Consider the following 230,686-nt stretch of genomic DNA (forward strand, 5'->3'; position numbering starts at 1 on the left):
AAGATCATCACCAGCGCCGAGGTGCCGCGGAACACTTCGGTGTAGAAACCGGCGGCGAAGCGCACGATCCACAACCGGTGGGTGCGCGCCATGCCGACGGCGAACGACACTGCCGCGGACAGCAGCGCGCTGAACACGAGCAACTGGACGGTCGTCCATACGCCCGTCAGTACGAGTTCCCAGAGCCCCGAGGTCATCCGCCGCACAGCCCCTTCGCGGTCAGGTCCGTCATCTCGGCCTCGGTGAACCCGAACGGCCGCAGGATGCGGAGCAGTTCCCCGCTCTTCTTCAGCTTGTGCAACTCGGCGTTGAAGGCGTCCCGCAGCCCGGTCTCGGTCGGCCGGAACGCGAACGCCCCGCCGTCGACGTGTGGTTTGCCCTTGACCAGTGGGGTGAACGGCTTGGTGGCCTCCGCCTTGGAGGACTTCTTGACCACCTCGCGGGTGGTCAGCGCCGTCCCCGCGAAGACGTCGACGCGGCCCGCCTCGACCGCGTTCAGCCCCGCGACCTGGTCCGGGACGATGAGGATGTCGCTCTCCTCGTACCCGGCCTCCACCGCGTACTGGATCTCGGCGTAGCCGGTGCCGGTGGCGAACTTCGCCTTCTTCGCCACGACGTCCCGGTAGGAGTGCAACCCCTTCGGGTTCCCCTTGCGGACGATGAACGAATCCAGCATCTGGTAGTCCGGATCGGCGAAGATCACCTGCTCGCAGCGCTCGGGGTTCACGTACATCCCCGCGGCCACCACGTCGAACTGCTGCGAGTTGAGTCCGGGGATGAGCGAGCCGAACTCCGTCGGCACCGGCTGCACCCGGTCCACCCCGAGCCGCTTGAAGATCACCTTCGCCAGCTCGGGCGCCTCACCGGTGAGCTGTCCGTCCGTGTCGATGTACCCGAAGGGGATCTCACCGGCGATCCCGAGCCGGACGACGCCCTGCGCGCGCAGCCGGCCGAGCAGGTCGCCGCCGTTCTTGCCGGACGCCACCGCCACTCGTGTGCAGCCCGCGGCACCCAGCGCGCCGAGCGCGCCGAGGGCGGAGACGCCCGCGAGGACCGAGCGGCGGCTGCGTCTGTGATCCGGCCCGGATGTGTGTACGTCGTTCCCAAGTGGTGGAGCCATGGCGGCGCGGCTACCCAAGGGCCTCCCGGCTATGCACCCTGGATTTCATGGCCGATCGATTCGTCACCGTCTCGCTCGACAAGCGGGACGTTCACTGCACCGCACGACTGTTGGACGACCGCGCGCCTCTGACCTGCGCGGCAGTGTGGGAGGCACTGCCGCTCACCGGCGACGTCTACCACGCCAAGTACGCGCGCAACGAGATCTACGCCCTGTTCCCACCCTTCGCCTCCACGGAACCCCCACTGGAGAACCCGACGGTCACCCCGATTCCCGGCGACCTCTGTTACTTCTCCTTCACCGGCGCCGAACTCGGCACGAAGGCCTACGGCTACGACCGTGAGGTCCGCCCCGGCACCACCGTCGTCGACCTCGCCCTGTTCTACGAGCGCAACAACCTGCTGCTGAACGGGGACGTCGGCTGGGTGCCGGGGATCGTCTGGGGTCAGGTGACCGACGGCCTCGACGCGATGGCCGAGGCCTGCAACGACCTGTGGCGGACGGGAGCGGCGGGGGAGACGCTCAGCTTCCGGCGGGCCTGACGAGCCCCGGCAGCGCCTGCCCCGCCTCGTACAGCGCGTGCGCCGCCCGCAGCACCAGATCGTCCCGGTGCCGGGCGGCCACGAGCTGCATGCCCACCGGCAGCCCGTCCCCGTCCGTGCCGACCGGAACCGTGGCGGCGGGCTGCTGGGTCAGGTTGAAGGGGTAGGTGAACGGCGTCCACCCCGTCCAGCGCCGCAGCCCCGAACCCCGCGGCACCTCCGCACCGGCCTCGAACGCCGTCACCGGCAGCGTCGGCGTGACCAGCAGGTCGTACGTCTCGTGGAAGCGTCCCATGCGCCGCCCCAGGCCCATCCGGACGTCGACCGCCGCCAGATATTCCAGCGCGGAGTACCGGGACCCCTGCGCGCAGATCTCCCCCAGTCCCGGGTCGAGCAGCTGCCGCAGCCGGGGCGGGAACCGCTGGGTGAGCCGGGCGGCACCGCTGAACCACAGCGTGTGGAAGGCCTCCACCGGATCGCTGAGGTCGGGGTCGGTCTCCTCCACGTACGCACCGAGGTCCGCGAGCCGGGCGACCGCCCGCCGCACCGCCGCGGCGACCCCCGGCCGCACCGCCACCTGCCCGCCCAGGGTGGGCGAGTACGCCACCCGCAGCCCTCGCACGCCCCCCTTCAGCGCCTCCGAGAAGGAGCCCGGCGCGGGCGGCAGCGCCGACCAGTCGCGCGGGTCCGGGGCGCCGATCACGTCGAGCAGCAGGGCCGCGTCGGCGGCGTCCCGGGTCATCGGCCCCGTGTGCGACAGCGTGCCGAAGGCGCTCGCCGGATACAGCGGCACCCGGCCGTACGTCGGCTTCAGGCCGAAGATCCCGCAGAACGCGGCCGGGATACGGATGCTGCCGCCGCCGTCCGTGCCCAGCGACAGCGGGCCCGCGCCGAGGGCCACGGCCGCCGCGCTGCCACCGCTGGAGCCGCCCGCGGTGCGTGCCGGGTCGTGCGGATTGCGGGTGATCCCGGTCAGCGGGGAGTCGGTGACGCCCTTCCAGCCGTACTCCGGGGTCGTCGTCTTGCCCAGGAACACCGCGCCGTGCTCGCGCAGCCTGGCCACCGGGGGCGCGTCCTCGTCCCACGCCCCCTGCTCGGAGATGGTCCGGGAGCCGCGCAGGGTCGGATGGCCGCGCAGCAGCAGGATGTCCTTCACCGTCACCGGCACCCCGTCGAGCAGCCCGGCCGGCTCACCGCGCCGCCAGCGCTCCTCCGACTCCCGGGCCCGGGCGAGTGCGTCCTCCTCGGTGAAGCGTACGAACGCGTTCACCTCCGGCTGGATCCGGCGCGCCCGCTCCAGGGCCTCGACGGTCGCCTCCACGGGGCTGAACTCGCCCTTGCGGTAACCGTCCAGGAGCCGGGCCGCGGTGAGGTCGGTGAGCTGCATGCACCCTCCATCGGGTCTCAGTGACCGGGCACGTAACCACGCTTCTTGTCGACCACGTTCACCAGTGATCTGCCCGCCGCCCAGCGCTCGTACAACTCCACGAACTGCACGCCCAGTTCGTCCCGCCAGCCCACCGTGTCCCCGCTCATGTGCGGGGAGACGATCAGCTCCGGCAGCTCCCACAACGGGCTGTCCGCGGGCAGGGGTTCGGTGGCGAAGACGTCCAGCGCGGCGCCCGCGATCCAGCGCCGGGTCAGCGCCTCCGCGAGGGCGTCCTCGTCCACCAGCTGCCCGCGGCCGACGTTCACGAAGAACGCCGAGGGCTGCATCATGCCGAACCGGCGGGCGTCGAACATGCGGTACGTCCGCTCGGTCAGCGGTGCCGCGGCGATCACCCAGTCCGCGCGGGAGACCAGCCGGTCCAGGTCGTCCGGGCCGTGGATGCCGGTGCGCGGCAGCCGGCCGACCAGTGCCGTCGTCACGCCCAGGGCCTTGAGCGTGCGGGCGATCGCCCGGCCGATCGGGCCCGAGCCGACCACGCACGCGCGCGTGCCCGCCACCCGCCGGCTCTCCCGGTGCCGCCAGGTCCGCTCACGCTGGTACCCCAGGGTGCGCGGGAGGTCCTTCGCGACCGCCAGCACCAGGGCCGCCACGTACTCGGCGATCGGCTGGTCGAAGATCCCGCGCGCGTTGGTGACCACCGTGTCGGACGCGGCCAGTTCCGGACACATCAGATGGTCCACGCCGGCGCTCGCGGTGTGCACCCAGCGCGGCCGGGGCCCGTCCCCGGGCCAGGCCTCGCGCACGGCGTGCGAGGTGAAGTCCCACACCAGCAGGGCGTCCGCTTCGGGCAGCCGCTCGGCCAGGTGCCCGGCGTCGGTGTGCACGATCCGGGCGCGGCCGGTGAGGCGGCCGAGCCGGGGCGGCGGGTCGGCGTCGAGAACGAGAAGGGTCGGCGGGGTCGGTGTCATGCGGGGCGGCTCCCGGCGTCTGACATGCGTGGATTGACCACGCTCGCACCCGAACCTACCGTCGTCAACACGGGCGTTATCGCGATCCGTTGCTCCCTCGTCTCCCAGCGTGAGGCCGGTGCCATGGACGTCTCCTTTCTCGGCGGCCCCCGCCCCCAGCGCGGCGTCGGCGTGGTGGCCCCCTTCGACTTCGCCCTCGACCGCGAGCTGTGGCGCTGGGTGCCCGACGAGGTGTCGCTGCATCTGACCCGGACCCCGTTCGTGCCCGTCGAGGTGAGCCTGGACCTGGCGCGGCTGGTCAGCGAGCACGAGACCCTCGGTGAGGCCGTCCGCGCGCTGACCGCCGTCGCCCCCGAGGTCGTGGCCTACGCCTGCACCTCCGGCAGTTTCGTCGGCGGGATCGCCGGGGAGCGGGCGATGTGCGAGGCGATGACCCGGGCGGGCGCGCTGCCCGCCGTGACCACCTCCGGGGCGCTGCTGGAGGCCCTGGCGGAGCTGGGCGTGCGGCGGGTAGCCCTGGTCACGCCGTACACGGTGACCCTGACCCGGGCGCTCCGGGAGTACGTCGCGGAGGCCGGCGTACGGATCACCGGGTGCGCCTACATGGGGCTGACCCGGCACATCTGGCAGGTGCCGTACCGGGACGTCGCCGGAATGGCACGGCAGGCGATCCGCCCCGGCGCGGCCGACGCGCTGTTCATCTCCTGCACCAACCTGCCGACCTACGACGTCATCCCGCAACTGGAGGCCGAACTGCGCATGCCGGTCCTCTCGGCCAACCAGGTCACGATGTGGGCTGCCCTGCGCCGACTGGGTACCCGAGCCGTGGGGCCCTACCAGGCGCTGCTGGACGCGGCCGCGCGGGAGCGGCCCGTACTGCCCGAAGAGACGCAGGAAGGCTGGACATGACCGCACTCGGTTTCCTCTATCCGGGCCACTCCGCCGAGGACGACTATCCACGCATGGAGCAGCTCCTGGGGAGCGACATCCGGGTGGACCTGGTCCACACGGACATCGGCGAGGACGCGCACCGGGTGGACGCCCTGCGCGAGATGGGCTCCGCCGAGCGGCTCGCGGCGGGCATGGAGGGGTTGCGGCTCGCCGGCGTCGAGACGGTGGTGTGGGCGTGCACCAGCGGCGGCTTCGTGCACGGCTGGGACGGCGCCCAGGACCAGGTGCGGACGCTGGCCCGGCTGGCCGGGATGCCGGCCTCCTCGACGTCGTTCGCGTTCGTGCACGCGGCCCGGGAGCTCGGGGTGCGGCGGGTCGCCGTGGGCGCGACCTACCCGGAGGACGTGGCGGCCCTGTTCGCGGACTTCCTGGGGGCCGGTGGCCTGGAGGTGACCGGCATGCGGTCGTCCGGGATCGTCACGGCGGCGGAGGTCGGCACGTGGGGGGAGGAGGACGTGCTGACGCTGGCCCGCGCGGCGGACGTGGCCGACGCGGAGGCGGTCCTGCTCCCGGACACCGCGCTGCACACCGCCGCCCACCTGTCGCTGCTGGAGAAGGCCCTGTCCAAGCCGGTCCTCACGGCGAACCAGGTCAGCGTCTGGGAGGGGCTGCGCCTGGCCGACCGCCGCGTGAACGCCCCCACCCTCGGCACCCTCTTCACCCGGGAACCCCTGGTACAGGCCTGACACCGCCGGACCGCCATCGCGGTACGCCCCGGCCGGCGAGGCACCCTGCCTCGCCGGCCGGACACCGGGGCGCCCCACGACGGCAAGGGCGCCCCGGCGACCAGGGCGCGCGGCCGGGAAGCACGGGCGGACGGAATAAGCGGGGACACCCTCCTGTTAGCTCTCCGAAGGAAGCACGCTCAGAAACAGGAGGCCCACACCGTGTCGGCAGACGAGATCCGGGGCACGACGCACGGGACCGCCCCCGTCCCCCTCTCCGTACTGGACCTGGTGACCGTCGGCGCGGGCAGCACCGCCACCGACGCCCTGCGCACCAGCGTCGAGCTGGCCCGGCTGACCGAATCCCGCGGCTTCCACCGGTACTGGGTCGCCGAGCACCACTCCATGCCCGGCGTCGCCTCCTCCTCGCCCGCCGTGATCCTCGCCCACCTCGCCGCCCACACCGAGCGCATCCGGCTCGGCTCGGGCGGCGTCATGCTGCCCAACCACGCCCCGCTGGTGATCGCGGAGCAGTTCGGCACGCTGGAGGCGATCGCGCCGGGGCGGGTCGACCTCGGTCTCGGCCGGGCCCCCGGCACCGACGGCGCCACGGCCGCCGCGCTGCGCCGCACCGACACCCTCGACGAGGGCGCCGACGACTTCCCGCAGCAGCTCGCCGAACTCACCCGCTTCCTGGACGACGACTTCCCCGACGGCCACCCCTACCGGCGGATCCACGCGATCCCCGGCCCGGTGCAGGCCACCGCGCCCGGCGGCGTCCAGTCCCCGCACCGGCCGCCCATCTGGCTGCTCGGCTCCTCGGGCTTCAGCGCCCGCCTGGCCGGCCTGCTCGGCCTGCCCTTCGCCTTCGCCCACCACTTCTCCGCGCAGAACACCGTCCCGGCGCTCGACCTGTACCGGGAGACGTTCCGCCCCTCCGAGGTGCTGGCCGAGCCGTACGCCCTCATCGGCGTCTCCACCCTCGCCACGGACGACGAGCGTGAGTCCCGCCGCCAGACCCGGGCGATGGCCCTGAACATGCTCCGGCTGCGCACCGGCCGCCCCGGCCTGTTCCCCGACCCGGAGGAGGCCGAGCGGCACGAGTTCAGCCCGATGGAGGAGGAGTTCATCGGCTCCTGGACGGCCAACATCGTGCACGGCACCGCCGACGAGGTCCGCTCGGGACTGGACGCGCTGCACAAGCGCACCGGCGCCGACGAGCTGATGCTCACCTCGCACGCCCACCGCGGCGCACTCCGCCTGCGCTCCTACGAACTGATCGCGGACGCCTACGGATTGCCGACCGCGTAGGTCTGCTCCCCGAGCAGCTCGGAGATACGATCCGGCGGCACCGGACGGGAGTACAGCCAGCCCTGTCCGGTGTCGCAGCCGATCCGGCGCAGCCGGGTGGCCTGGGCGGAGGTCTCCACGCACTCGGCGGTGACGGTCAGCCCCAGGCGGTGCGCCAGCTGGATCATCGCCTCCACGATCACCTCGTCGGCCGGGTTGGGTGCGATCGTCTTCTTCTCGCCCTCGTACTGGAAGCCCCGCACGAAGGAGCCGTCCAGCTTCAGGACCGACACCGGCAGCCTGCTCAGATAGGCGAGGTTGGAGTAGCCGGTGCCGAAGTCGTCGATGGCGATGCGCACGCCCATGTCGCTGAGGGCCTGGAGGGCCTGGAGCGGACGGCCCGCGGAGCCCATCACCGCGGACTCGGTGAGCTCCAACTGCAGCAGGTGCGGGGCGAGTCCGGTCTCGGCGAGGACCTGCGCCACGTCCGCCACCAGGTCGGAGTCCCACACCTGGCGCACGGCCACGTTCACGCTGACGAAGATCGGCGGTTCGTCCGGGTGGTCCAGCTGCCAGCGGCGGGCCTGCCGGCAGGCGGTTTTCAGCGCCCAGCGGCCGAGCTGCACGATCGAACCGTCCTCCTCGGCCAGTCCGATGAACCGATTCGGCGTCAGCGTGCCGAACTGTGGATGATGCCAGCGGATCAACGCCTCGACCCCGCTGAGCCGCCCGTCCTCCATGCCGACCAACGGCTGGTACTCCAGGGCGAATTCGCCGCGCTCGATGGCGGGGCGCAGAGTGGAGGAGAGGGCCTGCCGGGTCATCAGGTGCGCGTTGCGCTCGGGGTCGAACAGCGTCCAGCGGCCCTTGCCGTCCGCCTTCGCCCAGTACAGGGTCGTATCGGCCGCCTGCATCAGACCCGTCGCGGTGGTGCCCGCCGCGTGCCGCTCGACCACACCGATGGACGCCGTCAGCGACAGCCGCTGCCCGGCCAGGTCGAAGGGCGCCTCCAGGGCCTTCAGCGCCGATTCGGCGAGATCCGCGAGCTGTTCGGTGCCGGTGGAGTCCTCCACGAGCAGGGCGAACTCGTCGCCCCCGAGCCGGGCGACGAGGGGAGTGGCGGCGCGGGCGTACCCGGTCTCGTCGGCGACCCGGTTCAGGCGCTCGGCCACGGCCGCGAGCAGCCGGTCGCCGACGCGGTGGCCGAGAGTGTCGTTGACGGCCTTGAACCCGTCGAGGTCCAGGTAGCACAGGCCGATCCGGCCGGTGCCGCTCTGCTCGTACGACTCCGCCTCCAGCGCGGCCGTCAGCCGCTCGAAGAACAACGTGCGGTTGGGCAGCCGGGTCACCGGGTCGTGCATCTGCAAGTGCCGCAACCGCGCCTGGAGTTCGCGGCGGGCACCGACGTCCGTCACCGACAGCAGGACACCGGGGCCGCCGTCGGCCAGCGGGGCGACGGTGACCTGCACCCACAGCGAGCGCCCGTCGGGATGCTTCAGCCGGCGGGTGCAGCGCAGCCGGGCCTGCCGGCCGCGCAGGACCTCGCGGTAGGCGTGCCAGGTGCGGGCGTCCGAGGCGAGGTCCACCAGATCGGCGGCGACCTGCCCCGGGAACGACTCCGGATCGGTGCCCAGCAGCTCGCCGAAGGCGGAGTTGGCGCCGGTGACGATGCCCGCGGCGTCCACGACCGCCATGGCGAGCGGGGCGGCCGCGAAGACACGGCGATAGGTGGACTGATCACTGTCTGTGACGGCTGACCGGTCGAGGTCTGCCGCGGGCGTCGGCCCTTCGGACGTTCCGCTCACCGCTCGCTCCCGCAGTGCACTCGATCTCTGTCCGTGCCGGAAAGTGTGCCGATCATAGAGGCTGGCCCGGAGGCCTTCCAGCCACTCTCCAGTCTCCCGGACGGAGTACAGGTTCTGACAGATCGTTTCTGCCCGCACCTGGACGGGTTCTTCAGGCCCCCGACCAGTTGTGACGTTCCGTGAGTGTTTCGGGGGTGTCGAGCGCCGGAGCGCGCCGGGGCGCGGGCGGGGCGCACTCACCCTTCTGGTGCAGACAAACAGGGCATGGCGTGGCGAATCCCAGCAATCTGGGTGCGGGTCCCGAGAGTCGCATCCGGAGGTCATGTCCGTGCCCATGCTGCGCAGCACCGCCGCCGTGTGCACCACGCTGTCGGCGCTCGCCGCGACCTCGATCCTCACCGGCCCGTCGGTCGCCGAGCCCTTCTCGACGGCACCCTGCGCCCTGGAGCGCAGCGCGGCCCACCACTCGGAGGGCGTGGACACCTGGAACCCGGTCTACACCCGCCCGACCGGCGCGCTCGACGCCGTGATGGTCTTCCTGTCCTTCCCGGACGCCACTCCGCGCACCACCCCGGCCGAGCTGACGTCCGACCACTTCCCGGCCACCAGCCGCTTCTACGAGCAGGCCTCCTACGGCAGGTTCACGCTGCACCCGCACCCGCTGAAGCACTGGCTGCGCATGCCGCGCCCGTCGACGGCGTACGCCATAAGGCGGGACTGGAGCGCCGAGGACCGGGCCGCCTACCTGCGGGACGCCTTCGCCGCGGCGGACAAGGAGGTCGACTTCTCGCGGTACCCGGTGGTGTACTTCGTCGCCGATCCGGACGCGCCCGGGGTGGACTCGGACGCCACCAAGGTCGTGAACCTCGATACGCCCATCCAGGTGGACGGCACGGACGTCCGCCGGGTCGTCACCGTGTTCGAGAAGCATCCGCCGGACCGACTGGTTCTCGCCCATGAGACCGGCCATGTCTTCGACCTGCCCGACCTCTACCACCGCCCCGTCGACGGCAAGGGCGACTGGGACACCTATGTGGGTGACTGGGACCTGATGGGCAGCCAGTTCGGACTGTCACCGGATGTGTTCGCCTGGCACAAGTGGAAGCTCGGCTGGCTCGACCCCCGGCAGGTGGCGTGCGTCCGCGGTGCCGCTCCGACCCGTCTCACGCTGGAACCCCTGGCCGCGGGGCCGGGCGTCCCGGTGCAGGGCGCGGGCGGCGCGCCCGCCTTCGGCCTCGGCAACGGGGTGAAGCTGGCCGTCGTGCGCACCGGGCCGGACAGTGCCCTGGCCTTCGAGGCGCGCGGGGCGGCCGGGAACGACCACGCCTCCTGCCGGCAGGGCGTCCTCGTCTACCGGGTCCACAGCGGTGCCGAGTCCGGTGGCGGCCCGGTCGAGGTCGTCGACGCCCATCCGCGCACCGAGGCCTGCTGGGAGAACTCGGTCTACCCTCCACTGGCCGACGCCCCGGTGGCGCTGGGGGAGAGCTTCACCGTGCCCGGGGAGGGCGTGAAGGTGGAGGTGGAGGACCGGACGGCGTCGGGCGCCTGGACGGTCAAGATCACACCGGCGGTACGGGACTGAAAAACAACGATGGCGAGCCGTCATCGCATTTCTGCGATCACGGCTCGCCATCGCCCAACGTGCGCCGCCAGGGACTCGAACCCCGGACCCGCTGATTAAGAGTCAGCTGCTCTAACCAACTGAGCTAGCGGCGCCTGCTGACGTCGTAGACCTTAGCATCCTGATCGGCGGGAGGAAAAATCGATATCCGTACGGCGGCCCGGGCGGCCCGTACGGCCGCCCACAGGGCGATCTCGGGGCCGGGCAGCCACGGATGCCGGGTGTCGGGGGCGACCAGCCAGCGGGCGCTCCCGGAGGCGTCGCCCGTGGTCAGGGGCGGTACGGTCACCGCGTCCCCGGGGCCGTGGCACAGCAGGGGCGGCACCGCGTCCGCCCGGGTGGAGCCCCACTCCTCCCAGGCCAGCAGGGAGGGCAGCCGCTGGGCGGTGCCGGGGGCGGTGAACAGCAGCACGCGGCCCCGGAACGCGGCGACGGGGCCCGAACCCGGCCCCTCGTCCCACAGCCGGTCCAGCATGCGGCGGCCGAAGACCGCGGGTGCGCTCACCACGTCGAAGGCCGTGCCGCAGGGCAGGACGACCGGGGCGTCCGGGCGCTCCTCCCACAGGGCCAGGGTGCTGCGGGGGTACGTGCTCGCCGAGGCCATCCAGGCGATGCCGTCGCCGGTGGCACGCGTGACGTTCGGTGTGCTGCTCATGGCAAACAGGTGTACCGGCCGTGACCGCGCGGATTCCCTGGGTTGCCGAAAATCGGGACACAGGGAGCGGCGGGGGAGTATCTTGCCGCCCGGCATATGCCAGGCGGGAGCCCCACAGGCACCAACCGGGGGCTACACGGGGTCCGGGGACGTCCGTCCCTCGCTGTCGCCCCGCATCAGGTCCCGGCCGAACTCGACCATCTTCTTCGCGTAGTCCTCGGTCCACTCGGCCCGCTCGGCGATGTCCGCCGCGGTCAGCCGGTCGAACCGGCGCGGGTCGGCCAGCTGGGCCGCCGCGATCGCCTGGAACTCCACGGCCCGGTCGGCCGCCGCGCGGAACGCCTGGGTCAGCTCCGTCGCCCGCGACAGCAGCGCCCGCGGGTCGTCGATCGACTCCAGGTCGAAGAAGTGCTCGGCGTCTCCGGCCGCCTCCGCGGGCTCGAAGAGCAGGGGCGCGGGGCGTAGCCGCGGTTCGTTGCGACGCGGCGTGGGCTCCGCCATGTCTCGTCTCCTCCTCGTACGGTTCGCTGGGCGCCGCCTTCAGGTGGGCCACCGTCCATTGTCCCGCGCCCGCGCAAGGGCACCTACTGCCCCTCCCGCTCACCACGCGTCACCACGGCCGGATCCCCCGACGCTCGGCCGAACGGGTGAGCCGGGGCGCTCGGGGTGTCCGTCAGGGGTGCCGGGTGACGCGGTGTTCTGTGAGGTGGGCCAGGACCGCGTGGTTCGCCTCCCAGCCGTCCGGGAACTTCACCAGGGTGCCCAGCTGGACGGGTTCCGTGGACGGGTAGTCGTCCAGGAGGTCTTCCACGCCGGCCCGGCAGACCACGATGCAGGCGTGCCGGTGCCGGGACGCCAGGACGCACAGGCGGCCGGTCTCCAGGTGGAACGCGGTCGCGTCGGGGCGGCCGGAGAGCGGGTGCAGGACCACGGTGACGTCGTACTCACGGCCCTGGAGACGGTTCGCGGTGTCCACCGTCACGTCCCGCACGCCGAGGTCGGCCAGCGCCGCGCGGACCGCCGCCGCCTGGTCGCGGTGGGCCGTGCCGACGGCGATCCGGTCGGCGGTGAGGGGGGCGGGGTCCGGTGAGCGCTCCGAGACCGCCGCGCCGCCCCGGTCCAGCAGCCGCCGTACGACCAGCGCCACCGCGCGCACCGCCTCCGGGTCCGTGCGCGGGGTGTGCCGGGCGGGCAGCTCCAGCAGGCCCCAGCCGCACTCCGCCGCCTCGTCGATCACCCGGTCCGGGCCGGAGCCGTCGGAGGGCACCGCGAAGGCCAGCCGGCGGTCGCCGTGGCCGGTGCCGCTGCGGAACGGGGTGTACGGGTAGAACGCGGCGGAGACCAGGGGGGCCGCCGACGCCGGGAGCCGCCAGGACACCGGGAGGCGGTGCTGGGGAAGCTCCGGGTTGTGCGCCAGCAGGGTGGTGACCGCCGAGGCCGACGGGTCGTACGACAGGCCCGCCCACTGCTCGCTGCCGACGATCGCGAACGGGTCCAGCTGGCCCGGGTCGCCCACGAACAGCGCCCGTTCGAACAGGCCCGCCACGGCGAGCAGGGAGTCGGAGCGCATCTGGTACGCCTCGTCCACGATGGCGTGCCGCCAGGGCTCGTCCACCTTGACGTGCGCCCACTTCGCGGCCGTGGAGAGCACCACCGGCAGGCCGTTCAGGTCGGCCGCCTTCGCCGACGGGCGGACGTTCGGCAGGTCGTCCAGCGCCTTGTCGTACGGGTCGCTGTCACTGCTGTGCAGGCGGCCCACGGGCAGGTCCGGACTCTTCTCGGCGAGCCGCAGGACCAGATCGTCCACCTGGGCGTTCGTCTGGGCCACCACCATCAACGAGCGGCCGGCCCCGGCCAGTTCGAGGGCCGCGCGGACCACCAGGGTGGACTTGCCGGCGCCGGGCGGGGAGTCGACCACCACGCCCCGCTCCGTGCCGTGCAGCGTGTCGTGCAGGATCGCGTCGGTGGCGCGGGCGGCCGCGGCTCCGGGATCGAAGTCGACGGTCGTCACAGCACGTCCTCCTCGGTCACGGTGTCGGGGGCCTCCGCCGCGGGCTCGCCGGGCGGGCCGCCGTGCGTCCACGGCGTCTCCTCGGGGTCCGGCAGCTTCGCCCCGCCGCGCTGCTCGTGCTCGAAGAGGGTGAAACAGACCAGGTCGCCCTTCTCCGGCACCGAGCCGGGCTCGGGCTCCTTGCCGCGGCCCATCTTGTCCACGATCCGCAGCACCAGCACACCGTCGGCCTCGGCGCCGGCGAACTCCGCCGACTGCGGCCTGCCGCCCAGCGAGCGGTACACCTTCGCCCGCTCGGCGAGATGCGGCCGGTCGTCCGTGCGGACCGTCACCAGCGGGCGCGGGCTCGGCCGCCTGCCCTCGCTGTACGTCATGACGACGTCGGTCACCTCGCCCGCGAAGGCCTCACCGGCCAGCCGCCGCCCGGCCATCACCAGCGGATCGTCCAGCGCCTCCTGTGCCTCCAGGCGGCCCTGCTCCCGCTCGCGCGTGGCCAGCTTGTTCGCCGCCGTCACGGCGTCGTCCCGGCGCGGCTGCGGCGGCTCGCCGGCCACCACCCGGTCCCGGTGGCCGGTGAACGACCAGCGGTCCCGGGTCCACCGCTCCTCGACGTGCGCGCCCGCCGGCAGCTCCCGCAGCAGGTCCAGGCCCCGCCACACCGCGTCCCAGGTGGGCCGCGTACGGCTCTCGACCAGGTCGCGGACGTCCCGCTCGGCGGCGGTGAGCGCGGCGAGCCGGTCGTCGGCCTCCAGGGGGTCCTCGGCGGCGGCGAGGGCGCCGCGTGCGCGGTCGTAGCGCGTGATCGCCGGGGCCAGCAGCTTGTTGTCGAACGCCGGGTCGGTGGCCGGACCGGCCGGCGGGCACAGCAGCTGCCCGTCCCGGTCACGCTCCAGCTCGGCCCGCCCGGCGGCCTCGGCGCCGGTCAGGCCGTCCGGCGGGGCGATCCAGGCGAGCAGCGCGCCCAGGTGCTGGTCCTCCAGCCCGGACTGGCCGGTGGCCCAGTGCCGGGACAGCACCTCGGTGAGGGCCAGCAGCAGCGAGGAGCCGGGCACCCGGGACCGCTCGCCGAAGTGGGTCAGCCACCGGCCGAGCAGCGGCACCCGCGGCGGCGCCGGATGGGGCGCCTCCGGGTCCTGCTCGGCCGTGCGGCGGAACCGCATGGAGCGGCCGAGCAGCCGTACGTAGTCCAGGCCGGCGCGGCTCGGCACGATCAGCTGGGGCGCGTCCGAGCACAGCTCGACCTCGACCTTGACCCGCTTGCCGGTCTCCGGGTCGGTCTCGGTGCGCTCGGCCGCCTCCACCGACCCGGCGTAGGAGTCGACGTACGGCAGGACGACGTCGGCCAGTGCGGCGAGGAACGCGAAGCGCAGGTCGCGGTCGCGGGGCTGGGGCACGGCCAGCAGGCGGGGCGCGTCCCGGTCGGTGCCCACCAGCGCGCCGAGCGGTGCGCCCGCCTCACCGGCGGTGGTGAGCGGCACGAACACCAGCGGGCGGTCGGACAGATGCCGGTGGCGGACGGTCGCGTCGGGCTGCGCGCGGCCGGAGCCGACCGCCTCGAGCCGGGCGAGGGTGGTGATCAGCGACACGCGGGCACCTCCACGGGGGCGTCCGCATGCGGGCGGGGGGCGGCCGGGCCGGCCGCCCGGAGGGCTTCGGCGCGCAGTTCCGCCGCGCGGCGCAGGGCCGCCACCGCGGGGTCGTCGGGGTCGCCGCTCTCGCCGCGGGCGGCGGCCAGGACGTCCTCGACCGTGCTGAGCCCGCCCAGTTCGGCGCGCAGGGGCCTGCCGAGGCGGGTGACCGCGCCGGCCGCGCGGGAGCGTTCCCGGCAGTGGAAGGCCAGTTCGCAGGCTGACAGGCACTCGGGCGCGTACGTCGCCGGTACCGCCTCCACGGCGGCGGTCAGTTCCTCGGCCGGCCGGTCGGGCGCGAAGCACGTGCCCTCGGGCAGGGAGTCGGCGATCTCCTCGATCCGGGTGAGCCGGGCGAGCTGGCGTGCGGTGACCGCGCGCTGCCTGCGCACGTCCACGGCGCGGCCCGCGGGCAGGTTGGAGAAGTCCTTGGGGCACACCAGCAGCACCCGGTGGTGGACGCGCGGGGGAGGATCGAGCCGGGCGGCCACGTCCTCCAGCGCGAGCACGTACACCGCCGACTGCCGGGCGGCCGCGCCCACCTTCGCCGGGTCCGCCGAACCGTCCACCATCGGGAAGGACTTGATCTCCACCACGGACCAGCTGCCGTCCGGGTGCACCACCACGGCGTCCGGCTCCAGGAAGGCGAGCGAACCCGCCACGTCCAGCGCCAGCATCGGGTGGTCGAGCAGCGTCCAGCCGCCCGCGCGCGTGGCCTCGCGCAGCGCCAGGGCCGTACGGGCCGTACGCCCCTCGGGGCCCTGCGCGGTCAGGTCGGGTACGGCGGCCGCCTCGGGCCGGTCGGCGTCCGGGTCCAGGCGGGCGTGCGCGAGCCGCAGCAGCTCCGCACCGCCGTCCGCCTTCACCTTCGCCTCGAACGCGTTGCCCCGGGTCAGCGCGAACTGCGACTGCCCGAATCCGGACGGCGCGCCCAGCGCGCCCGCCAGCCGCGCCTTGTCCACCCCGGCGCCGTCCAGGATCGCCCGCCTGCGGCACCCGGGGTTGGCGGCGAGCGCCGCGAGGGCGCGCGCGTCCAGGGCCTTGGCCGGTACGTCGGGACCGCGCAGCTCAGCGAGCCGGTGCCGGAGCGCCTTCTCCCGCGTCCGCGGGGGAGGTGTCCGGTTCGCCTCCGGCGTCGAGCTGCGACTCGCGCTGCCGTGGAATTCGCTCACCCGCGGAAGTCTGGCATCCGGCACTGACAATCGGGGAACCCGTGCCGTCCGTGACCGGTGCGGTGCGCGGGGACAGCCGGGCCCGGAGTGCGTCCGCGACCCGTGTCACGTGCGGTGCCAGCAGCAGGCCGGCACCCATCACGGCGACGCCCGCGACCGCGTCCAGGAAGTAGTGGTTGGCGGTGCCCATGACGACGATCGCGGTCAGCAGCGGGTAGGCCACGCCGAGAACCTTCGTGAGGCGGGTGCCGCCGTGACGCCACAGCATCACGCCGCACCACAGCGCCCAGCCGCAGTGCAGGCTGGGCATGGCCGCGTACTGGTTGGTCATGCCGCCCAGGCCGCGCGGCGCGCTGGCCTCGCCGCCCCACCAGCCGTACGAGCTGTACTGGGCCATGGTGTCGACGAAGCCGTGGCCGGCCGAGAGCAGGCGGGGCGGGCAGGTCGGCAGCAGCGTGAAGCCGATCAGACCGATGAACGTGGACGTCATCAGCCAGGTGCGGGCCGCCCGGTAGTACCGGGCACGGGACCGGAACAGCCAGACGAGGATCGCGGGCGTCACCAGGTAGTGCAGCGAGGCGTACCAGAAGTCGGCGGGTACTCCGAGCCACGGCTCCCGGGTGAACAGCCGGTTCAGCGGGTGCTCGGCGTTCAGGTGCAGCGTCTTCTCGATGCGCAGGATCGACAGGCCGTGGTCGACGGCTCCCGAGACGTCACCGCGCGCGAGGAGGCGGCCGGCCGAGTAGCAGCCGTAGACGAGCAGGATCAGCGGCAGCTCGGTCCACCAGCGCGACCGGGCAGGCTGGCCCACCTCGGTGCCCGGTGTCTCGGTGCGCGCCATCCGATCGCCCTCCCCCTCCTGCTGTACGGACCGCCCCCGGCGAGGCGACCGTGCCACTTTACGGTGTCCCGTCGCCGCCCCTCAGGCCGACCGGGTCTCGCCCGTGCGGGCGCTCGGTCCAGGAAGACGCCGGGATCGCCCGCCGGGTTGCCCGGCCCGCGGTTGAGCGATGATGGAGGGACCCCGTCCTCGTGTTTCCGCGGCGTCCGTCCGGCGTCCGCCTCCCGGAAAGGTCTCCCATGGCACCGCGCATCCTGCTGGCCCGGCACGGACAGACGGCGTGGTCGCTGTCCGGCAAGCACACCGGCAGGACGGACGTGCCGCTCCTGGAGGAGGGCCGGCGCGGGGCCAAGCTGCTCGGCGAGCGGCTGCACCGCGCTCCGCTGGACGGGCTCGCGGAGGCGGAGGCGCGCACCAGCCCGCTGTCCCGCGCGCGGGAGACGTGCGAACTGGCCGGCTTCGGCGACCGTGCCACCGCGTGGGACACGCTCATGGAGTGGGACTACGGCGCCTACGAGGGCATGACCCCGGCCGAGATCCAGGCCGTGCGGCCGGGATGGCTGATCTGGCGCGACGGTGTCCCCGAGGGGGAGAGCATCGCGGAGGTCACCGCGCGGGCCGACGAGGTCGTGGCGTGGGCGAGGTCCGCCGACCGGGACGTGCTCGTGTTCGCCCACGGGCACATCCTGCGGTCCATCGGTGCGCGGTGGCTGGGGCTGCCGCTGGAGTTCGCGGCCCGCATCCGCCTGAACCCGACCTCGCTGTCCGTGCTCGGCTGGGCCTACGGCGAACCGGCGATCGAGAGCTGGAACGACCTGGGTCACCTGATGCCCTGATCCGGCGGCTTCCGTTTGCCCCCGGCCCCGGGGGGACTACGCCTTCCCGGTCCTCGGCATGGAGGCGTGCCGGTCCAGGAACTCCGACACCCCCGAGGCCCGCCGGTGCGGCAGCAGGACCCGCGCCGTGCCGGCCAGCATCGTCTGGATGCGGGAGGACTGGACCTGGTCCAGCAGTGTCAGGACGCGCAGACCCGCCTGGGCCGCCTCGTCGGGACGGCCCTCGCGCGCGAGGTCGTCGGCCAGTTCGGCGGTGTAGAGCGCGATGTTGCGGGTGAAGTGCGGATCCTGGAGATGGGCCGCCCTGCGCGCGTGCCGGGACGCACGGCGCCAGTCGCCCAGCGTGGACCAGCACTGCGCTTCGAGGCCCTCCAGCTCGGCCTCGCCGTAGAAGCTCATCCACTCGGGGTCGGCGTCCGAGCGGCCCCGCGCGAACAGGGTCTGCGCGCGGACCAGCGCCTGTTCGCAGCCGGTGCGGTCGGCGAGCCCCGCCCAGCCGCCCGCCTCGCGCAGGGAGAGCAGCGACATCAGGCGGGGCGAGCCGAGGGGGCGGGCGGCACGCTGGGCGGCCTGCGCGGCGCGGACCGCCTCCCGGGGCCGGCCGGCGTCCCGGGCCAGGAACGCGGTGTTGCAGAAGGCGTGCGCCTCCAGCGCCGCGTCCCCGGTCATCCGGGCGGTGGCCAGGGCCTCCGCGTAGTGCGAGCGCGCGTCGTCGAAGCGGCCGGAGTCGTGGGCCAGCCAGCCCACGGAGATGGCGAGTTCGCCGGCGCCCGAGTGCAGCCGGTCGGCGGTGGTCTGCCGGGTCGCACCGGCGTCGAGCAGCGCGAAGGCCGCGCGCAGCGGAGCCGCGGCGCGCCGGTACAGGCCGTCGGCGCCGTGCCGGTCGTCCAGCAGGCGGATGCGGCGGACGGCCTCCTCCAGGGCGGTCGCCTCGGTGCTGCCGGGCCGGCGCGACGGCCGGGCCGCGGCCACCGCGTCCGTGGTGAGCCGCAGCGGGCCCAGCGTGGCGGCGGCCACCGTGGCGCCTCCGCCGGTCATGAATGCGCGACGCAGCACGTCGCTCTCCTCGTGGTTCAGGTGGTCTTTCGCGTGCGGGTCGTACGGGTCCTGCGGGTCGAACGGTCCGGGCGGCCCGTACGGGTCCTGCGTGTCATACGGCTCGACCGCCCCCGGCGCCTCAAGGGCACCGCCCGCCGGGGGGAAGCCCGGGGTCCCACCGGTGGCGGGTGCCTCCGGTGCCCCGGAGGCGTCCGCCGAGGTGCGGGCCGCGCGTCCGCGGACGGACGAGCGGGGCGCGAAGCCGAGGTCGGTGAGCGTGCGGCCGGGGAACATGTGCAGGAACACCCGTTCGTACGCGTAGTTGGGGCAGCGGATCTCGCCCGCCTCGACCCGGCCCACGTAGCGCGCGTCACAGCTCACCCGCTCGCCGATCTCGCGCGCGGCGCGCCGTACGAGCGCCGCGAACTCGGCCGGTGAACGCCTGCCGCGTAACTGCCGGAAGGCGAGGTTGGGCCGTAGCGGCCGGTCGGGCTGTGACGAGGTCTCCGTTGACGACGCCATGGCCGGGTCCTCTCGTGCGAACCGTCGAACCATGCCGGAGCCGGGGCGGATTCGGGACGAGTTGTCCGAGTGACGCCCTGGTTCCGGCGGGCATGAACGTACCTGCTGTGAAGGACCCGCCACGCAGTGTTTGGCTACAAACCGGATATCTCACCCACGTTCTGCCATGAAGTGCCATCCTTTGCGGCGCACTTGCGCCGTAGCCGTTGACGGGCTCGCGCGTTGGACTGCACGGACCGCAACAGGGCTGTGTGGTGGAGGCCGGCATGGAGACCAGCCAGAGCAACGAACCTTGTACGCCGCCGTCGTCGGCAGTGGCCGCACCCCCGGGTGACCCGGGATGCGACCTCGTGACGGTGCCGTCCCGCCAGGGTCTGGAGGCGGTCGACATCCTGCGGCGCGGGGCCGCCGACGCGGTGGGACCCGTCCTGCACGACGGCGGCTGCGACACCCTCGGCTTCCTGGTCCCGGCCGGCACCGCGGCCGGCTGGGACGTACCGGGCAGCACCTGCACGGAGACGGACGGCCGCGGGCTGCGGCTGGACCCCGCGCCGCCGGTCGAGGGCTCCCACTGGCTGCTGCCGCCCGGTGACGCCGATCTCGCCACCGACCCGGCCGTGCTGCGCCGGGCCCTCGGCGAGGCGGCCCGGATGATCGAGGCGGCCGACAGCTGCCGGTGAAGCGCCCGCCCGGCCCACCTGCGAGACTGGACGAATGGGCAGGTCCAGGAACCCGCGGCGCAGGTCCGCCACCGTCGAAGCCGTCGTCGAACCGGTCGACGGCGGACTCGCGGAACTCGTGCCCGACCCCGACCGCGGCCGGGCCTGGACCCTGCTGATCGACGGCGCGCCCCAGTCGCACGTCGACCTGAACGACCCCGCGTACCTCTCCTTCGAGTATCAGCGCCGCCTCGGCCACGTCATCGACCTCGCCGCGCCGCCCGGCAAGCCCCTGCACGCCGTGCACCTCGGCGGCGGCGCCCTCACCCTCGCCCGGTACGTCGCCGCCACCCGGCCGCGCTCCACCCAGCAGGTCGTCGAGCGGGACGCGGCGCTGGTCCAACTGGTGCGCCGGGAACTGCCGCTGGATCCGAACGCGCGGATACGGGTGCGGTCCGTGGACGCCCGGGAAGGCCTCGCCAAGGTGCCGGACGGCTGGGCCGACCTGATCATCTCCGACGTCTTCAGCGGCGCCCGGACCCCCGCCCACCTCACCTCCGTCGAATTCCTCGACGAGGTCCTCCGCGCGCTGAAACCCTCCGGCGTCTACGCCGCCAACCTCGCCGACGGCCCCCCGCTCGCCCACCTGCGCGGCCAGATCGCCACCGCCGGCGGCCGGTTCGGCGAACTCGCGCTGATCGCCGACGCCGCCGTACTGCGCGGCAAGCGCTTCGGCAACGCCGTCCTGGTGGCCTCCGGCCTGCCGCTGCCCGTCGCCGAACTCACCCGCCACGCCGCGTCCGACCCCCACCCCGGCCGGGTCGAACACGGCAGGCAGCTCACCGACTTCACCGGCGGCGCGCTCCCGGTGACGGACTCGGCGGCGGTGGCCTCCCCGGCCCCGCCGCCCTCGGTCTTCCGCTGAACGCCCGTCCCGGTCAGTAGGTGCCGACCTCCACCCGCGGCGGGCCGTCGTGCCAGGTGCAGAACACCGACACCCGGTCCGCACCCCGGCTGAACTCCACCCGGATCCACGTCTCCGTCTTCCACAGCTGCATCGACCAGCCCGCCCCCGGGGTCGCCGAGACCAGTGTGGCGCTGGACGGACCCAGCTCGAACACCGCCCTCCCGCCGTCGGTGTCGTAGGCCTTGACCCGACCGGACGACGGGGCGGTGGCGCTGGGGGAGGGACTGTGGGCGACGGGTGTCCGCGACGGCGAGGGAGCCGGTGAGGCCGGCCGGCCGCGCGACGGGGCCGCGGAGGCCGACGGCCCGTTCGACGCCGGTCTCACGTCCCGGGCCTTCGCGTCGGCAGCCAGGACCGGCAGGGCGCGCGGCGGGTCGTAGGCGGTCCCCGCCATCACCGTGTGCACACCCCACCACGACAGCGTGACCGCCGCTCCCGTCGCGAGCAGCCATGCCAGTACGTGTACGAGTCCTCTGCGCATCGCGGCCATACTGCCCCAGGGACACCGCCGTGCGCACATGCCCCGAGTTGTCCACAGGCGCCGGACCCCCGTCCCGCACATGGCGTACGGTGCGGCGCATGGCAAGTGTGCTCGTGGTCGAGGACGACCAGTTCGTACGCTCGGCGCTCATCCGGCATCTCACCGACGCCACGCACACCGTGCGCAGCGTCGGTACGGCACTGGAAGCGCTGCGCGAGGTCGCCCATTTCCGCTTCGACGTGGTCATCCTGGACCTCGGACTGCCCGACCTGGACGGATCCGAGGCCCTGAAGATGCTGCGCGGCATCACCGACGTCCCCGTCATCATCGCCACCGCCCGCGACGACGAGACGGAGGTCGTCCGGCTGCTGAACGCCGGTGCGGACGACTACCTCACCAAGCCCTTCTCCGTCGAGCACCTCTCCGCCCGCATCGCGGCCGTGCTGCGCCGGGCCCGCGCCGGCGGCACGGAGGCTCCGCCCTCCTCCGTCCTCCGCGTCGGCGGACTGACCGTCGACCCGCTGCGCCGGCAGGCCGAACTGGACGGCGTGCGCCTGGATCTGACCCGGCGCGAGTTCGACCTGCTCGCCTTCCTCGCCGGGCGCCCCGGTGTCGTCGTCCCGCGCAAGGAACTCCTCGCCGAGGTCTGGCAGCAGTCCTACGGCGACGACCAGACCATCGACGTCCATCTGTCCTGGCTGCGCCGGAAACTGGGGGAGACGGCTGCGCGGCCCCGCTATCTGCACACCCTGCGCGGGGTCGGCGTGAAGCTGGAGCCCCCGGTGTCGCACGCCGGCGAGGGGGTGCCGCCGCGATGAGATGGGCCCTGGTCAAGGTCTGCCTGGCGGTCACCACCATGGTCGTGGTCGCCTTCGCCGTCCCGCTCGGACTGGTCGTCAGGGAGATGGCCCGCGACCGCGCGTTCTCCAACGCCGAGCGGGAGGCAGCCGCGGTCGCGCCCGCGCTGTCCATCACCACCGACCGGGACAAGCTGGAGCGGGTGGTCGCGTCCGCCGGCGCCGACTCCGGAATGGCCGTGCACCTGCCCGCGAGCGGCGGCCGGGCCGCGATCGACCTCGGCCGGCAGCGCGCCGCCGACCACGACATCGAGGCCGTACGCAGAATGGGCCGCGCCTCCACCGGCACCGTCCCCGGCGGCTCCACCCTGCTCCAGCCGGTGGCGCTCGGCTCGGGCACGATCGCGGTCGTCGAGGTCTACGTCCCCGAGTCCGAGGTGACCAACGGCGTCGGCACGGCCTGGGCGGTGCTCGCCGCCGTCGGACTCGCGCTGATCGTCGGCTCGGTCGCCGTCGCCGACCGGCTCGGTGTGCGCATGGTGGGCCCCGCCCAGCGGCTGGCCGAGGGCGCCCACGAACTGGGCGAGGGCCGGCTGGGCGCCCGGGTACCGGAGGACGGCCCGGCCGAACTGCGCCTGGCCGCGGTCGCCTTCAACTCCATGGCCGACCAGGTGGTGCAGCTCCTCGCCAACGAACGGGAGCTGGCGGCCGACCTCTCCCACCGGCTGCGCACCCCGCTCACCGTGCTCCGCCTTAACGCGGCCTCCCTCGGCGCCGGTCCGGCCGCGGACCAGACCCGGTCCGCCGTCGCCCAGCTGGAGCGCGAGGTGGACACCATCATCCGCACCGCGCGCGAGGCCAAACCGCAGACGGCGGCGGCCGGTCCCGGCGCCGGGTGCGACGCCGCCGAGGTGGTCCGCCAGCGTATGGAGTTCTGGTCCGCGCTCGCCGAGGACGAGGGCCGCAAATGGCGGGTGGCCGGTGTCGACCGCCCGGTGCGCATACCCGTGGCCCGCGCCGACCTCGCCGCCGCGCTGGACGCCCTGCTCGGCAACGTCTTCCGGCACACCGCCGAGGGCACCGCCTTCGCCGTCGACGTGCACAACGGCGACGACGCGGTGATCGTGCTGATCTCCGACGCGGGCCCCGGCATACCCGACCCGGACGCGGCCATGGCCCGCGGCAGCGGCTCCGGCGCGGCGGGCTCGACCGGCCTCGGCCTCGACATCGTCCGCCGGCTCGCCGAGTCCACGGGCGGCGACGTCCGCATCGGCTCCTCGGTCCTGGGCGGCACCGAGGTGCGCATCTGGTTCCAGCTCGACGGCCGGGGGCCGGCCGGGCGGGGGCACCGGGGGTCCGCGCGGAGACGCCGCGCCCGCAGATTGGTCTCGACCTTTAACCGCCCCCGATCGCTTCCTTAAGCGAACCCTAAGGTTGTCAACGGCCGCCCCGATCAAGCGCTTTGTCCGATTCCGGCTCGCTAGCGTGCTGCCGCACCTCACTCCCCGTGAACAGCGAAAGCAGGCACGCGCATGAGCACCCACCGGCGCAGGATCAGTGGCAGGAACAAGGCGATAGGCGGCCTGGTGGCCGCCGCGGTGGTCGGTGGCGGCGCGGTCCTGCTCACCGGCACGGCGAACGCGGCCGGCGTGAACGCCGCGTTCACCAGGACCAGCGAGTGGTCGACGGGCTACACCGGCCAGTACGTCGTCACCAACAACAGCGGTGCGACGGAGAAGACCTGGACGCTGGAGTTCGACCTCCCGGCGGGCGCCACGCTCTCCTCGCTCTGGAACGGCGAGTCGAGCGTCAGCGGCCGGCACGTCACCGTGAAGCCCGCGAAGTGGGACACCGACGGCCTCGCCGTCGGCAAGTCGGTCACCGTCGGCTTCGTGGTCAACGGCAGCGGCGACCCGACCGGCTGCCGTATCGACGACGCCCAGTGCTCCGCGGACGGCAGTGCGACCCCGGAACCCAGCGGCCGGCCCACGCAGAGCCAGTCGCCGACGGCCACGCCGGCCCCCACCAGGTCCGCCACCCCGACGGCGACGGCCACCCCCACCCGGAGCGCGACCCCCACGCCCACGGGGAGCACCGGCAGCGGGACCACCGCCTCCGCCGGCTTCGCCCCCTACGTCGACACCTCCCTCTACCCGGCGTTCGACCTCGTGGCCGCCGCCGACGCGACCGGCGTGAAGAACTACAACCTCGCCTTCGTCACCGACGGCGGCGGCTGCACCCCCAAGTGGGGCGGCGTCACGGAGCTGACCGGCGACGGCGTGGCCGCGCAGATCGGCGCGCTGCGCGCCAAGGGCGGTGACGTCCGGGTCTCCTTCGGCGGTGCCTCCGGCTCCGAGCTCGCCACCACCTGCTCCTCCGCGGACGCGCTGGCGGCGGCGTACGGCAAGGCCGTCGACGCCTTCAAGCTGACCAAGGTCGACTTCGACGTCGAGGGCGGCGCACTGCCCAACACGGCCGCCAACAACCGCCGTGCCCAGGCCATCGCCAAGCTCCAGAAGCAGCACCCGGGCCTGGACGTCTCCTTCACCCTTCCCGTGATGCCCGAGGGCCTCACCCAGGACGGCGTGAACCTCCTCGCCGACGCCAAGTCCAACGGCGTGGAGACCGGCACCGTCAACATCATGGCGATGGACTACGGCCCCGCCTACAGCGGCGACATGGGCACCTACGCCGAGCAGGCGGCGACGGCCACCCAGGCACAGGTCAAGAGCGTCCTCGGGCTGTCCGACTCCGCCGCCTGGAAGACGGTCGCCGTCACCCCGATGATCGGCGTGAACGACGTCTCCTCCGAGGTCTTCACGGTCGACGACGCCACCCAGCTGGCCGGCTTCGCCAAGTCCAAGGGACTCGGCGGGCTCTCCATGTGGTCCGCGACCCGCGACAAGCAGTGCGCCGGCGGCACCAAGCCCACCGCCGACGCCACCTGCAGCTCCGTCACCCAGGACAGGTTCGCCTTCTCCAAGGCGTTCGCCACCATCGGCTGACCCGCACCAACAGGGCGCGGGGGCGCGGCACTCCGGGGGGGTGCCGCGCCCCTCTCCGTGTCAGACCACCGGCTCCACCGGCGGCAGCACGCCCGTCCGCGCCGCCTCGGCGTACCAGCGGGCGCTCGACTTCGGCGTCCGCTCCAGCGTCGCGTAGTCCACGTACACCGCGCCGAACCGCTTGTCGTAGCCGTACGCCCACTCGAAGTTGTCCATCAGGGACCACAGGTAGTAGCCGCGGACGTCCGCGCCGTCGGCGAGGGCGCGGCGCACCTCCGCCAGATGACCGCGCAGGTAGGCGATGCGCTCGGGGTCGTGGACGCTGCCGTCGGGCTCCGGCTTGTCGTCGTAGGCCGCGCCGTTCTCCGTGATGTACAAGGGCAGGCCCGGAGCCTCGCGCGAGTAGCGCATCAGCAGGTCGTACAGGCCCGTCGGGTCGATCGACCAGCCCATCTCGGTGCGGTCGCCCGGCGACTGGTGGAACAGCACGTCGTCGGCGCCCGGCCAGGGGGAGTGGTCGCTGGCGCCGTGGCCGTCCGCCCGCGGACCCCTGACCTCGCCGGGGGCGGCCGACACCAGCGCCGGGGTGTAGTAGTTCAGGCCCAGCGCGTCCACGGGCGCGTGGATGGTGCGGACGTCGCCGTCGAGGACGTACGACCAGTCGGTGAGGGAGGCCGTCGAGGCGAACAGGGTCTCGGGGTAGGCGCCGTGCAGCATCGGTCCGTGGAAGACGCCGTTCGCCAGGTCGTCGATCCGGCGGGCCGCCGCGAGGTCGGCGGGGTCCTGGGAAAGGGGCCGTACGACCGAGGAGTTGAGGCTGACCGCGATCTTGTCGCGGGCCGGGAGCACCGCGCGGAGCGCCGAGACGCCCAGCCCGTGCGCCAGGTTGAGGTGGTGCGCCGCGCGCAGGGAGGCCACCGGGTCGGTGCGGCCGGGGGCGTGCACCCCGGAGCCGTAGCCCAGGAAGGCGCTGCACCAGGGCTCGTTCAGGGTGATCCACTGCTCCACCCGGTCGCCGAGCGCCTCACCGACGAGCTGTGCGTACTCGGCGAACCTGAGCGCGGTGTCCCGCTCCGGCCAGCCGCCCGCGTCCTCCAGCTCCTGCGGCAGGTCCCAGTGGTAGAGGGTGACGGCCGGCTTGATGCCGCGCTCCAGCAGCTCGTCGACCAGTCGGCGGTAGAAGTCCAGGCCCACCTGCACGGCCGGGCCCCGGCCGGTCGGCTGCACCCGGGACCAGGAGACGGAGAAGCGGTACGCGCCGAGGCCCAGCTCCGCCATCAGCGCCACGTCGTCGCGGTAGCGGTGGTAGTGGTCCACAGCGATGTCACCGGTCTCGCCGCCTGCCGTCCTGCCCGGCGTGCGACTGAAGGTGTCCCAGATCGAGGGGGTGCGGCCACCCTCCCGCACCGCGCCCTCGATCTGGTACGCGGAGGTCGCGGCACCCCACAGGAAGGAGGGAGGGAAGGAGACGGGGGAAACGGAGTCAGGCATGGAAGCGCTCCCAGAGGGGGTCGAAGGTGACCGACGAGGTAAGGGGGGAGGAGACGGTGCCCGTGGGCGGGAAGGGGGGCCGGGACTGCGGTGGCCCGGCCCCTGGGGAACGGGCGTCAGCCCTTGATCGCGCCCTGCATGATCCCGCCCACGATCTGCTTGCCGAACAGCAGGAAGGCGATCAGCAGCGGCAGCGTGCCGAGCAGCGCGCCCGCCATGATCACCGCCTGGTCCGGGACATAGCCGGTGCCGAGCGAGTTCAGGGCCACCTGCACGGTCGGGTTCTGCTGGGTGAGGGCGATGATCGGCCAGAGGAAGTCGTTCCAGGCGAACACGAACGTCAGCAGGCCGAGCACCGCCATCGCGGGCCGGGCCGCCGGGAAGACGACGTGCCACACGATCCGCAGACTGCTCGCGCCGTCCACCCGGGCCGCCTCGATCAGCTCCGAGGGCAGCGCCTGCACCAGGTACTGCCGCATGAAGAACGTACCGAAGGCGGTCACCAGGCTCGGCAGGATCACCGTCTGCAGCTGGTTCGACCAGCCCAGGTCCGACATCCACAGGTACAGCGGTACGACGGCCAGCTGCGGCGGGATCATCATGGTGCCGATGGTCAGCAGCAACAGCAGGCCCGAGAACCGGAACCGCAGCTTGGCGAAGGCGAAACCGGCGAGCGTGGAGAACAGCACCGTGCTGACGGTGATCGTGCCCGCCACCAGCACCGAGTTGAACATCGCGGTGCCGAGGCCCGCCTGGTCCCAGGCGGCCTCCATGTTCTTGAACAGGTTGCCGCCGAACCACAGCGGCGGCGGGGTCTCGGCGAGCCGCCGGTCGGTGCGCGAGGCCGCGATCGCCGTCCACACCAGGGGAGCCAGCGACACGAGGGCGAACACCGTCAGCACCACGTACGTCACCGGGCCCGCGTGCAGCTGCTTGCCCGCGCCCGTCGCCCGCCGGCGGCGCTCCTTGGCGGGCGCCTGGGGCAGCGTCAGTTCACTGGTGGTCATTGGGACTTCCTCAGCCGTCGGGTGAGCAGCAGGTTGACCGCGGCGACGATCAGCAGGATCAGGAACATCGACCACGCGATCGCGGACGCCTTGCCGAGGTTGCCGATGATCCAGCCCTGGTCGTACATGTACAGACCGAGCGTCTGGTACTGGTGCTCCGAGCCGCCCTTGGACCCGCTCACCCCGCCGAACAGCAGGACCTCGCCGAAGAGCTGGGTCGCGCCGATGGTGGAGACGACGACCGTGAACAGGATCGTCGGCCGCAGCTGCGGGACGGTGACGTGCCGGAACTGCTGCCAGCGGTTGGCGCCGTCGAGCGCCGCCGACTCGTACAGATCGGCCGGGATCGCCTGCATGGCCGCGAGGTAGATCAGGGCGTTGTAGCCCGTCCACCGCCAGATCACGATCGACGACACCGCGAACTGCGAACCCCAGTCGGACTCACGCCAGTTGACCGGGTCGACGCCGAAGAAGTGCAGGATCCAGTTGATCATGCCGCCGTCCCAGGAGTACAGCAGCGTGAACACCAGGGTCGCCGCGGCCACGGAGGTGGCGTACGGGGTCAGCATCACGACCCGCCACGCGGTGGAGCCGCGCAGCTTGTAGTTCAGCAGGTGCGCCAGCCCGAGCGCGGCCAGCAGCTGCGGAACGGTCGAGATGAGGCCGATGGTGAAGGTGTTCCTCAGGGCGTTCCAGAAGAAGTCCGAGGACAGCAGGTTCTCGTAGTTGTCCAGGCCCGCCCAGGTCTGGTGGTCGAGGGACGACAGCTGCACGTCGTGCAGCGAGTACCAGGCCGTGTAGAGCAGCGGGACCAGGGAGAAGGCCCCGAAGAGAAGGAAGAAGGGGGCGACGAAGGCGTACGGCGACGCCTTCATGTCCCAGCGGTACAGCCGGCTGCGCCAGGAGTCGGCGCCTGCCGGCGTACCGCGACCCTGAGCGCCCCGGGCCGCGCCCGGCGGGGTGCCGGGCGCGGCCTCGGCGCTCGACGCGGGATGCGCGAGAGCCTCTTTGGAGCTGGTCACTGGCCGAGCACGTCCTTGATCTCATTCTTCGCGGCGTCCCAGCCCTGGGCGGGCGTCCTGCCCTTCTGCTCCACCTGGAGGATGCCGACGTCCGTGAGCGCGGTGTTGATCGGCTGGTCCTTGATGCCGAAGTACTGCGTCGGGATCGTCTTCGCCGAGTCGGAGAAGATCTGCGTGATCGGCGCGTCGGAGAAGTACGCGGTGGTGTCCGCGGCCGGCTTCAGGCTGCCGTACGCCGACGGGGTGGAGGGGAAGCTCGCCTGCTTGGCGAAGACCTTCGCCTGCTGCTCCGGGGCGGTCAGCCACTTCGCGAGGGCGATGGCCTCCTTCTGGTGCTTGCCCGCGGTCGGCACCCCGAGGAAGGAGCCGCCCCAGTTGGCCGCGGTGGGCGCCGCCGCCACGTCCCAGTTGCCCTTGCCGGAGTCGCCGGACTTCTGCTCGATGTAGCCCATCATCCAGGCCGGGCAGGCCACGGTCGCGAAGGTGCCGTTGGCGAAGCCCTGGTCCCACGGCTTGTCGAACTGCTTCAGCTTGGCGGACATGTCGCTGGTGGCCACGCTCATCGCGACGTCCCAGGCGGTCTTCACGCCCTCGGACTTGTCCCAGATGACGTTGTCGCCCTTGTCGTAGTACCGCTCACTCCCGCCGCCGAGGGCCGCGTTGTAGACGGAGGACGCGGAGTCCACGAACTTGGTGCCCTTGGGCGCCTTCTTCATGTACTGCTTGCCGAGGTCGACGTACTTGGCCCAGTCGCCCTTCCAGGCGTCGGCGAGCTTGGTGCGGTCGGTCGGCAGGCCGGCCTTCTGGAAGAGGTCCTTGCGGTAGCAGATCGCCATCGGGCCGATGTCGGTGCCGAGCCCGATGAGCTTGCCGTCCTTGGTGGTGGCCTGGGCGTTCTTCCAGTCCAGCCACTGGGACTTGTCGACGTCCTTGCCGAGGTCGGCGAACTTCGCGCCCTGCGTCTGCACGGCCTCGGTGATGTTGCCGACCTCGATGGCCTGGATGTCGTCGGTGCCGGAGCCGGCCTGGAGGCGGGTGAGCACCTTCGGCCAGTAGACGTCGGTACGGGTGGTGACGTTCTCCTTGATGTTGATGTCCTTGTGGAGCTTCATGTACTCGTCGTAGAGGCCGGCCTGCTTGTAGCCGAAGACGCCGAAGGTCCCGACGGTCAGCGTGATCCTGCCGTTGCCGTCGCCGTTTCCACCGCCGTCCGAGTTCGACGAGCCGTCGTCCGAGTCGTTGGCGCAGCCGGCCAGCAGCCCTGTGGCCAGCGCGGCGACGACCGCGAGGGCCCCCAGCCTGCGTGACCCGCGGATGCTCGTGCGCATTGCGTCCTCCTGTTGCCTGACGTGCCGACCCCCCGGCCAACTGCACTGGAATGAGGCCCGTTCGTACTCGCTGCGGCTCGGGCGGGGAACGTGCGGGATGTGTAGGTGTCAGGTACTGTGGGAGCGCTCCCACAAGTGATGTGTTGAAGATTCGCGGGTCCGGGGCGGGGTGTCAAGGGAGGGGACGGGGCCAAGTCCGTTCAGTTATCGGGACGTTAACTGGACCGGCGGCCTCCGGAACAGCGGGGCGGCGGGCGCACACGGGCGGCGACCACGGAGAACGGTGCTGTTACATTCGGCCAGCACGATCGACGCGGCGAGAGAGGCGGAGCCCATGGCAGGCCAGGGAGGGCGGGGCCGGAGCGGTGGGCGGCCCACGCTCGAGGAAGTCGCCGCCCGGGCCGGGGTCGGCCGGGGCACGGTGTCGCGGGTGATCAACGGCTCGCCCCGGGTCAGCGACGCCACCCGGGCCGCGGTCGAGGCCGCGGTCGCCGAACTCGGCTATGTGCCCAACACCGCGGCCCGCGCCCTCGCCGCCAACCGCACCGACGCCATCGCGCTCGTCGTCCCCGAGCCGGAGACCCGGTTCTTCGCGGAGCCGTACTTCTCGGACATGCTGCGCGGTGTCGGTGCCGAACTCTCCGAGACCGAGATGCAGTTGCTGCTGATCTTCGCGGGCAGCGACCGCGAGCGGCAGCGGCTCGCCCAGTACCTCGCGGCCCACCGCGTCGACGGCGTCCTGCTGGTCTCGGTGCACGCCGACGACCCCCTGCCCGATCTCCTCGCCCAACTGGAGATCCCGGCCGTGATCAGCGGCCCGCGCTCGGCCGGCGAGACGCTCACCTCGGTGGACTCCGACAACTACGGCGGCGCCCGCTCGGCGGTGGAGCACCTGCTGTCCCGGGGCCGCCGGCGGATCGCGCACATCACCGGCCGCCTGGACGTCTACGGCGCCCAGCGCCGTGTCGACGGCTACCGCGAGGCGCTGCGCGACGCGGGCCACGAGGTGGACGATCTCCTGGTCGAGCCGGGGGACTTCACCGAGGAGGGCGGCCGCCGGGCGATGTCGGTGCTGCTCGGCCGCCACCCCGACCTGGACGCGGTCTTCGCCGGCTCGGACGTGATGGCGGCCGGCGCCCGCCAGGTGCTGCGCGAGGCGGGCCGCCGCATCCCGGACGACGTGGCCCTGGTCGGTTACGACGACTCGGCCATCGCCCGCCACATGGATCCGCCGCTCACCAGCGTCCGCCAGCCCATAGAGGAGATGGGCCGCGCCATGATCGACCTGCTTCTGGCGGAGATCGCCGACCGCCGCCCGTCCGCCACCCGGGACCTGGAGCGACGGCACACGGTGCTGCCGACGGAGCTGGTGACGCGGGCGTCGTCCTAGGGGGCGCCCCGGAGGTCCGCCCGGATGCCGGGCGTACCCGGCTCCCGGCGCCGGCCGCGCGCCCGAGAGGGGAAGCGCCCACGGGAGGGGAAAACGAATCAGCCGGTGACCCCGTCTTCCGACGGAGTCACCGGCTGATCACACAGGGTGAGTGACGGGACTTGAACCCGCGGCATCCTGGACCACAACCAGGTGCTCTACCAGCTGAGCTACACCCACCATGACCGGCATTTCGAGGAGTGCCCTCCCCGACCGGCTGAGAAGAAGTCTACAGGGTCCGAAGGGGTGCTCGCGCACAGGTTTTCGCGCGGGCCTTCCGAACGGACCCCGGCGGGACTAGTGCGCGGGCACGACGTGCTTGGCGGCGATCGCCCTGGCGGTGTCGGTGTCCGGGCCGGGCTGCGGGACGAAGACGGCCTCGCGGTAGTAGCGCAGCTCGGCGATGGACTCGCGGATGTCGGCGAGCGCCCGGTGGTTGCCGTTCTTCTCCGGGCTGTTGAAGTACGCCCTCGGGTACCAGCGGCGGGCCAGCTCCTTGATCGAGGAGACGTCCACGATCCGGTAGTGGAGGTATTCCTCCAGGGTCGGCATGTCCCGCAGCAGGAAGCCGCGGTCGGTGCCGACGGAGTTGCCGCACAGCGGAGCCTTGCCGGGCTCCTTGACGTGCTCGCGGACATAGGCGAGGACCTGCTCCTCGGCGTCCGTCAGGGTCGTGCCGTTCTCCAGTTCGGCGAGCAGCCCGGACGCGGTGTGCATCTGACGCACCACCTCCGGCATCGTCTCCAGTGCCCGGGCCGGCGGACGGATGACGATGTCCACTCCCTCGCCGAGTACGTTCAGCTCGGAGTCGGTGACGAGGGCGGCCACCTCGATGAGAGCGTCGTCGGACAGCGAGAGGCCGGTCATCTCGCAGTCGATCCACACCATGCGATCGTTCATGTGTCTCACCTTACGGCGCGCCGCGCCGCGCCGGACCGGGCATGCGGTGACCTGGTGTCCGCGGCCACGGCAAAGGGGGCGGAGTCGGACTCCGCCCCCTCGCGTTCCTCGCTCAGCTGCCGCTGCGCGGACCCGGCAGCAGGCTCACCGCGCCGGCCGTGCGGCGGCTCTGCATCGGCACCCCGTTGTCCGGGTGCAGCATGGCCGGCACATGACCCAGCGGTCCCGGGCCGCCGGGCAGACCCGAGGGCTGCCCCTGCTGACCGGGAGCCGACAGGGCGTCCGGATCACCCGGCCGGTCGCCCTGCGGCCGGCGGGCCCGGTAGGCGGCCCGGTAGGCGGCCGGGGACGAGCCGAGCTGGCGGCGGAAGTGCCCGCGCAGCGCGACGGGGGAGCGGAAGCCGCACCGGCCCGCCACCTCGTCCACGGAGTAGTCCGACGTCTCCAGCAGCCGCTGCGCCTGCAGCACCCGCTGCGTGATCAGCCACTGCAGCGGTGCGCTGCCGGTCAGCGAGCGGAACCGGCGGTCGAACGTACGGCGGCTCATGTAGGCGCGTGCCGCCAGCGTCTCCACGTCGAACTGCTCGTGGAGGTGTTCCAGCGCCCAGGCGACGACCTCGGCGAGCGGGTCGGCGCCGATCTCCTCGGGTAAAGACCTGTCGAGATAGCGCTCCTGACCGCCGCTGCGGCGCGGTGGCACCACCAGGCGCCGGGCCAGCGCGCCGGCCGCCTCGTTGCCGTGGTCGGTCCGCACGATGTGCAGACACAGGTCGATCCCCGCGGCCGTACCGGCCGACGTCAGCACATCGCCGTCGTCGACGAACAGCTCCCGTGGATCGACGTGCACCGACGGATAGCGCTTGGCCAGCGTCGGTGCGTACATCCAGTGGGTCGTCGCCGGCCGCCCGTCCAGCAGTCCGGCCGCCGCGAGCACGAAGGCACCCGTGCAGAGGCCCACGATGCGGGCACCCTCCTCGTGCGCTCTGCGCAGCGCGTCGAGCGCTTCCTCCGGCGGCGGCGAGGTGATCGAACGCCAGGCCGGCACGACGACCGTCCCGGCGCGGGAGATCGCCTCCAGCCCATGCGGCGCGGTGAGTTCCAGGCCCCCTGTGGTCCGCAGCGGGCCTTCCTCGCCGGCGCACACCAGTAGTCGGTAGCGCGGCACTCCGGCGTCCTGGCGGTCGATCCCGAACACCGAAAGCGGAATGGAACTCTCGAAGATGGGGCCGCCGCTGAACAGCAGCACCGCGACGATCTCCTTGCGGCGTCGCCCGGAGAGTTTCCGGGCCGCGGCTTCCGGCGCGGCAGTGGAGTCGTGGCTCATACTGCTAAGCCCCCCTCGGTGGTCGCGGCTCCTCGGTTGTGTCGCTCCTGCACGTTTCCCCTCGGTCCTGCACGAGTCCCCCGCCGTAAAGACAGTCAAGATCGAATCTACTGGCTCCCGCGGTCTGACGGTGGCCAGTTCGACACGCCGTGGATTGTCGACATGACAACTTGGCGTGAAGCATTCGATCACGAAGCGTTGCACTCGCGGGCCGCACTGGGAAGTACGCCTTGTCGCAGTGGCCAAACCGCGTAGGGTGCGCAGCCGTCCCTGGACCCTTTCCGTGCAGGTGGAACGGGGGTCGGGGGGCCTTTCGGCCCCCTCCGGGGCGGTATCCGGAAGTTGGCTGAAAAGATGCGCTCGGGGGTACGGAAACCGGTCAGTCGACCGGTGTCCGCCGTGTCTGCCCCCGCGTGTGACGTCCGCCTCTTTGCGTGGCGCAACGTTCCGACCGGTGCGCGGCGCAGCGCTCGGAGCGGCGCAGCAGCAGCCGGCACACGGCGGTGACGGCGGCCAGGCCCAGGGCGGTGCCCGTCGCGCCGGCCAGCGAGGTGCCGTACCAGAGCAGGACCACGGGGACGAGCACGCAACTGAAGGCGGCCCAGCGGATCACGTCGCTCGCGGTGTCCGGGGCCGGGCGCGGCTCGGAGGTCGGGCGGGGTCCGGGCATCTCGTACTCCCTGTGGCGGTGGCTCACCCCGGTACAACGCCCGTTCGACGGGACGGTCACCGGCCGTGCACCCGTGATCGTGTGCAAACCGCCTGTACGGGGCAGCAACCATTGCGTTACGGGCGTCGCTCGTGCATGCTCCGGTGAACCCCTACGGACGTCGGGGGACCGCTTACGGAGCGTGTGCGGGATCTGTGCTCAGGAGGCGTGCCGCCGTACCCTTGGGGGTATGGGGTTGGGAAGATGTTTCCCGGACACAGCTCCGCAGCACCTCGCCGCACACTGCGTCCCCTCCCATAAAGGATCACAACGCCGAGACAGCCATGGCCGGTCACGAATTCTTCGAACCCGCGGACCGCAAGCGGCCGGTCGCCGATCCCACGGCGGCCGATCCCCTGGCGGCGTCAGAGGCACGCCCCTCCTGCGACCCAGCCTTCCGGCACGGAGTGGTCGTCGGCTTCGACGGCTCGACCTCCAGTGAGCGCGCCCTCGCCTACGCGATCGGCATGGCCCATCGCTCCGGGTCCGGCCTGATCATCGTCCATGTGGCCAACCGGCTGCCCACCACCGTGTGGGCCGGCTGCGAGCCGCCCGTCTTCGTCGACGTGCCCGACCACCGCACCGAGGTGCTGGGGCTCGAACTGGCCTGTGCGGACTACCTCGCCGAGGTGCCCTGGATCCTGGTCGAGCGGGGCGGCGACATCTGCCACGAACTCGAAGAGGTGGGGCGGGAGTACGAGGCGGACGCGATCGTCGTCGGCTCCACGCACGGTCTCGTCGGCCGGATCTTCGGCTCCGTCGCGGGCCGGCTCGCGAAGCGCGCGCAGCGGCCCGTGATCGTCATCCCCTGACGCGCCGGCCCGGTCACCTCGGTCGCGCAGTCTCCCGACCGCTCGTCAACTTCCTTTGTGCAGCGCGAAACTACTCGCGCGTAGAGGTGGTTTGTGCCCTTGTGAAGGGCATATACCGCTCACCGCGCAACTGCACAGCTGAAGGGAGCCCGCCGTGGACAACGACGTCTCTGCGGGAAGCGTGAGTTCTACTGTGGTCGGCCGACTCGCCCTGGGTGTCACCCTGTTGGCGTTCGGGCTCGGCACGACCGGCGTGATCGACGGCGTGGGGACCTCCGACGCCGTGACCGTCGCCCATTACGTGGGCGGGGTCGCCCTCTTCCTCGTCGGCCTGCTGGCCCTCCGCGACTCCACCGCCTCCGGCGTGGGGTACGTGGTGCTCGGCGCCCTCTGGTTCACCTGGGCCGTGTCGGATCCCGGGTCGGCGAACGCGGCCGGGCTGTTCCTGCTCCTGTTCGCCCTCGTGGCACTCACGTTGACCGTCGCCGGCGGCGACACCCTCGGCCAGGTCACCCACGGGCTGCTGTTCCTGGCGATGCTCGTGCTGGCCGTCGCGGCCTTCGCCGACAGCTCCGCGCTGACCAAGGCCGGCGGCTGGCTCGCGGCCCTCTCGGGCGCGGTCGCCTGGTACGCGGCGACCGCGGCTCTCGCGCACTGGCCCACCGTGCTTCCTCGGCGTGCCGCCGGCCGGGGGGTGACGGCCACCGGCTGATCCACAGCGGCACCGGAAGGACCCCCGCGTGTTCGGTGGCACACGCGGGGGTCCGTTCGTGAGCGGGTGCTACTCGACCGTCACCGACTTGGCGAGGTTCCGCGGCTTGTCGATGTCACGGCCCAGGGCCTTCGCCGTGTGGTAGGCGAGGAGCTGGAGCGGGATGCCCATGAGGATGGGGTCGAGCTCGTCCTCGTTCTTGGGCACGATGATCGTCTGGTCGGCCTTCTCCTGGTGCTGGTGGGCCACCGCCAGGATCTTGCCCTCGCGTGCCTTGATCTCCTCCAGGGCCGCGCGGTTCTTCTCCAGCAGGTCGTCGTCGGGGACGATCGCGACCGTGGGGAGGGCCGGCTCGATGAGCGCCAGCGGACCGTGCTTCAGCTCGGAGGCGGGGTAGGCCTCGGCGTGGATGTAGGAGACCTCCTTGAGCTTCAACGAGGCCTCGCGGGCCACCGGGTAGCCGCGGACCCGGCCGATGAAGAGCATCGAGCGGGCGTCGGCGTACAGCTCGGCCAGCTCCTTGATCTGCTCCTCCTGCTTGAGCATCTCGGTGATCTGCCCGGGCAGCTTCCGCAGGCCCTCGATGATCCGCTTGCCGTCGCGGACCGAGAGGTCACGGGTGCGGCCGAGGTGCAGGGCGAGCAGCGCGAAGGCGACCGTCATGTTGGTGAAGCACTTGGTCGACACCACGCAGACCTCGGGGCCGGCGTGCACGTAGATGCCGGCGTCCGCCTCGCGGGCGATCGCCGAGCCGACCACGTTGACGACACCGAAGACCCGGGCGCCCTTGCGCTTGAGCTCCTGGACGGCGGCGAGCACGTCGTACGTCTCACCGGACTGGGAGACGGCCACGTAGAGGGTGTCGGGGTCGACCACCGCGTTGCGGTAGCGGAACTCGGAGGCGGGCTCGGCGTCGGCGGGGATGCGGGCCAGCTCCTCGATCATCTGGGCGCCGATCATGCCCGCGTGGTACGAGGTGCCGCAGCCGAGGATCTTCACGCGGCGGATCTGCCGGGCCTCGCGGGCGTCCAGGTTGAGGCCGCCGAGGTGCACGGTGGAGAACCGGTCGTCGATGCGGCCGCGCAGCACGCGGTCGACCGCGTCGGCCTGCTCGAAGATCTCCTTGTGCATGTAGGTGTCGTGGCCGCCCATGTCGTACGACTCGGCCTCCCACTCCACCGTGGTGGGCTCGGCCGTCGTACGGGTGCCCTCGGTGGTGTAGGTGCGGAAGTCGTCGGCCTTGAGGGTGGCCATCTCGCCGTCGTCGAGGGTCACTATCTGCCGGGTGTGCATGACCAGCGCGGCGATGTCCGAGGCGACGAACATCTCCTTCTCGCCGATGCCGAGGACGACCGGGGAGCCGTTGCGGGCCACCACGATCCGGTCGGGGAAGTCGGCGTGCAGCACGGCGATGCCGTACGTGCCCTCGATCAGGCGGACCGCCTGGCGGACCTTGTCCTCCAGCTTCTCGGCCTGCGAGCGGGCGATGAGGTGGGTGAGGACCTCGGTGTCGGTCTCGGACAGGAACTCGACACCGTCCGCCTCCAGCTTGCGGCGCAGGTCGGTGGCGTTGTCGATGATGCCGTTGTGCACGACGGCGACCTTGCTGTCGGCCGACATGTGCGGGTGGGCGTTCACGTCGGAGGGGGCGCCGTGGGTGGCCCAGCGGGTGTGGGCGATACCGGTGGTGCCCTTGAAGCGCGCCGGGACCTTGGCCTCCAGATCGCGCACCCGGCCCTTGGCCTTGACCATCTTCAGGCCGGGCGCCTTCGGGGAGGTGACGACGATGCCCGCGGAGTCGTAGCCGCGGTACTCCAGCCGCTGCAGGCCCTCCAGGAGGAGGGGCGCGACGTCACGCTTCCCGATGTATCCGACGATTCCGCACATATATAGAGGTATCCCTTGACTGTCGCTCGGTCCGGTCCGGCTGTTCTCAGCCGTAGACCATGCGGCGCAGCTGCCTGAGCGTCAGCTCCGGCGGCGCCACCGCCCGGTATTTCAGGTCCGCCTCGATCCGGTCGAAGATCTCCGTGTTCACCAGGCCCTGGGCCTGCAGTTCACGGTGGCGGCGACGGACGAACTCGGGGGTCGTCTCGTCGAAGAAGGCGAGCACGTCCTGGATCACCCGCAGCGCCTCGCCCCGGCTCAGGGGCGTGGACCGCGACAGATGATCAACGAGTTCGTCGTGCACCCGGTAGATCCTCGGGCACCGGCCGCCGTTTCGCAAGAATCGTGCCCGATTTCGGGCAAGCGCCTGTTGAATCTCTTATGGGGCGCTGTTCGCAAGCTGTCCATCCTGTGTCTTGCGTCTCGTTGCCCCGGGCCACGAGTTTCGGACGTCATGGACATTCCTCGTATGGGCGTACCCGAGAAGCTGGCCGAGCGCATGAGCATGGCCGAGCGGCATGAGTACCTGCGCGCCAGATTCTCGCGGCGCACCATGATCAGGGGCGGCGCCGTCACGCTGGGCGCCGTCACGGGTGGCGCGTTCGTGCCGGGCGCCACCGCCCAGGCGGCCGTGCCCACGCAGCGCACCGTCGCCACCGCCGAGTCGGTCGACGGCTCCCTCGTCGCCCCCTTCGGCCGCCACCTGGCCTTCGGCAGCGACCCGCGGACCGAGGTCACCGTCTCCTGGCAGGTCCCGGTCGCGGTGAAGAAGCCCTTCATCCGCATCGGCGCCCACCCCTGGGACCTCTCGCGCAGGATCGACGCCGAGGTCCGCACCCTCTACACCCCGGCCGGTGTCGGCGCGAGCGGCGACCGCACCCAGTACTACCTGCACGCCAAGCTCACCCACCTGCGCCCGGGCCGGACCTACTACTACGGCGTCGGCCACCACGGCTTCGACCCGGCCGAGCCGCACCTGGCGGGCACCCTGGGCACCTTCACCACCGCCCCGGCGCACAAGGAGCCGTTCACCTTCACCGCCTTCGGCGACGAAGGCGTCAGCTACCACGGCCTGGCCAACAACGCCCTGATCCTCGGCCAGGACCCGGCCTTCCACCTGCATGCCGGTGACATTGCCTACGGTGACCCGGCCGGCCAGGGCCGGACCACCGACACCGGCTTCGACTCGCGCACCTGGGACCAGTTCCTGTACCAGACCGAGTCCGTGGCCAAGCAGGTGCCGTGGATGCCCGCGTACGGCAATCACGACATGGAGGCCTGGTACTCGCCGAACGGCTACGGCGGCGAGGAGGCCCGCTGGACCCTCCCGGACAACGGCCCGGACGCCGGCAACCTGCCGGGCGTCTACTCCTTCGTCTACGGCAACACCGCGGTCATCTCGCTGGACGCCAACGACATCTCCTTCGAGATCCCGGCGAACCTGGGCATCTCCGGAGGAACCCAGACGAACTGGCTTGAAGGGCAGCTGAAGAAGTTCCGCGCGTCGAAGGACGTCGACTTCATCGTGGTCTTCTTCCACCACTGCGCCTACTGCACCTCCACCGCGCACGCCTCGGAGGGGGGCGTGCGCCAGGAGTGGGTGCCGCTGTTCGAGAAGTACACGGTGGACCTGGTCATCAACGGTCACAACCACCAGTACGAGCGCACCGACGTCATCAAGGGCGACAAGGTCACCAAGAAGCTGCCGATCGGCGGCACGGCCTACCCCGAGACCGAGGGTGTGGTCTACGTCACCGCGGGCGCGGCGGGCCGCAGTCTCTACGCCTTCTCCGCCCCGGACTCCTACGAGGGTCACGAGCACGAGGTCGACTCGGTCGCCTCGTTCATCAACACCAAGGACGGCAAGGTCGACGAGACCGTCGCCTGGTCCCGGGTGCGCTACCTCAACTACTCCTTCCTGCGGGTGGACGTCGTGCCCGCGCCGAAGGGCCGGCAGGCCACGCTGAAGGTGTCGGGCATCGCCGAGACCGGCGACCGCATCGACCACTTCACGGTGTCCCGCCGGGCGAAGTAGCCGCTTCGTACTAGTGGGCGGTCCTCACAGGCGCTTGAGGACCGCCTGCTTGGCCAGCGAGAACTCGTCGTCCGTCAGCACACCGTCGCGATGCAGTTCACCCAGCTCGCGCAGCCGCCGAAGCAGTGCGTCGTGGCCGTCACCGGCCGGTTCCCCGGCCGGCGGCAGCTGCTTCGGGAGGACGGCGTGCCCACCGGCGGCGGGCGCCGACGGGTGCGGCAGCCGGGCCTGGACCGCGGCCGCGACCAGCGCCATCAGCGGGTCCTTCTTGAAGCCCCACAGCTCCACCGCGTTCGGGTCGTACTTCGGGGGCGCCGTGACGGGGGCGCCCCGCACCCGGAACCGCAGATACCCGTTCTCCAGCCCGGCCGCCGGCTGCCACTCCACGCCGGTGATCTCCGCGAGCGGGATCGTCCGGGGGCCGGTGGCGGCCTTGGCGTCCTCCGTCTTCCAGTTCCACTCCAGCCGCACCCGCTCCCCGTCGAAACCGGCCGTGCCGTCCCCGGCGGACGCCGACACCGGCAGCGACGGCCCCGGCAGCAGGTAGGAGCCGACCGGGTCGGGCGAAACCCCGTCCAGCAGCGAGGCGTTGCGGACCTCGTCGGCGAGGTACTCGGCGACGCCGTACCGGTCCGGTTCGACGGCCAGCTGATAGGGGTCGTTCGCCTCGGTGAGCCGGCCGCCGGTGGCGTGCAGCAGCGGATCGGCGCCGTCGCGCAGCCGCAGCCTCAGCCGTCCCGACCGCCGGCCCTGCTCGAAGGAGACACCGGCCGACGCGCCCAGCGGCACGACGAGTTCACCCAGCTCGCGGCGGAGGGGGCTCACGTTCCGGTCCCGGCCCGGAGTCAGCCGCAGGACATCGCCGTCGAAGACCCAGGTGCCGTCCTTCTGGATGATTTCCGCCATGCGGGGATTGTTTCACCGGATCTGCGGGAGAGTGGTCTCGACCACGTCCGACGGCCAACACAGCGGCCAGTCGCCTCATCTGACGGGAGCGCATGTGAGACGGAACCACAGCACGACTCCCCGGACACCCCGCATCCTCGGATCGCTGCTGCTCGTGGCGGCGGCCGGGGTCTTCACCCTCGGCGCGGCCCACCCGGCGCCCGCGGCCGCCCCGGCCCCGCTGGACCGGGTGGTCCCGGCACCGGCCTCGGTCAGAGCCGACGGCGCCCCGTACCGCATCACCCGCACCACCGGCGTCCGGGTCGACGGCTCCGCCGAGGTCCGCCGGATCGGTACGTACCTCACCGGCATCCTGCGGCCCTCCACCGGCTACCCGCTGCCGCTCACCGAGCAGGGCACCGGCGGCATCCGACTCCACCTGGTCCAGGGCGGCTTCGGGGCGGAGGGCTACCGGCTGCAGAGCGGCCCGGGGGGTGTCACGATCACCGCGAGCGCCCCCGCCGGCCTCTTCCACGGCGTCCAGACCCTGCGCCAGCTCCTCCCGGCCGCCGTCGAGAGGAAGACCGTCCAGTCCGGTCCCTGGCAGATCGCCGGCGGCACGATCGAGGACCGCCCCCGGTACTCCTACCGAGGCGCCATGCTGGACGTCTCCCGGCACTTCTTCACCGTCACGCAGGTCAAGCGCTACATCGACCAGCTGGCGCTCTACAAGATCAACGAGCTGCACCTGCACCTCAGCGACGACCAGGGCTGGCGGATCGCCGTCGACTCCTGGCCCCGCCTGGCCACCCACGGCGGGTCCACCCAGGTCGGCGGCGGCAGAGGCGGCCACTTCAGCAAGGCCGACTACCAGGAGATCGTCCGGTACGCGGCCTCCCGCTACCTGGAGGTCGTCCCCGAGATCGACATGCCCGGCCACACCAACGCGGCCCTCTCCTCGTACGCGAAGCTCAACTGCGACGGCGTGGCACCCCCGCTGTACACGGGCACCCGGGTCGGCTTCAGCTCGCTGTGCGTGCCCAAGGCGGTCACCTACGACTTCGTGGACGACGTGATCAGGGAGCTGGCGGCGATCACGCCGGGCCGCTACCTCCACATCGGCGGCGACGAGGCGCACTCCACCGGCCACGCCGACTACGTGAAGTTCATGGACCGCGTGCAGCCGGTCGTGGCCAAGTACGGCAAGAAGGCCGTCGGCTGGCACCAGCTCACCGGCGCCCACCCGGCCGCGGGCGCCCTCGCCCAGTACTGGGGCCTCGACGGCACCGCCGCGGCGGAGAAGGCCCAGGTCGCCGAGGCCGCCCGGCACGGCACCGGGCTGGTCCTGTCCCCGGCCGACCGGGTCTACCTGGACATGAAGTACACGAAGGACACCAGGCTGGGCACGAAGTGGGCGGGCATGGTGGAGGTGAAGCGGTCCTACGACTGGAATCCGGGCGCCTATCTGCCGGGAGTCCCGGCGTCCGCGATCCGGGGCGTCGAGGCACCCCTGTGGACGGAGACCGTGAAGACGTCCGCCGACATCGAGTACCTGGCGTTCCCGCGGCTGGCGGGCGCGGCCGAGCTGGGCTGGTCGCCGGCGGCCACCCACGGCTGGAACGGCTACAAGGTGCGGCTGGCCGCCCAGGGACCGCGCTGGGACGCCCTCGGCATCCACTACTACCGGTCGCCGCAGGTCCCCTGGCCGAAGCGCTGACCGCCCCGGCCGAACGACGGGCACCCCGGAGGACCGTACTCCGGGGTGCCCGTCCGCCTGTGCGCCGTCACCGGCCTGCCAGCGGGTTCTCGAGGGTCCCCACCAGCTGGAGCGCGCCGGACGGATCGGCGAGGTCCACCATCTGCCGGTTGTTGCGCAGTTGGAGCCGGTTGAGGCAGGACAGCGCGAACTCCGGGGCGAACATGTCGTACTGCCGGAACCTGTTGGCGAGTTCGGGGTTCGACTCCTGGTACTCGCGGGTGACCTCGGCGACCGTGCGCCAGAAGCCGTCCTCCTCCAGGACGCCCTCGGCGGCGAGGTGGGCGGCGAGGAACCGGAAGAAGCAGTCGAAGACGTCCGTGAAGATCGACAGCAGCTTGGTGTCGTCCGGGACCTCGACCCGGATCCTGCGGACCTCGGGCGGCAGGACGGCGTCCGGGTCCATCACCGCGATCTCCTCGGCGATGTCCTTGTAGACCGCTCGCTGCACGACCCCGTCCGCCAGCACCAGGATGACGTTCTCGCCGTGCGGCATGTACACCAGGTCGTAGGCGTAGAAGCTGTGCAGCAGCGGGGTGTAGTAGGCCCGTAGGTACTGCCGCAGCCACTCCGCCGGGGCCAGGCCCGACCGCTCGATCAGGGCGCCCGCGAAGGAGGCGCCCTCGTGGTCCACGTGCAGCAGGGAGGCCATGGTCGCGAGGGACTCGCCGTCCCGGAGCGACGGCACGGGGCTCTCCCGCCACAGCGCGGCGAGCATCTTGCGGTACGGCGAGTAGCGGTCCGTCGCCCGCTCGTACTCCAGGTGCCGGTAGCCGACGGCCGCCCGCTCGCGGATGATCGACAGGCCGGTCGACTTCAGCACCGGGTCGTTCTCGATCAGCTGGGCCAGCCAGTCGTTGATCGCCGGCGTGGCCTCCATGTAGGCGGCCGAGAGGCCGCGCATGAAGCCCATATTGAGGACCGACAGGGCCGTCTTCACATAGTGCTTGCGCGGGTCGCCGGTGTTGAAGAAGGTCCGGATGGACTGCTGGGCCAGGTACTCGTCGTCGCCCTCGCCGAGGCACACCAGGTGCCGGCGTGCCACCTCGGCGGCGAAGGTGACGCCGAGCTTGTTCCACCACTGCCAGGGGTGGACGGGGATGAGGAGGTAGTCGGCGGGGTGGAGACCCAGATCGGTCAGCTGCCGGTGGAACCTCTCGACGGTCGCCTCGCCCAGCTCCTGCCGGACGAAGTCCTCGTACTCGATCCCGACGCCCGCCGTGAACGCGGCCCGGGAGCGGTGCGCGGCCAGCCACACCAGCCGGACGGGGCTCGCGGTCTCCGGGGCGTAGGACAGGTACTCCTGGACGCCGAAGCCGAGCCGTCCGTTGTTCGCGACGAAGCAGGGGTGGCCCTCGGTCATCCCGGTCTCGACGTCCTGGAAACCGCCGCGGGCCAGCTCGGCGGAGGTCGTCCTCGGCTTGGTGAGCTTGTAGCAGGTACTGGAGAGGGTGGAGGAGATCTCCTCCAGGTACACCGGCAGGATCTCGTCGCTCAGCCCCAGGGACTCCTTCAGCTCGATGAAGAAGTCCAGCGGCGCGAGCGGGACCTCGACGCCGTCGTGGTGCCGGGTGATGGACGGGGCGTCGATCTGCCAGTGGTCGAGGGCCCTGCGGACGGCGGTGAACCGGTAGGCGGTGAGCCCGTCGTCGCTGCGGACGACGTAACCGCTGCCCTCGGGTTCGGGCGTGATCAGGCGCTCGTGCGCGAACTCGGCGAGGGCCTTGCGGATCAGCAGGCGGCCGGCGGTCTCCCAGCGCTCGGGGGAGAGGTGGGCCACGGTGTCGGCGAGACTCATGCGGCCACCGCCTTCGTGAACTGCTCCCGGGTGCAGAAGCTGAGCAGCGCCTGCTTCTCCGGCTTGCGGATCTCACGCTCGGGCACGAACCCGACGGCGGCGTTCAGGGCGTGCACGGCCGTGTTGCGTACGTCCGGCTCGACCACGACCCGCCGGGTCGCCTGGTCCTCGAAGAGGAACGCCATCACGGCGGTGATGACGGCCCGGGTGAACCCGTGCACGGGGGTGTCGGTCGGCGCGACCAGGAAGTGCATGCCGACGTCGCCGGGCTCGGGCTCGTACAGCCCGGCCAGCTCCCGGTGGGCGGGGTCGTACTTCTCCATCAGGAAGGCGGGCCTGCCCTCGTTCAGGCCGAGGAAGGCGTGGTGGTGCTCGTCGGCGGCGATCTCCATGTAGGCCCGCTCGACGTCCTCCAGTCTCGCGTCCTGCATCATCCAGAACGCCGACTTGGGGTGGGTCACCCAGCCGTGCAGCAGCTCGGCGTCCTTCAGCGGGTCGAGGGGGCGGACGGAGAAGGTCAGGTCCTTCGTGGTCATGCGGCGAACTCCTGGAAGGCGATGGACTTCTCGACCGGGTAGTACTCGCTGCCGAGCAGCTCGCGGATGATGTACGAGTTCCGGTACGCGCCCATGCCCAGGTCGGGGCTGGTGATGCTGTGCGTGTGGACGCCGGCGTTCTGGAGGAAGACCCCGCGTCCGGTGTTGTCGATGGAGTAGTTGCGGGCGACGTCGAAGCGGCCGTGGCCGTCGAGGCGCAGCCGGTCGCGGACGGGCGCGAGGAAGGCCGGCGGCTCGTAGTGGTAACCGGTGGCCAGCAGCAATCCCTCCGTGCGGATCCCGAAGTCCTTGCCCTGCTCGTCGTGGTGGAAGCCGAGGGAGTAGGCGCCGTCGGCGTAGGACGCGGTGACCAGCGAGGAGTTGGTGAGCAGACGGGTGGGGACCGGGCGGTCGCCGCTCTCGACGTGCTTCTGGTAGAGCAGGTCGTAGATCGCGTCGATGAGGTCCGAGTTGATGCCCTTGAACAGGCCCTTCTGCTGCTTCTCCAGCCGGTAGCGGGTCTCCTCGGGCAGCGAGCGGAAGTAGTCGATGTAGTCCGGGGAGGTCATCTCCAGCGTCAGCTTGGTGTACTCCAGCGGGAAGAACCGCGGGGAGCGGGTCACCCAGTTGAGCTGGTAGCCGTGGGCGTCGATCTCGGAGAGCAGCTCGTAGTAGATCTCCGCCGCGCTCTGGCCGCTGCCCACCACGGTGATGGACTTCTTCGCCTGGAGCTCCGCCTTGCGGTGCATGTACTGCGCGTTGTGCAGGAAGTCTCCGCCGAGCCCCCGGCACGCCTCGGGGACGTAGGGGGCCGTCCCGGTGCCGAGGACCAGGTGGCGGGCGTGGAAGGTGTCGCCGGCCGCGGTCCGCACGACGTACCGGTCGTCCTCGTACGTCACCTCGGTGACCGTCGTGCCGAAGCGAACGCTGCTCAGCTGGTTCGCCGCCCAGCGGCAGTAGTCGTCGTACTCGACCCGCAGCGGGTAGAAGTTCTCGCGGATGTAGAACGAGTACAGTCTGCCCTTCTCCTTCAGGTAGCTGAGGAAGGAGTACGGCGAGGTCGGGTCGGCGAGGGTGACCAGGTCCGACATGAACGGCGTCTGCAGGTGGGCGCCGTCGAGGAACATGCCCGCGTGCCACTCGAAGTCCGGCTTGGACTCCAGGAAGACGCCGTTCAGCTCGGCGATCGGCTCGGTCAGGCAGGCGAGGCCGAGGTTGAAGGGGCCGAGCCCGATCCCCACGAAGTCGTAGGTCTGGTGGTGGGCTTCAGGACGCGCGGTCAAGGGACTCTCCCAGGTACTGCTCGGCATGGCCGGCGATCAGGTCAAGGACGGCGGCGATGTCGGCCGTCGTCGTCTCGGGGTTGAGCAGGGTGAACTTCAGGTAGTGGCGGCCGCCGACCTTGGTGCCCGCGACGACGGCGTCACCGGAGGCGAACAGGGCCTTGCGGGCGTACAGGTTGGCCCGGTCGATCTCGGCGGGGTCGGTGACGGCCGCCGGGACGTAGCGGAAGACGAGGGTGGACAGCGAGGGCTCGACGACCACGTCGTAGCGGGGGTCGGCGGCCAGCAGCGTCCAGCCCTTCCGCGCGAGGTCGCAGACCTCGTCGAAGAGGTGTCCGATGCCGTCGGCGCCCATGGTGCGCAGCGTCAGCCACAGCTTGAGGGCGTCGAAGCGGCGGGTGGTCTGCAGGGACTTGTCGACTTGGTTGGGAATACGTTCCTGCACCATGCGGCGCGGGTTGAGGTACTCGGCGTGGTAGGTGGCGTGCCGCAGGGTGGCCGCGTCCCGGACCAGCACGGCGGACGAACTCACGGGCTGGAAGAAGGACTTGTGGTAGTCGACGGTGACCGAGTCGGCGCGCTCGATGCCGTCGATGCGGTCCCGGTACTTCAGCGAGGCGAGCAGTCCGCAGCCGTAGGCGGCGTCCACGTGCATCCAGACGCCGTACTGGGCGCACAGCTCGGCGATCTCGGGCAGCGGGTCGATGGAGCCGAAGTCGGTGGTGCCGGCGGTGGCGACGACGGCCATGGGGACCAGGCCGTCCTCGACGCAGCGCTCCAGCTCCCGGGCGAGGGCGACCGTCTGCATGCGCTTGTCGTGGTCGACGGGGACGACGACGACGGCGTCCGGACCGAGGCCGAGGAGTTTGGCGGACTTCTTCACGCTGAAGTGGCTGACCTCGGAGGCGAAGACGCGCAGCCGGCCGAGGTCCCGGCTCTTGGCCTCCTCCCGTGCCAGCAGCAGCGCCTGGAGGTTGGACTGCGTGCCGCCGGAGGTGAACACGCCGTCCGCTGCCGGGCCGAGGCCGATGCGGGCGGCCGTCCAGTCGACGAGCCGGCGCTCGATCAGGGTGCCGCCGGCCGACTGGTCCCAGGTGTCCAGGGAGGAGTTGACGGCGGAGAGCACGGCCTCGCCGAGCACCGCGGGGATGACGACCGGGCAGTTGAGGTGGGCCAGGTAGCGGGGGTGGTGGAAGTAGACCGCGTCCCGCAGGTAGACGTTCTCCAGCTCGTCCAGGACGGCCGTGGTGTCACCCAGCGGCCGGTCCAGGTCGATCGCGTCGATGTCGGGGGCGAGGGCGTCCACGGAGACGCCGGTGAACGGACGGTCGGTGGTGGCGAGTTTGGCCGCCACCCGCTCGACTCCTTCGGTCACGGAGCGGCGGTAGTGCTCCGCGGTGAGGCCATTGAGCAGGTGCGAGCGCATGTGGGGGTCCTCCGAGGGGACAGTCCGTGCGGGGAACGGGAGAAGCCGGTGATCGCAACATCAACTTAGGTAAGCCTAACCTAAGTTGTCCACTTCGAAACGCACCCCTCCCGTGACCGGCGTCACGTCGGGCCGGGCTACTCCGCGGCGCGGAGCTGTTCCTCCGTCAGGCCCTGGCGCCAGTAGCCGACGAACGTCACCCGCCGCCGGTCGATCCCGCGCTCACCGACGAAGTGCCGGCGCAGCGCCTTCACCTGCCCGGACTCGCCGGCGATCCAGACGTAGGGCCGCTCGGCGAGGGGGAGCCGGGCGGCTCGTACGGCATCGACGGCCATGGGGGAGCTGTCGTGCCGTACGAGCCACGTGAGCTCCGCGTCCGCCCGTGTCACCACGTCCTGGATGTCACCGGCGTGCGGCACCTCCAGCCAGGCGCGCGCCCGGGTGCCGGCCGGGAGGGACTCGAGGATCGCGGTGGCCGCGGGTGCGGCGGTCGCGTCGCCCCACAGCACCACGAGGTCCGTGTCCCCGGGCGGGCGGAAGCGGATCGCGCGGTTGTCGGCGACGGCCGGCCCGAGCAGCAGGACCCGGTCCCCGGCCGTGGCGCGGGAGGCCCAGCGGGAGGCGGGGCCCGCGGGGACGGCCGCGCCGGGTTCGACGCCGTGCAGCGCGAAGTCGACGTCGATCTCGCGGGTGCCTCCGTCGGCGTCCCGGCGCAGCGCCCGCAGGGTGTACGAGCGCATGACCGCCCGTACGTCGTCGGGCAGTTCGCGCCAGCCCTGCCACCAGCCGTCGCCCAGCTCCAGCGGGACCACGGGGTCGCTCTGGCCGGGGTGCGGCAGGAACAGGGACAGGGACTGGTCCCGCCCGTCGGAGTGGAAGGCGTGCAGGTCGGCACCGGCGAAGGTGACCCGGACCAGAGACGGGCCGAGCCGCCTCGTCCGTACGACCCGGAGGGAGAAGAAACGGAACGGGGCGGCTACGGCCGTCGTCATGTGTGGCTCCTGAGCGTGGGATTCAGGGCTTTGTCAGGGGTGGCACCCGAGGGGGTCAGGCGACCTTCTCGGCCTTCTCCAGCGCCTCGGCCAGAGTCGTCAGGAGCGGGACGCACTTGTCGTAGGACAGGATCGGCTCGGGGGAGCGGGAGATGACCTGACCGGCCGTGACCGCGGGGAGCTTCTTCCAGGTCGCCTTGGTGATGTCGGCGGGCTGGATGGTCGAGGAGCGGTCGTCCATCATGATGATGTCGGCCTTGTACTTGTCGACGTTCTCCCAGCTCAGCGACTCGTACCAGCCGCCGCCCTTGGCCTTGGCACTCTCCGGGGGCTCGACGAAGTTCACGCCGAGGGCCTTGAAGTACTCCAGGTCGACGGAGAGGTTGGTGCCGGAGACGTAGAAGAGCTGGTCGCTCGCGGAGCCGGCCATGACCTTGATCCCGGGCTTGGCCTTGGCCGCGGCGCGCAGGCGGGCGGCCGCCTCCTCGAAGCGCTTCTTGGCGGCCGTGACCTTGGCGGCCTTCATGTCGCCGCCGAGCGACTCGGCCAACTGCCACATGCGCTGCAGCGACTGCGGGAGCTGACGGTCGTAGACGGAGATGCCGACGCTCGGGGCGAGCTGGGCGATCTTGTCCTTCGACTCGTCCGGGACGTACCAGAGCGTGCCGGCGGCGTCGAACATCGTGGAGATCAGCACGTCCGGCGCGAGGGCCGCGTACTTCTCGATCTTGAACTGGCCCCAGGTGTTGCCGAGGACCGTCACCTTGCTGACGTCCATGTCCCCGGCCTGGACGTCGGGCTTGCCGTCCGTGGTCTTCGTCGGGCCGAACACGCCCTTGACCTGCACGCCGTAGTCGTACAGCGCGGCACCGACACCGGTGAAGGCGACGATGTTCGCGGGGACCTTGTCCAGCTTCACGGTCTTCTTGCGGTCGTCCGTGAAGGACCAGGGGCCGGACTTGGCGGCCGTCGTCCCCTTGCCGGAGCCCGCGTCCTTGCCCTTGTCGTCCCCGCAGGCGGCGAGTGCGGCACCGAGAGCGAGGGCGCCGCCGGCGGCGAGCAGGCCGCGGCGGGAAGGGGAGGGCGTCGTACGGACGTTGGGCATGGCTCGGCTGCTTTCAAAACAGGGTGGGGCGCCCACCGGACTGGTTCGAAGGTCAGGTTAGCCTAACCTCACTCGATGTCCAGGGGGTGGTGCGCCCCACCGCCGTCTCGGGGTTCAGCCCGCCAGGCCCAGCTCCCGCGCGATCAGCATGCGCTGCACCTCGCTCGTGCCCTCGCCGATCTCCAGGATCTTGGAGTCGCGCCACATGCGCGCCACCGGATACTCGTTCATGAAGCCGTAGCCGCCGTGGATCTGGGTGGCGTCACGGGCGTTGTCGACGGCGACCGTCGAGGAGTACAGCTTGGCCAGCGCCGCCTCCTTCTTGAACGGCTCGCCGGCGACCAGCCGCGAGGCCGCGTCCCGCCACGCCAGGCGGGCCGTGTGGGCCTTCATCTCCATGTCGGCGATCTTGAACTGGACGGCCTGGTTGGAGCCGATCGGCCGGCCGAAGGCGTGCCGCTCCTTCGCGTACTTCACCGACTCGTCCACACAGCCCTGCGCCAGACCGGTGGCGAGCGCCGCGATGGCGATGCGCCCCTCGTCCAGGATGCGCAGGAACTGGGCGTAGCCGCGGCCCTCCTCGCCGAGCAGGTTGGCGGCGGGCACCCGGACGTCCTGGAACGACAGCTCGCGGGTGTCCGAGGCGTTCCAGCCGACCTTCGAGTAGGGCGCGGCCACCGTGAAGCCCGGAGTGCCGGAGGGCACGATGATCGCCGAGATCTGCGGCCTGCCGTCCGGCTTGCGGCCGGTGACCGCCGTGACCGTCACCAGGCCGGTGATGTCCGTACCGGAGTTGGTGATGAAGCACTTGCTGCCGTTGATCACCCATTCGTCCGTGTCCGGGTCCAGCCGGGCGGTCGTACGGGTGGCGCCCGCGTCGCTGCCGCCGTCCGGTTCCGTCAGGCCGAACGCGCCGAGCATCTCGCCCGCGCACAGGCGGGGCAGCCACTCGCGCTTCTGCTCCTCCGTGCCGAACAGGTGCAGCGGCATCGCGCCCAGCGAGACACCTGCCTCCAGGGTGATGGCCACGGAGGAGTCCACCCGGGCCAGTTCCTCCAGGGCGAGGCCGAGGGCGAGGTAGTCGCCGCCCATCCCGCCGTACTCCTCCGGGAACGGCAGCCCGAACAGGCCCATGCGGCCCATCTCGCGGACGATCTCGTACGGGAACTCGTGCCGCTCGTAGAAGTCGCCGATCTTCGGCGCCACGACGTCGTGCGCGAACTCCTCGACGGTACGGCGAAGTTCCTCCAGCTCGGGGCTGAGGCGGTGGTCCATGCTGATCACTGGTCCTTGTGGGAGAGAGCGCGGACGGTGCGGGACGGACTGGGCCGGCCCAACTGTTCGGCCATCCACACGCTGGTGGCGGTCAGACGGCCGAGATCGACCCCGGTCTCGATGCCGAGGCCGTGCAGCATCCACACGAGGTCCTCGGTGGCGAGGTTGCCGGTGGCGGACCTGGCGTAGGGGCAGCCGCCGAGGCCGCCCGCGGAGGCGTCCACGGTGGTGACGCCGTGCTGCAACGCGGCCAGCGTGTTCGACAGCGCCTGGCCGTAGGTGTCGTGGAAGTGCACGCCGATGACGTTCGTCGGCACGCCCAGCTCGTTGAGGAGACTGAGGAGTTCGAGCACATGGCCCGGGGTGGCGACGCCGATCGTGTCGCCGAGGCTCAGCTCGTCGCAGCCCATGTCGCGCAGCGCCGTGCAGACACGGGCCACCTGGTGCAGGGGGACCGGCCCCTCCCACGGGTCGCCGAAGCACATCGACACATAGCCGCGCACATGCAGGCCCGCGTCCTTCGCGTGGCGCACCACCGGCTCGAACACGGCCAGCGACTCGTCCAGCGTGCGGTTGAGGTTGGCCTTGGCGAAGGACTCGGTGGCGCTGGCGAACACGGCCACGCGCTCGGCGCCGAGGGCCAGGGCCCGGTCCAGGCCGCGCTGGTTGGGGACCAGCACCGGCAGGTCCACCCCGGGCAGACCGCCGAGCATCGGGAACAGCTGCTCGGCGTCGGCCAGCTGGGGCACCCACTTGGGGTGCACGAAGCTGGTCGCCTCGATCGTCGTCAGGCCCGCGTCGGCGAGCCGGCGGACGAACTCCGCCTTGACCTCGGTCGGTACGGCCGTCTTCTCGTTCTGCAGCCCGTCGCGGGCGCCGACCTCGTGGATCCGCACCCGCGCGGGCAGGTCCTGGGCCGGTACGACCATGGGCAGCGGCTCGGCGCTCATTCCGCCTCCTCCGTGGGCGCGATGACGGCCAGCACCTGGTCCATGGCGACCGTCGATCCCGGGGTCACGTCCAGTTCGGCGACCGTGCCGGCGTGCGGGGCGGAGATGACGTGCTCCATCTTCATCGCCTCGACCACCAGCAGGCTCTGGCCCGCGGTCACCTCGTCGCCGACCGCCACCTTCACCACGGTCACCGTGCCGGGCATCGGGGCGGTCAGCGAGTCGGCGCCCGCGTGCGCGGAGCGGGAGAGGGAGTCGGCCACCGGATCGTGGTCGCGCACCTGCCAGGTGTCGCCGTCGCGGCCCAGCCAGGTGCCGTCCGGCAGGACGGCGAAGGTGTGGGTGAGGCCGTCGAGCCGGAAGGTGAACCGGTGCCCGGCGCCGGACCGCACGGTCGTGCCGCCGGACCCCCGGAGCGGCTGGTCCGTCCCGGGGAGCAGCAGTTCCGTGCCGCCGCCCGGTGTGCTGCGCACGCGGACGGTCACGGCCTCCTGGCCCGGTACCCGCAGGTGGTGCGGTGTCCAGGCCGCCTCGCCGCCCAGCCGCCAGCCGTCGGCCGCGGCGAACGGGTCCGTCCAGCCGGAGCCGCCGGCGGGCGCGAGCGCGGCATGGCGCAGCAGCGCCGCCGCCGCGTACACCTCCGCCGGCACCCCGTCCGGGACGAGCCCGTCCACCTCGCGCTCCACCAGTCCGGTGTCCAGCTCGCCCGCCACCACCGCCGGGTGGGCCAGCAGCCGGCGCAGGAAGCCCGCGTTGGTCTGCACGCCCAGGGTGACCGTCCCGGAGAGGGCCGCCCGCAGCTTGCGCAGGGCCGTCTCGCGGTCGGGGCCGTGGACGATGACCTTGGAGAGCATCGGGTCGTACAGGCTGCCGACCTCGGTGCCCTCGCTGAGGCCGGAGTCGGTGCGGACGCCGTCCCCCCGCGGCTCGTCGAGCAGCAGCACCGTGCCGCCCGAGGGGAGGAAGCCGCGCGCCGGGTCCTCGGCGCAGATCCGGGCCTCGACCGCGTGTCCGGTCAGCGTGACGTCGTCCTGCGCGAAGCCCAGCGTCTCGCCGGCCGCCACCCGCAGCTGCCACTCCACCAGGTCCAGCCCGGTGACGAGTTCGGTGACCGGGTGCTCCACCTGAAGACGGGTGTTCATCTCCATGAAGTAGTACTGCGAGGGGTCGCCGCCGGGCACGATGAACTCCACCGTGCCCGCACCGCGGTACCCGCACGAGCGGGCCGCCTGCACGGCCGCCTCGCCCATCGACGCGCGCGTGGCCTCGTCGAGGAGCACGCTCGGCGCCTCCTCGATGATCTTCTGGTGGCGCCGCTGCAGGGAGCACTCGCGCTCGCCGAGGTGGACCACGTTCCCGTGGCCGTCGGCCAGCACCTGGATCTCGATGTGCCGGGGCCGGTCGATCCACCGCTCCACCAGCAGGGTGTCGTCGCCGAAGGAGGCGCGGGCCTCACGGCGGGCGGCGGCGATCTCCTCCTCCAGCGCGCTCACCTCGCGCACCAGGCGCATGCCCTTGCCGCCGCCTCCCGCGGACGGCTTCAGGAGCACCGGCACCCCGATGTCCCGGGCGGCCGCGGCGAGTTCGCGGTCCGACAGCCCGCTGCCGCTCGAACCCGGCACCACCGGGACCCCGGCCTTCTGCACGGTCTCCTTGGCCCGGATCTTGTCGCCCATGAGCGCGATCGCGTCGGCCGGCGGGCCGATGAAGACCAGCCCCGCCTCCTCGCACGCGCGCGCGAAGCCCGCGTTCTCGGCGAGGAAGCCGTACCCGGGGTGGACGGCCTGGGCGCCGGTACGGGCGGCGGCCTCCAGCAGCCGCTCCACCGACAGATAGCTCTCGCCCGCGGGCGCCGGACCGATCCGTACCGCGGTGTCGGCCTCGCGCACGTGCCGCGCGTCGGCGTCCGCGTCGGAGAAGACCGCCACCGAGCGCACGCCCAGGGAGCGGAGCGTACGGATGACGCGTACGGCGATCTCGCCCCGGTTGGCCACCAGCACTGTGTCGAACACGGTTCCCCTCCTCACATCCGGAAGACGCCGAACTGGGGGTCTCCCAGCGGCGCGTTGGCACAGGCCGTCAGGGCGAGTCCCAGCACCTGACGGGTCTCGAGCGGGTCGATCACGCCGTCGTCCCACAGGCGGGCGGTGGCGTAGTAGGCGTTGCCCTGGCGCTCGTACTGGGCGCGGATCGGCGCCTTGAAGCCGTCTTCGGCGTCGGCCGGCCAGTCCTCCCCGCGCGCCTCCAGCTGGTCCCGCTTGACCGTGGCGAGGACGCTGGCGGCCTGCTCGCCGCCCATGACGGAGATCTTGGCGTTGGGCCACATCCACAGGAAGCGGGGGGAGTAGGCCCGGCCGCACATCGAGTAGTTGCCCGCGCCGTACGAACCGCCGACCACCACGGTCAGCTTGGGCACGCGCGTGCAGGCGACGGCCGTCACCATCTTGGCGCCGTGCTTGGCGATGCCGCCCGCCTCGTAGTCCTTGCCCACCATGAAGCCCGAGATGTTCTGCAGGAACACCAGCGGGATGCCGCGCTGGTCGCACAGCTCGATGAAGTGGGCGCCCTTCTGGGCGGACTCGGAGAAGAGGATGCCGTTGTTGGCGACGATCCCCACAGGGTGGCCGTGGATCCGGGCGAAGCCGGTGACCAGGGTCTGCCCGAACTCGCTCTTGAACTCGGCGAACCGGGAGCCGTCCACCACGCGCGCGATGACCTCGCGCACGTCGTAGGGGGTGCGGGAGTCGACGGGGACGGCGCCGTAGAGGCCGTAGGGGTCGACCTTCGGCTCGACGGCCGGCCGGACCTCCCAGGGCAGGGACCGCCGGGCCGGCAGTGTGGCGACGATGTCGCGCACGATCCGCAGGGCGTGCGCGTCGTCCTCGGCGAGGTGGTCGGTGACTCCGGAGACCCGGGAGTGCACCTCGCCGCCGCCCAGCTCCTCCGCCGTCACGACCTCGCCGGTGGCCGCCTTCACCAGCGGGGGACCGCCGAGGAAGATCGTGCCCTGGTTGCGGACGATCACGGCCTCGTCGCTCATCGCCGGGACGTACGCGCCGCCGGCCGTGCACGAGCCGAGCACGGCCGCGATCTGCGGGATCCCGGCGCCGGACATCCGGGCCTGGTTGTAGAAGATGCGCCCGAAGTGGTCGCGGTCCGGGAACACCTCGTCCTGCATCGGCAGGAAGGCGCCGCCGGAGTCGACCAGGTAGACGCACGGCAGCCGGTTGTCCAGGGCCACCTCCTGCGCGCGCAGGTGCTTCTTCACGGTCATCGGGTAGTACGTGCCGCCCTTGACGGTGGCGTCGTTCGCGACGATCACGCACTCGCGCCCGCTGACCCGGCCGATCCCGGCGATCACGCCGGCGGCCGGGGCCTGTCCCTCGTACATCCCGTCGGCCGCGAGGGGGGCCAGCTCCAGGAAGGGCGAGCCCGGGTCGAGCAGCGTGTCCACCCTGTCCCTCGGCAGCAGCTTGCCGCGCGCGGTGTGCCTGGCCCGGGCCTTCTCGCCGCCGCCGAGCGCCGCGGCGGCCAGCTTGCCGCGCAGCTCCTCGACGAGCGCGAGATGGCCCTGTTCGTTGGCCCGCCAGGCCTCCGACGCGGGATCTGCCGCGCTCCGAAGCTCCGGTGCCTCCTGCATCCTGCGGTCCCCTCACCCGGTGATCGAACCTGTTAATGAGCGTTAACCATTTCCAACAGGTTAACGACCGCTAACCTCCCTGTCTAGAATTGCCTGCATGGTCACCAGAACCGACGCCCCGACCCGGCGCGAGCAGATCCTCAAGGAGGCCGCCCGGCTCTTCGCCGAGCGCGGCTTCCACGGTGTGGGGGTCGACGAGATAGGCGCGGCGGTCGGCATCAGCGGCCCCGGCCTGTACCGCCACTTCCCGGGCAAGGACGCGATGCTCGCCGAGCTGCTGGTCGGCATCAGCGGCCAGCTGCTCACGGGCGCCAAGCGCCGTCTGGCGGAGGCCGACGGGGCCACCGGCACCCCCGAGGTCCTGGACTCGCTCATCGAGGGCCACATCGACTTCGCCCTCGACGACCGCCCGCTGATCACCCTGCACGACCGTGAGCTGGACCGCCTGCGCGACAGCGACCGCAAGCTGGTGCGGCAGCTCCAGCGGCAGTACGTCGAGCTGTGGGTGGAGGTGGTCCGCGAGGTCTACCCGGCCCTGACCGAGCCGTCGGCCCGCTCGGCCGTCCACTCCGTCTTCGGCCTGCTGAACTCCACGCCCCACCTGGGCCGCGCCGGCACGCTGCCCGGCCGCGGGGCCATGGCGACGCTGCTGCACCGGATGGCGCGCGGGGCGTTCGCGGCGGCCGGGGAGCGCTAGGGCCCTCCTTCGGCGGAGCCGTCGCGTACCGCCAGAACCTCGACCGGGACGGGGACCCGCCTCGGTCCGCCGTCGTGCCCGGCGTGACGAGCGTTACGGACGGATACCCCTGGACGGGGTTACCTACCCGCCGGTACGGTTGAGTGAGCAAGCGCTTAGACATGGCGATGCCGAGGTACGTGGAGGTGGGCGGCGTGCGCCGTACGGTGTTCAACGAGGATCACGAGGCGTTCCGGGAGACCATCCGCGCCTTCATCGAGGCCGAGGTCGTACCCGTGTACGACGAGTGGTTCGCCGCCGGCCAGGCGCCGCGCGACTTCTACTACAAGCTCGGCGAGCTCGGCATCTTCGGCATCAACGTGCCCGAGGAGTTCGGCGGCGCGGGCATGGAGAGCCACAAGTTCGAGGCGGTCCTCTACGAGGAGACCGCCCGCGCCGGCGTCCAGTTCGGCGGCTCCGGCGTGCACGTGCTGCTCGCCCTGCCGTACATCAAGATGCTCGCCACCGACGAGCAGAAGAAGCGCTTCCTGCCGAAGTTCGTCACCGGCGAGGAGATGTGGGCGATCGCGATGACGGAGCCGGGCACCGGCTCCGACCTCGCGGGCATGAAGTCCACCGCCAAGCTGTCCGAGGACGGCACGCACTACGTGCTCAACGGCGCCAAGACCTTCATCACCGGCGGTGTGCACGCCGACAAGGTGATCGTCTGCGCCCGTACGGCCGCGCCCACCGCCGAGGACCGCCGCCACGGCATCTCGCTGTTCGCCGTGGACACCAAGTCCGAGGGCTACTCCGTCGGCCGCAAGCTCGACAAGCTCGGCCTGAAGACCTCCGACACCGCCGAGCTGGCCTTCGTCGACGTCAAGGTGCCGGTCGAGGACCTGCTCGGCGAGGAGAACAAGGGCTTCTCCTACCTCGGCCACAACCTCGCCTCCGAGCGCTGGGGCATCGCCTTCGGCGCCTACGCGCAGGCCAAGGCCGCCGTCCGGTTCGCCAAGCAGTACGTGCAGGACCGCACCGTCTTCGGCAAGCCGGTGGCCCACTTCCAGAACACCAAGTTCGAGCTGGCCGCCTGCCAGGCCGAGGTGGACGCCGCCGAGGCCGTCGCCGACCGCGCCACGGAGGCCCTGGACGCCGGTGAGCTGACGCCCGCCGAGGCCGCCTCCGCGAAGCTGTTCTGCACCGAGGTCGCCCACCGTGTGATCGACCGCTGCCTCCAGCTGCACGGCGGCTACGGCTACATGAACGAGTACCCGATCGCCCGCCTGTACGCGGACAACCGCGTCAACCGTATCTACGGCGGCACCAGCGAGATCATGAAGTCGATCATCGCCAAGGACATGGGTCTGTAAGGTCCCCGCAATCACCGGCGGGTACACCTACAAGCCATGAGCCATGCACTCCAGGATCTCCTCGATCTGCTCGACCTCGAGCAGATCGAGGAGAACATCTTCCGCGGCCGGTCCCGCGCCGCCGTCGTCCCCCGCGTCTTCGGCGGGCAGGTGGCGGCGCAGGCGATGGTCGCCGCCGGCCGGACGGTCCCCGCGGACCGGCCCGCGCACTCCCTGCACGCGTACTTCCTGCGCCCCGGTGATCCGGGCGCGCCGATCGTCTACACGGTCGACCGGATCCGCGACGGCCGGTCCTTCACCACCCGCCGCGTGGTCGCCGTGCAGCACGGCAAGCCGATCTTCCACCTGTCGGCGTCCTTCCAGGTCCACGAGGAGGGACTCGACCACCAGGCGCCGATGCCGCCCGCACCGGACCCGGCGACCCTGCCGACCTCCCAGGAGCGGCTGCGCGGGTACGACCATCTCGCGCCGGACGTGGTGGAGCGTTTCCTGGAGGCCCGCGAGGCGATCGACCTGCGGTACGTGGACGAGCCGCCGTACGGGCGCTTCGGCGAGCCGCGGGAACCGCACTCCCAGGTGTGGTTCCGCACCAACGGCAAGCTCGACGACGACCCCCTGCTGCACGTCGTCCTCGCCACCTACGTCTCCGACATGACCCTGCTGGACTCCGTGCTGCTCGCGCACGGCCGCGGCGGCTGGGCCGTCGGCGACGTCGTGGGGGCGTCCCTGGACCACGCGATGTGGTTCCACCGCCCCTTCCGTGCCGACGAATGGCTGCTGTACGACCAGGAGTCGACCACCGCCCACGGCGGCCGCGGTCTCGGCCAGGCCCGCATCCACACCCAGGACGGCCGCCTCGCGATCACGGTGATCCAGGAGGGCGTGGTGCGCGTCCCCAGGTGACGCGCACCACCCGCCGGCCCGTGCCCGGGACGGCCGTGGGCGGGCCGACGGCTCAGTCCCGGCGGATGAGTTCCGGATCGATACGGCGTCCCACCAGCGGCAGGGTGCCCAGGGCCGCGACCGCGACCACACCCAGCGCCGCGCAGGCCAGGACCGGGATCCCGGCGAAGTCCCAGAAGACCTCACCGCCCCCGGTGACCAGATAACTGGATTCGGCGAGCTTGCCGGTCACCAGGGCCAGGACGAGGCCGACGGCCAGCGGCAGCACCACCTGGGTGCTCTGCACGGCGCGCAGCGTGCGGGCCCGCGCCCCGATGAGGGTGATCGCGGTTACCTGGGCACGGCGCTCGACGGCCCGGTCCGTGACGGCGACCAGGAACGCGGCGACACCGATCACCAGGCCCATGATCATGCCGAGCACCAGCAGGGTCTCGATCACGGCGATCTGCTGCAGGCTGTCCACGTTGACGCCGACCGGCTCCACGGAGACCGTCGGCGCGACGCCGCCGATGCCGTCCAGAACCCCGCGGACCACCCGCGGTTCGGAGTCGCTGTCGAGGACGAGGGAGCCCGACCGTGGACGGGCGTGCGCCGGCAGCGCCGTCGGCGGGACGATCATCGACGCGTCGCCGATCGCCGACGGGTCGTACGGACGCATGACGACCGTGGCCGAAGGGATGGTCAGGGTGACCGCCCCATGGCGCCGGCCGGTCCGCAGCTCGAAGGGGAACGAGGCGCCGGGGCGCATGTCCGGATCGGCCGAGCTGTTCGGGTCCACCAGACGCATGACCCGGCCCTCCCGGCAGCCCTCGGTGTGCCGCACCAGCCGGGTCAGCTGGGCGCAGGTGGCGACCAGCGCGGTGGCTCGGGGCGGGATGCCGGCGGGCCCGGGCTTGCTCCAGGAGACCATCGTCCGGGCGTGGGCGCGTACTCCCGGCACCCCGGCGAGCCGGCTCTCCTGCTCCTCGGACAGGGCCGACAGCGGCAGGGAGTAGTCCTGGACGGGGTTGCCGGGCTTGCTGACCTGCTCGAACTCGATCAGGACGCCCTGGGCGAGAGAGGCCGCGTAAACCAGCAGGACCAGGCCGGTGACGACCCGCATGGTGCTGCCCGGCTCGACCTCGTTGCGGCGCATGGCCAGGTTCAGCGTCAGGGACCGGGTGGTCCCGGCCACCTTGCGGGCGAGGAGGTACGACAGCCACGGCAGGGTCAGCACCAGGCCCGACCCGGTCAGCAGGACTCCGCCCACGACGAGGACCGCGAAGATCCCGTCGCTCGTGGCGGGATGGTCCGTGAGGCCCGTCGCGCAGAAGCCGGAGACGATGCCCAGCCCGGTGACCAGCAGCAGCCCGCCCCACTTCGAGGGGGGCTTCGGCACGGCCGTACGGCGGACCGCCAGCGGGTTCGTCGCGGCGCTGCGCGCACTCGCCCGGCCGACGAACCAGGCGAGAGCCGGGCAGCCGAGGAGGCAGACGACGACGGTGGTCCAGGACAGGCTGCCGTCGGCCGGGTACCAGCGCAGCGCGGGCAGGCCGGAGCGGGACATCGCCTGGTTGAGGAGCCAGTACTCACCGAGTCCGAGCACGGCGCCGAGCAGTGCCGCGGCCACGGTCTCGGCGGCGTTGACGCGCTGGGTGCCCCTGGTGCTCAGGCCCAGCAGGCGCAGCGAGGCCAGGCGCCGGGTACGGCTGGCGGCGGAGAGCCGGGCGCACACCGACAGGAAGACGGCCAGGGGCAGCAGGACCAGCGTGGCGAGGGCGAAGCGGAGGTTGGTGAGGGTGGAGGGCTCGACCACCGGGACGGGGGCGTAGGGGGAGCCGAAGGACCGCAGAGCCCCGGTGTCCGGGTCGTGCGCGAGGGCGGCCCGGGAGGTGCCGACGTAGGCGTAGAGCTCGTCCGGATCGCCGAGGCCGGCCCCGCCGATCCGGCCCTTCTCGCGGCCCGGCAGCAGCCCCTTGAGGGCCGGCTCCGCGCGCATCAGTTCGTGCAGGCGCGGGGAGACGAACAGCTCGCCGGGGCCGGGGAGCGCGTCCAGGCCGGGCGGTGGCTGGGGGGTGTCCTTGTCGCCGCGGGCCACGAACACCCGGGTGAACGGCTTGGAGCCGTGCGGATCCCGCCGCTGCAGTACGAGCGTCGAGCCCGCCGGCGCCTTGCCGGCGGAGGTCGTCTGCGGTTCGCGGGCCGCGGTCCGTCCGTCGTGCGCGTCCAGGATGGCCGGGATCGTCAGCACGAGGGCGAGACAGCACACGCCGAGGGAGCTTCCGACGGCCATGAGGAAGAAGCGGACGCGGTTGCCCCGGCCGGCGCCGGACAGCAGCCGCAGGCCGAGCAGGAACTCCCTCACGCCGCACCTCGCGGGGTGAGGACTCCGTCGGCCATGGCGTAGTGGCTGTCGGCCTGCGCGGCGACCGCGGGATCGTGCGTCACCAGGATCACGGCCGTGCCCTGAGAGCGTGCCAGGTCGAGGAACTCCCGCAGTACGGCGGCGGCGTTGGCGCTGTCCAGCGATCCGGTCGGCTCGTCGGCGAAGACCACCGCCGGGCGGTGCACCAGGGCCCGGGCGACCGCGACACGCTGACTCTGACCGCCCGACACCTGTGAGGGCCGACGCTCGCGCAGCTCGCCCAGACCGAGCCGGTCCAGTACCCGGCCGGCTTCCGCCAGGGCGTGCTTCTTGCTCCGCCCGGCCAGACGCAGCGGCAGGGCCGCGTTCTCCTCGACGGTCAGCTCGGGCAGCAGCTCGCCGTACTGGAAGACGAAGCCGAAGCGCTCACGGCGCAGCGCACTCATCTCCTCGTCGGGGAGCTCGCCGAGTACGCGCCCGTCGAACCGCACCTGGCCGCGCGCGGCGGGCAGAACCCCGGCCAGGCAGTACAGAAGCGAGGATTTGCCGGAGCCGCTCTGCCCGGTGACCGCCGCGACCTCGCCGGGCGCGACGGAGAGATGAGCACCGTGCACGGCCCGCCTACTGCCGTAGAAGAGGTCGACTCCGAGGGCGGAGATGATGTGTGAGCTGCTGATGTCTTCCCCCAGGAATACCGGCCGGGCCCAGGCACGACGCCTGGGCCCGGTTTCGCCGTCCCGTCGATCACGGGCGCTTGTAGTGCTTGGTCACCGAGCAGTTGTCGGGGTGGAGCGATCCCTTGTCACGGCAGACGCGTAGGTAGGCGTTGACGGCGTGGCGCTCGGCGCCGTCCCAGTTGTAGTACACGTTGTGCCCGTCACCGTTGTCGGCGTCCTGGAGCTTGCCCTTCCATTGGCGTGCGTGTCGGGAGATAGCTGTGGCGCGATTAGTCGCCCGAGATGACGAGTGACGGGTGCGGTACTAGGCTCTTCGAGTGAAAGCCGCAAATGCACGGCACACGCGGCCGACGAGGTCCCGGGGAAGCTCTGACCTCAGCCGTGACACCCGAGGCAAGGGGTCACAGGCGTCGGCCGGACCCAGGTGCCGCTCATGAGCCAGCGGCGACATCAGAAGACCGCGCCGCACACTTTCCGTCTTTCCGTGCGGTGACGGCCATCCACCTCGTGACGTCCCCGTCGGGAACGTGCGAGAGACGATGGAAGGTACTTCCCATGCGAGCTACACGCACGAGGCGTCTTGTCGCGACGTCCGCAGCCGGAATTCTGCTGGCCGGCGGAGCCGCGATCGGGGCGGCGGGCACTGCCTCGGCGTCGGATCACGGCGACCACGGCTCCTACAGCGACAGCTGGGGCGGCCACAACGGCCACAACAGCTGGTGGGACGACGATGACGACGACTACGGCGGCTACGACCACGGCGGCTATGGCGGCGACCACGGTGGCTACGACCACGGTGGCGGCGGCTACGGCGGCGACCACGGTGGTGGCGGCTACGGCGGCGGAGGCCACGATGGTGGCGGCTACGGTGGCGGCGGCCACGGCGGCGGCGGCCACGGCGGTCACTGACCCGAACACGATCTGAGGCGATGGTGCGGCCCTGCTCGCGGGGCCGCACCGTCGCGTCCGCCGACGGTCGCGCGGCCCCTAGGCCAGACCGGCCCCCGCCAGCAGATACGCCGTCATGGGGTCGTAGTGGCGCGGGCTCACGACGTGGTCGTCGAGCGGCACGACCACCTGCACGGTGCCCTCGGACTCGCCGAGGAACAGCGCCGGGTCGTTGCAGTCGGCGTATCCGACGGAGTCCAGGCCGTGTTGGCCCGCGTACCCGGCCCAGCCGTGGTCGGCGACGACCAGGTCCGGCAGCGGACGCCCCGCGCGCTCGAGCCCGTTCAGGATGGCGCGCATCGGCTCGCCCGAGTGGGTGTGCCACAGCGTCGCCCCGTGCTCCAGCACCGCGACGTCGGCGAACTGCATGACGTACCCCTCGTCCGTCTGCAGCCCCTCCGGGATGACCACGATCTCGCAGCCCGCGGCCCGCAGCGCGTCGGCCGTGGCCCGGTGCACGTCCAGCAGGCCGCCCGGGTGGCCGGTCGCGAACAGCACCCGCTGCTGCCCCTCCGCCGCCTTGCGCAGCCGCGCCGCCATGCGGTCCAGCGCGTCCACGGTGAGTTCGGGGTCGATGGTGTCCTGCCCGTACCGGTACTCGGGATCGTCGTTGACACCCACCCGTTCGGCCATGACCGCGAGCACGTCCTGCTCGTCCGTCCAGCGGTCGCCCAGCTCCAGGCCGAACCAGAAGTTGCGGACACCGTTGGCGAGCTGACGGTAGTGGGAGAGGTTGTTCTCGCGGGGCGTGGCGACGTCCCCCGCGATACGGGTCCTCACCAGGTGGTCGACGAGCTGGGCGCGGCTGGGTGTCCCGGATATCGGCATGCCTCCCATTGTGGGGCAGCGCGCCGCGGGCGTCCTCGGCATATCGCCCCGTGGGACGGGGGTCACTCGGCTCCCGCCCTCAGCCCCGCCGCAGCGCGAACCACAACTCCATGCGGACGTCCGCGTCGTCCAGATCGGTGTCCAACAGGGCGGCGCAGCGGGCGATCCGCTGCCGCACGGTGTTGCGGTGCACGTCCAGCGCCACCGCCGTACGGTCCCAACTGCCGTGCAGGGAGAGCCAGGTGCGCAGTGTCTCGGCGAGCGCGGCCTGCCCCGCGAGGGGAGCGAGCAGCGTGCGGGCGTGCGACTCGGCGTCCGCGCGCGGCACCAGGTCCTCCAGCGCCGGCCGGGCGGCGTGCCGGACCAGCGGGGTGCGGGTGGCGCGGGCGCGGGCGAGGGCGCGGGCCGCCTGGGTGTCGGCGGACGGCCACTCGGACGGCTCGGCCGCGGCGCTCACCCCGAGGGTCCAGCCGGGCTGCGGTTCCGGTTCGCGCCCGGCCGGCACCAGCACGCGTACGACGTCACGGGCCAGGTCGACCAGGGGTGAGCCCAGGGCGGCGCCGAGGGCGGAGGCGGCGACGGCGTCCGGCGCCTGGGAGTCCGGCCGCGCGTGCACGACCCGCCACCCTCCCTCCCCGCCCAGCAAGGGCGCCGCCTCCTCCGGCGGAGCCCCCAGCAGCAGCCGTACCAGGGCGGAGGACCGGGCCGCCCCGGCCCCGCTCTGGTGCTCACCGGTCAGCAGGGACAGCAGGACGGCGGCCACGGAGGCGATGGTGTGGTCGCCGGGTTCGCGCCGGGTGGTGGCCACGCCCAGTACGAAGCCCTCGCCGGCGCCGAGGGCGTAGACGGCGAGATGGGTCGGGCCGAGGGTGTCGGTGGCGGACGCCGGCAGCGGCCGGGAGGCGGCGGGAGCGCCGCCCGCCGCGTGGTCCGCGCCCACCGCGGCCGGCGGCCTGACCACCCCGGCCAGCTCCGCCAGCGCCGGCCGCACCTCCCGTGCGGCGTCCCGGCCCGCCCCCGCGACCTCCGTGCCGTCCGGCCCGTACAGCACCGCCCGCCCGCCCAGGCGCTGGGCCAGCTGCCGCAGGACGGCGGGGACCGGATCCGGGCGCGCGGCCGCCGCGGCCAGGCTCTGCTGGGCCTCGGTGACGCGCCGCAGCTCCGCCAGACGGGCCTGTGCCATCAGCTGCCACACCGCGCGGGCCACCCCGGAGAAGGTGGTCTGCGGAGGGACCTCCAGCAGCGGCAGGCCGTGGCCTTCGCAGGCGGTGACCAGCGCGGGCGGCACCGTGTCGTGCACCGGAGCCAGCCCGAAGCCGAGAGCCGCGCCGCCCGCCGCGACGATCCGGGACACGTAGTCGTCGAAGTACGTGCCGCTTCCGGCCGCCTCCGGGATGTGCACCCCGGCCGTCAGCAGCAGTTCGCCGCCGAGCAGGTACGGGTACGGGTCGGCCATCTCCGAGGTGTGCGCCCAGTGCACGACGGTGTCCGGATCGGTGGGGCCCGCGATCTGCCGCAGGCCCAGGTCCTCCCGGGCCAGCAGGGCCGTCAGCGGGACCGGTGGGGTCGGTGGGACGGCTGGGGTGATCGTCTCCGGCATGATGTGCGTTTCCTCCATCCCACCCCGTTCATATGGATGAAACGTACTCTTCGCAGTCGCTTTCCGGCCACCTAGGGTCAACACGGAACGGCAGCCGCGGGTACGGGCGGATGTCCCCGCGATCCGCTGCCGTCACCCCCGCTCCGGAGGAATCCCTCGACCCGAGGACCCCCTCCCGAGGAACCCCCACGTCTCTGCACGACACGCCACCGACAGTGCGCGAAGGAGGGCCCCACATGGCCGTCGACTACACAGTGATCGTCGTCTATCTCGCCGGCATGCTGGCCATGGGCTGGTGGGGCATGCGCCGCGCCAGGTCGAAGAGCGAGTTCCTGGTCGCCGGCCGGCGCCTCGGCCCCGTGATGTACTCGGGCACCATGGCCGCGATCGTCCTCGGCGGCGCGTCCACCATCGGCGGCGTGGGCCTCGGCTACCAGTACGGCCTCTCCGGCGCCTGGATGGTCTTCACCATCGGCCTCGGCCTGCTGGCCCTGTCGGTGTTCTTCTCCGCCCGCATCGCCCGCCTGAAGGTCTACACCGTCTCCGAGATGCTGGACCTGCGCTACGGCGGCCGGGCCGGGGTGATCTCCGGTGTGGTCATGTGGGCGTACACCCTCATGCTCGCGGTGACGTCCACCATCGCCTACGCCACGATCTTCGACGTCCTGTTCGACATGAACCGGACCGTCGCGATCATCCTCGGCGGCTCGATCGTCGTCGCCTACTCCACCCTCGGCGGCATGTGGTCCATCACGCTGACCGACATGGTCCAGTTCGTCGTCAAGACGATCGGCGTGCTGCTCCTGCTCCTGCCCATCGCCGTGGTCAAGGCGGGCGGCTTCTCGGAGATGAAGGCCAAGCTCCCCACCTCGTACTTCGACCCGCTGGGCATCGGCGGCGAGACGATCTTCACGTACGTCCTGATCTATACGTTCGGCATGCTGATCGGCCAGGACATCTGGCAGCGCGTGTTCACCGCCCGCGGGGACCGGACCGCCAAGTGGGGCGGCACGGTGGCCGGAACCTACTGCCTGGTCTACGCCCTCGCCGGCGCGGTGATCGGTACGGCCGCCAAGGTGATCTACCCCAAGCTGGGCAGCCCCGACGACGCCTTCGCCACCATCGTCAAGGACGAACTGCCCGTCGGCGTGCGCGGCCTGGTGCTGGCCGCCGCCCTCGCCGCCGTGATGTCCACCTCCTCCGGCGCCCTGATCGCCTGCGCCACGGTCGCCAACAACGACATCTGGTCCCGGCTGCGGGGCGCGGTGCGCCGCACCGACGACACCCACGACGAGGTCAAGGGCAACCGCGTCTTCATCCTGATCATGGGCATCGGCGTGATCGGCACCGCGATCGCCCTGAACAACGTGGTCGAGGCGCTGACCGTGGCCTACAACCTCCTCGTCGGCGGCCTGCTCGTGCCCATCCTCGGCGGCCTGCTGTGGAAGCGCGGCACCGTCCAGGGCGCGCTCGCCTCGGTGATCGTCGGCGGCCTCGCCGTGATCGGCCTGATGGCCGGCTACGGCATCCTCGCCAACGAGCCCGTCTACTACGGCCTGCTGGCCTCCCTCGTCGCCTACGTCGCCGTGTCCCTGGCGACGAAGCCCACCGACGCGGCCGTCCTCGCCACCTGGCGCGAGCGCCTGGCCGGGCGGAACCCCGAACTCGTGTCCGAACCGGTCCCGGCTCACCAGTAGAGTCGTATGAGAAGCAGTACATGCGCGACGAAGCGCAGGAAAGAAGGCATTTCATCATGAGCAGCAACGAGACGCCCCGCGGCCCCGTCGACTCCTCCCGCATCCCGCGGTACGCCGGTCCCGCGACCTTCGCCCGGCTGCCCCGCCTCGACGAGGTCGGCACCGCCGACGTCGCCGTCGTGGGCGTGCCGTTCGACTCCGGCGTCTCGTACCGGCCGGGCGCCCGCTTCGGCGGCAACGCCATCCGTGAGGCGTCCCGGCTGCTGCGTCCCTACAACCCCGCCCAGGACGCGTCCCCCTTCGCCCTCGCGCAGGTCGCGGACGGCGGCGACATCGCCGTGAACCCGTTCAACATCAACGAGGCCGTCGACACCATCGAGGCCGCGGCCGACGACCTGCTCGGCACCGGCGCCCGTCTGATGACCCTCGGCGGCGACCACACCATCGCGCTGCCGCTGCTCCGCTCGGTCGCGAAGAAGCACGGCCCCGTCGCCCTGCTCCACTTCGACGCCCACCTGGACACCTGGGACACCTACTTCGGCGCCGAGTACACGCACGGCACCCCGTTCCGCCGTGCGGTGGAGGAGGGCATCCTCGACACCTCCGCCCTCTCCCACGTCGGCACCCGCGGCCCGCTGTACGGCAAGCAGGACCTCACCGACGACGAGAAGATGGGCTTCGGCATCGTCACCTCGGCCGACGTCTACCGCCGGGGCGCCGACGAGGTGGCCGACCAGCTCCGCCAGCGCATCGGCGACCGCCCGCTGTACATCTCCATCGACATCGACTGCCTCGACCCGGCCCACGCGCCCGGCACCGGCACCCCGGAGGCGGGCGGCATGACCTCCCGCGAGCTGCTGGAGATCCTGCGCGGCCTGGCCTCGTGCAACCTGGTCTCCGCGGACGTCGTCGAGGTCGCGCCGGCGTACGACCACGCGGAGATCACCTCGGTCGCGGCCTCGCACACCGCGTACGAACTCACCACCATCATGAGCCGTCAGATCGCGGCGGCCCGGAAGGACGCGTAAGCGCAGTGACTCACGACCACGACCTGGTACTCCGCCCGACGGCGGCACAGATCTCGACCGCGCTGAACCCGCCCCCGGGGCGCAACGGCGGAGACCTGGTCGTGGAAACCCTGACCGGGCTCGGCGCGACCACCGTCTTCGGCCTGCCCGGCCAGCACGCCCTCGGCATGTTCGACGCCCTGCGCCGCTCCTCCCTGCGCTACATCGGCCTGCGGGTGGAGAACAACGCGGGCTTCGCCGCGGACGCGTACGGCCGGATCACCGGTGAGGCGGCCCCGCTGCTGCTCTCGACCGGCCCGGGCGCGCTGACCTCCCTGGCGGCACTCCAGGAGGCCGCCGCCGCCTCCGCTCCCGTCCTGGCGATCAGCAGCCAGATCCCGACGGCCGGTCTCGGCGGCGGCCGCCACGGCTACCTCCACGAACTCCCGGACCAAGCGGCCTCGTTCCGCGGCGTGGTCAAGTCCGTCCACACGGTGCGCAGCCAGTCCCAGATCCCGTCCGCGATCGCGGCGGCCTGGAAGTCGGCGCTGACGGCTCCGCACGGACCGGTGTGGGTGGAGATCCCGCAGGACGTCCTCCTCGCCGAGACCGGCCTGCCGGTGGTGACGGCGATGGACGCGACGCCGGACGACCTGGCGCCGCGCCCCGAACTGACGGCGGTGGCGGCGGACCTGCTGTCCCGCGCGGCCCGTCCGGCGATCATCGCGGGCGGTGGCGTCGTACGCGCGGACGCCTCAGGAAAGCTGCTGCAGCTGGCCGAGAGGCTCGACGCCCCCGTGGTGACCACCTTCGGCGGCAAGGGCGCGTTCCCCTGGCAGCACCCGCTGTCGATGCAGTCCTGGCTGGAGGACCGGTACACCACGGACCTCCTGGAGGACGCGGACGTGCTGCTGGTGGTCGGCTCGGGCCTGGGTGAACTCTCCTCGAACTACCACACGTTCAAGCCGCGTGGCCGGGTGATCCAGATCGAGGCCGACCTCGGCAAGCTGGAGTCCAACCACCCCGCCCTCGGCATCCACGCGGACGCCCGCCTCGCGCTCCAGGCGCTGCTGGAGACGGTGTCGCCGCGCGAGGACGACAAGGCGGCCGGCCGGGTACGGGACCTGCTCGCCCGGGTCGCGGAGCGCATCGCCGCCCAGGAACTCACCCTGGAACAGGACGTGCTGGCCTCGGTCCGCCGCGCCCTGCCGGCCGGCTCCCCGTCCTTCTGGGACATGACGATCCTGGCGTACTGGGCGTGGTCGGCCTTCGACGCGCGCGGTGCCAACACCATGCACTCGGCGCAGGGTGCGGGCGGCCTCGGCTACGGCTTCCCGGCGGCGCTGGGCGCTGCCGCGGCGGACCCGTCCCGCCCGGTCCTCGCGGTGTCCGGCGACGGCGGGGCCCTGTACTCGATCGCCGAGCTGGCGACGGCGAAGCAGTACGACCTGCCGGTCACCTGGCTGATCGTCGACGACGGCGGCTACGGCATCCTCCGCGAGTACATGACGGACGCCTTCGGCCAGCCGACGGCGACGGAACTCACCCGCCCGGACTACGTGGCCCTGGCGGAGTCCTTCGGCGTCCCGGGAACCCGCACGACCCCGGAAACCCTGGAGACGGACCTGACGAAGGCCCTGGCCACCCCGGGACCGTCGGTGGTCGTACTCCCGGCGGTGCTGCGGATGTTCGCGCCTACGCATCTGGGTTAGGCGGAGGCAGGCTGAACACATGCCGGCCCCGTCGGCGCGCGAAGTCACGCGAACCGACGGGGCCGAGGGCTGCTGCGAGTCACTCAGCCGTTTAGGTAGGCAGTCAACTTCGAGATAAAGGCGGTTGTGGCGACAGCCCGAATGCGGGTTGCGGGTGAAGTCACCTCGAGGGTGACGCCGTTGTCGGCGCTAAGAAGAATGTCGGCCGTGACGGTTGTCCCGAAGCCTGTCAGCGTGACCTCTTCAAGGCCGCTGAACGAAATCTCGACCTGCACGGTGTTGAACCCCTGTGCCGCATCGGCGGCGGCGATGCGTTCCGTCTGGGACAGGGGGCGCAGCCCGTGGTGGTCCCAGGTGAGGGTCACCGGGTGGGGAAGGCCCGGGGAAGTGGTGGTCTGTTCGCAGAGAGTCGTGCCGTCCCAGGTGAAGTCCACCCTCTCCAGCACCGATTCGCCGTCCGGAGAGAGACGGAGTTTGGCCGTGCGGCGCCCCAGAGGGTCGTAGGTGTAGCGCCACCGGGTGCCGTCGGGGGTGGTCACCGACATCAGACGGTCCTCGGCACCCCATTCGTAACGCCAGGTGTCGGGCTTCCTCGACAGGCGGGTCTTCTGGCGCAGGGTGATGCGGCCCAGCGCGTCGTGTTCGTAGCGGACATCGCCGGCTCGGGTGATGCGAGTGCCCGTGTAGGTACGGAGGCCCGTCGCCTCGACGCCGGGGTGGCTGGTCGGCCAGTCCGCTTCCGTCTGGTTGCCGGCCTGGGTACGCCGAGCGCGTCAACGAAGACCGGCTCCCGTGACGTGTCAGGTTTCAAGTCCCGTTCAGTCGGCCGGGAGCGGGTTGGCATGCCGGATAGAGGGGCGCTGTGGGGCCGCCCGGGCGGAGGTGGCCGGCAGCAGCAGGGCGGAGACGGCGAGAGCGGCGGTCGGTGACCAAGGGCGTGGCTTCATAGCGGCCTTCGGGTAGGGGAGTTGTGGGGTTCCGGCGGACGTGCCGGGTTCTCACCGTCGTCCTGGGCGGGGGCCGGAACATGCCCGGAAGGAGATCGTCTTCACCGGTGTGAGCGACGAAGTGTGATGAGCGGGACTGGCTCCCCGGCAGGTCGGCCGGGTCGAAGACCTTGCCGCCGCCCAGCGCTCCGGTGCTGCTGGGCCGATGCCGGCCCCCCCGGACCCCGGGCCGGTGCGGAAGGGAACCGTCCTGCGCGTCGCGGCCGTCCTCCCCGGTGATCTTGACTTTCCGGCCCTGACCAGGCCGGTACCGATCGGGGGAGAGCACGACGTGTTCGAGGCAGTGTTCCATGACGAACTCGGGTTCCTGAGCGGGCTCGTCGTCGTCGCGGTGGTGGTGGGGTGTGCGGCCTGGGGCGTGGCCCGGAGACGACAGGCCGCGCACGCCTTCTGGTGGTTGCCGCTGGGCTTCGCCCTCACCGGCGTCCTCGGCGTCACGCTCGCCCTGCGGGCCGGTGAGCACGGCAGCGCCGTCTGCGTGATCAACCACGAGCTCACCGAGCCGCTGTACACCACCCAGGGACAGTGGAACCTGGCCATGTTCGTGCCGGTCGGCCTCTTCGGGGTGCTCGCGCTGCGGCGCCCCGCCGCCGTGCTCGCCGGGGTCCTCGTCCTGCCCGGTCTCATCGAACTCGCCCAGGCACTGGCGCCGTTCGCCGCCGGCGTCTGCGACAGCGCCGACGCCGAGATCAACACCGTCGGCGGTCTGCTCGGTCTCGGCGCGGGGCTCCTGGCGGTGCGCGGACGGGTCGCCTGGCGGGCCTGGGCCAAGCCCGCCCTGGTGTTCGGCGGGGTGCTCGGCGTGCTCGGCGCCGTCGTGCTCCAGAGCGCCGTCCGCCTCGACCACGTCGACGGCACCGGCGTCCGGGACGCGCACGGCGACGAGCGTCAGGCCGCCGAGCGTGCGGTACGGCAGGCCTTCGGGGGCCGGTACCGGGTCGGGGCCGTACAGATCCACCCGGGACTCGACGGCTACAACGGGTTCATGTCCGTCCAGTTCGCCGGAGGCTTCCCGGCGGAGCTGATGTGGCCCGGCGGACGCCGCCTCACCGTCGAATTCGAGAGCACCACCGGCCAGGGCTTCGCCGTCCCCGGCGCCACCCGGCCGCACGGCGCCCCGGACGCGTACCGCATCGCCCGCTCCTACATGCGCGCCCACTACCCGTGGGCCGAGTCCGCCTCCTGGCACGCGACACGGCCGGTCGGCAAGGACCAGGGCGGGCGCGGGTGGGTCACCTCCTGGCGGTTCAAGGAGCGCGGGGTGACCATGCCCCGCAGCCTCGACGTGCGGATCGACCGGGCCGGGCGCCTGCACGGGCTGCTGGTCGACCTCGGCCCCCGGCACCTGGACCTGCCGGCCGGGCTGCTGTCGGCACGGCAGGCCGAGAAGACCGTCGGGCAGCGGCAGCGCAAGGACGGCGCCGGCACCCGGAAGCTGCGCATCCATGCCCTCGAACTGACGACGGAGCGCACCAAGGGCAACCGGGGCCCCTGGCGCGCCGTGTGGTCCGTACAGGTCACCGACACGGAGTGCGAGCCGGTCACGGACACCGGTGAGGAGGACATGTGGGGCGCGGGCTCCTGCGAACCGTCCGTCACCCTCGTGGACGCGGCGACCGGCCGCGTCGTCCTGTGACGGCCGGTCGGTCGCCGGTCACTCCAGCAGGCCGGGGAACCGCTCCCTGAAGTCCGCCAGTTGGGCGGCGTAGCCCGCGGCGAACTCTTTCTGCCGCGGCGGGTCGAGGGTGGCGTCGGGTATCGGGCCGTGCTTCAGGAAGCCGGTGAGGGAGTCGAACAGGCTCGCCGCCGGGCCCCAGTACGGTTCACCGCGTCCCCGGGCGAGCCGCATGCAGTCGTACGGGTTCGGGCGCACCTCCCTGATCCGCTCGGCCGGGCCCGTCTTTCCTGTGATGTCCTTCACAGCGGGCGGCGGCTCGCCGCCCGCCTTCGCGAGGTACCGCAGGAGTGTCACCGCCGCGAACAGCCGCCCGGCCAGCCGGACGCGGCTCTCGTCCTGTCCCGTCATGGGCGAAGCATTGCCGCGGCCCCACGCCCTCACCCCTCGAACTCCCGCACGGCGAAAGCGTGTACAACTTTCGCGTGCCCTCGCGAGTCCAGTCAGGCAGCGCACGGGTGCGCTCGACGGCGTTCAGGGGGACGCCCGTAGACGTTTTAGGGGAACTTTCCATGACTTACCGGATATCCGGTCGGGCGCTCGCGGCCGCCGTCGGCGCCGCGCTGCTCGTTCCGGCGGTCACCGCCGCCACGCCGGCCGCCGCGGTCACGCCCGCGGTGAGCTGCACGTCCGCGAAGGCGGACCTCGCGGCCAAGCTGAAGAAGGACATCACGGCCGCCCTGGCGGGCCGCAAGGGAACGGTCGCCGTCGGCCTGTACGACCGCAGCACGAAGACCACGTGCACCCTGCGGGCCACCAGCGCCTACGACTCGGCCAGCACCGTCAAGGTCACCGTGCTCGCCACGCTGCTGTGGGACGCGAAGAAGCACAACCGGTACCTGACGGACACCGAGACCACGCTCGCCAAGGCGATGATCACCAAGTCCGACAACGAGGCGACCAGCAAGCTGTGGAAGCAGCTGGGCACGACGAAGATCAAGGGCTTCCTGACCGCCGCCGGCATGACGAAGACCACGCCCGGCGCGAACGGCTACTGGGGCCTGACCCAGGAGAACGTCACCGACGAGCAGAAGCTGCTCAAGCTCGTCACCGCCAAGAACAGCGTGCTGAGCGACAACTCCCGCGCGTACATCCTGAAGCTGATGGGCCAGGTCGTCTCCTCGCAGCGCTGGGGCACCCCCGCCGGGGCGCCGTCCTCCGTCGCCGTGCACGTCAAGAACGGCTGGCTGGAGCGCTCCACGCACGGCTGGCGCGTGCACAGCCTGGGCACCTTCAACGGTGCCGGGCACGACTACATGATCTCGGTGCTGACGCAGGACAACAGCACCATGAGCTACGGCGTCACCACCATCCAGAACGTGGCCAAGGCCATCCACAAGGACCTGGTGCCGACCACCTCCGGCGTCACGCGCTACACCCCGACCAGCCGCCCCAGCGAGGCGTTCGTCGCCACCCCGCCCCAGGGCTGACTCCGGGCGCCCCGGCCGCGACCCGGCGGCGACGGCCTCTCGGCCCGCCGCCGGGCCCGCGGACACCGGCTCGACCGCCCACCCGTCACGGAACGTGACGGCGCCGGCCGCCCGGACCGCGCGATTGTTACGGCGGGATGAAATCACCCGCTCACGGCGTTGGTGCCTTCCGGTAGAGCAGGTCGACAGGAAGGCACCGGCGTGGCAGCGCAACGGGGATGGGCACGACGGCTGGCGGCCTACGCATGGCGGTACCCCAAGGACGTCGTCCTCGCCCTGGGCTCGTCCCTCGTCGGCATGGCCGTCCTCGCGGTCGTCCCGCTGATCACCAAGGTGATCATCGACGACGTGATCGGCGACCACAGCCGCGCCATGGGCCCCTGGGCCGGCGCCCTGATAGGCGCGGCCGTCCTGGTCTACGTCACCACGTACGTCCGGCGCTTCTACGGCGGCCGGCTCGCCCTCGACGTGCAGTACGACCTGCGCACCGAGATGTACGACACGATCACCCGCCTCGACGGCCGCCGCCAGGACGAGCTGTCCACCGGGCAGGTGGTCGGCCGGGCCACCAGTGATCTCCAGCTGATCCAGGGCCTGCTCTTCATGCTCCCGATGACCATCGGGAACATCCTGCTCTTCCTGGTCTCCCTGGTCATCATGGCGTGGCTGTCGCTGCCGCTGACCCTGGTCGCGCTGGCCGTGGCGCCGGCGCTCGGCTGGATCGCCAAGCGGAGCCGGTCCAAGCTGCACCCCGCCACCTGGTACGCCCAGGCGCAGGCCGCCGCCGTCGCGGGCGTGGTCGACGGCGCCGTCAGCGGCGTCCGCGTGGTGAAGGGCTTCGGGCAGGAGGACCAGGAGACCGGCAAGCTCCGCGAGGTCGGCCGCCGCCTCTTCGCGGGACGCCTGCGCACCATCCGCCTGAACAGCAGGTTCACCCCCGCGCTCCAGGCCGTGCCCGCGCTCGGCCAGGTCGCCATGCTGGCCGTCGGCGGCTGGCTCGCCGTACAGGGCCACATCACCCTCGGCACCTTCGTCGCCTTCTCCACCTACCTGGCCCAGCTCGTCGGCCCGGTCCGGATGCTCGCCGTGGTCCTCACGGTCGGCCAGCAGGCCCGCGCCGGCACCGAGCGGGTGCTGGAGCTCATCGACACCGAGCCGACGCTGACGGAGGGCACGAAGGAGCTGCCCGCCGACGCGCCCGCGACCGTCGAGTTCGACGACGTGTCCTTCGGGTACGCCGGCGGCCCGAAGGTCCTCGACGGGCTCAGCCTGGAGATCCGGCCCGGCGAGACCCTGGCCGTCGTCGGCTCCTCCGGCTCGGGCAAGTCCACGCTCTCCCTGCTCCTGCCGCGCTTCTACGACGTCACCCACGGCGCCGTCCTGATCGGCGGCCACGACGTGCGCGAGCTGACCCTGGACTCGCTGCGGGCCGCGATCGGACTGGTCCCGGAGGACTCCTTCCTCTTCTCCGACACCGTCGGCGCCAACATCGCCTACGGCCGCCCGGACGCGAGCCAGGAGGAGATCGAGGCCGCCGCCCGCGCCGCCCAGGCGCACCGGTTCGTCGCCGAGCTGCCCGAGGGCTACGACACCAAGGTCGGCGAGCACGGCCTCACCCTCTCCGGCGGCCAGCGCCAGCGCGTCGCGCTCGCCCGCGCCCTGCTCACCGACCCCCGCCTGCTGGTCCTCGACGACGCCACCTCGGCCGTGGACGCCCGGGTGGAGCACGAGATCCACGAGGCGCTCCAGCAGGTGATGCGGGGCCGGACCACCCTGCTCATCGCCCACCGGCGCTCCACCCTCAACCTCGCCGACCGCATCGCCGTCCTGGACGGCGGCCGGCTCGCCGACATCGGCACCCACGACGAGCTCCAGGAGCGCTCGGCCCTCTACCGCCGGCTGCTGACCGACCCGGACGAGCTGGGCGGGGTCTCCCCGGGCCACGAGCGCCCCGCGGAGCCGCAGGAGGACACCTCCGTACGCGACGAGCTGGACGCCGAGTTCGACGCCGAGCGGGGCGTCACCCCGCGGCTGTGGACCGGCGACCGCGAGCCCAAGGACCGGGCGTTCGGCGGCACCCCGGCCACGCCCGAGCTGCTCGCCCAGGTCGAGGCGCTGCCCCCGGCCACCGACGTCCCGGACGTCGACGAGGAGCGCGCGGTCCGCCCGGAGGACTCCTACGGCCTGCGCCGCCTGCTGCGCGGCTTCCGCACCCCCCTGCTGGTCAGCCTGCTGCTGGTCGCCGTGGACGCGGGCGCGGGACTGCTGCTGCCGGTGCTGATCCGGCACGGCATCGACCAGGGCGTGACCCGGATGGCCGTCGGAGCCGTCTGGGCGGCCGCGCTGCTCGGCCTGCTGACCGTCGTCGTCCAGTGGGCCGCGCAGATCGGCGAGACCCGGATCACCGGGCGGACCGGCGAGCGCGTCCTGTACACGCTGCGGCTGAAGATCTTCGCCCAGCTCCAGCGGCTCGGCCTCGACTACTACGAGCGCGAGCTGACCGGCCGGATCATGACCCGGATGACGACGGACGTCGACGCGCTGTCGACGTTCCTCCAGACCGGTCTGGTCACGGCGTTCGTCTCGGTGGTCACCTTCTTCGGCATCATGGTCGCGCTGCTGGTGATCGACCTGCGGCTGGCCCTCGTCGTCTTCGCCACCCTGCCCCCGCTGATCGTCGCCACCTTCTTCTTCCGGCGGGCCAGCGTGAAGGCGTACGAACTCGCCCGCGAGCGCGTGTCGCTGGTCAACGCCGACCTCCAGGAGTCGGTGTCCGGACTGCTGGTCGTGCAGGCCTTCCGGCGCGAGCGGGACGGCGCGCGGCGGTTCGCCGAGCGCAGCGACAGCTACCGCGGCGCGCGCGTCCGCGGCCAGCGGCTGATCTCGGTCTACTTCCCGTTCGTCCAGTTGCTGAGCTCCATCGCCGCGGCGGCCGTGCTGATCGCCGGCGCGGGACGGGTCGACGCGGCCACCCTCACCACCGGCGCGCTCGTCGCGTACCTGCTCTACATCGACCTGTTCTTCGCCCCCGTCCAGCAGCTCTCCCAGGTGTTCGACGGCTACCAGCAGGCCACCGTGTCGCTGGGCCGCATCCAGGAGCTGCTGCGCGAGCCGACCTCCACCGAGGCGGCCGCCGACCCGCTCGGCGTACGGTCCCTGCGCGGGGACATCGCCTTCGAGGACGTGCACTTCGCGTACGGGGACGGCGAGGAGGCCCTGACCGGCGTCGACCTGACGATCCCGGCCGGGCAGACCGTCGCGTTCGTGGGGGAGACGGGCGCCGGGAAGTCGACGCTGGTGAAGCTGGTGGCCCGGTTCTACGACCCCACCGCCGGCCGGGTGACCGCCGACGGCACCGACCTGCGCGCCCTGGACCTCACCTCGTACCGGCACCGCCTCGGGGTCGTGCCGCAGGAGGCGTACCTCTTCCCCGGCACCGTCCGCGACGCCATCGCCTACGGCCGTCCCGACGCCACCGACGCCGAGGTGGAGGCGGCGGCCCGCGCGGTGGGCGCCCACGAGATGATCGCCACGCTGGAGGGCGGCTATCTGCACGAGGTCGCCGAGCGCGGCCGGAACCTGTCGGCCGGCCAGCGTCAGCTGATCGCGCTCGCCCGCGCCGAACTGGTCGACCCCGACGTCCTGCTCCTCGACGAGGCCACGGCCGCCCTGGACCTGGCCACGGAGGCGCAGGTCAACCTGGCCACCGACCGCCTGGCGGGCCGTCGTACGACGCTGGTGGTGGCCCACCGGCTGACCACGGCCGCCCGCGCGGACCGGGTGGTGGTGATGGACCACGGCCGGGTCGTCGAGGACGGCACGCACGAGGAGCTGCTGGCCCGTGGCGGCCGGTACGCCGGACTGTGGCGGACCTTCGTCGGCCAGTCCGAGCCGGAGGAGCCGGTCGGCGCGTCCCGCTGACGGTCGTGCAACCATCCGACACATGTCCTGCGTCCGTACATCAGTACGGTGACCGGGGAACGCGGGACAGGTGTTCGGGGAGGTCGACATGGACATGGGTGCGATACGCCGGAGACTGGCGCTCGGGGCGGCCGTGCTTGCCGCGTCCGGACTGCTCGGGCTCACGGCGACGGGCACCGCGCAGGCCGCCACGGCCGGCGGCTGCGCGGGCCGCGAGGTGCGCACCCTGCCGTTCCGCACCGGTGTCACCCACGTCTACAAGCGCGGCGGCTACGTCTGCGCCGTCACGGTCGCCCGGCACCCCGGGGCCACCCGCACCATGTCGGTCAGCGTGCAGGCCCGCGGCAACCGGCCCGTCGTGGACCGGGGCCGCTACAAGCACCACGCGGGCCCGGTCACCGTGCACGCCGGGCACCGCTGCGTGTGGATCAAGGGCGTGGTGGACCACTACGCGGTCAGCTCCGGCTGGATCCTGTGCTGACCCACTTGACCAGATCCTGAAGAACACTCAATCCCCCCTGGTGTGACGGCAGTTGCTGGGATAGCTTCCGGCGCACATCTGTCTCACAGGGGAGAGTGCGCATGCGCAAGGTGCTCAGATGGCTGCTGGCGCTCACCGTGTTCATAGGCACGCTGAGCACGGCGGGCGCGGCCACCGCCGCCCAGTCCGAGCCCTCCGACATCAAGGACCGGCTGCTGTCCATACCGGGCATGAGCCTGATCCAGGAGAAGCCGTACCCCGGCTACCGCTACTTCGTCCTGAACTACACCCAGCCGATCGACCACCGCCACCCGGAGCGGGGGACCTTCCAGCAGCGCATCACCGTGCTGCACAAGGACACCAGCCGCCCGACGGTCTTCTACACCGGCGGCTACAACGTCTCCACGACGCCCTCGCGCCGCGAGCCCACCCAGATCGTGGACGGCAACCAGGTCTCCCTGGAATACCGGTTCTTCACCCCGTCCCGCCCCGCACCGGCCGACTGGTCCAAGCTCGACATCTGGCAGGCCGCGAGCGACCAGCACCGCGTCTTCACGGCCCTCAAGTCGGTCTACCCCGCCAACTGGCTGGCCACGGGCGGCTCCAAGGGCGGCATGACGGCCACGTACTACGAGCGCTTCTACCCCCGCGACATGGACGGTGTGGTGGCCTACGTGGCCCCCAACGACGTCGTGAACAAGGAGGACTCGGCCTACGACCGCTTCTTCACCCGGGTCGGCACCAAGGAGTGCCGGGACCGGCTGAACGCCGTGCAGCGGGAGGCGCTGGTGCGCCGCGAGCCGCTGGAGAAGAAGTACGCGCAGTACGCCGCCGACAACGGCTACACGTTCGGCACCATCGGCAGCCTGGACAAGGCGTACGAGGCGGTCGTCCTCGACTACGTGTGGGGCTTCTGGCAGTACAGCCTGCTGGCGGACTGCGACACCGTCCCGGCGCACGCGGCCACCGCGACCGACGACGAGATCTGGAACTCGGTCGACACCATCTCCGGTTTCTCCGCCTACACCGACCAGGGCCTGGAGCAGTACACGCCGTACTACTACCAGGCGGGCACCCAGCTGGGCGCGCCGACGATCCACTTCCCGTACATCGAGCGGAAGCTGATCCGCTACGGCTACCAGCCGCCGCGCAACTTCGTGCCCCGGTCCATCCCGATGCGCTTCCAGCCGCGGGCGATGCGGGACGTGGACACCTGGGTCCGCCACCACGCCTCGCACATGCTCTTCGTCTACGGCCAGAACGACCCCTGGGGTTCGGAGCGGTTCCGGCTGGGCGACGGGGCGCGTGACTCGTACGTCTTCACCGCGCCCGGCATGAACCACGGCGCGAACGTGGCGGGTCTGGTCCCCGACCAGAAGTCCCTGGCCACCGCGCGGATCCTGCGGTGGGCGGGCGTGGCCTCCCCGGCGGTCCTGGCGAACCCGTCGGCGGCCAGGCCGCTGGCCCGCCACGACGCGAAGCTCGACGTCCGGGACGTGGAGCGCGAACCGGCGCTGCGGCCCTGACACCTGACGGGCGGCCACGACGGCCCGGCACGGCGCCACCGGCCACCGCCGTCGTGGCCGCCCGTCGCGTTCACGGTCCCGGGCGCCCCGCCGGGGGCGGGGCGCCCGACGCGTGACGGGCGGCTAGTACGACAGCCCGTGCCCGATGGGGTACAGCACCCGCGCCGGATCGTCCGCCCGCTGCACCGGCACCGGCAGCCTGCCGCGCGGGGACACGCGTCCGGCGATCACCCGTGCGGCGGCCCGCACCTCCACGTCGGTCCAGCAGTAGGCCGCCAGGCAGGCCTTCACCGAGGGCAGTTGGGCCACGTCGTAGGGGTTGCGGACGGCCACCGCGACCACCGGCCTGCCCGTGGCCAGCAACCGGTCCACCAGGGTCCGCTGCGCACTGCCCGCCGTCACGTTGTAGGTGGCCACGACGACCGCGTCCGCGTCCTGTGCCGCGGCGACCGCCTTGGTGATGGTCGCGGCCGAGGGGGTGGTGCCGGTGGACAGGGCCGTGGCGGTGAAGCCCAGCTCGGTGAGGGCGGCGGCGAGCACGCCGGTGGGCGGCCCGGTGGTGCCCGACGGGGAGGCCGGATCGGCGCCGACGACCAGGACGCGGGGCTCGGTGCGGCGGCTGAGCGGGAGCAGACCGCCCTCGTTGACCAGCAGGGTCGTGGTCCGTTCGGCGATCCGGTCGGCGGCGGCCAGATGGGACGGGATGCCCACCGCGCGGTCCACCCCCGCGCGGTCGGCGTAGGGGTCGGTGAAGAGTCCCAGCCGCGCCTTGAGGCGCAGGATGCGCAGGATCGATTCGTCGAGGCGGGCCTCGGTCAGCTCGCCGTCCTGGACCGCCTTGAGCACCGCGTGCCAGGCCACGTCGATGGACGGCGGGTTGAGCAGCTGGTCCACGCCGGCCTTGAGCGCCAGCACCGGCACCCGGTCGTCGCCGTACTTGCTGCGGACGCCCTCCATGCCGAGGGAGTCGGTGATCACGACCCCGTCGTAGCCGAGTTCGCCACGCAGGATGCCGGTGAGGATCGGGTGGGACAGGGTGGCCGGGTCGCCGGAGTCGTCCAGGGCCGGGAACTGGATGTGCGCGGTCATGACGGAGTCGATGCCCGCACGGACGGCCGCCCGGAACGGCACCGCGTCCAGCTTCTCCCACAGCTCCCGGCTGTGCGTGATGACCGGGAAGCCGTAGTGGCTGTCGACGGCGGTGTCCCCGTGGCCGGGGAAGTGCTTGGCGGTCGCCGCGACCCGCGCCGCCTGATAGCCCTTCACCTCGGCGGCCACCATCCCGGCCACCGCCTCCGGGTCGGCGCCGAAGGACCGTACGCCGATGACCGGGTTGGCCGGGTTGACGTTCACGTCGGCGTCGGGGGAGTAGTCCTGGTTGATGCCCATGGCGCGCAGCTCGGTGCCGGAGATCCGGCCGAGGGTGCGGGCGTCGGAGCGGGAGCCGCCCGCGCCGATCGCCATGGCGCCCGGGAAGAGGGTCGCGGGTTTGCCGACCCGGCATACGGCGCCGTGCTCCTGGTCGGTGGCGACGAGCAGGGGCAGCCCGCGCGGCTGGTCCAGGGACGCCCGCTGGATGCCGTTGGACAGGTCCGTGATCTGGTGCGGGTCCCGGGTGTTGTGCGCCCAGGTGAAGTAGATGATCCCGCCGACGCGGTACTTCGCGATCAGCTCGGCGGCGGTGCGGACGCCGATCTCGCTGAGGTTGGCGTCGATGTCCACCTGGTCGGGGGCGGTGGCGGAGTGGCCGTAGACCCGCATGACGAAGAGCTGGCCGACCTTCTCCTCCAGTGTCATCCGGGAGATGAGGGCACGCAGGCGGTGTTCGTCAGGGGTGGCGGCGCGGGCGGTCGTCGGTACGGTCAGCGCGGCGGTGAGACCCGCGGTCGCGGCGAGGACGGCGCGTCTGGACGGCCGTGCGGTGCTTCCCGTGCTGGTGTCGGGCACGTGCGCTCCTTCCGGAGGAGAACCGCTGAAGGAAACTTCCGAGGAATCAGCAATATCCGGGAAGTTTCTTTCCGTCAAGACAATGCACAGTACCGGCGGACGGGGCCGCCACCGGCGCATGGGAGGGGGGCGCGCCGGTGACGGCGGACCGCCGGCCGTGCCGCGGCGGAAGGGTGAGCCGGCTCGCGTCCAGCCGCGAGGGGCCGGCACCACGGCACGGAGACTCGTCCGGCAGCCTGCCCGTTGGACGGCGCGCCCCGCGGCCGGGTTCCCGACCGGGGAGGAGCAGCCCGACGCCGGGCCGCCGAAGTGACCGCCCGTGCGCGGGTGTTCGGATCTCACGCCTTCGCCGGGCCGGGCGTGGGGACTCTCCCCGCCCGCAACTCCGGTGCCGTCGCGGCGACTGACGCCACCGCCGGCACGCACAGCAGGCCGCCGGTGATCAGGGCGGTGGCGCCCGGGGTCCAGCGGGCGAGCAGGCGCCGGAAGACGGGTGAGGTGCGCAGCGGCCGTACGTCGATGAGCGAGCGGGCGAGGCTCATGAGCGGAGAAGGGCGCCGCGCCCCGGCTTCGGAGCGGGGGCGCGGCCCTTCCCCGGCGGGCGCTACGCCGCCTCGCCCAGCAGCCGTACGAGGTGGTCGCGGCCCGGGCCCAGCAGCTCCGGGAGCGGGGCGGCCGTCTCGTACCACCGCTTCTCGTACTCCCAGCACAGCCAGCCGTCCCAGCCGTGCCGGCACAGGACGTCGACGCACTCGGTGAGCGGCAGCACGCCCGCGCCGAGCGGCAGCGGGGCGGTGTCCTCGGCCGAGGCGATGTCCTTCACCTGCACGTATCCCAGATGCGGGCTGAGGGAGGCGTAGGTCTGCGCAGGCTGTTCGCCGCCCAGCCAGGGGTGCATCACGTCCCACAGCGCGCCGACCTGCCGGTGGCCGACCGGTCCGAGGATGCGGATCGCGTCGGCGCCGGTGCGGTGCGAGTCGTGGGTCTCCAGCAGGATGCGGACGCCGAGCGCGGCGGCGTCCTCGGCGGCGGTGCCGAGCCGCCGGGCGGCGACGGCGTCGGACTCCTCCGGCGGCAGGGCAGGGTCGGCGCCGGGGAAGACACGGACGAACGGCGCGCCCAGGTCGTGGGCGAGTCCGAGGAGTCCGCGGATCTCCTCCAGCACCGGGGCGTCGTCGCCGGGCGCGGCCACGCGCGTGTACCCGGCGACGCCCAGTACCTCGACCCCGGCGTCCTTGAACAGGGCCGCGGTGCGGTCACGGTCGGCGGGGGAGAGACCGGGGTGCACCGGTTCCTCGGGGTGGGCGCGTAGTTCCACGCCGTGGTAGCCGTGGGCGGTCGCGAGGGCCAGCACCTCAGGAACGGGCAGGCCGGGGACACCGAGTGTGGAGAACGCCAGCTTCATGGGCACGGAAAGTACCCCTCAATCGCCGGGTCCATGCAATTCCAGGCGCCAGTCCTGGCCGAGGAGATCCTGGCCGAAGGAGTGGTGCGGTTTCTCGGCGAGGAGGGTGAAGCCGTGCCGCTGGTAGATGCGGCGGGCGCTGCCGAGCACGTCGTTGGTCCACAGCACCAGGTCCCGGTAGCCGGCCTCGCGGGCGAAGCCGATGACGGCCCGCACCAGCCGGTCGCCGATGCCGTGCCCGCGCGCCTCGGGCTCGACGAGCAGCAGCCGCAGCCGCGCGGTGCCCGGCACGTCGTCCCGTACGCACATCACGCATCCCGCCGGGCGGCCGTCCAGCTCGGCGATCCACACCCGCTCCCGGTGCGGGTCGTGGTCCTGCGCGAAGTCGGCGACGATCCGGGCGACGAGGCCCTCGTAGGCGGAGTTCCAGCCGTACTCGGCCGCGTACAGGGCGGCGTTGCGCTGCACGATCCAGCCGAGGTCACCGGGGCCGGGCTCGCGCAGCACGACCTCGCCGGGCCCGGGGGCGGGATCGTCCCCGAGGATGCCCCGAATGGTCCGCATGGCTTCGGCCAGCCGTGTCCGGTCCTGCGGGGCCACGGTGCCGAGCAGCGTCCCGACCGAGTCGCGGGCCCGCTCGTCCAGCAGCCCGGCGGCCTCCCGTCCCGGGTCGGTGAGTCGCACCCGGCGCCGACGGGGATCGCTGTCCGAGGGCCCGCGTTCGATCAGCCCGGCGTCCTCGAACCTGTTCAGGATCCGGCTCAGATAGCCGGCGTCCAGCCCGAGCCGCGTCCGCAGATCGGCCGCGTCCAGCTGCGCGGCGTGCGCGAGCTCGTACAGCACCCGGGCCTCGGTGAGGGTGTACGGCGCGTACAGGTGACGGCCGTAGTCGAGAGCGCCGATGACGCCCGTGTAGAACCGGTTGAACGCCCGCACGTCCTGGACGGACATACTCACCCCCCGGATACTTGACCCAGTCAGAGATCCCACCGTAGCCCTCCACCCGACCCACGTCCACGGCGTACTGTCCGGACGCCGCGCACCTCCAACCACCCCGCATGCTCCGGTAGGGGCGAGGGGCGAGGGGCGAGGGGCGAGGGGCGAGGGGCGAGGGGCGAGGGGCGAGGGGCGAGGGGCGAGGGGCGAGGGGCGAGGGGCGAGGGGCGAGGGGCGAGGGGCGAGGGGCGAGGGGCGAGGGGCGAGGGGCGAGGGGCGAGGGGCGAGGGGCGAGGGGCGACGGGCGACGGGCGACGTGCGCGGGCCAGGGGCGCGGGGCGAGGGGCGACGGGCGACGTGCGCGGGCCAGGGGCGCGGGGAACTGCGCGACCAGCCACGACGGACCCGCACGCAGCACACCGCCCGCACCGGACTGCCCGCACCACCCGGCCAACGCCGACCCGACCCACCTCAGGGGCGCGGGGAACTGCGCGACCAGCCACGACGGACCCGCACCCGGCAATCGGCCCGCAACTACCCCCGCGGCACTCCGGAGGAGCCCCGCACCATCAGCTCCCCCCGTACCGACGCGACGCCCCCCAGCGGAGGCTCCTCGCGGCCCATGGCTATGCGGCCGGCCCGTGCCCCCGCCTCGGCCAGCGGCAGGCGGACCGTCGTGAGGGAGGGCACCGCGTCGATGCTGAACGGCAGGTCGTCGAAGCCGGCCACCGACACGTCCTCGGGGACGCGCAGGCCGGACTCGCGCAGCGCCGCGCACGCGCCCAGCGCGACGGAGTCGTTCGCGGCCACGACCGCCGTCAGGGCCGGATCACGGCGCAGCAGCTCCAGCGTGGCCTCGTGCCCGGACCGGCGGTCGTAGCGGCCGTGGACCGTCCAGCGCGGGTCCTCCTCGATGCCCGCCGCGGCCAGCGCCGCACGGTGCCCCTCCAGGCGGTGCCGGGTCGTCGTACGTTCCCCGGGACCGGCGATGTAGCCGAGGCGGCGGTGGCCGAGGCCGATGAGATGGTCCGTCAGCGCGCGAGCGCCCCCGCGGTTGTCGAAGGTGAGCGCCACGGCCCCGGTGTCCGGCGCCGGCGGCCGTCCGCACAGCACCACCCGCGTCCCCGCCTCCGTCAGCTTGCGCAGCTTCGCCCCGACCGCCGCCGCGTGCGGCGCGTCCTCGACGGCCCCGCCGGTCAGCACCACGGCCGCGGCCCGCTGCCGCTGGAGAAGGGTGAGGTAGGTCAGCTCGCGCTCCGGTGATCCGCCGGTGTTGCAGACCACCGCCAGCCGCTCACCGCCCGCCCGCCCGCCCGGCCCGCCGATCTCGGCCTGGATCGCGCTCGCCATGATCCCGAAGAAGGGGTCGGCGATGTCGTTCACGAGGATGCCGACCAGGTCGGAGGTGGCGGCGGCGAGCGCGCTGGCCGGACCGTTGAGGACGTAGTCCAGTTCGTCCACGGCGCGCAGCACCCGCTCGCGCGTGGAGGCGGCCACCGGGTAGTTGCCGTTGAGCACGCGCGAAACCGTCGCGGGGGAGACCTGCGCGCGGGCCGCCACGTCCGCCAGGGTCACCGTCATCTTTCGTCCTCCGGTCGCGCATCAAGTCGTACGCCCTCGTAGACAGCCAGGTCCCGGTCCTGGTTCCGAGGGACTGTCGAGCGAACACTAAGTCCATGCGCCCCGGTTGTTCGCCCCCTCGAACAACTCGAAGAGGACACGGTCTTGTACACACCCCGGTTCGAGGCTAGCTTCGGACCAGGTAGAAAGCGCTTGCTGCTCGCCTGTCGCACCACGACGCCGTTGCTGAACGGGGCGCCCGGCGCCCACGAAGGGGACTGACGTGACACGCAAGACGGTGCGTATCGCCATGAACGGCGTGACCGGGCGCATGGGCTACCGACAGCACCTCGTCCGCTCCATCCTCGCCCTGCGCGACCAGGGCGGCCTCGACCTCGGCGACGGCACCGTGCTCTGGCCCGAGCCGATCCTGATCGGCCGCCGCGAGCACGCCCTGCGGGAGATCGCCGCCCGGCACGGCCTCGCCCACGTCTCCACCGACCTCGACGCCGTCCTCGCCGACCCCACCGTCGACGTCTACTTCGACTCCCAGGTCACCTCCGCCCGCGAGGAGTCGATCAGGAAGGCGATCACGGCCGGCAAGCACGTCTACACCGAGAAGCCCACCGCCACCGGTCTCGACGGCGCCCTCGAACTCGCCCGCCTCGCCCGGCGGAAGGGCATCAGGCACGGCGTCGTCCAGGACAAGATCTTCCTGCCGGGCCTGCGCAAGCTGAAGCGGCTCGTCGACGGCGGCTTCTTCGGCCGTGTCCTCTCCGTCCGCGGCGAGTTCGGCTACTGGGTCTTCGAGGGCGACTGGCAGTCCGCCCAGCGCCCCTCCTGGAACTACCGCGCGGAGGACGGCGGCGGCATCGTCGTCGACATGTTCCCGCACTGGGAGTACGTGCTCCACGAGCTGTTCGGCCGGGTGATCTCCGTCCAGGCCCTGGCCACCACCCACATCCCGCACCGCTGGGACGAGCACGGCAGGCCCTACGACGCCACCGCCGACGACGCCGCCTACGGCATCTTCGAACTCGACGGCGGCGCCGTCGCCCAGATCAACTCCTCCTGGACGGTCCGCGTCCACCGCGACGAACTCGTCGAGTTCCAGGTCGACGGCACCGAGGGCTCGGCGGTGGCGGGCCTGCGCAACTGCCGCGCGCAGCACCGCAGCGCCACCCCCAGACCCGTCTGGAACCCGGACGTGCCCGCCACCGAGGTCTTCCGCGACCAGTGGCAGGAGGTGCCCGGCAACGCCGGGTTCGACAACGGCTTCAAGGCCCAGTGGGAGCTGTTCCTCCGGCACGTCCACGCCGGCACCCCCTACCACTGGGACCTGCTCGCCGGCGCCCGCGGCGTGCAGCTCGCCGAGCTGGGCCTGAGGTCCTCCGCCGAGGGCCGCCGCGTCGACGTGCCGGAGATCGTGCTGTGACCCTCCGGCTCCCCGCCGCCGACGGCACCCTGAGGACGTACCGGCCCCGCACCGAACCCCTCCCCCCGGCGGCCGGTGCCCCCCCTCGTCTCCCGCACGGTCCTCGCCGCGGCCCATGTCGTCGCCGACCCGTACGCGGACGTGTCCCCCGACTCGCCCGCCGCCGTCGACTGGGACGCCACCCTCGCCTTCCGCCGCCACCTGTGGTCCCACGGCCTCGGTGTCGCCGAGGCGATGGACACCGCGCAGCGCGGCATGGGCCTGGACTGGGACGGCGCGGCCGAGCTGATCCGCCGGTCGGCCGCGGAGGCGAAGGCCGTCGGCGGCCGCATCGCCTGCGGGGCCGGCACCGACCAGCTCACCGGGGGCACCCTCGCGGAGATCCGGGCGGCCTACGAGGAACAGCTGGCGGTCGTGGAGGAGGCCGGCGCCCGGGCGATCCTCATGGCCTCGCGCGCCCTGGCGGCCGGCGCCGCCGGGCCGGAGGACTACCTGGAGGTCTACGGCCACCTCCTGCGCCAGTGCGCCGGGCCGGTGATCCTGCACTGGCTGGGCCCGATGTTCGACCCGGCCCTGGAGGGCTACTGGGGATCCACCGACCTCGACACGGCCACGGAGGTGTTCCTGGAGGTCGTCGCCGCGCACCCGGACAAGGTCGACGGCGTCAAGATCTCCCTCCTGGACGCCGGCCGCGAGGTCGGCCTGCGCCGCCGCCTGCCCCTCGGCGTGCGCTGCTACACCGGCGACGACTTCCACTACCCCGAGCTGATCGCGGGTGACGAGCAGGGCTTCAGCCACGCCCTGCTCGGCGTCTTCGACCCGCTGGGCCCGCCGGCCGCGCGGGCGGTACGGCTCCTCGACACCGGTGACGTCCAGGGCTTCCGGGCTCTGCTGGACCCGACGGTCGAGCTCTCCCGCCACCTCTTCCAGCCCCCCACGCGCTTCTACAAGACGGGCGTGGTCCTCCTGGCCTGGCTCGCGGGCCACCAGTCGCACTTCACGATGGTCGGCGGCCTCCAGTCGGCCCGCTCCCTGTCGCACCTCGCCCGCGCCTACGAACTCGCCGACGGCCTCGGCCTGTTCCCGGACCCGGCACTCGCCGAGGAGCGCATGAAGACCCTGCTGTCGCTGTACGGGGTGACCCGATGACCGGCACCGGACTGGAGCGCCTCTCCGTCAACCAGATGACGGTCAGGCAGCTGTCCCTGCCCGAACTGGCCGCCGGCTGCGCACGGCTGGGCATCGGCCGGGTGGGCCTGTGGCGGGAGCCCGTCCGGGCATACGGCGTGGCGGAGACCGCCGCGCTGGTGCGGGACGCGGGCCTGCGGGTGACGACCCTGTGCCGGGGCGGCTTCCTGACGGCCGTCGACCCGGCCGCGCGGGCCGCCGCCCTGGCCGACAACCGCCGCGCGGTCGACGAGGCGGCCGTCCTCGGCACCGACACCCTGGTCCTCGTCGCCGGCGGCCTCCCGGCCGGTGCCAAGGACCTGCGCGCCGCCCGCGAACGCGTCGCCGACGCCCTCACGGAACTCGCCCCCTACGCCGAGGAGCACGGCGTCCGCCTCGCCGTCGAACCCCTGCACCCCATGTACGCGTCCGACCGCTGCGTGGTCTCCACCCTCACCCAGGCCCTGGACCTCGCCGAACGCTTCCCCGCGCACCAGGTCGGGGTGGCCGTGGACACGTACCACGTCTGGTGGGACGACCGGGCCCCCGCCGAGATCGCCCGCGCCGGCGCGTCCGGCCGCATCCACACCTTCCAGCTCGCCGACTGGACCACCCCCCTCCCCGAGGGCGTCCTCACCGGCCGCGGCCCGCTCGGCGACGGCGCGATCGACCTGCGCGCCTGGAAGTCCCACGTGGACGCGGCCGGCTACACGGGCCCGATCGAGGTCGAAATCTTCAACGAGGACCTGTGGGCCAGGGACGGCCACGAGGTGCTCACGGAGACGGCGGAACGGTTCCTTCAGCAGGTCGTCGGCTGACCCGGAAAAATCTTCAGGAGCCGTGCAACCCTTCCCGCACCTTGCGTGTCGTACCTGTCGTCAGAACCCCGGGAGGGGACCCGGGGGGGATTCGCGGGGGTTCTGACGAGGTGGGGAAAGACGAGGGGGTGTCCCCGGCCGACGGGCCGGGACACCCCCTCGAAACGTCTCCGGCCGATGCCCTCGGCCGGAGACGTCTAGAAGAACACCCCGCAGCGCAGCAGGACGTTCGCGTACGGCCGGGCCTCGCCGGTGCGGACGATCAGGCGGGCCCCCACCGACAGCTCCTTCAGGCGCTCGTGCGGCACCAGCGCCAGGTCCGGGAAACGGTCCTCCAGCAGCGCGGCCGCCGCCGGATTGGCCGCCCGCACCTCCTCCGCGGCCGTGGCGCCCTCCACCACCAGCTCGGCCAGCAGACCGTCCAGGACCTCGGCGAAGGACGGCACACCGGCGATGAAGGCGAGGTCCACCACCCGCGGGCCGTCGGGTATCGGCATGCCCGCGTCGCACACCAGCACACCGTGCCCGTGCCCCAGTTCGGCGAGGGCACCGGACAGCCGCCGGTTGAGGATGCCCGCCCTCTTCACAGCTCGACCTCCGCCGCCGTCGGGTACGACTCCTGCGCGCCCCGCCTCGTCACCGCGGCCGCGCCCACGCGCGCCGCGTAGGCCGCCGCCTCGGCCGGCGGGGCACCCGCCCCGAGCCGCCAGGCGAGCGCGGCCGTGAACGCGTCGCCCGCCCCCGTCGTGTCCACCGCGTCCACCTTCACCGACGGCACCCGCCGCACCCCCGAGCCGTCGCACACCAGCGCACCGTCCGCGCCCAGCGTGACCACCACCGAGCGCGGGCCCTCGGCCAGCAGCAGCCGCGCCCAGTCCTCGGGGTCCTCGCTCACACAGGCGTCGCCCAGGATCACCCGCGCCTCGTGCTCGTTGACGATCAGCGGGTCGCACGCCGCCAGCACCTCGGCCGGCAACGGGCGCGGCGGGGACGGGTTCAGCACGAAACGGCTGCCGGGAGCCAGATTCCGTACGACCTCCACGACCGTCTCCAGCGGGATCTCCAGCTGCGCCGACACCACCCGCGAGGCGTGCAGCAGCGGCACGGCCGCCCGGGCGTCCGCGGGCACGAGACGGGAGTTGGCACCCGGCGACACCACGATGCTGTTGTCCCCGGAGGGGTCGACCGTGATCAGCGCGACGCCCGTCGGCGCCCCGCCCACCAGCACGCCCGCCGTGTCGACCCCGGCCGCGCGCAGGGAGTCGAGCAGCAGCCGCCCGTGACCGTCGTCACCGACCCGCGCGAGCAGCGCCGTGCGCGCCCCCAGCCGGCCGGCGGCGACCGCCTGGTTGGCCCCCTTGCCCCCCGGGTGCACGGCGAGGTCGCCGCCGAGCACCGTCTCCCCGGCGGCCGGCCGCCGCTCGACGCCGATCACCAGGTCGGCGTTGGCCGAACCCACGACCAGGAGGTCGTAGTCGTACATCAGTTGACTCCCCTGAGAGATGACTGCGGGGCGGGCCGCCGTACCGGACTCCCGCCCGGTACGGCGACCCGCCCGTCCGTCCTTGTCAGCCGCTGAAGCCGGCCACGTTGTCCTTTGTGACCACCTTCACCGGCACCTTCACCGTCGGCTCCACCTTCTTGCCCTGGACCGCCCGCAGGGCGTTGTCCACGGCGATCCGACCCAGCTGGGTCGGCTGCTGGGCGACGGACGCGTACAGCGTGCCGTCCTGCACCGCCTTCAGCCCGTCCGGGGTGCCGTCGAAGCCGACCACCTGCACCGACCGGCCGGCCTTGGAGCCCAGCGCCTTGATCGCGCCGAGCGCCATCTCGTCGTTGGCGGCGATGACGCCCTGCACGTCGGGGTGGGCCTGGAGCAGGTTCGACATCACGTCGAGGCCCTTGGTCCGGTCGAAGTCGGCGGGCTGCTGGGCCACCACCTGGATGCCCGGGTAGGCCTTGAGACCCTGCGCGAAGCCGGCCGCCCGCTCCCGGGCCGCGGAGGTGCCCGCCTGTCCCTGGAGCACCACGATCCGGCCCCTGCCGCCCAGCTTCTCCGCGAGTGTCTTCGCGGCCAGCTCACCGCCGGCCACGTTGTCCGAGGCCACCAGGGCATCCACGGACGCCTTGTTGACACCCCGGTCGACCGCGATGACCGGGATCCGCGCCTTGTCCGCGGCCTTCACCGAGTTGCTCGCCGCGTCCGAGTCCACCGGGTTGACGATGATCGCGCCCTGGCCGGCCGTGGTGAAGTTCTGCAGCTGGTTGGCCTGCTGCGAGGCGTCGTTCTGGGCGTCGGTGACGGTCAGGTCCACCCCCAGCTTCTTCGCCTCGGCCTGGGCACCCGTCCGGATCTGCACGAAGAACGGGTTGTTCAGCGTCGACAGCGACAGACCCATCTTCGGGGTCGTCGAGGTGGACCCGCCGTGCAGGAGGGAGGTCGCGCCCACGACCGCCACCGTCACCACGGCCGCGAGCGCGTACGTCGCCGCCTGCCGGCCCTTGTTCCCGCCTCCGGTGCCGGCGGCCACCGGGGTCGCCCCGGCCTTGCGGCGCACGGTGTCCAGCAGTACGGCCAGGGCGATGACGACACCGATCACGACCTGCTGCCAGAACGCGGAGACGTTCAGCAGGTTGAGGCCGTTGCGCAGCACCGCGAGGATCAGCGCGCCGATCAGCGTGCCCGACGCCTTGCCGGTGCCGCCCGCGAGCGAGGCACCGCCGATGACGACCGCGGCGATCGCGTCCAGCTCGTAGCCGTCGGCGGCCTGCGGCTGCGCAGAGGACAGCCGGGACGCCAGCACGACGCCCGCCACCGCGGCGAACACCCCGGACAGGGCGTAGATCGCGAGCTTCTGCTTCTTCACCCGCAGACCCGACAGCCGGGCCGCCTCCTCGTTGCCGCCGATCGCGTACATGGAACGGCCGATGTACGTCCGCCCGAGCACGACCGCCGCGATCACGCCCATCAGCACCATGACCAGCACCGGTACCGGCAGCCAGTCACCGAGGGTGTCCCCGAGGTGCGAGACCGAGTCCGGGAACGGGATGGGCACGCCCCCGGAGATCACCAGGGACAGACCCCGCGCCACCGACAGCATCGCCAGCGTCGCGATGAACGGCGGCAACTTGCCGTAGGCGATGAGGAACCCGTTCACCAGACCGGCCGCGACACCGGTGGCGACTGCCAGCACGAGCGCCAGGAACACCGGCACGCCGTGGTTCGTGGCGCTCCAGGCCAGCACGGTCGCCGACAGCGCGGCCACCGAACCCACCGACAGGTCGATGCCCGCCGAGACGATCACGAACGTCACGCCGAAGGCGAGGATCGCCGTCACGGCGGCCTGGACACCGATGTTGAGCAGGTTGTCCGTCGTCAGGAAGTCGCCGGACAGCGCCGACAGGGCGATGACCAGGACGATCAGCGCGGTCAGCGCGCCGTTGTCGAGCAGCAGCCTCCGCAGGCCGCCCGGGGCGCTCGCGCCCGTCGTGCTCTTGAGCGTGTCAGCGGCCACGGGGGGCCTCCTTCTCGGTGGTCGGGGTGGAGACGGCGAGCGCCATGACGGCGTCCTGGGTGGCCTCGTCGGCCGCGAGTTCACCGGCGATCCGGCCCTGGGCCATGACCAGCACCCGGTCGCTCATGCCGAGCACCTCCGGCAGGTCGCTGGAGATCATCAGCACGGCGGTCCCGGCGGCCGTCAGCTCGTTGATCAGCTGGTAGATCTCGACCTTCGCGCCGACGTCGATACCGCGCGTCGGCTCGTCGAGGATCAGCACCTTGGTGTCGGCCAGCAGCCACTTGCCGATGACGACCTTCTGCTGGTTGCCGCCGGACAGGGTCCGCACGTGCTGCCCGAGCCCGGCCATCCGGACGCCGAGCCGGCCAGCGATCCGCTCGGCCGCCCCGTGCTGCGCCTTGCGGTCGACCAGCCCGGCCCGGGTGGCGGCACGCATGGTCACCAGCCCGAGGTTCTCCTCGACGGAAGCGTCCAGCACCAGCCCCTGTCCCTTGCGGTCCTCCGGCACGAGGCCGACCCCGGCCGCCATCGCCGCGTTCACGTCGTGCCGCCGCAGCCGGCTCCCGGAGACCTTCACGACGCCGCCGTCGTACGGATCGGCGCCGAACACGGCCCGCACCACCTCGGTACGGCCCGCACCGACGAGCCCGGCGATGCCGACGACCTCACCGGCGCGCACCTCGAAGCTCACGTCGTGGAAGACACCGTCGCGGGTGAGTCCCTCGACGGTGAGCAGCGCGGCGCCACGCTCGGCGCGTTCGCGCGGATACTGCTGTTCGATGGAGCGCCCCACCATCAGCCGGACCAGTTCGTCCTCGGCCGTGTCGGCGGGCACCTGCCCGACGCTCCTGCCGTCCCGGATCACGGTGACCCGGTCGCCCAGGGCGGCGATCTCCTCCAGGTGGTGGGTGATGAACACGATGCCGACGCCGTCCGCGCGCAGCGAGCGCACGATGGCGAACAGCTTCTCCACCTCCTCCGAGGTGAGCACGGCGGTCGGCTCGTCCATGATGAGCACGCGCGCGTTCAGGCTGAGCGCCTTGGCGATCTCGACCATCTGGAGCCGGGCGATGCCGAGTTCGCGCACCCGCGCGCGGGGCGACACGTCGACGCCCACGCGCGCGAGGAGCACCTCGGCGTCGGCCTCCATCCGCTTGCGGTCGATCATCCCGAAGCGGCGCGGCTGGCGGCCCAGGAAGATGTTCTCGGCGACGGTCAGGTCGGGCACCAGGTTGAACTCCTGGTAGATGGTGGCGATCCCGAGCCGCTCGGAGTCCTGCGCACCGTTGATGCGTACCTCTTCGCCACCGGCCAGGATCCGGCCGGCGTCGGGGGTGTAGGCACCGGAGAGCATCTTGATGAGCGTGCTCTTGCCGGCGCCGTTCTCACCGAGCAGCACGTGCACCTCGCCCCGGCGCAGGTCGAAGTCGACGCTGTCGAGCGCGACCACGCCGGGGAAGGCCTTGCGGATGCCCTCGATGCGCAGCAACTCGTCCGGGTTGCTCACGACGTGCTCCTTTGCACTGGGGAGGGGGACTGCGTGGGGGAGGGGAAGGGCGGGGCGGGCTCGCCGCACGAGCGGCGCACGACGAGCCGGGCGGGCAGTGTGACGGACGTCGGGGTCCGCCCCTCGATGCGGTCGACGAGGGCCCGTACGGCGGCCCGGCCCAGCTCGCCCGTGGGCTGGGCGATCGCGGTGACCGGCGGATCGGTGTGCACGAACCACGGGATGTCGTCGAAGGCGGCCAGCGCGATGTCCCGCGGCACGCTCAGTCCGCGCGCGCGGATCGCGTCCAGGGCACCGAGCGCCATGAGGTTGTCGGCCGCGAACACGGCCTCCGGCGGCTCGGGAAGGTCCAGGAACCCCTCCATCACCCGCCGCCCGCTCTCGGCCTGGAAGTCGCCCTGTCCGGTGTAGGCGTCCGGCAGCGGGATGCCGTACTCGGCGAGGGCCGCCCGGAAGGCCTCGACCCGCTCGCTGCCGGTGGTGGTGGCCGCCGGTCCGGCGATGATCGCGACCCGCCGGTGCCCGAGGCCGTGCAGGTGCGCCACGAGGTCCCGTACGGCAGCCTGCCCGTCGGCCCGTACGACGGGTACGTCCACGCCCGGGATCCACCGGTCCACGAACACCATCGGCGTCCCCGCGCGCACGGCGTCCAGCATCAGCGGCGAGCCCCCGTCGGTGGGGGAGACGAGCAGCCCGTCGATCCGCCGGTCCAGCAGGTTCCGCACGTGGTGGTCCTGGAGGTCGGGCCGCTCGTCGGCGTTGCCGATGATCACGCTGTAGCCGAGGGCGCGGGCCTCTTCCTCCACGGAGCGGGCCAGCTCCGTGAAGTACGGGTTCATCACGTCGCTGATGACGAGGCCGAGGGTGTGCGTCTGATCGGTCCGCAGCGACCGGGCGACGGCGTTGGGCCGGTAGCCCAGCGTCTCGACGGCGGCCAGCACGCGTGCGCGTGCGTCGGCACTGACGGACGGATGCGCGTTCAGCACCCGCGACACCGTGGCCACGGACACGCCGGCCGCGGCGGCGACGTCCTTGATGCTCGCCATCGCCGGTTCCACCTCCTTGTGGACCTCATGGAAACGATTACATGAGCTGTAGGAGGTATTGGAATCGATTACATGGCGCGAAGCAAGGGGGTGAGGAGCGGCCGAAACCGGATCGTGACCCGGGGTGGGCGGCCTACGCCCACGTGCTCACTGCTCGGTGAACAGTTCCGTGGCGTCCGTGGCGTGGACGGCTCGTCGGGCCCAGGTATCCAGCTGGTCGAGGTCGGTGCAGGTCTCGACTCGTTCGCGGACGGCGTCGGGCGCGGGGATGGCGCGCCGTTCGAGGATGCGCAGTGTCATTTCCCTGCGGGTCTGGATGTGCCCCTGCTCCAGCCCCTGCTCCAAGCCTTGCTCTCGGCCAGTGGGTGGCGCCAGAAGTACTGGACGGCGGTCATCAGGTCCCTCCACATCTGCGCTTCGCGGCGCCGCCCCTTCCGAAGAGGCGGAGGGGGCGGCGCTGCGGGGACTTGCTCACCCGACGTGATCAACGAGCTAGGCGGCCACAAGTTCGCACCACACGTACTTGCCCCGGTCCCCGAACCGGGCCGACGGCTGCCAGCCCCAGTGGTCCGCACAGGCCCGCACCAGCCCGAGCCCCCGACCGTCCTCGCTCTCCACGACCTGCCCCAGCGGCCGTGGGGCGGGCGGGGGTCCTGGGTCGGTGTCCCACGCCCCGATCCACACCACCCCCTGCGCGGTACGGCGCACCCGTAGCGCCGCCGGCCCCTTGGTGTGCCGTACCGCGTTGGACACCAGCTCCGTCGCCAGCAGCTCCGCGGTGTCCACCAGGCCGATCAGACCGTGCAGGGTCAGGATCAGGCGCAGGGTGCGCCGGCAGACGGTCACGGCTCTGACGTCGTTGGGGATGTAGAGCGTGTAGTCCCAGAACCCGTTCTCGGGCATGCGTCATCAACTCCGTTGAGCACAGGGGTGTTTCGTGAGCGGTGGCGTTGCCGCGGCCGTCATGGCAGGACAGGGCGGTGCACTTCCGCTGCGTATCGGATGCGTTACAGACAGTAGGGCTAACTATTTAGCCCCGGCAACCGGCTCCCGTAATGTGACCCCGAACGAGTTGCGTCGCAGGCAGGTTGAGAGGTCGGCCGGATGGCACTGAGGAGCGAGCCCACAGCGCGGCAGATGCGGCTGGCGGTGGAGCTGCGAAGGCTCCGCGATGCAGCAGGTCTTACTTCCCGGGAGGCGGCAGCCCTGCTCGGGGTGACGGCCCCGGTCATCAGTCAGATCGAGTCCGGCATCGCAGGGGTGAGCGAAGAGCGACTGCGCCGCCTGGCCACTCATTACGCCTGTACGGACGAGGAGCTCATCAACTCCCTCGTCGTCATGGCCACTGATCGGACGCGAGGCTGGTGGGAGGAGTATCGAGGCCTGCTGCCCACCTCGTTCCTGGACCTGTCCGAACTGGAGCACCACGCCAGGTTCCAGCGGCACGTGGCGATCCTGTACGTGCCGGGTCTGTTGCAGACCGAGGACTACGCGCGTGCGGTCTTCTCGTCCAGGATGCCGGCGCTCACCCCGGAAGAGCTTGAGCTGCGCATCCGGCACCGCAAGGCACGCCAGGAGATCACCATTCCCTACGAAGCGGTGATTCACGAGGCGGCACTTCGCATCCGAGTCGGCGACCGCGCGACGTCCAAAGCGCAACTCGCCCGGCTCCTGGAACTCTCCGAAGCGGACCACATCACCTTGCGCGTCGTCCCCTTCGACCTGGACGGCTTCGCCAGCGCCTCCAGCACGATGACCTACGTGGGCGGTCCCTTGCCCAGGCTGGACACGGTGGTCCGCGACGCGCTGCACGGATCGGCCTTTATCGACTCGGAAGCCCAACTCGACATCTATCGAAAGACTTTCCGTAATGTGGAGGCCGCGTCACTCGATTCCGAACAGTCGCGCGATCTCATCCACAAGTTGACGAAGGAGCTATGAGGAACCCCATGGACAACTGGCGGAAGTCGTCCTACTCGGGCCCGGGCGACGGCAACGAGTGCGTGGAGATCGCGAACAGCCCCACTCACGTTGCCGTCCGTGACTCGAAAACCCCCGCCCGCGCCCTCCTCACCTTCCCCGCCCCGGCGTTCACCGTCTTCCTCGACGGGCTCAAGAACGCACCGCGGACCCGCTGCTGAGGCCTCAGAGCCAGAACACCGCGGCCAGGGCTATCAGCGTGCCGAGGGCGATGGCGCCGCCGAACGCGCCCGCGGCGATGGCCACCTTGACGCTCGCGGGCCGGATCTCCCGCCAGCCCAGTTCCCGGGCCGCGCCCCGGATCAGGCGGTGGCCGTCGGCGGAGGAGAAGGAGTACTCCAGCGTGCCGTTCAGGCTCCAGCGCTTCTCGGCGTACATGCTCCGGCCGGTGGTCACCGTCCTGCCGAGCCGCACGCCGTCCGGTCCCGCCCCGTACTCGACGGTGCGCACGACGTCCGTCAGCGTGTAGCGCCTCTCGTGTGGGCGCAGCGCCACCCGGTACGTATGCACCTGGCTGACTCGGTGCCTGGTCAGCGTCTCCCGGAACTGCGGGTCCTCGACGTCCACGGTCACGTCGAATCCCGGCACCGTGCGGCGCATGCGGTACCGCGTACCGGCGGTGGCGGCCTCGACGCGGTCGTAGAACTGCAACCCGGCGTCTGTGCTGTTGATGTCCTCGGTCACGGGCAGGCACGGTAACAGTGCGCCGCTGTCGGACCCCACCGGTACCGTCGGGACCATGGCTCACCAGGAGGGGAACCCGACGGCCGAGCGGCGGCTCGCCGTGCTCGAGGGCGTGCTGGAGCGGATCACGTACGCCAACGAGGAGAACGGCTACACGGTCGCCCGGGTCGACACCGGCAGGGGCGGCGGAGACCTCCTCACGGTGGTCGGCGCGCTGCTCGGTGCGCAGGCGGGGGAGTCCCTGCGGATGGAGGGCCGGTGGGGCTCGCACCCGCAGTACGGCAAGCAGTTCCACGTGGAGAACTACACGACCGTGCTGCCCGCCACGGTCCAGGGCATCCGCCGGTATCTCGGCTCGGGCCTGGTCAAGGGCATCGGACCGGTCTTCGCCGACCGCGTCACCCAGCACTTCGGGCTGGACACCCTCCGGATCATCGAGGAGGAGCCCGGGCGGCTCATCGAGGTGCCGGGCCTCGGCCCGAAGCGGACGAAGAGGATCGCCGACGCCTGGGAGGAGCAGAAGGCGATCAAGGAGGTCATGCTCTTCCTCCAGACGGTGGAGGTCTCGACGTCCATCGCCGTGCGCATCTACAAGAAGTACGGCGACGCCTCGATCTCGATCGTGAAGAACCACCCGTACCGCCTCGCCGCCGACGTCTGGGGCATCGGCTTCCTCACCGCCGACAAGATCGCGCAGTCCGTAGGCATCCCGCACGACAGCCCGGAGCGGGTGAAGGCGGGCCTGCAGTACGCCCTCTCGCAGTCCGCCGACCAGGGGCACTGCTTCCTCCCGGAGGAGCGGCTGATCGCCGACGCGGTGAAGCTGCTCCAGGTCGACACGGGGCTGGTCATCGAGTGCCTCGCCGAGCTGGCCCGCGCCCCGGAGGACGGCGCCGACCCCGGAGTCGTACGGGAGAGCGTCCCCGGCCCCGACGGCGGAGGCGACGAACCCGTCACCGCCGTGTACCTGGTCCCCTTCCACCGCGCCGAACTGTCCCTCTCCGCCCAGCTTCTGCGCCTTCTGCGCACCGGGGAGGACCGGCTACCGGTCTTCCGGGACGTGGACTGGGCGAAGGCCCTCGGCTGGCTGAAGTCCCACACCGGCGCGGACCTCGCCCCCGAGCAGGAGGCCGCCGTCCGGCTCGCGCTGACCGAGAAGGTGGCCGTGCTGACCGGCGGGCCCGGCTGCGGCAAGTCCTTCACGGTCCGCTCGATCGTGGAACTGGCCCGGGCCAAGCGCGCCAAGGTGCTGCTCGCCGCGCCGACCGGCCGGGCGGCCAAGCGGCTGGCCGAGCTGACCGGCGCCGAGGCCTCCACCGTGCACCGCCTGCTGGAGCTGAAGCCCGGCGGCGACGCCGCCTATGACCGGGACCGGCCGCTGGACGCCGACCTCGTCGTCGTGGACGAGGCCTCCATGCTCGATCTGCTGCTGGCCAACAAGCTCGTGAAGGCCGTGCCGCCGGGCGCCCACCTGCTCTTCGTCGGGGACGTGGACCAGCTGCCCAGTGTCGGCGCGGGGGAGGTGCTGCGGGATCTGCTCGCCGACGGCAGCCCCCTGCCCGCCGTCCGGCTCACCCGCGTCTTCCGCCAGGCCCAGCAGTCCGGCGTCGTCACCAACGCGCACCGGATCAACGCCGGACAGCATCCGCTCACCGACGGGCTCGAGGACTTCTTCCTCTTCGTCGAGGACGACACCGAGGAGGCCGGACGCCTCACCGTGGACGTGGCCGCACGGCGGATCCCGGCCCGGTTCGGCCTCGACCCGCGCCGGGACGTGCAGGTGCTCGCGCCGATGCACCGGGGACCGGCCGGTGCGGGAGTGCTGAACGGCCTGCTCCAGCAGGCCGTCACACCCGGCCGGCCCGACCTGCCGGAGAAGCGGTTCGGCGGTCGCGTCTTCCGCGTCGGCGACAAGGTCACCCAGATTCGCAACAATTACGAGAAAGGGAAGAACGGTGTCTTCAACGGCACCGTGGGCGTAGTCACCTCGCTCGATCCGGTCGACCAGCGTCTTACGGTGCTGACGGACGAGGACGAGGAGGTCCCGTACGATTTCGACGAACTGGACGAACTGGCACACGCGTACGCGGTGACCATCCACCGCTCGCAGGGAAGTGAATATCCCGCGGTGGTGATTCCCGTCACCACGGGGGCGTGGATGATGCTCCAGCGGAACCTGCTGTACACGGCGGTGACGCGGGCGAAGCGACTCGTCGTCCTCGTCGGTTCACGCAAGGCGATCGGGCAGGCGGTGCGCACGGTGTCCGCGGGACGGCGGTGCACGGCACTGGACTTCAGGCTCGGCGGTTCCTGACGGCCTCTGACCAGGGGCGGCGACCCGCGGCGAAAAAAATGATCGATCAAACGAGTCGTGAAGGTCACAGAGCACTTCCCGATGCCGTTCCGAGGGGGCAGGATGAGCAGGTTGGCGGCACTGAGTGCCGCCAATAGGCCCAATGGTCGACCCCGAGTGCACTCTCCTGAGCCAAATGGGGGATGGTAGAGACAGTCAGGGCACCTCGAAGATGAGGCACTACGTCGGTGAGGGAAGACGTGAGCGACAACTCTGTAGTACTGCGGTTCGGCGACGGCGAGTACACCTACCCGGTGGTCGACAGCACCGTCGGCGACAAGGGCTTCGACATCGGGAAGCTCCGCGCCCAGACCGGTCTGGTGACTCTGGACAGCGGTTACGGCAACACGGCCGCCTATAAATCCGGCGTCACCTACCTCGACGGCGAGGCAGGCATCCTCCGCTACCGCGGCTACCCCATCGAGCAGCTGGCGGAGCGCTCCACCTTCCTCGAGGTGGCGTACCTGCTGATCAACGGTGAGCTGCCGACCGTCGACGAGCTGACGACGTTCAAGAACGACATCACGCGGCACACCCTGCTGCACGAGGACGTCAAGAACTTCTACAAGGGCTTCCCGCGCGACGCCCACCCGATGGCCATGCTGTCCTCGGTCGTCTCGGCGCTGTCCACCTTCTACCAGGACAGCCACAACCCGTTCGACGAGAAGCAGCGCAACCTCTCCACGATCCGCCTGCTCGCCAAGCTTCCGACGATCGCGGCGTACGCGTACAAGAAGTCGATCGGTCACCCGTTCGTCTACCCGCGCAACGACCTCGGCTACGTCGAGAACTTCCTGCGCATGACCTTCTCGGTGCCGGCCGACGAGTACGAGCTGGACCCGGTCGTGGTGGCCGCGCTGGACAAGCTGCTCATTCTGCACGCCGACCACGAGCAGAACTGTTCGACCTCCACGGTCCGCCTCGTCGGCTCCTCGCAGGCCAACATGTTCGCGTCGATCTCGGCCGGCATCTCCGCCCTGTGGGGCCCGCTGCACGGCGGCGCCAACCAGTCCGTGCTGGAGATGCTGGAGGACATCCAGGCCTCCGGCGGCGACGTCGACACCTTCATCCGCAAGGTGAAGAACAAGGAGGACGGCGTCCGCCTGATGGGCTTCGGCCACCGGGTCTACAAGAACTTCGACCCGCGCGCCAAGATCATCAAGGCCGCCGCGCACGACGTCCTGTCCGCCCTCGGCAAGTCCGACGAGCTGCTGGACATCGCGCTCAAGCTGGAGGAGCACGCGCTCTCCGACGACTACTTCGTCTCGCGCAGCCTCTACCCGAACGTCGACTTCTACACCGGTCTCATCTACCGGGCCATGGGCTTCCCGACCGAGATGTTCACGGTCCTGTTCGCCCTCGGCCGGCTGCCGGGCTGGATCGCCCAGTGGACCGAGATGATCAAGGAGCCGGGCTCCCGCATCGGCCGCCCCCGCCAGATCTACACGGGCGTCGTCGAGCGCGACTTCGTCCCGGTCGAGGAGCGCTGACACCTGCCGGTGGGGGCACCGGTCCCGGTGTCCTGACCGGTGGCTCTGCCGGCTTCGGTGCCGCCGGCCGACGTGGTCCGTGCGGACCTTCGGCGGCCCGGACGGCCGGGGGTCCGGGGGGTATCCCCGGGTGGGCACGGCCACGGGCGTCGTCGAGCGCGACTTCGTCCCGGTCGAGGAGCGCTGACACCTGCCGGTGGGGGCACCGGTTCAGGTGCCCTGACCGGTCGTAATCCCGGCTTCGGCGCCGCCTGGCTCGTGCGGACCAGGGGCGCCGGGCGCACCCGCGCGGAAAGGGCCTGCCGAAACGGCGGGCCCTTTGTCGATACCGGGATCCGGACAGCAGAAGGCGCCCTGACACGCCGGTCCCCCCACGGGCCGACGACCAGGGCGCCTTCCCATGTCCCGGTGCGGATTCCCCCCACGGGATCCGGCCGGGCGCTCGGAGAGGACAGCGCCTGAATTCGCTGTCGGTGAGTACGACGGGCGAACCCGCCGTACTCCAGTGACACGGTGCGATCTGCCGGGACAACGCACGCCCGGGAGGGCCGCTCAAAGCTTCCCGGTGTACGTGCCCCGGCAACGCATCTCTGAGGAAGTCCCCCAAGACATCCCCAGATGCCGGTCGGCGCCCCCCAAGACGCCGGCCCGACATCGCCAACTTAGACCTTCGAACCCCTTCGATGGTTACGTTCGCATCACTGTGATCTGCGTCTCTTGCATATGTCCTTTAAGTGCGCAAGAGCCCCGGTACGCCGATCGGGACTCAAGCGTAAGGATGATGCGCGAGCCTTGTGAAGAGCTTATGTGAGGCTCGCGCCGGACTCCAGGGGGACTCTTACTTCCGCACCCCCGAACCCCCGGTAACCCCGCCCGACTTCAGTGAAATCGGCGCAGTCGCAGACTGTTGGTCACCACGAAGACGGACGAGAAGGCCATCGCGGCCCCCGCGATCATCGGGTTCAGCAGTCCCGCGGCGGCCAGCGGCAGCGCGGCCACGTTGTAGCCGAAGGCCCACACGAGGTTGCCCTTGATGGTGGCGAGGGTCCGCCGGGAGAGCCGGATCGCGTCCGCCGCCACCCGCAGGTCCCCGCGGACCAGCGTCAGGTCGCCCGCCTCGATCGCCGCGTCCGTGCCCGTGCCCAGGGCGAGGCCGAGGTCGGCGGTGGCGAGCGCGGCCGCGTCGTTGACGCCGTCGCCGACCATGGCCACGCTCCGCCCCTCGCCCTGCAGCCGCCGTACGACGTCCACCTTGTCCTCGGGGAGGACCTCCGCGATCACCTCGTCGATGCCGACGGTCCTCGCGACCGCCTCGGCGACCGTCCGGTTGTCCCCGGTGAGCAGCACCGGCGTGAGCCCGAGGGCGCGCAGCTCGCGTACCGCCTCGGCGCTGGTCTCCTTGACCGCGTCGGCGACGGCCAGGACCCCCCGGGCGCGTCCGTCCCAACCGGCCAGGACGGCCGTACGGCCCTGCCGCTCGGCCTCGCGTGCCGCGCGGTCCAGCTCCGGCGGCAGGTCGTCGTACAGGCGCCCGACGGCCACCTCGCGGCCCTCCACCCGCCCGCGTACGCCGCGGCCGGGGACGTTCTCGAAGTGCTCGACCGCCGGCAGTGCCCCGGCGCGTTCCTCGGCGCCCGCGGCGACGGCGCGGGCGACCGGGTGCTCGGAGGCGTGCTCCAGGGCGCCCGCGAGGCGCAGCAGCTCCTTCTCGTCCTCGCCGTCGGCGGTGTACACCGCCTGTAGGGTCATCCGGCCGGTGGTGACGGTGCCGGTCTTGTCCAGCACGACGGTGTCGACGCGGCGCGTGGACTCCAGCACCTCGGGGCCCTTGATGAGGATGCCGAGCTGGGCGCCCCGGCCGGTGCCGACCATGAGCGCGGTCGGTGTGGCGAGGCCGAGCGCGCAGGGGCAGGCGATGATCAGGACGGCCACGGCGGCCGTGAAGGCGGCGACCGTGTCCCCGGTGAAGCCCAGCCAGACGCCGAACGTGCCGAGCGCGATCAGGATGACGACGGGGACGAAGACGGCGGAGATCCGGTCGGCGAGCCGCTGCACCTCGGCCTTGCCGTTCTGCGCGTCCTCCACCAGCCTCGCCATCCGTGCGAGCTGGGTGTCGGCGCCGACCCGGGTGGCCGCCACGACCAGCCGGCCGCCCGCGTTGACGGTGGCGCCGGTGACCCGGTCGCCGGGGCCGACGTCGACCGGTACCGACTCGCCGGTCAGCATGGACGCGTCCACGGCGGAGACGCCCTCGACCACCGTGCCGTCGGTGGCGACCTTCTCGCCGGGTCGTACGAGGAACCGGTCGCCGACCGCCAGGGAGGCCACCGGGACGCGCACCTCGCGCCCGTCCCGCAGCACCGCCACGTCCTTGGCGCCCAGCTCCATCAGCGCCTTCAGGGCCGCACCGGCGCGCCGCTTGGAGCGGGCCTCCAGATAGCGGCCCAGCAGGATCAGCGCGACGACTCCGGCGGCGACCTCCAGGTAGACGGTGGAGGCGCCGTCCGTCCGGGAGACGGTGAGGCGGAACTCGTCGTGCATGCCCGGCATGCCCGCATCGCCGAGGAACAGCGCCCACAGCGACCAGCCGAACGCGGCCAGCGTGCCGACGGAGACGAGGGTGTCCATGGTGGCCGCGCCGTGCCGCAGGTTGGTCCAGGCCGCCCGGTGGAAGGGGGCGCCGCCCCAGACCACCACGGGTGCCGCGAGGGTGAGCGAGAGCCACTGCCAGTCGTCGAACTGGAGCGCGGGGATCATCGCGAGCAGGACCACGGGGACGGCGAGTGCCGCGGAGACGAGCAGGCGGTGGCGCAGGGTGCCGAGCTCGGGGTCGGGCTCGGGGGTGCCGGGTCCGGCCTCGGGCGCCGGCTCCGGCGGCGGGGGCTCCTCGGCGGTGTAGCCCGTCTTCACGACGGTGGCGATCAGGTCGGCGACCTGGACGCCGTCGGAGTAGGTGACCTTCGCCTTCTCGGTGGCGTAGTTGACGGTGGCGCTCACGCCGTCCATCCGGTTGAGCTTCTTCTCCACCCGGGCGGCGCAGGAGGCGCAGGTCATCCCGCCGATCAGCAGCTCGACCTCGGCGACCGGGCCGGTGGCTATCGCTGTCTCTGCGGTGGTGCTGGTCATGTCCGGACTCCAGACATCGGACCGGGCCGTACGGATCCAGTATCAGCTGGTCGGTGCGGCCCGGTCGGGGAAGGGGAGGGTGTTCCTCAGGCCTTGCCGGCCAGCTCGAAGCCGGCCTCGTCCACGGCGGCGCGCACGGCCTCGTCGTCCAGCGGAGCCGCGGACACGACGGTCACCTCGCCGCTCGACGCGACGGCCTTCACGGAGCTGACGCCGGGGATCTCGGAGATCTCACCGGAGACGGAGCCCTCGCAGTGGCCGCAGCTCATGCCGGTCACCCGGTAGACGGTGGTGACGGAGCCCGGGGTGTCGGTCTGGGCGCTCATGTCGTTCTCCTCGTCGAGGCGTGTGGGGCCGGCGGGGCCCACGGGGGGCCCAACGGTTCTCACACTATACCCCTAGGGGGTATTTCTCCAAGAGGAGTCCCGGCGCGCCAGCGACCGCACCCAGCCGATCCCGGCGAGCGCGACCAGGACCGTGCCGCCGGCCGCGAACAGCGCGAACAGGTGCTCCTGCCCGGCACCCGGCCCGGCCGGGTACCCCGGTGCGAACGGCCGGGTGGCGGGGCCGGTGCCGGACAGGCGGGCCACCAGCCGCAGCGCGATGCCGTGCGTGGAGTCCCACAGGGTGTGCAGCAGGCAGGCGCCCATGAAGGCGGCGACCACCGGCGGGGCGTACCGGAAGGTTCCGGTCGGCCGGCGCAGCGACAGCAGCGCGCCGCCCGCGACCGCCGTCCACAGGGCCTGCCCGAAGGGAGCGAGTACCCCGCGGGGCAACTCCGTCTCCAGCAGTGTCCGCAGGTCCGTTCCGCCGGCGGAGGCGACGGCGGCGAGGCCGTGTCCGGCGCTCTCCAGTGCGGCGAAACCGGCGCCGACGGCCGCGCCGAGCACCAGTCCGGCCCGCATCCCGCGGATGCCCGGCCGGCGGTGCAGCACGAAGACCAGCGCCCCGAGCTTGGCCGCCTCCTCGATCACGCCGACACCGAGGAACCGCCCGAGGGAGGGGTGCGCCAGGTGCCCCTCCGCCAGCGCGGCGCCGAGCACGCCCAGCGCGCCGCCGGCCAGGAAGCAGCCGAGGACCGCGCTCACGCCCAGGTCGCGGGCGTGCCGCTCGTACGCCCACAGCACGTAGGCGACCGGTACGGCGAAGCCGCCGAGCAGGATCAGCATCGGCAGCGTCGCGGTGCTCCGTGTCAGGTACGCCACGCAGGCGGCCGGCGCCCACAGGGCGAGGGCGCCGCACAGGGCGCGCCGCCACAGGCCCGCCCCGATGTGCGGGTACGGCGGTGGCGGCTGCTGCGGGCGGGGGATGCGGGCCCTGGGCCTGCCGGGCGGCGGGGAGTGGGTCACGTGCGTCCCCTCGGACTGCTGCTGGGCGATTTACCCGCACCTTAGGCAGGTGAGCCGGAAGTCGCAGTCCGGGGGATCTCGGCGGAACCGGGTCAGGCGCGGCCGAGCGAGGCGCCCACCAGCGGGTCCAGGTAGCGGACCAGGACGTCCTTGGTCTCCTGGACGTACGCCGCGCGCTCGGCGCCCTCGCGGCCGAGGACCAGCTCCAGGCCCGCCTTGTAGATGCCGAGGCAGACGTGGGCCGTGCGGGTGATGTCGGCCTGTGCGGTGCCGGGCATGAGGGAGGTGAGCAGCGCCTCGATGCGGCCGACCACGGTGGAGTGCAGCTGGTCGTGCGCCTCGGCCATCCGGCCCGGGATGTCGGGGCCGTGCATGAGGGCGAAGAACACGGGGTGGTCGGTGTTGAACGCCATGAACCGGTCGACGGCCGAACCGATCGCCTCCTCCAGCGGGGTGCCGGGAGGGACCGGTGCCAGTGCCTCGCCGTAGGCCTCCCGCATCTCGTGCATGAGCCGGTCGCCGAGCTCGATCGCGATCGCTTCCTTGTTCGGGAAGAACTGGTAGAGCGTGCCCGGTGAGACGCCGGCCTCCCGGGCGATGGCGTTGGTGCTCGCGGCCGTGTAGCCGGTGGTGCAGAAGACCTGGGCCGCGGCTTTGAGCAGCTGGGCGATACGGCGTTCGCCGCGGGCCTGGCGCCGCCGCGGCTGCTCCTTCTCCGAGGTGTCCGACACGCGTGATCCCCAGCTCTCCGAAGACGATTGACAAACGCGAGTGGTCGCTCGCATTCTTGAGAAACGCGAGCGACGTCTCGTGTTTGCCATTTTATGGCGATGGCTCCTCCGTGCCTCCGTCCTTGCAGGCACGGCTCCTGGTGAAGGGGACACCGCAGGATGACCGAAGTCAACAGCCCACCCCGGCCCGGCCGCTGGACCCGGCTCGTGACCGCACGGCCGCGCCTGTCGCTGCTGGTGGCCCTGCTGCTCACCGCCCTCGCCGTGGTGGCCGGCAGCGGTGTCGCCGACCGTCTCGGAAGCGGCGGCTGGGAGGACCCGGCGGCCGAGTCGACGTACGCGACCAAGGCGCTGGAGCGCGAGTTCCCCGGCTCCCAGCCGAACCTGCTGCTCCTGGTCGACGCCGGCCGCGCCTCGGTCGACGATCCCGCGGTGGCCGCCCGGGCCCGGGAGCTGACCGCCCGGCTGGCGGCGGAGAAGGGGGTCACGGGCGTCGGCTCCTACTGGCGGAGCGAGTCGCCCGCCCTGCGCGCCGAGGACGGCCACGAGGCGCTGATCGCCGCCCGCATCACCGGCGACGAGAGCGCGATGGGCAGGACCCTGGACCGCATCGCCCCCCACTACCGGGGCACGCACGGCCCGGTGCGGGTGAAGGTCGGCGGCATCGTCGCGGTCCGGCACGAGATGCAGAGCATCATCAAGGAGGACCTGACCCGCGCCGAGCTCATCGCGCTGCCCGTCACCCTGGTGCTGCTCGTCATGGTCTTCGGCAGCGCGGTCGCGGCCCTGCTGCCGCTGGGCATCGGCATCGTCGCGATCCTCGGGACGAACGCGGTCCTGCGCGGTCTGACCTCCTTCACCGACGTCTCGGTCTTCGCGCTGAACCTCACCACGGCCCTGGGCCTCGGCCTCGCCATCGACTACGCCCTGTTCATCGTCCGGCGGTACCGCGAGGAGCTGTCCACCGGCGCCGATCCGCTCACGGCGGTGGGCACGACCCTGCGCACGGCCGGCCGCACAGTGCTCTTCTCCGCGCTCACGGTCGCGGTGTCCCTGGCCGCCATGATGGTCTTCCCCCAGTACTTCCTGCGGTCCTTCGCCTACGCCGGTATCGCCGTGGTGCTCCTCGCGGCCGCGGCCGCACTGATCCTGCTCCCCGCCGCGCTCGTCCTGCTCGGACACCGGGTCAACTCCCTGGACCTGCGCCGCCTCTTCCGGCGCGGCCACGCGTCCGCGGCCGCCGACGGCACCGCCTGGGCCCGCGCCGCGTCTCTGGTCATGCGCCGCGCCCCGCTCTTCGCGCTCGGCACGACCGCCCTGCTCGTCCTCCTCGGACTGCCCTTCACCGGTGTGAAGTTCGGCACCGCCGACGACCGTCAGCTCCCGTCGACCGCCGAGTCCCACGTCGTGCAGCAGCACATCCGTGAGGGCTTCCCGGGCAGCCCCGGCGGCGGCCTGGAGATTCTCGCCCAGGGCAAGGGCACCGAGGCCCAGTACGCCTCTTACCGGCAGCGGGTGGCCGCCCTGCCCGAGGTCGCCCGTGTCGACGGTCCCCTGGTCCGGGGCGACGCGGCCTACTTCACGGTCCAGCCGAAGGGCGAGGCGGTCGACGAACCGGCCCAGCGCCTGGTGGGCGACCTGCGCTCGCTGCGGGCCCCCTTCGACACCCGGATCACCGGCACGGCCGCCGTGCTGGTCGACACCAAGCACGCGATATCCGAGCGTCTGCCGTGGGCGGCCCTGTTCATCGCCGTGGTCACCCTGCTGCTGGTCTTCATGCTCACCGGCAGCGTGCTGATACCCCTGCAGGCCGTGGTGCTCAACGCGCTCAGCCTGACGGCGATGTTCGGCGCGGTGGTGTGGGTCTTCCAGGACGGCCACCTCTCCGGCGCGCTCGGCTTCACCAGCCCCGGCTCCATCGAGACGACCCTGCCCGTCCTGATGTTCTGCGTGGCCTTCGGCCTCTCCATGGACTACGGCGTGTTCCTGCTCTCCCGCATCAAGGAGGAGTACGACCGCACGGGCGACCACGACGAAGCCGTGCGCCACGGCCTCCAGCGCACCGGCGGGCTGATCACCGCCGCCGCGGTCATCCTCGCGGTGGTGATGGTCGCCATCGGCACCTCGCGGGTGACCAACACCAAGATGCTCGGCCTCGGCATCGCGCTCGCCGTGCTGATGGACGCGATGGTGGTGCGCAGCCTGCTCGTCCCGGCCATCATGCGGCTCACCGGCCGCGCCACCTGGTGGGCTCCGGCCCCGCTGCGCCGCTTCCACCAGCGGTTCGGCCTCAGCGAGGGCGAACCGGCCGCCGTGGCAGAGGAGAAGGAGCCCGTACCGGTGTGAGCCCCGGCGGGGGCCGGTCCCGCCCGGCCTCCGCGGGCCGGGCACAGTGGACTCGTCCGGTGACCGGGGAAGGGTGAGGCACATGCGAGCGGTGGTCTTCGAGCGGTACGGCGAGCCGGCCGAGGTGCGGGAGGTCCCCGATCCCGAGCCCGCCGGGCACGGGGTGGTGGTGCGGGTCGAGGCGACGGGGCTGTGCCGCAGCGACTGGCACGGCTGGATGGGCCACGACTCCGACATCACCCTGCCGCACGTGCCCGGGCACGAACTGGCCGGTGTCGTCGAGGCGGTGGGCGCGCGGGTCACCGGATGGCGGCCGGGCGACCGGGTGACCGTGCCCTTCGTGTGCGCCTGCGGCACCTGCCCGTCCTGCGCGGCGGGCGACCAGCAGGTGTGCGAGCGCCAGACGCAGCCGGGCTTCCACCACTGGGGCTCGTTCGCGCAGTACGTGGCCCTCGACCACGCCGACGTCAACCTCGTCGCCGTCCCCGACGACATGGCCCACGCGACCGCGGCCGGCCTCGGCTGCCGCTTCGCCACCGCCTTCCGTGGCGTGGTGCAGCAGGGCCGGGTGGCCGCGGGGGAGTGGGTCGCGGTGCACGGCTGCGGCGGGGTCGGCCTGTCGGCGGTGATGATCGCGGCCGCCTCCGGAGCCCGGGTGATCGCCGTCGACGTCTCCCCGGCAGCGCTCGGCCTGGCACGGAAGTTCGGCGCCGCCGAGTGCCTGGACGCCACCGGTGTGCCCGACACGGCCGCCGCGATCCGCGAGCTGACCGGCGGCGGCGCCCACCTCTCCCTCGACGCCCTCGGCTCGCCCGCCACCTGCGCGGCTTCCGTGAACGGCCTGCGCCGCCGCGGCCGGCACGTCCAGGTCGGCCTGCTGCCCTCCGCCGACGGCACGACCCCGGTGCCGATGGCCCGCGCCATCGCCCTGGAACTCGAACTCCTCGGCAGCCACGGCATGGCCGCGCACACCTACCCCGCCATGCTCCGTCTGGTCCGCTCGGGCGCCCTGCGCCCCGACCTCCTCGTGACCTCCACCATCCCCCTCGACGCGGCCCCGGCGGCGCTCGCGGCGATGGGCACGGCGGCGGGGGCGGGGGTCACGGTCATCGAGCCGTGGCGCCGGGCCTGAGCCCGGCGCCGCACGGCAGTGGCCGCCCGGCACGGACGCCGGGCCGTCGATCAGTCCACTCTTCGGCCCCGGTTGCCGGGACGGGAGGCGACCCAGGCCCGGACGGTGTCGGCGTACCAGTAGGGCTTGCCGCCCTCCACATGGTCGGGCGGCGGCAGCAGCCCGTGCTTGCGATAGGACCGCACGGTGTCCGGCTGCACCTTGATGTGCGCCGCGATCTCCTTGTAGGACCAGAGCCTTCGGTCGGTCATGAGTTGCACCTCCCTGCGCGCGCCGCGGCGGCGACCGAGGACGGCCGTCGGGGGAGCCGGGCGCTGCGCTGGCGATCACCAAGCCTGTGCCCGGTGAACGACGCAGAGTGACCGGTGGGCAGTGCCTGTCGACCGGGTGTGACCGAGCACCCGCGTACACGCGACATGTGTGACACAAGGGGGGTGTTTGTGACAGAGCTGGGGCAGAGACTTCCGTCCGCACGGCGGCGTGGCGCGTCGACCCGGGGGCCGGCGCGTGCTCACCGCGCGGGCGTCCCCGGATTCCGCACGGGCGCGGGCGTTCCCGGATTCCGCACGGGCGCGGGCTCCTAGGCCCCGCACGAGCGCAGGAACGCCCGGGTCCGCCGGGCGATCGGCAGCGGCCGGTCCGGCTCGCAGGGGTACATGTCCTGCTCGACGATCGCGAAGAGCTCCACGCCGAGCCGCTGCGCCGCCTCCAGCACCGGTCCCAGTTCAGGTGTACCGGACGGGGGCTCGCACATCACGCCCTGGGCCACCGCCGGGCCGAACGGCGTGCCCTTGGCCCGCACGTCGGCCAGGACCTCCGGGTCCACCTGCTTGAGGTGCAGATAGCCGATCCGCTCGCCGTAGGTCTCGATCAGCTTGACGCTGTCCCCGCCGCAGTAGGCGTAGTGCCCGGTGTCCAGGCACAGCGACACCAGGCCGGAGTCGGTGCCGTCGAGGAAGCGGGTGACGTTCTCCTCGCTGTCGATGTGGGTGTCGGCGTGCGGGTGGACGACGATCGTGAGGCCGTACCGCTCGCGCACCTCCCGGCCGAGCCGCTCGGTCAGCGAGGTGAGGTTCCGCCACTGGCCGGCCGTCAGTTCGGCGGGCTCCAGAACCTGCCCCGTCCGGTCGTCGCGCCAGAAGGACGGGATGACGACCAGGTGCCGCGCACCCATCGCCCGGGTGAGGTCCGCGATCCCGGAGACGTGGGACCAGGTCTCCTCCCACACCTCCTCGCCGTGGTGCAGGCCGGTGAAGACCGTGCCGGCCGACACCTTCAGGCCGCGCCGGCCGGTCTCCTCGGCGAGCACCCCGGGGTCGGTGGGCAGGTAGCCGTAGGGACCCAGCTCGATCCACTCGTAGCCGGCGGCGGCGACCTCGTCCAGGAAGCGCTGCCAGGGCACCTGCCGGGGGTCGTCGGGGAACCAGACGCCCCAGGAATCGGGCGCCGATCCGATGCGGATGCGGGACAGTGAGGAGGGCGACAGCGACGTCATGGCCGCCAGCGTGCGGGCGGGGCCAGGGGGTGTCAAGGGCTGGTCCGAATGTCTGGACAAAACATTGACAGGGTCCGGCGTGCGGGACTACAAAGCCGGGGAGAGCCGTGACGAAGGGAAGCCGATGGCCTACGACCTGATCACCATGGGGCGGATCGGAGTGGACCTCTACCCACTGCAGACCGGTGTCCCGCTCGCCCAGGTGTCGTCCTTCGGCAAGTTCCTCGGCGGGTCGGCGACGAACGTCGCGGTCGCCGCCGCCCGGCTCGGCAGACGCACCGCCGTGATCACCCGTACGGGGGACGACCCGTTCGGCGTCTATCTGCACGAGGCGCTGCGCGGCTTCGGCGTCGACGATCGCTGGGTGACCCCCGTGCCCGGGCTCCCGACCCCGGTCACCTTCTGCGAGGTCTTCCCCCCGGACCACTTCCCGCTCTACTTCTACCGCCGGCCGAAGGCCCCCGACCTGGAGATCGACGCCGCCGAACTGGACCTGGACGCCGTCCGCGACGCCCGGATCTTCTGGGTCACCGGCACCGGCCTGAGCGAGGAGCCCAGCCGCACGGCGACCCTCGCCGCCCTCGCCCACCGGGCGAAGTCCGGCACGACGGTCTTCGACCTGGACTGGCGCCCCATGTTCTGGACCGACCCGGACGCCGCCCGCCCCTTCTACGCCGAGGCGCTGCGCCACACCACGGTCGCCGTCGGCAACCTGGACGAGGTCGAGGTCGCGACGGGGGTGCGCGAACCGCACGCCGCCGCCCGCGCCCTGCTCGACGCCGGTGTCGAGCTGGCCGTCGTCAAACAGGGACCCAAGGGAGTGCTCGCCGTCGACCGCGCGGGCGAGTTGGCGGAGGTCCCGCCGCTGCCGGTCGAGGTGCTCAACGGCCTCGGCGCCGGGGACGCCTTCGGCGGCTCCCTCTGCCACGGCCTGCTGGCGGGCTGGGACCTGGAGACGGTCATGCGGTACGCCAACGCGGCCGGCGCCATCGTCGCCTCCCGCCTGGAGTGCTCCTCCGCGATGCCGACCCCGGACGAGGTGGCCGCCGCGCTCGACGCCGGAGCGGTGCTGTGAGGGCCGGCCGCGTGGCGGGCACGTGGACCCACGGCGGCGACGGGGCCGCCCGGCGCCCCCTGGTGGACGTGGCCGAGCTGGTCCGCATCCGCACCCGCCACCCCGAGGCGATCGAGGAGGCCGCCGCCCGCCGGGCCCGGCGCCCGCTGCTCGGCGAGAGCGGCCGGCTGATGATCGTCGCCGCCGACCACCCCGCCCGCGGCGCGCTCGGCGTCGGCGACCGCGGGCTCGCCATGGCCAACCGCGCCGACCTGCTCGAACGCCTGTGCCTCGCGTTGTCCCGGCCCGGTGTGGACGGCGTCCTCGCCACCGCCGACATCCTCGACGACCTGCTCCTGCTCGGCGCCCTCGACCACAAGGTCGTCATGGGCTCCATGAACCGCGGCGGCCTCCAGGGCGCGAGCTTCGAGCTGGACGACCGCTTCACCGGCCACCGGCCCGAGGACATCAGCCGTCTCGGCTTCGACGCCGGCAAGCTGCTGCTGCGCGTCGACTACGCCGACCCGGGCTCCCTGACCACGCTGGAGTCCACCGCCCGGGCCATCGACGCCATGGCGGCACACCGGCTGCCGGTCTTCGTGGAGCCGTTCATCAGCCGCCGCACCCCGGAGGGGAAGCTGCGCAACGACCTGTCGGCCGAGGCGGTCACCCGGTCCATCGCCATCGCCTCCGGCCTCGGCGGCTCCTCCGCCTACACCTGGCTGAAGGTGCCGGTCACCGAGAACCCCGACGACATGGCCCGGGTCATGGAGACGTCCACGCTGCCGGCCGTGCTGCTCGGCGGCGACATCGGCGACTCCCCGGAGGACCAGGTGGCGGCCTACGAGAAGTGGCGCGGTGCGCTCCGACTGCCCACCGTGCGCGGCCTGGTGGTCGGCCGCTCGCTGCTGTACCCGGCGGACGGCGACGTGGCCGCCGCCGTGGACACCGCCGTAGGACTGCTGTGAGGACCGCATGACCAGCACCGACCTGCATCTGCCCCGGGGTGCCACCGCGAACGCCCGGTACGCCGTCGACATCGGCCCCGAGTCGGCCGGCTGGGCGTACAGCAGCCTGCGCGTCGTCGAGTTGGCGCCGGGCGGCCGTCATACGTTCCCCACCGGCGACAGTGAATGGATCGTGCTTCCGCTGGAAGGCGGATGTACCGTACAAATTGAGACTGCGTCAACCGAGCAGTGCGAGTTTCAACTCCTGGGCCGGGACACTGTGTTCGCGTCGGTCTCCGACTTCGCGTACGCACCCCGGGACGCCCGGGTCCAGATCGCCTCCGGCGCGGGAGGCCGCTTCGCCCTGGCAGGAGCGAAGTGCGAGCGACGACTCCCCGCCCGCTACGGCCCCGCGCCGGAGGTCCCCGTCGAGGAACGCGGCAGCGGCACCTGCGCCCGCCGGGTGCGCAACTTCGCCTCCGCGGACTCCTTCGACTGCGACCGGCTGATCGCCGTCGAGGTGATCACCCCCGGTGGCAACTGGTCCTCGTACCCGCCGCACAAGCACGACGAGCACCGGCCGGGCGAGGAGTCCGAGCTGGAGGAGATCTACTACTTCGAGATCGAGGGTCCGAACGGTCTGGGGTACCAGCGCGTATTCCCCTCGCGCGAGGGCGGCAGCGACGTCCTCGCCGAGGTCCGCTCCGGTGACGCCGTCCTCGTCCCCGACGGATGGCACGGCCCGTCGATCGCCCAGCCCGGCCACGCCATGTACTACCTGAACGTCATGGCCGGACCCGGCGCGACGCGGGAGTGGCGGATCTGCTTCCACCCCGACCACGTAGAGAGCACAGGGGGGTACCGATGACCACCTCGACGACGAGGCTCACGGTCGCGCAGGCACTCGTCCGCTTCCTCGCCGCCCAGTACACCGAACGGGACGGCGAACGGCGGCGGCTGATCGGCGCCACCTGGGGCATCTTCGGCCACGGCAACGTCGCCGGGCTCGGCCAGGCGCTGATCGAGTACGCCGGCGTCATGCCCTACCATCAGGGCCGCAACGAGCAGTCCATGGTGCACGCGGCGGTCGGCTACGCCCGCCAGTCGGGCCGGCTGTCCACGCACGCGGTCACGACGTCGATCGGCCCCGGCGCGACGAACCTCGTCACCGGCGCCGCCCTCGCGACCGTCAACCACCTCCCGGTCCTGCTGCTGCCCGGGGACGTCTTCGCCACCCGCCCCGCCGACCCCGTCCTGCAGCAGCTGGAGGTGCCGTACGCGGGCGACGTCTCCGTCAACGACACCTTGCGTCCGGTGTCGAGGTACTTCGACCGCGTCACCCGCCCCGAGCAGCTGATCCCCAGCGCGCTGCAGGCCGTACGGGTCCTCACCGACCCCGTGGAGACCGGCGCGGTCACCCTCGCCCTGCCGCAGGACGTGCAGGCGGAGGCGTACGACTGGCCGGAGGAGTTCTTCGCCGAGCGGGTGTGGACCGTCCGCCGGCCGGGTGCCGACCCGACCGAACTGGCGGAGGCGGTCCGCGCGGTCCGGGCCGCCCGCAGGCCCCTCGTCGTCGCCGGCGGCGGGGTCCACCACAGCCGTGCCGAGGCGGCCCTCGCCGAGTTCGCCGCGGCCACCCGGATACCGGTCGCCTCCACCCAGGCCGGCAAGGGCGCCCTGCGCCACGACCACCCGCAGGACGTCGGCGGCATCGGCCACACCGGCACGGCGACCGCCGACGAGCTGGCCCGTACGGCGGACCTGGTCATCGGGATCGGCACCCGGTACACGGACTTCACCACCGCGTCCGGCACCCTCTTCGAGAACCCGGACGTCCGCTTCCTGAATCTCAACATCGCGCCCTTCGACGGCCACAAGCTGGCCGGACTCCCACTGGTCGCGGACGCCCGCAGCGGCCTGGGCGAGCTGACCGAGGCACTCGTGATGCACGGGCACCGGGTCGCCGGCTCCTACGTCACCGAGTACACCGAGGACAAGGAGCGCTGGGAGCAGCGGGTCGACGCCTGCTTCGAGGCGGACGAACCCGACGTACGGCCGACCCAGCCGCAGGTCATCGGCGCCCTCGACGCGCTGGTCGACGAGTCCGACATCATCATCAACGCGGCCGGCTCCCTCCCCGGCGACCTGCACAAGCTGTGGCGGGCCCGGTCGTCCGACCAGTACCACCTGGAGTACGGCTACTCCTGCATGGGCTACGAGATCCCGGCCGCGATCGGCGTAAAGCTGGCCGCCCCCGAGCGGAACGTGTGGGCGCTGGTCGGCGACGGCACGTACCTGATGATGCCGACGGAGATCGTGACCGCCGTGCAGGAGGGGATCGCGATCAAGGTACTGCTCCTGCAGAACCACGGGTACGCGTCCATCGGCGGCCTGTCGGAGGCGGTGGGCGGCGAGCGGTTCGGCACGGCCTACCGGTTCCCGACCGACGAGGGCACCCTGACGGGCGCCCCGCTCCCCGTCGACCTCGCCGCCAACGCGGCCAGCCTGGGCATGCGGGTGCTGCGCGCGAGGACCGTGGGCGATCTGCGCGAGGCGCTCGCCGAGGCGCGGGCCGCCGACACTCCCACATGTGTCTACGTGGAGACCAAAACGTCCGACACTGTGTCGGGCGCGCCTCCGGCGCAGGCCTGGTGGGATGTTCCTGTGGCCGAGACCGCGACCCGACCGTCGGCGGTCAAGGCACGAGAGCTGTACGAACGGCACGTCTCGACCCGACGCCGCCATCTGTAATAAGGAGTCTCTGGGCATGACGAAGATCGTCAACCACTGGATCGGCGGGAAGACCGCCGAAGGCGCGTCGGGTGCGTACGGGCCGGTCACGGACCCGGCGACCGGCGCGGTCACCACCAAGGTCGCGTTCGCATCGGTCGAGGAGGTGGACGCGGCCGTCGCGGCGGCCAAGGACGCCTTCGCGACATGGGGCCAGTCCTCGCTGGCCCAGCGCACCACGATCCTGTTCAGGTTCCGCGCGCTGCTCGACGCCCACCGCGACGAGATCGCCGAGCTGATCACCGCCGAGCACGGCAAGGTGCACTCCGACGCGCTCGGCGAGGTCGCGCGCGGCCTGGAGATCGTCGACCTGGCCTGCGGCATCAACGTCCAGCTGAAGGGCGAGCTGTCCACGCAGGTCGCCAGCCGCGTGGACGTGGCGTCCATCCGCCAGCCGCTCGGTGTCGTCGCCGGCATCACGCCGTTCAACTTCCCGGCGATGGTTCCGATGTGGATGTTCCCGATCGCCATCGCGACCGGCAACACCTTCGTGCTCAAGCCGTCGGAGAAGGACCCGTCGGCCGCGATCAGGATCGCCGAGCTGCTGTCCGAGGCCGGTCTGCCCGACGGCGTCTTCAACGTCGTCCACGGCGACAAGGTGGCCGTGGACCGGCTGCTGGAGCATCCGGACGTCAAGGCCGTCTCCTTCGTCGGCTCGACCCCGATCGCCCGCTACATCCACACCACCGCCTCCGCCAACGGCAAGCGCGTGCAGGCCCTGGGCGGCGCCAAGAACCACATGCTGGTCCTGCCGGACGCCGACCTGGACGCGGCGGCCGACGCGGCGGTCTCGGCGGCGTACGGCTCGGCCGGCGAGCGCTGCATGGCCATCTCCGCGGTCGTGGCCGTGGGCGGCATCGGCGACACGCTGGTGGACAAGATCCGCGAGCGCGCCGAGAAGATCAAGATCGGCCCGGGCAACGACCCGACCTCCGAGATGGGCCCGCTGATCACCAAGGCGCACCGCGACAAGGTGGCCTCCTACGTGGAGGGCGCCGCCGCCGAGGGCGCCGAGGTGGTCCTGGACGGCACCGGCTACACCGTGGACGGCTTCGAGGACGGCCACTGGATCGGCATCTCGCTGCTCGACAAGGTGCCCACGAGCGCCAAGGCGTACCGGGACGAGATCTTCGGCCCGGTGCTGTGCGTGCTGCGCGCCGAGACCTACGAGGAGGGCGTGGCGCTCATCAACGCCTCGCCGTTCGGCAACGGCACCGCGATCTTCACCCGGGACGGCGGCGCCGCCCGCCGCTTCCAGATGGAGATCGAGGCGGGCATGGTCGGCGTGAACGTGCCGATCCCGGTGCCGGTGGGCTACCACTCCTTCGGTGGCTGGAAGGACTCGCTCTTCGGCGACCACCACATCTACGGCAACGACGGCACGCACTTCTACACCCGCGGCAAGGTCGTCACCACGCGCTGGCCCGACCCGGCCGACGCCCCGGCAGGCGTGGACCTGGGCTTCCCGCGCAACCACTGAGTGCCGCCCGGAGGTCGCCTCCGGTCCCCGTCAGGCCGTCCGGATTCCGGACGGCCTGACTTTTTTTTGACGCCTCGGCTGCGATTCTCGTTAGTGCTGGACGAAACGGGTGGCGAAGGGGTGAACGGAAAATGACCTTCGAAAGCAAGGTCACGCACGCCTGAGTCTTGATGGATGCGCCTATTGGGCGTAACGGCCTGTGAAAGTGATGCAGAGGAGATCGTTCCACAACTGCGGATTTCGAAGGTAAACAGCCATTGACGCAGTGGTTTTCGTCGGGGTTCCCTATGGCAGCACCGGGAGCGGACGAGACGAACGTACGACGATCCGCCGGAGGCGATAGCGCTCCCGAACCCACCCCCAGTCGCACGAGTCGATCGGATTCCGCCGCATGACCGACACGCTCCGCCCTGTCGAGGCTCCCCTCGTAGAGGCCCCCGACAGTCCCCAGAGGCTCAAGCGCTCCATCGGCGTAGTCGGCGGCACCCTCCTGACCCTCTCGTGCGTCACACCGGCCTCCACGCTCTTCGTGGTCGTCCCCGACCTGTTCGGCTCCCTCGGCACCGCCACCGCCCTGACGATCGCCATCGGTTCCCTCCTCTGTATCGCCGTGGCGTTCTGCTACTCCGAGCTGGGCACCCTCATCCCCAGCGCGGGCGGCGAGTACGCCATGGTGTCGACGATGGCCGGACGCCTCGCCGGCTGGCTCGTCTTCGTCCTCTCCCTGCTGGTCGTCATGATCGTGCCGCCCGTCATCGCGATGGGCACCGCCGACTACCTGGCCCCGATCGTGCACCTCGACCCCGCGATGACCGGCGCCGGCGTCATGCTGCTCGCCACCCTCGCCGGCCTGCTCGACCTGCGCGCCAACGCCTGGATCACCGGCATCTTCCTGGTCCTGGAGGTCATCGCGGCCGGTGTCGTCGCGCTGCTGGGCTTCTCCCACAGCCACCGCGGCCTCGGCAGCCTGACCTCCATGCAGGTCGCGGGCTCCGGCGGGCACACGGACACCGTGACCGCGATGCTGGTGGTCTCCGGCCTCGCCATCGCCCTCTTCGTCACCCAGGGCTTCTCCACCGCGGTCTACCTCTCCGAGGAACTGGAGCACCCGCGCCGCAACGTCGCCCGCACGGTGCTCGCCACCCTCGCCATCTCCACCGTGATCATCCTGGTGCCGGTCGCCGCCATCACCATGGGCGCCTCCGACCTCCAGGAGCTGACCGGCGGAGACATCAGCTCCATGGTCACCGCCTGGTCCAACTCCGCGGTCGGCACCTTCGTCAGCCTCTGCGTGGCCCTCGCGATCATCAACGCCGGCATCGTCATGGTCATCCAGAACTCCCGCGTGCTGTTCGCCTCCGCCCGCGACAAGGCCTGGCCCGGCCCGGTCAACACCGTCTTCTCCAAGCTCGGCCGCTTCGGCTCCCCCTGGGTCGCCACGCTCGCGGTCGGAGTCCCCGGCGCGCTGCTCTGCTTCGTCAACCTGGACACCCTGTACGGCGTCACCGGCGTCTCCGTCACCGCCATGTACCTGCTGGTCGCGGTCGCCGCCCTGCTGGCCCGCCGCGGCTCCCACAAGCACACCCCCGCCTGGCGGATGCCGCTGTGGCCCGCGATGCCGATCGTGCTGATCGTGGTCCTCGCCTACATCCTCACCCAGCAGGAGGCGAGCTACCTGATCTGGACCGGCGGCATCACCGCCGTCGCCACCCTCTACTGGGCCCTCTACCTCCGCCCGCGCCGCGACACCCGCTGGCTGGTGTCCATCCCGGAGGACACTCAGCTCCCGGAGCACCCGCAGGCATGACCACGGGGGTACGTACCGCGCCTGGCGTACGCCGGGACCGGCCCGTACTCCGCGAGGAGGGTCCCCGGTTCAGACCGGCGGCAGCATCGCTTGTCGGCGCCGCCCCGTACGGTTGACGCATGGATCTTCGCCCGTCCCCCCGGGGGCGAATGAGGAAGGGCGTACCCGCGCTGCGGGGGCTGCTGAAGCGGCCGCGCCGGCTGATCGCCGCCGCGGCCGCCGTCGTGGTGCTCACCGGCGCCGGTACGTGGGCGACGGCGGCCGTCGGCTCCGAGGGCACACGGTCCGTGCGCGTCAGCGACCGGATCATGACCTTCGACGGTGTGCGCCTGGACACCTCCTTCTTCGCCCCGGCCGACGCCGGCCGCCACCCCGCCGTCCTGCTGGGCCACGGCTTCGGCGGCAGCAAGGACGACATGCGGACCCAGGCGGAGGACCTCGCCCGGCACGGGTACGCGGTCCTCACCTGGTCCGCGCGCGGCTTCGGCCACTCCACCGGGAAGATCGGCCTCAACGACCCGAAGGCCGAGGTCGCCGACGTCTCCCGGCTCGTCGACTGGCTGGCCGAGCAGCCCCAGGTCCGCCTCGACAAGCCCGGCGACCCGCGCGTGGGGATGGCCGGCGGCTCCTACGGCGGCGCCATCGCGCTGCTCGCCGCAGGACACGACGACCGCGTCGACGCCATCGCCCCGGCCATCACCTACTGGAACCTCGCGGACGCCCTGTTCCCGGGTGGCGTCTTCAAGAAGCTGTGGACCGGGATGTTCTTCAACACCGGCGGCGGCTGCGCCCGCTTCGAGCCCGCCCTGTGCCGGATGTACGACCGGGTCGCCGAGTCCGGCACCCCGGACGCGGCAGCCCGCGCGCTGCTGGAGGAGCGCTCGCCGTCCGCCGTCGGCGACCGCGTCAAGGTGCCCACCCTGCTGATGCAGGGCCAGACCGACTCCCTGTTCACCCTCGACCAGGCCGACGCCGCCACGAAGGCCATCAGAGCCAACGGCGCCCCGGTGGATGTCGACTGGATCGCCGGCGGACACGACGGCGGGGACATGGAGACCGGCCGGGTGCAGGCGCGCGTGCAGAGCTGGTTCGACCGGTACCTGAAGGGCGACAAGGGCACCGCCACCGGTCCCGCCTTCCGGATCACCCGCACCGGAGGCGTCGACTCCACCGACGGCACCGCCCAGCACCGCGGCGCGACCGCCCCCGCCTACCCCGGCCTGCACGACCACCCGCGCACCGTCGCCCTCACCGGAGGCACACAGCGCGTCGCCAACCCGGCCGGCGCCAGCCCGCCCGGCGTCTCCGCGCTGCCCGGCCTCGGCGGCTCGGGCGGTCTCGGTCAGCTCTCCGCGCTCGGTGTCGGGGTCTCCCTGGACTTCCCCGGGCAGTACGCGCGGTTCGACTCGGCGCCGCTCACCCGCGACCTGCGGATCACCGGCGCCCCGACCGCCACCGTCCACGTCACCTCCACCCGCGACGACGCGGTCCTGTTCGGCAAGGTGTACGACGTCGGCCCCGGCGGCACCCGCCAGGTCCTGCCCTCCCAGCTGGTCGCGCCCGTCCGGGTGAGCGGCGCCAAGGCGGGCAGGGACGTCACGCTCACCCTCCCGGCGATCGACCACGAGGTGCAGCGCGGCCACCGGATCCGCCTGGTCCTCGCCTCCACCGACCTCGGCTACGCCTCACCGGCCGCCCCCGCGACCTACACCGTCTCCCTGAAGGGAGACCTCGCCGTGCCAACGGCCCCGGCCGTCAGCACCGCCGCGGCACCTCTGCCCTCCTGGGTCTGGTGGCTGCCCGCGGCCGGTGCGGCGGCCGCCCTGGCGCTGCTGCTGACCACCCGCCGCCGTACGGCCGCCCCCGGACCCGACCCCGAGCTCACCGACGTCCCGCTCGTGATCACCGACCTCGCCAAGCGGTACGCCAGATCCACCGACCGGTACGCGGTGCGCGAGCTGTCCTTCCGGGTCGAGAAGGGCCAGGTGCTCGGCCTGCTCGGCCCCAACGGCGCCGGCAAGACCACCACCCTGCGCATGCTGATGGGTCTGATCACCCCGGACGACGGCGAGATCCGCGTCTTCGGGCACGCCGTCCGGCCGGGAGCCTCGGTGCTGTCCCGGGTCGGCGCGTTCGTGGAGGGCGCGGGCTTCCTGCCGCACCTGTCCGGCCGGGAGAACCTGGAGCTGTACTGGCGGGCCACCGGCCGTCCGGCCGAGGACGCGCACCTGGAGGAGGCCCTGGAGATCGCCGGCCTCGGTGACGCCCTCGCCCGCACGGTGCGCACCTACTCGCAGGGCATGCGCCAGCGCCTCGCCATCGCCCAGGCCATGCTCGGACTGCCCGACCTGCTCATCCTCGACGAGCCCACCAACGGCCTCGACCCGCCGCAGATCCGCGAGATGCGCGAGGTGATGATCCGCTACGCGGCCGGAGGCCGCACGGTGATCGTCTCCAGCCATCTCCTCGCCGAGGTGGAACAGTCCTGCACCCATTTGGTGGTGATGGACCGCGGCCGGCTCGTCCAGGCCGGCCCGGTCCGGGAGATCGTCGGCTCCGGCGACACCCTGCTGGTCGGTACCGCCACGCCCGTGGAGGAGCCGGTCGCGGAGAAGGTGGCCGCGCTGCCCGGTGTCGCCTCCGCCGTGCGCACCGACGACGGGCTGCTCGTCCGGCTCGAACCCGGCGGCACGGCCGAGCGGCTGGTCGTGGAGCTGGTGCGGCTGGAGGTGCCGGTCGCCTCCGTCGGCCCGCACCGCCGGCTGGAGGACGCGTTCCTGACCCTGATCGGAGGTACCGCATGAGCACGCTCGCCGAGCGCGCCGAGACGGCGTCCGGATACAGCGCGGGCCGCACCCTGCCCCTGCGGGTGGAGCTGGTCCGCCAGCTCAAGCGGCGCCGCACCCTGGTCATGGGCGCGGTCCTCGCCGTGCTGCCGTTCGTGCTGCTGATCGCCTTCGCCATCGGCGGCGAGCCGGGGGGCCGCAACAACCAGGTCACCCTGATGGACACGGCCACCGCGTCCGGCGCCAACTTCGCCGCGGTCAACCTGTTCGTCTCGGCCGGCTTCCTGCTGGTGATCCCGGTCGCCCTGTTCTGCGGGGACACGGTCGCCTCCGAGGCCGGCTGGTCCTCCCTGCGCTATCTGCTGGCGGCGCCCGTGCCGAGGGCCCGGCTGCTGTGGTCCAAGCTCGTCGTCGCGCTGGGGCTGAGCCTCGCCGCGATGGTCCTGCTGCCGGTGGTGGCCCTCGCGGTCGGCACGGCCGCCTACGGCTGGGGCCCGCTCCAGATCCCGACGGGCGGCGTGCTGGACGCGGGCACGGCGGCCCAGCGCCTGGTGGTCGTGGTCGCGTACATCTTCGTGTCCCAACTCGTCACAGCGGGGCTCGCGTTCTGGCTGTCCACCAAGACGGACGCCCCGCTGGGCGCGGTCGGCGGGGCGGTCGGCCTGACCATCGTCGGCAACGTCCTGGACGCCGTCACCGCGCTCGGCGACTGGCGCCACTTCCTGCCCGCGCACTGGCAGTTCGCCTGGGCCGACGCCGTCCAGCCCCGTCCGGAGTGGTCCGGCATGATCCAGGGCGCGGCGATCTCCGTGACGTACGCCCTCGTGCTCTTCGCCCTGGCGTTCCGGGGCTTCGCCCGCAAGGACATCGTCTCCTGACCCCGCCCGGCTGCCCGGGAGATCGCGCACGCCCCATTGACCTTTCCTTACTTATGAGTAAGTTGACGCACCGGTAAGGAGCTTGGCAGGGCACGAGCCGCGACCGGGAGCCGTCATGGGCGTACGCAGGGATCTGAAGCGGGCACGGCGGCGGACCGATCTGGCGGCCCGGAGCGCGGTGGAACTCGTGAGGGACGAGAGGGGCACCGTGCGCGAGGTGCGGGCGGCGCCCCTCGCGCCCGCGCTCACCACCGGGTCCCTGGCCGACCTGCCGTTCGCGCACGCGGACGAGACCCCCGACACGGTGCTCGTGCGCCGCCGCCTACAGGGCGCCTGGCACCCGGTCACCGCGGCCGCCTTCGCCACCGAGGTCGCCGCGGTCGCGAAGGGACTGATCGCCGCCGGTCTCGAACCGGGCGGCCGGGTCTGCGTGATGTCCCGCACCCGCTACGAGTGGACCGTCCTGGACTTCGCGATCTGGGCGGCCGGCGGCCAGTCCGTACCCGTCTACCCGACCTCCTCCGCCGAGCAGGTGGAGTGGATCGTGCGCGACTCCGGCGCCCGCTTCGCCGTCACCGAGACCGTCGGAAACGCCGCCACCGTCACCGCCGGCACCGCCGGCCACACCCGCCCCCCACGCCTGTGGCAGCTCGACGCGGGCGCCCTCGCCGACCTCACCACCCTCGGCGCGGACGTCCCCGACGACGACCTCGCCAAGCGCCGCGCCGGAACGACCCCCGACACCGTCGCCACGATCTGCTACACCTCCGGCACCACGGGCCGGCCCAAGGGCTGCGTCCTCACGCACGCCAACCTGCACGCCGAGGCCGCCAACACCGTCGAGCTGCTGCATCCGGTCTTCCAGGCCGTCACCGGCCGGACCGCCTCCACCCTGCTGTTCCTGCCGCTCGCCCACATCCTCGGCCGCACCCTGCAACTCGCCTGCCTGCTCGCCCGCATCGAGATCGGCCACTTCCCGAGCGTCCGGCCCGACGAACTGAGGCCCGCGCTCAAGGAGTTCCGGCCCACCTTCCTGGTCGGGGTGCCGTACCTCTTCGAGAAGATCCACGACACCGGGCGCGCCACCGCCGAGAAGATCGGCCGCGCCGCCTCCTTCGACCGCGCCGAGCGGGTCGCCGTCCGCTTCGCCGAGGCGTACCTGCGGAAGTTCCTCGGCACCGGCAGGGGCCCCGGCCCCGGCCTCTACGCCGCCTGGGCCCTGTACGACCTGCTGGTCTACCGGCGCATCCGCGCCGAGCTGGGCGGCCGCATGCGGTACGCCATCAGCGGCGGCTCCCCCCTGGACCGCAACCTCAACCTGTTCTTCCACGCTGCCGGGATCGTCGTGCACGAGGGCTACGGCCTGACGGAGACCTCCGCCGCCGCCACCCTCGTGCCCCCGCTCGGCCCCCGCCCCGGCACCGTCGGCCTGCCCGTCCCGGGGGCCGCCGTACGCATCGCCGACGACGGCGAGGTGCTGATCAAGGGGGAGATCGTCTTCGGGTCGTACTGGAACGACCCGGCTGCCACTGACGCCGTGCTCACCGACGACTGGTTCGCCACCGGGGACCTCGGTGCGCTCGACGAGGAGGGCTACCTCACCATCACCGGCCGCAAGAAGGACGTCCTCGTCACCTCCGGCGGCAAGAACGTCTCCCCGGCCGTCCTGGAGGACCGGCTGCGCAGCCGCTCACCCGTCGGCCAGTGCGTGGTCGTCGGGGACAACCGGCCCTTCGTCGCCGCCCTGGTCGTCCTCGACCCGGAGGCACTCGCCCACTGGCTGGCGGTGCGTGGACTGCCGGCGGACACACCGGTCGCGGATCTGGCGGGCGACGAACGGCTGCGGGCCGAGGTGCAGAAGGCCGTCGACCACGCGAACGAGGCGGTCTCCCGCGCCGAGTCCATCCGCGCCTTCGCCCTCGTCGAGGGGGAGTTCACCGAGGAGAACGGACTGCTGACCCCGTCGCTGAAGGTCAGACGGCACGCGGTGACGGCCGCGTACGCGGAGACGATCGAGGCGCTCTACCGTCGCTGAAACGCCGCAGCGGGCCGCCGAGTTGCTCGGCGACCCGCTGCACGGACCGGGGTCAGTTACCGGTTTCCGAGTTCTGCGACAGGACCGACACGTCCTCCAGCAGGTGCGCCAGCGCACCGTCGCGCTTGGCGTTGGTGCTGTTCTCGGTGCACTGCTGCTGCATGTGGTCCGACAGGATCGGGAGGTCCTGGACATTGACGCCGACGAGGGCGCCGACACCGACCGGGATGTCGTTGACCGCGATGCAGGGCTTGTTGAAGGAGCCCTGGATCAGCGCGATCTGGGGGCTCATGTTTCCGTACGTGGCCGAGTTGCCGTAGCTCTGCCAAGCACCGTTGCCGTTCGCGGCGGTCGGCCCGCTGTCGTTCCCGATCGCCAGCGCCTGCGGTGCCGCGGCAGCGGAGGCGCCCATGGCGGAAGCGGCGACGGCCGCAGTGGCAACAATCTTCCTGATCACTGGCCAGTCCTTTCTGAGGAAACCCCGTCCACCGGAGCGTTCTGGACAACTCCCCCGGCCCCGTGTGGTTTCTCCCGTTCACTCCCACGGCGGACAGCGCGGACTGGTGGTGCACTTTTAGGCTTTGGTGATTTCCGGCCCCGTCCACGGCCGTGCGGGCCAACCGGGTGAATGGGCGCAACCATTCCTGGTGGGCCGGGTTGATGTCGCCGTAGGACATGCGTCGCTACGAGGAAAGGAACGCGAAGTGCTCAAGAAGGCAATGGTCGCCGCTGCGACCGCCGCTTCTGTCGTGGGAATGGCGGTGGCGGCCGCGCCGCAGGCGCTTGCCATCGGCAACGACGACGGACCGACCGTCGCCAACGGCAACGGCGCCGTGTCGTCGTTCGGCAACTCCGCGACGAAGGGCAGCATGAGCCCGCAGCTGTCGCTGGTGCAGGGCACGCTCAACAAGCCGTGTGTCGGCGTCCAGGACGTCGACGTCGCGGTCGACGCCCTCATCGGCGTCACCGCCCAGGACATCCCGATCCTGTCGGACCACCTCCAGCAGCAGTGCGACGACAACTCGTCGAACACCAAGCGGGACGGTGCGGTCTCTCACGTTCTGGAAGACCTGTCGGTTCTTTCGTCCAACGGCGAAGGCTGAGCCGACCGGGTCGGGCCCGGGCCGTCCGCTGCTTTTGTCTGCGGGCTGCCCGGGCCTTTCCACGTTCATTTCGAGGGAGCTGTACGGGGCATAGCGGGTGCGATCGAGTGATAATCCATCAGTTCGCGTTCCGAGATGGCGAATTCCGTCAATCCCTCGTTCCGTGCCACGACCGTCCACGTCGTGTCTGCACGGTTCTGGCCGTCATTGGGGCATGACCCCAGAGAAGGGAACATCCATGAAGAAGAGCGTTGCTCTCGTCGCCGGCGCCCTCCTGGCCCTCGGCATGGCCGCTCCGGCCTTCGCCGACTCCGGCGCCAACGCCGGCGCCGCCAACTCCCCGGGCGCCCTGTCCGGCAACGTCATCGAGGCTCCGGTCCACGTGCCGGTCAACGTCTGCGGTGACTCGGTCGACGTCATCGGTCTGCTCAACCCGGCGCTCGGCAGCGGCTGCGCCAACAGCTGAGACGCACCACAACTCACCAGCCTCCGGCTGTGTACCGCCGGCCTCGGATCGTCGATCGCTTTCGACTCTGCGCTCCGAGGCCGGCTCTTCCACTTCTACGAGCAGGAAGACAACGAGATTGCGACAGACCCTCAGTAAGGGCATGGTCGTGGCCGCGGCCGCGACCGGCATGCTGTCCCTGTGCGGCGGCGCCGCGCTCGCCGACACGGAGGCGCACAGCGTCACCCAGGGTTCGCCGGGCCTGGTGTCCGGCAACAGCGTCGAGGTTCCGGTGAACGTCCCGGTCAACGTCTGCGGCAACTCCGTGGACGTGGCAGCCGCCCTGAACCCGGCCTTCGCCAACGCCTGCGCGAACGACGACGAAGCGCAGGACAACGGTGGCAGGAGCCTGCACCGTACCCGAGGTGACTCCGACGGGGCCGGCACCCGCGCCCACGGAAACCACCCCCGCTCCGGCGGCGACCAGTCCGCGCCGCCCTCGTACGGCGACGAGGACGAGGAGTCGACGCCGCCTTCGTCGCCGCCCTCGTACGGCGACGAGGACCACTCGAAGCCGCCGTCGTACGGGGACGAGGACCACTCGACGCCGCCGTCGTACGGCGGTGACGACCACACGACCGCGCCTCCCTACGGCGGCGAGGACCACACGACCCCGCCCTCCACCCCGCCGTCGACGCCGCCGTCGTACGGCGGTGACGACCACACGACCGCGCCCCCCTACGGCGGCGAGGACCACTCCACCCCGCCTCCGTACGGCGGCGACGACCACACGACCGCGCCCCCCTACGGCGGCGAGGACCACTCCACCCCGCCCGGATACGGCGAGGACGACACCCCGCCCCACGGTGGGCATCACCACCGGCCCAGCCTCCCGCACACCGGCGGTGACGCCCGGGCCATGCTCGCGACCTCGGCCGCCAGCGCCGCGCTGATCGCGGCCGGGACGATCCTGTACCGCCGCGGCCGGGCAACCTCCCGTCGGTAGGGCGCCGGGTGCCGGTCCCGAGCGCCCGGCACCCCGCGACCTCCGGCGTCCTCAGTGCCGTACCGCGTGCGGTGCTCCGCCGGTCCGGCCGGCCGGGATCCGCCAGCCGGCCGGTCCCGCGCGCAGCCGCCGCCGCACCCCTCGTACCAGCGTGCCCGCCGTGAAGGCCGCGCCGTGCACGAAGCGCATCGCCGGGCCGAAGCCCGCCGCGGTGACCGGACCGGCCAGGAAGAGCCCGGGGTACGACGACTCGAACTCCAGCCCCACCTCGGGTGCCCCGTCGGCGCCCGCCGCCAGCAGCGCGCGCAGCTCGGGGGAGAGCAGGCGCAGCCGGTCGACCGTGGCGCGGAAGCCGGTCGCCGCGATCACATGACCCGTCGCCAGCACCCCGGCACCGCCCTGCCGGACCGCCGTCTCCAGACGCAGCCCGCCCGGCACCTCGTGCGCCGCGACCACCGTGCGTCCGGTCAGGATCTCCACCCGCTGCTCCACCCGCTCGCGCAGCCACCAGGCACCCGCCGGGCCCAGCGCCCGGGACGCGATCCGTACCCGCGTCCGCTCGGGCAGCCGCCGGTACAGGTCAGGCCGCCCGGCGTAGAACCCGTTCCGCCAGCCGGTGCCGAGCCCGCTGTACGGGGAGCGGGCCGCACGCCACCAGGGACGCTCCCGGGGCGGCGGCACCTCGTTCCAGCGCAGCCGGTCGGCCAAGGCCAGGACCCGCACCCGCGTGCCCTGTTCGGCGAGGAGCGCGGCGGTCTCCAGCGCCGACTGGCCGCCGCCGACCACGGTGACGTCCCGGTCGCGGAAGCGGTCGAGGGAGGCGTGGTCGCTGCTGTGGGAGACCAGGGCCGGGGGCAGGCCGCGCAAGGGGGCCGGGATCTCGGCGAAGGGCAGGACGCCCACGGCCAGCGCGACCGTCCTCGCGGTCAGCGTCCCGCCGTCCTCGGTGACGGCCTCGAAACCGCCGGTGCGCGGCGCCACCCGGGTCACGGTCCGCTGTTCGAGCATGGGCACGGCGTTGCGGGCGAACCACGTGCCGTACTCCGCGAACACCTCCAGCGGGATCGGCTCGGCGTGCCGGGACCGCTCCCCGCGGAAGGCGCAGAAGACGTCGAGGCGCCAGCGGCCCTCGGGGTCGGAGAGGTCGGACGCCCAGGACTCCGACGTCAGGAACATGCCGCGGGGCATGTGCTCGCGCCAGGTCTGCATGGGCCGTCCGAGTACGCGGACGTCGAGTCCGGCCGCCGTGGCGTGCGACGCGATGGACAGGCCGTAGGGGCCCGCGCCCACCACCAGCAGGTCGTGCATCAGCAGCTGCTCACCTTCTCGTCCGTTCGCCCGTGCGGGGGTTCGGGTCACCTGTTAGCCGTAACCGCGCCGGGCGGAATTCATATCGGTATGACCGTCCGTCAATAACAGGGACAGCAATGCGGGAACGCAGTCGAGCGGAGGGAGGAGCAGCGTGGCTCCTCGGCACAGGGCTTCTCAGCAGTACGCGGCTCCACAGCGGCGGCGGCGCCGCCTCGGGCGGCTGACCGGCATCGCGGCGGCGGTCGCCGCGTCGCTCGTGCTGGCGGCCGCTCCCGGACCCGGAGCGGGGGGCGCACGGACCGTGGAACCGTCCGCGCCCGCCCCGGCGGCGGGCAGCGCCGCCGACACCGTCCCGCCCTTCGGCGTCTTCCTCGACTCCGGGCCGCTCGGGGTGGCCCGCATGGCCGCGATGAGCGCCTGGCTCGGCGGGACCGAGTTGAAGGTCGCCCACACCTACCTGCCCGGCGGAACCTGGCGCGACATCGAGGGGCCGCCCGGCTTCCTCGACGCGTGGGCGCAGTGGCGGCGGCAGAAGTCCGACCGGACCCTCGTCCTCAACGTGCCGATGCAGGAGCGCAACGAGGAGGGCCTGTCCGACGACGAGGTACGGGGGCTGCTGAGCCAGGCAGCGGCAGGCGCGTTCGACCACCATTTCAGAACCCTGGCCGAACAGTTGGTGCGGCTGGACGTCCCGGACACGGTGATCGTGCTCGGCTGGGAGATGAACGGCATCACCTACACCCACCGTTGCGGACCGGACCCCGAGGCCTGGAAGACGTACTGGAGACGGATCGTCACGGCCATGCGCGCGGTGCCCGGCCAGAGGTTCCGGTTCGACTTCACGCCCTCCCGCGGCCGGGACGCCGTGCCGTGGACCGACTGCTACCCCGGGGACGACACCGTCGACATCATCGGCATGGACTCCTACGACCAGCCGGCGGGCATGTCGTTCGACGAGCAGGTGGCTGAGCCCTACGGGCTCCAGCAGCACGTGGACTTTGCCAGAGCCCACGGCAAGCCCGTCTCGTACCCGGAGTGGGGGCTGTTCCGCAACGGTGACGACGCCGAGTACATGCGGCGCATGCTCGCCTGGTTCGACGAGCACGGACCGGTGTACAACACGCTGACCGACTACTGCCCGCACGGCGTGTGGCAGTGCGCCGCCAACCCCAGGGCGTCGCAGGCCTATCGGACGGCGCTGTACGGCCGCACCGGCGAACGCACCCCGTCCGAGCCGGTCCCGACCCCGCCGCAGCCGGCACCCGCCGACTGCTCGCCGCCGGACCTCGGCGACTGGATCGAGTCCCTGCTCGGCCGGAAACTCTGCCTGCCCCTCGGCCGGTGGTCGGCGAACCGCTAGCCCCGCCCCCGTTCCCGCCACCGGCGCAGCACCTCCCTGCCCCGGTGCCGGGCGGCCGCGTCGCACAGCGCGGCCGTCAGCAGCGGGGCGGTGCGCCGCCGGGCCAGCAGCAGCCGCTGGTTGACGACCGGTTCGGGACGCCAGTGGTGCTTGTACGGCTCGTCACCGCGCAGCAGACTCAGTGTGCCCCGCCCGCCCGGGCCGCAGCCCGCCGCGTGCTCCGCGCACGCGTCCAGCAGCATCACCGCCACGTCCGCCTTCCGCTCCCGGAGGCCGGGATGCGCGCCGTACAGGTAGCCGCCGACCAGGCTGCGCGACAGCAGGGTCAGGTCGACGGCGACCACCTCGCCGTCGATCAGGAACTCGGTGACCACCGCGTTCCCGGACCGCACCATCGGACCGACCGCCCGCACCAGATGCGCGCGGAACCGCGGCTGGAGGTGCTCGGACGTCACCTTCCGCCCCTGCCACTGCAACCGGTGCAGCTCCAGCAGCCGGCCGAGTGCGGCGTCCACCTCCTCGGGGCCGACCGTGCGCCGGGTCACGCCGAGCGCGTCCAACTTGCGCAGCTTGGCCCGCACCCGCTGGGCCTTCTGCGACGGCAGCCGCGCCACCAGTCCGTCCATGGGCAGGGCGGGCAGCTCCAGGCACGGCGAGTCCCCGAGCGTGCGGTGCGGTCCGCGCCAGCGGTCGTGGACCCGCTGCACGGTGCCGCCCGGGCGCACCTCGCGGAAGTCGACGAGTGCCGTGCGTGCCGCGTCCGCCAGCGCCTCGGTGAGCGCGTCGGCCACGCGCCCGTCGTCGCCGTCGTCCAGCAGCACGTCCGCGTAGTCGGAGATCGGGCCGCCGAGCGGTACCAGCGCGGGCAGCGGGCGGCGGACCAGCATCAGCGGGGCCGCGGCCAGCAGTTCACCGTCGGAGCGCACGAGGAGCAGCCGCAGCCGGCCGCGCCTGCCGTACGACAACCACCACGAGTGCAGCCAGGCGTGGCTCTGGAACGGGGTCGCGGCGGCACACCGCGCGTGCAGCCGTCCCCATGCCGGGGCCAGGGCCGCGAAGACCTTCTCGTCGGTGACGAGTTCGGCGGTGACGGCGGCCCGGGTGGTGGGCGCCGTGCGCGTCGCCGTCACAGCCGGCCGCGGGCGTCGGCGGCCACGGCCGGTGCGGGCACCGACGCCGGCCGCAGCAGTTCCCCCTCCGGGCGGCGCCGCGGCCGTACCAGCAGCGCCAGCCCGCCGAGCAGGCCGCCCCCGCTCGCCCCGACCAGACCGGTCAGCCCGGCGGAGGGTGAGGTGGGCGAGGCCGGCCGCACGGCCCGGGAGAACTGCACCAGCTGGACGTGCGTGTCGGCCTTGGTGCCGTTCGCCTGCGCGGTGAGCGCGGCGGCCACCGCGTTGGCCATGGCGGCCGCCTGGGCGGGGCGGGCGGAGGTGGCGGAGACGGCGACCATCGGGGCGTCCGGCGAGGTCGCGGTGCGCACGCTCTCCCGCAGGGTGTCCACCGGCACTCCGGCCAGCCCCTGCGCGTCGCCGAGCACCGCGAGCTGGGTGGCGACCCGGCCGTAGGCCTGCGCGAAGCCCAGCGCCGAGGACGTGTCCGACCGGTCCGTGGGTACGACGACGACATAGCTGGTCGCCGTGTACGTCGGCGTCTTCAGCCCGCCGTACGCACCGCCCAGCAGCCCGCCCGCGAGGACCCCGGCGGCCACCAGCGACCAGGGGGGCAGCGCGCGGACGCGGGCGAGGCGGGCGGTGCGGTGGCGCCGGCTGTGATGGTCGGTCATGACGGTCTTGCTCCCTGCTGGACGGGGACTCGGGTGGACGCGGGGGCGAGCGCCGCCGTGTAGACCTCCATGAGGCGGGCGGCGCTGCGGGTGATGCAGTAGTGACGGGCCGCCTCGGGGGCGGTGCGCGGGCCGGGGCCGGCGGCGCGGACGGCGGCGAGCGCGCGGGCGTAGGCGCCGGCGTCGCACGGGACGCGCACCGCGTCCGGGGCGGCCTCGGGCGGCAGGTCCTGAAGGGCGGGGCAGGAGGTGTAGCGCACCGGCAGCCCGGCCGCGAGCGCCTCCACCGCGGCGAGCCCGAACGCCTCCTCGGGGGACGGCGAGGCCAGCACGTCCATCGCGGAGGCCAGCGCGGGCAGGGCGGGTCCGGGCGAGCCGTCGGCCAGGTACGGCCGCTCGCCGGCGAACAGCACCCGGTCGGCGACCCCCGCCGCCCGTGCCGCCTGCCGCAGGGCCCCTTCCTCCGGGCCGCCGCCGACCAGCAGCAGCCGGCAGTCGGCGGGCAGCCCGGCCAGGGCGTGGATCAGGACGTCGAAGCGCTTCCCAGGGGCGAGCCGGCCGATGCCGCCGACGACGAACGCGTCGGCCCCGAGACCGAGTTCGTCCCGGACCCGCCGACGGGCCGCCGGGTCGAAGGCGAACCGCGCCCGGTCGATGCCGTTGGGGACGACCGCGATCCGCGGCCCGGGCACGCCCCAGCGGCCGAGCCGTTCGGCGACCGTGGGGGAGACGGCGACGGTCGACCGGCCCAGCCGTTCGCCCAGGAGGTACAGGCCGCGCACGCCCGCCGTGAGCGGACGGCCTTCCATCTGCGAGTCCCCGAGGGAGTGCTCGGTGGCGACGACCGCGCGGACCCCGGCCAGCCGGGCGGCGATCCGCCCGTACAGACAGGCCCGGTACAGATGCGTGTGCACCAGGTCGTAACGGCCGCGCCGGACGATGCGGGCCAGCCGGGGCAGCGCGGCCAGGTCCCGGTTCCCGGTCATGCCGAGGTCCACCACCCGCACCCCGTCGGCGGCCAGCCCGGCCGCGACCGGGCCGGGGTTGGTCAGCGTCACCACGTCGCAGCGCACCGGCAGATGCCGCAGCAGCAGCCGTAGTTGCTGCTCGGCACCGCCGACACCGAGCCCGGTGATGATGTGCAGCGCCCTCACAGCCCCTCCACGGGCCGCCGGCGCAACCGGTGCAGCCGCCGCTTGAGGAACAGGCGTACGGCGGTGTCGTTCTGCCCGACGTGGACGCGCGGCAGGACGTGCGGGCCGTTCAGCCGGCCGGGGTCGATGGCGCAGGCGTAGCCGTACCCGGCGTCCCGCACGGCGTCCACCGCCCGCCGGTCGACCGTGCCGTACGGATAGCAGAAGCCGGTGACCGGCCGCCCGGTCAGCTCCTCCAGCAGGGCCCGGCTCTCGGTGGTCTCGGCGGTGAGCAGGGCGTCGTCGGCCCGTGTGAGGTCGACGTGGGTGAGGCCGTGCGAGCCGATCTCCACCCCCGCGTCGGCCACGCGCCGGATGCCGGCGGCGGTCAGCAGCGGTTTGCGCGGGCCCAGCGGGTCCCAGGCGTTGTCGCCGCCGAGCCGGCCGGGCAGGACGAACAGGGTGGCGGTGCATCCCCAGCGCTCCAGCAGGGGCAGGGCGTTGTCGAGGAAGTCGGCGTAGCCGTCGTCGAAGGTCAGGCCCACCAGGTCGCGTCCCCCGTCGCGCGCCCGCGCGGCGAGCAGTTCGGCCACCGACACCCCGCGCAGCCCCCGCCGGCGCAGCCAGTGCAGCTGCCGGTCCAGGCGCTCGGGGGTGACCGTGACGCGGTACGGGTCGTCGGTGCAGTCGCCGACGGAGTGGTACATGGCGATCCAGGGGACCGGTCCGGTCGTGGCCGGCCGGACGGGGACGGCGGGCTCAGCGGAAGACGGCATGGGCGACCCTTCGGGTGCGGGTGCTTACGAGACGGAGTGCGGGTGCGAAACCCTGGGCCCCCAGGGCGCAGCCCAGCAGGGCGAACACGACGGTGACGGTGGCGCCGCCGGCCACGAGAGCGGCGAGCGGCGCCGGAGGCAGGGTCGCGACCCAGGCGCCGGCCCCGCCGGCGGCCGCGGCCGCCACCAGCGGCCGGCCGAGCCCGCCCAGCACCTGCCGGGTCCGCAGGGGCACACCACGGCGGCCCGTGCCGGCCAGCAGCAGGACAGCGGTGACCGTGATGCCGGCGGCGTTGGCGGCGGCGATCCCGGTGACGCCCCGGGTGCCGACGGTCCAGTCGCCGATCCAGAAGGTCACGGCCAGGCCCACGGCCATCGCACCGGCCGGGTACCAGGTGGCGCGGCCCGCCGAGAAGTACGAGCGGATCAGGACCCCGGTCAACGTCTGGCCGAGCAGCCCGAGCGCGTACACGCGCATCACCGCGGCGGTCGCCGCGGTGTCCGCGGCCGTGAACGCACCCCGCTGGAACAGCAGGCCGATCAGCTGCGGGGCGCAGGCGATCACCGCGGCGGCGCCCAGCAGCACCACGGCGGCGGCCACCGCCAGGTCCCGCTCCACCCGTGCCCGGGCCCGCTCGGTGTCGCCCTCGGCCAGCGCCCGCGCCACCACCGGGAAGGTGACCGTGCACAGCATCGTCGACAGCGTCATCGGGATCTGCGCGACCTTCTGCGCGTAGTTCAGATGCGAGATGGCACCGGCGGGCAGCCCGGAGGCGAGGAACCGCTCGATCAGCACCTGCGACTGCCGGCCCAGCGCGAACAGCAGCACGCTCGCCAGCAGCGGCACGTCCATCGGCCGCGTCTCGGGGGTGTCCCCGGGGCGCGCCCGGGCGGTACGGCGGCGGCTCAACTGCCCGAGCAGGGACGGCAGCTGCACCAGCACCATCAGGCAGCCGCCCGCCGCGACCCCGACCGCGGCCGACCGCACCCCCCAGCGGCCGCCGAGGGCGTACATCGCCGTGACGATCCCGATGTTGTAGGCGACGTAGATGGCGGCCGGCGCCAGGAAGCGGCGGTGCGCCCGGAGAGCCGCGCTGCAGTACCCGGCGAGGCCGAAGCTCAGCACGCAGGTCGCGGAGAGCCGGGTGCAGTCCACGGCGAGACCCGGATCGGGCAGGCCCGGCGCGAGGACCCCGACGAACTGCGGTGCCGCCAGCACGAGCAGTGCGCCCACCGCCGCGAACGCCAGCGCCAGCCGCGGCAGCGTGCCCGCCACCAGTGAGCGGACCGGGTCCCCCGCGGCGCCCTGCGCACGGCGGGCCAGGGCCAGGCTGAACGCCGGGATCAGCGCGAACGCCAGCCCGTCCTCGATCAGCAGCGTGGCCGCGAACTCCGGCACGGTCCAGGCGACCAGGAAGGCGTCGGTGCCCCGCCCGGCACCGAACAGACGGGCCAGCGACTGGTCCCGCACCAGCCCGAGCAACGCCGCCGCGACCGTGAGGGAGGCCGTGAGCAGGGTGGCCCTGGCGAGGAAACGGCCGGTGGGCGGGGCGTGTTCGGGAGCGCCGGCCGGCTCCCCGGAACGGGCCTTCGGCACGGTGCGGCCGCCGGTGCCCGCGTCGGCCCGCGGCAGGCGTACGACGTCCGCCGCCGGTCCGTGCGCGGCGCCGGACGCGCGCGCCCTGCCGGTCTCGGGGCCCGGCGGCCGTCCGGGCCCGCGGGTGTCGCTCATCTCAGTGCCGCCTGCCCGGCCGGCGCCCGCAGCCCGCCCGGCACGGCGGTGCCCGGACCGGTGCCGGCCCGGTCGCCGCCCACCAGGGCCCACCAGGCGACCAGACCGATGCACACCGCCGTCAGCACGGTGGAGGGACCGCCGATGTCGGCGTACGCGAAGTCCACCAGCTGCCAGACCAGCAGTCCGCAGGCGATCAGCGGGCACTCCAGATCCACCCCGCCGGCCTTGCGCACCCACCACAGTCCGCGCAGGGCGCACACCAGCAGGGCCAGCCAGCCGCCCGCGAGGCACAGCAGCCCGATCAGTCCCTGTTCGCCGAGGACCAGCAGGTACATGTTGTGCGGGGAGAGCAGCGGCTGCCTGCGGAAGGCGGCACCCGCGCCCTCGGTGTCGCTCCCGGAGGACAGCGCGAGCGAGGCGTGCCCGTCCCGGTACTCCGGGAAGCCCTTCAGCCCGACCCCGGTCAGCGGGTGCTCGCGCCACATGTCGGCGGCCGCCGCCCACATCGTGTACCGGTCGGTGACCGACTGGTCGGGCGCGTCGGCGACCTGCCCGATGCTGTCGATCCGCTCCTGCAGCATCGCCGTACCCACGCCCAGCCCGCCCACCAGGACGACGCAGGCGGCCACCACGACCGTGCCGACCCGGAGCGCCCGGCGCAGCCCGGACAGCGTCAGCTGCACGGTGAGCGTGACGGCGGTGGCGATCCACGCGCCCCGGCTGAAGGACAGGGCGAGGGGCAGGAGCAGGGCGAGGGCGCAGCCGGCGGCGAGAGCGCGCTCCCGGGCCGCCGAGCGGCCGAGCGCCAGGCCCACCGCGCACACCAGCCCGAAGGCCACCACCGTCGCCATGCCCATCACGTCGCTCGCCCCGAAGGTGCCGACCGCGCGGACGTCCTCGCCCTGGTAGGAGGCGCCGGTCCCGGTGAGGTACTGGTGCACCCCGATCCCGCCCTGCCAGCCCGCGAGGGCCACGAACGACCAGGCCAGCAGCCGGAAGTCGGACCGGTCGCGGACGAGCAGCACGACGGCCGCCGGGACCAGCACGAAGATCTGGAGGTAGCGGCCGAGGCCGCTGATCCCGGCGCCCGGTGCGACCGCGTTCATCGCGGCGAGCGTCAGGCCGGCCACCGGCAGCCCGAGGACGAGGGCCGCGGTGCGGTCGAGCGGGCGGCGGCGGTCGCGCAGCAGCCGTACCGCGCAGAAGACGACGACGAGCGCGGACAGTGCGTCGGCGGGACCCGCGCCGCCTTCGCCGCCGGGCGTGACTGGCAGTGCGAGAGCGGCGACGACGGCCACCACGGCCAGCACCGGGCGGAACCGCGGGGGCCGGCGGAGCGGCGGGGCGAGGGCCATGGGTCAGCTTCCCGTCGAGCGCACGAGCGCGGCCGCGGTGCGCAGCAGGATGCAGATGTCCTGCCACAGCGACCAGTTGTCGATGTAGGCGTTGTCGAAGCGGGCCCGGTCCTCGATGGAGGTGTCCCCGCGCAGCCCGTTGATCTGGGCGAGCCCGGTCATGCCGGCCGGCATGCGGTGCCGGGCCGCGTAACCGGCGTGCAGACCACTGAACTGGACGACGAAGTACGGCCGTTCGGGGCGCGGGCCGACCAGGCTCATGTCGCCCCGGAACACGTTCCACAGCTGGAGCAGTTCGTCCAGCGAGGTGCGGCGCAGGAAACGGCAGAAGGGGCTCATCCGCCGCTCGCCGGCCACGCTCCACCGGGTGGCCGACTCCTGCTCGTCGACCGGACGGTGGGTGCGGAACTTCAGCAGTGTGAAGGGGCGCCCGTCCCTGCCGATGCGCTCCTGCCGGAAGACCACCCCGGGCCCGGCCGTGAGCCGCAGCACCACCGCGCACACCAGCAGCAGCGGAGCGGCCGGCACCAGCAGCGCCCCGGACACCACCATGTCCAGCGCCCGCTTGGCGACGCTCGTCCGCCTCCGGGACCCCAGCTCCAGCCGGCGCACCGAGAACCCGGCGAGCTGGTCGCGCATCTCGTACGACGGGCAGTCCGCGTCCACCTCCCAGACGGTGCAGCCCGATTCGGCGAGCGCCCGCAGCAGCGGCCCCTTCTCGGTCCGCACGGCAGGGTCGACGGTGAGCACGACCCGCACCCCGTTCTGGATGAGCGCCCGCTCGACCTCCTCGCCGGTGGAGAGCAGGGGCAACCCGCCGCTGCCGTCCGGGTGTTCCGCGACGACACCGACGGGCCGCACACCGCAGCGCGGGTACCGCAAAAGTGCGGCGGCCACCCGCTGCGCGGTCGCGGCGGGCCCGATCACCAGCGCCGTGTGCGGGTGACGCAGCTGCGCGACCCGGCGCCGCCAGTGGACCACCGCCCGGCCCGCACAGGACGCCGCCGCGTGCAGCGCCCAGCCCAGCAGCAGGGTCCGCGCGGACAGGGCGCGTTCGGGGGTGTGGGCGGCGATCAGGGCGGCCAGCCCGAGCCAGACCACCGCCGTCCGTCCGCACACCAGGGGCAGTTCGTCCAGCACACCCGGCCGCGGACGGGCGGAGCGCGGGCGCAGCACCAGGGTGCCGGTGAGCAGGGCGGCGGCCGGCAGCGGCCGGCCGGCGGCCCCGTCCAGGGCGGCCGTGCCGGCCAGCGCGGCGAGCAGGTCGGCGGCGAGCAGGGGCGCCGGGGACGCGGGCCGCGCGGGCCGCCGCCGCGGCGGGAACCGGAAGCCGCCGCCGGCGTGGGCCGGCCGGAGGGGGGCGGACGCCGGTGCGCGGCCCCGGGTCCGCGTGGCGGGGGAGGAGACGGTGCTTTCCGTGGTCACGAGTGGATGGACTCCCTGCGCTCCGAGGGCACGGACGCGGCCGGCGCGCCACCGTCCCGGCCGCGTACCTCCTGGGCGGCGCCGAGGAGTTCGCGGTAGAGGCCCGCGATCCGTTCCGCGGTGTGCCGCACGTCGTGCGTGGCGAGGACGTGCCGGCGCCCCTGCCCGCCGAGCGCCGCGCACAGCGGCGGGTCGGACAGCAGACGGGTGATCGCCCCGGCCAGCGCCCCGGGGTCGTCGGGCGGCACCAGGCAGCGCGCGGCGAGGGCGGCCGGCAGGCTCTCGCGGGCGCCGTCGACGTCGGTGACCACGACCGGCCGGCCGCAGCCCATCGCCTCCAGCGGGGCGAGCGCCATGCCCTCCCAGCGCGAGGGCAGCACCACGAGATCGGCGGCCCGGTACCAGGGCACGGCGTCGGCGACCGCGCCGGTGAACCGTACGGAGGGGTGGGCGCGACGGCGTAACGCCTCGCGCTCCGGCCCGTCCCCGACCAGCACCAGCCGGGCCCCCGGATGCGCGGCGAGGACGTCGTCCCAGGCGCGCAGCAGTACGTCCTGGCCCTTCTGCCGGCACAGACGTCCCACGCAGACGACCAGGGGGCCCGGCCCGTTGCCGCCCCCGGCCGGTGCCGCGGAGAAGCGGACGGTGTCGATGCCGTTCGGGACGACCGTGTACAGGGCGCGCACCCCGGCGCGCAGTCCGGTCGCGCGCTCTGCCTCGCTGACGCACACCACCCGGTCGGCCCAGCGCGCTCCCCGGCGCTCCCAGCGCAGGGCGAGGGCGGCGGTCGGTCCGCCGACGGCCTCGAACGACCATGCGTGCGGCTGGAACACGGTCGGTACCCGCCCGCGGACGGCCAGCCGGCCGGCCAGTCCCGCCTTCGCGCTGTGCGCGTGCACCAGTTCGGGCCGTACCTCGTCGATCAGGCGTACGAGCCGTCGTACCTCTCCCGGCAGGCCCGGCCCCGGGGACCGGGCGGCCCGCCAGTCCCGGACGTCCGCCCCCAGTTCGCGCAGTCGCGCGCCGAGTTCGCCGCCGGGGCAGGCCACCGTGACGTGCAGGCCCGCCGCGAGCTGGGCCCGCGCCAGATCCAGTACGACCCGTGCGACACCGCCGTCGACGGGCTGGGCGAGGTGCAGGACCCGCGTTCGGGGATCGGGTGCTGACTGGTGCATACGCGGGTTCCTCGCTCACGGGGCGCTCGGGACGTGCGGCCGGGGACGCGCCTGACTGCCGGGCGTCCACCGGGACGCGGAGTGCGCCGGCCCACGCCGCGTCCCCGTGAAAACGAGCCGCAAGCCCGGCTGGTCACCACCCCGCCGCGAAGCGGCGCCGGGATCGAACACGGCGGCGCACCGGCCGGGCGTGTCGGCGTGCGCCGGAGGGCGGAGGGGAGAGCGCGCGTACGCACCGGCGCTCCCGAGGGAGGAAGTGGGCAATTGTGACGGAATCGCCCGGGCTTCCTTCCGCAGCCGTGAGTGGCCCCCACGCACATCACTCCATTGGCGGCACAACCCCTGGGGGCGCCACGCGTTGACACAGCGCCGGGCATCCGCCCGAATGTTGTGTCGATCCCAAGGAGCTCCTCTCCATGTCGCGTATCGCGAAGGGCCTGGTCCTGACCTCCGCCGCCGTCGCGGCCGTCGCCGGTGGTGCCGGTGTGGCCGCCGCCGACTCCGGTGCCCACGGCGCTGCCGCCAACTCGCCGGGCGTGCTGTCGGGCAACGCCGTTCAGGTTCCGGTCCACGTGCCGATCAACGTCTGCGGCAACACCGTCGACGTCATCGCTCTGCTGAACCCGGCGTTCGGCAACGCCTGCTACAGCGACTGACGTCGGGGCGCCCCCCTTCGGCCGGCCGGTCACCCCGCGATCTCCTCGCGGGGCGGCCGGCCGGTTTTGCGCTCCCCCGGATGGGTCACGCGACGCGTTCGCGCGGTTGCAGCGAGTCGTCGGTGCACGGACGGTGGGCTCAGGTCCCCCAGTTCACCGGAAGGAACACTCATGCGTGGTCTGCCGCCCCGGCGTCTCGCGTCCACTGTCCTCTGCGCCGCCGTCCTGGTCGGCATCACCGGCCCTGCCGTCGTCGCCGCCGACTCGTCCCAGGAACACGCGCGAGCCGCCTCGCCCGCGTTCGCCCCCGCAGCCGAGAAGCTGCTGGCCCAGGTCAGAGCCCTGGACCACACCGGTACCGTCCCCAGGCCGGTGCTCGACCTGCTCGAACAGTCGTTGGAGAAGGGCAAGCTGCCCGCCGCCGAGGCCCGGAGACTGGGTGACGCGGCGAAGAAGGCCCTCGCCGAGGCCGCGGCGCGCCCGGCGTCCGCGGTCGCCCCGTCGGCGACGGCCACGGCCGCCGCCCCCACCGCGACGCCGACGGCACCGGCGGCCTCCACCCCGGCATCCACCGCGCCGACGACCTCCGCCGCGCCGACGACTCCCGCCAAGCCCGCGGCCGCCACTCCGGCGGCTTCGACGCCTGCTGCTTCGACTCCGGCGGCGGCCAAGCCCGCTGCGTCGACCCCGGCTGTCGTCAAGCCCGCGGCCTCCACCCCCGCCGCGTCCTCCTCCGCGTCCGCCTCTCCGAGCCAGTCCGTGGCGCCGGACGTGGCGGCCAGCCCCTCGCAGTCGGTGGCCGCGAAGAACCGTGACGACGCCAAGCCGGCGGCCCGCGACGCCGTGGACGACCTGCTCGCCGCACTGGACAAGGCGATCGACAACCTGGTCGACGCCATCACCGCCCACCTCGACCAGGTGCTCTCCTCGGCCGACGGTCTGGTCGACGGCCTCCTCGACCTGATCGACTCGGTCCTCGGCGGCGTCCCCTCCACCCTGCCGTCACCGGTCTCCGTCGCCGCCGCGGCGGTGCCGGACGCGGCCGTGCCGTCGCTGCCCCCGGCCGACGCCGTACCGTCGCTGCCCGCCCTGCCGTCGACGAGCACGTCCGCGGCCCCGGAACTGCCGGCCGGCTGACGCCGTTCCCCCCCCGCGTCCCAGCCGTCACGCCCCCGGGTGTGACGGCTGGGACGCCGAGGTGAAGCCGGGTGAGGGCTCCTCGGGGATCTCATATGTCTTGTGACCCGAGGGTTTCCCGCCCGCTCGCGACTCGTTAGGCAGGGCGCCGGACATTCCCCGGGGTGACGTGAGTCGCCGAAGAAAGGAGCACGATGAAGTCCCTGAAGGCCGCCGTCGTCGTCGCCGGTTCCGTGGCCCTCGCCGGCGCCGCCGCGCCCGCGTTCGCGTCCACCGCCCACGACCTGCCGCCCATGAGCCTGAACGGCGGGCTGGCCTCGATCGCCGAGCACCCGCCCACGGTCCAGGACCTGATGCCGCTCCAGCACCAGTCGGACGCGCTCGACACCGAGAACAAGGACTCCGTGCTGAGCACCGTCAAGGACGCCACGACCACGCTCAACAAGCCGGGCCTGCTCGGCGGTCTTCCCCTGCGCTGACCTCCTCACCCCGCACAACTGGGCCGGTACCGCAGCCGCGGAACCGGCCCGCGCCGTGTCCGGGACGGCTTCCCTCGTTCGTGTGGAGCGCTCCGGGCCACTGCTCCGGACGGGTGAGAAGCCGTCAGGTCGCCCCACGGCCCGTCGGTATGGTCGCGCGGTGACCTCAGCGACAAGTGAAACCCGTCCCTTCCGCGCCGCCGACCTCGGCACGCTCGTCCTGCTCGCCTGGATGGCCAGGAACGAGGAGGGGGACGGCAGGACACCCTGTCTCCTCGCCTGCTCCCTGGGCGACGGCCCCGACGGCCCCGAGGCCGCGTCCGCCGCCGTGGAGCGGCTCCTCGGCGACGTCGGACTGTCCATCGGCGGCGAGCCCGTCGACGGCACCACCCGGCCGGGCCTCAAGGTCAGCATGCTCGTCGTGGCCGGGCAGATCGTCCTGCAGCTGCCGAACGTCAGCAGCCAGGTCACCCCGCCCGCCGAGTGGGTGCAGGCGGTCGAGAAGCTCGGTTACACCTACTTCATGTTCACCACGCGGATCTGCCCCTCCACCGGCCCCCGCCGGCCGGTCCAAGGACAGGAGCTGGCCGTGTTCGCCGGCTCCCCGGAGACCACCGACGCCGCCGCCCACGTCTTCCTGCCCGCCCGCGGCCTGCGCACCTGATGCAACGCCACGCGGGCGGCGGCCGTGCCTTCGCCCTGCTGGTCGTGCTCACGGGGGCGGCGGGTCTGCTCGCCTCCTGGGTCATCACCCTCGACGAGTTCGAGCTGCTGAAGAACCCCGCCTTCGTGCCCGGGTGCAGCCTGAACCCGGTGGTGTCCTGCGGCAGCGTGATGAAGAGCGACCAGGCCTCGGTGTTCGGCTTCCCGAACCCCATGCTGGGCCTGGTGGCCTACGGGATCGTCGTCTGCGTCGGCGTGAGTCTGCTCGCCGGGGCCCGCTTCCCCCGCTGGTACTGGCTGGTCTTCGAGGCCGGCTGCCTGTTCGGGATCGGCTTCGTCACCTGGCTCCAGTTCGAGTCGCTGTACCGGATCGACGCGCTGTGCCTGTGGTGCTGCCTGGCCTGGATCGCGACGATCCTGCTCTTCTGGTACGTGACGTCCCTCTGCGTGCGCCACGGCTTCCTGCCCGCTCCGGCCTGGCTGAGGACGTTCTTCGCCGAGTTCACCTGGGTGCTTCCGGTGCTGCACATCGGGGTGATCGGCATGCTCGTGCTGACGCGCTGGTGGGACTTCTGGACGAGCTGACTATTACGGCACCCGGGGGAATTGTGCACTGGCGGCGTTTTCGGCTCGTTACGCGGTACGGACGCCGAACCCCCCCCGCATCCTGAAAGGGACCGTACCTGACATGAAGTCGACCACCCGAGGAACCCTTGCCGCCGTCGTCACGGGCATCGCTGCCACCGTGGGAGCCGCCGGTCCCGCGGCGGCGTCGGGCGCGGTCCCCGTCCCCGTGCCTCTGGGCGGCGTCTCCACGGCCCTCGACATGGAGCTGCCCCACCTCGGCGCACAGGTGCCGCTGGTGAAGCCTGGCGCCCCGGAAGGACCCCGGTACGTCAGGGGCCGGCTGCTCCCGGAGCGGACGCTGCCCCAGCTGCCCGTCAGCAGCGGCCTGCCCGGGGCGGACGCCAGGTCCCCGCTGCCCCATGTCCTCGGTGACGGCGGCTTCGACCACGTCGGCCTCGACGCGCCCGCCTCCGACCTGCGCGCGCTCGCCCCCGGCCTGTCCGTGGACGCGCCCGTGACGAGCCCCGACGCGGGGAACTTCGGCCTTCCGCGGCCCAAGCTGCCCCAGGTCGGCATCCTCACCCCGGCCCTCCAGAACGTCTCCGACGCGAACCTCGAGTCGGGGCCGGGTCTGTAGGGCGCGCGGGGCCCATGGCCCGGCGGGCCTGCCGCAGGCCCCTGCCCCGGTCCGCCGATCCGCGTCCGGCACGGGCGCACCGACGGCGCCCCGGCCGCCGCATCGGCCGGGGCGCCGTCCGGGATCCGGGGCCTCTCGGAGGGTGCCTCCTCCCCCCCGTGTCACCGCCGCATCGCCAGCCCCGCCGATCGTTCCGTGGGCCGTCCCATCGACCGTTCCGTGCGCGTCTCGTCTGCCGTTGCGCGGGCCGTTCCGTCGGTCGTCCCCTCGGGGCCCGCCGCTCGCCGTATCGCCCGTACTGCCGTGCGGCATTCGCCCGTTAGCCGTCGTCGTACCACCGGATGGCCCTCCGACGGTGACTCAGCGCGGCCTTCAGCGGTTACCACTCCGGACAAGATCTGTAATCCGGACGAGGAGTGCGCGATGGTCATCGGTGCCGGTGGCGTGGCTGTGGGCGCGGAACAACAGCAGGTGTCAGGGGGAGCGGGCAGACCGTCGCGGAGGGAGGTGACGCGGGGCCTGATCGCCTCGGCCGCGGCGCTTGCGCTGGCACCGGTCGTCGCCGCCTCCCGGCCCGTGCCCGTGAACGAGGAACCCGACGGCGACTCCTTCGACGAGACCTACCGGGGCCGCCTCATCCAGGGCTTCCTCGTGCCGACCGGGGGACGCAAGGCCACCGACGTCGAATGGCAGATCACCATCGACGGCCGCCCGCTGCACCTGATGCGCCGCGCCGACGGCAGCTGGCTGAGCATGGTCGACCACTACACGTCGTACGCGACGCCACTGGAGGCGACGCGCGCGGCCGTGGACCAGATCGGCCCCCGCCAGCGGCTGCGCGACCTGGCACCCGGACCGGTCGGCGGGGAGCACCCCGGCGGTCACCTGCACATGGCGATGGGGGGTCGGCATGGCGTACGTGCGTAAGAACGTCCGCAATCTCACCGCGACGGAGCGGCGGCGGTTCGTCGACGCGCTGCTGGCCCTGAAACGGCGCGGCGAGTACGACGACTTCGTGCGCATGCACATCCATTACTACACCGCCGACGGCGAGGACGGTCTGCGTACCGCCCACATGGCCCCGTCCTTCCTGCCCTGGCACCGCAGGTTCGTACTGGACCTGGAGCGGGCGCTGCGCCGGATCGACTCCTCGGTGACGGTGCCGTACTGGGACTGGACCCGGGACCGCTCGACGACCTCCGTGCCCTGGACGAAGGATCTGCTCGGCGGCAACGGCCGGCGCTCCGACCGGCAGGTCATGACCGGTCCCTTCGCCTACGCGTCGGGTCACTGGACCATCAAGGAGGGCGTCACGGACGGCCGGTTCCTCGCCAGGGACCTGGGCCGCTCCGCCTCCCCCATCCAGTTGCCCACCAAGAAGGAGCTCCAGGGGGCGCTGGACGACCCGGTCTACGACGCCTGGCCCTGGAACTCGACGGTCCGCAAGGGCTTCCGCAACAAGCTGGAGGGCTGGGGGTCGGGTTCCGGCAGCGCGTCCTGGCACAACCACAACCGGGTGCACCGCTGGGTCGGCGGCGCGATGCTCGGCGGCGCCTCGGTCAACGACCCGGTGTTCTGGCTGCACCACGCCTTCCTGGACCTGCAGTGGTACCGCTGGCAGCGTGCCCACCGCAGCCACCGCTACCTGCCCGCCGAGCCGCCCGGCGCCCGCGACGAGCAGCACGAGCGGGTGGTGGCCCGGCATCAGAAACTCCCGCCGTGGAACGACACCCCGGACCAGCTCGAGGACATGAGCGGGATCTACCGCTACGCCTGAGAGACGAACGGGAGGGGGAAGAGGAGCAGGAAGGGCCCCGGCGCTCGGAGTGCCGGGGCCCTTCCTTTTCGTACGGCCGGATCAGTTGCCGTAGCCGCCGTCGTGGCTGGGGCCGGGGTTGCCCGGCATGCTGTCGCCACCGCTGTGGTTGAGGCAGTCGTCGCCGAAGGCGGGGTTCAGCAGGCCGACGACGTCGACCGTGTTGCCGCAGAGGTTGACCGGGACGTGGAGCGGAACCTGGACGGCATTGCCGGACAGCACGCCGGGCGAGCCGGCGGCCAGACCATGGGCACCCGCGTCGGCCAGAGCCAGCCCGGCCCCGCCGACCACCACGGCACCGGTGCCGAGGGCGACAACGGCTGACTTCGCGATGCGAGACATCACGTTCTCCTTTTGTTGCTCGGTAAGGCGCAGCAGCAGGCCAGCCACCGCACTCCCCGTTCAACGGCGGCACACGGACCTGGTCACGGTGATCGGCGGGGGATCACCCTTTCAACGGCAGCCGCCCGGCGGGAGGCCACACACCCGGCCCCGCACCCGGCGATATTCGGGGGCGGCGGGCCCGGGCGCTGACCTAGCCTCCGGCCATGGACACCGACAACCCTCCCGAGCCGGCCGAACGGTCCCGGCAGCTGATCGGTCTGCTCGCCGAGGAGCGGCGACTGCGGGCCTTCGCGGCCGTGGTGCTGGGCGCGGACAGCGCCGGGCAGGTCGCCGAGGCGGCCGGGCTCCCGGCGAAGGACACGGCCCTCGCGCTGCTCAGGCTGCGCGAGCAGGGCGCCGTGACAGACCGTCCGGACGGCGGACTCACCGTCTCCTACGGCCTGCTGCGCGAGCTGGCCCGCACCGAGCGGTCCTCGCGGCCGTCCGGGGACGCCGTTCTGGACACCTTCGTGCGCGGCGGCCGGCTCGTCCGGCTGCCCGCCCGGTGGACCCGCAAGAAGCAGGTGCTGCGGCACATCGCCGAGCGGAGCTTCGAGCCGGGCGTGGAGTACCCGGAGCGCGTGGTGAACGAACGGCTGCGGGGCTGGTGCGAGGACTCCGACGACACCGACCATGTGACGCTCCGCCGCTACCTGGTGGACCTGGGGCATCTGCGCCGCAGCGACGGCGTCTACACGCGCGTGGCGGCGTCCTGACGGGCGCTCAGGGCAGTCGCCGTACCGGGGAGCCGGCCAGGTAGGCCTGGATGTCCTCCACCGCCTGGCCGTAGTACGTCGTGTAGTTGGCCCGCGACACATAGCCGAGGTGGGGCGTGGCGAGCAGGCGGGGCGCGGTGCGCAGCGGGTGGCCGGCGGGCAGCGGCTCGACGTCGAAGACATCGACGCCGGCACCCGCGATCCGGCCCTCGTGGAGCGCCGCGAGCAGGGCCTCCTGATCGACGATGGCCGCGCGGGAGGTGTTGATCAGGAAGGCGGTCGGCTTCATCACCGCGAGTTCCGCGGCGCCGACCAGGCCCCGGGTGCGGTCGCCGAGGGCCAGGTGCACGGAGACGAAGTCGCTCTCCGCGAGCAACTCCTCCTTCGAGGCGGCCAGTTCGACGCCCTCCTCCTCGGCGCGCTCCTTGGTGAGGTTCTGGCTCCACGCGCTGACCCGCATGCCGAAGGCGAGCCCGACGCGCGCCACCCGGCTGCCGATCCGGCCGAGCCCGAGCAGGCCCAGCCGGCTGCCGTGCAGGTCGGTGCCGACGGTGGACTGCCAGGGGCCGCCCGCCCGTAGCGCGGTGCTCTCCTCGACGATGCCCCGGGCGAGACCCAGCAGCAGCGCCCAGGTCAGCTCGACCGGCGGGGTCCCCGAACTCGCCGTGCCGCAGACGGTGACGCCGTGCGCCTCGGCGGCGTCGTAGTCGATGACGCTGTTGCGCATGCCGGAGGCGACGAGCAGCTTCAGGCGGGGGAGGCGGGCGAGGAGGGAGCCGGGGAAGGGGACGCGTTCGCGCAGGGTGACGACGATGTCGAAGCCTGCGAGGGCCGCGGCGAGGGCGTCCTCCCCGTCCAGGTGCTCGCGCAGCGCGACCACCTCGACCCTGTCCTCGATCACCGACCAGTCGGCCATGCCGGTGGCCACGCCCTGGAAGTCGTCCAGCACCACACAACGCAGTCGCACGCGATCCCACCCCTCCGACGCTCCCGACGCTCCCGAGGGCGACTGTAACGGCAGGCCGGGGGCGCGCATCAGCGGGGGACCCGGCGCGCACGGAGAGCTCCGACCGGGTGATCTTCAGCCCCGGCCAACGATGCCGACCGGTCCGGGACACCGGCTTCGGCGTGTCGCGCGTCACCCATTCTGAGCAGCAAAAACGCCCTCCCATGGGGAGGGCGGAGACTGGCGCCCCCGGCAGGACTCGAACCTGCGGCCAAGCGCTTAGAAGGCGCATCTCCTGCTCGCCCGTGCTGGGCCGCTGACCTGGGTGTTCATACGGCTTGGCGACGCCGCGCCCACCGACTTCGACCCCCATTCGACACGCTGCCTCCGGACCATAGGGGCGGTCCTCAGTAGCTGGTCTACTGACCACCGGTCCCGCCCACCGGCGGGACCGAAGAAGCCCACGGCTCTGACCAGCTCAGACACTGTGGGTTTCTGTCGTTGTCGGTCGGTGTCGGGTGACCTCGGACGGCCCGGGGACGGCCCGGGATGAGCACCGCTTTACAAGTTCGATCCGAGCCTGCTCCGCCTACTGCCGTCGACCGGTGCGACGGTCGGGCACAGACGCTGGTGTATGCCCCCGTCCGGCGTCGTTGATGTCAGCCGTGGATGTCAGATGCCTGGAGTCGAAGCCCACGAAGATCAGCTGCCCCGGTCTAGCTGTTGCTGAGACAATCCTCAGCGACGCGAGAGGTGACCGCTTGCTCGTCGCTGCACGTCTCGGCTGTACGGCCCGGGGCCGGCGGGGACTACTCAGGACGCCGATCGCGCGCCACGCTCATACGGCCACCCGCGAGCCGCCTCTTTAGAGCTTTCCGCCGATCTCGCACGCGCGGCACGGGGGCTGGCCGCAGGTGCACTGCATGAGGGCGTCGATGACCCCGCGGTCGTGGTAGAGGCACTCGTCTTTGCAGGTGTGCCGCGGAATGAACCCCGCGGGGATCTCGCCGGGCCACGGCTCGTGGCCGTCCCTGCAGCGGGCGAACCGCTCGGGATCGGTGGAGTGCAGGTCGTGCATCTTCGACCGCGCTTCGTCCTCCAGATGCCGCACGCGTTCCGCCAGGCTCTTGAGCTCGGCGGCGATGCCAGCGTAGAGGTCGGTGCCGGTCCTCACGTGCGCGGCCCGCAGCGCCATCGCGGCGTTGCCGAGAAACCTGCTCGCGTCCTGGAGGTCGGTCACGTGATGCATCTGAATGCCGTTCACGCCACGGACCCATACAGCGTCCATGCTGCTCACTGATCCACCTCCGAGAAGGAAAAACCTTATTTAAGGACATTAAAGACCCGGGTTGCGCCAGTCCAGGGCTTGCAGGGTGAGTCGGCTCACAGGAGGTATGGGTGAGATGGATCTTCCTCCGTTCATCATCCACTTGACACGGAGATTTACGAGACGTCTCCTGGAAAGGACAAAGGAACGCGTCGGAGGCTGCTGATGGCAACCTACGAATATCGGTGCATCCGCTGCGGAACCTTCGATGTGAAGTTGCCGATCGGCACGGCACCCAAGTCCTCGGGCTGTCCCGTTTGCGGAGGCGCCGCACGGCGTGTGTATTCGGCCCCCTCTCTCGCACGAACCTCGAACGCGGTCGCCGCCGTCCATGCCCGCGAGGAGCAGTCCCGCGAGGCCCCGGAGGTGGTCTCCGAAGTGCCGCCCGGCAGGAGAGTGCGCAGACGACCGCACCCCGCGCTCTCGAAGTTGCCCCGTCCCTGAAGGACTTGGGAGGTGCGTCCTGTGGCGAACGTGGGACTGCTCTTCGTCGGTGCGGTGCTCTTCCTGAACGGACTGCTCCTCCTCAAAAAGGTCGATCCCCGCTCGGCAGCAGTTTTCAACCTTTTCGTCGGTGCACTCCAGGTGCTGACGCCGACGTACCTCATCTTCGCCGCCGACAACGACCCTAAGAAGATTTTGGCGGCGTCCGGGATTTATCTCTTCGGATTCACCTACCTCTACGTGGGAATCTGTCTCCTGGCCGGTATCGAAACCGATGGTGTCGGCTACTACTCGCTCTTTGTGGCAGTCGCCGCCCTGGGGTATTCGTTCGTCAATTTCCACCTCGCCAAGGACAACCCGTTCGGGGTGATCTGGCTCTACTGGGCGTTCCTGTGGTTTCTGTTCTTCCTACTGCTTGGCCTCAAGTTGGACAGGCTCGGCAGCTACGTCGGCTGGGTCACGGCGATCGAGGGCTGGGTCACCGGCGTGATCCCCGCCGCTCTGCTGCTCTCCGGCTACTGGAAACACCCCGACGAGACCGCCATCGCACTGGGCGTCTTCGCCGTCGTCGTCTTCGCGGCGCTGTGGCCGCTCACCCGCGCATCGCGGCAACCGGCGCCCGCCACCACAACGCCAGCCGGCCCGGGTGCATCCGTGTGACCGATTCAGAAGGACCAAGGAAGCCGTCATGCCTGAAGTCAAGTTCACAGTGGACCAGAGCAAGTCCATGCGCGATCAGACCGTCCCGGGACACAACAGGTGGCATCCGGATGTTCCGGTCGCAGCCATGGTCCACCCGGGGGACGAGTTCCGCCTCGAATGCCGCGAATGGACCGACGCGCAGATAGGCAACAACGACTCCGCCAACGACGTACGCGATGTCGACCTGAAGGCCACGCACATGCTTAGCGGGCCGATAGGCGTCGAAGGCGCGGAGCCGGGCGACCTGCTCGTCGTGGACATCCTCGACCTGGGGCCCGTACCGCAGCAGGTCGGGGCCGCACCCGGTCAGGGCTGGGGATACACCGGCGTCTTCGCCAAGGCCAACGGCGGAGGATTCCTGACCGACTACTTCCCGGACGCCTACAAGGCGATCTGGGACTTCCACGGTCAGCAGGCGGTGTCCAGGCACCTGCCCGGTGTCCGCTTCACCGGCATCACCCACCCCGGTCTCTTCGGCACCGCCCCCTCCGCGGACCTGCTGGCGAGCTGGAACAGGCGCGAGCAGGCGCTGATCGACACCGACCCCGACCGGATCCCCCCGCTGGGGCTCGCGCCCGATGCCGACGGGGGGCTCGCAGGAAAGGCAACCGGATCGGATGCCCAGCGCATCCTCGAGGAAGGAGCACGCACCGTTCCCGCACGGGAGAACGGCGGCAACCACGACATCAAGAACTTCACGCGCGGCGCCCGAGTCTTCTACCCCGTCCACGTCAACGACGCCAAGCTGTCAGGCGGTGACCTGCACTTCAGCCAGGGAGACGGGGAGATCACCTTCTGCGGCGCCATCGAGATGGGCGGCTACATCGACTTCCACGTCGACCTGATCAAGGGCGGCATGGAGAAGTACGGCATCAGCACCAACCCCGTCTTCATGCCGGGCAATGTCGAGCCGCGCTACTCGGAGTTCATGTCCTTCATCGGGATCTCCGTGGACCACGACACCAACACCAACTACTACATGGACGCGACGGTTGCCTTCCGCCGCGCCTGCCTCAACGCCGTCGAGTATTTGAAGAGGTTCGGCTACTCCGGAGAGCAGGCCTATCTGATCCTCGGCGCGGCCCCCATCGAGGGACGCATCAGCGGGATCGTGGACATTCCCAACGCCTGCTGCTCGCTGTACCTCCCCACCGCCATCTTCGATTTCGACGTCCGGCCCACCACCGCCGGCCCCACGACGGCCGACCGCGGCCAGTGCGCGGTCTCCACTGCCTGACTGGACACCGACGCTTGGCCGGACACCGGCCACAGGAGTTCAGCGGCTGGTGGCTCGCTGAGACTGGCGAGGCGCGGGGGAGGAGCGGATCCAGGGAAGGCGCTCGGTCCTGAGGGCGCGAGTCACCACTGCCGTCAAACCCTGCCGTCAAAGGCCCCGGACCATGATCGGTCCGGAGCCTTTTCCTTGTGCCCCCGGCAGGATTCGAACCTGCGACACCCGCTTTAGGTGCGAGGTTGGGGGACCCTGGGCTTGACCTGGGAATCCCTGTCTTGGGCGGCCTAGAGCCGTGCGCACCCTAGGGAACCTCGATTCCCCGTGAGTCCCCGACCGTTCTGGCACGGAAGTGGCACGCCGCGCGGCCTCCTCGATGCGAACTATGGGCAAGGTGGTCGCTGAGGTCGCCTCGGCTGGTGGCGCAGTTGGCTAGGGGCGAAGACGGCTGGCGCTGGTTGGTGGGGTTGCTGTACTTCGCTGCTGTACTGCGACGGTCCGGGGGCGCCGGCCGAGGAGTCTGGGGGCGGACCTCGGGCCCAGTAGCCGAAGAAGTGAAAGGCCGGGCCTCTGACCTGCGACCGTGCAATTGATCAACGCTGCGACCTGCGACTTAGCTGTCGGTGGTTCTCAGCGTTGGTCGTCGCTGAGCACCCCCGCACGGCCCGGAGACGGCCCGAGCGGGGGTGTCGTGCATGGCACCTGGATGCGAACTACGGGCACCAGGCTGTTGGATGTTCCCGCGCAGGTGACGGGGACGGTAACGGTCCAAGGCGGCTGCCTGTGGTCGGCACGGTCTCTGTACTTCCATGCTGTATCGCAGTCACCGTTTTGCGAGGGCCGTCCGGTAACGGCTTTCCCGGACGATGGACGTCCTAGTCGGGGTTGCCCCTACAGCGCGCTCGACACCAATGGGATGGGCTTCACCAACTGGTACAGCACCCCGCCGGTGGGCGACCCGTCGGGGTTGGTGCCTTGGGCCGGTGGCGGGAACTGAAGGAGACCCCCGACATTCAGACCCACTGGTTGAGGGTCCGCGAGAGGCGCGGCCGCCGAGGCATTGAAGGCGGTCACGCCGAGCCCGCCAGCAGCGAGAAGCGCGACAGCCGCAATCCGCGGGGTTTTGATCATTTGCGTCACTCGATCCTTTGCTGAGGTTTCTGGCACGCCATGCCCGACGGGAGGCGTTGCCTGCTCGCTATGTCAACGCGTCAGTCGTCCCCAGGTGACACCTCTGACGCTAGCCAGCGCCCCGCTTCGCGCTACGCGGTCGGTGGAGCGGCTTTGGGCTGGAGCTGCTTTGGCGCGAGTGATCATGGCCCCGTAAGCTCCCGGCGCGTCGGGCAGTCCGTGGACCTGCCCGCTAAAGCACGACGTCGGGGCCATGATCTGCGAGGCTCGCGCCAAAGTGGCTGCCTAAAGCCGTGGAGCCGACCGCCCCAGCCACGACGTGTTCTGACCTCATGCTCCGTGTGCCCGCCCGGAGGAGCGAAGCGACGACGGGTGCTTGATGAAGTAGGGAAAGTCTTATCCCTCGGTCCGTGCCTGCTCGGCTCGGTACTCATCGAGCAGGCTGAAGAACAGCTCGATCGCGGGTACGCCTGCTGCTTCCGCGTCACGTTCGATCTCGACTGGCCAGCCCAGGGCGCTGTGCTGGCCGCGACGCTGCTGGAGCCACTCTTCGAACGGGCCTCGGTTGTCGACGCCCCAGAAGGGGAAGTCGTCCTCGTGGACGCCGTGGACTTCCATTGCGACTCTGTAGCCGATCAGGATCGAGTCCAGGTGCTGGAGGGATCGGTGACGCACCCACATGCCAGGGCGTAGCCGTATCTCGTCGAGGAACGCGTAGACGCCCGTCAGTTCGGTGAGATGGCTGGGCTCTCTGGCCGCTGTGTTCTCCGCTGTCATGACCGTCCCCCTCCTGGCGAAGCAGGTGCCTGCCGTCGTGGCTGCGTACGTGCGGGCCGTCGTTGTCCAGAGCGTCCAGGAGACGGATGGCGAAGACTTCGGACATGCGCTCCGATACTTCTCGTGGCGTAAGCCAGTCCACGGCCGTCGACTCGCTGGATGTGCGCTCGGTCCCGCCGGAAAGCTTGCACCTGAAGACCAGGGCCACGATGCCCCGGGTCGTGTTCTTGTAGACGCCGGTGAGTTCGCCAAGGCCCTGACGGCGACCACCGTGGCGCTGCTCCGGACGCAGCCCGCCCAGTTCGAGCCGGCGGCCGTGCGTACCGCCCTGCGTGAGTGGGGGTTCAACGCGAACCGCCGGGCGCCGTGGTGAACATCCTCAGGTGGGTCGAGCGGCATTCCCTGCCGGTCTCGGCCTGGGAGGACCCGGAGACGGTCGACCAGGTCCTCCGTGCCGTCGACACGCGCCTGGACGGAAAGCGGGCGGCGGCCTGGTCGCGGAAGCGCAACCGGCGAATCCTCAACGTCGTCATGAAGCACGCGGTCAGGCGGCGCATCCTGCGGGTCAACCCCCTGCCCAAGGGGAAGGAGACGACGGCCGTCACCAAGACCACCAACGCCGTGGACAAGCGGTCCTTGTTGAACCCTGAGCAGGCGGCCGCGATCCTCGACTGGATCCGGCGCCGGCCGCGCGGGGGCAAGAGGCTGCACGCGTTCTTCGCGACGCTGTACTACTGCGGTCCGCGGCCCGAAGAAGCCGTGGCCATGCGCGTGGAGGACGTGACGCTGCCGCACCCCGACGCCGAGGATCAGTGGTGCGAGCTGCTGTTCCACACGGCCACACCAGAGGTCGGGAAGCAGTGGACCGACACAGGGGAGATCCACGAGCGGCGCGATCTGAAGGGCCGTGCCGAGGGAGAGACGCGTACGGTGCCGGGCCATCCCGCTCTGACGCGCATCCTGCGGCAACACATCCTCGACGAGCACCTCCAACCGGGTGATCTTCTCTTCCAAGGCGAGACCGGTGGCATCCTGGCCGGCTCCGTCATCCGCCGGGCTTGGCGCAGTGCCCGCAAGGCCGTGTTGCCGTCGCACGTCTTCGAGTCGCCGACCGGGCGGCGTGTGTACGACAACCGGAACACGCGGTTGACGAAGTGGCTCAACGACGGGATTCCGCCCGCTCAGGTGGCGGAGTGGGCCGGGAACAGTGTCGCCGTCCTTCTGGCCACTTACGCGCGGTGCGTCGATGGTCAGCTGCCCGATCTGAAGCGGCGGCTGGAGGCTGCGGGGGATCTCCCTGAGGCGCCCGACGGCGGCTGATCCGCCCCGGCCGGCCTCCGAGAACTTCGACACGTATTCGACACGGCCACCCGCGAAAACCCGGTGACAGCCGGACAGCCCCGGAGTCTCGTCCTGATCATCAAGGGTGGGCCCGGGGCTTCGGCGTGTCGCGCGTCACCCATTCTGAGCAGCAAAAACGCCCTCCCATGGGGAGGGCGGAGACTGGCGCCCCCGGCAGGACTCGAACCTGCGGCCAAGCGCTTAGAAGGCGCCTGCTCTATCCACTGAGCTACGGGGGCCGGTGTGGTGGCCTCGTGCCTGGTGCCCCGGTGAGGGCTGATCCGTGACGTTGCCGGGGACAAGGATAGGGCTCCCGGTTCCTTGACCCTGCCGCTTCACCTCCGTGACTCGATGTGGAGGTTCGGTGAAGCGGTCCTGATAATCGCAGGCAGGTACGAATCGTGCACCGCTTTTGGCGCGGGACGCACCGGGTGTTGTGCACTCGTTATGCCTGGACTGTGCCCGTGTCCCGGTCATCCCTTGTGCCTGATCTGTCCCGTCGGCGCGCAGACATGTCTATATGCTTCAGAATTCCCCTAAAATTGGGCATTCTTCGCATGTGGTGACCTTGGACGTACGGCCTCAGCTGCTCGACACACTTTCCGCTCTGCGCGACCGTGTCGCCGCCGCACGCTTTCCGCTGCCCCTGGCCGGAGCCCCACGCGCGCGTGCCAACCGCGACGAGTTGCTCGCACAGCTCGACGACTACCTGCTACCCCGGCTCCGGGAGCCCGCCGCACCGCTCCTCGCGGTCGTCGGCGGCTCCACCGGCGCCGGCAAGTCGACGCTCGTCAACTCGCTCGTCGGATGCCGCGTGAGCGAGGCGGGCGTGCTGCGGCCGACGACCCGGACGCCGGTGCTCGTCTGCCACCCGGAGGATCATCACTGGTTCAGCGGCGTGCGCGTGCTGCCCGATCTTGCGCGCGTGTGGGAGCCGCTCCAGGAGGTTTCGGACGACCTCGCGGTGCCCGGCCAGGACTCCGGGCGCGGACGCGTCCTGCGCATCGAGACCGCCGACAGCCTCCCGCCCGGCATCGCCCTCCTCGACGCACCGGACGTCGACTCCCTGCTGTCCGACAGCCGTAGGCTCGCCGCCGAACTGATCTGCGCCGCCGACGTGTGGATCATGGTGACCACGGCCGCCCGCTACGCCGACGCCGTCCCCTGGCACCTGCTGCGCACCGCCAAGGAGTACGACGTCACCCTGATCACCGTGCTGGACCGGGTGCCGCACCAGGTGGTCTCGGAGGTCTCCCGGCAGTACGGTGCCCTGCTCACCAAGGCCGGTCTCGGGGACGTACCCCGGTTCACCGTGCCCGAGCTGCCCGAGTCCGCCTGGGGCGCGGGGCTGCTGCCCGGTACCGCCGTCGCGGCCCTGCGCACGTGGCTCGTCCACCATGCCCAGGACTCCACCGCCCGGCAGCAGGTCATGGCCCGGACGATCCATGGCGTGCTCGACTCGCTCAAGCCCCGCATGTCCGAGCTGGCCAGTGCCGCCGCCGCGCAGTACGCGGCCGCCCTGCGGCTCACCTCCGCGGTGGACGCCGCCTACGACAACGAGCAGGCACGCCTGCGCGGCCGTCTCCAGTCCGGCGCCGTGCTCGCCGGGGACGCCCTCAAGCGCTGGCGCGCCTTCCCGCTGGACTGCACCGCCGGGGAACTCCTCGACGCCCTCGTGGAGAGCCTGGCCGCGCTGCTGCTGTGCTCCGTCACCGCCGCCGACGAGCGCGTCGACGAGGCCTGGCGTCGTGAACCCGCCGCGAGCGCCCCGGGACTCACCGGCCGCGATCCCTCCCTGGAGCGCGCCGAGCACCGTATCGGGATCGCCGTACGGCGCTGGCGGCGCGAGCTGGAGGAACACGCGGAGGAAGAAGTGCGCCATCTGGAACGTACGGCCGCGCCCGACGCGGAGGTCGTCGCCGCCGTGGTCGCCACCGCGCTGCTCGGCGGGCGCCGGGCCCGCAACGCCGGCGAGGGGCTGGCCGAGCGGCTCGGGGCGCACGGCGCCCTGCGCCTGCGCGACCGGGCCGGGCGGTTGCTCGCGGAGCACGTGGACCGAGTCATGCACGCCGAACGCGAGCGGCGCCTCGCGCCACTCGACGCCCTGGACGTCCGGGCGGAGCCGCAGGCCGAGCTCATCGCCGCGCTGTCCGTACTGCAGAAGGAGAGGTGACCGGTGACCGCCGTCACTGATCAGGACCACACGGAGCACACCGACCACATGGGGCGCATGGAGCACGGCGACGACAGGGGACCCGTGCAGCGCAACGGTCACCCGGGCCACGGTCAGCCCGGCAACGGCCACCCAAGTCCGGGCACGGTTCCGGCAGCCGGCACCGGAGTCGGCGTGGGTTCACAGGCCGGGCCGGGGAGCGATGCGAGGTCCGGCGAGGCGGGTGACGGGCCGACGGGTTCGGGTGCGAGCGCCGCGGAGGACGCCGGCACGGACGGCAGGGGCGGCACCGGCGAGCAGCTCCTGCTGGACGCCGGCAAGGAGGGCACCGGCGAGGGCCCCTCGCGTAATGACCACCACGGGGATGCCGACGCTGCCCGTCCGTCGAGCGGCGGCCGGACGGGCTCGGCGGAGGACAGGTCGCCGGACGGCCGCGCCGGTGACCGCCCGGGCGGCGTGCCCCGCGCCGCGGCCGACGCCTCGGCCGCCGCCGTCCGTGAGTGGGAGCGCGGGCAGCACGCGCGTGTGGAGGACGAAAACGGCAACGCGCGCGGTACGGGCGAGAACGCGGGCTCGGTGGGCCCCGCGCGCGGGCACAGTCCCGAGACGGGCATCCGGCCCCGGCTGCTCCCCGCGCCGATGTCCCGCCCCGCCGAGGAGACGCCGAGGCTCCGGCCCACCGGCGAGGTGCCGAAGGCCTCCGCCGGTACCGGCTCGCTCTCGTTCCGGCCCCTGAGGGAGCTGTCCACGCCCCGGCCGGCCGACACCGCACCGATGTCCCGGCACGCCGACACCGCACCGGCTTCCCGGTCCGCCGAGGACGTACCGAAGTCGCCGGCCGCAGAGGAAGAACCGGCCGCCGAGGCAGCCCCGGCCGTCAAGCCGCCCGCGGACGAGGCACCCGCCCTCGAGCCCGCCGGAGAGGCACCGGCGCTCACGCCCCCCGACGAGGCGCTGAAGCCCGGCGCCGGCCCGCAGGCGCCGGAGTCCCCGCTCGCGGGGGAGGCGCCGGACTCCCGTTCCGCCGAGGCGGCGCCGAAGCTCCGGTCCGGAGAAGAGCCGCCGACGTCCGGCAGCACCGACACCGACCAGGGGGCGAAGTCCCGGGCCACCGGCGGAACGCCGAAGTCCGGGCCCGCCGACGAGAAGGCCGAGCTCCGGTCCTCCGACGAGGCGCCGGACTCCCCGGCCGCCGGCGAGGAGGCGTCGAACTCCCGGATCGTCGGCAAGGATGCGTCCAAGACCCCGCTCACCGAGCGGGCACCGAAATCCCGTCCCGTGCAGGACTCGCCGAAGCCGCGTCGCTCCGAGGACGCGCCGAACTCGCGGTCCGCGGACACGTCGAAGCCCCGGTCCGTCGAGGAAGCGCCCAGGGCCCGCCCCGCCGCCAAGGAGGCCGCGAAGAAGCGGTCGGCCGACGACGCCCCCGGTGACAGTGCCGCCATCCCCACCGCCACGACCGTCGATGCCGACGCGGATGCCGAGTCCGAGGAAGCCTGGGACGACGGGCTGATCGCCCGGCGGGTCACGGAGGCCAACGCCGCAGCGCTCGCCGCCGAACGCGCCGCCGCACTGGAGACCCCGAGCCGTGCCCCGGGCAGTCAGGCCCCCACGCCGCTGGCGTACGACGGCCCCCTCCGGTCCCGTCTGGACGCCCTGCGCGAACTCGTCGGCCTCTCCCGCACCCGCCTGGACAGCCGTACCCTCGCCGAGGCGGGCCGTGTCCTGGACGAGGCCGCCGCCCGCCGCAAGCTCTCCGGCAGGCACACCGTCGTAGCCATCGCGGGCGCGACCGGCAGCGGCAAGTCCCAGCTGTTCAACGCCCTGGCCGGAGTCGCCATCTCGGAGACCGGTGTACGGCGCCCGACCACGGCCGCACCCATCGCGTGCAGCTGGAGCGACGGCGCGGCGGCCCTCATCGACCGGCTGGGCATCCCGGGCCGGCTGCGCCGCCGTCCGTTGCAGAGCCCCGAGGCCGAGGCGCAGCTGCGCGGCCTCGTCCTGGTCGACCTGCCCGACCACGACTCCGCCGCCGTGCAGCACCGCGAACAGGTCGACCGGATCCTCAAGCTGGTCGACGCGGTGATCTGGGTGGTCGACCCCGAGAAGTACGCCGACGCGGTCCTGCACGAGCGCTACCTGCGGCCCATGGCCGGGCACGCGGAGGTCATGTTCGTCGTGCTCAACCAGGTCGACCGGCTGCCCGGGGAGGCCGCCGACCAGGTCCTGGACGACCTGCGGCGGCTGCTGGACGAGGACGGCGTCGCGCTCGGCGAGTACGGCGAACCGGGCGCCACCGTGCTCGCGCTGTCCGCCCTCACCGGCGACGGTGTCGGCGATCTGCGCGAGGCCCTCGGCGAGTTCGTGGCCGAACGCGGTGCGGCGGCCCGCCGGGTCGCGGCCGACGTGGACCTCGCGGCGGCCGAACTGCGGCCCGTCTACGCCACCGGACAGCGCGCCGGTCTCAGCGAGGAGGCACGCGAGGAGTTCGCCGCGCGGCTCGCGGACGCGGTGGGCGCCACCGCGGCGGGCGAGGCCGCCGAGCGCGCCTGGCTGCGCAACGCCAACCGGGCCTGCGGCACACCGTGGCTGCGGCTGTGGCGCTGGTACCAGGGCCGCGGCGAGCCCAACACGGGCCGCATCCAGGTCCGTAACCAGGCCGACGAGGAGGCCACCGCCCGCCAGCGGGTGGAGCAGGCGGTCCGCACGGTCTCCGACCGGGCCTCGGCCGGGCTGCCCGTGCCGTGGGCGCAGGCGGTGCGCGAGGCGGCCGTACGCGGGTCGCAGGGGCTGTCGGAGGCGCTGGACGAACTGGCGGCGAAGGCCGCGCTGCCGGGCCGGCCGCCGAGGCCGGGATGGTGGCCGGTCGCGGTGCTGGTCCAGGCGTCGATGACGCTGCTGCAGATCGTGGGCGGCCTGTGGCTGGTGGGCCAGATCGTCGGGGTCATGGCCCCCAACCTGGGTGTGCCGGTGCTGTTGATGGTCTGCGGGATCGTCGGTGGCCCGCTGGTGGAGTGGGCCTGCCGGATGGCGGCCCGGGCCCCCGCACGGCGTTACGGCCAGGACGCGGAACGGCGCCTGCGGGAAGCCTCCGCCAGCTGTGGCCGGGCCCGCGTCCTGGACCCGGTGGCGTCGGAACTGCTGCGGTACCGGGAGGTGCGGGAGCAGTACGGGCGCGTCGTGGGTGCCGGCACCGGTGCCGGCGCCGGGGCGGGCGTGGGCGTGGGGTGAGGCGGGCCTCCCGCGGGGAGGAGGTCCTTTTCCGGTCGTGGGCGGTCCCGGACTCTCGGGGTCGCCCACGACCGTGTCCGGGGGTCGGTGAAGGGTTGGCCCGGGGGGCGGTGTCACCCGTGCGAGTGGCGGGCTTTTCCACAGGTGAGGGGCTCGTCCACAGCGCTCAGCGGGCCCGGCCCGGCGGAGGCAGTCTGAGGTCGCGGCGATCGCACGGCGGTCGTACGCACAGGCATGGCAGCCGTACGGGAAGGGCCCGTGCGTGTGTCGACCCGCCCGGCAGGGACCGGGTGGGTGACCTGTCCGGCCGGGACCGGGCGGGGGAGGGGAGCGAGGACGATGAACGAGACCATCGTGTGCGTGGTGGGCAACGTGGCGACGCCACCGGTGTACCGGGAGCTGCCGACGGGGCCGTCGGCCCGGTTCCGGCTGGCGGCGACCGCCCGCTACTGGGACCGGGAGAAGGGCGTCTGGACGGACGGGCACACCAATTTCTTCACGGTGTGGGCCAACCGACAGCTCGCGGTCAACGTGGCCGCGTCGGTGGAGGTGGGGCAGCCCCTGCTGATCCAGGGGCGGCTGAAGGTGCGCACGGAAGTGCGTGACGGACAGCAGCAGTGGGCCTCCGCCGACATCGACGCCATGGCGATCGGACACGACCTGTCACGGGGCACCGCGGTCTTCCACCGTGCGGCCAAACCGGAGTCGGCGGCGACGGCGGCACGACCGGAGCCGACCTGGGAGACACCACCTCCCGCGCCCGCCACGGACGGTACGGCGGCACCACCCACCGAGCAGGAACCCGCAGCGGTGACATGACGTCAGGGACGGTCCGGGGCACCGTCGTTCGAGAGCACGCCATGGGTGGATTTGTCGATAAGCGCAGCTCATGAACCGTATCCGCGATAACGATTGCGGATCGGATCGGCCATCGGATGATCCCACCGGCAGGTGAGGCTCCGTCCGATCCATAGGATGCCGGGCGTGCCCCTAGGGGCTGCCGATTCTGCTGGTGGGACCGTCCCCCACGTTCAACGGGTCCTGCTCGAAGGGGAATTCTGTGCTTGCTGCGCTCGTTGGGTTCTGCCGGTCCACCGGAACGGTCCGCGTGGCCGCCACCACCGCGGTGTCCGGTCTCGTGGCCGCCGGTGTGCTGTCCGGCGCCGGTACGGCCGTGGCCGACGTCAGCCCGCAGACGCAGGGCGGGGCGGCGGCCACCATCAACGGTCTCAAGGTCTACGGCGAGGCCGTGATACACGCGGACGGCGGCGATCAGCGGGTCGACGCCGGCCTGTTCGAGATGTCCGTGGACGGCGGCGGCACCCTCCAGACGTACTGCGTCGACCTGCACAACCCCACCCAGCGGGACGCCCGGTACCAGGAGACACCCTGGAGCGGCACCTCGTTGGGCGCCAACAAGGACGCCGCAAAGATCCACTGGATCCTGCAGCACTCCTACCCGCAGGTGAACGATCTCGCCTCGCTCGCCCGGCAGGCGGGAGTCGGCGCCCTCAGCGAGCAGGACGCGGCGGCCGGCACCCAGGTGGCCATCTGGCGGTACTCGGACGGCGCCGCGGTCGACGCCGTCGACCCGCAGGCCGAGAAGCTCGCCGACTACCTGGAGAAGAGCGCCCGGAACAGCGGTGAGCCGCAAGCCTCGCTCACCCTGGACCCGCCCGCGATCTCCGGCCGGCCGGGCGACCTGCTGGGACCGCTGACCGTGCACACCAACGCCGGTGCGGCCACGGTCGTCCCGCCGGCGGACGCGGACACCAGCGGGGTGCGGATCATCGACGCGACCGGCAAGGTCGTCACCTCGGTGCGGGACGGCAGCCGGGTCTACTTCGACATCCCCGAGGACGCGGCGGACGGCACCGCCGACTTGACCCTTCAGGCGTCGACGACCGTGCCGGTCGGCCGGGCCTTCGCCTCCGAGAGCCGCAGCCAGACCCAGATCCTCGCCGGATCCAGCGAGTCCACGGTCTCCGCGACGGCGACGGCCACCTGGGCGGCCAAGGGCGCCGTACCGGCGGTGTCGGCGCGGAAGAACTGCGCCGAGGGCGGGGTCGACATCATCGCGGCCAACAAGGGCGACCAGCCGTTCACCTTCGAGCTGATGGGCGCCGAGCACACCATCCCCGCGGGTGCCTCCCGCACGGTGACCGTCCCGCTCCAGGAGGACCAGGCCTACGACTTCACGGTCACCGGCCCGAACGGCCTCAGCCACCGCTTCACCGGTGTCCTGGACTGCAAGACGCAGGGCACCCTCACGACCCAGACCGCCGAGGTCCGCAGCCTGCCCAGCCCCGCCACGGTGGGCGGTGTCGCCCCGGACACCACCGACCTGGCCGCCACCGGTGGCTCGGCGATCACCCCGCTGATCGCGGGCGTGGCCATCGGCCTGGTCGTCATCGGCGGTGCGGTACTGGTGCTGCTGCGCAACCGCGAACAGCCGCTCGACTGACCGGCCCGGCCCGGTCAACGGCTCGTTCTCGGAGCTCGGTTGATGACCGGGGGCCCGTGCGCAAGGTTGGGACATCACCGACCAGCGCTCCGGGGGGGCGACCAGAGATGAGAGACCCTGCACGGGACGTCGACGGTGCTCGGCCGCTCCAGCGGCGCGGCGACGGCCGGTGTCGCCGGTCTCGGTCACATCCTGCTGACCGTTGGACTGGTGCTCCTGTTCATCACCCTGGGCAAGCGCATCCCCGCCACCAGGACGGCGGACGTCACGACCACCGCGCCCGCCCCGATGGCCACGTCCACCGCCGAGCGGTGACACCCACCGCCCGATCGCCGCGCCCTACCGGATGACTCCGGCCGTACGCGCGGTGGCGAGCCACTCGGGGAACTCCTTCATGAGGCAGTCGTACAGGTCGTCGTCGGAGCGCGTGAGGGGATGCTGGCCGGCGCCGAAGTAGCCGGCATTGTCGACGACCCGGCCGTCGAGGGTGTCCAGGCTGCGCAGGAACCGCATGTTCCGGCCGGGTCCGAACCCGACGAACTGCCAGAAGATCGGCAGGGAGCTGGAGGCGCGCAGCAGTTCTCGGGTACCTCTGCGGTCGGACGGCTCACCGTCGGTCTGGAAGATCACGAAGGCGGGGTCCGTGGCGCCGCTCGACCGGTAGTGGTCGATGACGGCCTGCATGGCCGGCGCATAACTGGTACCGCCCCAGTCCAGGCCTCCGTGCAAACGGTCGATCAGCCCCTGGTAGGTGTCCAGGCCGATCTCGGTGACGAGGTCGACGCGGTGGGAGAAGAACACCAGGGGCACCCTGCCGTCGTCGTCGAGGTTCGCCGACAGCCCCAGGGCCTGTTCCGCGAGGTGCTGCATGGTGCCGTTGCGGTAGAAGCCGTGCATGCTCGCGGAGTGGTCGAGGACCAGATAGACGGCCGCACGCCGGCCCATGACACCGGCCTTGTCCAGGGAGACCTGCGCGGCCTTGTAGAGGTTGACGAGCCCCGGTGCCGACTGCTCGACCTTGCTCAGACTGATGGCCGGCGCAGGGACCGCCCCGCCGCCCCCGCCGCCCTGCCGTGGTGCGGCAGGAGGCGCGGGGGCCTCCTCGTCGACCACCACACCGAAGTCCGTGGCCAGTCCCGCAAGCCCGGTGTCCCAGCCCTGGCCGACCGCCCGGACCTTCCACGCGCCCGCACGGCGGTAGATCTCCACCAGCACCGCCGCGGTCTCCCCGTGGAGCAGCGGCGGCGGGACGAAGGCCAGCTGTACGTCACCGCACCGGATGTCCGCCCTCGGGGTGCTGCCCGGATCGAACCGGGCGTCGGGCAGGGAGGGGTCGGTGCTGGCGACGATCACGACGCGGTCCACCGAGGCCGGTATCGCGGTCAGGTCCGCGATCATGGTCGCACCCGTGAGGTGAACACCGTCCTGCGCGGGATGGTTGTAGAACACGAGGTCGTCGTCACCGCGCACCTTGCCGTCCTGGGCGAGCAGGACGGCGCAGACGTCGATGCCCACGCGGGCCGCGGTGAGCGTGACATGGCAGGGTGCTGCCGGCAGCGGGGCGTTGCCACCCTTTGAGAGCGTCGTGGTCATGGCGAGCCTCCTGGTCCCGTGACGTGAGCCGGCTCCCGAAGATGGCGGGCGCCGGTCCGGCCGAGCAGCGCGAACAGGGGCATCGGCGTCGACACGCGGTCCCGTACGACCCCCCACCGCACAGGTTCAGCAGGCTAGCCGGGGCCGCCACCGGATTCGGGCGCTTTCGCCGAGATCACCGGATCGCCGCGGACCCACGACCGGTCGCTGTTCGCGTGCAGGACGAGAGACCCGGTCCAGAGCTACACGTCGCTACGAGCTGGAGCGGGCCGTGAAGAAGGCGGTCCGGCACACCGACGAGGACCCGGCCGAGTAGGTGAAGCGGCTACCGCGGCTCAGCGCGTGACCAGGGATCGGGCCGGACTTGATGAGTGACCGGCGGAGAACGAGTGATCGTCTCTGGGCCGCCTCTGGGCCGTCTCTGGGCCGTGCGAGGGCGCCCGAGGCCGAGTGGCGGCGACCGGCAGGGACAGGCGAGCCTCAAGGCAGCCCCGGCGAACCCCCAGGTCAGGGCGCCCGGACTGATCGGGTTTCCATCCAGGGGTGGCGGTCAGGCAAGATGGGGTGTATCTGCCCACTGCCAGATTTCAAGCTGCCGGACGGTTTCTCTTGGCTGAGTACATCTACACCATGCGCAAGGCGCGCAAAGCGCACGGCGACAAGGTGATCCTCGACGACGTCACCCTGAGCTTCCTTCCGGGGGCAAAGATCGGCGTCGTCGGGCCGAACGGCGCGGGTAAGTCGACCGTCCTGCAGATCATGGCGGGACTGCAGCAGCCGTCCAACGGTGACGCCTTCCTGGCGCCGGGCTACAGCGTGGGCATCCTGCTGCAGGAGCCCCCGCTGAACGACTCGAAGACCGTCCTGGAGAACGTCCAGGAGGGTGTCGCCGAGGTCAAGGGCAAGCTCGACCGGTTCAACGAGATCGCCGAGCTGATGGCGACCGACTACTCCGACGCGCTGCTCGACGAGATGGGCAAGCTGCAGGAGGAGCTGGACCACGCCAACGCCTGGGACCTCGACGCCCAGCTGGAGCAGGCCATGGACGCCCTCGGCTGCCCGCCCGGCGACTGGCCCGTCACCAACCTCTCCGGTGGTGAGAAGCGCCGCGTCGCGCTGTGCAAGCTGCTGCTCGAGGCGCCCGACCTGCTGCTCCTCGACGAGCCCACCAACCACCTCGACGCCGAGTCGGTGAACTGGCTGGAGCAGCACCTGGCCAAGTACGCGGGCACCGTCGTGGCGATCACCCACGACCGGTACTTCCTGGACAACGTGGCCCAGTGGATCCTCGAGCTCGACCGCGGCCGCGCCTACCCGTACGAGGGCAACTACTCCACGTACCTGGAGACCAAGGCCACCCGTCTCAAGGTCGAGGGCCAGAAGGACGCCAAGCGGCAGAAGCGGCTCAAGGAAGAGCTGGAGTGGGTGCGGTCGAACGCCAAGGGGCGCCAGGCCAAGTCCAAGGCCCGTCTCGCCCGCTACGAGGAGATGGCGGCCGAGGCCGACAAGATGCGGAAGCTGGACTTCGAGGAGATCCAGATCCCGCCGGGCCCGCGTCTGGGCAGCGTGGTCGTCGAGGTCGACAAGCTGAACAAGGCCTTCGGTGAGAAGATCCTCGTCGACGGCCTCAGCTTCACGCTGCCGCGCAACGGCATCGTGGGCGTCATCGGCCCGAACGGCGCCGGCAAGACGACCCTGTTCAAGATGATCCAGGGTCTGGAGACGCCGGACTCCGGTGACATCAAGGTCGGCGAGACCGTCAAGATCTCCTACGTCGACCAGAGCCGCGAGAACCTCGACCCGAAGAAGACGCTGTGGGAGGTCGTGTCCGACGGGCTCGACTACATCAACGTCGGCCAGGTCGAGATGCCGAGCCGGGCGTACGTGTCCGCCTTCGGCTTCAAGGGCCCGGACCAGCAGAAGCCGACCGGCGTCCTGTCCGGTGGTGAGCGCAACCGCCTCAACCTGGCGCTGACCCTCAAGCAGGGCGGCAACCTGCTGCTCCTCGACGAGCCCACCAACGACCTCGACGTCGAGACGCTCTCCAGCCTGGAGAACGCCCTGCTGGACTTCCCCGGCTGCGCCGTCGTCGTCTCCCACGACCGGTGGTTCCTGGACCGGGTCGCCACCCACATCCTCGCCTACGAGGGTGAGTCGCGGTGGTTCTGGTTCGAGGGCAACTTCGAGTCGTACGAGAAGAACAAGATCGAGCGACTCGGTGCCGACGCCGCGCGTCCGCACCGCGCCACCTACAAGAAGCTGACCCGGGGCTGATCGATCTTGCGGCACGTCTATCGCTGTCCACTGCGCTGGTCCGACATGGACGCCTACGGCCATGTCAACAACGCGGTCTTCATCCGGTACCTGGAGGAGGCCCGCATCAACTTCCTGTTCCGCCCGGACAAGGAGTTCAAGCAGGGGTCCGTGGTGGCGCGCCATGAGATCGACTACAAGATGCAGCTCGTCCACCGGCACGAACCCGTGGACATCGAGCTGTGGATCACCGAGATCAGGGCCGCGTCCTTCACCATCGCCTACGAGGTGAAGGACGACGACCAGGTCTACGTGCGGGCCTCGACGGTCGTCGTACCGTTCGACTTCGAGACCCAGCGGCCGCGCCGGATCACCGCCGAGGAACGCGAGTTCCTCCAGGAGTACACGGACGGGGCCGGCAAGCCCGGAGAGAAGGCCGTCGCCGCATGACGGTGCTGCACCTCGCCGACGAGACGGAGGCGGCGGACCTCGCCGCCTTCCTCACCCGGCTGCTGCGCTACGACCGCGGAGCCGCGGTGCGCCTCAAGGCGGCCGGTACGGCACTCGCCGTCTTCGGGCGGCCGCCGTCGTTCGAGGTGCTGACGGTCCGCGCGGTCCGGCTGGCGAAGCCGTACGAGGACGGGCTCGACGTCACCCTCGACGTGACCGTCTCCGCCGGTGAGTTCCTGGAGTCCGTCGACGAGCGTGCGGCCACCGCCGCCGTTCCGGGCGCGGTCACCGGTCCGCCGTGGGCCGGTGTGCTGCCGCCCCGCGGCGGCTGGCAGCCCGAGCCCGGGCTGCCAGCCCCGGACGCGCTGCGGGCGACCGTCGCCGCGGCGGTCTCCGAGTTCCGGTCGCGCACGGAGGAGCTGGCGCCCGAGGGGCGTACCCGCGCCGAGCTGGACCGGATCGGCCGGGACATCTGGTCCCGCGAGGTCGGGGGCACCCGGCTGCCGGTGCGGGCCGTGCACGCGGCGCAGTCCCTGGGCTTCCTGCGGCCCGGAACCGGGGCGGAGGACACCGGGTTGTTCTCCTCGGGGGCGTGGCTCAGGCTGCGTACGCCGTACGGTTCCGTCGCCGTCCGCCGCGCGGGTCTCGGCTCGCTGGGCGTCAGCGTGCGCTGAGCGGGCGCGGCCCCCGGTCACCCGACGGCATCCCCCGCCCCGCCGGCGGATCAGCGCGTGTCGTCCGGCCATACCCCGATGTGGTCGGCCTCCAGTTCCAGGGCCACGCGCTCGCGCATGTCCAGGGCGCGGAGGTAGTCGGCGGGCAGTTGCAGCCGGCCCGCCCGGTCGAGCATGGCGTACTCGCGGGCGACGACCGTCTCGTGGCCGGTCGTGGCGTCGATCTCGCTGCGGCGCAGCACCTCGGTGGAGGTGCGGCCGTCGCGGATGGCGACCGTGCGGCGGACCTCGCCCGCCACCGCTTGGTCGTGGGTGACGATGACGATCGTCGTGCCGAGGGTCTCGTTGGCTGTGCGGAACGCCTCGAAGATCTGCGCGGCCGTCTGGGAGTCGAGTTCGCCGGTGGGTTCGTCCGCGAGCAGGACCGAGGGTCCGCCCGCCAGGGCCACGGCGATGGCGACGCGCTGCTGCTGACCGCCGGACAGCTCGCGCGGGTGCCGGTCGCGGTAGTCGGCCACGTGCAGCAACTCCAACAGTTCCAGGGCCCGTTCGGAGCGGGCGCGCCGGCCCTTGCGGGTGCCGGAGAGCTGGAGGGGGAGGGCGACGTTCTGGGCCGCGGTGAGGTAGGGGAGCAGATTGCGGGAGGTCTGCTGCCAGACGAAGCCGACGACCTCGCGGCGGTAGGCGAGGCGGTCGCGGGCGGTCATGGTGAGCAGGTCGCGGCCGGCGACCCGGGCGGCTCCGGCGGTCGGGGTGTCCAGGCCCGCGAGGATGTTCATCAAAGTGGACTTGCCGCTGCCGGACGCGCCGACCAGGGCCATCAACTCGCCCTCACGGACGAGGAGATCGAGGCCCTGGAGGGCCTGTACCTCGACGCCGTCCGTGGTGAAGACGCGGACCAGGCGGTCGCAGGTGATCAGGGCGTCATGGCCGTAGACCGGGCGGTCCCTGGCCTCGGTGACGCGGTTCGCCAGCTCGGGCAGGCTCGGGTTCGCTGTCATGGGGTCTCCTGCGTTCCGTGGGTGCGGGGCGCGGGTCGGCGGCTCGCCCTCCGCGGTGCCCGGCCGTGCCGGCGCGGTCCGTGTCCGCCCCTGTTCATCCCGCCTCCCCCGCCCGCAGCTCGCGTACCGAGCCCTGTCGGCCCGTCCACCATGCCTGGAGGGCCGCCACGGCCATCGACGCGACCAGGACCAGCAGGGCCGGGACCGTCAGGGACCAGGCGTCGGCGTGCAACTCGGCCTCGGTGAGCGGTGTCGGGGCCGAGGGCAGGGCGATGGCCGTGAGGTCGATGCCGGGGGAGAGGAGACGGATGGCGGACCAGCCGGTCAGGACGCCGCCGAGCGCGGCGAGCAGGGCCTGCGGCAGGGACTCCAGCACGAGCAGCCGGCGGCCCTGGGCGCGGGTGAGGCCCATCGTGCGCAGCCGGGCGAGGAGCGCGGCCCGTTCGGGTGCCGCGCGCAGCAGGCCCAGGAGCAGCGCGAGGACCGCGAAGCCGGCGCCGGCCGCCACCGCCGCCGTGTAGACGTGGACGGCACCGGTCTGGAGGGGCGAGTCGGCGTAGCGGGCGCGTTCCTCGGCGCGGACGTGGATTCCGGCCGAGCCGCCGACGGCGTGCTGCAGCGCGGCCGTGTCCAGGTGCGCGCCGGTCACCAGCAGGGCCGTGGGACGGTTCGCCGGGTCGGCGAGCCCGGCGCGGTCCACGAGGAGGAAGTCACCGCCGGAGACGGCCGGGGTGCGGTCGCGGACCAGCACGATGCGTACGGTGACCGCGCTGCCGTCCTCCAGCCGGACCAGGAAGGGTCGCCGGGTGCCGTACGCCGACGCGACCGACGGGGAGGCCACCGCGGGCAGCGTGCCCGTGCGGCCCGCCAGCCGGCCGGCGGGTACGGCGCCGAGTCCGGTGTGGGCGGTCAACTCCCCGTAGGAGCGCGGGTCTGCGCCCACCAGCGGTACCGAGTCCTGGCCGTCCTCCGGCTTGGCCTGGTAGTCGATGCTGACCGGGGCCACCGCCCGCACCCCGGGCACGGCCCGCACCCGGCCGGGGGCGGCGGTTGGGAGCGGGCCGTCCGCGTCCGCGCGGGCGTCGGCGCCGACCGTGAGGAGCGCCGCACGGTCGCGGGCGTCGGCCACGCCCGCCAGCACCGAGCCGCCGAAGGCCGCCGTGGTGAGCGCGGTCAGCAGGGCCAGCAGCGGCAGGACCGCGGAGGCCGAGGTGCGGCCCGCGCGGGCCAGCGAGAGGTGGCCCACCGCGCCGCGCAGCCGCCCCGCCGGACCGGTGAGCCGGCGCAGCAGCAGGGGGTACAGACGGAGCAGCACCAGGGCCGCGACGACGCCGATCAGCACCGGCGCCACGGCGACCAGCTGGTCGCCCGAGGTGCCGCGGCGGCGCAGGGCGGCCACGGCGCCGACCGCCAGTACCAGCAGGGTCAGTTCGGCGACGGCACGGCGCCGGGAGGGCCGTACGCCCGCCACGTCCTCACGCGGGGCGGTGACCCGTACCGTGCGGTGGGCGAGGGCGGCGCGCAGGGGCAGGGCGGCGCAGCCGGTGAGCGTGACGGCCGCAGCGGTGACGACGGCGGCCCACAGGCGCCCCTCGGGTACCGCCGGCAGGGCCGCCGCCAGGCCGAGCGCGCCCGCCGGTACGGCGACCACGGCGGTCTCGGCCAGCAGCCGCCCGGCGAGTCCGGGCAGGGAGGCGCCGCGGGCGCGGAGCAGGGCGAGTTCGGCGCGGCGCCGGTCGGCGGCCAGGCCGCCCGTCATCAGCAGGACCGCGGCGACGACCGTGGCGGTCCCCGCCGCGGCGACGGACACCAGCGGGGAGATGCCGGAGCGCAGCCGGGCGAACAGCGTGAGGGTGTCGTCCAGTTCGGTGGAGACGTCGGTGCCGGAGTCGGTGACGGCGCGGGTGCGGCGCAGCGCGGGCCCCGACTCCAGGGCGGCCACGGCCGACTTCAGCCGGTCCAGGTCATGGGCGCGCAGACCGCGCAGGGCGGGCGCGAGGTACCAGTAGCGGACCGGGTCGGTGCTGGTGCCGAGCAGGGCGGGGGCCGCGTCCTGGGGGAGCAGCAGCGCGCCGCGCCAGTACTTCACCGGGTCCGGGCCGGGGGTCGGCAGGGTCACCAGTTCGGGCGTGCGCAGCAGCGGCACGGTCGACCAGTAGGCGCCGTCGGGTGCGCGCGGGGCGAGGACGCCGGTGACGCGGACCGCGAGCGGCCTCCGGCCGGGGGCCGGTACGTGCACGACCGAACCGACCTCGATGTTCATGCTCTTCGCGGTGGCGGCGGTCACCGCGGCCTCCACCTCGGGGGTGGCGGAGCCGACGGGGTGCGCGGCGCGCGGCAGCCGGCCGGCGCGGACCCGGGAGTGGCCGGCCAGGCCGCTGGGCGCGACCAGCCGGACACGGGCGGGCAGTCCGGAGGGGCGCGGCAGGAACGGGTCGGGCACCTCCGGGCTGACGGTGGCGGCGACCCCGTACGCGGACTGGGCGCGGTCGACGGTCAGCGGGCCGCCGGCCGTGCCGAGCACCTTCCTGTACTGCCGTTCCAGGGCGGCGGCGCGCATCGCCTCGGCCCGCTGTCGGGCCGGCAGACCGAGGTCGGGCTGGGGCGCGGTGACGCGGACGGTGGTGTGCTCCGGGCGGGCCTGCCGCAGCGTGGTCCGCAGGCCCGCGTCCTCGTACCGGTCGACGGCGCGCGGGTAGGCGCCGGCCAGGCACGCGGTCAGGGCGACCAGCAGCGCGAGCGCGGCGGCGGCTCCGGGCGCGGCCCGCAGCCGGGTCCGTACCCAGGGGGCGACCGGGTGGGGCGCCGGTCGGCTCATCTCACTCACCTCCCTGTGCGCGCAGGTCCCGCGCCGGGTCCGCCCGGCGCAGGGCGGTCACCGCCGCCACGGCGAGCGGGGCCGCCGCGACGCCGGCCAGCAGCAGCACCACCTGTCCGGCGGGGAGCCGGACGAGGACGTCCGGTACGGGCCGGGTGGCCTCGCCGGTGAGGACGATCAACGGCAGTACGGCACGGGCCAGTACGGTGCCCAGGCCGAGGCCCACCCCGAGCGCCAGGCCCACCAGCACGGCCTGTTCGGCGGCGACCGTCCGGGCCAGTTGGCCGCGTGGCGCCCCGAGGGCCCGCAGCACCGCGAACTCCGGGCGGCGGGCCCGCCGGGCCCCGGCCGCGCCGACCGCGAAGCCGACCGCGGCGAGCGCCGCCGCCACCACGGCCGCGGCCGTGAACGCGGCCGCGGGGCCCGCGCCGAACGGGTCGTCGCGCAGTTCGGCGGCGATCTCGTCGCGCACCACCACCTGTCCCGGGCCGACGTCCGGCAGGTTCCGTACGGCGGCGGCGACCCGCGCGGCGTCGCCGGGTGCGGTGGCGAGCCACCACTCGGTGGGCGGCACGCTCTCGCCGTACCGGGCCTGGAGCACCTGGTTCACGGCGCGCAGGTCGAGCAGGACGGCACCGCCGTCGCGGTCACCGGTGCTGGCCGGGTCGGCGGTGGCGGGCAGCGCCCGTACCGCGCGGACGATCCGCACCGGCAGCGTCCGGTCGCCGACGGTCAGGTCGACCCGCTGGCCGGGGCGGGCGTTCGCCGAGGCCAGGTAGCGGTCGGTGGCGACGGCGCGGACCTCGGCCGGTGCGGGCTGGGTGGGCCGGAGCCGGACGGTCAGCGAGGCGACGGTCCAGATGTCCGCGTCGGGGAGGTAGCCGGTGCTGTATGTGAAGGTCGGCGGCCGGGTGCCGGTGACCCGGGGGCGGGTGGGGCTGGTGGCTGCGCTGGGTACGGCGGCACCGCCGGCCCGGGCGTCGGTGGTCCACCGTGTGGGGAGCGCGAGCCGGTGCTCCCGGCCGTCGCGGCCGGCCGCGGTCAGTCCGCCGAGGGTGAGCCGGTGCCGCTCGGCACGGTCGGCGGGCTGCGCCAGGTCCAGCCGGAGCCCGGTGAGGGTCAGCGGGCCTGCCGGGGCGCCGAGGCCGAGGGTCAGGGTGTGCTCGCGTCCGTCGGCGGGGAGCTGACCGAACGGCACCTGGTACGGCACTCCGTACCGGTCCGTCAGGGTCATGGTCACCTCGGTGGCGGTGCCCGGCCCGGTGGAGCTGTGCAGGCGCGCGGTCAGCCGCAGCCGGGCGGTGCCCGCGGGGACCGGGGTTCCGGCGGGGGATCCGCGGGGGGCGAGGCCGGCCAGCATCGGCCGGACCGGCCGGTCCGCCAGGTCGGGGCGCATCAGCACGGCGTCCGCCGCGTGCCGGGTGTCCAGGGCCAGTACGGCCGCCGTGCGGTCGCCGGACAGCGGCTGGGAGACCCGGACAGCCGGGGCGGCCTGGCGGACGTGCGGCAGGCCGGCGTACAGGTCGGTGCGGCCGAGCCCGCCCTCGCCCGCGGAGAACACCCGCACCGGCACACCGGCGCGGAAGTCGGCCTGGTCGTCCTGCGAGCGGTCCCAGGAGGCGGCCTGGCCGACGGCGAGCATGCCGAGCGCGACGGCGAGGACGAGGAGCAGCACCGGGCCGGCGCCGCGTGCGGTGCGCCGGCTGAACTGCCAGCCGGCCAGCGCGGCCGGCAGCCCGCGCCCGCCGGCCGCCCACCGCTCGGCGAGCCGGGCAACCGGGGGCAGCAGCCGCAGCGTGAGCACGGTCCCGGCGAGCAGCGCGAGTGCGGGCGCTGCCACCAGCAGCGGGTCGATGCCGAGGGTCCCCGTCCGGTCGGCGGCCACGGCGCCGGAGCCCTGCCGGCCGAGCTGCCAGTACGCCACTCCGGCGATCGCGAGCAGTCCGAGGTCGGCGCCCGCGCGCAGCGGGGCGGGGACGGCCCGGGGCACGGACGCGCGTGCCGTCCGGCGGCGGTACTTCCCGATCGGCGACCACGCCCGGGACGGGCCGGGCCGCCCGCGCCGCGCCCGGTCCCGTACCTGCGCCCCGGTTCCGGTGACGGCCGGCACGGTGACCGCGAGCGCGCAGCCCAGGGCCACCGCGGCCGCGACCAGCCAGACGGCGGGCCGGCCGGCGGCCGGGAGGTCCAGGCGCAGACCGAGGCGGGCCAGAGGGCCGTGGTCCGCCAGCAGGGCGGTGAGCGGCCCCGCGACCGGCGGGGCGCACACGGCCGCCGGGACCGCGAGGAGCAGGGCCTCGGCGGCGGCGAGGCCGGCGATCCGGGCGCGCGAGGCGCCGCGTGCCCTGAGCAGCCGGGTCTCCTCGGTCCGTTCGGTACTGAGCAGCCGGGCCACCAGCAGCAGCGCGTACCCGGCGAGCAGGACGAGCAGCAGGGCGACGACGAGCAGCGTGGACCGGGCGACCAGCAGCGAACGGTCCGCCCGGTCCAGGACGTCCGGCAGCGCCGTCTGCGAGACGGTCGTACCGCGCAGGGCCGTGGGGCTGCGCAGGGCCGCGCTGCCCTCCCGGGCGGCCGTGCGCAGCCTGCCGATCCGGGCGGTCGTCACCGTCGTGAAGTCCGCCGTCGCCAGCCAGGCCGTCGAACCCGCGCTGATCCGGCCCCCGGTGAGCACGGCGGGGTCGGTGAGCAGCGGACCGTACGTCGTGAAGCCGGCCTTCTTCACCCCGCGGCCGAGCAGGTCGTCCAGCCGCCAGTACGGCGCGGTCACCGAGGCGGGCCGGTACACACCGGTGATCCGCACCCGGACCGCCGGGCCGTCCAGCCGGTCGGCCAGGGTGAGCCGGTCGCCGGGCCGCAGCCGCAGTGTGCGGGCGGCGGCCTCCGGGAGCGCCACTTCGGCCGGGTCGGTCGCGGAGCGTGGCAACCGGCCTTCGGTCAGCCGCAGTTGACGCCGGTCCAGGGCGGCGAAGTAGGTCAGGTCGGGGTCGTCGGAGCGGCTCGCGGGCGACCGGGGCGACCGGGGGAGCGCGTACGGCCCCGAGCGGCGCAGGGTCCGTACGGTCACCGGCAGACCGTCGAAGGTCCGTGCGGCGCCCTCGCGTACGGCGGTGTCGGCGGCGGCCCGCTCGCCGGCGGGGACGTCGGCCTTGACGACCAGTGAGGTGTCGGCCGCGTTGCGGGCGTCGGCCAGCACGTGGCGCAGCGACGCGTCGCCGATCGCCCCCGAGTACGCGGTGAGCGTGGCCAGTACCGTGGTGGTCAGCACCACCGTGAGCAACGCGGCGCCCAGCAGCAGGCGATGCGCACGCGCGCGCGAGAAGACGAACCCCGTCACCCGGCCCCCGTGTGTCCGGACTTCCGAACCTTCGGGCGATGCTGGCAGAGGTGCCCGGTCCGGGGTAACCGGTCGGCGGCCGGTCTATACCGGATCGTGACCGGTTTCCGGCGACGGGTGACCGGAATCCGGCCTTCAGTGACGACCGGTCAGTGACCCGTGATCAGCGGGTGGGAGACGCCAGATCACTCCGGGGTGTTGATCATCGACTGGGCCGCGTAGGTCAGGTAGTTCCACAGCGTCCGCTCGTGCTCCTCGGACAGACCGAGCTCGTCGACGGCCACCCGCATGTGCCGCAGCCAGGCGTCGTGCGCCGCCCGGTCCACGACGAACGGGACGTGGCGCATGCGCAGCCGGGGGTGGCCGCGGTTCTCGCTGTACGTGGTGGGGCCGCCCCAGTACTGCATCAGGAACAGGGTGAGCCGCTCCTCGGCCGGACCCAGGTCCTCCTCGGGGTACATCGGCTTGAGGAGCGGGTCCCCGGCGACACCCTCGTAGAAACGGTGCACGAGCCGGCGGAAGGTCTCCTCCCCGCCGACCTGCTCGTAGAAGGTCTGCTCCTGAAGCGTGCCGCGCCGAATCTCATTCACCCCTCCATGGTCTCAGACCCGCCGACCGAGGACTCGGGACTTAGGACCGCAGCGGGCGGCGCGACCCTACTGTGGACCCATGGGCGCCCACGACACGGAGATCGACGGCCTCGCCGCCGCGGAGCGGGCCGCCCTGGTGCGGGAGATCGACGCCGACGGCGCCTGGGCGGAGGACCCGGTGTGGCGGGAGGCGTTCGCCGAGGTGCCCCGGCACCTGTTCGTGCCCTACTACTACGTGGCGGGCAGGGGCGGCTACGAGCGCCGCTGGGGCGAGAGCCCCGACCCGGGGGCCAGGGAACGCTGGGTGCGCGGCGCCTACGAGGACGTGCCGCTGGCCACCCGGCTGCGCGACGGCGAACTGCTCTCCTCCAGCAGCCAGCCCTCACTGATGGCGCGGATGCTGGTCGCCCTGCGCGTCGGGGACGGCGACCGGGTCCTGGAGGTGGGCGCGGGCACCGGCTACAACGCGGCGCTGCTCGCCCACCGGCTCGGCGACGACGACCTCGTCACCACCATCGACCTCGAACCGGAGATCACCGAGTCGGCCCGGCAGCACCTGGCCGCCGCCGGCCACCGTCCGCCGGTCGTCACCGGCGACGGAGCGCGCGGGGTGCCCGAGCGCGCCCCCTTCGACCGGATCATCGCCACCTGCGCGCTGTCCACCGTGCCGCGCGCCTGGCTCGCCCAGTGCCGCCCCGGGGCCCGGATCCTCACCCCGCTGGCCACCGGTCTGCTGGCGCTCACCGTGCGGGACGCCGAGCACGCCGAGGGCCGCTTCCTGCCCTCGGCCGCCTTCTTCGTACCGCTGCGCGGCGAGGGGCGGGCGGAGCCGGAGGAGGTGTCCCTGACCGGACTGCCGGCCCGGGCCCGCGAGCAGGAGCCGTTCCGCTTCCTGCTCGCGCTGACGCGGGGCGCGCTCGATCCGCTGGAGGCCCACGCGCTGTGGGAGCGCGAGGGGGAGCCGGACCGCGGACGGTACGGCGTCACGGTCGACGGCGAGCACGCCTGGGCCTGGCTGGACGACCCCGAGGGGCCGTACCTGTGGGCGCTGCCCTGACGGGCGCGCCCCCTGGACCCGGGCGCCCGGCGGTTCTCAGCCCCGGCGGATCGTGATCGTCGTCCAGGCGCCCACGTGCACCCGGTCGCCGTCCTGCAGCGGGACCGGCACGAACGGCTGGATCGGTTCCTCACCCATGTTCACCGTGGTGCCGTTCGTCGAGTTCTGGTCGACGACCGCCCACGTGCCGTCCGGCTGCTGCACCAGCACCGCGTGCTGGTGCGAGACACCCGGGTCCTCCGGCGGCACCGACAGGTCGACGTCGGGGGTGTCGCCGGTGGAGTGCCGGCGGCGGCCGATGGTGACCTGGTTGCCGGTGAGCGTGCGCTGCTGCTCCGGGGAGTACGCGGGCAGGTTCAGACCCGCGGCCTCGGGGCCGGAGCGGTGCATCATCGCCATGAAGTAGTCGCGGTCCGGACCGATGGTCGCGGTCCAGGTGGCCCGCTGCTGCGGGAAGCCGGGGCCGGACGGGGCCTGGGTGCCGCCGGGCTGCGGGTAGCCGTAGCCGCCGCCCTGACCCGACGGGCCGGACGGGCCGGTGGACGACGGCGGGGAGAGCACCCAGTCGTCGTCACCGCCGCCGAAGGGCGCGCCGCCGGCGGACGGGCCGCCGGGGCGGCCGGTCTCCTGCGGGAACGCGGGCGGGGCGGGCGGCCCGGACTGCTGGTACGCCTGCGGGGCTCCGCCGGGACCGGCGGACGGGTTCGGACGCGACGGGTCGCCGCCGAACGCCGAGGGGCCGGGGGCGCCGGGGCCTTGGGGCGGGCCGGACGGCTCACGGCCGAAGGGCGGCGGACCGGAGGGGCCGCCGGGCCCCTGGCCGAAACCGGGATTCTGACCGGGACCACCGCCGTAGCCGGACGGGCCACCGGCAGCCGGGCCCTGGCCGGGACCGCCGTAGCCGGACGGGCCGCCGGGGCCCTGGCCGGGGCCGCCGCCGAAGCCCTGCGCCGGGCCCGAGGGGCCCGGCGAGGTCGGCGGGCCGGCCGGGCGGCGCTCGCCGCCGAACGGCGTCGGGCCCGACGGCTCGCTGCCGAAGGACGGGATCGGCTCGGCGGGCCGGTTCATCTGCGAGGGCCGCGAGCCCTGGTACTCGTACGAGTCACCGCCGCCGTACGTCGCGCTCGGCGGCTCGAAGCGGGGCTGCGCCGGGCGCGGGGCGGCCGGCGTGTACGAGGTGGCCGTGTTGGTCAGGAAGTTCCACCGGCACTCCTCGCAGAACGGCGCACCGCCCTCCCGGGGCGTACGGCACTGCGGGCACAGCTCCGGCTCGGGCGCGCCCGGCTGCGGGCGGCCGCCGGGCTGGCCGCCCTGCGGCGGAGGGAAACCGTAACCGCCGGCGGGCGGGGGCGGCGGAGGGGGCGGAGGTACGGCACCGGCCATGCGGTGACCGCAGACCTCGCACCAGTCGTCGGAACCCGACTGGTGTCCGTTCGGGCAGGTCGGCATGTCGGTGCTTCCCCTTCTCCTAAGGGTCGGTCTGGATGGCTCGGATCGCTTCCAGCGTCACTTCTTTACACGAACAGTCTTTGTGGACCGGGTCTCCAGAGTCATCTCGTCCGCCTCCGCGACCCTCGTCTTCAACCGCACAGTACCTGTCGCGGCGTCGACCACGTCCACCACCTTCGCAAGCAGTTTCGCAGTATCCGCGTTCCCCGAGACATTGGCGAGCTGAACAGCGCGCCCCAGTTTCGCCGTTGCTCCGTCGAAATCGCCCGCTTTGCGCAGATCGAGCCCTTGCTGGATGGCTTGTGCCAGTTCGGCCTGCCCGGTGTAGTGGGCGACCTGGGGGTTGATCGACGTGGAGGCCGCCATGTCGTCGGTCCACACGGCCCGTACGAGACCCTGGGCGCCGAGGTTCTGCGCCGACCCGTCCGGCTGCGGGACGACGAGCGAGACCCGGGCGGCGAGCATCTCCTGACCGAGACCGGCCGCCGGGACCTCCACGCACAGGTGGTAGTCGCGGGACTCGTCACCCCAGGACCCGGTGGGGTAGTCCCCGGCGCGCGGCCCGGCCTCGGTGCGTCTGCCGGTCAAGTCCGCCACGGTGGGCGCGACTTGCTTGACGTACCGGATGGTGGTGCCGACCGGCGTCCACACCCGCAGGGCGACGTCGGCGACCTCCTTGCCCATCGCCGTCTCCATCATCCGCGTGAAGTCGGCGGCCAGCCCCGCCGGATCGGCCACGATGTCGGCGGTGCCGAGCAGCGCCGAGGCGATCCCTGTGACTTCTTTCACTTCCCAGTCGGTGCCCACGCCCCGCGCGTCACAGGTGAACCGGCCCGCGCACGCCTCCAGCGCGGCCCTCAGGTCCTCCGGCGACTCGTGCTCGTTGCGGCCGTCGGTGAGCAGGATGCCGTGCCGGATGGTGACGTCCGCGGAGGACAGCAGCCGGTCGGCGAGCCGCAGCCAGGTCCCGATGGCCGTACCGCCGCCCGCGCTGAGTCGCCGCAGGGCCCGCTTGGCCTGCTCGCGGGTGGCGGCGTCGGCGACCGCGAGCCGCCCGCCGCCCGGATAGACCTCCTGCGCCACGTGCGTGCCGCCGATCACCGCGAAATGGGTGCCGTCGCGCAGGGTGTCGACCGCTGCGGCCGTGGCGTCCCGGGCGTTGCGCATCTTGGTCGGCGGGTAGTCCATGGAGCCGGAGCAGTCGACCATGATCGCCACCGCGGCGGAGGGGCGCCCGCCCGCCGTGTACACCGGCGCGGCGATCGCGCTGCCGACGGTGCCGCCGCCCGTCGCCGTCACGGTGACGATGGCGTTGACCTCGCGGCCGCCCTCCGGCAGGTACTCGTTCTGGTAGACGTCCATCGAGAACTGCGGCACGTTCGACTTGGCGAAAATGGCCATGCTTGTTCGACTCCCCCTAGACAGCACCCCGCTGACGCGAGGCGGTGGTGTGGACGGGCCGGTCCCCTCCGGCCCGCCGCCGCTTCCCCGTCCCCCACGGCGTCGTGCACGCCGTTTTGTACGGCCTCAGGCCGATACTGCCCCCTGCGGAGGCGCCGGGAACGGCAGGACCGCCACTGTTACGTTGTCGTGGCCCCCGCCGTCCAGGGCGTGCCCCACGAGCACCCGGGCGCTGTGCAGCGGTCGTACCGCCGCGTCCGGGGGCACGATCTCGGACATCTCCTCGGCCGTCTCGGCGTAGTTCCACAGGCCGTCGGTGCACACCACCAGGACACCGGGGCGGTCCGGTTTGAAGGAGGCGGTGTGCGGCTCCAGTTCGTAGGCGTCCGCGCCGAGCCAGCCGGTGATGGCGTGCGCGCGCTCGTCGGCGTACGCCTCGGCCTCGCTCATCAGGCCGGCGGCGACCATCTGCGCGGCCCAGGAGTCGTCCTCGGTCAGCCGGGCCGGGGGCGCGTCGGCGTCGCGGGGCACCCAGTAGACGCGGCTGTCGCCGACCCAGCCGACGACCAGCAGCCCGGAGGTGACGACCGCGCCGACGATCGTGCAGGCCGGGGCGTTCTGGTGCGGGGAGTGCTCGCGGGCCGTGGCCGGCTCCTCGGCGAGCGCGTTGACGGCCTGCGCCGCGGCGACGATCGCCTCGTGCATGGCCGCCTGCGGATGGGTGCCCCGTGGCAGGGCGGCCAGCAGGGTGTCCCCGGCCACCCGGGAGGCGGCCATCGAGGCGTCGTCGGGCCGGGTCGCCGAGGAGACCCCGTCGCAGACGACGGCCAGCGCCGCGGGCGTGCCGTCGGGCAGCGTGGTGTGAGCCACGGCGAAGGAGTCCTCGTTGCGGTGGTGACGCAGCCCGCGGTCGCTGACGACGGCGACCGGACCCGACTCCCGCTCCATGTGGTCGCGTTCGCGGGGCTGGGCGTGCCCGCAGTTCTCGCAGTAGCCGTCGCTGTCCACCCGGCCCGCCCGGCAGGCCACACACACCTGCGCCGGTACGGCGGCCGCGGCGACATCGGCGGACGCCCGCGGGTCGGGTGCCTGCAGCGGGTACTCGTCGGGCTCGGCCGGCCGGTCGAAGCGGACACCGGGCGTGGCCGGTTCCCCGTCGGCGGGCAGGGGCTTGCCACCCGAGTCGGTGCCCGCCAGGTCGGTCGGCAGATGCGCCGCGGGCGGGGTGCCGCCGGAGCCGGCCGGCTCCGGGGCCGGCCAGTCCACGCCGTCCCCGGCCGCGGCGGACCCGGTCATGGTGAGCGTCGGAAGGTCCTGCGGCGCGGCGGGCACCACCGATAGGTCGTGACCGCACGCTCCGCAGAACAGGTCACCCGTCTCGACGGGTTCCGCGCAGCTCGGGCACTTCGGCAGTGCGGCCTGCTGGGGCATCTGCGACATCAACTACACCCACGTCCGGGGGCGGTAACGGTTGGCCCGTTCCACCAGTTCGATCCTCTCGTCGCCGCCGGGCGCCAGCCGGGCCAGCGTGCGGTAGGCGCGCTCCAGGCCGAAGCGGAGACCCCGCTCGTCCAGGCCGCTGCCCAGCAGCACCCGTCCGCCGGCGGCCGGCGGGGCGGTGCCCTGGCCTCCGGAGAGTATCCAGTCCAGTGCGCAACCGAGCACCTCCACCGACAACTGCTCGCGGCGCGCCGGGTCGAGACCGTACGCCTGGAGCGCCTCGACCTGTCCGGCGGCGGCGGTCAGGTCGTCCAGGAACGGTACGTCACCGGCGGTCGCCGTGCGCTGTCTGAGCCGTGCCCGGACGGCGGCGACCCGGGCGGCCGTGTAGTGGATGGAGGACTCCGGCACCGACTCCAGCGTCGTCACGGCGCTGTGCCGGTCCCCGGCCGCGAGCTGCACCCGGGCCAGGCCGAAGGCCGTGCTCACGAAGCTCGGATCGGTCGCCCACACCAGGTGGTAGTACTCGGCGGCATTGTCCAACTGGCCCAGCACCTCCGCGCACAGACCGAGCGCCAGCTTGGGCGCGGCCTCGCCGGGGAAGGCGTCGTAGATCGCGTCGAAGGCGAGCGCGGCGCCCTCGTGGTCACCGGTGACCAGGGCGGTCACACCCCGGTACCACACCACTCGCCAGTCGTCCGGCCGTTCCTCGTCCAGCTCGGCCAGGGCCGACGCGGCGGCCCCCTGGTCGCCGCTCTCCAGCCGGGCGCGGATCAGCCGCAGCCGGGTTTCCACGGTCCGGGCGGGCGCCGCGTCCAGCGCGCTGATCAGCTCGGCCGGGGCGGAGGCCATCAGGCCCGCGAGGAAACCGGCGTCGGCGTCGTTCGGGTCGACCAGCGGGACCGGCAGGGCGAGCGCGGCGGCCGGCACGTCGACGGGCCTGACCAGGGACGGCGGCGGCAGGACGGGCGCGGACCCGGCGGTGCCTCCCGGCCGGCTCCCCAGCCGGGACACGTCCCCTGCCAGGCGCGGGAACAACTCCGTGTCCGTGACCCGCAGTTCGGGCCCGAACAGCGTCGACAGCGCGGGCCGCGCCTGCCCGGTCTGCAGCGAGACGACCTCACGCAGGACGCCGGTCAGCTGCTCGGACATCTCCTGCGCGGAGGCGAACCGGCGGGCCGGGTCCGGATCGGTGGCACGGACCAGCAGCCGGTAGAAGGACTCGTACCGGCGGAAGACCTCGATGTTGTCCGGGTCGGGCAGCGAGTCCACGAAGACGTTCGTGTAGCCCTGGAAGTCGAACGTCAGCACCGCGAGCGTACGGCCCACCGTGTACAGGTCGCTCGCCACGGACGGGCCGACCTCGGCGACCTCCGGCGCCTGGTAGCCGACCGTGCCGTAGATCGCCGACTCGTCGTCGTCCATGCGGCGCACGGCGCCCATGTCGATCAGCTTGAGCTGGTCCTCGGTCTGGATGGCGTTGTCGACCTTGAAGTCGCAGTACAGCAGGTTGCGGCTGTGCAGATGACCGAGCGCCTCCAGCGCCTCGATGCCGTACGCGCAGGCCTGCTCCACCGGCAGCGGGTCGCGCCTGCCGTCCGGCGTGCGGCGGGCGTTCGCGATCTCCTTGAGCGACTTGCCGCCGACGTACTCCATGACGATGTAGCCGTCGAGGGAGCCGGTGCGCTGGTCGAGGTGCTCGACGAAGTTGTAGATCCGCACGATGTTGGCGTGCTCGATCTCCGCGAGGAAGCGCCGCTCGGAGATCGCGGCGGCCATCGCGTCCTGGTCGCCGGTGTCCAGCAGACCCTTCAGCACCACCCACCGGTCGGACACCGCACGGTCCACCGCCAGGTAGACCCAGCCGAGCCCGCCGTGCGCGAGGCAGCCCGCCACCTCGTACTGGCCGTGCACGATGTCCCCGGCCTTCAGCTTCGGCACGAAGGAGTACGGGTGCCCGCACTTGGTGCAGAAGCCCTCCGTGCGGCCCGGCCGCTCGCCCCGGGCCCGGCCGACCGGCGCCCCGCAGTCCGACCGCGAGCAGAACCGCTTCCGCTCCGGCACCTCCGGGTTCGCCAGCACCATCGCGCGCGGGTCCGGCCGCGGCACCTGCGGCACGCTCACCAGACCGGCGCCCAGCCGGCCGCGCGTCGACGTACCGGACGCGGAGCCGGAGCTGCGCACCGACACCGAGCGGCCGGTCGACTTCCCCGACAGGGACCGGGAGAGCCGCCCGGACACCGAGCGGCGCGACTTGGACGACTGCGAGGAGGTCCGCGCGCTGCGCGAACTGCCGCTGTCCGCCGCGCCCCTGGTGACACCGGTGGGCGGCGAGCCGACCATGCCGTTCGCGGCCACCACGGGCGCGAGACCGCAGGTGTCGCAGTACAGCTCGCCGCCGCCGACGTCCTCGTACGTCCCCTCGCAGCCCGGCCGCTGGCACGTCTGCCCCGGCTGACTCATGACTGGTCCCCCTTACGGTCCTCCGGCGCCCCCGGGCCGCCGAGCAGCTCGGTCGCCAGCCGCTGGTAGCGCAGCACGGCCTGTTCGGCCACCCGCAGATCGCAGGGCGCGCTCCACAGCATCCGCCGGGCCGCGTCGTACCGCTCGATCAGGAACGGGTCCTCGGCGAGTCCGTGCCGGGCGACCTTCGCCCGGTAGGCGTCGAGCCGGCCGCGCAGCTCGGCGCGGACCGCGAGCGGTGCGGTGACCGCGGTCAGCGACTCGCGGGCGCGCAGCAGTTCGTCCTCCGCCTTCTGCTCCAGGGACTCCAGCAGCGGGGACAGCCGGTGCCACTGCGCCTGCCTGCGGTACTCGGCGGCCGTCGCCAGCTGCTCCTGCAGCACGGTCGGCGGACCGCTGACCACCGGCACCTCGGTGGCGGCGATCTTCGCCAGCACCTCGCCGCGCGCCGTGCGGGCCTCGGCGAGGGTGCGGTCGGCGCGTGAGAGCACGTCCCGCAGCCGGATCAGCCGCGCCTCGGCGTCCTGCCGGACGGTGAGCACGGCGTCGATCTCCCGCCGCACGTCCTCCAGGGCGCGCGCCTCCCGGTCGTACACCGTGGTGTCCGGGCGGCCCCCGCCGGGCGCCGAACTGCCCTCGGCGGGCACCCAGAACGCGAGCGGGTCGGAGACGACGTCCTCGCGCAGTTTGGTCAGCGTGCGGGTGATCCGCTCCAGGTCGTCACCGGAGGGGTGCTCGCCCGGGCGGACGCCGACGGAGTGCGCGAGCCTGCGGGTGCGCTGGAGCTCCGCGGCGAGTAAATCGATCCGGGCGGGCAGCGCCGACCAGACGGCGTCCGCGGCGACGACCATGTCCAGGCTCGTCGCGTACAGCTCGTTCATCCGGTCCACCAGGGAGGACAGCGTGAACGTCTCGCTCAGCGTGCCGTCCCCGGCGACGGTGACGGACTCGCCGCGCAGCCGCTCGGTCAGCTCCACCAGGTCCTCGCGGCTGGACCAGCGGCGCCGGGCACGGATCTCGCGGGCGGCGCGCAATGCGTCCGCGTAGGCGTCGAAGTACCCCCACAGCAGGGTGATCCGGGCGTCGGCGGCCTGCCAGCGCTCCTTGGTGAGACCGGTCAGTTCGGCACCCTCGAGGAGTCTGCGGCCCGCATGGTCCTGCAGCGCAAGCAGCGAGGTCTCGATCGCCTCGTGCTCCTGGCCGAGCCGCGCCAGCGCACGGTCCACCTCGTCCCGGTCCATCACCGGCCCGGCGGGGTCCGTGACGCCCATCGATCACCTCTCGCTTGCTGTCCGGTCGGCCTGTCGTCCATCACGGCGTTCAGCTCGTGCGCAGATACTGCGGCGCGGGCGGCTCGGACGCCGCCGAGTCCTTCCCCAGTGTCGCCGACAGCCATTTGTCGTATGACGCCTGCCAGCCGTGCTCGTGATAGTCCACCAGGATGCGGTTGACCCGGCGTACCAGATCGGTGGCGTCCTTCTTCATCGCCACGCCGTAGTACTCGGTCGTGAAGGCCTCGCCCTTGAGTTCGACGGTCGGGTCCTGGGCGGCCTGGCTCGCGGCGAGCGCGCCGTCGGTCACCACGGCGTCCACCTCGCCGAGTTGCAGCCGCACCAGGCAGTCGAGCTGGTTCGGCACGGTGGTGGAGATGTCGGTGGAGGCGGGCAGCTCGCCGGCCTTCCGGTCCGCGTCCAGCTTGGTGTACGCGGTCGAACCGGCCGCCGTGCAGACCTTCTTGTGCGCGAGGGAGCCGCCGTAACCCTTGATCGGCGAGGACTTGGGCGCGAGGACCTGCTGACCCGTCTTGAAGTAGGGCGCCGAGAACGCCACCTGCGACAGACGGTCGCAGGTGATGGTCATGGTCCGTACGACCATGTCCACCCGGCCGTCCTGGATCGCCGGTATGCGCTGGCTGGTCGGTATCGCCTTGAACTGCACGGCGTCCGGGTCGCCGAGGATGTCCTGCGCGATCCGGCGCACCAGGTCGATGTCGAAGCCCTCCAGTTCCGCGCCCTCGGTGTTCGGGTTGCGGTAGCCCCAGTGGTAGCTGTTCTGGTCGACGCCGACGACCAGCTTGCGCTTGGCGCCCGTACGGGCCTTGATGGCATCGATCGTCGGACCGTCCGCGCCGGACGGCGACAGCGTCTGCTTCTGCGCCTCGGAGTCCTTGCAGCCGTCCGCGCGGGCCTGGCTGCCGGTGACCACCCGCTGCCCCACCCGGCTGTCCCCGACAGGCGCCTGGGTGCGGGGCAGCAGCAGGACGAACGCCAGCGCCAGCGCGCACAGCACCGCCATCGCGCCGACCCCGCCCCAGCCCCGCAGGGAGGCCCGTGCACGTGCCGCGTACATCGCTGCGCCCCCTGTCACCGGTACTCCGAAAGCCTGCGCCCGATGCCGGCCACGGCACCGGCCGCGCCCAGCACCGCGAGGACCGCCGCGCCCACGGGGAGCCCGGTCATGGCGTCCCGTCCGTGGCCGGCGGACCGCTGGAACTCGGCCTGCTCGTGGTCGATGGCCCGGGCGAGGTTGGCGTCGACGCTGTCGAAGCACTCACCGGTCGCCCCTTTCGCGCCGATCACCTTGTCCAGCGCCTGCTGGAAGTTGCCGTTCTCGTCCTCGGCGCGGGCCGAGGCGTGGCGCTGCTTCCACACCGCCATGTTGCCCTCGGCCGCCTTGACCGGGGTGGTGCCCGCCCGGTCGTCGGCGAGCGTCGCCGCCCGGCTCAGTCCCTTGCCGAGCACGGCCATGTCCTTGTCGAAGTCGTAGTAGTACGCGTCGTACGGCTTTCCGCCGACCGTGATGGTCTCGGCTCCGCGCGCCACCAGGCTCAGGTTCTCGTTGCCGCGCGCCTTCAGCGAGGCGATCCGGGCGTCGTGCAGGACGCTCAGCGAGCGGATACCGTTGTCGTAGGAGCCGTCGAGGCCGGACCGGGCGATCGTGTGCCCGACGACCAGCCACAGCAGCACCACCGCGGTGGCGGCGCTGCCGGCCACCAGACCGTGGTTGAGGACGCGGTTGGTGCGCCGGTAGGTGCGGTGCTGGGCCCAGCCGAGCGCGGCCAGCGCGAGCAGACCGAGGGCGATGGCGGCCCACGGGTACGGCGTCGCGTCCGCGTAGTCGGCGTCGAGCCGCTGGTTCTCCTTGGTGTAGAGGTCCTCCGCCGCCGGGAGCATCCGCGTCTGCATCTTCTCGTTGGCGTACCGCAGATAGGCACCGCCGACCGGATAGCCCTGCCGGTTGTAGGTCCGGGCCCGCTCGATGAGGCCCTTGTACTCGGGCAGCAGCCGGTTCAGCTTGGCGATGGTGGCCTCGGAGGCCGAGCCGGGCTCGGCGTTGGCGGCGGCGGTCACGAGGCCCGAGGCGGCGGTACGGATGTCCTTCTCGTACCGGTCGCGGGAGGCGGCGCTCTCCTGACCGCCCGCGAGGAACCCGCTGGACGCCGTCGTGTTGGCGTCCGCCAGCGACCGGTAGATGGCGGCCGCGCCGGAGCTGAGCGGCTGGCTGCTGTGCAGCACGTCGTCGGCGGCGGCCGCCCGCTCACTGCTCTGCCAGGCGGTGACCGCGCCGAACGCGACGACGAGCAGGGCGAGTACGGCTCCGATGATCCGCAGCCGCCCGGGCTCGGTCGTCGCGGCGGCCCGGACGCGGTCGACGCCCTCGGCGAAGGCGGTACGGCGGCCGGGCGGAATGGGGGAGACGGGGGCGGACGCGGGGGCCGGCCGGGCGGACTGGGCGGGGATGCCGGGGGCCGCGGGCATGCCGGGCCCCACCGCTGGCGGGCTCGCGCTCTTCGGCGGGTGTGTCACTCGACCTCCCCCATGGTCATCCGTACGCCGCCAAGTATCGCCGCACGGACCGACATTCCGCACCGGCCTTCACTGGATCTTGATCGGATCGCAGCGTGCGCCGCTCATGTACACGCCGGGAGCGTGTGTTCGGTTCCGGGCGGCGCGGCCCCTGTGATCAGGGATGTCCCGTCTCCCAGTGGCCCCGGGCACGCTCCTGCGCCTCCACGCCCGCCCCCAGCCGGTCCAGGCCCAGCAGCACCGCGCCGAGGACCGGGCTCGCCGTCACCACGCGGACGTCGGCCTTCGGGGCACGGGCGGCCAGCAGCTCGCGGACGGTGTCGTCCAGCTGGGCGTGGCCCGCCGTCAGGACGCCCCCGCCGAGCAGGACCGGTGTCTCCTCCTCCAGGAGGCCCAGGCGGGTCAGCGCGACGGTGGCCATCACCGTCACCTCCTCCGCGAGCCGGGTGACGATGGCGCGGGCCCGGCCGTCGCCCTCGGCGGCCGTCGCGAAGAGGACCGGGGCCAGCTCGTGCCGCCGGTCGTGCCCGATGTGCTCCAGGTGGAGCGCCTCGATGAGGGCGTGCATGGACGGCAGGCCGAAGTGCGCCGGGAGCGTGCGGGACAGGGCCGTCGGCCCGCCCCGGCCGTCCTCCGCGCGCGCCGCGTGCCACAGCGCCTCCTCGGCCAGCCCCCAGCCGCCGCCCCAGTCCCCGGAGATCCGGCCGATCGCCGGGAAGCGGGCCGTGCGGCCGTCGGGGCGCATACCGACGCAGTTGATGCCGGCGCCGCAGACGACCGCGACCCCGCGGGGCTCGGACACACCGGCCCGCAGGATCGCGAAGGTGTCGTTGCGGACCTCCACCGCCGGCCCCCACGCGCGTGCCCGGAGGGCGGTCGCCAGCTGCTCCTCCTCGACCGGCAGGTCGGCGTTGGCCAGGCAGGCGGAGACGTGGTCGACGGACGTCACGCCCGCGTCGGCGAACGCCCGGGCCACCGGTTCGGCCAGCGCGTCCAGCGCGGCCGCCACACCGACCACGGGCGGACGGAAGCCGCCGCCGCGTGCCGTGGCCAGCACCTCTCCGGCGGCGGTGACCACGGCCACGTCGGTCTTGCTGTTGCCCGCGTCGACGGCGAGGACGCGCGCGGTCTCAGGTGCGGTCAGGCCCACGCCAGGTGCTCCCGGTTGTGTGCGATCAGCTGGTCGGTGAGGGTCTCGGCGTACGCGTACTGGCCGATCAGCGGATGGGCGAGGAGGGCGCGGAAGACCCGGTCCCGGCCGCCGCGCACCGCGGCCTCCAGGGCGAGGTCCTCGTAGGCGGTCACGTTCGCGACGAGGCCCGAGAACAGCGGGTCGAGGTCGGGCACCGGCAGCGGCGCGGGGCCCGACGGGCCGACCGCGGCCTGCACCTCGATCACCGCGTCGTCGGGCAGGAACGGCAGCGTGCCCCGGTTGAGGGTGTTGACCACCTGGTAGGGGCTGCCGCCGCCGCCCAGCAGCGCCGCCGCGAGGTCCACGGCCGCCTCCGAGTAGTAGGCGCCCCCTCGCTTCGCCAGCAGGGCCGGCTTCTCGTCCAGCGACGGATCGCCGTACATGCGCAGCAACTCCGCCTCCATGGCGGCGACTTCTGCTGCCCGGGAAGGCTTGGTGCGCAGTTCGCGCACGACCTCGTCGTGGGCGTAGAAGTACCGCAGGTAGTAGGAGGGGACCACGCCCAGGCGGTCCAGGAGCGGGCGCGGCAGGCGGACGTCGTCGGCGATCGCGTCACCGTGCTCGCCGAGCAGCTTGGGCAGGACGTTCTCGCCCTCCGGGCCGCCCAGCCGGACCTCCGTCTCCCAGGTGAGGTGGTTCAGGCCGACGTGGCCGAGGTGGACGTCCGCGGGGCTCACACCCAGCAGGCCGGCGAACTTGCGCTGGAAGCCGATCGCCACGTTGCACAGGCCGACCGCGCGGTGCCCGGCCTGGAGCAGGGCGCGGGTGACGATGCCGACGGGGTTGGTGAAGTCGACGATCCAGGCGCGGGGGTTGGCGCGGCGGACGCGTTCGGCGATGTCCAGGACCACCGGGACCGTGCGCAGCGCCTTGGCGAGGCCGCCCGCGCCGGTGGTCTCCTGGCCGATGCAGCCGCACTCCAGCGGCCAGGTCTCGTCCTGCTGCCGGGCCGCCTGACCGCCGACCCGCAGCTGGAGCAGGACGGCGTCGGCGCCGTCCACGCCCGCGTCCAGGTCGGAGGTGGCCACGATCCGCCCCGCGTGGCCCTGCCGGGCGAAGATGCGGCGGGCCAGGCCGCCGACGAGTTCCAGGCGGTCCGCCGCCGGGTCCACGAGGACCAGTTCCTCGATGGGCAGGGTGTCCCTGAGGCGGGCGAAGCCGTCGATGAGTTCGGGGGTGTAGGTCGAGCCGCCGCCGACCACGGTGAGTTTCATACGTGGATCAACCCTTTACTCCGGTGAGGGTGACGCCCTCGACGAACGCCTTCTGGGCGAAGAAGAACACGAGGATCACGGGGGCCATGACCAGCACCGTCGCCGCCATGGTGAGGTTCCAGTCGGTGTGGTGGGCACCCTTGAAGGACTCCAGGCCGTAACTCAGCGTCCAGGCAGCGGGGTTCTCCGAGGCGTAGATCTGCGGGCCGAAGTAGTCGTTCCAGGCGTAGAAGAACTGGAAGAGGGCCACGGCGGCGATCCCGGGCCTGGCCATGGGCAGGACGACCTTCAGCAGGGTCCGCAGGTCCCCGCAGCCGTCCACGCGCGCCGCGTCCAGGTACTCGTTCGGGATCGTCATCAGGAACTGGCGCAGCAGGAAGATGGAGAACGCGTCCCCGAACGCCATCGGGACGATCAGCGGCCACAGCGTGCCGGACAGGTCCAGCTGCTTCGCCCAGAACAGGTACATGGGGATGATGACCACCTGCGGGGGCAGCATCATCATCGAGATGACCAGCATGAGGGACAGATTGCGGCCCCGGAAGCGGAACTTGGCGAGCGCGTAGGCCACCGGGACGGAGGACACCACCGTCAGGACGGTGCCGAGACCCGCGTAGAGCAGGGTGTTGCGCCACCAGGTGAGGAAGCCGGGGGTGTCGAAGACCTTCCGGTAGTTGCCCCATTCCCAGGTGTGCGGGACCAGGTCCCGGCTGAGGGCCTGGCTGTCGCTCATCAGCGAGGTCAGGAACACGAACACGAACGGCAGGGTGAAGAACAGCGCGGCGGCGACGCCGAGGGAGTGGACCGCGATCCACTCCAGCAGGGCGCGGCGGCGGGCGGTGCGTTCGGCGCCGTACGGCACCGGGGCTGCCGGCTTGACCGGCTGGTCCAGTACGTGGGTCATGGTCAGTCACCTGCCTGGAGGAGGCCGCCCCGGCGCCGCATCAGCAGCGTGGTGAACGCCATCGACAGGGCGAAGAGCACCAGTGCCACCACGCAGGCGGACCCGTAGTCGAAGCGCTGGAAGCCGAGGTTGTAGACGAGCTGGGGGAGGGTGAGCGTGGACTTGTCCGGGTAGCCGGGCTCGAACTGGGTGCCGGCGCCCTGGATCACGCCCGAGGCGACCTTCCCGGCGACCAGCGGCTGCGTGTAGTACTGCATCGTCTGGATCACGCCGGTGACCACCGCGAACATCACGATGGGGGAGATGTTCGGGAGCGTGACGTACCGGAAGCGCTGCCAGGCCGAGGCGCCGTCCAGCTCCGCGGCCTCGTACTGCTCCTTCGGCACGTCGAGCAGCGCGGCCATGAAGATGACCATCAGGTCGCCCACGCCCCACAGCGCCAGCAGGGTCAGCGCCGGCTTGGACCAGGTGGGGTCGTTGAACCAGCCCGGTGCCGGCACGCCCAGCTTCTCCAGGACCGAGTCGACGGGTCCGGTGCCGGGGTTGAGCAGGAAGGCGAAGGCCATGGTGGCCGCGACCGGAGGGGCCAGGTAGGGCAGGTAGAACAGGGTGCGGAAGACGCCCGTGCCTGACCTGATCTTCGTGATGAGCAGGCCGATGCCGAGCCCGAACACCACGCGCAGGCTCACCATGATCACGACCAGCCACAGGGTGTTGCGCAGGGCGGGCCAGAAGAGCGGGTAGTGCCGGAAGACGTAGGCCCAGTTCTTGCCCCCGCTCCAGGTCGGCGGCCGGAAGCCGTCGTAGTGCATGAAGGAGAAGTAGACCGTGGAGATCAGCGGGTAGGCGAAGAAGACCCCGAAGCCGATCAGCCAGGGCGACATGAAGGCGAGTGTCCGCAGCGCCGAGCGCCGGCGCCTCGATCGCGCAGTGAGCGTGGTCATGGGCTACTTCGCCTGCGCGATGTCCGTGTCGATCTGCGCGGCCGTCTCCTTCAGACCGGCCTTCAGATCGGTGGCCCTGCCGCTCTCGTAGTCGTAGCCGAACTGCTGGATCGTCACCAGGTAGACACCGCCGTTGATGGAGGCGGGCGTCGTGGTGGAGTGCGGGTTCGCGGCGATGTCCAGGAACGTCTTGAACCGCGGGTCGTACTTCAGCTTCGGCGACTTCAGCGCCGCCAGGGTGGAGGGCACGTTGTGGATGCCGTTGGCGAAGCCGACCACCGCGTCGGTGTCGGTGGTCATGTACTTCACCAGTTCCCAGGCCGCGTTCTGCTTGTGGCTGTTGGCGGCGATGCCGGCGATGGTGCCGGTGATGTAGCCCTTGCCGTACTGCGCCGCCTGGTCGTCGGGCACGGGCAGCGGGGCCACACCGATCTCGAACTTCGGCTTGGCCTCCTCGGCCATGCCGAGCCGCCACTCGCCGTCGAGCTGCATGGCCACCTGGCCGGTGTGGAAGGGGTGCTTGGGTCCCCACTCGTCGCCGAGGGTGGCCCGGAACTTCTCCAGCTTCTGGAAGCCGCCGAGTTCGTCCACGAGCTTCTTCTGGAGCGTGAAGCCCTTCCGGAACGCCGGGTCCTTCGCCAGGGCCGACTTGCCGTCCTTGCCGAAGTACGTCGGCGAGAACTGCCCGAAGTAGTGCTCGGTCGTCGACTCCCAGCCGTGGTAGTTCGGCATGAAGCCGAGCTGCTGGTAGGAGTCGCCCTGGGCGATGGTCAGCTTCTTGGCGTCGGCCGCGAACTCCGACCAGGTCTTCGGCGGGTTCGCGATGCCCGCCTTCCGGAACGCGGTCTTGTTGTAGTAGAGCCCGTAGGCGTCGCCGAGCAGCGGGACCGTGCAGCGGTTGCCGTCGAACTGGGTGTACTCGTTCATCGGCTTCGGGAACGTCGTCCGTGGATCGATCTTCGACTTCTCGAAGAAGGGGTTCAGATCGACCAGCGCGCCCGAGGAGCAGAACTTGCCCACGTTGTTCGTGGTGAAGGAGGAGATCACGTCCGGCGCCCGGTCGCCGCCGGAGCGCAGCGCCTGGTTGATCTTGTCGTCGGTCATGTTGCCGACGACGTTCACATGGATGTTGGGGTGTGCCCGCTCGAAGCCGGCGACCAGGGACTTGACCGCCTTCACCTCGTTCGGGGCGCTCCAGGCGTGCCAGAAGTTGATCGTCGTGTCCTTGGAGGCGTCGTCCGTGGCGCCCGAGCCGGACTGGCCGGTACAGGCGGTGGTCAGCAGAGCCAGCGACGCGGTCAGGGCAAAAGCCGTCTTTCGGGCAAGGGAGGGTATGGCTTCGGGCATGGCGAGGTCTCCCGGGGCGGTGTGGGTGAGCGGGGGAAGGTGCTACCGAGGTGCTACCGAGGTGCTGCGGAGGTGCTGCCGGGCGTTGCGGGGTTCAGCGCGAGGTGTCGAAGACCTCGTCGCGGGTGGTGGCGAGCGCCGATTCCAGTGCGCCGCGCAGGACGGGGTGCTCGTGGACGTCGCCGACGACCAGCCGGGGGCGGGCCGCCGCCAGTTCCTCCAGCTCGGCCTGGACGAGGGCGCGCAGCACCTCGCCGCCGGCCGTCAGGGCGGAGCCGCTGAGTACGACGAGTTCGGGGTCGAGGACGGAGACGAGCGAGGCGAGACCGGTGGCCAGCCGGGTCGCGTAGGTCTGGAGCAACTCCCGGTGGGGGCCGCCCGCGTGATCGGCGGCGCGGGCCACGAGTGCGGCGGCCACGTCGGTGTACTGCCCCGACGGGATGTCGGTGATGCCGAGTTCACGGGCCAGCCTCGGTACCGCCTGGGAGCCGGCCAGCTCCTGGTAGCCACCGCTGTTGGCCTTGGTCACCTGGCGTACGAGGGGGGTGCCCGGCACCGGCAGGAAGCCGACCTCGCCGGCGCCGCCGGTCCAGCCGCGGTGCAGCCGGCCGCCGAGGACCAGGGCGGCGCCGAGGCCCTCCTGGTTCCACAGCAGGACGAAGTCCGCGTGGCCGCGGGCCGCGCCGAGCCGCTGTTCGGCGATGGCCGCGAGGTTGACGTCGTTCTCGTACTCGACCGGCATCGGGAGCGCCGCCGCGAGTTCGTCGAGCAGCGTGGGGGAGTGCCAGCCGGGCAGGTGGGAGGCGTAGCGCAGGCGCCCGGTGTTGGGGTCGAAGGCGCCGGGGGTGCCGATGACCAGCCGGTGCACGTCGGACCGGGCGAGGCCGGCGGCCTTCACGGCGCCGTCGAGGGCTTCGGTGACCTGATGGACGACCGGCTGGGCGGGCCGTCTGCCCGGGGTGGGCAGCTCGTGCTCGCCGACCGTGCGGCCGGTGACGTCGGCGACCGCAGCCCGGATGCGGTGCGGGGTGACGTCGAGTCCGGCGGCGTACGCGGCACCGGGATCGACCGCGTACAGCTGGGCGTTGGGGCCCGGCCGGCCCTCGCTGGTGCCGGTGACCCGGACCAGCCCGGCCGCTTCGAGGCGGGCCAGCAGCTGGGAGGCGGTCGGCTTGGACAGGCCGGTGAGCTTGCCGATCCGGGTGCGCGACAGCGGCCCGTGCTCCAGCAGGAGGTCCAGGGCGGCGCGGTCGTTCATGGCGCGCAGGACGCGCGGGGTGCCCGGCGTGCCGGCGGTTCCTGCCATGGGGTCGACACCTGCCTTTCCAGCCGCCCAGCTTCTCAGTGACCTGCGCAGGACGTCCAGTCTTGATCACCGGCCGCCTGGAGATCACTGTTAGGAAACTTTCCTATTGGGGTGGGAGGAACGTAAGCCCAGGACGAAGGGGGCGTCAATAGACAGCGCCCCCGAGGCAACAGAGTCGTTACCTCGGGGGCGTGGCCGTGCGGGCCCGTGCGGGGCCCGGGTCTACTCGGCGGTCGTGGTGGCTACTTGACCGTCACGTGGTCGCCGGCGGACGTCTTCGCGGCCGTGGTGGCCGTACCGGCGAAGACGAAGCGGTAGGTGCCGCTCCGGGTCGCCTTCACCGTGGTGGACAGGGCGCCCTTGGTACCGGAGGTGATGCCCTTGACGTTCGCGTAGGAGCCGCCGTCCGCCTTGAACTGCAGGACGACCTTCACCCCCTGGTAGCCGCGGTACGTGCCGTACTCCCAGTCGGCCCGCGTCAGGCTGCCCTTGACGGTGAGCGTCCGGCCCTTGACCGCGGGCTCGGGGGTGGCGTTCACGGTCAGCCGGGCGGCGCGCTGCACCTTCACCGAGGCGAGGTTGCCCCACATGGTGACGTCGCTCTCGCTGTGCAGGTAGTCGTCCGAGAAGACGCTGTCGCTGTGGCCGTAGACGCCCGCGGCCTTCCACGTGGTGGCGTCGGCGACGTCGAACAGGGCCTCCTGCGGGTCGACGACGATCTTCTCGGTGCAGTTCTCGGTGACCGTCGTGTCCGTGGTGACGGCCGTGGTGCAGACGGGCGGGGCGTCGGGGCCCACCTCGTTGTCGACCGACCGCAGCGTGCCGCGGTACAGCATCACCGCCTGGATGTTCTTCTCCTGGTCGATGACCAGGTCCTTGGGGCGGGTCAGGGTGTACGAGACCGGCACGGTCACCGTGTTGGTGGTGCCGACGACCACCGCCTTGCCCTTGTTCACGGTCACGCCCGCGAACGTCAGGTCCGGCGCGTCGGCCGCGGAGGCGGCGGGCGCGGCCAGGCCGGCCAGTGCCAGGGTGCCGGACAGGGCGGCGCCTATGGCGAGCTTGCGCATGTTTCCCCACATTCGAGACGGGCCCCCGGGCGGCGTCGCGCTCCAGAGCAAGGGCCCGATGTGGAGGTGACCCTAAGCGATCACGAAATGCGGAGGCGACGCGGGGTTCCTGTGAAGGCGATCTTTCGTCGGGGACGCGTCACGACTGCGTCATGGGACCGGTTTCCGGACGCCCCGGCACAACGACGGGGCACCCCGTGCCCCGGAATGCCCCGCGTGTTCGCTCGAACGAGCCCGCTGAACCGTGCCCCTACTTCGCCGGTGGTGACGGGCGCTGCGCGGCGATCGGGGAGGCCGCCGCCGACTGGGGGGAGTCCGCGTTGGAGTACACCGACGGGGCCGCCATCGCCGCCGCCGGGTCCGGGGTGTCCTCCAGGTCCTCGGCGGCCGTCGCCCCGCCCACGATCCGGATGCTCGCCGCGTCGAACGCCCGCTTGATGCGCCAGCGCAGCTCCCGCTCCACCGTCACCGACTTGCCCGGCATCGTCCGCGCCGAGACGCGGACCACCATGGAGTCGATCAGCACGGAGTCCAGGCCGAGCACCTCGATCCGGCCCCACAGCAGCTCGTTCCAGGGCTCTTCCTTGCTCATCTTCTCGGCGACCTCGTCCAGCGTGCTCTTGACCTTGTCCAGGTCCTCGCTCGCCTTCACGGTCACGTCGACGCCGGCGGTCGCCCAGCCCTGGGAGAGGTTGCCGATCCGCTTGACCTCGCCGTTGCGGACGTACCAGATCTCGCCTTCGGCGCCCCGCAGCTTGGTCACCCGCAGCCCGACCTCGATCACCTCGCCGGAGGCCACCCCCGCGTCGATCACGTCACCGACGCCGTACTGGTCCTCCAGGATCATGAAGACCCCGGAGAGGAAGTCCGTGACCAGGTTGCGGGCGCCGAAACCGATCGCCACACCGGCGACACCGGCGGAGGCCAGCAGCGGCGCCAGGTTGATCTTGAAGGTGCCCAGCACCATCAGCGCGGCCGTGCCGAGGATCAGGAAACTCGCCACCGAGCGCAGCACCGACCCGATCGCGGCCGACCGCTGCCGGCGCCGCTCGGCGTTGACCAGCAGCCCGCCCAGCGCGCCGCCGTCCACCTGCGCGGAACGGCCCATCCGGTCGATCAGCTTGCTGATCGCCCGCCGCACCACCGCTCTGAGCGCGACCGCCACGGCCACGATCAGCAGGATCTGCAGCCCCATGGCGAGCCACGTCGACCAGTTCTGCTCGACCCAGCTCGCCGCGTTCGTCGCGCTCTCCTGGGCGTCCTGGAGCGTCGGCACGGCCGGAGGCGTCGAACCGGAGGGGGACGGGGACGGCGATGCACCGGCGGCCGACACGGCGGCGGGCAAGGACGACACGGCAGGTACCTCCAAGGTGCTGCGCTGTCCGTACCGGCAAGGCGGTCAAGGTCTGCAAGGTCACGAAAAGATCACCGGTCGGACAGGACCACCACACTAACGGGGGATTGTGTGTGCCCCGGGCCGATCCGTCGAGGAGCGGCACAGGAGAGACAGGGCTCACCCTGGCTTGAACAGGTCATGATCCTGGGGATGAATGCGGTGTGGTCGAAAACACTCCCAGCCCGTTACCGGGACATGGTGGCGCTTCCACCAGGCATGAGGGGAGACTGACTGCAGATCGTCCCGGCGCGAGCCACGCGCCGCCGACGCCCAAGGAGGCACCCGTGCCGCATGTCCTGGTCCTCAACGCGTCGTACGAGCCGCTCGGCGTCGTACCGCTCCGCCGCGCGCTCGTCCTCGTCCTGGAGAACAAGGCCGTCTCCCTCGAGGAATCCGGCGCCTATCTGCACAGCGCAACCGTCACAGTCCCCGCACCCAGCGTGGTCCGGCTCAAGCGATTCGTGCGGGTCCCCTACCGCGGGCCCGTTCCTCTCACCCGGCGGGCGCTCTTCGCGCGTGACGGGGGCCGGTGCATGTACTGCGGTGGCGTCGCAACCAGCGTCGACCACGTCATCCCGCGCAGCCGCGGGGGCAAGCACGTCTGGGACAACGTGGTGGCGTCCTGCCGCCGCTGCAACCACGTGAAGGCCGACCGTCACCTCGTGGAGATCGGCTGGCGGCTGCGGCACAAACCGGCGCCGCCCACCGGTCTGGCCTGGCGCATCATCGGCACAGGTCACAGGGATCCGCGCTGGCTGCCCTACTTGCAGCCGTACGGCGCGGACGACGCTCTGGCCCGGATCGACGGCATCTCCGCCTAGTCGCTCCGGGCCCGTTGTATGTGGGCGGGCAGTCCCTCCTCGCGGCCGGCTGCCCCGCCCACCGTCTCAGGTGCGCTGCCCCTCGGGGCGCGCACCCCGGACCGTGTACCAGGCGGTGCCCAGCGCGAACGCGGCCAGGGCCGTCGCCCATGCGCCCTGCTCCGCCCCCGGTTGCATCGGCCACGCCCATACCGCCGCCCCCCAGCCCCGGACGCCGTGGAAGCCCAGGTACAGGGCGGAGACGTAGGCGAAGGCCGGCAGCCAGCTCAGCCGGGCGCCGAGCAGGACGGCGGCGGCCGCCGTGACGCCCGTGCAGCCCAGCGTGTTGCGGATCACCGCGCCCGGCCCGACGGTCTCCGAGTGCCCCAGGACGGCCAGGGGCAGCAGCGCCGCCGCGATCGCGGTCAGCGCCGCGAGCTGGGCCAGGCGCCGCGGCCACCACGGTCGTACGGCCGTGCCGTCCAGCTCCGCCGAGGCCGAGTACAGACTCGCCCCGATCACCGCCGACGCCAGCAGTGGGGCCGACGTCACGATCGCCACCCGGTGGTAGGGGTCCGGGGAGCCGTCCAGCCGCCCGGCGGCCCACACCGCGAAGGCGGTCGTCGCGGCGAGGGCGGCCAGCGCGAGGAGTAGCGAACGTGAGCGGGCGTACAGGAGGGGACCGTGCAGCGGGGGAGCGTTCACAGGGCCGGCACCCCCGCGGCGTCGCAGCGGCCCGCCGTCGCGAAGTACGCCGACAGCCATGCCCTGCGCTCCTTCCCGCTCATCGCCGCGAGGCGCGCCCGCGCGGCCTCCGTCCTGCGCTGTTCGGCACGCTGGGCCTTGGTGCCGTGCCGGTACAGGTCGTCGAAGTGGGACTCGGCGGGGCTGGGCGCCAGGTAGTGCTCGACCAGCTCGTCCAGTTCCAGCACCCGCGGGTCGTCGCACTCCTCGTGCCCCTCCAGCGCGGCGGCCGCCTCCCAGGCGTACTGCCGCGGATCGGTCAGCCGTCCCCGTACGACCGACCACCCGATGGGCGTCACCATCGGCAGGTGCGCCCGGTCGTCGCGCCCGCCAGGCAGGTCGTCCCAGCGCTCCGGCAGGTTCTCCACGCCCGCCAGCTTGTCCGTGATTCCCGACAGCGCCTCCTTGACCTGCGGCAACAGCCCCGCGTACCGGGCGTTGACGCAGATCGCCGGCGTGGTCGAGGTGTCACAGACCTGGCGGCGCGAGAGCGGATCGGAGTGCCACAGGCCCTCGCCGGTCTGCACCAGCAGGGTGCCCGCGGCCACGGCGGCGGCCAGCGGCAGCAGGGCCGTCGCCCGGCGCCGGGCGGCGTACGCCAGCACGGCGGCGAGGGCCAGCCCGCCCGTCCAGACGGCCATCGCCCCCGGCTGCCACCACACGGGAAGCTGGTGGTCACCGATCACGCGGGCGGGACTCAGCTCGTGGCTCGCGCCCGAAGGGCGGCGCGGGAGCACCCCGAGGCCCACGTACCCGGCGACGGCCAGCAGCGGAGCCGCCAGCCGCGTCGGCACGACCCGGCCGAGCACCTGGCCCGCCAGCGAGGCCGACGCCATGGCCACCGTGTCGCCGGGCAGCAGCCCGAGACGCGGCCCGCCGCCCAGCGCGTACGGCCAGCACGCGAGCAGCGCCAGAGCCGCACCGGTCAGGTAGCCGGCCGCGACCCAGACGGCCGTCGGGAGCGCCGAGGCCAGGAACCCGGTCAGCGGCGGCCGTACGGCCGCGGCCCACAGCTCCTCGGTACGGCGCCGCCGCTCGCGCCCGCCCTGCCAGCAGCCCGCGGCGGCGGCCAGCGGCACCAGGATCAGCAGCGCGGTGTGCAGGTCGGCGGCCGTCGCCCCCCAGTCACCCTGCCACTTGGTCCCATTGCCGCCCAGCATCACGCCGAGCGTCAGCAGGACCGCGGCCCCCGCGAACGGCGCGAAGCCGCGTACGGCCTCCGCCCGGACGGGATGCGGCGCACGCCGCCGCGCCGACGGTGCTCTCCCTTCGGTGACCGCGGTCATCACACCGCCTCCCGTGCGCCCGCGTCCGCCGCGCGGTGGGCCCGCAGGGCGGCGGTGTACCCGCGCTCGATCGGATGGTCGCCGGGGCCGCCGGAGGTTTCGCCGAGCGCGGAGAGCGCCTCGGGCGTGCCGCGGTAGGCGACCCGCCCGGCGTCGAGGAGGGTGACCTCGGTGCATGCGGCGGCCACGTCCTCCACCAGGTGCGTCGCGACCACGACCGTCGCCGTGACACCCAGCTCCCGCAGCAGCGCGCGGAACTCCACCCGCTGCTCCGGATCCAACCCGGCGGTCGGCTCGTCCAGGAGCAGGACGGCCGGGTCGTTGACGACGGCCTGCGCGATGCCGACCCGGCGGACCATGCCGCCGGACAGGGTCCGCACCTTCGCGTCGATACGGTCCTCGAGACCCACCCGGGCCACGGCCCGCTCCACGGCGTCCGGCACCCGCTCGGCGGGCATCTCCTTCAGCCAGGCCATGTACGCCACGAACTCCCGCACGGTGAAGCCCGGGTAGTAGCCGAACTCCTGCGGCAGGTAGCCGAGCCGGCGCCGCACCTCCGTCCGGCCGCGGTGCCCGGCGGTGTCCTCGCCGAGGATCTCCACCCGCCCGGCGTCCGGCCGGGCGACGGTGGCCAGCACCCGGATCAGCGAGGTCTTCCCGGCCCCGTTCGGCCCGAGCAGCCCGTGCACACCGAGGCCGAGGCCGAGGTCCAGGGAGTCGAGGGCGAGCGTTCTGCGGTGCCGGACCCGCAGGCCGGACACACGTATCGAAGTCAAGGTCTCTCCAGGCGGATCAAGGAAAGCGATGAAGGGTGGGGGTCGGCGGGGGCGGGTGTGCCGCCTGCCGTCACCGGCCGAGCGGGCGGTCGTACACGGGGCGGCGGGCCGTCACCAGGACCGCGCTCAGCACGGCCGCCGACGCCCACGCGCTCTGCGCGCCGACGCCGTCGAAGCAGCGGGAGAGCTGCTCGGCCAGCCGCGCGCCGGCCGCGCCGCCGGGTGCGGCGGGCACCGGGCCGAGGACGGCCAGCAGCCAGCCGCCGCCCGTCAGCAGGGCAGCCGTCCGGCACCCCACGAAGGAGGCCAGGGCCAGCGAGCCGAGCGCCAGCGCCAGCCCCGGCAGCAGCCAGGCCGCGGCGGCCGGGGCGCCGGACGCGGGCAGCAGCAGACCGGTGAGGGTCAGCAGCGGCAGGCTCACCGCCAGGACGGCGACCGTCCGGGTGAGCGCGAGCCGCAGCCCGCCGCCCGGGGTGGCCGCGGCGACCTCGTGCAGCGGGTCGGCGTGCGGACCGTAGGACAGGGCGACCCCCGCGACCGGCACGACCGGGGCGACCGCCAGCAGCAGTGCCCGCGCCCCGGGGTATCCGGTGCCGTACGCCAGGGCCAGCGCCCCGGCGGCCACCACGAGCACCGCGGGCAGCCACGCCCCGCGCACCGCGGGCCCCGCGGCCCACAGCAGCCTCGCGAACCGGTGGGACACGGGCGGCCTCCGCGGGCTGCCGCGCCGCACGGCGGGCGTCGCCGGCACCGGCGCCGAGGGCATCGAGGCCAGGACCGCGTCCCGCACCTGCGCGAGGACCGTCCCGGCCGCCGTGCCGCGCACCGCCTCCGACACCGTGGCCGCGCAGCCCCCGCAGCCCTCCACGTGCTTCTCCAGGGACCATGCGTCCGGCTCCGGCAGCACGCCCTCGGCGTAGCGGGCGGCGAGGTCGTCGGACACGTGCCAGATGCGCGCGTTGCCGTTCGTCATGCCGTGCCTCCCAGCGGGGACGGGTGCAGCAGGTCCAGGGCCGCCCGCAGCTCGGCGCGGGCCCGCCGGGCGCGGGACTTGACCGTGCCCTCGGGTATGCCGAGCAGCCGGGCCGCCTCCCGCGTGGTCAGCCCGTCCACGACGGTCGCGCGCAGCACCTCGCGCAGCTCGGGGGAGATCCGGTCGAGGGCGGCGCCGACATCGCCGTACTCCAGCCCCGCCAGCACCCGGTCCTCCGCGGACGGCGCGGCGGCGGGCTCGTACCGCCCGGCGGAACCGGGCTCCAGCGGAGGCCCGGCGAACCGCGCGACCCGTTCCTGCGCGCGCCGGGCGTCGACCAGGCGGCGCGCGGCGATCGTCCACAGCCAGCCGCCGGCGTCCTCTCCGCGGTGCCCGGCCGCCGACCGCCACACCGTGACGAACGTGTCCTGCACCACCTCGCGCACGACCTCCGGGTCGGCGCACCGCCGGGTCAGCCGCGCGTGCAGCCAGCCCGCGTGCCGGTCGTACAGGGTGGCCATCGCGGCCGCGTCCCCCGCGGCGACGGCCCGCAACAGCGCGGCGTCCGCGCCGTCGTCCTTCTCCCGCTGGCCCCCCATGGGGCGGAACAGTCTCACACCTCCTCTATCGATCACCGGCCCGGCAACGGATCACCGCCACCCCATCAGGTGCTCCGGCAACGGCCACGCGTGCCGACGCCGTCATTGGGTAGGCCTGCCGTAAACCGTCAAAAGCCGCACCATCGAAAAGGAGGCCCCAGTGGCCGCACCCACGATCCCGGCCCAGTTCAAACCCGTGGCGGAGCAGTCCGCCGACACCGACACGGTCCGCCTGTGCGTCTTCAGCGCGGAGAGCGCCTGCACCCAGGCCCCCCTCACCAGCGAACCGCCGCTGCCCGATGCCGAGCCCCTGACCAGTGAGCCGCCGCTCGCCGAGGCCGCCCCGCTGACCAGCGAGTCCGACCCGGTCCCGGACTGCTACGCCCCGGGGCTGTAGATGGCCGCGGGGCACGACGACGCGGAGCTGCCCGGGCCGGCCGGAACCGTCGCGGCCGGACCCGGCGACACGGGCGCGGCGTCCGCGCCCGCCGGTGAGGACCTCACCCGGCTCGCCGGGCTGCACGGGGTCGCCACCTCCTACAGTCCCGCGCCGGACCAAACCGTCGCGGTACCCGCCTCCGCCGTGGCCGCCGCCCTGACCGCCCTCGGCGTCGACGCGGGCACCCCGGACGCCGTCCGCGCCGCGCTCGCCGAGCGGGAACGCGAACTGCGCGAACGCCTGCTGCCGCCGACGGTGGTGCAGTGGGCCGGCGCCGAGCCGCCCGCCGCCCTCGCCGCACTGCCCCCCGGAACCCGGCTGGACGTGGTGACCGAGGACGGGCAGGAGCGCGAGGGGACCGCCGGCCTCCCGCTCGGCGTCCACCGGCTCACTGCCCTCGCGCCCGACGGGCGCACCGGCCGGGCCCACCTCGTCGTCGCCCCCGACCGCCTCCCCGCCCCGCCAGGACGCTCCTCGGGCGTTCTCGTCCAGCTGTACTCCCTGCTCTCCCACCGCTCCTGGGGCATGGGCGACCTCGGTGACCTCGCCGAGCTCGCGAGCTGGGCGGGGCGCACCGCCGGAGCCGGGTTCGTGCAGGTCAACCCCCTGCACGCGGCCGTGCCCGGTGCTCCCACCGATCCCTCCCCGTACCGGCCCTCCTCCCGCCGTTTCCCCGACCCCGTGCACCTGCGGATCGAGGAGATCCCCGAGTTCGGCTACGTCGAGGACCGCGAGCGCCTGGCCGCCCTGCTGGAGCGGGCCGGGCGGCTGCGGGAGGACGTACTCGACAAGGGCGCGCTCATCGACCGGGACGCCGTGTGGGAGCTGAAGCGGGAGGCACTGGAGCTGGTTCTCGCCGTCCCCCTCGGCCCCGGCCGGCAGGCCGCCTACGACGACTTCCGCGCCGCTCACGGCCAGGCCCTCGACGACCACGCCACCTGGTGCGCCCTCGCCGAGGTGCACGGCTCCGACTGGCACGGCTGGCCGGACGGGCTGCGCGACCCCCGCTCGCCCGCCACCGCCCGTGCCCGCGCCGAACTCGCCGGCCGGGTGGCCTTCCACGCCCGCCTGGCCTGGCTCACCGACGGCCAGCTGCGGGCGGCCCAGCGTGCCGCCCGCGAGGCCGGCATGCCGGTCGGGATCGTGCACGACCTCGCCGTCGGAGTGCACCCGGTGGGCGCCGACGCCTGGGCGCAGCAGGACGTGTTCGCCGCCGGAATGTCGGTCGGCGCGCCACCGGACGCCTTCAACGCCCGCGGCCAGGACTGGGGCCTGCCGCCCTGGCGTCCCGACCGGCTCGCCGCCACGGGCCACGCCCCCTACCGCGAACTCCTGCGCGCCCTCTTCCGGTACGCGGGCGCGCTGCGCATCGACCACGTCATGGGCCTGTTCCGGCTCTGGTGGGTGCCGCAGGGCAGCCCGCCCACCGAGGGCACCTACGTGCGTCACGACGCCGACGCCATGCTCGCGATCCTCGCCCTGGAGGCCACCCGCGCCGGGGCCGTGGTCATCGGCGAGGACCTGGGCACGGTCGAACCCGGCGTGCGCGAGGCGCTGCAGCGGCGCGGAGTGCTCGGCACCTCCGTGCTGTGGTTCGAGCGGGACTGGGAGGGCGACGGACACCCGCTGCCGCCCGAGCGGTGGCGCGCCGACTGCCTGGCCACCGCCACCACCCACGACCTGCCGCCCACCGCCGCCCGGCTCACCGGCGACCACGTCGACCTGCGCGACCGCCTGGGACTGCTCACCCGTTCGGCCGTCGAGGAACGCGCCGAGGCCGCGGCGGACACGGCGGAGTGGCTCGCCCTGCTCGGCAGCCTCGGCCTGCTGGACAGCCCGGCGGCCGGACCGGCCGGTTCCGACGAGGAGGAGGAGATCCGCGCGGTCCACCGCTTCCTGCTGCGCACTCCGGCCCGGCTGATCGGGGTCTGGCTGCCGGACGGCGTGGGCGACCGCCGCCCGCAGAACCTGCCGGGCACCTGGGACCAATATCCCAACTGGCGGCTGCCGATCGCCGACCGGGAAGGCAGGCCGGTGCCGCTGGAGGAGCTGACGGCGTCGCCGCGGCTGCGGGGCCTGCTGGAGGTGCTGCGGCCGTCCGGCCCGTCGGGCGCGCCGGGTCCGTCGGGCACGCCGGGCGCGTGAGGAGGAGGGACTGCCGTACGGCGGAGGGCGCCGGCGTACGGCAGGGGGCGTCGGCGTGCGGTCCGGGTGCCGGCGGGCGGTCGGCGCCCTGCTGTTGCCTGGGGCTCCCGCCGCGAGGCCGCGGTCCCGCCCGGTGCGCAGGCCCTGCTAGGGCACCCCGGGCGCGCGGCCCCGACGACCGTTCGCTAACTTGAGTTCCGTGGACAAGAAGAACGCCCTGCGCGCCGGCGCCCTGGCCGCCGGTACGACGCTGATGATGCTGCTCATGTCGTCCCCCGCGCTCGCGCTGACCCGCGACGACGGCGACGACCCCGGCCCCGGCCTGAGCGTCATCCAGACGCTGGGCCTCTACGTGCTCCTCCCGGTCGCGCTGTTCGTGGTCATCGCCGGCCTGGTGATGCTGCTGGACAAGTCGCACGCCAAGAAGGACGACACCACGTCCAACGTCCGGGCCAAGGCCTGACGACTGCTTCTCCCGCCGGGGCGCCCGTCCCACCCGCGGTACGCGCACACGCCGTACGGGGTGAGACCGGCGCCCTCGGTGTTTTCCGCCGGGGGACCGGTCAGGGGGTCGGCTAGGGCTTCGGTGCCGTCAGGTAGCGCTGGACCGTCGGCCCGAGCCAGGCCACCAGTTCCTCCCGGGTGAGCACGCGGGCCGCCGGCAGCCTCAGCACGTAGCGGGTCAGCGCGAGACCCAGCAGCTGTGCGGCACAGAGCGCGGCCCGGGCCGGCACCTGCTCGGGGTCGGGGCAGGCCTGCCGGGCCACCGGCAGCAGCTGCTCCCGGAAGATGTCCTGCATCCGCTCGGCGCCGGCCTCGTTGGTGGCACCCACCCGGAGGACGGCCGTCAGCTCCTCGTTCTCCTCCCACAGGTTCAGGAAGTGGCCCACCAGCGTCCGCCCGATGTCCTCGCGCGGTACCTGTGCCAGGTCGGGCAGCCGCAGATCCAGCGCGACGGCCGCCGCGAACAGGCCCTCCTTGCTGCCGAAGTAGCGCATCACCATCGACGGGTCGATGCGCGCGTCCCTGGCGACGGCCCGGATGGTGGCCCGCTCGTACCCGTCGGCGGCGAAGCGCTCCCGGGCCGCGGCGAGGATGGCGGACCGGGTGGCGCCGGAACGGCGCGCCTGCCCGGTGACGCGGGCACCGGACTCCTTCCCCGCCTGCTTCGTCCGCGCGCCGGACTGCTCCCCGGCCTGGTTCGTCTCCGTGCTGCCCGTCATGCCCACGAGCGTAGGCCAACACACGTGGGCCAACAAGTGTTGACCGGGCGTCGCCGCCGTCCTACGCTTGCCAACAAGCGTTGACCAACAGTTGTTGACCAACAGGCGTCGGCACCCCGGAGGCCATGATGAGCGGCACCACCGAACCCACCGGTACCCACCGCACCGACACCACCCCGGTGCCCCGCGTCGTGATCGTCGGCTGCGGCCCCACCGGGCTCCTGCTCGCGGGCGACCTCGCCGCCGCCGGCGTCCCGGTCACCGTCCTGGAGAAGCGCCCCCACCGGATCAGCAACCTCTCCCGCGCGTTCGTCCTGCACGCCCGCACCCTCGAACAGCTCGACGCCCGTGGCCTCGCCGACGATCTGGAGGCCGTCGGGCAGCCCCTCGACCGGCTCGGTCTCTTCGGCCGGCTGACCATGGACCTCTCCGCCCTCCCCTCCCGCTACCGCCACCTCCTCGTCCTCCCGCAGTACGAGGTGGAGAAGGCGCTGGAGCGGCGCGCGGTCGAGGCGGGCGCCGACTTCCGCTACGAGACCGAGCTGACCGGGCTCACCCAGGACGCGGCCGGCGTGACGGTCGAGGCCCGCGGACCGGAGGGGTGCACGGAGACGGTCCGGGCCGCGTACGTCGTCGGTGCCGACGGGATGCGCAGTGCGGTGCGGCAGGCGATCGGGCTGCCCTTCCCGGGCCGGTCGGTGATCCGGTCCGTCGTGCTCGCCGACGTCCGGCTCGCCGAGAAGCCCCCGACTCTGCTCACCGTCGACGCCGTCGGCGACGCCTTCGCCTTCCTCGCGCCGTTCGGTGACGGCTACTACCGGGTGATCGGCTGGCACCGCGGCCGTGACGTCGCCGACCACGAGCCCCTGGAACTGGCGGAGGTCAAGGAGATCACGCGGCTCGCGCTCGGCCGGGACTTCGGGATGCACGACGCCCGCTGGATGTCCCGCTTCCACAGTGACGAGCGGCAGGCGCCGGCCTACCGGGTCGGCCGGGTCTTCCTCGCCGGCGACGCCGCGCACGTGCACACCCCGGCCGGCGGGCAGGGGATGAACACCGGCCTCCAGGACGCGGCGAACCTGAGCTGGAAGCTCGCCGCCGTGGTGGGCGGCCATGCGGACCCCGCCCTGCTGGCCACCTACCAGGACGAACGGCACCCGGTCGGCCGGGCGGTGCTGCGCAGCAGCGGAGGGATCGTGCGCCTCGCCATGGCCAAGCGCCCCTGGACGCTGGCGGCCCGCGCCGCGCTCACCGCGTTCCTCGACGCGTGCGGCCCGGCCCGCCGCAAGGTCGCCGGCCAGATCACAGGCATCGGCTACCGCTATCCCGCACCGCGCGGCTCCCACGCCCTCACCGGCGCCCGCGTCCCGGACGTCACGCTGTGCGGCGGCGGCCGCCTGTACGAGGCGCTGCGCGGCGGACGGTTCGTACTGATCACGCCGGAGCCTTACGAGGCGGGATCCGGCCGCGCGGACCGGCTGGCCGTGGTCCGCCGAGCGGGCGGCCGCCGCACCACCGTGCTGGTGCGGCCCGACGGCTACGCGGCCTGGGCCGCCGACGCGCCGGCACCGGCGGAGATCGAGACGGCCGTCACCCGCCACCTCGGCCCTACGATCTCCGAAACCGTTCAGTTCAGCTGAAGAAAACACTCGAAAAGTTTCGATGGACCTGACAGGTCGGGCGCTGGGACGGTGAGGGAGCACCCACTCCCGCACGGAAAGGACCCCCGTGGCCGCCGTCCTGCACCGGACCACCGCCTCGCCCCGCCCCACCCTTCCGTCCCGCCGGGCAGCCGACCCGCTCCTCGGACTCGCCTGCGCCGCCCTCGCCACGGTCGTCTGGTCCGGCAGCTTCGTCACCTCCCGCGGTCTGCACGACAGCGTCCCGCCCGTCCAGCAGGCCTTCTGGCGCTGGGTCGTCGCACTGATCGCCGTCGCTCCCTTCGGCGCCCGGCAGGCATGGCGGGCGCGGGCCCGGATCCGACGGCACGGCCGCTACGTCCTGTGCGCCTCGCTGCTCGGGGTGGCCGCCTACAACACCCTCGTGAACCAGGCCGGTCTGACCACCCCGGCCGCCACCATGGGCATGATCATGGCCGCCTCCCCGGTGCTCATGGCGGTGTGCGACCGGCTGGCCGGCGTCCGGCTCGGCACGCGGCGCACCGCCGGACTGATCGTCGCCTGCGCGGGCGTGACGCTGCTCGTCGGCGGCGACGCGGACCTCTCGGCCGGCGGTCTGTGGATGACCGGCGCCGCCTGCTGCTTCGCCGGCTACAGCGCGCTGCTGCGCCGCCGGCCCGCGGAACTCGGCGGAGCCGCCTTCCTGTTCACCACCTTCCTGGCGGGCACGGTCCTGCTGCTGCCCGCCCAGGCCGTCAGTCTCGCCGTGCAGGGCGGCTTCACCCCGTCCCCCGGGACGGTGCTGCCCCTGCTCTACGTCGGCGTGGCCTCCTCCGCCGTGGCATTCTTCGCCTGGAACAAGGCCGTCGCCCTGATCGGCGCCACCCGCGCCGGCGTCGTCTACTACCTCCAGCCGGTCTGCGTGGCCCTGCTGTCCTGGGCGGTACTCGGCGAGCGCACCGGATGGCCGCAACTGCTGTGCCTGGCACTGATCCTGGGCGGCGTCGTCCTCGGCGCCGGCACCGGTCGCCGGGCCGTGCCGCACGGCGTGGGACCCGGCAGCTCGGCGGCCGGCCGGCGCGGTGACGACAGGTAACGTGCGCGCCATGGCCGAGTGGGACCTGAGGAAGCTGCGGATCCTGCGCACCCTGCGCGAGCGGGGGACCGTGACGGCGACGGCCGAGGCCCTGCACATGACTCCGTCCGCCGTCTCCCAGCAACTCACCAACCTCGCCCGGCAGCTCGGCGTGCCCCTGTTGGAGGCGCAGGGCCGCCGGGTGCGGCTCACCGACGCGGCCCGGCTGGTGCTGGCCCACGCCGAGGCGGTGTTCGAGCAGCTGGAGCGGGCGGACGCGGCACTCGCGGCGTACGCGCGGGGAGACGCCGGCGAGGTACGCGTCGGCGCCTTCCCGACGGCGGTGCCCGCCCTGGTCGTACCGGCCGTCCGGGCCCTGCGCGAGTCGCACCCCCGGATCTCGGTACGGGTCAGGGAGGCGGAGGCCGCCGAGGCCTACGAGCTGCTGGCCGCAGGAGAGGTGGACCTCGCCCTGTCCCTCGCGGCCGAGGCGCCGAGCGCGGCGGACTCCCGCCTCACCCGCGTGCCCCTGCTCACCGACCCGCTGGACGTCGCCCTGCCGCCGCGCCATCCGCTCGCCCGCGCCGACGGGCTGCGGCTGCCGGACCTCGCGGCGGAACCCTGGATCTTCGGCGGCAGCGGACCCTGGTCCGACATCACCCGGCGCGCCTGCGAGGCGGCCGGCTTCAGCCCCCACCAGGGCCACTCCGCCTCCGGCTGGACCGCGATCCTCGCCATGGTGGAGGCGGGGATGGGCGTCGCCCTGGTACCGAGGATGGCGGCCGGCCGCCGTACGGGCGTGGTCCTGCGCGAACTGGGCCCGGACCGGCCCGTACGCCATGTGGTGGGCGCGGTGCGCAAGGGCGCGGAGAACGGAACCGCGGTGACCCGTGTCCTGCGGGCCCTGCACGACGCGGCCGCCACCAGGGCCGGCGGCTAGCGGGCGCGGCGGCCCGGTGGCGGCCCATGCGAAAGGGCGCCCGGTGGCTCACCGGGCGCCCTCCGTCGCGGTCCGGCGGTTACGCGGCGGCCGCCGCGTCCGCCGCCTGGGCCCGCAGCGCGCGCTCGACGCCCGCACGGGACTCCGAGACGAGGCGGCGCAGGGCCGCGCTCGGCTCGGCCGCGGCCAGCCAGGAGTCCGTCTTGGCCAGGATCTCCTCGGAGACCTGCACCGACGGGTACAGACCGATCGCGATCTGCTGGGCGATCTCGTGGGACCGGGAGTCCCACACGCCCTTGAGGATCTCGAAGTACCTGTCCGTGTAGTCGGCCAGCAGCTCGCGCTGGTCGGTCTGCACGAAGCCGCCGATCACGGCCTCCTGCACGGCGTTGGGCAGCTTGTCGGACTCGACGACCGACGCCCACGCCTCCGCCTTGGCCTCGGCGGTGGGCCGGGCCGCGCGGGCGGTGGCCGCGTGCCGCTCACCGGCGGCGGTGCGGTCCCGCTCGTACTCGTTCGCGATCTCGGCCTCGTCGAACCGGCCGACCGCCGCGAGCCGCTGCACGAACGCCCAGCGCAGCTCGGTGTCCACGGCCAGCCCCTCGACGGTCTGCGTGCCGTCCAGCAGGGCCTCCAGCAGGTCCAGCTGCTCCGGGGTGCGCGCGGTCGCCGCGAACGCCCGGGCCCAGGCCAGCTGGTGGTCGCCGGCCGGCTCGGCCGCCCGCAGGTGGGCCAGCGTGGCGTCGGTCCAGCGGGCCAGCAGCGCCTCGCGGGCGGCCGGGTCGGCGTACAGGTCGATCGCCAGCTTGACCTGGCGGTGCAGCGACTGCACGACCCCGATGTCGGACTCCTTGCCGATGCCCGACAGGACGAGGGAGAGGTAGTCGCGGGCGGCCAGCTCGGCGTCCCGCGTCATGTCCCAGGCCGACGCCCAGGACAGCGCGCGCGGCAGGGACGCCTCGAAGTCGCCGAGGTGCTCGGTGACGGTCTTCAGCGACTCCTCGTCCAGGCGGACCTTGGCGTAGGACAGGTCGTCGTCGTTGAGCAGGACGACCGCCGGACGGGGCCTGCCGCCCAGCTGCGGTACGGCGGTCAGTTCGCCGTCGACGTCCAGCTCGATCCGCTCGGTGCGCACCAGCTTGCCGCTCGCGGCGTCCAGGTCGTACAGGCCGATCGCGATGCGGTGCGGCCGCAGGGTCGGCTCGCCCTTGGCGCCGGCCGGCAGGGGCGGGGCCTCCTGGCGGACGGCGAAGGAGGTGATGAGACCGTCGGCGTCGGTGGCGATCTCGGGCCGCAGGATGTTGATGCCGGCGGTCTCCAGCCACTTCTTCGACCAGGTCTTCAGGTCACGCCCCGAGGTCTCCTCCAGGGCGCCCAGCAGGTCCGACAGACGCGTGTTGCCGAAGGCGTGCCGCTTGAAGTAGGCCTGCACGCCCCGGAAGAACTCGTCCTCACCGACGTACGCGACGAGCTGCTTCAGCACGCTCGCGCCCTTGGCGTAGGTGATGCCGTCGAAGTTGACGAGCACGTCGTCCAGGTCGCGGATGTCCGCCATGATCGGGTGCGTGGACGGCAGCTGGTCCTGCCGGTACGCCCAGGTCTTCATCGAGTTGGCGAACGTGGTCCACGAGTGCGGCCAGCGGGAGCCCGGCGCGGCGGCCTGGCAGGCGATGGAGGTGTAGGTGGCGAACGACTCGTTCAGCCACAGGTCGTTCCACCACTCCATGGTGACCAGGTCGCCGAACCACATGTGGGCCAGCTCGTGCAGGATGGTCTCCGCCCGCACCTCGTACGCCGCGTCGGTCACCTTGGACCGGAAGACGTACTGGTCGCGGATGGTGACGGCGCCCGCGTTCTCCATCGCGCCCGCGTTGAACTCCGGCACGAACAGCTGGTCGTACTTGGCGAACGGGTACGCGTAGTCGAACTTCTCCTGGAACCAGTCGAAGCCCTGCCGGGTGACCTCGAAGATCGCGTCCGAGTCGAGGAACTCGGCGAGCGAGGGCCGGCAGTAGATGCCGAGCGGCACGGACTGCCCGTCCTTCTCGTACACGCTGTGCACCGAGTGGTACGGGCCGACGATCAGGGCCGTGATGTACGAGGAGATCCGGGGCGTCGGCTCGAAGGCCCAGACGTCGTCCTTGGGCTCCGGCGTGGGCGAGTTCGAAATGACCGTCCAGCCAGTCGGTGCCTTCACCGTGAACTGGAAGGTGGCCTTCAGGTCGGGCTGCTCGAAGGAGGCGAAGACGCGGCGGGCGTCGGGGACCTCGAACTGGGTGTACAGGTAGGCCTGCTCGTCGACCGGGTCGACGAAGCGGTGCAGGCCCTCACCGGTGTTGGTGTAGGCGCAGTCGGCGACGACCCGCAGGACGTTGCGTCCCTGGAGCAGCCCCGGCAGGGCGATCCGCGAGTCGGCGAAGACCGCGGCGGGATCCAGCTGGTCGCCGTTGAGGACCACCTCGTGGACGGTCGGGGCCACCAGGTCGATGAACGACTCCGCGCCGTTCCGGGCGACGTCGAAGCGCACCGTGGTCACGGACCGGTAGGTACCGCCCTCCTGCGCGCCGGAGAGGTCGAGATCGATCTCGTACGAGTCAACGGTCAGCAGCTCGGCCCGCTGCTGTGCCTCTTCGCGAGTCAGGTTTGTGCCAGGCACGCGGTCATCTCCTCGTTATGTGTCGGTTGCGTCATCCTTCCATGCGATCGAGGGGTAAGGCGATGTCCGGTTCCCGCCGGTGGGTGTGGCGGTGCGGGCGGGGCCGGGGAACGGGGAAGGGGCGGTCACGTCGCCGTGACCGCCCCTTCCCGCACACGCCGTGCGCGCCCTACTTCTTCGCGGACAGCTCCGCCGCCACCAGCTCCGCGATCTGCACCGCGTTCAGCGCGGCGCCCTTGCGGAGGTTGTCGTTGGAGATGAACAGCGCGAGGCCGTTGTCCACCGTCTCGTCGCGGCGGATCCGGCCGACGTACGAGGGGTCCTGGCCGGCCGCCTGCAGCGGGGTCGGGATCTCGGAGAGGGCGACGCCGGGGGCCTTCGCGAGCAGCTCGGTCGCGCGTTCGGGGGAGATCGGGCGGGCGAAACGGGCGTTGACCTGGAGGGAGTGGCCGGAGAAGACCGGGACGCGCACGCAGGTGCCGGAGACCTTCAGGTCGGGGATCTCGAGGATCTTGCGGGACTCGTTGCGCAGCTTCTGCTCCTCGTCGGTCTCGTTCAGACCGTCGTCGACGATGCTGCCCGCCAGCGGGAGCACGTTGAAGGCGATGGTGCGCTGGTATACCTGCGGCTCGGGGAAGTCGACCGCGGCGCCGTCGTGGGTCAGCTTGTCGGCCTCGGCGGCGGCCTTCTGCACCTGGCCGTGCAGTTCGGCCACGCCCGCCAGACCGGAACCGGACACCGCCTGGTAGGTGGCGACGATCAGCGCCTCCAGGCCGGCGTCCTCGTGCAGCACCTTCAAAACCGGCATGGCGGCCATGGTGGTGCAGTTCGGGTTGGCGATGATGCCCTTGGGACGGTCGGCGATCGCGTGCGGGTTCACCTCGGAGACGACCAGCGGGACCTCGGGGTCCTTGCGCCAGGCGGAGGAGTTGTCGATCACGACGGCGCCCTGCGAGGCCACCTTCTCGGCCAGCGCCCGGGAGGTCGCGCCGCCCGCGGAGAAGATCACGATGTCGAGGCCGGTGTAGTCGGCGGTCGTCGCGTCCTCCACCGTCACGCCGTCCAGCACCGTCCCGGCCGAGCGGGCCGAGGCGAACAGGCGCAGCTCCGTGACCGGGAAGTTCCGCTCCACGAGGATCCTGCGCATGACCGTGCCGACCTGACCGGTGGCTCCGACGATTCCGACCCTCACAGCGTCTCCCTCTTTGTGTCTCTGGCATGACCGGGGCTTTTCCATCATGCGGCCGACCCCGGTCCACCTGTCCAATTCTTTGCGCCGCGTGCCCGAAGAATGGGACACGGGCGCCCGGCGGACGGTTCCACAACTCCGTCGGACACCCGGCTGAGCTGGAGAAATTCGTTCCTGGGGGCGTCCGCGCCGGAAGCTGTGCTGTGCGGTTCCTGCCCGTCCGGGTTCCGGCCACACGGAGGTGTGACGTACACCTCTGCGGGCGACGGAGAAATCCCGGCCGCGCCCGAACGTTCCGCCCGGCTCCGGCGTCGTAGGGGCAAACGCGTGAGGGGGTGGCTTGTGCTGCGCGGAGGGGCGCGCCGCGATCAGGGGGCGTACGCCGGTGCGGAACGTGCCGGTGACGATCCGCTGGACGCGGCCCAGGAACGCCGGGTGCGGGCGGTGCTCGCGCTGGGCGGGGTGCCGCAGTCGGACCTGCCGGACGGGGTGCAGCAGGTGCGGCTGCGGCTGCTGGAGCGGACGGCGAGCGGCCGCGAGGCACCGCGGGACGTGTCGGCGTGGGCGGCGGTGGTCGCCTCCAACCTCGCCATGGACTGGCACCGGGCCAAGCGGCGCCGGGAACGGCTGGGGGAGCGGCTGGCCGCGCTGCACGAGCCCGCGCACCCCTCCGGCGAGGAGACCAGCCTGCTCTCCCTCGCCGTCGCCCGGGGCCTGGACGAACTGCCCGCCGCGCAGCGGCAGGTGGTCGTCCTGCGCTTCTTCGCCGACCTGCCGGTGCGGGGCATAGCCGAGGAGCTGGGCATTCCCGAGGGCACGGTCAAGAGCAGGCTGCACACGGCGGTCCGCGCGCTGCGCGAGCGGCTGCACGACGACGAGGTGGTGTGACGTGACCGCCGGACACGACAGTGCGCGGGGCGCGGAGGACGCCGGGGAGTACGGCGGCATGGACGCCCTGATGGCGGCGATCACCGGCGACCCCCTGCCGGCGGACGCCCGACGGGACCCCGCCTTCCTGGCCGAGCACCGGGCGGCCGAGGCCGACCTGGCGCTGCTGAGGGAGCACCTGGACCGGCTGGCCCGGGCGCTGACCGAGGAACCCCTGGCCGAAGGGCGCGAGGACCGGTCCCCGGAGTCGCCGGCGCCGTCGGAGGGCCCGGCGCCCTCGCCGGCCCCGGCCGGACGCCCGGCGGGTGGACGGCCGCGGAGCGTCACGCGTCCCGCCGGGCCGTCCCGGCCCCCGCGTCCGGGCCGTCCGTCCGGCCCGCGCCGTGCGCTGCGCATCGCGCTCGGCACGCTCGCCGGTGCCGCGGCCTGCTCGCTGGTCGTCGGCTTCGGCTGGCTGGTCACGCAGGCGGGCCTCGGCGCGGACGACAGCGCCGGGGACGCGAAGAGCGCCGCCGACGCCGGGGGGAAGTCGGTGACTCCGGAGGCCGCCGGGCGCCCGGCGGATCCGGAGCGCGAGCTGGCCTGCTCCCGGCTGGTGGTCGAGGGCACGGTGGTGAAGGTGCAGCGGCGGCAGGGCTCCTCGTGGAGCCGGGTCACGCTGACCGTGACCCGCTCCTACCGGCCCGCGCACGGCCCGGCCGAGGTCGGTTTCCTGCTCGACGGCACCGCGGAACCGGCGCCCCGCACCGGACAGCACGTGCTCGTGCGGGTCGCCCGCGGCGAGGAGCGCGCGAGTCTGTGGTCGGTGGGCGACACCCGGGTGGCCGCCGACCGCGCCTGGATCGTCCGGGCCCTGCCCGGCTCCCGGCACACGGCCTGCACCCCGGAAGGCGGGTCGTGAGCTCAAGCGTGGCGGTCGGCCGGACATCCGGCCCCGGTGCGGCCGGTGCGGCACATGAGGAAGGGGCGGGTGTCCGGTCGGACACCCGCCCCCGCCGTGCGCGTCACTCCGTTACGGCGTGACCTTCTCGATCTTCACGCTGCCGCTGCCCGCGACCGTGCCGCGGGCGTTCACCAGCTGGACCCGGCCGAAGAACTCGCGGCCGGCCGGGGCCTCGGCGGCGGCCGTGACCTGGCCGGTCACCGTCGCCGAGTCACCGGTGCCGAGCTCGACCGGGGCCGAACCGTCGACCGTGACGGAACCGAGCGAGGGGGAGAAGAACACGTCCCGGTAGTCGTAGTCCGTGGAGCCGGACGGGACCGAGTAGCCCACGACCTGGATGGTGTAGGTGCCGGCGGCCGGGGACGGTACGGAGACCGCCTCCTCCGAGTCGCCGTCCGCGGACTGCGCGACCTGCTTGCCGCTCGCGTCGTAGACCGTCAGGTCCAGGTCGGCGGCGGTGTCGGAGACGCCGCCGATCGCCACGTCCAGGGACTTGGCGCCGGCCGGGACCTCGACCTTGGTGGTCTGCGTCTCGCCCTGCTTGATGGCCGGACGGGCCGACTTGGCGGAGCCGAGCGGGCCGCCGACCAGCTTGCCGTCGAGCGCGGCGTACTTGTTGGTCACCTTCCAGGACGCGGCGGTCGGGGTGCCGACCTTGGCCTCGGGGACGGTCACGGTCTCCGGGTCGAAGGCCGCGCCGAGGACGGAGACGTCCAGCCGGAAGGGGTTGTCGAGCAGCGGGGACGTGCGCCGGGCCTCGACCTCGACCTCCCAGACGCCGGGCTGCGGGTCGGCGTACGCGCGCACGTCGGGCTTGCAGCCGTTGCCGTCCAGGTAGTTGTTGTAGCAGTAGGGCGTCGAGGTGTTGTCGGACGGGACGCCGTACGGGTGGATGGCGATGAACCGGGTCTGGCTCTTGTCCTCGAGCCCGCCGATCGCGACCTCCAGCGACTTGGCGCCCTCGGGCACGTTCACGAAGTACGACCGGGTGGCGTTGCGCTGCACCGAACCCGACGCCGACCAGGTGAAGTCCACCGGGGAGGCGACCACGACGGTGGTGAGGATCTGCTTGTCGACGCCCTCCGTGCGCGGGTCGTCGACCTCCAGGATCGCGCTCTTGATGCCCGCGGAGCCCGGGGCGGCCTGGACCTTGACGGTCACCGGCTGGTTCAGCGGCAGCTTCACGACGTCGTCGCCGAGGATCCGGAAGGTGTGCCCGGCGTTGTTCTCGAAGTGCAGCTCGTGCCGGACGGCCTTGTCCGGGCCGGAGGTGCGGGTGATGGTGACGTCGTACGTCTTCTTCTGGCCCGCCTTCAGGCCGCCCTCGCGGTCGTAGAGGCCGGTGCCGAAGCCCGGGGTCTTCAGGGCGTAGTCGATCGCCGTGTCGACCGGGGCCTTGACCGTGTAGTCGTGGGCGGTGGCGTCGTCACGGATGGCGTCCCACGCGTCCACGATGTTGATCAGGCCGGCGCCCTCCTCGTACGCCTGCACACCCTTGATGTGGTCGGCGGTCGAGGTGAGGGCCGTGCGCAGGACGGCCGGGGTGAGGTCGATGTGCTTCTGCTTCGCGGCGCTCAGCAGCAGCGCGGAGGCGCCGGCGGCCTGCGGGGAGGCCATCGAGGTGCCCTGGAGCATCGAGTAGCCGGCCGGCAGCGAGTAGCCCGCCTCGGCGACCGGGGAGCCCGGCAGCCAGGTCTGGGTGGTGTTGATGGCGGCGCCGGGCGCGCTCAGGGTCGGGGTGAAGCCGCCGTCCTCACGCGGGCCGCGCGAGGAGAACGGCATCATCGCGTACCGGGTCTCCACGGCCGAGCCGTAGTTGGCGGCCCAGGTCTCCTTGGAGATGGTGGCGCCGACGGAGATCACCTTGTCCGCGAGGCCGGGGTCCCCGATGGTGTTCGCGCCGGGCCCGGAGTTGCCCGCGGAGATCACCAGCTGGACGCCGTAGGTGTCGATGAGCCGGGTGTACAGCTCGGCGCGCGCGTTGTTGCCGTCGTTGAGCGCCGGCAGGCCGCCGATCGACATGTTGACGATGTCGACGCCGCGGTTGGTGACGAGGTCGATCATGCCCTCGGTGAGGGCGACGTTGGTGCAGCCGCCGCTCCAGGTGCAGGCACGCGAGGAGACGATCTTCGCGCCGGGCGCCGCGCCGTTCATCCTGCCGCCGAACAGGCCGTTGGCGGAGGTGATGCCGGCGACGTGGGTGCCGTGCTCGGACTCGATGACGCCGATGTTGACGAAGTCGGCCTTCTTGCCGACCCAGTCGCCGCCGTACGGGTCGGTGGGCACGTCCTTGCGGATCTGCACGACGAACGGCTGCCGCTCGACGACGTCGGTCTTCGGGTCGTCGGTGCCGAAGTAACCGATCTGGTAGCCGTCCTTGTACGGCTTCATCGGCGTGTCGTCGGTGAAGTCGAAGTTGTTGTTCAGGTCGACGCGGACGGTGCCGGCGGCCGGGTCGTAGAGGATGCCCCAGACGTCGGTGGTGTCGCCGTCCCGGTTCGCGTCGCCCGCGGCGTCCCCTCCGGCCGTCGCGGACTCACGGAACAGGTTGACCTGGTAGTCGCCCGCGGGCGCCTTCCAGTTGGCGCCGCCGTACGAGAACGCCGGGCCGCTGACCGGGTTGGTCATCCGGCGCCAGGTGCCGTCGCCGTCCAGGATCGGGTCGGTCGCGGTGACCCAGTCGACGATCTTGCGCTCGCCGGTGGTGGTCTTCTGCAGCGCCGGGTGGCCGAGGTCGACACCGGAGTCGAGGATGCCGATGGTGACTCCGCGGCCGTCCGCCTTCGGGTGCTCGTCGACGAAATCGACGGCACCGGTCTCGAAGGACGGGTTGTACGGGTTCTCCGCCGGGGTGTTCCTGCCCGGTCCGGAGTAGGTGCCCTTGGCGGCGCCGGACTTGCCGGCGGTGTCCCCGCTCGGCGCGGGGTCGTCGAGCGGGATCTCCTGCTTGAGGTCGATGGCGTGCACCGAGGAGAGCCCCGCCGCGGCCTTGATGGCCGCGTCGGCCCTGGCGGTGGGGACGGTCGCGCGGACGTAGCCGACCTTGTCGTAGCTGCGGCCCACCGAGCCGCCCTTGACCGCGTCGAGCTTCTCGGCGACCTGCTCGGTCCGTCCCGGGGCCGTCGCGATCATCATCGTGACGTTCTTGTCGCCGGCGGCCTTGGCCTCCGCGAGTACGTCGGCGTCGTCCGAACCGAGCTTGTCGTGCCCGGACTTGACCGGGTCCGCGGCCGGGGCGGGCGGAGTGTCCGCGGCGAGGGCCAGGGGGACCGGCCCGGCCGCGGAGAGAGCGGCCACCACACCCACGGCCACGGCTATGCGGGCCAGGCGTCTGGGACCGGATATGGGATCACGCTCGGGCGTGTGGGTCATCGGCATCCCTCAGGTAAAGGAACGAGCGGACGAGAGCGCTCAGCTTTACCGAAGGGCACGCATTTGGGGACCCGTTGACCGAATCGATATGCATGTATGGGGAAAACCCCCGATGAGATTTGAGCGTATCCGGCCCTGATGGTCCGGTATTTGCTCAGTTCTCCTTCGAACGCGCGTAATGCCGGGAGGCCTTCGCCCGGTTGCCGCACGCCGCCATCGAGCACCAGCGGCGGGTGCCGTTCCGGGATGTGTCGAAGAAGTGCAGGACGCAGCCGCCGCCGGCGCAGGCGCGGATCCGCTCGGGGGCGCGGCTCAGCAGGTCCAGGTAGTTCCGGGCGGCGAGCCAGGCCGGCCCCCACGACGGGTCGGCGAACTCGGGCTCCTCGGCCGGGCCGCCAGCGGTCAGCCGGGCACGGATGCGCCCGTGTCCCAGCACGGCGTCCACGAGCGGAGCCGCCTGTTCCGCAGGGCCGTCCACCGCGGCCCGCAGTGCCTCCCGGGCCTCGCGGAGGTGGTCCAGTACGGCGGTGTCGGCAGGGTGGTTTCCGGCCAGCCCATTGCTCGCGAGCCACACCGCGAGACCGTCGGGATCGGCGAGCAGGTCCTGGGTGGCGCCCTCCTTGTTCCACCGGGTGTTGAGCAGGTCGAGCGCGAGGGGCTCGCCGGTGAGCGGGCGGGGGTCGCGGGCGGTGGGCATGGGCCTCTCCTTCTCTGCTAACCGGTCAAGCGTACGTGACCGGTTGACCCGGACGAGCATAACTGTCTATTGTTGCTTACGACGGTTAGAAACCTCGAAGGGGAGAGTCATGACCCTGCGCACCGCGCACATCGGCCTGAACGTCACCGACCTCGACCGCTCGCTCGCCTTCTACCGGGACGTCCTCGGCTTCGCCCTGCTCGCCGAGGGCAAGGAGGACGACCGGCGGTACGCCTTCCTGGGCGACGGCGGCGACCAGCCCGTCCTCACCCTCTGGCAGCAGGCGCGGGCGCCGTACGAGGGCGGCCGGGCCGGGCTGCACCACCTCGCCCTCGCCGCGGACTCGGTCGACCGGGTCCGGGAGTACGAGACGGCCCTCAGGGCCGCCGGCGTGGACTTCGCCCACGAGGGCGTGGTCGCCCACCGGGAGGGCTCGGCCTCGGGCGGGCTCTTCTTCCACGACCCGGACGGCACCCGCCTGGAGATCTCCGTACCGCACGGCGCCGAGGGCGCCCCCGCCCCCCACGGATCCGCTCCGACCTGCGGTTTCTTCTAGTCATGGGTGGCTACCGCGCGGGCTCGCTCGCCGTGCAGCAGCAGCTGGGCGTGCGGGAGCGCGCCGAGCACGTGGGCCGCTCCCTGGGCCAGGGCATCAAGCCCGTCGCCGCGGCCTTCCTGGAACTCCAGCCCCTGCTGGTCGTCGGCGCCGCGGATCCCGCGACCGGCCGGGTGTGGGCTTCCCCGGTCGTGGGCACTCCGGGGTTCGTCCGGGCCACCGGGCCCCGGCAGATGTCCGTCGCGGGAGGGCCACCCCCGACCGACCCTCTCGCGACGGCCCTCACCACCCCGGGCGCGCCCGTCGGCACCATCGCCCTCGATCCGCGAACCCGCCGCCGCATGCGTCTGAACGGCAGGCTGCGGCCCACCGCCCGCGGCTTCGCCGTCGAGGCCGACCAGGTGTTCGCGAACTGCCCGAAGTACATCCAGCGCAGGGAGTCGTACGAAGTGACCGGCGCACGCGCGCCGGGTCCCGCCCGGCGGAGCGGGCGGCTGGACCGGGCCGGCATGGAGTGCGTCCGGGGCGCCGACACCTTCTTCGTGGCCACCGTGCACCCGGCCGGCGCCGACGCCAGCCATCGCGGCGGCGATCCCGGCTTCGTCCGGGTGGACTCGCCGGACGAGCTGAGCTGGCCGGACTACCCGGGCAACGCCATGTTCCTCACCCTCGGGAACCTGCGCGCCGACCCGCGCGCGGGGCTGCTCTTCCTCGACTGGGAGACAGGCACCACCCTCCAGCTCACCGGCGAGGCCCGCACCGAGTTCTCCGACGCGGGCGGACGGACGGTCCGCTTCGCCGTGACCGAAGTCGTGCGCACCCCCGCCGCCGTGCCCCTGCGCTGGTCCGCACCGGAGTACTCACCGGCCAACCCCGACCGCTAACGTCGGGGAATGAGACGGAAGTTGAGGGTGGCGGCCTACGCCGTGTGCGTCCGCGACGGACAGATCCTGCTCGCCCGCTCACCGGGACCCGACGGCACGCCCGAATGGGTGCTGCCCGGCGGCGGCACGGAGCACGGCGAGGATCCGTACGACACCGTCCGCCGCGAGGTCGCCGAGGAGACCGGCTACCGCATCGAAGTGACCGGTCTCCTCGGCATCGACTCCTCCCGCCACGTCTTCCGCGGCGGCCGCCTGCGCCGCCGCACCGATCACCAGGGCGTGCGCGTCCTCTACGAGGGAAGGGTCACCGGCGGTGAACTCCGGCACGAGATCGGCGGATCGACCGACTTCGCCGCCTGGCAGGACCTGGACGCGGTACCCGGTCTCACCCGGATCCGTCTGGTCGACGTGGCGCTGCGGCTCTGGCGCGAACGTCCCGCCCCCGGCCATCTGCCGCCCGGGGACCGTCCCCTACCCCGATAGATGAACGGGGCGTGACCGGTCCCCGGCCGCCCGCGATCCAGTCCGTGACCGCACTCCCCGCCCGAGATCCACGTACGGTGATCGGCGCTGCGCGTTGCCGCCGCGTTCACGCGCAGGTCATCCCCGCTGCCAACCATCCAGAGCGAGCGGGGCGTTCGCGCCTGCGACGGCCCGCGACCACTGCCGACGCGTTCGCACTCGGGGAGATCGCGCCATGTCGCGCATACGCTCTGTCGCCACCTCCGCTTCGGGGGTCAACCGCCGTACCGTCCTTGCCGCCGCCGGAGCGGTCTCGCTCTCCGCGGGCGTCGGCTACGCCCTGCGCCCCACCGACAGCGAGGCCGCCACCGCGGCCTCCGCGGCGGAGGCGCCCGTCGCGCACTCCCGGCAGGCCGCCGCCGCGGCTTCGCTCGCCCCCTACACCAAGGGCACCACCGTCGCCTCCGTCGCCGCCCCGCGGAACAGTTCCGGCTACCGCCGTCTCGGCGACGGGCCCGGCTGGAAGCGGGTCGTGCGCAGCGAGCTGGCCACGCCCAAGTCCGGCCGCGCCGGCCGCCGCAAGGCCCTCGCCGCCTTCGTGCAGTTCACCGACCTGCACCTGATGGACGTCCAGCACCCGCTGCGGCTGGAGTACCTGCGCGCCTACGACCCGCACGCCTGGCGCCCGCACGAGGCGCTCACCGTGCCCGGAGCGATCTCGCTGGTCGAGCGGGTCAACGCGCTGCGCGGCGCCCCCGTGACCGGCGCCCCGCTCCACTTCGTCATGACCACCGGCGACAACACCGACAACAACGCCCACTCCGAACTGGAGTGGTTCATGAAGGTGATGAGCGGTGGCCGCATCACCCCCAACTCCGGTGATCCCAAGCACTACGAGGGTGTGCACAACAGCGGCCTGAAGCTGTACTGGCAGCCGGACTCCACCACCCGCGACAACGACAAGGCGGTCGGCTTCCCTCACCTCAAGGGCTTCCTGGCCGCGGCGATCCGCGAGGTGAAGAGCCCCGGCCTCAAGCTGCCGTGGTACTCCACCGTCGGCAACCACGACATGCTCCCGCTCGGCTGCTACGGCTCCCACGGCGACGGCTACCTCGCCGAGGCGGCCATCGGCGGCAAGAAGCTGATGACCGCCACCCCCGCCGAGGCCAAGAAGCTCCAGGACGCCGTCAAGCAGGCCACGGACCCCAAGGGCAGCGGCTACCGGGACTTCCTCAAGGCCCACACCCGCTCCATGCGCTCGGTCACCCCGGACGAGAAGCGGGCCCCGTACACCCAGGCCGACTACCTCAAGGCCCACCTGGATCCGGCCCACCAGGGCGTCGGCCCCGTCGGGCACGGCTACTCCTCGGCGAACCTGGACGCGGGCACCCAGTACTACGCCTTCCGCATCTCCGACGACGTCATCGGCATCAGCCTCGACACCACCGACGCCGGCGGTCACTACGAGGGCTCCATCGGCACCGCCCAGCTGAAGTGGCTGGAGCGGACGCTCAAGGACAACAAGGACTCCTACGCCGTCGTCTTCAGCCACCACACCAGCAAGACGATGACCAACACCCGCCCCGACCCGGCCCGCCCGGGGGAGAAGCGGCACGAGGGGGCCGACGTGCTCGCGGTCCTGACGGCCCACACGAACGTGCTCGCCTGGGTGAACGGGCACATCCACAAGAACGTCATCACCCCGCACAAGGCCTCCGGCGGCCGCTCCTTCTGGGAGATCTCCACCGCCTCCCACGTCGACTACCCCCAGCTCGCCCGGGTCATCGAGCTGGTCGACAACAAGGACGGCACGGTCTCCCTGTTCACCACCCTGATCGAGTCCGCCGCCCCGCACCGCACCGACTACGCCGACCTCTCCCAGACCGGCCTCGCCGCCCTCTACCGCGAGCTGTCCTACAACGCCCCCGGCGCCAAGAAGACCCTCGCGGGCAGCGCGGCCGACCGGAACACCGAGCTCGTGCTGAAAAAGGGCTGAAAGTCACTCAACCGGTCCACAACGCGGCAACCTTCGCGCAACACCCCCGGGTCCCTTCCCCCGACCGCACCGCACACCTCAGGTTGGGGGAAGACATGCGCGTACGCACGACTCTGGTGGGCGCCACCGCCCTGCTCGCCACGGCCGCCCTGGCGGCCCCCGCCGTCGCGGCGGCCGGGCCCGCCGCCGGCGGACACGGCCACACCGGCACCCGCGAGGCCGTCCGGGCGGCGGTCGAGGCGGGCGTGCCCGGCGTGACCGCCACCGCCGTGGACGGCCACGGCACCTGGTCCACCACGGCGGGCGCCGGCGACCTCCGCACGGGCGCGCCCCGCTCCACGGCCGACCGCTACCGCGTCGGCAGCATCACCAAGACCTTCGTCGCGACGGTCCTGCTCCAGCTGGAGGCGGAGGGCCGGCTCTCCCTGGACGACAAGGTCGCCACCTGGCTGCCCGGGCTGGTGCGCGGCCACGGCCACGACGGGCGCCGCATCACCGTCCGGCAGCTCCTCAACCACACCAGCGGCGTCTACAGCTACACCTCCGACGAGGACTTCGGCCGCAGGTACTTCCTCAAGGACGGCTTCTTCCGGCACCGCTACGACACCCTCACCCCGCGCGAGCTGGTGGCGATCGCCATGAAGCACGCACCGGACTTCGCGCCGGGCGCCTCGTGGAACTACTCCAACACCAACTACGTCGTGGCCGGCATGGTGATCGAGGAGGTGACGGGCCGGCCGTACGCCACCGAGATCCGGCGCCGCGTCCTCGACCCGCTGCACCTGCGGGCCACCTCCTTGCCCGGTACGAGGGTCACCGTCCCGCGGCCCAGCAGCCGGGCCTACTCCAAGCTGGCCGAGACGGCGACGGGCCCGACGTACGACGTCACGACCCTCAACCCCTCCCTCGCCTCCTCGGCGGGCGAGATGATCTCGAATTCCGCGGATCTCGACCGCTTCTACTCCGCGCTGCTCCGCGGAAAACTGCTCCCGCCCCGGCAGCTGAAGGAAATGAAGACCACGGTGAAGTTCGAGGGAGTGCCGAACGCGGGGTACGGTCTCGGGCTCATGGACCGCACGCTGACCTGCGGCGTTCACGTGTGGGGCCATGACGGCGGCATCCACGGCTCCGCCTCCTCGGCGGTGACGACGGCCGACGGCCGGCATTCCCTCGCGCTGAATTTCAACGGGGACTGGACGGGCGGCATGGAAGCGGTGATCGAAAAGGAATTCTGTTAGCCGACGTTCCATTCGTGTCATTGCGCGTTAACCGGGACGCAATGTCCGTACCGCCTCATATCGGCTAACCCGCTGTTCACGGGTTCGGCTCGATCTGTACAAGGCGGGTGGTCGTGTGCGCGCAGAGCACGGACTGCGTGTGCTGTCGGTCTACGAGGGTTTCTTCTCCGGAGGGGCCCGGATCGTCCACAGCGACGTCATACGGGGACTGGCCGAGGGCGGCCAGTCCCACCAGGTACTCAGCATCCATGACGAGGTCCACCGCGAGGCCACCCGGCAGCGCATGGAGGACGACCACTGCTACCGGGCGCTGACGGCCGCCGGGGTGGGTGTCACCTCGCTCGGCCGCACCGCCGGGCTGGTCGACGGCGCCCTCGCGGCGAACGTTTTCAGCGGCCCGGAGCTGGCCGAAACCGCTCGGGTGACGGCGGCGGCGGACGTCGTCCTCGCCCTCAAGGAGCAGCCGCTGGCGCTGCTGAACCAGCGCGGGCTGCCCCGCCGCCCGGTCGTGGTCTGCCTGCACCGCTCCGACCCCGAGAACCAGGGCCCGGCCCTGGACGAGCTGAAGGCCGCCATCGCCGACGGCACGGTGGTGGCGTGCGTGTGCTGCGCCGAGTCCACCCGGGCCGCGTACCGGGCCGCGGGCGTCCCGCGCGAACTGCTGCACGTGATCCCCAACGGGGTGGACCTGCTCCGGTTCCGGCCGGACCCGGCGGCCAGGCTCGCCTTCCGCACCGCGCGGGGCATCCCCGCCGGCGCCCCCGTGGTCGTTCTCGCGGCCCGCTACGCCCCGATGAAGAACGTCCCCCTCTTCCTGCGGGCGGCCCGTGCCTGGCTGGGCCGCGAGGGCGCCGGGCACGTGGTGATGTGCGGGGCCGGGATGGCCGGGGACAACCCGGGGCTCCGGGCGGACCTGGTGGGCGCCTTCGCCGGGGAGCGGGAACTCGCCGACCGGGTGCACCTGCTCGGCGTCCGGCACGACATGGAGGCCGTGTACGCCGCCGCCGACGTCGTCGCCCTCACCTCCGTCTCCGGCGAGGCGGCCCCCCTGTGCCTGATCGAGGGCATGATGTGCGGCGCCGTCCCGGTCGCCACCGACATCGGCGACAGCGCGTCGATCGTCGCCGGACACGGGTTCGTCACCCCGCCGGACCCCGGCGCGATCGCCCTGGCCTGGACGGCTGCGGCCGCGGGCCGCGCGGAGCTGACGCCCGCCCTGGAGCGCAGCCGCGAGCGGTTCAGCCGCACCCGGATGATCGCCGCGTACGCGGCCCTGCTGGACGGCGTGCACACCTCTCGCTCCGCGCGCGCCGGGGCGTACGGCCCGCCGACCGCCCTGTGATCAATTCGGTTGACGGTGTGCATGCAATAGGGGAGGGTGCCCGTCGATGACACGAACCGATACGCCTCCCTCCTGGGACGAGCGCACCCAGCTGACCACCTTCCTCGACTACGCGCGGGCCACCGCCCGCGCCAAGTGCGAGGGTGCCTCGCCGGAGGACGCCCGCCGGGCACCACTGCCGGGCTCCCCGCTCATGACGCTGTGCGGTCTGATCAACCACGTGCGCTGGGTGGAGTACTACTGGTTCCAGGTGGTCTTCCTCGGCGAGGAGGACGAGGGCCCGTGGACCGACGAGGACCCCGACCGCGAGATGCGGATCGCCGTCGACATCCCGCTGGCGCAGCTGCTCACCGAGTACGAGGAGCAGAGCGCCCGGTACCGGGAACTGGTCGCCGCCACCGACCTGGACGCGGAGGCGAAGCGGTCGATGCGCGACGGCCGCCACCCCGACCTGCGCTGGGTGCTGCTGCACCTGATCGAGGAGACCTCCCGGCACAACGGGCACCTCGACGTCGTACGGGAGCTGCTGGACGGGACCACCGGCGCGTAGGCGCACGAGGAGGGGCCACCGGAACCGGTCCGGTGGCCCCTCCGCTCCCCTCCTGACGCTCCCCCGGTCCGTCACTACCGGGGCAGCACCACGACATAGGCGGCCGGGTCGCGGTCGCCGGACGCCATCAGCGCCGTCCGCACCACCGCCGCCTGCTGCTCCCTCGCGTCCCTGAGCTTCCTCGGCGTGATGTACACGACCGTGATCCCGAGGCGCTCCAGGTGCTCGCGCTTGCGGGCGTACTCCGACCACAGCGCGTCCTCGTCCTGGCGCGGGGCACGGGTGTCGAGTTCGACCGCGACCGCCTGCTCGGGCCAGTACGCGTCCAGACCGCCGAGGTGCGGGCCGCCGGGCAGCCGCAGGTCCACGTTCCACACCGGGTCGGGCAGTCCGTGCTCCCGCACCATGCGGTAGAGGCGGTCCTCGGCGATCGAACGGCCCTCCGCCAGCAGCGAGTCCACCGCGTCCACCACGTGCGGCCGGTTCAGCAGCTTCGCCGCCGTCAGCTCGCGCACCACCGCGGCCGGTTCGCAGTGGCCGGCGCGCACCGCCTCCGTCAGCAGCCGGCGCACCGCCTCCGCGTCCGTCAGCTCCGCCACCGCGTCGGCCAGTGCCCGCGGCACCGGTGCCACCGGCAGGCCGGCCACCACGCGGGGCGTCGGCAGGGCGGCGGTGCGCAGGATGCGCACGTACCCCGTCGAGCGCAGCCGGCGCAGCCGCGGGACCAGGACGTCGACACGGTCCGGGGAGAGCAGCGACGGGGTGGCGGAGAACCCGTACAGGGCGAGGGCCGCGAGCCCCGTGATCACCGCCTCCGTGTACGTCGGGCGGTGCGGTCCCTCGGCCGTCGGCTGCGCCGGGACGCCCGGCGCGGCCTCCCGGGCCGCGTACAGCAGGGCTCCGTGCAGCCGCTCCTCGCCGGTGGGCGCTCCGGTGTGCAGCAGGACCACGTTCGGGAGCAGTTGACGCCACGGGCCGGTGGGGCGGCACTGCTCGGTCAGTTCGGCCGCGGTCACGCCGTGGGAGCGGAGCTGAGCCGCCGTCAGGACGCGGCGGTGGACCTCGGAGAGGTGACGGAGGGGGCGGGGGGAGAGCGGGGTGTTGTGCGTCATGGCCTCGAATTTCCCGCACCTGGTCCCGCTCGTAACCGCTGTTACACGCCCGTCGAGGAATGCGGACAAGCCGGGACTAAAGGCCAGGTGTTCGGGTGCCGAGTAGGAACCGAAAACCCCTGGTCCACTCGGGTGCGGCCCAGGGGTTACGGTTCTACTTGCCTGAATTTCGTAACGGTCACCGACCGGGCAAGCTCAGGCCAAGGCTCCCCGGGTTCAGGCCGTCGCGTCGCACTCCTGTGCGCGCAGCGCCCGCGCCAGGTCGTCCCGCGCCTCCAGCACCAGCCGCCGCAGCGCCGGCGCGGCCTCCCGGTGCGCGTCCAGCCACACGTCCGTCGCGTCGAGCGTCTCCGCACGGTCCTGGTGGGACGGGAACAGACCCCGGACCACGTCCATGCCGATCTGGATCGACCGCTCCCGCCAGACCCGCTCGATCGCCGCGAAGTACAACTGCGTGTACGGCGCGGTCAGCTCCCGCTGCGAGGGCCGGCCGAAGCCCGCGATCGTCGCCTCCACCAGCGCGTTCGACAGCGCGTCGGACTCCACCACCTGCGCCCACGCCTGCGCCTTGACCGCCGCCGACGGGCGGGCCGCGAGGCAGCGCACCTGGTGCCGCTTGCCGGAGGCCGTGTCGTCACGTGCCAGTTCGGCCGCCAGGACCCCCTCGTCGGCCACCCCGTGCGCGGCCAGCGGCTCCAGGAACGCCCAGCGCAGCTCCTGGTCCACGGCCAGGCCCTCGATCGCCGTCGTCCCGTCCAGCAGGTCCTTCAGCAGCGCGAGGTCCGGCTCGGCGGACGCGACGGACGCGAAGAACCGGGCCCAGGCCAGCTGGTGCTCACTGCCCGCGCCGGCCGCCCGCAGCTCCCGCAGCGCCCCCTCGGCCAGCAGCCGGCCGCCGGCCTCCCGCCACCCGGGCGCCGCGTAGTGCACGAGCGCCGAGTCGGCCCAGGCGTGCAGCATCTGCAGCACGCCGATGTCCGACTCGCGGCCCGCGAACCGCAGGACGAGATCGACGAAGTCCCGCGCCGGCAGCAGCGCGTCCCGGGTCAGGTTCCACAGCGCCGACCAGCACAGCGCACGGGCCAGCGGGTCGGTCAGCGCGCCCAGGTGCGTGCGCAGCGTGGCCAGTGAGGTCTCGTCGAAACGGATCTTGCAGTAGGTCAGGTCGTCGTCGTTGACCAGCACCAGCTCCGGCGCCTGGGACCCCGCCAGCTCCGCCACGACCGTGCGCGGGCCGTCCACGTCCGTCTCCACGCGCGCGTACCGCTCCAGCGCGCCCTCGGGCGTCCGGCGGTACAGGCCCACCGCGACCCGGTGCGGGCGCAGCTCCGGGTGCGTCTCCGCGGCCTCCTGCAGAATGGCCAGCTCGGCGATCCGGCCGCCCTCGGTGTCCAGCAGCACCTGCGGGGTCAGCGAGTTCACCCCCGCCGTCTGGAGCCAGGAGGCCGACCACGCGGTCATGTCCCGCCCGCTGGTCTCCGCCAGCACCGACAGCAGGTCGCCGAGGCGCGTGTTGCCGTACGCGTTGCGCTTGAAGTAGCGCCGGGCGCCCTCGAGGAACGCGTCCTGGCCGACGTACGCCACCAGCTGCTTGAGCACCGAGGCGCCCTTGGCGTAGGTGATGCCGTCGAAGTTCAGCTTGGCGTCCTCCAGGTCACGGATGTCCGCCGTGATCGGGTGGGTGGACGGCAGCTGGTCCGCGCGGTACGCCCACGCCTTGCGGCGGTTGGCGAAGGTGATCCAGGCGTCCCGGAAGCGGGTCGCGCCGACGTTGGCGAACGTGCCCATGAAGTCCGCGAAGGACTCCTTCAGCCACAGGTCGTCCCACCACTCCATGGTGACCAGGTCGCCGAACCACATGTGCGCCATCTCGTGCAGGATGACGTTGGCCCGCGCCTCGTACGACGCCTGCGTCACCTTCCCGCGGAAGATGTACTCCTCGCGGAAGGTCACCAGGCCCGGGTTCTCCATCGCGCCCAGGTTGTACTCGGGTACGAACGCCTGGTCGTACTTCCCGAACGGGTACGGGTAGTCGAAGTGGTCGTGGAAGAAGTCCAGGCCCTGCTTGGTGACCAGGAAGACGTCGTCGGCGTCGAAGTGCGGGGCGAGGCCCTTGCGGCACATCGCGCCCAGCGGGATCTCCAGCTTCGTCCCGTCCTCGAAGGTGCGGGAGTAGGAGTCCGTCACGTAGTGGTACGGGCCCGCGACGACACAGGTGATGTACGTGGAGATCGGCTTGGTCTCCGTGAACCGCCAGACGCCGTCCACGAGTTCGCCCGCGCCGTTGCTCCACGCCGTCCAGCCCTCCGGCGCCCGCACCTCGAAGCGGTAGGGCGCCTTGAGGTCGGGCTGCTCGAAGTTCGCGAAGACCCGGCGCGCGTCGGCCGGCTCGTACTGCGTGTAGAGGTAGACCTCGCCGTCCTCGGGATCGACGAACCGGTGCATGCCCTCGCCGGTGCGCGAGTAGGCGCACTGCGCGTCCACCACCAGCTCGTTGTCGGCGGCCAGGTCCTCCAGCGCGATCCGGGAGCCGTCGAAGACCTCGCTCGGGTCCAGGTCCTTGCCGTTGAGCGAGACGGCGGTCACGCTCGGCGCGATCAGGTCGGCGAAGCTCGACGTGCCCGGCTCGTTGCAGCGGAACCGGATCGTGGTCACCGAGCGGAAGGTGCGCGGCTCGGCGTCCCCGTCGCCCACGGCGGACCTCAGGTCCAGGGACACGTCGTACCCGTCGACGGACAGCAGTGCGGCCCGCTCCCGGGCCTCGTCGCGGGACAGATTCTCACCGGGCACGGGCGGCACTCCCTCGTGGTCGCGTGATAGGCGGTAGATCAGGACCGATCCTGCCATGTGCTCCTGTCAGGAGGCACCCGGGAATGCGGGCCGAAGTGATCTCGTTGACGCTTCAAAAGACCGCTGTGCTGAGGAGAGCCATGCCCGAGACCACGACCTCGACCGGCAGGACCCCCGTCGACTTCTGGTTCGACCCGCTGTGCCCCTGGGCCTGGATGACCTCCCGGTGGGTGCTGGAGGTCGAGAAGGTCCGCGACATCGAGGTCCGCTGGCACATCATGAGCCTCGCCGTGCTCAACGAGAACCGGCTGGACGAGCTGCCCGAGGACTACCGGGAGATGCTCACCACCAAGGCGTGGAAGGCGGTGCGCGTGGTCACGGCGGCCTGGCAGAAGCACGGCGACGACGTGCTCGGCCCGCTCTACACCGCGCTCGGTACGCGCTTCCACAACAACGGCGAGGGCGTGACCCCGGAGGCCATCGCCGGCGCGCTCGCCGACGCGGGCCTGCCGGCCGAGCTGATCGACTATGCCGAGCAGGAGGACTTCGAGTTCGACGCCGAGCTGCGCGCCTCCCACAAGGAGGGCATCGAGAAGGTCGGCCAGGACGTCGGCACCCCGGTCATCGCGGTCCCGGGCCCGGACGGCGAGCAGATCGCCTTCTTCGGCCCGGTCGTCACCCCCGCCCCCAAGGGCGAGGAGGCGGCCCGCCTGTGGGACGGCACCCTCGCCGTGGCCTCCGTCCCGGGCTTCTACGAGATCAAGCGGTCCCGCACCAAGGGCCCGGACTTCAGCAACCTCTGAGCCCTGCGGGCGGGTCCGGCGCCATCCGGCGCCGGGCCCGTTCCGGCGTTCCGGCCGCGCCTTCCGCCCGGGCGATCGCCACCGCCGAGCCCGCCTGCCGGGCCCTCGGCCTCACCCCGCACGGGAACCGGACCTGCGGGAGGGCGACTTCGGGGTGGTGGAGGGCCGTATGCTCGCGCCGGCGAGCGGGTCCTGGTCGGCGCCCATGACACCCTGCTCCGCCTGGCGCTCCGCTCCCTGCTGTGGATGTCCCTGGCGGGGTACCGCCGGATGCCGCCGAGGCCGCACGGCGGAGGGCCCCCGCGAGTCATGTCCTCGCGGGGGCCCTCTTTTCTCCGCCTGCCCGCGTGAAGGGTGAGAAGACGATCACGAGGCAGGACGTTCGGGGACGCTCCGGGCGCTCAGGGCGCGAGCAGCAGGACGTCCGCGCGGGACTTGGCGGCCTCGTACCGGCGGCCCACGTCCTGCCAGTTCACGACCTCCCACATGGCGTCGACGAAGTCGACCTTCTGGTTGCGGTACTGCAGGTAGAAGGCGTGCTCCCAGGCGTCGAAGACGAGGATCGGGACCGATCCCTGGCCG

At 72.6% G+C, this 230,686-nt stretch carries 193 protein-coding genes, 4 tRNA genes and 3 pseudogenes (2 of these 200 cut by a window edge); 89 read left to right on the top strand and 111 right to left on the bottom strand.

The features are described from left to right. Positions 1-197, bottom strand: partial view of an ectoine/hydroxyectoine ABC transporter permease subunit EhuC gene (gene ehuC, locus BLW57_RS24360; RefSeq protein WP_093480855.1) — the 5' portion only. Its footprint begins 523 nt before the window's first position; only the first 197 of its 720 coding nucleotides appear in the window; its start codon is at positions 195-197; its stop codon lies off the left edge, out of view. After that, positions 194-1,120 (bottom strand): ectoine/hydroxyectoine ABC transporter substrate-binding protein EhuB, encoded by a 927-nt coding sequence (gene ehuB, locus BLW57_RS24365; protein WP_093477419.1) that lies wholly within the window; start codon positions 1,118-1,120, stop codon positions 194-196. Before ehuB ends, ehuC begins: the two co-directional genes overlap by 4 nt. A 47-nt stretch (positions 1,121-1,167) precedes the next feature. Here ehuB and BLW57_RS24370 point away from each other — a divergent pair, with 47 nt between their 5' ends. Beyond that, positions 1,168-1,662 carry a DUF3830 family protein gene (locus BLW57_RS24370; protein ID WP_093477420.1) on the top strand — a complete coding sequence of 165 codons (495 nt, stop codon included), beginning with the start codon at positions 1,168-1,170 and terminating at the stop codon, positions 1,660-1,662. On the opposite strand, the gene BLW57_RS24375 is transcribed toward BLW57_RS24370, so the two are convergent. Both BLW57_RS24375 and BLW57_RS24380 read right to left on the bottom strand, forming a co-directional pair. Continuing rightward, entirely contained in the window at positions 1,643-3,049 is a 1,407-nt protein-coding gene (locus BLW57_RS24375) for an amidase (RefSeq protein ID WP_093477421.1), read from the bottom strand. The genes BLW57_RS24370 and BLW57_RS24375 overlap by 20 nt on opposite strands. Before the next feature lie 17 nt (positions 3,050-3,066). Further along, entirely contained in the window at positions 3,067-4,020 is a 954-nt protein-coding gene (locus BLW57_RS24380) for a D-2-hydroxyacid dehydrogenase (protein WP_093477423.1), read from the bottom strand. A gap of 123 nt (positions 4,021-4,143) precedes the next feature. Between BLW57_RS24380 and BLW57_RS24385 the strand changes: the two genes are divergently transcribed. The 3 genes from BLW57_RS24385 (at position 4,144) to BLW57_RS24395 (ending at position 6,947) form a co-directional block, all read left to right on the top strand. Next, entirely contained in the window at positions 4,144-4,929 is a 786-nt protein-coding gene (locus tag BLW57_RS24385; protein ID WP_093477424.1) for a maleate cis-trans isomerase family protein, read from the top strand. Then, entirely contained in the window at positions 4,926-5,657 is a 732-nt protein-coding gene (locus BLW57_RS24390; RefSeq protein WP_093477425.1) for a maleate cis-trans isomerase family protein, read from the top strand. Before BLW57_RS24385 ends, BLW57_RS24390 begins: the two co-directional genes overlap by 4 nt. 201 nt (positions 5,658-5,858) lie before the next feature. After that, positions 5,859-6,947, top strand: a complete 1,089-nt coding sequence (locus tag BLW57_RS24395; protein ID WP_093477426.1) for an LLM class flavin-dependent oxidoreductase — start codon at positions 5,859-5,861, stop codon at positions 6,945-6,947. Here BLW57_RS24395 and BLW57_RS24400 read toward each other — a convergent pair. Continuing rightward, positions 6,926-8,731, bottom strand: coding sequence for a putative bifunctional diguanylate cyclase/phosphodiesterase (locus BLW57_RS24400; RefSeq protein ID WP_093477427.1), 1,806 nt, complete (start codon positions 8,729-8,731; stop codon positions 6,926-6,928). The two genes, BLW57_RS24395 and BLW57_RS24400, sit on opposite strands and share 22 nt — an antisense overlap. 322 nt (positions 8,732-9,053) lie before the next feature. Here BLW57_RS24400 and BLW57_RS24405 point away from each other — a divergent pair, with 322 nt between their 5' ends. After that, on the top strand, positions 9,054-10,313 hold the full coding sequence (locus BLW57_RS24405; RefSeq protein ID WP_093477428.1) for a M6 family metalloprotease domain-containing protein: 1,260 nt from the start codon (positions 9,054-9,056) through the stop codon (positions 10,311-10,313). Between the two features lie 60 nt (positions 10,314-10,373). Here BLW57_RS24405 and BLW57_RS24410 read toward each other — a convergent pair. The 7 genes from BLW57_RS24410 to BLW57_RS24440 all read right to left on the bottom strand — a co-directional run bounded on the left by BLW57_RS24410 (position 10,374) and on the right by BLW57_RS24440 (position 16,659). Then, positions 10,374-10,447 (bottom strand) — tRNA-Lys (locus BLW57_RS24410). Then, positions 10,438-11,007, bottom strand: a complete 570-nt coding sequence (locus BLW57_RS24415) for a bifunctional DNA primase/polymerase (protein ID WP_093477429.1) — start codon at positions 11,005-11,007, stop codon at positions 10,438-10,440. The genes BLW57_RS24410 and BLW57_RS24415 overlap by 10 nt, the downstream gene beginning before the upstream one ends. Before the next feature lie 132 nt (positions 11,008-11,139). Then, positions 11,140-11,508, bottom strand: coding sequence for a hypothetical protein (locus tag BLW57_RS24420; protein ID WP_093477430.1), 369 nt, complete (start codon positions 11,506-11,508; stop codon positions 11,140-11,142). Positions 11,509-11,680: 172 nt separating this feature from the next. Then, entirely contained in the window at positions 11,681-13,018 is a 1,338-nt protein-coding gene (locus BLW57_RS24425; protein WP_093477431.1) for an AAA domain-containing protein, read from the bottom strand. Next, the gene (locus tag BLW57_RS24430) at positions 13,015-14,604 is read right to left on the bottom strand and encodes a hypothetical protein (protein ID WP_093477432.1); all 1,590 of its coding nucleotides are present in this window, start codon (positions 14,602-14,604) and stop codon (positions 13,015-13,017) included. Before BLW57_RS24430 ends, BLW57_RS24425 begins: the two co-directional genes overlap by 4 nt. Then, positions 14,595-15,818, bottom strand: coding sequence for a hypothetical protein (locus BLW57_RS24435; protein ID WP_371127810.1), 1,224 nt, complete (start codon positions 15,816-15,818; stop codon positions 14,595-14,597). Before BLW57_RS24435 ends, BLW57_RS24430 begins: the two co-directional genes overlap by 10 nt. Further along, entirely contained in the window at positions 15,715-16,659 is a 945-nt protein-coding gene (locus BLW57_RS24440; RefSeq protein ID WP_093477435.1) for a phosphatase PAP2 family protein, read from the bottom strand. Before BLW57_RS24440 ends, BLW57_RS24435 begins: the two co-directional genes overlap by 104 nt. A gap of 239 nt (positions 16,660-16,898) precedes the next feature. Between BLW57_RS24440 and BLW57_RS24445 the strand changes: the two genes are divergently transcribed. After that, positions 16,899-17,495 (top strand): histidine phosphatase family protein, encoded by a 597-nt coding sequence (locus BLW57_RS24445; protein ID WP_093477436.1) that lies wholly within the window; start codon positions 16,899-16,901, stop codon positions 17,493-17,495. A 36-nt stretch (positions 17,496-17,531) separates the two neighbouring features. Here BLW57_RS24445 and BLW57_RS24450 read toward each other — a convergent pair whose 3' ends face one another. Beyond that, a complete protein-coding gene (locus tag BLW57_RS24450; protein ID WP_093477437.1) occupies positions 17,532-19,055 on the bottom strand; it encodes an NsdA family TPR-like regulatory protein in 1,524 nt (507 codons plus the stop codon). Between the two features lie 266 nt (positions 19,056-19,321). Here BLW57_RS24450 and BLW57_RS24455 point away from each other — a divergent pair, with 266 nt between their 5' ends. Both BLW57_RS24455 and BLW57_RS24460 read left to right on the top strand, forming a co-directional pair. Next, complete coding sequence (locus BLW57_RS24455; protein ID WP_176985703.1) at positions 19,322-19,735, top strand: hypothetical protein; 414 nt, start codon at positions 19,322-19,324, stop codon at positions 19,733-19,735. A 34-nt stretch (positions 19,736-19,769) separates the two neighbouring features. Then, positions 19,770-20,639, top strand: coding sequence for a spermidine synthase (locus BLW57_RS24460; protein ID WP_093477438.1), 870 nt, complete (start codon positions 19,770-19,772; stop codon positions 20,637-20,639). A gap of 13 nt (positions 20,640-20,652) precedes the next feature. Here the strand turns inward: BLW57_RS24460 and BLW57_RS24465 are convergent, their stop codons facing one another. Next, positions 20,653-21,162 carry a hypothetical protein gene (locus tag BLW57_RS24465; protein ID WP_093480858.1) on the bottom strand — a complete coding sequence of 170 codons (510 nt, stop codon included), beginning with the start codon at positions 21,160-21,162 and terminating at the stop codon, positions 20,653-20,655. A 98-nt stretch (positions 21,163-21,260) separates the two neighbouring features. On the opposite strand from BLW57_RS24465, the gene BLW57_RS24470 reads away from it, so the two are divergent. The 3 genes from BLW57_RS24470 (at position 21,261) to BLW57_RS24480 (ending at position 24,964) form a co-directional block, all read left to right on the top strand. Next, on the top strand, positions 21,261-21,980 hold the full coding sequence (locus BLW57_RS24470) for a response regulator transcription factor (protein ID WP_093477439.1): 720 nt from the start codon (positions 21,261-21,263) through the stop codon (positions 21,978-21,980). Then, positions 21,977-23,380 carry a sensor histidine kinase gene (locus tag BLW57_RS24475; protein ID WP_093477440.1) on the top strand — a complete coding sequence of 468 codons (1,404 nt, stop codon included), beginning with the start codon at positions 21,977-21,979 and terminating at the stop codon, positions 23,378-23,380. Before BLW57_RS24470 ends, BLW57_RS24475 begins: the two co-directional genes overlap by 4 nt. Positions 23,381-23,491: 111 nt before the next feature. Further along, the gene (locus BLW57_RS24480) at positions 23,492-24,964 is read left to right on the top strand and encodes a glycoside hydrolase family 18 protein (protein WP_093477441.1); all 1,473 of its coding nucleotides are present in this window, start codon (positions 23,492-23,494) and stop codon (positions 24,962-24,964) included. Positions 24,965-25,024: 60 nt separating this feature from the next. Here the strand turns inward: BLW57_RS24480 and BLW57_RS24485 are convergent, their stop codons facing one another. From BLW57_RS24485 to BLW57_RS24500, 4 genes are all read right to left on the bottom strand, one after another. Next, positions 25,025-26,455, bottom strand: coding sequence for a GH1 family beta-glucosidase (locus tag BLW57_RS24485; RefSeq protein ID WP_093477442.1), 1,431 nt, complete (start codon positions 26,453-26,455; stop codon positions 25,025-25,027). A 116-nt stretch (positions 26,456-26,571) separates the two neighbouring features. Next, entirely contained in the window at positions 26,572-27,462 is an 891-nt protein-coding gene (locus BLW57_RS24490) for a carbohydrate ABC transporter permease (protein ID WP_093477443.1), read from the bottom strand. Then, positions 27,459-28,484 carry a carbohydrate ABC transporter permease gene (locus tag BLW57_RS24495; RefSeq protein WP_093477444.1) on the bottom strand — a complete coding sequence of 342 codons (1,026 nt, stop codon included), beginning with the start codon at positions 28,482-28,484 and terminating at the stop codon, positions 27,459-27,461. The genes BLW57_RS24490 and BLW57_RS24495 overlap by 4 nt, the downstream gene beginning before the upstream one ends. After that, a complete protein-coding gene (locus BLW57_RS24500; RefSeq protein ID WP_093477445.1) occupies positions 28,481-29,812 on the bottom strand; it encodes an ABC transporter substrate-binding protein in 1,332 nt (443 codons plus the stop codon). The genes BLW57_RS24495 and BLW57_RS24500 overlap by 4 nt, the downstream gene beginning before the upstream one ends. 334 nt (positions 29,813-30,146) lie before the next feature. Between BLW57_RS24500 and BLW57_RS24505 the strand changes: the two genes are divergently transcribed. Further along, entirely contained in the window at positions 30,147-31,202 is a 1,056-nt protein-coding gene (locus BLW57_RS24505; RefSeq protein ID WP_093477446.1) for a LacI family DNA-binding transcriptional regulator, read from the top strand. A 146-nt stretch (positions 31,203-31,348) separates the two neighbouring features. On the opposite strand, the gene BLW57_RS24510 is transcribed toward BLW57_RS24505, so the two are convergent. From BLW57_RS24510 to BLW57_RS24525, 4 genes are all read right to left on the bottom strand, one after another. Next, positions 31,349-31,421, bottom strand: a tRNA-His gene (locus tag BLW57_RS24510). 117 nt (positions 31,422-31,538) lie between these two features. Beyond that, positions 31,539-32,141 carry an oligoribonuclease gene (gene orn / locus BLW57_RS24515; RefSeq protein ID WP_093477447.1) on the bottom strand — a complete coding sequence of 201 codons (603 nt, stop codon included), beginning with the start codon at positions 32,139-32,141 and terminating at the stop codon, positions 31,539-31,541. Positions 32,142-32,253: 112 nt separating this feature from the next. After that, a complete protein-coding gene (locus tag BLW57_RS24520; protein ID WP_093477448.1) occupies positions 32,254-33,465 on the bottom strand; it encodes a helix-turn-helix domain-containing protein in 1,212 nt (403 codons plus the stop codon). A gap of 379 nt (positions 33,466-33,844) precedes the next feature. After that, entirely contained in the window at positions 33,845-34,135 is a 291-nt protein-coding gene (locus BLW57_RS24525; protein ID WP_256339571.1) for a hypothetical protein, read from the bottom strand. A 323-nt stretch (positions 34,136-34,458) separates the two neighbouring features. Here BLW57_RS24525 and BLW57_RS24530 point away from each other — a divergent pair, with 323 nt between their 5' ends. Together BLW57_RS24530 and BLW57_RS24535 are read left to right on the top strand one after the other, a co-directional pair. Further along, entirely contained in the window at positions 34,459-34,986 is a 528-nt protein-coding gene (locus BLW57_RS24530) for a universal stress protein (RefSeq protein ID WP_073900468.1), read from the top strand. Positions 34,987-35,140: 154 nt separating this feature from the next. Beyond that, positions 35,141-35,698, top strand: coding sequence for a hypothetical protein (locus BLW57_RS24535; RefSeq protein ID WP_093477450.1), 558 nt, complete (start codon positions 35,141-35,143; stop codon positions 35,696-35,698). 69 nt (positions 35,699-35,767) lie between these two features. On the opposite strand, the gene glmS is transcribed toward BLW57_RS24535, so the two are convergent. Together glmS and BLW57_RS24545 are read right to left on the bottom strand one after the other, a co-directional pair. Further along, positions 35,768-37,585, bottom strand: a complete 1,818-nt coding sequence (gene glmS, locus BLW57_RS24540; RefSeq protein WP_073900472.1) for a glutamine--fructose-6-phosphate transaminase (isomerizing) — start codon at positions 37,583-37,585, stop codon at positions 35,768-35,770. Between the two features lie 46 nt (positions 37,586-37,631). Further along, positions 37,632-37,889, bottom strand: a complete 258-nt coding sequence (locus BLW57_RS24545; RefSeq protein ID WP_073900474.1) for a hypothetical protein — start codon at positions 37,887-37,889, stop codon at positions 37,632-37,634. Positions 37,890-38,054: 165 nt separating this feature from the next. Between BLW57_RS24545 and BLW57_RS24550 the strand changes: the two genes are divergently transcribed. After that, the gene (locus BLW57_RS24550; protein ID WP_176985967.1) at positions 38,055-39,620 is read left to right on the top strand and encodes a purple acid phosphatase family protein; all 1,566 of its coding nucleotides are present in this window, start codon (positions 38,055-38,057) and stop codon (positions 39,618-39,620) included. Positions 39,621-39,644: 24 nt separating this feature from the next. On the opposite strand, the gene BLW57_RS24555 is transcribed toward BLW57_RS24550, so the two are convergent. Further along, positions 39,645-40,526, bottom strand: a complete 882-nt coding sequence (locus tag BLW57_RS24555; protein ID WP_093477452.1) for a DUF4429 domain-containing protein — start codon at positions 40,524-40,526, stop codon at positions 39,645-39,647. Between the two features lie 94 nt (positions 40,527-40,620). Between BLW57_RS24555 and BLW57_RS24560 the strand changes: the two genes are divergently transcribed. Then, positions 40,621-42,222 (top strand): beta-N-acetylhexosaminidase, encoded by a 1,602-nt coding sequence (locus BLW57_RS24560; RefSeq protein ID WP_093477453.1) that lies wholly within the window; start codon positions 40,621-40,623, stop codon positions 42,220-42,222. A gap of 67 nt (positions 42,223-42,289) precedes the next feature. Here the strand turns inward: BLW57_RS24560 and BLW57_RS24565 are convergent, their stop codons facing one another. From BLW57_RS24565 to BLW57_RS24610, 10 genes are all read right to left on the bottom strand, one after another. Continuing rightward, entirely contained in the window at positions 42,290-44,059 is a 1,770-nt protein-coding gene (locus BLW57_RS24565) for an IucA/IucC family protein (RefSeq protein WP_093477454.1), read from the bottom strand. Continuing rightward, positions 44,056-44,595: a GNAT family N-acetyltransferase gene (locus BLW57_RS24570; RefSeq protein WP_093477455.1), complete on the bottom strand. Its 540-nt coding sequence runs from the start codon at positions 44,593-44,595 to the stop codon at positions 44,056-44,058. Before BLW57_RS24570 ends, BLW57_RS24565 begins: the two co-directional genes overlap by 4 nt. Beyond that, positions 44,592-45,878 (bottom strand): lysine N(6)-hydroxylase/L-ornithine N(5)-oxygenase family protein, encoded by a 1,287-nt coding sequence (locus BLW57_RS24575; RefSeq protein WP_093477456.1) that lies wholly within the window; start codon positions 45,876-45,878, stop codon positions 44,592-44,594. Before BLW57_RS24575 ends, BLW57_RS24570 begins: the two co-directional genes overlap by 4 nt. Continuing rightward, complete coding sequence (gene desA / locus BLW57_RS24580; RefSeq protein WP_093477458.1) at positions 45,862-47,304, bottom strand: lysine decarboxylase DesA; 1,443 nt, start codon at positions 47,302-47,304, stop codon at positions 45,862-45,864. The genes BLW57_RS24575 and desA overlap by 17 nt, the downstream gene beginning before the upstream one ends. A 137-nt stretch (positions 47,305-47,441) precedes the next feature. Continuing rightward, positions 47,442-48,296, bottom strand: coding sequence for a siderophore-interacting protein (locus BLW57_RS24585; RefSeq protein WP_093477459.1), 855 nt, complete (start codon positions 48,294-48,296; stop codon positions 47,442-47,444). Between the two features lie 55 nt (positions 48,297-48,351). Next, on the bottom strand, positions 48,352-49,401 hold the full coding sequence (locus BLW57_RS24590; RefSeq protein WP_093477461.1) for an ABC transporter substrate-binding protein: 1,050 nt from the start codon (positions 49,399-49,401) through the stop codon (positions 48,352-48,354). Between the two features lie 114 nt (positions 49,402-49,515). After that, positions 49,516-50,676 carry an acyl-CoA dehydrogenase family protein gene (locus BLW57_RS24595; protein ID WP_093480860.1) on the bottom strand — a complete coding sequence of 387 codons (1,161 nt, stop codon included), beginning with the start codon at positions 50,674-50,676 and terminating at the stop codon, positions 49,516-49,518. 5 nt (positions 50,677-50,681) lie between these two features. Then, the gene (locus tag BLW57_RS24600; protein WP_073900493.1) at positions 50,682-51,626 is read right to left on the bottom strand and encodes a hydroxymethylglutaryl-CoA lyase; all 945 of its coding nucleotides are present in this window, start codon (positions 51,624-51,626) and stop codon (positions 50,682-50,684) included. Continuing rightward, a complete protein-coding gene (locus BLW57_RS24605; RefSeq protein ID WP_093477463.1) occupies positions 51,623-53,638 on the bottom strand; it encodes an acetyl/propionyl/methylcrotonyl-CoA carboxylase subunit alpha in 2,016 nt (671 codons plus the stop codon). Before BLW57_RS24605 ends, BLW57_RS24600 begins: the two co-directional genes overlap by 4 nt. Positions 53,639-53,649: 11 nt before the next feature. Then, a complete protein-coding gene (locus BLW57_RS24610) occupies positions 53,650-55,266 on the bottom strand; it encodes a carboxyl transferase domain-containing protein (RefSeq protein WP_093477464.1) in 1,617 nt (538 codons plus the stop codon). A 97-nt stretch (positions 55,267-55,363) separates the two neighbouring features. Between BLW57_RS24610 and BLW57_RS24615 the strand changes: the two genes are divergently transcribed. From BLW57_RS24615 to BLW57_RS24625, 3 genes are all read left to right on the top strand, one after another. Next, complete coding sequence (locus BLW57_RS24615) at positions 55,364-55,963, top strand: SACE_7040 family transcriptional regulator (RefSeq protein WP_093477465.1); 600 nt, start codon at positions 55,364-55,366, stop codon at positions 55,961-55,963. Positions 55,964-56,157: 194 nt separating this feature from the next. Beyond that, positions 56,158-57,315 carry an acyl-CoA dehydrogenase family protein gene (locus tag BLW57_RS24620; protein WP_093480861.1) on the top strand — a complete coding sequence of 386 codons (1,158 nt, stop codon included), beginning with the start codon at positions 56,158-56,160 and terminating at the stop codon, positions 57,313-57,315. Positions 57,316-57,351: 36 nt separating this feature from the next. Next, positions 57,352-58,218, top strand: a complete 867-nt coding sequence (locus BLW57_RS24625) for an acyl-CoA thioesterase (protein WP_093477466.1) — start codon at positions 57,352-57,354, stop codon at positions 58,216-58,218. A 52-nt stretch (positions 58,219-58,270) separates the two neighbouring features. On the opposite strand, the gene BLW57_RS24630 is transcribed toward BLW57_RS24625, so the two are convergent. From BLW57_RS24630 to BLW57_RS42490, 3 genes are all read right to left on the bottom strand, one after another. After that, positions 58,271-60,562 (bottom strand): FtsX-like permease family protein, encoded by a 2,292-nt coding sequence (locus BLW57_RS24630; protein ID WP_093477467.1) that lies wholly within the window; start codon positions 60,560-60,562, stop codon positions 58,271-58,273. Next, the gene (locus tag BLW57_RS24635; RefSeq protein WP_256339572.1) at positions 60,559-61,176 is read right to left on the bottom strand and encodes an ABC transporter ATP-binding protein; all 618 of its coding nucleotides are present in this window, start codon (positions 61,174-61,176) and stop codon (positions 60,559-60,561) included. Before BLW57_RS24635 ends, BLW57_RS24630 begins: the two co-directional genes overlap by 4 nt. Before the next feature lie 130 nt (positions 61,177-61,306). After that, entirely contained in the window at positions 61,307-61,429 is a 123-nt protein-coding gene (locus tag BLW57_RS42490) for a hypothetical protein (RefSeq protein ID WP_256339573.1), read from the bottom strand. 365 nt (positions 61,430-61,794) lie between these two features. Here BLW57_RS42490 and BLW57_RS41495 point away from each other — a divergent pair, with 365 nt between their 5' ends. Further along, positions 61,795-62,148, top strand: a complete 354-nt coding sequence (locus tag BLW57_RS41495) for a hypothetical protein (RefSeq protein ID WP_176985705.1) — start codon at positions 61,795-61,797, stop codon at positions 62,146-62,148. Positions 62,149-62,226: 78 nt separating this feature from the next. On the opposite strand, the gene BLW57_RS24645 is transcribed toward BLW57_RS41495, so the two are convergent. Both BLW57_RS24645 and BLW57_RS24650 read right to left on the bottom strand, forming a co-directional pair. After that, the gene (locus BLW57_RS24645) at positions 62,227-63,015 is read right to left on the bottom strand and encodes a phosphatase (RefSeq protein WP_093477469.1); all 789 of its coding nucleotides are present in this window, start codon (positions 63,013-63,015) and stop codon (positions 62,227-62,229) included. A 79-nt stretch (positions 63,016-63,094) separates the two neighbouring features. Next, positions 63,095-64,633, bottom strand: a complete 1,539-nt coding sequence (locus tag BLW57_RS24650) for a PucR family transcriptional regulator ligand-binding domain-containing protein (RefSeq protein ID WP_093477470.1) — start codon at positions 64,631-64,633, stop codon at positions 63,095-63,097. Between the two features lie 218 nt (positions 64,634-64,851). On the opposite strand from BLW57_RS24650, the gene BLW57_RS24655 reads away from it, so the two are divergent. From BLW57_RS24655 to BLW57_RS24665, 3 genes are read left to right on the top strand one after another with little or no spacing between them, the layout of a single operon-like run. Continuing rightward, a complete protein-coding gene (locus BLW57_RS24655) occupies positions 64,852-66,312 on the top strand; it encodes a sodium:solute symporter family protein (protein ID WP_093477471.1) in 1,461 nt (486 codons plus the stop codon). 56 nt (positions 66,313-66,368) lie between these two features. Then, positions 66,369-67,340, top strand: coding sequence for an agmatinase (gene speB, locus BLW57_RS24660; RefSeq protein WP_073900511.1), 972 nt, complete (start codon positions 66,369-66,371; stop codon positions 67,338-67,340). Between the two features lie 5 nt (positions 67,341-67,345). Continuing rightward, positions 67,346-69,031 (top strand): thiamine pyrophosphate-binding protein, encoded by a 1,686-nt coding sequence (locus tag BLW57_RS24665; protein WP_093477472.1) that lies wholly within the window; start codon positions 67,346-67,348, stop codon positions 69,029-69,031. A 287-nt stretch (positions 69,032-69,318) separates the two neighbouring features. Here BLW57_RS24665 and BLW57_RS24670 read toward each other — a convergent pair. Next, a pseudogene (locus BLW57_RS24670) lies at positions 69,319-69,786 on the bottom strand (RHS repeat domain-containing protein); the annotation flags it as partial. A gap of 523 nt (positions 69,787-70,309) precedes the next feature. On the opposite strand from BLW57_RS24670, the gene BLW57_RS24675 reads away from it, so the two are divergent. Beyond that, on the top strand, positions 70,310-71,674 hold the full coding sequence (locus BLW57_RS24675) for a VanZ family protein (RefSeq protein WP_093480862.1): 1,365 nt from the start codon (positions 70,310-70,312) through the stop codon (positions 71,672-71,674). Between the two features lie 18 nt (positions 71,675-71,692). Here the strand turns inward: BLW57_RS24675 and BLW57_RS24680 are convergent, their stop codons facing one another. Continuing rightward, positions 71,693-72,064 (bottom strand): hypothetical protein, encoded by a 372-nt coding sequence (locus BLW57_RS24680; protein ID WP_093477474.1) that lies wholly within the window; start codon positions 72,062-72,064, stop codon positions 71,693-71,695. A 161-nt stretch (positions 72,065-72,225) separates the two neighbouring features. Between BLW57_RS24680 and BLW57_RS24685 the strand changes: the two genes are divergently transcribed. The 4 genes from BLW57_RS24685 (at position 72,226) to BLW57_RS24700 (ending at position 79,071) form a co-directional block, all read left to right on the top strand. Continuing rightward, the gene (locus BLW57_RS24685) at positions 72,226-73,143 is read left to right on the top strand and encodes a serine hydrolase (protein ID WP_093477476.1); all 918 of its coding nucleotides are present in this window, start codon (positions 72,226-72,228) and stop codon (positions 73,141-73,143) included. A 201-nt stretch (positions 73,144-73,344) separates the two neighbouring features. After that, positions 73,345-77,064, top strand: a complete 3,720-nt coding sequence (locus tag BLW57_RS24690) for an ABC transporter ATP-binding protein (RefSeq protein WP_093477477.1) — start codon at positions 73,345-73,347, stop codon at positions 77,062-77,064. Between the two features lie 88 nt (positions 77,065-77,152). Beyond that, positions 77,153-77,545 carry a hypothetical protein gene (locus tag BLW57_RS24695; RefSeq protein WP_093480863.1) on the top strand — a complete coding sequence of 131 codons (393 nt, stop codon included), beginning with the start codon at positions 77,153-77,155 and terminating at the stop codon, positions 77,543-77,545. Between the two features lie 101 nt (positions 77,546-77,646). Further along, positions 77,647-79,071: a S28 family serine protease gene (locus BLW57_RS24700; protein WP_093477479.1), complete on the top strand. Its 1,425-nt coding sequence runs from the start codon at positions 77,647-77,649 to the stop codon at positions 79,069-79,071. Positions 79,072-79,194: 123 nt separating this feature from the next. Here the strand turns inward: BLW57_RS24700 and BLW57_RS24705 are convergent, their stop codons facing one another. The 5 genes from BLW57_RS24705 to BLW57_RS24725 all read right to left on the bottom strand — a co-directional run bounded on the left by BLW57_RS24705 (position 79,195) and on the right by BLW57_RS24725 (position 84,940). Continuing rightward, positions 79,195-81,138: a glycoside hydrolase family 3 protein gene (locus BLW57_RS24705; protein WP_093477480.1), complete on the bottom strand. Its 1,944-nt coding sequence runs from the start codon at positions 81,136-81,138 to the stop codon at positions 79,195-79,197. 218 nt (positions 81,139-81,356) lie between these two features. Further along, positions 81,357-81,560: a hypothetical protein gene (locus tag BLW57_RS24710; protein WP_093477481.1), complete on the bottom strand. Its 204-nt coding sequence runs from the start codon at positions 81,558-81,560 to the stop codon at positions 81,357-81,359. Between the two features lie 62 nt (positions 81,561-81,622). Beyond that, a complete protein-coding gene (locus BLW57_RS24715; RefSeq protein WP_093477487.1) occupies positions 81,623-82,423 on the bottom strand; it encodes a sugar phosphate isomerase/epimerase family protein in 801 nt (266 codons plus the stop codon). Positions 82,424-82,441: 18 nt separating this feature from the next. Further along, on the bottom strand, positions 82,442-83,374 hold the full coding sequence (locus tag BLW57_RS24720; protein WP_093477489.1) for a bifunctional helix-turn-helix transcriptional regulator/GNAT family N-acetyltransferase: 933 nt from the start codon (positions 83,372-83,374) through the stop codon (positions 82,442-82,444). A gap of 519 nt (positions 83,375-83,893) precedes the next feature. After that, a complete protein-coding gene (locus tag BLW57_RS24725) occupies positions 83,894-84,940 on the bottom strand; it encodes a LacI family DNA-binding transcriptional regulator (RefSeq protein WP_093477490.1) in 1,047 nt (348 codons plus the stop codon). 262 nt (positions 84,941-85,202) lie between these two features. Here BLW57_RS24725 and BLW57_RS24730 point away from each other — a divergent pair, with 262 nt between their 5' ends. The 3 genes and pseudogenes from BLW57_RS24730 (at position 85,203) to BLW57_RS24740 (ending at position 88,339) form a co-directional block, all read left to right on the top strand. Then, the gene (locus BLW57_RS24730) at positions 85,203-86,354 is read left to right on the top strand and encodes a Gfo/Idh/MocA family protein (RefSeq protein ID WP_093477491.1); all 1,152 of its coding nucleotides are present in this window, start codon (positions 85,203-85,205) and stop codon (positions 86,352-86,354) included. Further along, positions 86,351-87,503, top strand: a pseudogene (locus tag BLW57_RS24735) (dihydrodipicolinate synthase family protein). The gene BLW57_RS24730 and the pseudogene BLW57_RS24735 overlap by 4 nt, the downstream one beginning before the upstream one ends. Then, the gene (locus BLW57_RS24740) at positions 87,500-88,339 is read left to right on the top strand and encodes a sugar phosphate isomerase/epimerase family protein (RefSeq protein ID WP_093477492.1); all 840 of its coding nucleotides are present in this window, start codon (positions 87,500-87,502) and stop codon (positions 88,337-88,339) included. The pseudogene BLW57_RS24735 and the gene BLW57_RS24740 overlap by 4 nt, the downstream one beginning before the upstream one ends. A gap of 197 nt (positions 88,340-88,536) precedes the next feature. On the opposite strand, the gene rbsD is transcribed toward BLW57_RS24740, so the two are convergent. From rbsD to BLW57_RS24775, 7 genes are all read right to left on the bottom strand, one after another. Beyond that, positions 88,537-88,926 (bottom strand): D-ribose pyranase, encoded by a 390-nt coding sequence (rbsD, locus tag BLW57_RS24745; RefSeq protein ID WP_093477494.1) that lies wholly within the window; start codon positions 88,924-88,926, stop codon positions 88,537-88,539. Further along, a complete protein-coding gene (locus BLW57_RS24750; protein WP_093477495.1) occupies positions 88,923-89,822 on the bottom strand; it encodes a ribokinase in 900 nt (299 codons plus the stop codon). Before BLW57_RS24750 ends, rbsD begins: the two co-directional genes overlap by 4 nt. Before the next feature lie 85 nt (positions 89,823-89,907). Then, the gene (locus BLW57_RS24755) at positions 89,908-91,854 is read right to left on the bottom strand and encodes an ABC transporter permease/substrate-binding protein (RefSeq protein WP_093477497.1); all 1,947 of its coding nucleotides are present in this window, start codon (positions 91,852-91,854) and stop codon (positions 89,908-89,910) included. Then, a complete protein-coding gene (locus BLW57_RS24760; protein ID WP_093477499.1) occupies positions 91,844-93,364 on the bottom strand; it encodes a sugar ABC transporter ATP-binding protein in 1,521 nt (506 codons plus the stop codon). The genes BLW57_RS24755 and BLW57_RS24760 overlap by 11 nt, the downstream gene beginning before the upstream one ends. Then, a complete protein-coding gene (locus tag BLW57_RS24765) occupies positions 93,361-94,410 on the bottom strand; it encodes a LacI family DNA-binding transcriptional regulator (RefSeq protein ID WP_093477500.1) in 1,050 nt (349 codons plus the stop codon). Before BLW57_RS24765 ends, BLW57_RS24760 begins: the two co-directional genes overlap by 4 nt. 147 nt (positions 94,411-94,557) lie before the next feature. Beyond that, positions 94,558-94,710, bottom strand: a complete 153-nt coding sequence (locus BLW57_RS42495; RefSeq protein ID WP_256339575.1) for a hypothetical protein — start codon at positions 94,708-94,710, stop codon at positions 94,558-94,560. Positions 94,711-94,902: 192 nt separating this feature from the next. Continuing rightward, positions 94,903-95,313, bottom strand: a complete 411-nt coding sequence (locus tag BLW57_RS24775) for an ATP-binding protein (protein WP_093477501.1) — start codon at positions 95,311-95,313, stop codon at positions 94,903-94,905. Between the two features lie 201 nt (positions 95,314-95,514). Here BLW57_RS24775 and BLW57_RS24780 point away from each other — a divergent pair, with 201 nt between their 5' ends. Then, positions 95,515-96,351: a helix-turn-helix domain-containing protein gene (locus BLW57_RS24780; protein ID WP_093477502.1), complete on the top strand. Its 837-nt coding sequence runs from the start codon at positions 95,515-95,517 to the stop codon at positions 96,349-96,351. An 8-nt stretch (positions 96,352-96,359) separates the two neighbouring features. Beyond that, positions 96,360-96,551 carry a DUF397 domain-containing protein gene (locus BLW57_RS24785; protein ID WP_093477506.1) on the top strand — a complete coding sequence of 64 codons (192 nt, stop codon included), beginning with the start codon at positions 96,360-96,362 and terminating at the stop codon, positions 96,549-96,551. Positions 96,552-96,555: 4 nt separating this feature from the next. Here BLW57_RS24785 and BLW57_RS24790 read toward each other — a convergent pair whose 3' ends face one another. Further along, entirely contained in the window at positions 96,556-97,074 is a 519-nt protein-coding gene (locus tag BLW57_RS24790) for a hypothetical protein (RefSeq protein ID WP_143050206.1), read from the bottom strand. 55 nt (positions 97,075-97,129) lie between these two features. Between BLW57_RS24790 and BLW57_RS24795 the strand changes: the two genes are divergently transcribed. Beyond that, positions 97,130-99,388, top strand: a complete 2,259-nt coding sequence (locus tag BLW57_RS24795) for an SF1B family DNA helicase RecD2 (RefSeq protein WP_176985707.1) — start codon at positions 97,130-97,132, stop codon at positions 99,386-99,388. 239 nt (positions 99,389-99,627) lie between these two features. Then, a complete protein-coding gene (locus BLW57_RS24800; protein ID WP_093477508.1) occupies positions 99,628-100,917 on the top strand; it encodes a citrate synthase in 1,290 nt (429 codons plus the stop codon). Between the two features lie 879 nt (positions 100,918-101,796). Here BLW57_RS24800 and BLW57_RS24805 read toward each other — a convergent pair. The 4 genes from BLW57_RS24805 to BLW57_RS24820 form a co-directional block, all read right to left on the bottom strand. Then, on the bottom strand, positions 101,797-104,043 hold the full coding sequence (locus BLW57_RS24805; protein ID WP_093477509.1) for a heavy metal translocating P-type ATPase: 2,247 nt from the start codon (positions 104,041-104,043) through the stop codon (positions 101,797-101,799). A gap of 86 nt (positions 104,044-104,129) precedes the next feature. Beyond that, positions 104,130-104,369: a heavy-metal-associated domain-containing protein gene (locus BLW57_RS24810; protein ID WP_093477510.1), complete on the bottom strand. Its 240-nt coding sequence runs from the start codon at positions 104,367-104,369 to the stop codon at positions 104,130-104,132. A gap of 72 nt (positions 104,370-104,441) precedes the next feature. Beyond that, on the bottom strand, positions 104,442-105,392 hold the full coding sequence (locus BLW57_RS24815; protein ID WP_093477511.1) for a PrsW family glutamic-type intramembrane protease: 951 nt from the start codon (positions 105,390-105,392) through the stop codon (positions 104,442-104,444). Between the two features lie 92 nt (positions 105,393-105,484). Continuing rightward, positions 105,485-106,123, bottom strand: coding sequence for a TetR/AcrR family transcriptional regulator (locus BLW57_RS24820; RefSeq protein WP_256339577.1), 639 nt, complete (start codon positions 106,121-106,123; stop codon positions 105,485-105,487). Between the two features lie 159 nt (positions 106,124-106,282). On the opposite strand from BLW57_RS24820, the gene BLW57_RS24825 reads away from it, so the two are divergent. After that, positions 106,283-108,469 (top strand): MMPL family transporter, encoded by a 2,187-nt coding sequence (locus BLW57_RS24825; RefSeq protein WP_093477513.1) that lies wholly within the window; start codon positions 106,283-106,285, stop codon positions 108,467-108,469. An 82-nt stretch (positions 108,470-108,551) separates the two neighbouring features. Continuing rightward, positions 108,552-109,601, top strand: coding sequence for a zinc-dependent alcohol dehydrogenase family protein (locus tag BLW57_RS24830; RefSeq protein ID WP_093477514.1), 1,050 nt, complete (start codon positions 108,552-108,554; stop codon positions 109,599-109,601). Positions 109,602-109,651: 50 nt separating this feature from the next. Here BLW57_RS24830 and BLW57_RS24835 read toward each other — a convergent pair whose 3' ends face one another. After that, positions 109,652-109,852: a helix-turn-helix transcriptional regulator gene (locus BLW57_RS24835; RefSeq protein WP_073900563.1), complete on the bottom strand. Its 201-nt coding sequence runs from the start codon at positions 109,850-109,852 to the stop codon at positions 109,652-109,654. 329 nt (positions 109,853-110,181) lie between these two features. Further along, complete coding sequence (locus BLW57_RS24840) at positions 110,182-111,096, bottom strand: sugar phosphate isomerase/epimerase family protein (RefSeq protein WP_093477515.1); 915 nt, start codon at positions 111,094-111,096, stop codon at positions 110,182-110,184. Between the two features lie 124 nt (positions 111,097-111,220). Here BLW57_RS24840 and iolC point away from each other — a divergent pair, with 124 nt between their 5' ends. The 9 genes from iolC to BLW57_RS24885 all read left to right on the top strand — a co-directional run bounded on the left by iolC (position 111,221) and on the right by BLW57_RS24885 (position 124,873). Next, a complete protein-coding gene (iolC, locus tag BLW57_RS24845; protein ID WP_093477516.1) occupies positions 111,221-112,171 on the top strand; it encodes a 5-dehydro-2-deoxygluconokinase in 951 nt (316 codons plus the stop codon). Between the two features lie 11 nt (positions 112,172-112,182). Further along, positions 112,183-113,118 carry a Cgl0159 family (beta/alpha)8-fold protein gene (locus BLW57_RS24850; protein WP_371127811.1) on the top strand — a complete coding sequence of 312 codons (936 nt, stop codon included), beginning with the start codon at positions 112,183-112,185 and terminating at the stop codon, positions 113,116-113,118. 7 nt (positions 113,119-113,125) lie between these two features. Further along, positions 113,126-113,965, top strand: coding sequence for a 5-deoxy-glucuronate isomerase (gene iolB / locus BLW57_RS24855; protein WP_093477517.1), 840 nt, complete (start codon positions 113,126-113,128; stop codon positions 113,963-113,965). Next, a complete protein-coding gene (gene iolD, locus BLW57_RS24860) occupies positions 113,962-115,848 on the top strand; it encodes a 3D-(3,5/4)-trihydroxycyclohexane-1,2-dione acylhydrolase (decyclizing) (protein WP_093477519.1) in 1,887 nt (628 codons plus the stop codon). The genes iolB and iolD overlap by 4 nt, the downstream gene beginning before the upstream one ends. A 16-nt stretch (positions 115,849-115,864) precedes the next feature. Further along, the gene (gene mmsA, locus BLW57_RS24865; protein WP_093477520.1) at positions 115,865-117,367 is read left to right on the top strand and encodes a CoA-acylating methylmalonate-semialdehyde dehydrogenase; all 1,503 of its coding nucleotides are present in this window, start codon (positions 115,865-115,867) and stop codon (positions 117,365-117,367) included. Between the two features lie 391 nt (positions 117,368-117,758). Next, the gene (locus tag BLW57_RS24870; RefSeq protein ID WP_093477522.1) at positions 117,759-119,174 is read left to right on the top strand and encodes an APC family permease; all 1,416 of its coding nucleotides are present in this window, start codon (positions 117,759-117,761) and stop codon (positions 119,172-119,174) included. A gap of 149 nt (positions 119,175-119,323) precedes the next feature. Next, entirely contained in the window at positions 119,324-121,978 is a 2,655-nt protein-coding gene (locus tag BLW57_RS24875; protein ID WP_176985968.1) for a CocE/NonD family hydrolase, read from the top strand. Continuing rightward, positions 121,975-122,838 carry an ABC transporter permease gene (locus tag BLW57_RS24880; RefSeq protein WP_093477524.1) on the top strand — a complete coding sequence of 288 codons (864 nt, stop codon included), beginning with the start codon at positions 121,975-121,977 and terminating at the stop codon, positions 122,836-122,838. The genes BLW57_RS24875 and BLW57_RS24880 overlap by 4 nt, the downstream gene beginning before the upstream one ends. Before the next feature lie 115 nt (positions 122,839-122,953). Next, positions 122,954-124,873: an AMP-dependent synthetase/ligase gene (locus tag BLW57_RS24885; RefSeq protein WP_093477526.1), complete on the top strand. Its 1,920-nt coding sequence runs from the start codon at positions 122,954-122,956 to the stop codon at positions 124,871-124,873. A gap of 52 nt (positions 124,874-124,925) precedes the next feature. Here the strand turns inward: BLW57_RS24885 and BLW57_RS24890 are convergent, their stop codons facing one another. After that, positions 124,926-125,330, bottom strand: coding sequence for a rodlin (locus BLW57_RS24890; protein ID WP_093477527.1), 405 nt, complete (start codon positions 125,328-125,330; stop codon positions 124,926-124,928). 247 nt (positions 125,331-125,577) lie between these two features. On the opposite strand from BLW57_RS24890, the gene BLW57_RS24895 reads away from it, so the two are divergent. From BLW57_RS24895 to BLW57_RS42900, 3 genes are all read left to right on the top strand, one after another. Further along, positions 125,578-125,976 carry a rodlin gene (locus BLW57_RS24895; protein ID WP_093477529.1) on the top strand — a complete coding sequence of 133 codons (399 nt, stop codon included), beginning with the start codon at positions 125,578-125,580 and terminating at the stop codon, positions 125,974-125,976. 238 nt (positions 125,977-126,214) lie between these two features. Continuing rightward, entirely contained in the window at positions 126,215-126,442 is a 228-nt protein-coding gene (locus BLW57_RS24900; protein ID WP_093477530.1) for a chaplin, read from the top strand. A gap of 118 nt (positions 126,443-126,560) precedes the next feature. Further along, on the top strand, positions 126,561-127,427 hold the full coding sequence (locus tag BLW57_RS42900; protein WP_093477532.1) for a chaplin: 867 nt from the start codon (positions 126,561-126,563) through the stop codon (positions 127,425-127,427). Between the two features lie 51 nt (positions 127,428-127,478). On the opposite strand, the gene BLW57_RS24910 is transcribed toward BLW57_RS42900, so the two are convergent. Further along, complete coding sequence (locus BLW57_RS24910; RefSeq protein ID WP_093477533.1) at positions 127,479-128,735, bottom strand: NAD(P)-binding domain-containing protein; 1,257 nt, start codon at positions 128,733-128,735, stop codon at positions 127,479-127,481. Between the two features lie 154 nt (positions 128,736-128,889). Here BLW57_RS24910 and BLW57_RS24915 point away from each other — a divergent pair, with 154 nt between their 5' ends. Beyond that, the gene (locus BLW57_RS24915; RefSeq protein ID WP_371127812.1) at positions 128,890-130,098 is read left to right on the top strand and encodes a glycoside hydrolase family 26 protein; all 1,209 of its coding nucleotides are present in this window, start codon (positions 128,890-128,892) and stop codon (positions 130,096-130,098) included. Here BLW57_RS24915 and BLW57_RS24920 read toward each other — a convergent pair. Genes BLW57_RS24920 through BLW57_RS24955 form a run of 8 tightly spaced genes read right to left on the bottom strand, consistent with a single transcriptional unit; the run spans position 130,095 to position 139,480 of the window. Next, positions 130,095-131,228 (bottom strand): GNAT family N-acetyltransferase, encoded by a 1,134-nt coding sequence (locus BLW57_RS24920; RefSeq protein WP_093477534.1) that lies wholly within the window; start codon positions 131,226-131,228, stop codon positions 130,095-130,097. The genes BLW57_RS24915 and BLW57_RS24920 overlap by 4 nt on opposite strands. Further along, positions 131,225-131,881, bottom strand: coding sequence for a lipopolysaccharide biosynthesis protein (locus BLW57_RS24925; protein WP_093477535.1), 657 nt, complete (start codon positions 131,879-131,881; stop codon positions 131,225-131,227). Before BLW57_RS24925 ends, BLW57_RS24920 begins: the two co-directional genes overlap by 4 nt. Beyond that, positions 131,878-133,035, bottom strand: a complete 1,158-nt coding sequence (locus tag BLW57_RS24930; protein ID WP_093477536.1) for a glycosyltransferase — start codon at positions 133,033-133,035, stop codon at positions 131,878-131,880. The genes BLW57_RS24925 and BLW57_RS24930 overlap by 4 nt, the downstream gene beginning before the upstream one ends. Further along, entirely contained in the window at positions 133,032-133,721 is a 690-nt protein-coding gene (locus BLW57_RS24935) for a polysaccharide deacetylase family protein (RefSeq protein ID WP_093477537.1), read from the bottom strand. The genes BLW57_RS24930 and BLW57_RS24935 overlap by 4 nt, the downstream gene beginning before the upstream one ends. Positions 133,722-133,773: 52 nt before the next feature. Continuing rightward, on the bottom strand, positions 133,774-135,522 hold the full coding sequence (gene murJ / locus BLW57_RS24940; protein ID WP_093477538.1) for a murein biosynthesis integral membrane protein MurJ: 1,749 nt from the start codon (positions 135,520-135,522) through the stop codon (positions 133,774-133,776). After that, entirely contained in the window at positions 135,519-136,880 is a 1,362-nt protein-coding gene (locus BLW57_RS24945; RefSeq protein WP_093477539.1) for an O-antigen ligase family protein, read from the bottom strand. Before BLW57_RS24945 ends, murJ begins: the two co-directional genes overlap by 4 nt. A 3-nt stretch (positions 136,881-136,883) precedes the next feature. After that, positions 136,884-138,305 carry an exopolysaccharide biosynthesis polyprenyl glycosylphosphotransferase gene (locus BLW57_RS24950; protein WP_093477540.1) on the bottom strand — a complete coding sequence of 474 codons (1,422 nt, stop codon included), beginning with the start codon at positions 138,303-138,305 and terminating at the stop codon, positions 136,884-136,886. After that, positions 138,302-139,480: a glycosyltransferase gene (locus tag BLW57_RS24955; RefSeq protein WP_093477542.1), complete on the bottom strand. Its 1,179-nt coding sequence runs from the start codon at positions 139,478-139,480 to the stop codon at positions 138,302-138,304. Before BLW57_RS24955 ends, BLW57_RS24950 begins: the two co-directional genes overlap by 4 nt. Positions 139,481-139,896: 416 nt before the next feature. Between BLW57_RS24955 and BLW57_RS24960 the strand changes: the two genes are divergently transcribed. The 8 genes from BLW57_RS24960 (at position 139,897) to BLW57_RS24995 (ending at position 145,396) form a co-directional block, all read left to right on the top strand. Then, positions 139,897-140,136 carry a chaplin gene (locus tag BLW57_RS24960; RefSeq protein ID WP_093477544.1) on the top strand — a complete coding sequence of 80 codons (240 nt, stop codon included), beginning with the start codon at positions 139,897-139,899 and terminating at the stop codon, positions 140,134-140,136. A 171-nt stretch (positions 140,137-140,307) separates the two neighbouring features. Further along, positions 140,308-141,273: a hypothetical protein gene (locus tag BLW57_RS24965; RefSeq protein ID WP_093477546.1), complete on the top strand. Its 966-nt coding sequence runs from the start codon at positions 140,308-140,310 to the stop codon at positions 141,271-141,273. A gap of 194 nt (positions 141,274-141,467) precedes the next feature. Beyond that, positions 141,468-141,752: a hypothetical protein gene (locus BLW57_RS24970; RefSeq protein ID WP_093477547.1), complete on the top strand. Its 285-nt coding sequence runs from the start codon at positions 141,468-141,470 to the stop codon at positions 141,750-141,752. A gap of 160 nt (positions 141,753-141,912) precedes the next feature. Beyond that, entirely contained in the window at positions 141,913-142,416 is a 504-nt protein-coding gene (locus BLW57_RS24975) for a DUF5949 family protein (protein WP_093477552.1), read from the top strand. Further along, positions 142,416-143,000, top strand: a complete 585-nt coding sequence (locus BLW57_RS24980) for a vitamin K epoxide reductase family protein (protein ID WP_093477554.1) — start codon at positions 142,416-142,418, stop codon at positions 142,998-143,000. Before BLW57_RS24975 ends, BLW57_RS24980 begins: the two co-directional genes overlap by 1 nt. A gap of 103 nt (positions 143,001-143,103) precedes the next feature. After that, positions 143,104-143,619 carry a hypothetical protein gene (locus BLW57_RS24985; RefSeq protein ID WP_093477555.1) on the top strand — a complete coding sequence of 172 codons (516 nt, stop codon included), beginning with the start codon at positions 143,104-143,106 and terminating at the stop codon, positions 143,617-143,619. Positions 143,620-144,042: 423 nt separating this feature from the next. After that, positions 144,043-144,546: a tyrosinase family oxidase copper chaperone gene (locus BLW57_RS24990; protein ID WP_093477557.1), complete on the top strand. Its 504-nt coding sequence runs from the start codon at positions 144,043-144,045 to the stop codon at positions 144,544-144,546. Next, on the top strand, positions 144,530-145,396 hold the full coding sequence (locus BLW57_RS24995) for a tyrosinase family protein (protein ID WP_093477558.1): 867 nt from the start codon (positions 144,530-144,532) through the stop codon (positions 145,394-145,396). Before BLW57_RS24990 ends, BLW57_RS24995 begins: the two co-directional genes overlap by 17 nt. 81 nt (positions 145,397-145,477) lie before the next feature. Here BLW57_RS24995 and BLW57_RS25000 read toward each other — a convergent pair whose 3' ends face one another. Next, entirely contained in the window at positions 145,478-145,777 is a 300-nt protein-coding gene (locus tag BLW57_RS25000; protein ID WP_093477560.1) for a chaplin, read from the bottom strand. A gap of 206 nt (positions 145,778-145,983) precedes the next feature. Between BLW57_RS25000 and BLW57_RS25005 the strand changes: the two genes are divergently transcribed. Continuing rightward, positions 145,984-146,535 (top strand): DUF2087 domain-containing protein, encoded by a 552-nt coding sequence (locus tag BLW57_RS25005; protein WP_093477561.1) that lies wholly within the window; start codon positions 145,984-145,986, stop codon positions 146,533-146,535. A gap of 7 nt (positions 146,536-146,542) precedes the next feature. Here BLW57_RS25005 and BLW57_RS25010 read toward each other — a convergent pair whose 3' ends face one another. Together BLW57_RS25010 and BLW57_RS25015 are read right to left on the bottom strand one after the other, a co-directional pair. Then, positions 146,543-147,502 carry a D-2-hydroxyacid dehydrogenase family protein gene (locus tag BLW57_RS25010; protein WP_093477563.1) on the bottom strand — a complete coding sequence of 320 codons (960 nt, stop codon included), beginning with the start codon at positions 147,500-147,502 and terminating at the stop codon, positions 146,543-146,545. An 844-nt stretch (positions 147,503-148,346) separates the two neighbouring features. Then, positions 148,347-148,769: a hypothetical protein gene (locus BLW57_RS25015; protein ID WP_093480868.1), complete on the bottom strand. Its 423-nt coding sequence runs from the start codon at positions 148,767-148,769 to the stop codon at positions 148,347-148,349. 204 nt (positions 148,770-148,973) lie between these two features. Here BLW57_RS25015 and BLW57_RS43140 point away from each other — a divergent pair, with 204 nt between their 5' ends. Genes BLW57_RS43140 through fmdA form a run of 3 tightly spaced genes read left to right on the top strand, consistent with a single transcriptional unit; the run spans position 148,974 to position 151,191 of the window. Beyond that, positions 148,974-149,252: an FmdB family zinc ribbon protein gene (locus BLW57_RS43140; protein ID WP_093477564.1), complete on the top strand. Its 279-nt coding sequence runs from the start codon at positions 148,974-148,976 to the stop codon at positions 149,250-149,252. 21 nt (positions 149,253-149,273) lie between these two features. Next, on the top strand, positions 149,274-149,912 hold the full coding sequence (locus BLW57_RS25025; protein ID WP_093477565.1) for an AmiS/UreI family transporter: 639 nt from the start codon (positions 149,274-149,276) through the stop codon (positions 149,910-149,912). A 28-nt stretch (positions 149,913-149,940) separates the two neighbouring features. After that, entirely contained in the window at positions 149,941-151,191 is a 1,251-nt protein-coding gene (gene fmdA, locus BLW57_RS25030) for a formamidase (RefSeq protein ID WP_093477576.1), read from the top strand. A 189-nt stretch (positions 151,192-151,380) separates the two neighbouring features. Here fmdA and BLW57_RS41500 read toward each other — a convergent pair. The 3 genes and pseudogenes from BLW57_RS41500 to BLW57_RS42505 all read right to left on the bottom strand — a co-directional run. Further along, a tRNA-Ser gene (locus BLW57_RS41500) sits at positions 151,381-151,443 on the bottom strand. A gap of 1,269 nt (positions 151,444-152,712) precedes the next feature. Next, a complete protein-coding gene (locus BLW57_RS25040) occupies positions 152,713-153,093 on the bottom strand; it encodes a hypothetical protein (RefSeq protein ID WP_093477578.1) in 381 nt (126 codons plus the stop codon). 19 nt (positions 153,094-153,112) lie between these two features. Beyond that, a pseudogene (locus BLW57_RS42505) lies at positions 153,113-153,340 on the bottom strand (NUDIX hydrolase); the annotation flags it as partial. Between the two features lie 284 nt (positions 153,341-153,624). Here BLW57_RS42505 and BLW57_RS25050 point away from each other — a divergent pair. Further along, positions 153,625-154,413 carry a tyrosine-type recombinase/integrase gene (locus tag BLW57_RS25050; RefSeq protein ID WP_256339579.1) on the top strand — a complete coding sequence of 263 codons (789 nt, stop codon included), beginning with the start codon at positions 153,625-153,627 and terminating at the stop codon, positions 154,411-154,413. 184 nt (positions 154,414-154,597) lie between these two features. On the opposite strand, the gene BLW57_RS25055 is transcribed toward BLW57_RS25050, so the two are convergent. Next, positions 154,598-154,673: transfer RNA gene (locus tag BLW57_RS25055), tRNA-Arg, on the bottom strand. 320 nt (positions 154,674-154,993) lie between these two features. Here BLW57_RS25055 and BLW57_RS25060 point away from each other — a divergent pair. The 5 genes from BLW57_RS25060 to BLW57_RS25080 all read left to right on the top strand — a co-directional run bounded on the left by BLW57_RS25060 (position 154,994) and on the right by BLW57_RS25080 (position 162,617). Further along, entirely contained in the window at positions 154,994-156,607 is a 1,614-nt protein-coding gene (locus BLW57_RS25060; protein WP_093477579.1) for a dynamin family protein, read from the top strand. A gap of 954 nt (positions 156,608-157,561) precedes the next feature. Beyond that, positions 157,562-159,838, top strand: coding sequence for a GTPase (locus tag BLW57_RS25065; RefSeq protein ID WP_176985970.1), 2,277 nt, complete (start codon positions 157,562-157,564; stop codon positions 159,836-159,838). A 339-nt stretch (positions 159,839-160,177) separates the two neighbouring features. Beyond that, positions 160,178-160,657 (top strand): single-stranded DNA-binding protein, encoded by a 480-nt coding sequence (locus BLW57_RS25070; RefSeq protein ID WP_093477580.1) that lies wholly within the window; start codon positions 160,178-160,180, stop codon positions 160,655-160,657. 289 nt (positions 160,658-160,946) lie between these two features. After that, a complete protein-coding gene (locus BLW57_RS25075) occupies positions 160,947-162,302 on the top strand; it encodes a Cys-Gln thioester bond-forming surface protein (RefSeq protein WP_093477581.1) in 1,356 nt (451 codons plus the stop codon). Between the two features lie 117 nt (positions 162,303-162,419). After that, positions 162,420-162,617, top strand: a complete 198-nt coding sequence (locus BLW57_RS25080) for a DUF2871 family protein (RefSeq protein WP_101376966.1) — start codon at positions 162,420-162,422, stop codon at positions 162,615-162,617. Positions 162,618-162,641: 24 nt separating this feature from the next. Here the strand turns inward: BLW57_RS25080 and BLW57_RS25085 are convergent, their stop codons facing one another. Next, positions 162,642-163,895, bottom strand: coding sequence for a VWA domain-containing protein (locus tag BLW57_RS25085; protein WP_093477583.1), 1,254 nt, complete (start codon positions 163,893-163,895; stop codon positions 162,642-162,644). Between the two features lie 609 nt (positions 163,896-164,504). On the opposite strand from BLW57_RS25085, the gene ettA reads away from it, so the two are divergent. The 3 genes from ettA to BLW57_RS25100 are packed head-to-tail and all read left to right on the top strand — an operon-like array spanning position 164,505 to position 167,272. Beyond that, a complete protein-coding gene (ettA, locus tag BLW57_RS25090; RefSeq protein ID WP_093477585.1) occupies positions 164,505-166,169 on the top strand; it encodes an energy-dependent translational throttle protein EttA in 1,665 nt (554 codons plus the stop codon). 6 nt (positions 166,170-166,175) lie between these two features. Then, a complete protein-coding gene (locus BLW57_RS25095) occupies positions 166,176-166,598 on the top strand; it encodes an acyl-CoA thioesterase (RefSeq protein ID WP_093477587.1) in 423 nt (140 codons plus the stop codon). Beyond that, entirely contained in the window at positions 166,595-167,272 is a 678-nt protein-coding gene (locus tag BLW57_RS25100) for a DUF8185 domain-containing protein (protein WP_093477588.1), read from the top strand. The genes BLW57_RS25095 and BLW57_RS25100 overlap by 4 nt, the downstream gene beginning before the upstream one ends. 50 nt (positions 167,273-167,322) lie before the next feature. Here the strand turns inward: BLW57_RS25100 and BLW57_RS25105 are convergent, their stop codons facing one another. From BLW57_RS25105 to BLW57_RS25120, 4 genes are all read right to left on the bottom strand, one after another. Then, positions 167,323-168,273 (bottom strand): ABC transporter ATP-binding protein, encoded by a 951-nt coding sequence (locus tag BLW57_RS25105; protein WP_093477589.1) that lies wholly within the window; start codon positions 168,271-168,273, stop codon positions 167,323-167,325. A gap of 94 nt (positions 168,274-168,367) precedes the next feature. After that, complete coding sequence (locus BLW57_RS25110; protein ID WP_093477590.1) at positions 168,368-171,091, bottom strand: FtsX-like permease family protein; 2,724 nt, start codon at positions 171,089-171,091, stop codon at positions 168,368-168,370. A 1-nt stretch (position 171,092) separates the two neighbouring features. Beyond that, entirely contained in the window at positions 171,093-174,428 is a 3,336-nt protein-coding gene (locus tag BLW57_RS25115) for an FtsX-like permease family protein (RefSeq protein WP_093477591.1), read from the bottom strand. Positions 174,429-174,613: 185 nt separating this feature from the next. Then, on the bottom strand, positions 174,614-175,018 hold the full coding sequence (locus BLW57_RS25120) for a globin (RefSeq protein WP_073894039.1): 405 nt from the start codon (positions 175,016-175,018) through the stop codon (positions 174,614-174,616). Between the two features lie 79 nt (positions 175,019-175,097). Here BLW57_RS25120 and BLW57_RS25125 point away from each other — a divergent pair, with 79 nt between their 5' ends. Next, positions 175,098-176,075 carry a methyltransferase domain-containing protein gene (locus tag BLW57_RS25125; RefSeq protein WP_093477592.1) on the top strand — a complete coding sequence of 326 codons (978 nt, stop codon included), beginning with the start codon at positions 175,098-175,100 and terminating at the stop codon, positions 176,073-176,075. A 36-nt stretch (positions 176,076-176,111) separates the two neighbouring features. Here the strand turns inward: BLW57_RS25125 and BLW57_RS25130 are convergent, their stop codons facing one another. From BLW57_RS25130 to BLW57_RS25200, 15 genes are all read right to left on the bottom strand, one after another. Continuing rightward, positions 176,112-177,524: an FHA domain-containing protein gene (locus BLW57_RS25130; RefSeq protein WP_093477593.1), complete on the bottom strand. Its 1,413-nt coding sequence runs from the start codon at positions 177,522-177,524 to the stop codon at positions 176,112-176,114. Positions 177,525-177,581: 57 nt separating this feature from the next. Next, positions 177,582-178,925, bottom strand: a complete 1,344-nt coding sequence (locus BLW57_RS25135; protein WP_093477594.1) for a vWA domain-containing protein — start codon at positions 178,923-178,925, stop codon at positions 177,582-177,584. Between the two features lie 126 nt (positions 178,926-179,051). After that, on the bottom strand, positions 179,052-180,365 hold the full coding sequence (locus BLW57_RS25140) for a PP2C family protein-serine/threonine phosphatase (protein ID WP_093477600.1): 1,314 nt from the start codon (positions 180,363-180,365) through the stop codon (positions 179,052-179,054). A 3-nt stretch (positions 180,366-180,368) separates the two neighbouring features. Further along, positions 180,369-182,828, bottom strand: a complete 2,460-nt coding sequence (locus BLW57_RS25145) for a serine/threonine-protein kinase (protein ID WP_093477601.1) — start codon at positions 182,826-182,828, stop codon at positions 180,369-180,371. Next, on the bottom strand, positions 182,825-184,099 hold the full coding sequence (locus BLW57_RS25150; protein ID WP_093477602.1) for a coiled-coil domain-containing protein: 1,275 nt from the start codon (positions 184,097-184,099) through the stop codon (positions 182,825-182,827). The genes BLW57_RS25145 and BLW57_RS25150 overlap by 4 nt, the downstream gene beginning before the upstream one ends. Positions 184,100-184,148: 49 nt before the next feature. Further along, positions 184,149-185,177, bottom strand: a complete 1,029-nt coding sequence (locus BLW57_RS25155; RefSeq protein WP_093477603.1) for a glutamate ABC transporter substrate-binding protein — start codon at positions 185,175-185,177, stop codon at positions 184,149-184,151. Between the two features lie 14 nt (positions 185,178-185,191). After that, a complete protein-coding gene (locus BLW57_RS25160) occupies positions 185,192-186,586 on the bottom strand; it encodes a hypothetical protein (RefSeq protein WP_176985709.1) in 1,395 nt (464 codons plus the stop codon). 205 nt (positions 186,587-186,791) lie between these two features. Next, positions 186,792-187,784: an N-acetylglucosamine kinase gene (locus tag BLW57_RS25165; RefSeq protein WP_093477604.1), complete on the bottom strand. Its 993-nt coding sequence runs from the start codon at positions 187,782-187,784 to the stop codon at positions 186,792-186,794. Beyond that, the gene (locus tag BLW57_RS25170) at positions 187,775-189,040 is read right to left on the bottom strand and encodes a 6-phospho-beta-glucosidase (protein WP_093477605.1); all 1,266 of its coding nucleotides are present in this window, start codon (positions 189,038-189,040) and stop codon (positions 187,775-187,777) included. The genes BLW57_RS25165 and BLW57_RS25170 overlap by 10 nt, the downstream gene beginning before the upstream one ends. 7 nt (positions 189,041-189,047) lie before the next feature. Further along, positions 189,048-189,944, bottom strand: coding sequence for a carbohydrate ABC transporter permease (locus BLW57_RS25175; protein ID WP_093477606.1), 897 nt, complete (start codon positions 189,942-189,944; stop codon positions 189,048-189,050). A gap of 2 nt (positions 189,945-189,946) precedes the next feature. Then, positions 189,947-190,888, bottom strand: a complete 942-nt coding sequence (locus BLW57_RS25180) for a carbohydrate ABC transporter permease (protein ID WP_093477607.1) — start codon at positions 190,886-190,888, stop codon at positions 189,947-189,949. 3 nt (positions 190,889-190,891) lie between these two features. Next, entirely contained in the window at positions 190,892-192,235 is a 1,344-nt protein-coding gene (locus BLW57_RS25185) for an ABC transporter substrate-binding protein (RefSeq protein WP_176985710.1), read from the bottom strand. A gap of 94 nt (positions 192,236-192,329) precedes the next feature. Further along, the gene (locus BLW57_RS25190) at positions 192,330-193,541 is read right to left on the bottom strand and encodes an ROK family transcriptional regulator (RefSeq protein ID WP_093477608.1); all 1,212 of its coding nucleotides are present in this window, start codon (positions 193,539-193,541) and stop codon (positions 192,330-192,332) included. 242 nt (positions 193,542-193,783) lie between these two features. Beyond that, a complete protein-coding gene (locus tag BLW57_RS25195; RefSeq protein ID WP_093477609.1) occupies positions 193,784-194,611 on the bottom strand; it encodes a hypothetical protein in 828 nt (275 codons plus the stop codon). Between the two features lie 250 nt (positions 194,612-194,861). Further along, positions 194,862-195,965, bottom strand: a complete 1,104-nt coding sequence (locus BLW57_RS25200) for a mechanosensitive ion channel family protein (protein ID WP_093477610.1) — start codon at positions 195,963-195,965, stop codon at positions 194,862-194,864. Positions 195,966-196,291: 326 nt separating this feature from the next. Between BLW57_RS25200 and BLW57_RS25205 the strand changes: the two genes are divergently transcribed. After that, a complete protein-coding gene (locus BLW57_RS25205; RefSeq protein WP_033526416.1) occupies positions 196,292-196,828 on the top strand; it encodes an HNH endonuclease in 537 nt (178 codons plus the stop codon). A 66-nt stretch (positions 196,829-196,894) separates the two neighbouring features. Here the strand turns inward: BLW57_RS25205 and BLW57_RS25210 are convergent, their stop codons facing one another. From BLW57_RS25210 to BLW57_RS25230, 5 genes are all read right to left on the bottom strand, one after another. Further along, positions 196,895-197,512, bottom strand: coding sequence for a hypothetical protein (locus tag BLW57_RS25210; protein WP_256339580.1), 618 nt, complete (start codon positions 197,510-197,512; stop codon positions 196,895-196,897). Next, positions 197,509-198,837: a hypothetical protein gene (locus BLW57_RS25215; RefSeq protein ID WP_093477611.1), complete on the bottom strand. Its 1,329-nt coding sequence runs from the start codon at positions 198,835-198,837 to the stop codon at positions 197,509-197,511. Before BLW57_RS25215 ends, BLW57_RS25210 begins: the two co-directional genes overlap by 4 nt. Further along, positions 198,837-199,613, bottom strand: a complete 777-nt coding sequence (locus BLW57_RS25220; RefSeq protein ID WP_256339581.1) for an ATP-binding cassette domain-containing protein — start codon at positions 199,611-199,613, stop codon at positions 198,837-198,839. Before BLW57_RS25220 ends, BLW57_RS25215 begins: the two co-directional genes overlap by 1 nt. 70 nt (positions 199,614-199,683) lie before the next feature. Further along, positions 199,684-200,586 (bottom strand): zf-HC2 domain-containing protein, encoded by a 903-nt coding sequence (locus tag BLW57_RS25225; RefSeq protein WP_093477614.1) that lies wholly within the window; start codon positions 200,584-200,586, stop codon positions 199,684-199,686. Then, positions 200,583-201,185: an RNA polymerase sigma factor gene (locus tag BLW57_RS25230; protein WP_093477615.1), complete on the bottom strand. Its 603-nt coding sequence runs from the start codon at positions 201,183-201,185 to the stop codon at positions 200,583-200,585. Before BLW57_RS25230 ends, BLW57_RS25225 begins: the two co-directional genes overlap by 4 nt. A gap of 160 nt (positions 201,186-201,345) precedes the next feature. Between BLW57_RS25230 and BLW57_RS25235 the strand changes: the two genes are divergently transcribed. The 3 genes from BLW57_RS25235 (at position 201,346) to BLW57_RS25245 (ending at position 204,232) form a co-directional block, all read left to right on the top strand. Beyond that, positions 201,346-201,582 carry a hypothetical protein gene (locus tag BLW57_RS25235; RefSeq protein ID WP_073894009.1) on the top strand — a complete coding sequence of 79 codons (237 nt, stop codon included), beginning with the start codon at positions 201,346-201,348 and terminating at the stop codon, positions 201,580-201,582. Then, entirely contained in the window at positions 201,583-203,769 is a 2,187-nt protein-coding gene (gene malQ / locus BLW57_RS25240; protein ID WP_256339582.1) for a 4-alpha-glucanotransferase, read from the top strand. Between the two features lie 199 nt (positions 203,770-203,968). After that, positions 203,969-204,232, top strand: a complete 264-nt coding sequence (locus BLW57_RS25245) for a hypothetical protein (protein WP_093477616.1) — start codon at positions 203,969-203,971, stop codon at positions 204,230-204,232. 112 nt (positions 204,233-204,344) lie between these two features. Here the strand turns inward: BLW57_RS25245 and BLW57_RS25250 are convergent, their stop codons facing one another. Further along, positions 204,345-204,992 (bottom strand): TetR/AcrR family transcriptional regulator, encoded by a 648-nt coding sequence (locus tag BLW57_RS25250; RefSeq protein ID WP_093477617.1) that lies wholly within the window; start codon positions 204,990-204,992, stop codon positions 204,345-204,347. A gap of 128 nt (positions 204,993-205,120) precedes the next feature. Here BLW57_RS25250 and BLW57_RS25255 point away from each other — a divergent pair, with 128 nt between their 5' ends. The 3 genes from BLW57_RS25255 to BLW57_RS25265 all read left to right on the top strand — a co-directional run bounded on the left by BLW57_RS25255 (position 205,121) and on the right by BLW57_RS25265 (position 208,626). Continuing rightward, positions 205,121-206,632, top strand: coding sequence for an FAD-dependent monooxygenase (locus BLW57_RS25255; protein WP_093480875.1), 1,512 nt, complete (start codon positions 205,121-205,123; stop codon positions 206,630-206,632). Between the two features lie 88 nt (positions 206,633-206,720). Next, positions 206,721-207,707, top strand: a complete 987-nt coding sequence (locus BLW57_RS25260) for a DMT family transporter (protein ID WP_093477618.1) — start codon at positions 206,721-206,723, stop codon at positions 207,705-207,707. Positions 207,708-207,717: 10 nt separating this feature from the next. After that, the gene (locus tag BLW57_RS25265) at positions 207,718-208,626 is read left to right on the top strand and encodes a LysR family transcriptional regulator (protein ID WP_093477619.1); all 909 of its coding nucleotides are present in this window, start codon (positions 207,718-207,720) and stop codon (positions 208,624-208,626) included. Between the two features lie 79 nt (positions 208,627-208,705). On the opposite strand, the gene pepN (BLW57_RS25270) is transcribed toward BLW57_RS25265, so the two are convergent. Together pepN (BLW57_RS25270) and BLW57_RS25275 are read right to left on the bottom strand one after the other, a co-directional pair. After that, a complete protein-coding gene (gene pepN / locus BLW57_RS25270) occupies positions 208,706-211,282 on the bottom strand; it encodes an aminopeptidase N (RefSeq protein ID WP_093477620.1) in 2,577 nt (858 codons plus the stop codon). Positions 211,283-211,451: 169 nt separating this feature from the next. Beyond that, positions 211,452-212,474 carry an aspartate-semialdehyde dehydrogenase gene (locus tag BLW57_RS25275; RefSeq protein WP_093477621.1) on the bottom strand — a complete coding sequence of 341 codons (1,023 nt, stop codon included), beginning with the start codon at positions 212,472-212,474 and terminating at the stop codon, positions 211,452-211,454. A gap of 339 nt (positions 212,475-212,813) precedes the next feature. Between BLW57_RS25275 and BLW57_RS25280 the strand changes: the two genes are divergently transcribed. Both BLW57_RS25280 and BLW57_RS25285 read left to right on the top strand, forming a co-directional pair. Further along, on the top strand, positions 212,814-213,359 hold the full coding sequence (locus BLW57_RS25280; protein ID WP_093477622.1) for a sigma-70 family RNA polymerase sigma factor: 546 nt from the start codon (positions 212,814-212,816) through the stop codon (positions 213,357-213,359). A 1-nt stretch (position 213,360) separates the two neighbouring features. After that, positions 213,361-214,260: a hypothetical protein gene (locus BLW57_RS25285; protein ID WP_256339583.1), complete on the top strand. Its 900-nt coding sequence runs from the start codon at positions 213,361-213,363 to the stop codon at positions 214,258-214,260. 111 nt (positions 214,261-214,371) lie between these two features. On the opposite strand, the gene BLW57_RS25290 is transcribed toward BLW57_RS25285, so the two are convergent. Both BLW57_RS25290 and BLW57_RS25295 read right to left on the bottom strand, forming a co-directional pair. Further along, the gene (locus BLW57_RS25290) at positions 214,372-217,674 is read right to left on the bottom strand and encodes a S8 family serine peptidase (RefSeq protein WP_093477624.1); all 3,303 of its coding nucleotides are present in this window, start codon (positions 217,672-217,674) and stop codon (positions 214,372-214,374) included. Positions 217,675-217,828: 154 nt separating this feature from the next. After that, positions 217,829-218,371: a CGNR zinc finger domain-containing protein gene (locus BLW57_RS25295; RefSeq protein WP_093477625.1), complete on the bottom strand. Its 543-nt coding sequence runs from the start codon at positions 218,369-218,371 to the stop codon at positions 217,829-217,831. Between the two features lie 109 nt (positions 218,372-218,480). Here BLW57_RS25295 and BLW57_RS25300 point away from each other — a divergent pair, with 109 nt between their 5' ends. The 7 genes from BLW57_RS25300 to BLW57_RS25330 all read left to right on the top strand — a co-directional run bounded on the left by BLW57_RS25300 (position 218,481) and on the right by BLW57_RS25330 (position 225,399). After that, entirely contained in the window at positions 218,481-218,927 is a 447-nt protein-coding gene (locus BLW57_RS25300) for a VOC family protein (protein WP_093477627.1), read from the top strand. 2 nt (positions 218,928-218,929) lie between these two features. Beyond that, positions 218,930-219,811, top strand: a complete 882-nt coding sequence (locus BLW57_RS25305; RefSeq protein WP_093477628.1) for a pyridoxamine 5'-phosphate oxidase family protein — start codon at positions 218,930-218,932, stop codon at positions 219,809-219,811. 9 nt (positions 219,812-219,820) lie between these two features. Then, positions 219,821-220,294, top strand: coding sequence for an NUDIX hydrolase (locus BLW57_RS25310; protein ID WP_256339584.1), 474 nt, complete (start codon positions 219,821-219,823; stop codon positions 220,292-220,294). 214 nt (positions 220,295-220,508) lie between these two features. Then, entirely contained in the window at positions 220,509-222,269 is a 1,761-nt protein-coding gene (locus tag BLW57_RS25315; RefSeq protein ID WP_093477631.1) for a TIGR03767 family metallophosphoesterase, read from the top strand. A 95-nt stretch (positions 222,270-222,364) separates the two neighbouring features. Continuing rightward, a complete protein-coding gene (locus tag BLW57_RS25320) occupies positions 222,365-223,507 on the top strand; it encodes a serine hydrolase domain-containing protein (RefSeq protein WP_176985711.1) in 1,143 nt (380 codons plus the stop codon). 139 nt (positions 223,508-223,646) lie between these two features. Next, the gene (locus BLW57_RS25325) at positions 223,647-224,849 is read left to right on the top strand and encodes a glycosyltransferase (protein WP_093477633.1); all 1,203 of its coding nucleotides are present in this window, start codon (positions 223,647-223,649) and stop codon (positions 224,847-224,849) included. A 46-nt stretch (positions 224,850-224,895) separates the two neighbouring features. Beyond that, positions 224,896-225,399, top strand: a complete 504-nt coding sequence (locus BLW57_RS25330) for a DinB family protein (protein ID WP_093477634.1) — start codon at positions 224,896-224,898, stop codon at positions 225,397-225,399. Between the two features lie 74 nt (positions 225,400-225,473). Here BLW57_RS25330 and BLW57_RS25335 read toward each other — a convergent pair whose 3' ends face one another. Beyond that, positions 225,474-226,511 carry a hypothetical protein gene (locus BLW57_RS25335; protein WP_093477635.1) on the bottom strand — a complete coding sequence of 346 codons (1,038 nt, stop codon included), beginning with the start codon at positions 226,509-226,511 and terminating at the stop codon, positions 225,474-225,476. Between the two features lie 216 nt (positions 226,512-226,727). Next, on the bottom strand, positions 226,728-229,301 hold the full coding sequence (pepN, locus tag BLW57_RS25340; protein WP_093477636.1) for an aminopeptidase N: 2,574 nt from the start codon (positions 229,299-229,301) through the stop codon (positions 226,728-226,730). Positions 229,302-229,441: 140 nt separating this feature from the next. Between pepN (BLW57_RS25340) and BLW57_RS25345 the strand changes: the two genes are divergently transcribed. Beyond that, positions 229,442-230,104: a mycothiol-dependent nitroreductase Rv2466c family protein gene (locus tag BLW57_RS25345; RefSeq protein WP_093477637.1), complete on the top strand. Its 663-nt coding sequence runs from the start codon at positions 229,442-229,444 to the stop codon at positions 230,102-230,104. A gap of 401 nt (positions 230,105-230,505) precedes the next feature. On the opposite strand, the gene BLW57_RS25350 is transcribed toward BLW57_RS25345, so the two are convergent. Further along, positions 230,506-230,686, bottom strand: the 3' portion of a protein-coding gene (locus tag BLW57_RS25350) for a superoxide dismutase (protein ID WP_093477638.1). Its footprint extends 467 nt past the window's final position; only the last 181 of its 648 coding nucleotides appear in the window; the start codon falls outside the window, past its right edge; it ends in the stop codon at positions 230,506-230,508.

The sequence above is a fragment of the Streptomyces sp. 1222.5 genome, assembly GCF_900105245.1.
Lineage (GTDB): Bacteria > Actinomycetota > Actinomycetes > Streptomycetales > Streptomycetaceae > Streptomyces > Streptomyces albidocamelliae.

What these genes read in the sequence shown, in the direction of transcription:
- ehuB (WP_093477419.1), bottom strand. Translation starts at nt 1,120, where the DNA reads ATGGCTCCACCACTTGGGAACGACGTACACACATCCGGGCCGGATCAC.
- BLW57_RS24370 (WP_093477420.1), top strand. Translation starts at nt 1,168, where the DNA reads ATGGCCGATCGATTCGTCACCGTCTCGCTCGACAAGCGGGACGTTCAC.
- BLW57_RS24375 (WP_093477421.1), bottom strand. Translation starts at nt 3,049, where the DNA reads ATGCAGCTCACCGACCTCACCGCGGCCCGGCTCCTGGACGGTTACCGC.
- BLW57_RS24380 (WP_093477423.1), bottom strand. Translation starts at nt 4,020, where the DNA reads ATGACACCGACCCCGCCGACCCTTCTCGTTCTCGACGCCGACCCGCCG.
- BLW57_RS24385 (WP_093477424.1), top strand. Translation starts at nt 4,144, where the DNA reads ATGGACGTCTCCTTTCTCGGCGGCCCCCGCCCCCAGCGCGGCGTCGGC.
- BLW57_RS24390 (WP_093477425.1), top strand. Translation starts at nt 4,926, where the DNA reads ATGACCGCACTCGGTTTCCTCTATCCGGGCCACTCCGCCGAGGACGAC.
- BLW57_RS24405 (WP_093477428.1), top strand. Translation starts at nt 9,054, where the DNA reads ATGTCCGTGCCCATGCTGCGCAGCACCGCCGCCGTGTGCACCACGCTG.
- BLW57_RS24415 (WP_093477429.1), bottom strand. Translation starts at nt 11,007, where the DNA reads ATGAGCAGCACACCGAACGTCACGCGTGCCACCGGCGACGGCATCGCC.
- BLW57_RS24420 (WP_093477430.1), bottom strand. Translation starts at nt 11,508, where the DNA reads ATGGCGGAGCCCACGCCGCGTCGCAACGAACCGCGGCTACGCCCCGCG.
- BLW57_RS24440 (WP_093477435.1), bottom strand. Translation starts at nt 16,659, where the DNA reads ATGGCGCGCACCGAGACACCGGGCACCGAGGTGGGCCAGCCTGCCCGG.
- BLW57_RS24445 (WP_093477436.1), top strand. Translation starts at nt 16,899, where the DNA reads ATGGCACCGCGCATCCTGCTGGCCCGGCACGGACAGACGGCGTGGTCG.
- BLW57_RS24450 (WP_093477437.1), bottom strand. Translation starts at nt 19,055, where the DNA reads ATGGCGTCGTCAACGGAGACCTCGTCACAGCCCGACCGGCCGCTACGG.
- BLW57_RS24455 (WP_176985703.1), top strand. Translation starts at nt 19,322, where the DNA reads ATGGAGACCAGCCAGAGCAACGAACCTTGTACGCCGCCGTCGTCGGCA.
- BLW57_RS24460 (WP_093477438.1), top strand. Translation starts at nt 19,770, where the DNA reads ATGGGCAGGTCCAGGAACCCGCGGCGCAGGTCCGCCACCGTCGAAGCC.
- BLW57_RS24465 (WP_093480858.1), bottom strand. Translation starts at nt 21,162, where the DNA reads ATGCGCAGAGGACTCGTACACGTACTGGCATGGCTGCTCGCGACGGGA.
- BLW57_RS24470 (WP_093477439.1), top strand. Translation starts at nt 21,261, where the DNA reads ATGGCAAGTGTGCTCGTGGTCGAGGACGACCAGTTCGTACGCTCGGCG.
- BLW57_RS24475 (WP_093477440.1), top strand. Translation starts at nt 21,977, where the DNA reads ATGAGATGGGCCCTGGTCAAGGTCTGCCTGGCGGTCACCACCATGGTC.
- BLW57_RS24480 (WP_093477441.1), top strand. Translation starts at nt 23,492, where the DNA reads ATGAGCACCCACCGGCGCAGGATCAGTGGCAGGAACAAGGCGATAGGC.
- BLW57_RS24485 (WP_093477442.1), bottom strand. Translation starts at nt 26,455, where the DNA reads ATGCCTGACTCCGTTTCCCCCGTCTCCTTCCCTCCCTCCTTCCTGTGG.
- BLW57_RS24490 (WP_093477443.1), bottom strand. Translation starts at nt 27,462, where the DNA reads ATGACCACCAGTGAACTGACGCTGCCCCAGGCGCCCGCCAAGGAGCGC.
- BLW57_RS24500 (WP_093477445.1), bottom strand. Translation starts at nt 29,812, where the DNA reads ATGCGCACGAGCATCCGCGGGTCACGCAGGCTGGGGGCCCTCGCGGTC.
- BLW57_RS24505 (WP_093477446.1), top strand. Translation starts at nt 30,147, where the DNA reads ATGGCAGGCCAGGGAGGGCGGGGCCGGAGCGGTGGGCGGCCCACGCTC.
- orn (WP_093477447.1), bottom strand. Translation starts at nt 32,141, where the DNA reads ATGAACGATCGCATGGTGTGGATCGACTGCGAGATGACCGGCCTCTCG.
- BLW57_RS24520 (WP_093477448.1), bottom strand. Translation starts at nt 33,465, where the DNA reads ATGAGCCACGACTCCACTGCCGCGCCGGAAGCCGCGGCCCGGAAACTC.
- BLW57_RS24525 (WP_256339571.1), bottom strand. Translation starts at nt 34,135, where the DNA reads ATGCCCGGACCCCGCCCGACCTCCGAGCCGCGCCCGGCCCCGGACACC.
- BLW57_RS24530 (WP_073900468.1), top strand. Translation starts at nt 34,459, where the DNA reads ATGGCCGGTCACGAATTCTTCGAACCCGCGGACCGCAAGCGGCCGGTC.
- glmS (WP_073900472.1), bottom strand. Translation starts at nt 37,585, where the DNA reads ATGTGCGGAATCGTCGGATACATCGGGAAGCGTGACGTCGCGCCCCTC.
- BLW57_RS24550 (WP_176985967.1), top strand. Translation starts at nt 38,055, where the DNA reads ATGGGCGTACCCGAGAAGCTGGCCGAGCGCATGAGCATGGCCGAGCGG.
- BLW57_RS24555 (WP_093477452.1), bottom strand. Translation starts at nt 40,526, where the DNA reads ATGGCGGAAATCATCCAGAAGGACGGCACCTGGGTCTTCGACGGCGAT.
- BLW57_RS24565 (WP_093477454.1), bottom strand. Translation starts at nt 44,059, where the DNA reads ATGAGTCTCGCCGACACCGTGGCCCACCTCTCCCCCGAGCGCTGGGAG.
- BLW57_RS24570 (WP_093477455.1), bottom strand. Translation starts at nt 44,595, where the DNA reads ATGACCACGAAGGACCTGACCTTCTCCGTCCGCCCCCTCGACCCGCTG.
- desA (WP_093477458.1), bottom strand. Translation starts at nt 47,304, where the DNA reads ATGCGCTCGCACCTGCTCAATGGCCTCACCGCGGAGCACTACCGCCGC.
- BLW57_RS24585 (WP_093477459.1), bottom strand. Translation starts at nt 48,296, where the DNA reads ATGACGACGGCCGTAGCCGCCCCGTTCCGTTTCTTCTCCCTCCGGGTC.
- BLW57_RS24590 (WP_093477461.1), bottom strand. Translation starts at nt 49,401, where the DNA reads ATGCCCAACGTCCGTACGACGCCCTCCCCTTCCCGCCGCGGCCTGCTC.
- BLW57_RS24595 (WP_093480860.1), bottom strand. Translation starts at nt 50,676, where the DNA reads ATGGACCACCGCCTCAGCCCCGAGCTGGAGGAACTTCGCCGTACCGTC.
- BLW57_RS24600 (WP_073900493.1), bottom strand. Translation starts at nt 51,626, where the DNA reads ATGAGCGCCGAGCCGCTGCCCATGGTCGTACCGGCCCAGGACCTGCCC.
- BLW57_RS24610 (WP_093477464.1), bottom strand. Translation starts at nt 55,266, where the DNA reads ATGCAGGAGGCACCGGAGCTTCGGAGCGCGGCAGATCCCGCGTCGGAG.
- BLW57_RS24615 (WP_093477465.1), top strand. Translation starts at nt 55,364, where the DNA reads ATGGTCACCAGAACCGACGCCCCGACCCGGCGCGAGCAGATCCTCAAG.
- BLW57_RS24625 (WP_093477466.1), top strand. Translation starts at nt 57,352, where the DNA reads ATGAGCCATGCACTCCAGGATCTCCTCGATCTGCTCGACCTCGAGCAG.
- BLW57_RS41495 (WP_176985705.1), top strand. Translation starts at nt 61,795, where the DNA reads ATGCGAGCTACACGCACGAGGCGTCTTGTCGCGACGTCCGCAGCCGGA.
- BLW57_RS24645 (WP_093477469.1), bottom strand. Translation starts at nt 63,015, where the DNA reads ATGCCGATATCCGGGACACCCAGCCGCGCCCAGCTCGTCGACCACCTG.
- BLW57_RS24650 (WP_093477470.1), bottom strand. Translation starts at nt 64,633, where the DNA reads ATGGAGGAAACGCACATCATGCCGGAGACGATCACCCCAGCCGTCCCA.
- BLW57_RS24655 (WP_093477471.1), top strand. Translation starts at nt 64,852, where the DNA reads ATGGCCGTCGACTACACAGTGATCGTCGTCTATCTCGCCGGCATGCTG.
- speB (WP_073900511.1), top strand. Translation starts at nt 66,369, where the DNA reads ATGAGCAGCAACGAGACGCCCCGCGGCCCCGTCGACTCCTCCCGCATC.
- BLW57_RS24680 (WP_093477474.1), bottom strand. Translation starts at nt 72,064, where the DNA reads ATGACGGGACAGGACGAGAGCCGCGTCCGGCTGGCCGGGCGGCTGTTC.
- BLW57_RS24685 (WP_093477476.1), top strand. Translation starts at nt 72,226, where the DNA reads ATGACTTACCGGATATCCGGTCGGGCGCTCGCGGCCGCCGTCGGCGCC.
- BLW57_RS24695 (WP_093480863.1), top strand. Translation starts at nt 77,153, where the DNA reads ATGGACATGGGTGCGATACGCCGGAGACTGGCGCTCGGGGCGGCCGTG.
- BLW57_RS24700 (WP_093477479.1), top strand. Translation starts at nt 77,647, where the DNA reads ATGCGCAAGGTGCTCAGATGGCTGCTGGCGCTCACCGTGTTCATAGGC.
- BLW57_RS24705 (WP_093477480.1), bottom strand. Translation starts at nt 81,138, where the DNA reads ATGCGCCGGTGGCGGCCCCGTCCGCCGGTACTGTGCATTGTCTTGACG.
- BLW57_RS24710 (WP_093477481.1), bottom strand. Translation starts at nt 81,560, where the DNA reads ATGAGCCTCGCCCGCTCGCTCATCGACGTACGGCCGCTGCGCACCTCA.
- BLW57_RS24715 (WP_093477487.1), bottom strand. Translation starts at nt 82,423, where the DNA reads ATGAAGCTGGCGTTCTCCACACTCGGTGTCCCCGGCCTGCCCGTTCCT.
- BLW57_RS24720 (WP_093477489.1), bottom strand. Translation starts at nt 83,374, where the DNA reads ATGTCCGTCCAGGACGTGCGGGCGTTCAACCGGTTCTACACGGGCGTC.
- BLW57_RS24725 (WP_093477490.1), bottom strand. Translation starts at nt 84,940, where the DNA reads ATGACGGTGACCCTGGCGGACGTGGCGGCCCGCGCGCAGGTCTCCCCC.
- BLW57_RS24740 (WP_093477492.1), top strand. Translation starts at nt 87,500, where the DNA reads ATGACCGGCACCGGACTGGAGCGCCTCTCCGTCAACCAGATGACGGTC.
- BLW57_RS24750 (WP_093477495.1), bottom strand. Translation starts at nt 89,822, where the DNA reads ATGTACGACTACGACCTCCTGGTCGTGGGTTCGGCCAACGCCGACCTG.
- BLW57_RS24765 (WP_093477500.1), bottom strand. Translation starts at nt 94,410, where the DNA reads ATGGCGAGCATCAAGGACGTCGCCGCCGCGGCCGGCGTGTCCGTGGCC.
- BLW57_RS42495 (WP_256339575.1), bottom strand. Translation starts at nt 94,710, where the DNA reads ATGACACTGCGCATCCTCGAACGGCGCGCCATCCCCGCGCCCGACGCC.
- BLW57_RS24775 (WP_093477501.1), bottom strand. Translation starts at nt 95,313, where the DNA reads ATGCCCGAGAACGGGTTCTGGGACTACACGCTCTACATCCCCAACGAC.
- BLW57_RS24780 (WP_093477502.1), top strand. Translation starts at nt 95,515, where the DNA reads ATGGCACTGAGGAGCGAGCCCACAGCGCGGCAGATGCGGCTGGCGGTG.
- BLW57_RS24785 (WP_093477506.1), top strand. Translation starts at nt 96,360, where the DNA reads ATGGACAACTGGCGGAAGTCGTCCTACTCGGGCCCGGGCGACGGCAAC.
- BLW57_RS24795 (WP_176985707.1), top strand. Translation starts at nt 97,130, where the DNA reads ATGGCTCACCAGGAGGGGAACCCGACGGCCGAGCGGCGGCTCGCCGTG.
- BLW57_RS24805 (WP_093477509.1), bottom strand. Translation starts at nt 104,043, where the DNA reads ATGACCAGCACCACCGCAGAGACAGCGATAGCCACCGGCCCGGTCGCC.
- BLW57_RS24810 (WP_093477510.1), bottom strand. Translation starts at nt 104,369, where the DNA reads ATGAGCGCCCAGACCGACACCCCGGGCTCCGTCACCACCGTCTACCGG.
- BLW57_RS24825 (WP_093477513.1), top strand. Translation starts at nt 106,283, where the DNA reads ATGACCGAAGTCAACAGCCCACCCCGGCCCGGCCGCTGGACCCGGCTC.
- BLW57_RS24830 (WP_093477514.1), top strand. Translation starts at nt 108,552, where the DNA reads ATGCGAGCGGTGGTCTTCGAGCGGTACGGCGAGCCGGCCGAGGTGCGG.
- BLW57_RS24835 (WP_073900563.1), bottom strand. Translation starts at nt 109,852, where the DNA reads ATGACCGACCGAAGGCTCTGGTCCTACAAGGAGATCGCGGCGCACATC.
- BLW57_RS24840 (WP_093477515.1), bottom strand. Translation starts at nt 111,096, where the DNA reads ATGACGTCGCTGTCGCCCTCCTCACTGTCCCGCATCCGCATCGGATCG.
- iolC (WP_093477516.1), top strand. Translation starts at nt 111,221, where the DNA reads ATGGCCTACGACCTGATCACCATGGGGCGGATCGGAGTGGACCTCTAC.
- iolB (WP_093477517.1), top strand. Translation starts at nt 113,126, where the DNA reads ATGACCAGCACCGACCTGCATCTGCCCCGGGGTGCCACCGCGAACGCC.
- iolD (WP_093477519.1), top strand. Translation starts at nt 113,962, where the DNA reads ATGACCACCTCGACGACGAGGCTCACGGTCGCGCAGGCACTCGTCCGC.
- mmsA (WP_093477520.1), top strand. Translation starts at nt 115,865, where the DNA reads ATGACGAAGATCGTCAACCACTGGATCGGCGGGAAGACCGCCGAAGGC.
- BLW57_RS24870 (WP_093477522.1), top strand. Translation starts at nt 117,759, where the DNA reads ATGACCGACACGCTCCGCCCTGTCGAGGCTCCCCTCGTAGAGGCCCCC.
- BLW57_RS24875 (WP_176985968.1), top strand. Translation starts at nt 119,324, where the DNA reads ATGAGGAAGGGCGTACCCGCGCTGCGGGGGCTGCTGAAGCGGCCGCGC.
- BLW57_RS24880 (WP_093477524.1), top strand. Translation starts at nt 121,975, where the DNA reads ATGAGCACGCTCGCCGAGCGCGCCGAGACGGCGTCCGGATACAGCGCG.
- BLW57_RS24885 (WP_093477526.1), top strand. Translation starts at nt 122,954, where the DNA reads ATGGGCGTACGCAGGGATCTGAAGCGGGCACGGCGGCGGACCGATCTG.
- BLW57_RS24900 (WP_093477530.1), top strand. Translation starts at nt 126,215, where the DNA reads ATGAAGAAGAGCGTTGCTCTCGTCGCCGGCGCCCTCCTGGCCCTCGGC.
- BLW57_RS24910 (WP_093477533.1), bottom strand. Translation starts at nt 128,735, where the DNA reads ATGCACGACCTGCTGGTGGTGGGCGCGGGCCCCTACGGCCTGTCCATC.
- BLW57_RS24925 (WP_093477535.1), bottom strand. Translation starts at nt 131,881, where the DNA reads ATGACCGACCATCACAGCCGGCGCCACCGCACCGCCCGCCTCGCCCGC.
- BLW57_RS24935 (WP_093477537.1), bottom strand. Translation starts at nt 133,721, where the DNA reads ATGTACCACTCCGTCGGCGACTGCACCGACGACCCGTACCGCGTCACG.
- murJ (WP_093477538.1), bottom strand. Translation starts at nt 135,522, where the DNA reads ATGAGCGACACCCGCGGGCCCGGACGGCCGCCGGGCCCCGAGACCGGC.
- BLW57_RS24945 (WP_093477539.1), bottom strand. Translation starts at nt 136,880, where the DNA reads ATGGCCCTCGCCCCGCCGCTCCGCCGGCCCCCGCGGTTCCGCCCGGTG.
- BLW57_RS24955 (WP_093477542.1), bottom strand. Translation starts at nt 139,480, where the DNA reads ATGCACCAGTCAGCACCCGATCCCCGAACGCGGGTCCTGCACCTCGCC.
- BLW57_RS24960 (WP_093477544.1), top strand. Translation starts at nt 139,897, where the DNA reads ATGTCGCGTATCGCGAAGGGCCTGGTCCTGACCTCCGCCGCCGTCGCG.
- BLW57_RS24965 (WP_093477546.1), top strand. Translation starts at nt 140,308, where the DNA reads ATGCGTGGTCTGCCGCCCCGGCGTCTCGCGTCCACTGTCCTCTGCGCC.
- BLW57_RS24970 (WP_093477547.1), top strand. Translation starts at nt 141,468, where the DNA reads ATGAAGTCCCTGAAGGCCGCCGTCGTCGTCGCCGGTTCCGTGGCCCTC.
- BLW57_RS24980 (WP_093477554.1), top strand. Translation starts at nt 142,416, where the DNA reads ATGCAACGCCACGCGGGCGGCGGCCGTGCCTTCGCCCTGCTGGTCGTG.
- BLW57_RS24985 (WP_093477555.1), top strand. Translation starts at nt 143,104, where the DNA reads ATGAAGTCGACCACCCGAGGAACCCTTGCCGCCGTCGTCACGGGCATC.
- BLW57_RS24990 (WP_093477557.1), top strand. Translation starts at nt 144,043, where the DNA reads ATGGTCATCGGTGCCGGTGGCGTGGCTGTGGGCGCGGAACAACAGCAG.
- BLW57_RS24995 (WP_093477558.1), top strand. Translation starts at nt 144,530, where the DNA reads ATGGCGTACGTGCGTAAGAACGTCCGCAATCTCACCGCGACGGAGCGG.
- BLW57_RS25000 (WP_093477560.1), bottom strand. Translation starts at nt 145,777, where the DNA reads ATGTCTCGCATCGCGAAGTCAGCCGTTGTCGCCCTCGGCACCGGTGCC.
- BLW57_RS25005 (WP_093477561.1), top strand. Translation starts at nt 145,984, where the DNA reads ATGGACACCGACAACCCTCCCGAGCCGGCCGAACGGTCCCGGCAGCTG.
- BLW57_RS25015 (WP_093480868.1), bottom strand. Translation starts at nt 148,769, where the DNA reads ATGGACGCTGTATGGGTCCGTGGCGTGAACGGCATTCAGATGCATCAC.
- BLW57_RS43140 (WP_093477564.1), top strand. Translation starts at nt 148,974, where the DNA reads ATGGCAACCTACGAATATCGGTGCATCCGCTGCGGAACCTTCGATGTG.
- fmdA (WP_093477576.1), top strand. Translation starts at nt 149,941, where the DNA reads ATGCCTGAAGTCAAGTTCACAGTGGACCAGAGCAAGTCCATGCGCGAT.
- BLW57_RS25040 (WP_093477578.1), bottom strand. Translation starts at nt 153,093, where the DNA reads ATGACAGCGGAGAACACAGCGGCCAGAGAGCCCAGCCATCTCACCGAA.
- BLW57_RS25050 (WP_256339579.1), top strand. Translation starts at nt 153,625, where the DNA reads ATGAAGCACGCGGTCAGGCGGCGCATCCTGCGGGTCAACCCCCTGCCC.
- BLW57_RS25070 (WP_093477580.1), top strand. Translation starts at nt 160,178, where the DNA reads ATGAACGAGACCATCGTGTGCGTGGTGGGCAACGTGGCGACGCCACCG.
- BLW57_RS25085 (WP_093477583.1), bottom strand. Translation starts at nt 163,895, where the DNA reads ATGACCACGACGCTCTCAAAGGGTGGCAACGCCCCGCTGCCGGCAGCA.
- BLW57_RS25100 (WP_093477588.1), top strand. Translation starts at nt 166,595, where the DNA reads ATGACGGTGCTGCACCTCGCCGACGAGACGGAGGCGGCGGACCTCGCC.
- BLW57_RS25105 (WP_093477589.1), bottom strand. Translation starts at nt 168,273, where the DNA reads ATGACAGCGAACCCGAGCCTGCCCGAGCTGGCGAACCGCGTCACCGAG.
- BLW57_RS25110 (WP_093477590.1), bottom strand. Translation starts at nt 171,091, where the DNA reads ATGAGCCGACCGGCGCCCCACCCGGTCGCCCCCTGGGTACGGACCCGG.
- BLW57_RS25125 (WP_093477592.1), top strand. Translation starts at nt 175,098, where the DNA reads ATGGGCGCCCACGACACGGAGATCGACGGCCTCGCCGCCGCGGAGCGG.
- BLW57_RS25130 (WP_093477593.1), bottom strand. Translation starts at nt 177,524, where the DNA reads ATGCCGACCTGCCCGAACGGACACCAGTCGGGTTCCGACGACTGGTGC.
- BLW57_RS25135 (WP_093477594.1), bottom strand. Translation starts at nt 178,925, where the DNA reads ATGGCCATTTTCGCCAAGTCGAACGTGCCGCAGTTCTCGATGGACGTC.
- BLW57_RS25140 (WP_093477600.1), bottom strand. Translation starts at nt 180,365, where the DNA reads ATGTCGCAGATGCCCCAGCAGGCCGCACTGCCGAAGTGCCCGAGCTGC.
- BLW57_RS25145 (WP_093477601.1), bottom strand. Translation starts at nt 182,828, where the DNA reads ATGAGTCAGCCGGGGCAGACGTGCCAGCGGCCGGGCTGCGAGGGGACG.
- BLW57_RS25150 (WP_093477602.1), bottom strand. Translation starts at nt 184,099, where the DNA reads ATGGGCGTCACGGACCCCGCCGGGCCGGTGATGGACCGGGACGAGGTG.
- BLW57_RS25155 (WP_093477603.1), bottom strand. Translation starts at nt 185,177, where the DNA reads ATGTACGCGGCACGTGCACGGGCCTCCCTGCGGGGCTGGGGCGGGGTC.
- BLW57_RS25160 (WP_176985709.1), bottom strand. Translation starts at nt 186,586, where the DNA reads ATGCCCGCGGCCCCCGGCATCCCCGCCCAGTCCGCCCGGCCGGCCCCC.
- BLW57_RS25170 (WP_093477605.1), bottom strand. Translation starts at nt 189,040, where the DNA reads ATGAAACTCACCGTGGTCGGCGGCGGCTCGACCTACACCCCCGAACTC.
- BLW57_RS25175 (WP_093477606.1), bottom strand. Translation starts at nt 189,944, where the DNA reads ATGACCCACGTACTGGACCAGCCGGTCAAGCCGGCAGCCCCGGTGCCG.
- BLW57_RS25180 (WP_093477607.1), bottom strand. Translation starts at nt 190,888, where the DNA reads ATGACCACGCTCACTGCGCGATCGAGGCGCCGGCGCTCGGCGCTGCGG.
- BLW57_RS25185 (WP_176985710.1), bottom strand. Translation starts at nt 192,235, where the DNA reads ATGCCCGAAGCCATACCCTCCCTTGCCCGAAAGACGGCTTTTGCCCTG.
- BLW57_RS25190 (WP_093477608.1), bottom strand. Translation starts at nt 193,541, where the DNA reads ATGGCAGGAACCGCCGGCACGCCGGGCACCCCGCGCGTCCTGCGCGCC.
- BLW57_RS25195 (WP_093477609.1), bottom strand. Translation starts at nt 194,611, where the DNA reads ATGCGCAAGCTCGCCATAGGCGCCGCCCTGTCCGGCACCCTGGCACTG.
- BLW57_RS25215 (WP_093477611.1), bottom strand. Translation starts at nt 198,837, where the DNA reads ATGACCGCGGTCACCGAAGGGAGAGCACCGTCGGCGCGGCGGCGTGCG.
- BLW57_RS25225 (WP_093477614.1), bottom strand. Translation starts at nt 200,586, where the DNA reads ATGACGAACGGCAACGCGCGCATCTGGCACGTGTCCGACGACCTCGCC.
- BLW57_RS25230 (WP_093477615.1), bottom strand. Translation starts at nt 201,185, where the DNA reads ATGGGGGGCCAGCGGGAGAAGGACGACGGCGCGGACGCCGCGCTGTTG.
- malQ (WP_256339582.1), top strand. Translation starts at nt 201,583, where the DNA reads ATGGCCGCGGGGCACGACGACGCGGAGCTGCCCGGGCCGGCCGGAACC.
- BLW57_RS25250 (WP_093477617.1), bottom strand. Translation starts at nt 204,992, where the DNA reads ATGACGGGCAGCACGGAGACGAACCAGGCCGGGGAGCAGTCCGGCGCG.
- BLW57_RS25255 (WP_093480875.1), top strand. Translation starts at nt 205,121, where the DNA reads ATGAGCGGCACCACCGAACCCACCGGTACCCACCGCACCGACACCACC.
- BLW57_RS25265 (WP_093477619.1), top strand. Translation starts at nt 207,718, where the DNA reads ATGGCCGAGTGGGACCTGAGGAAGCTGCGGATCCTGCGCACCCTGCGC.
- BLW57_RS25290 (WP_093477624.1), bottom strand. Translation starts at nt 217,674, where the DNA reads ATGACCCACACGCCCGAGCGTGATCCCATATCCGGTCCCAGACGCCTG.
- BLW57_RS25295 (WP_093477625.1), bottom strand. Translation starts at nt 218,371, where the DNA reads ATGCCCACCGCCCGCGACCCCCGCCCGCTCACCGGCGAGCCCCTCGCG.
- BLW57_RS25300 (WP_093477627.1), top strand. Translation starts at nt 218,481, where the DNA reads ATGACCCTGCGCACCGCGCACATCGGCCTGAACGTCACCGACCTCGAC.
- BLW57_RS25305 (WP_093477628.1), top strand. Translation starts at nt 218,930, where the DNA reads ATGGGTGGCTACCGCGCGGGCTCGCTCGCCGTGCAGCAGCAGCTGGGC.
- BLW57_RS25310 (WP_256339584.1), top strand. Translation starts at nt 219,821, where the DNA reads ATGAGACGGAAGTTGAGGGTGGCGGCCTACGCCGTGTGCGTCCGCGAC.
- BLW57_RS25315 (WP_093477631.1), top strand. Translation starts at nt 220,509, where the DNA reads ATGTCGCGCATACGCTCTGTCGCCACCTCCGCTTCGGGGGTCAACCGC.
- BLW57_RS25320 (WP_176985711.1), top strand. Translation starts at nt 222,365, where the DNA reads ATGCGCGTACGCACGACTCTGGTGGGCGCCACCGCCCTGCTCGCCACG.
- BLW57_RS25330 (WP_093477634.1), top strand. Translation starts at nt 224,896, where the DNA reads ATGACACGAACCGATACGCCTCCCTCCTGGGACGAGCGCACCCAGCTG.
- BLW57_RS25335 (WP_093477635.1), bottom strand. Translation starts at nt 226,511, where the DNA reads ATGACGCACAACACCCCGCTCTCCCCCCGCCCCCTCCGTCACCTCTCC.
- BLW57_RS25345 (WP_093477637.1), top strand. Translation starts at nt 229,442, where the DNA reads ATGCCCGAGACCACGACCTCGACCGGCAGGACCCCCGTCGACTTCTGG.